The organism is Streptomyces albiflavescens (assembly GCF_014645835.1).
Lineage (GTDB): Bacteria > Actinomycetota > Actinomycetes > Streptomycetales > Streptomycetaceae > Streptomyces > Streptomyces albiflavescens.
On record NZ_BMMM01000003.1, the window covers coordinates 453,228 to 654,290 of the forward strand.

General features: G+C 70.4%; 176 protein-coding genes, 4 tRNA genes, 5 pseudogenes and 1 riboswitch (1 of these 186 cut by a window edge). Of the genes and pseudogenes, 75 read left to right on the forward strand and 110 right to left on the reverse strand.

Features of this window, described 5'->3' with window-relative positions; all coding sequences use genetic code 11:
• Positions 1–424, forward strand: partial view of a hypothetical protein gene (locus IEY95_RS11435; protein WP_189185830.1) — the final stretch only. Its footprint begins 878 nt before the window's first position; the window shows 424 of its 1,302 coding nt (coding positions 879–1,302); its start codon lies off the left edge, out of view; the stop codon is at positions 422–424.
• Positions 425–529: 105 nt separating this feature from the next.
• On the opposite strand, the gene IEY95_RS11440 is transcribed toward IEY95_RS11435, so the two are convergent.
• Positions 530–1,792, reverse strand: a complete 1,263-nt coding sequence (locus IEY95_RS11440; protein WP_189185831.1) for an MFS transporter — start codon at positions 1,790–1,792, stop codon at positions 530–532.
• 182 nt (positions 1,793–1,974) lie between these two features.
• On the opposite strand from IEY95_RS11440, the gene IEY95_RS11445 reads away from it, so the two are divergent.
• Positions 1,975–2,844 (forward strand): LysR family transcriptional regulator, encoded by an 870-nt coding sequence (locus IEY95_RS11445; protein ID WP_189185832.1) that lies wholly within the window; start codon positions 1,975–1,977, stop codon positions 2,842–2,844.
• A gap of 334 nt (positions 2,845–3,178) precedes the next feature.
• Here IEY95_RS11445 and IEY95_RS11450 read toward each other — a convergent pair whose 3' ends face one another.
• Positions 3,179–4,636 carry an MFS transporter gene (locus tag IEY95_RS11450; RefSeq protein WP_229702815.1) on the reverse strand — a complete coding sequence of 486 codons (1,458 nt, stop codon included), beginning with the start codon at positions 4,634–4,636 and terminating at the stop codon, positions 3,179–3,181.
• Positions 4,637–4,772: 136 nt separating this feature from the next.
• Between IEY95_RS11450 and IEY95_RS11455 the strand changes: the two genes are divergently transcribed.
• Entirely contained in the window at positions 4,773–5,675 is a 903-nt protein-coding gene (locus IEY95_RS11455; RefSeq protein WP_189185833.1) for a LysR family transcriptional regulator, read from the forward strand.
• A gap of 273 nt (positions 5,676–5,948) precedes the next feature.
• Here IEY95_RS11455 and IEY95_RS11460 read toward each other — a convergent pair whose 3' ends face one another.
• From IEY95_RS11460 to IEY95_RS11485, 6 genes are all read right to left on the reverse strand, one after another.
• Entirely contained in the window at positions 5,949–6,335 is a 387-nt protein-coding gene (locus IEY95_RS11460; protein ID WP_189185834.1) for a hypothetical protein, read from the reverse strand.
• 57 nt (positions 6,336–6,392) lie between these two features.
• Positions 6,393–8,207 carry an ABC transporter ATP-binding protein gene (locus IEY95_RS11465; protein WP_189185835.1) on the reverse strand — a complete coding sequence of 605 codons (1,815 nt, stop codon included), beginning with the start codon at positions 8,205–8,207 and terminating at the stop codon, positions 6,393–6,395.
• A 457-nt stretch (positions 8,208–8,664) separates the two neighbouring features.
• The gene (locus tag IEY95_RS11470) at positions 8,665–10,311 is read right to left on the reverse strand and encodes a thiamine pyrophosphate-binding protein (protein WP_189185836.1); all 1,647 of its coding nucleotides are present in this window, start codon (positions 10,309–10,311) and stop codon (positions 8,665–8,667) included.
• The gene (locus IEY95_RS11475; protein WP_189185837.1) at positions 10,311–11,093 is read right to left on the reverse strand and encodes a cyclase family protein; all 783 of its coding nucleotides are present in this window, start codon (positions 11,091–11,093) and stop codon (positions 10,311–10,313) included. Before IEY95_RS11475 ends, IEY95_RS11470 begins: the two co-directional genes overlap by 1 nt.
• A gap of 214 nt (positions 11,094–11,307) precedes the next feature.
• Positions 11,308–12,120, reverse strand: a complete 813-nt coding sequence (locus IEY95_RS11480) for an enoyl-CoA hydratase-related protein (RefSeq protein WP_189185838.1) — start codon at positions 12,118–12,120, stop codon at positions 11,308–11,310.
• 40 nt (positions 12,121–12,160) lie between these two features.
• Positions 12,161–12,655 (reverse strand): PaaI family thioesterase, encoded by a 495-nt coding sequence (locus IEY95_RS11485; RefSeq protein WP_189185839.1) that lies wholly within the window; start codon positions 12,653–12,655, stop codon positions 12,161–12,163.
• A 98-nt stretch (positions 12,656–12,753) separates the two neighbouring features.
• Between IEY95_RS11485 and IEY95_RS11490 the strand changes: the two genes are divergently transcribed.
• From IEY95_RS11490 to IEY95_RS11500, 3 genes are all read left to right on the forward strand, one after another.
• Positions 12,754–13,221 carry a winged helix-turn-helix transcriptional regulator gene (locus IEY95_RS11490; RefSeq protein WP_189185840.1) on the forward strand — a complete coding sequence of 156 codons (468 nt, stop codon included), beginning with the start codon at positions 12,754–12,756 and terminating at the stop codon, positions 13,219–13,221.
• Positions 13,222–13,643: 422 nt separating this feature from the next.
• Positions 13,644–13,982, forward strand: a complete 339-nt coding sequence (locus tag IEY95_RS11495) for a hypothetical protein (RefSeq protein WP_373294461.1) — start codon at positions 13,644–13,646, stop codon at positions 13,980–13,982.
• A 416-nt stretch (positions 13,983–14,398) separates the two neighbouring features.
• The gene (locus IEY95_RS11500) at positions 14,399–14,629 is read left to right on the forward strand and encodes a helix-turn-helix domain-containing protein (RefSeq protein ID WP_189185842.1); all 231 of its coding nucleotides are present in this window, start codon (positions 14,399–14,401) and stop codon (positions 14,627–14,629) included.
• A 22-nt stretch (positions 14,630–14,651) separates the two neighbouring features.
• Here the strand turns inward: IEY95_RS11500 and IEY95_RS11505 are convergent.
• Positions 14,652–15,260, reverse strand: a pseudogene (locus IEY95_RS11505) (zinc-binding dehydrogenase); the annotation flags it as partial.
• 276 nt (positions 15,261–15,536) lie between these two features.
• A tRNA-Pro gene (locus tag IEY95_RS11510) sits at positions 15,537–15,610 on the reverse strand.
• 150 nt (positions 15,611–15,760) lie between these two features.
• Between IEY95_RS11510 and IEY95_RS11515 the strand changes: the two genes are divergently transcribed.
• The gene (locus tag IEY95_RS11515) at positions 15,761–16,462 is read left to right on the forward strand and encodes a thiamine pyrophosphate-binding protein (RefSeq protein ID WP_189185843.1); all 702 of its coding nucleotides are present in this window, start codon (positions 15,761–15,763) and stop codon (positions 16,460–16,462) included.
• Between the two features lie 124 nt (positions 16,463–16,586).
• A complete protein-coding gene (locus tag IEY95_RS11520; RefSeq protein ID WP_189185844.1) occupies positions 16,587–17,498 on the forward strand; it encodes a transketolase family protein in 912 nt (303 codons plus the stop codon).
• Positions 17,499–17,539: 41 nt separating this feature from the next.
• Here IEY95_RS11520 and IEY95_RS11525 read toward each other — a convergent pair whose 3' ends face one another.
• From IEY95_RS11525 to IEY95_RS11590, 14 genes are all read right to left on the reverse strand, one after another.
• Complete coding sequence (locus tag IEY95_RS11525) at positions 17,540–18,850, reverse strand: MFS transporter (RefSeq protein ID WP_189186016.1); 1,311 nt, start codon at positions 18,848–18,850, stop codon at positions 17,540–17,542.
• A gap of 275 nt (positions 18,851–19,125) precedes the next feature.
• Positions 19,126–19,485, reverse strand: a complete 360-nt coding sequence (locus IEY95_RS11530) for an MmcQ/YjbR family DNA-binding protein (protein ID WP_189185845.1) — start codon at positions 19,483–19,485, stop codon at positions 19,126–19,128.
• A gap of 102 nt (positions 19,486–19,587) precedes the next feature.
• Positions 19,588–20,178, reverse strand: coding sequence for a GNAT family N-acetyltransferase (locus IEY95_RS11535; protein WP_189185846.1), 591 nt, complete (start codon positions 20,176–20,178; stop codon positions 19,588–19,590).
• A complete protein-coding gene (locus tag IEY95_RS11540) occupies positions 20,127–20,699 on the reverse strand; it encodes a helix-turn-helix domain-containing protein (protein WP_189185847.1) in 573 nt (190 codons plus the stop codon). Before IEY95_RS11540 ends, IEY95_RS11535 begins: the two co-directional genes overlap by 52 nt.
• A 52-nt stretch (positions 20,700–20,751) precedes the next feature.
• Positions 20,752–21,657, reverse strand: coding sequence for a LysR family transcriptional regulator (locus IEY95_RS11545; RefSeq protein ID WP_189185848.1), 906 nt, complete (start codon positions 21,655–21,657; stop codon positions 20,752–20,754).
• An 84-nt stretch (positions 21,658–21,741) separates the two neighbouring features.
• Positions 21,742–22,935 (reverse strand): glycine C-acetyltransferase, encoded by a 1,194-nt coding sequence (locus IEY95_RS11550; RefSeq protein WP_189186017.1) that lies wholly within the window; start codon positions 22,933–22,935, stop codon positions 21,742–21,744.
• 91 nt (positions 22,936–23,026) lie between these two features.
• A complete protein-coding gene (gene tdh / locus IEY95_RS11555; protein ID WP_189185849.1) occupies positions 23,027–24,055 on the reverse strand; it encodes an L-threonine 3-dehydrogenase in 1,029 nt (342 codons plus the stop codon).
• 193 nt (positions 24,056–24,248) lie between these two features.
• Positions 24,249–25,442, reverse strand: a complete 1,194-nt coding sequence (locus IEY95_RS11560; RefSeq protein ID WP_189186018.1) for a Gfo/Idh/MocA family protein — start codon at positions 25,440–25,442, stop codon at positions 24,249–24,251.
• A gap of 317 nt (positions 25,443–25,759) precedes the next feature.
• Positions 25,760–26,353 carry a GAF domain-containing protein gene (locus IEY95_RS11565; RefSeq protein ID WP_189185850.1) on the reverse strand — a complete coding sequence of 198 codons (594 nt, stop codon included), beginning with the start codon at positions 26,351–26,353 and terminating at the stop codon, positions 25,760–25,762.
• Positions 26,350–26,949: a GTP-binding protein gene (locus tag IEY95_RS11570; protein WP_189185851.1), complete on the reverse strand. Its 600-nt coding sequence runs from the start codon at positions 26,947–26,949 to the stop codon at positions 26,350–26,352. Before IEY95_RS11570 ends, IEY95_RS11565 begins: the two co-directional genes overlap by 4 nt.
• Positions 26,927–27,298, reverse strand: coding sequence for a DUF742 domain-containing protein (locus IEY95_RS11575; protein WP_189185852.1), 372 nt, complete (start codon positions 27,296–27,298; stop codon positions 26,927–26,929). The genes IEY95_RS11570 and IEY95_RS11575 overlap by 23 nt, the downstream gene beginning before the upstream one ends.
• Positions 27,299–27,300: 2 nt before the next feature.
• Positions 27,301–27,735 carry a roadblock/LC7 domain-containing protein gene (locus tag IEY95_RS11580; protein ID WP_189185853.1) on the reverse strand — a complete coding sequence of 145 codons (435 nt, stop codon included), beginning with the start codon at positions 27,733–27,735 and terminating at the stop codon, positions 27,301–27,303.
• A 68-nt stretch (positions 27,736–27,803) separates the two neighbouring features.
• Positions 27,804–30,053: an ATP-binding protein gene (locus IEY95_RS11585; protein ID WP_189185854.1), complete on the reverse strand. Its 2,250-nt coding sequence runs from the start codon at positions 30,051–30,053 to the stop codon at positions 27,804–27,806.
• A 347-nt stretch (positions 30,054–30,400) separates the two neighbouring features.
• On the reverse strand, positions 30,401–31,618 hold the full coding sequence (locus tag IEY95_RS11590; protein ID WP_189185855.1) for an MBL fold metallo-hydrolase: 1,218 nt from the start codon (positions 31,616–31,618) through the stop codon (positions 30,401–30,403).
• A 173-nt stretch (positions 31,619–31,791) separates the two neighbouring features.
• Between IEY95_RS11590 and IEY95_RS11595 the strand changes: the two genes are divergently transcribed.
• The 6 genes from IEY95_RS11595 (at position 31,792) to IEY95_RS11620 (ending at position 38,800) form a co-directional block, all read left to right on the forward strand.
• Positions 31,792–32,136, forward strand: coding sequence for a hypothetical protein (locus IEY95_RS11595; RefSeq protein ID WP_189185856.1), 345 nt, complete (start codon positions 31,792–31,794; stop codon positions 32,134–32,136).
• 62 nt (positions 32,137–32,198) lie between these two features.
• Positions 32,199–33,356 carry an acyl-CoA dehydrogenase family protein gene (locus tag IEY95_RS11600; protein WP_189185857.1) on the forward strand — a complete coding sequence of 386 codons (1,158 nt, stop codon included), beginning with the start codon at positions 32,199–32,201 and terminating at the stop codon, positions 33,354–33,356.
• The gene (locus IEY95_RS11605; RefSeq protein WP_189185858.1) at positions 33,356–34,960 is read left to right on the forward strand and encodes a thiamine pyrophosphate-binding protein; all 1,605 of its coding nucleotides are present in this window, start codon (positions 33,356–33,358) and stop codon (positions 34,958–34,960) included. The genes IEY95_RS11600 and IEY95_RS11605 overlap by 1 nt, the downstream gene beginning before the upstream one ends.
• Positions 34,957–36,135 carry a glutamate dehydrogenase gene (locus tag IEY95_RS11610; protein WP_189185859.1) on the forward strand — a complete coding sequence of 393 codons (1,179 nt, stop codon included), beginning with the start codon at positions 34,957–34,959 and terminating at the stop codon, positions 36,133–36,135. Before IEY95_RS11605 ends, IEY95_RS11610 begins: the two co-directional genes overlap by 4 nt.
• Entirely contained in the window at positions 36,132–38,249 is a 2,118-nt protein-coding gene (locus IEY95_RS11615; protein ID WP_229702817.1) for an acetate--CoA ligase family protein, read from the forward strand. Before IEY95_RS11610 ends, IEY95_RS11615 begins: the two co-directional genes overlap by 4 nt.
• A gap of 131 nt (positions 38,250–38,380) precedes the next feature.
• Positions 38,381–38,800 carry a hypothetical protein gene (locus IEY95_RS11620; protein WP_189185861.1) on the forward strand — a complete coding sequence of 140 codons (420 nt, stop codon included), beginning with the start codon at positions 38,381–38,383 and terminating at the stop codon, positions 38,798–38,800.
• A gap of 17 nt (positions 38,801–38,817) precedes the next feature.
• On the opposite strand, the gene IEY95_RS11625 is transcribed toward IEY95_RS11620, so the two are convergent.
• On the reverse strand, positions 38,818–40,371 hold the full coding sequence (locus IEY95_RS11625; RefSeq protein ID WP_189185862.1) for an APC family permease: 1,554 nt from the start codon (positions 40,369–40,371) through the stop codon (positions 38,818–38,820).
• A 249-nt stretch (positions 40,372–40,620) separates the two neighbouring features.
• On the opposite strand from IEY95_RS11625, the gene IEY95_RS11630 reads away from it, so the two are divergent.
• Positions 40,621–41,241 (forward strand): TetR/AcrR family transcriptional regulator, encoded by a 621-nt coding sequence (locus IEY95_RS11630; RefSeq protein ID WP_308429303.1) that lies wholly within the window; start codon positions 40,621–40,623, stop codon positions 41,239–41,241.
• Between the two features lie 137 nt (positions 41,242–41,378).
• Here IEY95_RS11630 and IEY95_RS11635 read toward each other — a convergent pair whose 3' ends face one another.
• From IEY95_RS11635 to IEY95_RS11650, 4 genes are all read right to left on the reverse strand, one after another.
• Positions 41,379–42,128 (reverse strand): SIMPL domain-containing protein, encoded by a 750-nt coding sequence (locus IEY95_RS11635; RefSeq protein ID WP_189185863.1) that lies wholly within the window; start codon positions 42,126–42,128, stop codon positions 41,379–41,381.
• Positions 42,129–42,300: 172 nt separating this feature from the next.
• Positions 42,301–43,086, reverse strand: a complete 786-nt coding sequence (locus tag IEY95_RS11640; RefSeq protein WP_189186020.1) for an SGNH/GDSL hydrolase family protein — start codon at positions 43,084–43,086, stop codon at positions 42,301–42,303.
• A 360-nt stretch (positions 43,087–43,446) separates the two neighbouring features.
• Complete coding sequence (locus IEY95_RS11645) at positions 43,447–44,316, reverse strand: M23 family metallopeptidase (RefSeq protein WP_189185864.1); 870 nt, start codon at positions 44,314–44,316, stop codon at positions 43,447–43,449.
• 2 nt (positions 44,317–44,318) lie between these two features.
• Positions 44,319–44,477, reverse strand: a riboswitch (cyclic di-AMP (ydaO/yuaA leader).
• Between the two features lie 302 nt (positions 44,478–44,779).
• On the reverse strand, positions 44,780–46,849 hold the full coding sequence (locus tag IEY95_RS11650) for an alpha-galactosidase (protein WP_189185865.1): 2,070 nt from the start codon (positions 46,847–46,849) through the stop codon (positions 44,780–44,782).
• A gap of 196 nt (positions 46,850–47,045) precedes the next feature.
• Here IEY95_RS11650 and IEY95_RS11655 point away from each other — a divergent pair, with 196 nt between their 5' ends.
• Positions 47,046–47,843 (forward strand): tyrosine-protein phosphatase, encoded by a 798-nt coding sequence (locus IEY95_RS11655; protein ID WP_189185866.1) that lies wholly within the window; start codon positions 47,046–47,048, stop codon positions 47,841–47,843.
• Positions 47,844–47,862: 19 nt separating this feature from the next.
• Here IEY95_RS11655 and IEY95_RS11660 read toward each other — a convergent pair whose 3' ends face one another.
• The 20 genes from IEY95_RS11660 to IEY95_RS11750 all read right to left on the reverse strand — a co-directional run bounded on the left by IEY95_RS11660 (position 47,863) and on the right by IEY95_RS11750 (position 69,089).
• Positions 47,863–47,979 carry a DUF6126 family protein gene (locus IEY95_RS11660; RefSeq protein ID WP_189186021.1) on the reverse strand — a complete coding sequence of 39 codons (117 nt, stop codon included), beginning with the start codon at positions 47,977–47,979 and terminating at the stop codon, positions 47,863–47,865.
• Positions 47,980–48,011: 32 nt separating this feature from the next.
• Positions 48,012–48,656 (reverse strand): helix-turn-helix domain-containing protein, encoded by a 645-nt coding sequence (locus tag IEY95_RS11665; RefSeq protein WP_189185867.1) that lies wholly within the window; start codon positions 48,654–48,656, stop codon positions 48,012–48,014.
• A 210-nt stretch (positions 48,657–48,866) separates the two neighbouring features.
• Positions 48,867–50,267, reverse strand: a complete 1,401-nt coding sequence (locus tag IEY95_RS11670; RefSeq protein ID WP_189185868.1) for an aspartate aminotransferase family protein — start codon at positions 50,265–50,267, stop codon at positions 48,867–48,869.
• A complete protein-coding gene (gene dxs, locus IEY95_RS11675; RefSeq protein ID WP_189185869.1) occupies positions 50,264–52,198 on the reverse strand; it encodes a 1-deoxy-D-xylulose-5-phosphate synthase in 1,935 nt (644 codons plus the stop codon). The genes IEY95_RS11670 and dxs overlap by 4 nt, the downstream gene beginning before the upstream one ends.
• A 27-nt stretch (positions 52,199–52,225) precedes the next feature.
• A complete protein-coding gene (gene ispG / locus IEY95_RS11680) occupies positions 52,226–53,383 on the reverse strand; it encodes a flavodoxin-dependent (E)-4-hydroxy-3-methylbut-2-enyl-diphosphate synthase (RefSeq protein WP_189185870.1) in 1,158 nt (385 codons plus the stop codon).
• A gap of 4 nt (positions 53,384–53,387) precedes the next feature.
• A complete protein-coding gene (gene hpnH, locus IEY95_RS11685; protein WP_189185871.1) occupies positions 53,388–54,410 on the reverse strand; it encodes an adenosyl-hopene transferase HpnH in 1,023 nt (340 codons plus the stop codon).
• Between the two features lie 5 nt (positions 54,411–54,415).
• The gene (locus IEY95_RS11690) at positions 54,416–55,057 is read right to left on the reverse strand and encodes a 5'-methylthioadenosine/S-adenosylhomocysteine nucleosidase family protein (protein WP_189185872.1); all 642 of its coding nucleotides are present in this window, start codon (positions 55,055–55,057) and stop codon (positions 54,416–54,418) included.
• Entirely contained in the window at positions 55,057–57,060 is a 2,004-nt protein-coding gene (gene shc, locus IEY95_RS11695) for a squalene--hopene cyclase (RefSeq protein ID WP_189185873.1), read from the reverse strand. Before shc ends, IEY95_RS11690 begins: the two co-directional genes overlap by 1 nt.
• 110 nt (positions 57,061–57,170) lie before the next feature.
• Positions 57,171–58,310 carry a polyprenyl synthetase family protein gene (locus IEY95_RS11700; RefSeq protein WP_189185874.1) on the reverse strand — a complete coding sequence of 380 codons (1,140 nt, stop codon included), beginning with the start codon at positions 58,308–58,310 and terminating at the stop codon, positions 57,171–57,173.
• On the reverse strand, positions 58,307–59,716 hold the full coding sequence (gene hpnE, locus IEY95_RS11705; RefSeq protein ID WP_189185875.1) for a hydroxysqualene dehydroxylase HpnE: 1,410 nt from the start codon (positions 59,714–59,716) through the stop codon (positions 58,307–58,309). The genes IEY95_RS11700 and hpnE overlap by 4 nt, the downstream gene beginning before the upstream one ends.
• Positions 59,713–59,853 (reverse strand): DUF6380 family protein, encoded by a 141-nt coding sequence (locus tag IEY95_RS50605; protein WP_373294458.1) that lies wholly within the window; start codon positions 59,851–59,853, stop codon positions 59,713–59,715. The genes hpnE and IEY95_RS50605 overlap by 4 nt, the downstream gene beginning before the upstream one ends.
• A complete protein-coding gene (gene hpnD, locus IEY95_RS11710) occupies positions 59,853–60,803 on the reverse strand; it encodes a presqualene diphosphate synthase HpnD (protein WP_189185876.1) in 951 nt (316 codons plus the stop codon). Before hpnD ends, IEY95_RS50605 begins: the two co-directional genes overlap by 1 nt.
• The gene (gene hpnC, locus IEY95_RS11715) at positions 60,800–61,702 is read right to left on the reverse strand and encodes a squalene synthase HpnC (RefSeq protein ID WP_189185877.1); all 903 of its coding nucleotides are present in this window, start codon (positions 61,700–61,702) and stop codon (positions 60,800–60,802) included. Before hpnC ends, hpnD begins: the two co-directional genes overlap by 4 nt.
• A 358-nt stretch (positions 61,703–62,060) precedes the next feature.
• On the reverse strand, positions 62,061–62,852 hold the full coding sequence (locus IEY95_RS11720; protein WP_373294462.1) for an ABC transporter ATP-binding protein: 792 nt from the start codon (positions 62,850–62,852) through the stop codon (positions 62,061–62,063).
• Positions 62,827–63,756, reverse strand: coding sequence for an ABC transporter permease (locus tag IEY95_RS11725; RefSeq protein ID WP_189185879.1), 930 nt, complete (start codon positions 63,754–63,756; stop codon positions 62,827–62,829). Before IEY95_RS11725 ends, IEY95_RS11720 begins: the two co-directional genes overlap by 26 nt.
• 100 nt (positions 63,757–63,856) lie before the next feature.
• Positions 63,857–64,729, reverse strand: a complete 873-nt coding sequence (locus tag IEY95_RS11730) for a glycosyltransferase family 2 protein (RefSeq protein ID WP_373294463.1) — start codon at positions 64,727–64,729, stop codon at positions 63,857–63,859.
• A gap of 8 nt (positions 64,730–64,737) precedes the next feature.
• A complete protein-coding gene (locus IEY95_RS11735; RefSeq protein WP_189185881.1) occupies positions 64,738–65,517 on the reverse strand; it encodes a CDP-alcohol phosphatidyltransferase family protein in 780 nt (259 codons plus the stop codon).
• Positions 65,495–66,556 carry an iron-containing alcohol dehydrogenase family protein gene (locus tag IEY95_RS11740; protein WP_189185882.1) on the reverse strand — a complete coding sequence of 354 codons (1,062 nt, stop codon included), beginning with the start codon at positions 66,554–66,556 and terminating at the stop codon, positions 65,495–65,497. Before IEY95_RS11740 ends, IEY95_RS11735 begins: the two co-directional genes overlap by 23 nt.
• Positions 66,544–67,296 carry a phosphocholine cytidylyltransferase family protein gene (locus IEY95_RS11745; protein WP_189185883.1) on the reverse strand — a complete coding sequence of 251 codons (753 nt, stop codon included), beginning with the start codon at positions 67,294–67,296 and terminating at the stop codon, positions 66,544–66,546. Before IEY95_RS11745 ends, IEY95_RS11740 begins: the two co-directional genes overlap by 13 nt.
• Positions 67,293–69,089 carry a DUF5941 domain-containing protein gene (locus IEY95_RS11750; RefSeq protein ID WP_189186022.1) on the reverse strand — a complete coding sequence of 599 codons (1,797 nt, stop codon included), beginning with the start codon at positions 69,087–69,089 and terminating at the stop codon, positions 67,293–67,295. Before IEY95_RS11750 ends, IEY95_RS11745 begins: the two co-directional genes overlap by 4 nt.
• 349 nt (positions 69,090–69,438) lie before the next feature.
• Here IEY95_RS11750 and galE point away from each other — a divergent pair, with 349 nt between their 5' ends.
• The 4 genes from galE (at position 69,439) to idi (ending at position 72,910) form a co-directional block, all read left to right on the forward strand.
• Positions 69,439–70,419 carry a UDP-glucose 4-epimerase GalE gene (galE, locus tag IEY95_RS11755; RefSeq protein ID WP_189185884.1) on the forward strand — a complete coding sequence of 327 codons (981 nt, stop codon included), beginning with the start codon at positions 69,439–69,441 and terminating at the stop codon, positions 70,417–70,419.
• Positions 70,420–70,553: 134 nt separating this feature from the next.
• A complete protein-coding gene (locus IEY95_RS11760) occupies positions 70,554–71,492 on the forward strand; it encodes a cation diffusion facilitator family transporter (protein ID WP_189185885.1) in 939 nt (312 codons plus the stop codon).
• A gap of 170 nt (positions 71,493–71,662) precedes the next feature.
• Positions 71,663–72,193, forward strand: a complete 531-nt coding sequence (locus IEY95_RS11765; protein ID WP_189185886.1) for a GNAT family N-acetyltransferase — start codon at positions 71,663–71,665, stop codon at positions 72,191–72,193.
• 123 nt (positions 72,194–72,316) lie between these two features.
• Positions 72,317–72,910, forward strand: coding sequence for an isopentenyl-diphosphate Delta-isomerase (gene idi, locus IEY95_RS11770; protein WP_189185887.1), 594 nt, complete (start codon positions 72,317–72,319; stop codon positions 72,908–72,910).
• Between the two features lie 11 nt (positions 72,911–72,921).
• Here idi and IEY95_RS11775 read toward each other — a convergent pair whose 3' ends face one another.
• Positions 72,922–73,428, reverse strand: a complete 507-nt coding sequence (locus tag IEY95_RS11775; RefSeq protein WP_189186023.1) for an ATP-binding protein — start codon at positions 73,426–73,428, stop codon at positions 72,922–72,924.
• Positions 73,429–73,637: 209 nt separating this feature from the next.
• Positions 73,638–74,246: an HdeD family acid-resistance protein gene (locus IEY95_RS11780; RefSeq protein ID WP_189185888.1), complete on the reverse strand. Its 609-nt coding sequence runs from the start codon at positions 74,244–74,246 to the stop codon at positions 73,638–73,640.
• 65 nt (positions 74,247–74,311) lie between these two features.
• Between IEY95_RS11780 and IEY95_RS11785 the strand changes: the two genes are divergently transcribed.
• Positions 74,312–75,055, forward strand: a complete 744-nt coding sequence (locus tag IEY95_RS11785; protein ID WP_189185889.1) for an enoyl-CoA hydratase/isomerase family protein — start codon at positions 74,312–74,314, stop codon at positions 75,053–75,055.
• Positions 75,056–75,068: 13 nt separating this feature from the next.
• Here IEY95_RS11785 and IEY95_RS11790 read toward each other — a convergent pair whose 3' ends face one another.
• Both IEY95_RS11790 and IEY95_RS11795 read right to left on the reverse strand, forming a co-directional pair.
• The gene (locus IEY95_RS11790) at positions 75,069–75,704 is read right to left on the reverse strand and encodes a DJ-1/PfpI family protein (protein WP_189185890.1); all 636 of its coding nucleotides are present in this window, start codon (positions 75,702–75,704) and stop codon (positions 75,069–75,071) included.
• A 29-nt stretch (positions 75,705–75,733) separates the two neighbouring features.
• The gene (locus tag IEY95_RS11795; RefSeq protein WP_189185891.1) at positions 75,734–76,687 is read right to left on the reverse strand and encodes a GlxA family transcriptional regulator; all 954 of its coding nucleotides are present in this window, start codon (positions 76,685–76,687) and stop codon (positions 75,734–75,736) included.
• Between the two features lie 113 nt (positions 76,688–76,800).
• On the opposite strand from IEY95_RS11795, the gene IEY95_RS11800 reads away from it, so the two are divergent.
• Both IEY95_RS11800 and IEY95_RS11805 read left to right on the forward strand, forming a co-directional pair.
• Positions 76,801–77,667 carry an SCO6745 family protein gene (locus IEY95_RS11800; RefSeq protein WP_189185892.1) on the forward strand — a complete coding sequence of 289 codons (867 nt, stop codon included), beginning with the start codon at positions 76,801–76,803 and terminating at the stop codon, positions 77,665–77,667.
• 88 nt (positions 77,668–77,755) lie between these two features.
• The gene (locus tag IEY95_RS11805) at positions 77,756–80,158 is read left to right on the forward strand and encodes a Tex family protein (RefSeq protein ID WP_189185893.1); all 2,403 of its coding nucleotides are present in this window, start codon (positions 77,756–77,758) and stop codon (positions 80,156–80,158) included.
• A 213-nt stretch (positions 80,159–80,371) separates the two neighbouring features.
• Here the strand turns inward: IEY95_RS11805 and IEY95_RS11810 are convergent, their stop codons facing one another.
• A complete protein-coding gene (locus IEY95_RS11810; RefSeq protein WP_189185894.1) occupies positions 80,372–82,012 on the reverse strand; it encodes an ABC-F family ATP-binding cassette domain-containing protein in 1,641 nt (546 codons plus the stop codon).
• 136 nt (positions 82,013–82,148) lie between these two features.
• Positions 82,149–83,183 (reverse strand): oxidoreductase, encoded by a 1,035-nt coding sequence (locus tag IEY95_RS11815; RefSeq protein ID WP_189185895.1) that lies wholly within the window; start codon positions 83,181–83,183, stop codon positions 82,149–82,151.
• A gap of 66 nt (positions 83,184–83,249) precedes the next feature.
• On the opposite strand from IEY95_RS11815, the gene IEY95_RS11820 reads away from it, so the two are divergent.
• Positions 83,250–84,215 carry an FAD-dependent oxidoreductase gene (locus IEY95_RS11820; protein WP_189185896.1) on the forward strand — a complete coding sequence of 322 codons (966 nt, stop codon included), beginning with the start codon at positions 83,250–83,252 and terminating at the stop codon, positions 84,213–84,215.
• A 33-nt stretch (positions 84,216–84,248) separates the two neighbouring features.
• Here IEY95_RS11820 and IEY95_RS11825 read toward each other — a convergent pair whose 3' ends face one another.
• Both IEY95_RS11825 and IEY95_RS11830 read right to left on the reverse strand, forming a co-directional pair.
• Positions 84,249–85,535 (reverse strand): M14 family metallopeptidase, encoded by a 1,287-nt coding sequence (locus IEY95_RS11825; RefSeq protein WP_229702843.1) that lies wholly within the window; start codon positions 85,533–85,535, stop codon positions 84,249–84,251.
• Positions 85,535–87,496: a Xaa-Pro dipeptidyl-peptidase gene (locus IEY95_RS11830; protein WP_189185897.1), complete on the reverse strand. Its 1,962-nt coding sequence runs from the start codon at positions 87,494–87,496 to the stop codon at positions 85,535–85,537. Before IEY95_RS11830 ends, IEY95_RS11825 begins: the two co-directional genes overlap by 1 nt.
• 227 nt (positions 87,497–87,723) lie before the next feature.
• Here IEY95_RS11830 and IEY95_RS11835 point away from each other — a divergent pair, with 227 nt between their 5' ends.
• Positions 87,724–89,214, forward strand: coding sequence for a M1 family metallopeptidase (locus IEY95_RS11835; RefSeq protein ID WP_189185898.1), 1,491 nt, complete (start codon positions 87,724–87,726; stop codon positions 89,212–89,214).
• 57 nt (positions 89,215–89,271) lie between these two features.
• Here the strand turns inward: IEY95_RS11835 and IEY95_RS11840 are convergent, their stop codons facing one another.
• From IEY95_RS11840 to IEY95_RS11855, 4 genes are all read right to left on the reverse strand, one after another.
• The gene (locus IEY95_RS11840) at positions 89,272–90,246 is read right to left on the reverse strand and encodes a PfkB family carbohydrate kinase (RefSeq protein ID WP_189185899.1); all 975 of its coding nucleotides are present in this window, start codon (positions 90,244–90,246) and stop codon (positions 89,272–89,274) included.
• The gene (locus IEY95_RS11845) at positions 90,243–90,731 is read right to left on the reverse strand and encodes a macro domain-containing protein (protein WP_189185900.1); all 489 of its coding nucleotides are present in this window, start codon (positions 90,729–90,731) and stop codon (positions 90,243–90,245) included. Before IEY95_RS11845 ends, IEY95_RS11840 begins: the two co-directional genes overlap by 4 nt.
• A 43-nt stretch (positions 90,732–90,774) precedes the next feature.
• A complete protein-coding gene (locus tag IEY95_RS11850; protein WP_189185901.1) occupies positions 90,775–92,241 on the reverse strand; it encodes an amino acid permease in 1,467 nt (488 codons plus the stop codon).
• 233 nt (positions 92,242–92,474) lie between these two features.
• Positions 92,475–94,430, reverse strand: coding sequence for an AMP-dependent synthetase/ligase (locus IEY95_RS11855; protein WP_189185902.1), 1,956 nt, complete (start codon positions 94,428–94,430; stop codon positions 92,475–92,477).
• Between the two features lie 135 nt (positions 94,431–94,565).
• On the opposite strand from IEY95_RS11855, the gene IEY95_RS11860 reads away from it, so the two are divergent.
• Positions 94,566–95,264: a MerR family transcriptional regulator gene (locus tag IEY95_RS11860; protein WP_189185903.1), complete on the forward strand. Its 699-nt coding sequence runs from the start codon at positions 94,566–94,568 to the stop codon at positions 95,262–95,264.
• 15 nt (positions 95,265–95,279) lie between these two features.
• On the opposite strand, the gene IEY95_RS11865 is transcribed toward IEY95_RS11860, so the two are convergent.
• From IEY95_RS11865 to IEY95_RS11900, 8 genes are all read right to left on the reverse strand, one after another.
• Positions 95,280–96,020, reverse strand: a complete 741-nt coding sequence (locus tag IEY95_RS11865) for a hypothetical protein (protein ID WP_189185904.1) — start codon at positions 96,018–96,020, stop codon at positions 95,280–95,282.
• Positions 96,021–96,089: 69 nt separating this feature from the next.
• The gene (locus IEY95_RS11870; RefSeq protein ID WP_229702820.1) at positions 96,090–96,752 is read right to left on the reverse strand and encodes a thiamine pyrophosphate-binding protein; all 663 of its coding nucleotides are present in this window, start codon (positions 96,750–96,752) and stop codon (positions 96,090–96,092) included.
• A 126-nt stretch (positions 96,753–96,878) separates the two neighbouring features.
• Positions 96,879–99,056 carry a 3-hydroxyacyl-CoA dehydrogenase NAD-binding domain-containing protein gene (locus tag IEY95_RS11875; protein ID WP_189185905.1) on the reverse strand — a complete coding sequence of 726 codons (2,178 nt, stop codon included), beginning with the start codon at positions 99,054–99,056 and terminating at the stop codon, positions 96,879–96,881.
• 39 nt (positions 99,057–99,095) lie between these two features.
• Positions 99,096–100,310 (reverse strand): acetyl-CoA C-acetyltransferase, encoded by a 1,215-nt coding sequence (locus tag IEY95_RS11880; protein ID WP_189185906.1) that lies wholly within the window; start codon positions 100,308–100,310, stop codon positions 99,096–99,098.
• Between the two features lie 48 nt (positions 100,311–100,358).
• Positions 100,359–101,501 carry an acyl-CoA dehydrogenase family protein gene (locus IEY95_RS11885; RefSeq protein WP_189185907.1) on the reverse strand — a complete coding sequence of 381 codons (1,143 nt, stop codon included), beginning with the start codon at positions 101,499–101,501 and terminating at the stop codon, positions 100,359–100,361.
• Between the two features lie 41 nt (positions 101,502–101,542).
• Complete coding sequence (locus IEY95_RS11890; protein ID WP_189185908.1) at positions 101,543–102,556, reverse strand: LLM class F420-dependent oxidoreductase; 1,014 nt, start codon at positions 102,554–102,556, stop codon at positions 101,543–101,545.
• Complete coding sequence (locus tag IEY95_RS11895) at positions 102,556–103,710, reverse strand: CaiB/BaiF CoA transferase family protein (RefSeq protein ID WP_189185909.1); 1,155 nt, start codon at positions 103,708–103,710, stop codon at positions 102,556–102,558. Before IEY95_RS11895 ends, IEY95_RS11890 begins: the two co-directional genes overlap by 1 nt.
• 142 nt (positions 103,711–103,852) lie before the next feature.
• A complete protein-coding gene (locus tag IEY95_RS11900; RefSeq protein WP_189185910.1) occupies positions 103,853–104,233 on the reverse strand; it encodes an MmcQ/YjbR family DNA-binding protein in 381 nt (126 codons plus the stop codon).
• A 138-nt stretch (positions 104,234–104,371) separates the two neighbouring features.
• Between IEY95_RS11900 and IEY95_RS11905 the strand changes: the two genes are divergently transcribed.
• Positions 104,372–105,544: a saccharopine dehydrogenase family protein gene (locus tag IEY95_RS11905; RefSeq protein ID WP_189185911.1), complete on the forward strand. Its 1,173-nt coding sequence runs from the start codon at positions 104,372–104,374 to the stop codon at positions 105,542–105,544.
• Positions 105,545–105,578: 34 nt separating this feature from the next.
• On the opposite strand, the gene mmpA is transcribed toward IEY95_RS11905, so the two are convergent.
• A complete protein-coding gene (gene mmpA / locus IEY95_RS11910; protein ID WP_189185912.1) occupies positions 105,579–105,725 on the reverse strand; it encodes a morphogenic membrane protein MmpA in 147 nt (48 codons plus the stop codon).
• Positions 105,726–105,897: 172 nt separating this feature from the next.
• Positions 105,898–106,599 carry an endonuclease V gene (locus IEY95_RS11915; protein ID WP_189185913.1) on the reverse strand — a complete coding sequence of 234 codons (702 nt, stop codon included), beginning with the start codon at positions 106,597–106,599 and terminating at the stop codon, positions 105,898–105,900.
• Positions 106,600–106,672: 73 nt separating this feature from the next.
• Here IEY95_RS11915 and IEY95_RS11920 point away from each other — a divergent pair, with 73 nt between their 5' ends.
• The gene (locus IEY95_RS11920; RefSeq protein WP_189185914.1) at positions 106,673–106,969 is read left to right on the forward strand and encodes a YciI family protein; all 297 of its coding nucleotides are present in this window, start codon (positions 106,673–106,675) and stop codon (positions 106,967–106,969) included.
• 16 nt (positions 106,970–106,985) lie between these two features.
• Here IEY95_RS11920 and IEY95_RS11925 read toward each other — a convergent pair whose 3' ends face one another.
• Positions 106,986–107,312, reverse strand: coding sequence for a plasmid stabilization protein (locus IEY95_RS11925; RefSeq protein WP_189185915.1), 327 nt, complete (start codon positions 107,310–107,312; stop codon positions 106,986–106,988).
• 74 nt (positions 107,313–107,386) lie between these two features.
• The gene (locus tag IEY95_RS11930) at positions 107,387–108,436 is read right to left on the reverse strand and encodes a WD40/YVTN/BNR-like repeat-containing protein (RefSeq protein ID WP_189185916.1); all 1,050 of its coding nucleotides are present in this window, start codon (positions 108,434–108,436) and stop codon (positions 107,387–107,389) included.
• Between the two features lie 298 nt (positions 108,437–108,734).
• Between IEY95_RS11930 and ssgD the strand changes: the two genes are divergently transcribed.
• The gene (ssgD, locus tag IEY95_RS11935) at positions 108,735–109,151 is read left to right on the forward strand and encodes a spore wall synthesis regulator SsgD (protein ID WP_189185917.1); all 417 of its coding nucleotides are present in this window, start codon (positions 108,735–108,737) and stop codon (positions 109,149–109,151) included.
• 78 nt (positions 109,152–109,229) lie between these two features.
• On the opposite strand, the gene IEY95_RS11940 is transcribed toward ssgD, so the two are convergent.
• Positions 109,230–110,093: an isocitrate lyase/PEP mutase family protein gene (locus tag IEY95_RS11940; protein ID WP_189185918.1), complete on the reverse strand. Its 864-nt coding sequence runs from the start codon at positions 110,091–110,093 to the stop codon at positions 109,230–109,232.
• Between the two features lie 398 nt (positions 110,094–110,491).
• Positions 110,492–111,184: a GOLPH3/VPS74 family protein gene (locus tag IEY95_RS11945; protein WP_189185919.1), complete on the reverse strand. Its 693-nt coding sequence runs from the start codon at positions 111,182–111,184 to the stop codon at positions 110,492–110,494.
• Between the two features lie 314 nt (positions 111,185–111,498).
• Here IEY95_RS11945 and IEY95_RS11950 point away from each other — a divergent pair, with 314 nt between their 5' ends.
• The 3 genes from IEY95_RS11950 to IEY95_RS11960 all read left to right on the forward strand — a co-directional run bounded on the left by IEY95_RS11950 (position 111,499) and on the right by IEY95_RS11960 (position 115,289).
• Positions 111,499–113,187 (forward strand): ABC-F family ATP-binding cassette domain-containing protein, encoded by a 1,689-nt coding sequence (locus tag IEY95_RS11950; RefSeq protein ID WP_189185920.1) that lies wholly within the window; start codon positions 111,499–111,501, stop codon positions 113,185–113,187.
• Positions 113,188–113,315: 128 nt separating this feature from the next.
• Positions 113,316–114,092, forward strand: a complete 777-nt coding sequence (ddaH, locus tag IEY95_RS11955) for a dimethylargininase (RefSeq protein ID WP_189185921.1) — start codon at positions 113,316–113,318, stop codon at positions 114,090–114,092.
• Positions 114,093–114,311: 219 nt separating this feature from the next.
• Positions 114,312–115,289: an acyl-ACP desaturase gene (locus IEY95_RS11960; protein WP_189185922.1), complete on the forward strand. Its 978-nt coding sequence runs from the start codon at positions 114,312–114,314 to the stop codon at positions 115,287–115,289.
• Between the two features lie 99 nt (positions 115,290–115,388).
• On the opposite strand, the gene IEY95_RS11965 is transcribed toward IEY95_RS11960, so the two are convergent.
• On the reverse strand, positions 115,389–118,757 hold the full coding sequence (locus IEY95_RS11965) for an amino acid adenylation domain-containing protein (protein ID WP_189185923.1): 3,369 nt from the start codon (positions 118,755–118,757) through the stop codon (positions 115,389–115,391).
• 82 nt (positions 118,758–118,839) lie between these two features.
• Between IEY95_RS11965 and IEY95_RS11970 the strand changes: the two genes are divergently transcribed.
• The gene (locus tag IEY95_RS11970) at positions 118,840–119,685 is read left to right on the forward strand and encodes a hypothetical protein (protein WP_189185924.1); all 846 of its coding nucleotides are present in this window, start codon (positions 118,840–118,842) and stop codon (positions 119,683–119,685) included.
• A 47-nt stretch (positions 119,686–119,732) separates the two neighbouring features.
• Here the strand turns inward: IEY95_RS11970 and IEY95_RS11975 are convergent.
• Positions 119,733–119,808: transfer RNA gene (locus IEY95_RS11975), tRNA-Trp, on the reverse strand.
• A gap of 88 nt (positions 119,809–119,896) precedes the next feature.
• Between IEY95_RS11975 and IEY95_RS11980 the strand changes: the two genes are divergently transcribed.
• Positions 119,897–121,333 (forward strand): DUF2201 family putative metallopeptidase, encoded by a 1,437-nt coding sequence (locus IEY95_RS11980; RefSeq protein ID WP_189185925.1) that lies wholly within the window; start codon positions 119,897–119,899, stop codon positions 121,331–121,333.
• Between the two features lie 192 nt (positions 121,334–121,525).
• Entirely contained in the window at positions 121,526–123,340 is a 1,815-nt protein-coding gene (locus tag IEY95_RS11985) for a MoxR family ATPase (RefSeq protein WP_189185926.1), read from the forward strand.
• Here the strand turns inward: IEY95_RS11985 and IEY95_RS11990 are convergent, their stop codons facing one another.
• The 6 genes from IEY95_RS11990 to IEY95_RS12015 all read right to left on the reverse strand — a co-directional run bounded on the left by IEY95_RS11990 (position 123,341) and on the right by IEY95_RS12015 (position 127,131).
• On the reverse strand, positions 123,341–124,504 hold the full coding sequence (locus IEY95_RS11990; protein WP_229702822.1) for a leucine-rich repeat domain-containing protein: 1,164 nt from the start codon (positions 124,502–124,504) through the stop codon (positions 123,341–123,343).
• Positions 124,505–124,632: 128 nt separating this feature from the next.
• Complete coding sequence (locus tag IEY95_RS11995; RefSeq protein ID WP_189185928.1) at positions 124,633–125,976, reverse strand: SDR family NAD(P)-dependent oxidoreductase; 1,344 nt, start codon at positions 125,974–125,976, stop codon at positions 124,633–124,635.
• Between the two features lie 28 nt (positions 125,977–126,004).
• Positions 126,005–126,076, reverse strand: a tRNA-Gly gene (locus IEY95_RS12000).
• 10 nt (positions 126,077–126,086) lie between these two features.
• Positions 126,087–126,158, reverse strand: a tRNA-Ala gene (locus tag IEY95_RS12005).
• Between the two features lie 80 nt (positions 126,159–126,238).
• A complete protein-coding gene (locus IEY95_RS12010; RefSeq protein ID WP_189185929.1) occupies positions 126,239–126,769 on the reverse strand; it encodes a hypothetical protein in 531 nt (176 codons plus the stop codon).
• Between the two features lie 113 nt (positions 126,770–126,882).
• Positions 126,883–127,131: a WhiB family transcriptional regulator gene (locus tag IEY95_RS12015; protein WP_189185930.1), complete on the reverse strand. Its 249-nt coding sequence runs from the start codon at positions 127,129–127,131 to the stop codon at positions 126,883–126,885.
• Positions 127,132–127,401: 270 nt separating this feature from the next.
• Here IEY95_RS12015 and IEY95_RS12020 point away from each other — a divergent pair, with 270 nt between their 5' ends.
• The gene (locus IEY95_RS12020) at positions 127,402–128,187 is read left to right on the forward strand and encodes a VOC family protein (protein ID WP_189186025.1); all 786 of its coding nucleotides are present in this window, start codon (positions 127,402–127,404) and stop codon (positions 128,185–128,187) included.
• Positions 128,188–128,556: 369 nt separating this feature from the next.
• Here the strand turns inward: IEY95_RS12020 and IEY95_RS12025 are convergent, their stop codons facing one another.
• On the reverse strand, positions 128,557–129,396 hold the full coding sequence (locus IEY95_RS12025) for a patatin-like phospholipase family protein (RefSeq protein WP_189185931.1): 840 nt from the start codon (positions 129,394–129,396) through the stop codon (positions 128,557–128,559).
• A gap of 103 nt (positions 129,397–129,499) precedes the next feature.
• Here IEY95_RS12025 and IEY95_RS12030 point away from each other — a divergent pair, with 103 nt between their 5' ends.
• Positions 129,500–130,165 (forward strand): TetR/AcrR family transcriptional regulator, encoded by a 666-nt coding sequence (locus IEY95_RS12030; RefSeq protein WP_189185932.1) that lies wholly within the window; start codon positions 129,500–129,502, stop codon positions 130,163–130,165.
• A 3-nt stretch (positions 130,166–130,168) separates the two neighbouring features.
• Here IEY95_RS12030 and IEY95_RS12035 read toward each other — a convergent pair whose 3' ends face one another.
• Complete coding sequence (locus tag IEY95_RS12035; protein ID WP_189185933.1) at positions 130,169–131,212, reverse strand: LacI family DNA-binding transcriptional regulator; 1,044 nt, start codon at positions 131,210–131,212, stop codon at positions 130,169–130,171.
• 141 nt (positions 131,213–131,353) lie between these two features.
• Between IEY95_RS12035 and IEY95_RS12040 the strand changes: the two genes are divergently transcribed.
• Positions 131,354–131,683, forward strand: coding sequence for a hypothetical protein (locus IEY95_RS12040; RefSeq protein ID WP_189185934.1), 330 nt, complete (start codon positions 131,354–131,356; stop codon positions 131,681–131,683).
• Positions 131,684–131,736: 53 nt separating this feature from the next.
• On the opposite strand, the gene IEY95_RS12045 is transcribed toward IEY95_RS12040, so the two are convergent.
• On the reverse strand, positions 131,737–134,874 hold the full coding sequence (locus tag IEY95_RS12045) for an NACHT domain-containing protein (protein WP_189185935.1): 3,138 nt from the start codon (positions 134,872–134,874) through the stop codon (positions 131,737–131,739).
• Positions 134,875–135,243: 369 nt separating this feature from the next.
• The gene (locus IEY95_RS12050; protein ID WP_189185936.1) at positions 135,244–136,197 is read right to left on the reverse strand and encodes a multicopper oxidase domain-containing protein; all 954 of its coding nucleotides are present in this window, start codon (positions 136,195–136,197) and stop codon (positions 135,244–135,246) included.
• 186 nt (positions 136,198–136,383) lie between these two features.
• Between IEY95_RS12050 and IEY95_RS12055 the strand changes: the two genes are divergently transcribed.
• The 3 genes from IEY95_RS12055 (at position 136,384) to IEY95_RS12065 (ending at position 143,327) form a co-directional block, all read left to right on the forward strand.
• On the forward strand, positions 136,384–138,903 hold the full coding sequence (locus IEY95_RS12055; RefSeq protein WP_229702824.1) for a ThuA domain-containing protein: 2,520 nt from the start codon (positions 136,384–136,386) through the stop codon (positions 138,901–138,903).
• Positions 138,903–141,113, forward strand: coding sequence for an OmpL47-type beta-barrel domain-containing protein (locus IEY95_RS12060; RefSeq protein WP_189185937.1), 2,211 nt, complete (start codon positions 138,903–138,905; stop codon positions 141,111–141,113). Before IEY95_RS12055 ends, IEY95_RS12060 begins: the two co-directional genes overlap by 1 nt.
• A gap of 123 nt (positions 141,114–141,236) precedes the next feature.
• Entirely contained in the window at positions 141,237–143,327 is a 2,091-nt protein-coding gene (locus IEY95_RS12065; RefSeq protein ID WP_189185938.1) for a HEAT repeat domain-containing protein, read from the forward strand.
• A gap of 68 nt (positions 143,328–143,395) precedes the next feature.
• Here IEY95_RS12065 and ligD read toward each other — a convergent pair whose 3' ends face one another.
• The 4 genes from ligD to IEY95_RS12085 form a co-directional block, all read right to left on the reverse strand.
• Entirely contained in the window at positions 143,396–144,412 is a 1,017-nt protein-coding gene (ligD, locus tag IEY95_RS12070; RefSeq protein ID WP_189185939.1) for a non-homologous end-joining DNA ligase, read from the reverse strand.
• Positions 144,413–144,571: 159 nt separating this feature from the next.
• The gene (locus IEY95_RS12075; RefSeq protein WP_189185940.1) at positions 144,572–145,240 is read right to left on the reverse strand and encodes a class I SAM-dependent methyltransferase; all 669 of its coding nucleotides are present in this window, start codon (positions 145,238–145,240) and stop codon (positions 144,572–144,574) included.
• Between the two features lie 78 nt (positions 145,241–145,318).
• Positions 145,319–145,783 carry a glycine-rich domain-containing protein gene (locus IEY95_RS12080; protein WP_229702826.1) on the reverse strand — a complete coding sequence of 155 codons (465 nt, stop codon included), beginning with the start codon at positions 145,781–145,783 and terminating at the stop codon, positions 145,319–145,321.
• Between the two features lie 334 nt (positions 145,784–146,117).
• Complete coding sequence (locus IEY95_RS12085) at positions 146,118–146,312, reverse strand: hypothetical protein (RefSeq protein WP_189185941.1); 195 nt, start codon at positions 146,310–146,312, stop codon at positions 146,118–146,120.
• Positions 146,313–146,537: 225 nt separating this feature from the next.
• Here IEY95_RS12085 and IEY95_RS12090 point away from each other — a divergent pair, with 225 nt between their 5' ends.
• The 5 genes and pseudogenes from IEY95_RS12090 to IEY95_RS12110 all read left to right on the forward strand — a co-directional run bounded on the left by IEY95_RS12090 (position 146,538) and on the right by IEY95_RS12110 (position 149,242).
• The gene (locus IEY95_RS12090; protein ID WP_189185942.1) at positions 146,538–146,798 is read left to right on the forward strand and encodes a hypothetical protein; all 261 of its coding nucleotides are present in this window, start codon (positions 146,538–146,540) and stop codon (positions 146,796–146,798) included.
• Entirely contained in the window at positions 146,770–147,297 is a 528-nt protein-coding gene (locus IEY95_RS12095) for a DUF6879 family protein (protein WP_189185943.1), read from the forward strand. Before IEY95_RS12090 ends, IEY95_RS12095 begins: the two co-directional genes overlap by 29 nt.
• 24 nt (positions 147,298–147,321) lie before the next feature.
• Positions 147,322–148,173 carry a helix-turn-helix domain-containing protein gene (locus IEY95_RS12100; RefSeq protein WP_189185944.1) on the forward strand — a complete coding sequence of 284 codons (852 nt, stop codon included), beginning with the start codon at positions 147,322–147,324 and terminating at the stop codon, positions 148,171–148,173.
• Positions 148,174–148,418: 245 nt separating this feature from the next.
• Positions 148,419–148,604 (forward strand): annotated as a pseudogene (locus IEY95_RS48885) (SbtR family transcriptional regulator); the annotation flags it as partial.
• 347 nt (positions 148,605–148,951) lie between these two features.
• Positions 148,952–149,242: a hypothetical protein gene (locus tag IEY95_RS12110; RefSeq protein ID WP_189185945.1), complete on the forward strand. Its 291-nt coding sequence runs from the start codon at positions 148,952–148,954 to the stop codon at positions 149,240–149,242.
• Positions 149,243–149,322: 80 nt separating this feature from the next.
• On the opposite strand, the gene IEY95_RS12115 is transcribed toward IEY95_RS12110, so the two are convergent.
• The 7 genes from IEY95_RS12115 to IEY95_RS12145 all read right to left on the reverse strand — a co-directional run bounded on the left by IEY95_RS12115 (position 149,323) and on the right by IEY95_RS12145 (position 156,694).
• Entirely contained in the window at positions 149,323–149,535 is a 213-nt protein-coding gene (locus IEY95_RS12115; protein ID WP_189185946.1) for a hypothetical protein, read from the reverse strand.
• Between the two features lie 138 nt (positions 149,536–149,673).
• On the reverse strand, positions 149,674–149,901 hold the full coding sequence (locus tag IEY95_RS12120) for a ferredoxin (RefSeq protein ID WP_189185947.1): 228 nt from the start codon (positions 149,899–149,901) through the stop codon (positions 149,674–149,676).
• Positions 149,898–152,150 carry an MMPL family transporter gene (locus IEY95_RS12125; RefSeq protein WP_189185948.1) on the reverse strand — a complete coding sequence of 751 codons (2,253 nt, stop codon included), beginning with the start codon at positions 152,148–152,150 and terminating at the stop codon, positions 149,898–149,900. The genes IEY95_RS12120 and IEY95_RS12125 overlap by 4 nt, the downstream gene beginning before the upstream one ends.
• Before the next feature lie 30 nt (positions 152,151–152,180).
• The gene (locus IEY95_RS12130; RefSeq protein WP_189185949.1) at positions 152,181–153,071 is read right to left on the reverse strand and encodes an SDR family NAD(P)-dependent oxidoreductase; all 891 of its coding nucleotides are present in this window, start codon (positions 153,069–153,071) and stop codon (positions 152,181–152,183) included.
• 53 nt (positions 153,072–153,124) lie between these two features.
• Positions 153,125–154,108, reverse strand: coding sequence for an aldo/keto reductase (locus tag IEY95_RS12135; protein ID WP_229702828.1), 984 nt, complete (start codon positions 154,106–154,108; stop codon positions 153,125–153,127).
• Positions 154,109–154,220: 112 nt separating this feature from the next.
• A complete protein-coding gene (locus IEY95_RS12140) occupies positions 154,221–155,429 on the reverse strand; it encodes an MFS transporter (protein ID WP_189185950.1) in 1,209 nt (402 codons plus the stop codon).
• Positions 155,430–155,443: 14 nt separating this feature from the next.
• Positions 155,444–156,694 carry a cytochrome P450 gene (locus tag IEY95_RS12145; RefSeq protein WP_189185951.1) on the reverse strand — a complete coding sequence of 417 codons (1,251 nt, stop codon included), beginning with the start codon at positions 156,692–156,694 and terminating at the stop codon, positions 155,444–155,446.
• 177 nt (positions 156,695–156,871) lie between these two features.
• Here IEY95_RS12145 and IEY95_RS12150 point away from each other — a divergent pair, with 177 nt between their 5' ends.
• Positions 156,872–157,738 (forward strand): helix-turn-helix transcriptional regulator, encoded by an 867-nt coding sequence (locus IEY95_RS12150; RefSeq protein ID WP_189185952.1) that lies wholly within the window; start codon positions 156,872–156,874, stop codon positions 157,736–157,738.
• Here the strand turns inward: IEY95_RS12150 and IEY95_RS12155 are convergent.
• Both IEY95_RS12155 and IEY95_RS12160 read right to left on the reverse strand, forming a co-directional pair.
• Positions 157,724–158,296, reverse strand: a complete 573-nt coding sequence (locus IEY95_RS12155; protein WP_229702830.1) for a TetR/AcrR family transcriptional regulator — start codon at positions 158,294–158,296, stop codon at positions 157,724–157,726. The two genes, IEY95_RS12150 and IEY95_RS12155, sit on opposite strands and share 15 nt — an antisense overlap.
• An 8-nt stretch (positions 158,297–158,304) precedes the next feature.
• Positions 158,305–159,180, reverse strand: coding sequence for an SDR family NAD(P)-dependent oxidoreductase (locus IEY95_RS12160; RefSeq protein ID WP_229702845.1), 876 nt, complete (start codon positions 159,178–159,180; stop codon positions 158,305–158,307).
• A gap of 219 nt (positions 159,181–159,399) precedes the next feature.
• On the opposite strand from IEY95_RS12160, the gene IEY95_RS12165 reads away from it, so the two are divergent.
• The 7 genes from IEY95_RS12165 (at position 159,400) to IEY95_RS12195 (ending at position 167,010) form a co-directional block, all read left to right on the forward strand.
• The gene (locus IEY95_RS12165; protein ID WP_189185954.1) at positions 159,400–160,398 is read left to right on the forward strand and encodes a phosphotriesterase family protein; all 999 of its coding nucleotides are present in this window, start codon (positions 159,400–159,402) and stop codon (positions 160,396–160,398) included.
• 15 nt (positions 160,399–160,413) lie between these two features.
• Positions 160,414–160,773, forward strand: a complete 360-nt coding sequence (locus IEY95_RS12170) for a cupin domain-containing protein (RefSeq protein ID WP_189185955.1) — start codon at positions 160,414–160,416, stop codon at positions 160,771–160,773.
• Entirely contained in the window at positions 160,770–161,432 is a 663-nt protein-coding gene (locus tag IEY95_RS12175; RefSeq protein WP_189185956.1) for an HAD family hydrolase, read from the forward strand. Before IEY95_RS12170 ends, IEY95_RS12175 begins: the two co-directional genes overlap by 4 nt.
• A complete protein-coding gene (locus IEY95_RS12180; RefSeq protein ID WP_189185957.1) occupies positions 161,429–163,060 on the forward strand; it encodes an FAD-dependent monooxygenase in 1,632 nt (543 codons plus the stop codon). The genes IEY95_RS12175 and IEY95_RS12180 overlap by 4 nt, the downstream gene beginning before the upstream one ends.
• 50 nt (positions 163,061–163,110) lie before the next feature.
• Positions 163,111–164,151, forward strand: a complete 1,041-nt coding sequence (locus IEY95_RS12185) for a ScbA/BarX family gamma-butyrolactone biosynthesis protein (RefSeq protein WP_189185958.1) — start codon at positions 163,111–163,113, stop codon at positions 164,149–164,151.
• Entirely contained in the window at positions 164,142–165,173 is a 1,032-nt protein-coding gene (locus IEY95_RS12190; protein WP_189185959.1) for an NAD-dependent epimerase/dehydratase family protein, read from the forward strand. Before IEY95_RS12185 ends, IEY95_RS12190 begins: the two co-directional genes overlap by 10 nt.
• Before the next feature lie 199 nt (positions 165,174–165,372).
• Positions 165,373–167,010: an FAD-binding oxidoreductase gene (locus tag IEY95_RS12195; RefSeq protein ID WP_189185960.1), complete on the forward strand. Its 1,638-nt coding sequence runs from the start codon at positions 165,373–165,375 to the stop codon at positions 167,008–167,010.
• A gap of 223 nt (positions 167,011–167,233) precedes the next feature.
• On the opposite strand, the gene IEY95_RS50150 is transcribed toward IEY95_RS12195, so the two are convergent.
• Both IEY95_RS50150 and IEY95_RS12205 read right to left on the reverse strand, forming a co-directional pair.
• Entirely contained in the window at positions 167,234–167,701 is a 468-nt protein-coding gene (locus IEY95_RS50150; RefSeq protein WP_268240449.1) for a hypothetical protein, read from the reverse strand.
• A gap of 329 nt (positions 167,702–168,030) precedes the next feature.
• A pseudogene (locus IEY95_RS12205) lies at positions 168,031–169,244 on the reverse strand (IS110 family RNA-guided transposase).
• Between the two features lie 612 nt (positions 169,245–169,856).
• Between IEY95_RS12205 and IEY95_RS12210 the strand changes: the two are divergent.
• Both IEY95_RS12210 and IEY95_RS12215 read left to right on the forward strand, forming a co-directional pair.
• Positions 169,857–170,927, forward strand: coding sequence for an ATP-dependent DNA ligase (locus IEY95_RS12210; RefSeq protein ID WP_189185961.1), 1,071 nt, complete (start codon positions 169,857–169,859; stop codon positions 170,925–170,927).
• A gap of 166 nt (positions 170,928–171,093) precedes the next feature.
• The gene (locus IEY95_RS12215; RefSeq protein WP_189185962.1) at positions 171,094–172,083 is read left to right on the forward strand and encodes a DUF3048 domain-containing protein; all 990 of its coding nucleotides are present in this window, start codon (positions 171,094–171,096) and stop codon (positions 172,081–172,083) included.
• Positions 172,084–172,126: 43 nt separating this feature from the next.
• Here IEY95_RS12215 and IEY95_RS12220 read toward each other — a convergent pair whose 3' ends face one another.
• Entirely contained in the window at positions 172,127–172,594 is a 468-nt protein-coding gene (locus IEY95_RS12220) for a MarR family winged helix-turn-helix transcriptional regulator (protein WP_189185963.1), read from the reverse strand.
• A gap of 215 nt (positions 172,595–172,809) precedes the next feature.
• On the opposite strand from IEY95_RS12220, the gene IEY95_RS12225 reads away from it, so the two are divergent.
• From IEY95_RS12225 to IEY95_RS12260, 8 genes are all read left to right on the forward strand, one after another.
• Complete coding sequence (locus IEY95_RS12225) at positions 172,810–173,592, forward strand: CoA transferase subunit A (protein WP_189185964.1); 783 nt, start codon at positions 172,810–172,812, stop codon at positions 173,590–173,592.
• Complete coding sequence (locus tag IEY95_RS12230; RefSeq protein ID WP_189185965.1) at positions 173,592–174,236, forward strand: CoA transferase subunit B; 645 nt, start codon at positions 173,592–173,594, stop codon at positions 174,234–174,236. Before IEY95_RS12225 ends, IEY95_RS12230 begins: the two co-directional genes overlap by 1 nt.
• Positions 174,233–175,435, forward strand: coding sequence for a thiolase family protein (locus tag IEY95_RS12235; RefSeq protein ID WP_189185966.1), 1,203 nt, complete (start codon positions 174,233–174,235; stop codon positions 175,433–175,435). The genes IEY95_RS12230 and IEY95_RS12235 overlap by 4 nt, the downstream gene beginning before the upstream one ends.
• Before the next feature lie 10 nt (positions 175,436–175,445).
• The gene (pcaH, locus tag IEY95_RS12240) at positions 175,446–176,216 is read left to right on the forward strand and encodes a protocatechuate 3,4-dioxygenase subunit beta (protein WP_189185967.1); all 771 of its coding nucleotides are present in this window, start codon (positions 175,446–175,448) and stop codon (positions 176,214–176,216) included.
• A 2-nt stretch (positions 176,217–176,218) separates the two neighbouring features.
• Positions 176,219–176,782: a protocatechuate 3,4-dioxygenase subunit alpha gene (gene pcaG, locus IEY95_RS12245; RefSeq protein WP_189185968.1), complete on the forward strand. Its 564-nt coding sequence runs from the start codon at positions 176,219–176,221 to the stop codon at positions 176,780–176,782.
• Positions 176,779–178,110 carry a 3-carboxy-cis,cis-muconate cycloisomerase gene (gene pcaB, locus IEY95_RS12250; protein WP_189185969.1) on the forward strand — a complete coding sequence of 444 codons (1,332 nt, stop codon included), beginning with the start codon at positions 176,779–176,781 and terminating at the stop codon, positions 178,108–178,110. The genes pcaG and pcaB overlap by 4 nt, the downstream gene beginning before the upstream one ends.
• A complete protein-coding gene (gene pcaDC, locus IEY95_RS12255; RefSeq protein WP_189185970.1) occupies positions 178,107–179,234 on the forward strand; it encodes a bifunctional 3-oxoadipate enol-lactonase/4-carboxymuconolactone decarboxylase PcaDC in 1,128 nt (375 codons plus the stop codon). The genes pcaB and pcaDC overlap by 4 nt, the downstream gene beginning before the upstream one ends.
• A gap of 64 nt (positions 179,235–179,298) precedes the next feature.
• The gene (locus IEY95_RS12260; RefSeq protein ID WP_189185971.1) at positions 179,299–180,093 is read left to right on the forward strand and encodes an SDR family NAD(P)-dependent oxidoreductase; all 795 of its coding nucleotides are present in this window, start codon (positions 179,299–179,301) and stop codon (positions 180,091–180,093) included.
• Positions 180,094–180,449: 356 nt separating this feature from the next.
• Here IEY95_RS12260 and IEY95_RS12265 read toward each other — a convergent pair whose 3' ends face one another.
• Positions 180,450–183,119 (reverse strand): ATP-binding protein, encoded by a 2,670-nt coding sequence (locus IEY95_RS12265; RefSeq protein ID WP_189185972.1) that lies wholly within the window; start codon positions 183,117–183,119, stop codon positions 180,450–180,452.
• Positions 183,120–183,379: 260 nt separating this feature from the next.
• On the opposite strand from IEY95_RS12265, the gene IEY95_RS12270 reads away from it, so the two are divergent.
• From IEY95_RS12270 to IEY95_RS12280, 3 genes are read left to right on the forward strand one after another with little or no spacing between them, the layout of a single operon-like run.
• Positions 183,380–184,666, forward strand: a complete 1,287-nt coding sequence (locus IEY95_RS12270; protein ID WP_189185973.1) for an MFS transporter — start codon at positions 183,380–183,382, stop codon at positions 184,664–184,666.
• A gap of 4 nt (positions 184,667–184,670) precedes the next feature.
• Positions 184,671–185,825 (forward strand): anhydro-N-acetylmuramic acid kinase, encoded by a 1,155-nt coding sequence (locus IEY95_RS12275; RefSeq protein WP_189185974.1) that lies wholly within the window; start codon positions 184,671–184,673, stop codon positions 185,823–185,825.
• Between the two features lie 55 nt (positions 185,826–185,880).
• The gene (locus tag IEY95_RS12280; protein ID WP_189185975.1) at positions 185,881–186,894 is read left to right on the forward strand and encodes a DUF2510 domain-containing protein; all 1,014 of its coding nucleotides are present in this window, start codon (positions 185,881–185,883) and stop codon (positions 186,892–186,894) included.
• A gap of 179 nt (positions 186,895–187,073) precedes the next feature.
• On the opposite strand, the gene IEY95_RS12285 is transcribed toward IEY95_RS12280, so the two are convergent.
• Positions 187,074–187,688 carry a TetR/AcrR family transcriptional regulator gene (locus IEY95_RS12285; RefSeq protein WP_189185976.1) on the reverse strand — a complete coding sequence of 205 codons (615 nt, stop codon included), beginning with the start codon at positions 187,686–187,688 and terminating at the stop codon, positions 187,074–187,076.
• Between the two features lie 262 nt (positions 187,689–187,950).
• Between IEY95_RS12285 and IEY95_RS12290 the strand changes: the two genes are divergently transcribed.
• Together IEY95_RS12290 and IEY95_RS12295 are read left to right on the forward strand one after the other, a co-directional pair.
• Positions 187,951–188,835 carry a phosphatase PAP2 family protein gene (locus IEY95_RS12290; protein ID WP_189185977.1) on the forward strand — a complete coding sequence of 295 codons (885 nt, stop codon included), beginning with the start codon at positions 187,951–187,953 and terminating at the stop codon, positions 188,833–188,835.
• A complete protein-coding gene (locus tag IEY95_RS12295; RefSeq protein WP_189185978.1) occupies positions 188,832–189,800 on the forward strand; it encodes a DMT family protein in 969 nt (322 codons plus the stop codon). Before IEY95_RS12290 ends, IEY95_RS12295 begins: the two co-directional genes overlap by 4 nt.
• A gap of 91 nt (positions 189,801–189,891) precedes the next feature.
• Here the strand turns inward: IEY95_RS12295 and IEY95_RS12300 are convergent, their stop codons facing one another.
• The 3 genes from IEY95_RS12300 to IEY95_RS12310 all read right to left on the reverse strand — a co-directional run bounded on the left by IEY95_RS12300 (position 189,892) and on the right by IEY95_RS12310 (position 194,876).
• The gene (locus tag IEY95_RS12300; protein ID WP_189185979.1) at positions 189,892–190,737 is read right to left on the reverse strand and encodes an LURP-one-related family protein; all 846 of its coding nucleotides are present in this window, start codon (positions 190,735–190,737) and stop codon (positions 189,892–189,894) included.
• 52 nt (positions 190,738–190,789) lie between these two features.
• Positions 190,790–192,841, reverse strand: a complete 2,052-nt coding sequence (locus tag IEY95_RS12305; protein WP_189185980.1) for a phosphocholine-specific phospholipase C — start codon at positions 192,839–192,841, stop codon at positions 190,790–190,792.
• Positions 192,842–193,622: 781 nt separating this feature from the next.
• A complete protein-coding gene (locus IEY95_RS12310; protein ID WP_189185981.1) occupies positions 193,623–194,876 on the reverse strand; it encodes a DUF418 domain-containing protein in 1,254 nt (417 codons plus the stop codon).
• A gap of 199 nt (positions 194,877–195,075) precedes the next feature.
• Here IEY95_RS12310 and IEY95_RS12315 point away from each other — a divergent pair, with 199 nt between their 5' ends.
• The 5 genes from IEY95_RS12315 to IEY95_RS12335 all read left to right on the forward strand — a co-directional run bounded on the left by IEY95_RS12315 (position 195,076) and on the right by IEY95_RS12335 (position 199,515).
• Positions 195,076–195,738: a response regulator gene (locus IEY95_RS12315; protein WP_189185982.1), complete on the forward strand. Its 663-nt coding sequence runs from the start codon at positions 195,076–195,078 to the stop codon at positions 195,736–195,738.
• Positions 195,738–196,850: a sensor histidine kinase gene (locus IEY95_RS12320; protein ID WP_189185983.1), complete on the forward strand. Its 1,113-nt coding sequence runs from the start codon at positions 195,738–195,740 to the stop codon at positions 196,848–196,850. Before IEY95_RS12315 ends, IEY95_RS12320 begins: the two co-directional genes overlap by 1 nt.
• 426 nt (positions 196,851–197,276) lie before the next feature.
• A complete protein-coding gene (locus IEY95_RS12325) occupies positions 197,277–198,341 on the forward strand; it encodes an aromatic ring-hydroxylating dioxygenase subunit alpha (protein ID WP_189185984.1) in 1,065 nt (354 codons plus the stop codon).
• Positions 198,338–198,583 carry a hypothetical protein gene (locus tag IEY95_RS12330; RefSeq protein ID WP_189185985.1) on the forward strand — a complete coding sequence of 82 codons (246 nt, stop codon included), beginning with the start codon at positions 198,338–198,340 and terminating at the stop codon, positions 198,581–198,583. Before IEY95_RS12325 ends, IEY95_RS12330 begins: the two co-directional genes overlap by 4 nt.
• Positions 198,580–199,515 carry a PDR/VanB family oxidoreductase gene (locus IEY95_RS12335; RefSeq protein ID WP_189185986.1) on the forward strand — a complete coding sequence of 312 codons (936 nt, stop codon included), beginning with the start codon at positions 198,580–198,582 and terminating at the stop codon, positions 199,513–199,515. Before IEY95_RS12330 ends, IEY95_RS12335 begins: the two co-directional genes overlap by 4 nt.
• Here the strand turns inward: IEY95_RS12335 and IEY95_RS12340 are convergent.
• Positions 199,466–200,023: pseudogene (locus IEY95_RS12340) on the reverse strand (IclR family transcriptional regulator domain-containing protein); the annotation flags it as partial. The gene IEY95_RS12335 and the pseudogene IEY95_RS12340 overlap by 50 nt on opposite strands.
• Before the next feature lie 380 nt (positions 200,024–200,403).
• Here IEY95_RS12340 and IEY95_RS12345 point away from each other — a divergent pair.
• The gene (locus tag IEY95_RS12345; RefSeq protein ID WP_189185987.1) at positions 200,404–200,700 is read left to right on the forward strand and encodes a DUF6225 family protein; all 297 of its coding nucleotides are present in this window, start codon (positions 200,404–200,406) and stop codon (positions 200,698–200,700) included.
• A gap of 24 nt (positions 200,701–200,724) precedes the next feature.
• Here the strand turns inward: IEY95_RS12345 and IEY95_RS12350 are convergent.
• Positions 200,725–200,937: pseudogene (locus IEY95_RS12350) on the reverse strand (transposase); the annotation flags it as partial.
• Between the last annotated feature and the right edge of the window lie 126 nt (positions 200,938–201,063).

Consider the following 201,063-nt stretch of genomic DNA (forward strand, 5'->3'; position numbering starts at 1 on the left):
CGACAAGGTGGTGCCGGGGGCCAAGGGCTCGGTGGCACTCGCCGGAGAATCCCGGCCGTTCGACAAGAACAAGGCGAACGACACGGCCGACATCCTGCTCGACGTCACCGGTGGCGGGTCGACGGGTGGGGGCGGCTCGGCCGATGGCGGCTCGACATCCTCCACCGGTGGCTCCGGCACCTCGTCGACCGGAGGCTCCAGCACCTCGTCGACAGGAGGCTCCAGCACCGGGTCCGCCGGCGGTTCCGGTTCCACGGGCGGATCCTCCACCGCGAGCGGTTCCTCGGGATCCGCCTCCACCGGCGGCGACCTGGCGAACACCGGTTCCGGTTCCACCCTGCCCATCGCGGGCGCGGCGGCCGCGGCCGTCGTCGCCGGCACGGGCGCCGTCCTGGTCGTACGCCGCCGCGCGGCCCAGCGGTAACGACCGAACCGATCCGGCAGGCGGCGGATCAGTCCGCCGCCCGCACATCCCCGCCGAGCAGTTGGCGCTGCTCGGCACCTCCCGTCGCGCGCATTCCCGCACTGCTCATCGACGGGCGAACCGGCGCGCCAGGAGGGCCGCCGGGATCGCGACCAGGAAGGCGAAGACCAGCACGGCGTCGCGGACCGGTACCGTCTGGACGGCCAGGCCCAGCCCCAGCACCGGCAGCGACAGGCCCAGATAGGCGGCGAGGAACAGTCCGGTGAGCGTCTCTCCGCGCCGCTCGGGCACGGCCAGCGACAGCACCGTACTGACACTGCCCTTGAAGGCCGTACCGGCGGCCGCCCCGGAGACCGCGCCGCCGACGAGGAACAGCGGGAGGTCCGCCGTCCGGACGGCGGCGGTCAGCGCGGCCATGGCGACCACGAGGAGCCCCAGCCCCAGGAGTAGTTGGGTACGGGTGCCCAGGCGAGCCAGCAGGATCTGTGCCAGCGCCGCCGAACCGAAGACGAGGAAGGCGGCGAGTCCGGTGACCGTGGGGGAAGCAACGTGCAGATCCCTGAGGACGACCGGAGTCAACGAGGTGAACAGGCCGAAGACCGCGAAGGCGATCAGAGCCGCGCCGGCCGCGGCGAAGAAGGCGGGACGGGCCCGGTCGGGAACGCTGATGCGCTGGGGGCGGTAGCGCGGCCGCGGCTCGGGCCGCTCCACGGTTTCCGGAGTGAGGACCACGGCCACCGCTCCGACGACGAACAGGCCGAGGAAGAGCAGGTAGGGAGTGTGCAGAGGGGCCGAGGTGTGTTCGGCGAGGAGCCCGGAGACCAGTGGCCCGAGTCCCAGCCCGCCGAGGTTGGCACCCGTGGCCACCACATTGGCGCGGACGGGCGAGGCGTCGGGCCGGGCCTGCCGGTGCAGGTCGTCCAGGTACGCGGTGGCCGTCGCCGTCAGCAGTCCCACGCTCAGTCCCGACAGCAGACGGGCCACGAGGAGGACGGGCACGGAGGACCATCTCGCGAAGACCAGGGCGGAGGCGATGCCGAGCGCGATCGCCGGGAGCAGCACCCTTCTGCGCCCGAACCAGTCCGACAGATGTCCGGCCAGGAAGAGTGCCGCCAGCACGCCGACGGCATAGGTCGCGAAGACGATCGTGACGACGAACGGGCCGAAACCGTCGGCACGCTGGTACAGCGGGTAGAGCGGGGTGGGCACGGTGGAGAAGGCCATGGTCAGGGTGAAGGTCGCGGCGACCAGCCAGAAGCCCACGTGGTGACGGGCAGGCGAGTGATGCCGTGGGACGCCTCCACGGGTCCCGGCCGCCCGGGCCCGCGGGCCCGGCGCCCGGTCTGTCGTGCTGGTCAACGCGGTCATGAGCGACCTCTCCTTCGACGCATCCCACATTCGGCTTCGTGACCGGATCAACGTGTGCCGAGAAACCGCGCTTCCGCAGTTGGCGCGATAATCGACGAAGACTGTTATCTCCAAGAGAGATTTCCGTGCGGAGACCTGCGGAGATTTCCCATGGGGATGACCCGGCCATCGGGAGCGTGCTCATGGACCTGCGGCAGATGGAGGTCGTGATCGCCGTCGCCGAAGAGGGCGGCTTCACGGCGGCGGCGCAGCGGCTCCACGTCGTCCAGTCCGCCGTGTCGGGCACGGTGCGCGCCTTGGAGCGAGAGCTGGGTACGCGGTTGTTCGACCGCACCACACATCGGGTGGCTCTGACACCGGCCGGCGAGGCGTTCGTTCCGGCCGCACGCGCGGCCCTGCGCGCCGCGGAACAGGCACGGTCGGCGGTGGACGCCGTGCAGGGCCAGTTGCGGGGGACGGTGACGGTCGGCACGATGCAGGGCGTCTGGGCCGGCCTCCACCACGCTCTGGCCGCATTGCGAGCCGAACATCCCGGCGTGGTGGTACGGCTCCGGCAGGCAGCCGTGGTCGACATCCGTCAGGCGCTGCGCGACGGGACGGTGGACCTGGCGGTGGTCGCCCTCGACCGTCGGCAGCAGCGAGCACTGGTCACGCGTCTGCTCGCCCGGGAGGAGATGGTGCTGGTGGTTTCTCCCGAGCGGGAACTCAGCGGAACGGGAGCGGATGGAAAGGTCACGCTCGACGAGGTGGCCCGGCTCCCCCTGGTGGACTTCGCCCCCGGATGGGCGATCCGGGTCGCGGTGGACCGCGCCTTCCGCGCCGCTCTCGTCGAGCGCGACACGACCTTCGAGGTCAACGACATCGTCGCGGCGGCCGAACTCGTCCGCCACGATCTGGGCGTCTGCATCATTCCCGAGTCGATCGCCGCACGCTTCCCCGACCTGGCCGTACGCCGGCTCGAACGCCACGCGCCGCACTGGAATGTCATGGTCGTACGCCCCCGGGGCGAGGCACCCCCGGCAGTCGCCGCGCTGCTCCGGCACATCACGTGACCGCGCGGAACTGTCCACGGAACGCGGAGCGGATCGGTCCCGGCCGCGAGGAGCGCGGCAGCCGACAGGGAGGAGCGGTGCCGGGCAACGCGGCCGGGGGCAGCCGTCCTCGTGGTCGTGGGCACAGCCAAGACCAGCACCGCACCTCTGGGCCGTCCTAGGTCCTGTCGTCAAATTCCCGTCGTCCGCCCGGAGGGCGGGCCCTGCGGCGTCAGGTGCGTGCTCTCGGCGTGCCGGGCACAGGCCCTCGTACTGGATGTACTTGGGTCTGTGCCCGGTGCGGCGAGAGTGCGTGCATGGCGTCGCGGGGCAGACGGGAATGTGACGACAGGGCCTAGGCGCCGACGGGGTCTCGGGGCGAGAGCCGCGAGCGCAGCCGAAGTCCCAGGGCCACGGCCAGTCCGAAGGCCACGAGGAGGGCGGCGACAGCGAACGTCCAGTGCGTGCCGCGGACTGTCGCCGCCGACGGGGCGGTGGTCACATCGCTCGTTCCGGCGGCGAAGACGAAGACCGTTCCCATGACCGATGCGCCGGTCATGAGGCCCAGGTTCCGGGCGAGGTTCAGCATGCCCGACACCAGGCCACGCCGGCTCGGGGAGACATCCTTCATGACCGCTGTGTTGTTGGCCGCCTGAAACAGCGCGTAGCTCGCGGTGACGACGACCAGGGGCAGGACGTATCCGATGACACCGGCCGCCGGGGGCATCAGGGAGAGCACCACGGCACCGCCGAGGATGCCGCTGAGTCCGACGACCACCATGGCCTCGGCTCCGAAGCGATCGGTGGCGCGGCCGGCCGGGACGCCGGTGAGGGCGGACACGGCGGGGCCTGCCGACATCACCAGACCGACGAGCGCCGGGTCGAGATCGAGTGCCCGGGCCAGGTGGAAGGGTCCCACGACCAGGGTGGTCATCATGACGGTCGAGACCAGGGCGCTCGTCGTCAGTCCGGCGGCGAGAACGGGATCGCGGAGCATCGAGAGGGTGAGCAGCGGGGACGGGACCCGGCTCTCGGCGAAGACGAACAGGGCGAGGCCTGCCGCCGAGGCGATGAGCAGTCCGATGGCGAGCGGGCCGAACGAGTTCCCTTCGATCGTCATCGCCAGCGCGTAGGCGCCCAGAGTGATGGCCAGCAGTGCCGCGCCCAGGGTGTCGAACCGACGGCGTGGAGAGCTAGTTGCCGGTACGGCATCGGGCAACACCCGGAAGGTGAGCGCGAGCGCCACGAGGCCGAGAGGCACACCGGCGAGGAAGATCGCCCGCCAGCCGAAGAGCGTGATCAGGGCTCCACCGAGGGTGGGTCCCAGCGCCGTACCGACTGCCGACATCGTGCCGAGCAGGCCCATGACGCTGCCGGTGCGGTCCTTGGGCACCGTCTCACCGACAAAAGCCATGGTCAGCGCCATCATGCACGCGGCGCCTGCCCCTTGGAGTGCCCGGGCGGCGACCAGGAGGGGAAGGTTCGGGGCGAGACCGCACAACAGCGTCGCGAGGGTGAACACGGCGATGCCGCTCAGCAGGAGGCGACGTCGGCCGGCGAGGTCGCCGAGGCGGCCGGCTCCGACGATCAGTGTCGTGATGGCGAGGAGGTAGGCGATGACGACCCACTGGACCTCGTTGAAGCCCGCACCGAAGGCAACGGCCATGTTCGGCAGGCCGACGTTGGCGATGCTGATGCTCAGGGAGGGCAGCAGCATGGTCAGCGACAGTGCGCCGAGCGCCCAGGCCAATGACGGACGGCGCACGGGCGACGTCCCGTCGGCCTCGGTGTACGAAGGGGTTACTGGTCTCACAACGCTGGCCTCTTTCCGGAGTCGACGGGATCGCAATGAACGTAGGCCTCGCTCCGACCTGACGGAAGACGCAAAGATGGAAAGCCATTTGTGCACACAGCGCCATGTCCCGATCGATCCGTGAGATCGTGTGCGTATGTCCAGGCCCGATTTGAATCTGCTGGTCACGCTGGACGTCCTGCTCGAGGAGGGCAGCGTCACGCGAGCGGGAGAACGGCTTGCCCTCAGCCCCTCCGCGATGAGTCGCGCGCTCGCGCGACTGCGGCGGGCCACGGGCGATCCGCTGCTGGTGCGGGCCGGCCGAGGGCTGGTGCCCACGCCGCGCGCCCTGGAGTTGCGCGACCGTGTGCGTGGCCTGGTCCGGGAGGCCGAAGAGGTGTTGCGGCCGGCCGAGAAGCTGGACCTGGCGACGCTGGAGAGGACGTTCGCGTTGCGCAGCAGCGATGGGTTCGTGAAGAGATTCGGACCCACGTTGGTCGCCGAGGTCGGCAGCGAGGCACCCGGCGTACGACTGCGGTTCCTGCAGAAGACCAAGAAGGACATCGGTCCCTTGCGCGACGGCATGGTCGACCTGGAGACGGGTGTCGTCGAAGACGTGCTGCCTCCCGACGTGTTGAGTACGGCCCTGTTCACCGACCGGTTCGTCGGGGTGGTGCGAAGCGAGCATCCGCTGAGTACCGGGAAGGTGACGACGGCCCGGTATGCCTCCGCGCGACATGTGCACGTCTCGCGGCGCGGTCTGACGGAGGGGCTGGTGGACGAGGCTCTTGACCCGACGGGCCGTCGGCGGGATGTCGTGACGGTCGTCGACGGCTTCAGTGCCGCGTTGGCCCTGGCCAAGGCGTCGGACCTGGTTGCCACGGTTCCGGAGCGGCACACCGCGGACCTGCGGCGCGGGATGTGCTCCTTCGAACTGCCCTTCCGCGCTCCCGAGGTGACGGTGTCGCTGCTGTGGCACGTCCGACTCGACGCGGACCCGGCTCACCGGTGGCTGCGCGAGCGCGTACTCGGTGTGTGTCGCTTCGACGGACAGGATTGACGGCTCGGGGAGGTCACCTGTACGCGAGCCGGGGGCGTCCGGTGGCGTCGATGTCGTACGCGATGTCGTACGCGATGACGCCGGCGAGCGGCTCTAGCGGCAGCGGCCCGCCGACAGGCACCGTGATCCAGGGGGTATCCAGGGGGTAGCCCCCTGCCCTTCAGTTCAGCTTCCCAGCCGTCCAGGTGCCGGTGGGGTCGGGCGGATCCTCCGCCTGCTGCCATTCGCCCTTCGTGGAGACGCCGACCTGCGAGGACTTTCTCCATTGACTGCTCATGAACTCGGGCTGGCTCCGTCCAGCAGCGCCGTGATGCGCTCGGTTGTCTTCTGACCTGCACGCTGCTTGATCAGACCCTCCTTCGCCATCGCCCGCACATGCAGGGCGGTCCGCTCGCCGTTGCGACGCGCATCGACGGTGACCACCACCGGGTTCATGTTGAGGGCTCCGCCTGCGGTGAGCACGCGGAGCGTCACGCGGTCCGTTGCTGCTTCCACCAACTCCGGGTTCGCGTCTGGGGTCAGCTCAACGAGCACAGTGCGGACGCGTTCAAGGGCAAGATCGAAGCCCAGCGGCAGTTCGCAGAGGCGCCGCCCAATCCTCGTCTGCGCACCGCGCCTCGATGCACCGCACGAAGGGAGGCGGCGCTCCCCCATTCCCATCAGGAAGAGGGTGTGGCGCCCCGGACCGCGACTGTCCGGGGCGCCGCACCGTGGTGTTCAGTGCAGGTCGGCCCGCGCGGGGCTGTCGTCGAGGAAGCCGCCCGACTGGTGCTGCCACAGCTTCGCGTAGGCGCCGTCCGAGGCGAGCAGTTCCTGGTGCGTGCCCTGCTCGATGATCCGTCCACGGTCGAGGACGACGAGTCGGTCCATGGTGGCGACCGTGCTCAGCCGGTGCGCCACCACGAGCGCCGTCCGCCCCTCCATGAGCCGCCACAGCGCCTCCTGGACGAGGAGTTCGCTCTCGGAGTCCAGTGCGCTGGTCGCCTCGTCGAGCAGCAGGATCGGCGCGTCGCGCAGGATCGCCCTGGCGAGGGCGACCCGCTGGCGCTGTCCGCCGGACAGCTTGACGCCGCGCTCGCCCACCATGGTGTCGAAGCCGTCCGGCAGCGCGTCGGCGAACTCCGTGACGTGCGCCGCCTCGGCCGCGCGGCGGATGTCGGCGTCGGTGGCATCCGGCCGGGCGAACGCGATGTTGTCCCGCAGCGTGCGGTGGAACATCGCCGGGTCCTGCGGCACGTACGCGATCAGGCTGCGCAGGTCGGACTGGCGCAACCTGCTGATGTCCTGACCCCCGATCATGATCCGTCCGGCGTCGATGTCGTTCATCCGCAGCAGCAGCCGACTGAGCGTGGTCTTGCCCCCGCCGGACCGGCCGACGAGACCGATCTTCACGCCGCTGGGCACGGTCAGGTCGAGTCCCTCGAAGAGCGGCTCCGCGCCCGCGTGGGCGAAGTTCACCCGCTCGAACCGGACGTCGGCGCCCCCCGGCAGCAGTGGCTCCGGCGAGGCCGGGTCGACCACGGTCGGCGGCTTCAGCAGCAGTTCGGTGAACTGCGCCGCCTCCGTCATCGAGCTCTCCAAGCGGCGGTAGATCTGGTTGAACTCGAACATGATCCGCGTCGCGTTGCTGTAGTACGTGAAGGCGACCACGACCGCCTCCACTCCGTGCGTGCCCCCGCCGAGCGCGACCGCGAGCAGCAGGCCCAGCGCGTTGGTCAGCACGGACATCGGTGCGACGAGCGTGTCGATGCGCAGGTTGCCGTAGTCCCACGACCTCAGCGAGAGCCGCCTCGACTCGGCGACGCGGGACCGGTGCTCGGCGGCCTCACGTTCCTCGGCGGCGAACGCCCGGACCGTGTCCATGTTCATCAGACTGTCGGCGACGTGGCCCGACACCCGGGCGATCGCCTCCTCGCGTCGGTCGACGAGTGCCTGACGGCGACGGATGAGGGGCGTCACGCACAGCGCGGTCAGGGCGATCATCGCCAGGAGCCCGACCACGAGCAGCGGTTCGTAGCGCCACAGCACCACCGATCCGAACAGCAGCGGCACCAAGCTGCCCACCACCGAGAACGTCAGCGTGTCGACGCACTCCTCGAAGCGGGAGGCGAAGCTCAGGACCCGCTTGGTCAGCGACCCGGCGAAGTTGTCGTGGAAGAACGCGGCGTCCTTGGCGAACAGCTCGTCCATTCCGATGACATACAGGTGCTCGATGCCGAGGGCATCAAGTCGGTTCATGCAGTGCAGGCCGAGGCGCCATAGCGTCTCCGCGAGCAGCAGGACGCCGGCGAAGCCCAGGACGTAGGGCAGTGTCGAGCCGATGGCGATGTCGGCGTCGCCGGCGATGCGGCCGATGAGCTTCGCGACGACCAGCGGCGCGACGTAGTTGATGCACATGTTGCCCAGCGCCGGCAGCAGCATCCCGGGCACCGTCAGCCGCCGGAGGCGGGCTAACTCCCGTCCGTAATAACGAAGCGCGAGGAGCACCGAGCCCTTGCCCGGCCGGGCCTCGCGCGATTCAGGCGATTCCATCCCAACCCCGTGTTGTCGTGCGGCAGCCCGCCACGTACTTCTTCAGGGAGCCGCTGTTGCCTCAATGACCATGCGGAGCTTCGGTTCGAGTGAGCGCCCTTGCTCGGGTCGTTCTCCGACGCGCGGGGCACGACGAGGGAGCCTCCGCGGGCCTCGCGGCGACGCCACCGAGCGAGTACGGGCAGGTCAGAAGTCGTAGTGTCCCGCGACGGCGCCCGCGGAGTCCAAGCGTTTTTCTCAGCCAAGGGCAGGTCGTACACATGTCCGCCTCGGGCCGCACAGGGCACACGCGGACCGTCGACACCACTTCGCCGGATACTTCTCGACCCCGTCCTTCACGTCTCCGGCGGCGACGGCACATGCACCGGAGACGTGGCCGGCGAGCACGAGGACGAGACGGCCGAACCGCGGACAGGCGCTCGGCCGTCCGTCGAGGCTGCCCCCGCCTCAGCGAAGGTCAGTGGCCGCGGAACGCCTCCTCCAGCCACCAGGCCCCACGGTCACTGACCACCTTGGCGTCGATGAGCAGAGGCACGGATCGTGGCCCGTCGATCCAGTCCTCGACGGCCTTCAGGTCCGCGGGTGTGCGCACGGTCACCGCCTCGAAGCCGTACCCTCGCCCCACGGCGGCGATGTCCGTCGGCGGGAACCTGACCGTGTCGAGCGGGTGCTCGTCCGGCCCGAAGTGGTGCACCTCCGCTCCGTACGCGTCGTCGTTGTACACGACGACCACCATCGGAAGCCCGAGCCGACGTACGGTGTCGAGTTCCACGGCGCTCATCAGCGCGCCTCCGTCGCCGAGTGCGGCCACGGGCAGCCGTTCCGGCTGCGCCAGCGCGGCGCCGATCGCGGTCGCGAGCCCCAGGCCGATCGACTGGAACGCCTGGGTGAAGCACAGGCCGTTGTGGTCCGGCACCGACAGGAACATGCTCGGGTAGCCCATGAAGTTGCCGGAGTCCACACCGATCACGCGCTCGGCGGGGAGGATGTCGTCGAGCGCGATGCTCAGGGTCCGCGGGTCGATCCGCTCGCGGCCGCCTTCGTCGTCGTACGGCACGTCCCGCCACCGGATTCGTGCGCCGATGGCCGCCTCGATGTCGGCGGTCCGGTAGCCCTGTCGTGAGGCGCCGCCCACCGTGAGGTCGAGCGCGCGCCGCGCCGTGAGCTCCGCATCGCCGACGATGCCGAGCTGCACGTTCCGATGCACGCCGAGTGCGGCCGCGTCGTCGTCGACCTGCACGACGGTGGCGTCCGGGCCGATCAGCCGACCGTGCCGCGTCGTCCACATGTTCAGCGCGCAGCCCCACCCCACGATCAGGTCCGCCGCCCGGATCAGCTCGGCCGCCACGGGCGACGAGAATCCCCCGGACACGTCGAGCGACCAGGGGTTGCCGTGGAACAGTCCGCGGGCGACGGCCGAGGTCGCCAGCAGTGCGCCATAGCGCTCGGCAAGCGCCGCGAGGGCGTCCCGGCAGCCGGGCGCGCGGGAGCCCCGGCCGGCTACGAAGACGGGCTGCCGGGCCTGTCCGAGCGCCTCCACCAGCGCGGCCACGTCGGCCGCCGCCGGCTCGACCGCGGTCCGTCCGGGCGGCGGGGCGATCGAGGCCGGCGCGTTGTCGGGTGCTTCCAGGGCCTGCACCGCCAGCGGAAGGTTGAGCACCACGGTGCGCCGCTCGTGCACGGCTCGTCGCACCGCGGCGGCGGCCTGCACAACCGCGTCCTCCCCCGACGTCACGCGTGCCGTGACGGCGCCCACCGCCTGCGCGAGCGCCTCCTGGTCGACGTAGAAGTTGGACCTCGGTTCGGTCACCTCGGCGGCCAGCACGAGTAGTGGTGTACGGCTCTTGGCCGCCTCGGCGATGCCGGTCATGGCGTTCGTCAGGCCGGGGCCCTGGTGCACGCTCAGCGCGGCCACCGTGCCGCTCGTGCGCGCGTAGGCGTCGGCCATGGTCGCCGCGCCGCACTCGTGGCGAGCGGCGACGAACCGACAGCCCGCCGCGACCATGGCATTGGTCAGATGGAAGTTGCCCGAACCGACCACGCCGAACACGTGGTCGACCCCGGCCGCGGCCACCGCCCGGCCCACGGCTTCCGCGACCTTCATCAGCGCTCCACCAGAGCCAGCACCCGTGCGGGAGCTCCGGAGCCCGTGACAATGGGCAAGGGGCCCGCGATGACGACAGCACCGGTCGAGGGCAGCGCCGCCAGGTTCTGCAATTGGGTCACCCCGTACTTGTCACTGCCCATGAGGTACGAGTGGCAGGGGAAGGCCGGGTCGAAGGAGTGCGCACGCCCGGCGTCGGTACCCACCGTCTCGACGCCGAGGCCGATCACCGGCGACTCCTCCGCCACCCACCGGGCACACTCCGGCGACAGACCGGGGGTGTGGGGGCCGTTCTCGTCCGCGTTGACGAACGCCTCCTGAGAGTGCGAGCGGGCGTCCCAACCGGTGCGGAGCAACATCCAACCGCCATCGGGCAAGGGTCCGTTGTCCGCCTCCCAGGCCTTGATGTGGTCCACCTCGACGAGGAAGTCGGGGTCCTTGGCGACCGCGGCGGAGAAGTCCAGGACCCCCGCGGGTGCGATCAGCCGACGCGCCGGCACCGACGCGACGTCGCCACGATCCTTCCCGGTGACCCAGTGCACCGGCGCGTCGAAGTGCGTGCCGGTGTGCTCACCGCTGCGGAAGTTGTTCCAGTACCAGGCCGGACCCCGGTCGTCGTACCTGCTGATCTCCTCCAGCTCGAACACCGCCGTCTGGCCGAACTCGGCGGGCAGTTGGATCACCGGAGTGGACGAAGACAACGGGGAGGTGAGGTCGACGACTTCGATCGCACCACTGCGCAAACCGGCCGCCAGGGCGGCGAGGATGGAGGGCTGGGGCATGACGACCTCCTGAGACACGGCTGAACTGTCGGCGACGCAGGACGCGTTGACGACGGCTGGACTCCCAAGAGTGTCAGCCCATGCCCAGTCGCGCGCGGGGTTCGACACGGTCACCACGGAGGACTGCCGCACCATCCGTCACCACGGAGGACTTCCACGCCATCCGTTCAGCCGAGCGTCGACGCTCGACCACCTGCGGCCCAGGACCCGCTCCCTAGGGAGCGGACGACGGGCCGCCTGTGCGGGAGGCGATGCGCGCGGCCGTGTCCGTCGTGCCCAGTAGTCGGGCGGAGGTCGCGGTTTCGGCCGACATACGCAGCAGCGGGTCGGCCCCGGTGGGCCTCAGCAGTGCGCGCGTGGCTTTGAGTGCCGCCTCGGGCGCGGCCAGCAGGGCCGCCACCTGCTCGGCGACGCGGGTATCGAGGTGCTCGCGGCTCTCGAACACCTCGGTGACCAGGCCGAGTTGTGCGGCCTGCGCGGCGGAGAGGCGTGCGCCAAGGAGCAGGAGCTGGGCGGCACGCTGGGGCCCGAGACGCTGCGGGAGCAGGAGGCTGGCGGCGGCGTCCGGTACGACGCCCAGGTCGACGAACGCGTACTGCAGATGGCTGCGACGGGTCGCGTAGACGAGGTCGAAGTGCAGCAGCGCGGTGGCGCCGCTTCCGACGGCGGACCCGTCCACAGCCGCGACCAGAATGGTGTGACTGCGCCGTATGGCCTTCTGGAACTCGAGGACGGGGGAGCTGAGGGCCAGGGCCGTCCCGGCGTGGGCGCGGAAGTCGTCGAGGTCGTTCCCGGAGCAGAAGTCCTGGCCCGCACCGGTGAGCACAATGACTCGTACACCCGGGTCGGCATCCGCCTCGGCGACGGCGTCGGCCAGAGCCCGGTACATGGCCAGGGTCAGGGCGTTGCCCTTGTCGGGCCTGTCGATGGTGAGGGTGACCAGCGCCCCCGCGCGGTCGACGCGGATCTTCCCGGCGGGGCCGGAGGCGGACGGCCTGTCGAGACGAAAGGTGCTGTCGAGGGTCACGTCGCCTCCGTGTCGGGTCTGTGCGCTCGGGAAGCGCGGGTCAGGCGGTCGGCAGCGGGAACACCATGCACGTACTGGTGGCGTGCGCGAGAAGGCGGTCCGATCCGTCCAGCAGCTGGGCCTCGGCGAGTGCGGTACGTCGGCCGCTGCTGAGGACGCTGCCGACGGCGCGGACCTTTCCCGTGTCGACCGTGATGGGGCGGAGGAACTTCACCGTGAGGTCGAGCGACGTGTAGCCCATGCCCTGCGGCAGGGTGGACTGGACCGCGCAGCCCGCCGCCGAGTCGAGCATCGTCGCGTAGATCCCGCCGTGCACGCTGCCGATGGGGTTGTAGTGCTCCTCACCGGGCACCAGGGAGAACACCGCGCGTCCGTGGTCCACCTCTTCGAGGGCGAAGCCCAGTGTCGCGCCGACCGGCGGCGAGGGCACACGTCCGGCGAGGATCTCCCGGAGGAACTCCAGCCCCGAGCCCTGCCCGACGGCGGCCGCCGAGATCGTGGGGTCTTCCCAGTCGTATGTGCGAGACCGTTCCATGCGGCTGTGCTACCTCCTCTGGCTTTGTTCAGCGAAGCTAGCCCGGGAGAATGCTGACTGTCAATGACAAAGCCAGGTGGCTTGCCTACGATGACGGCATGAAGTGGCTGGAGATCAGCACGGAGAACTGCACGGTCCAGCGCACCCTCGACCTGATCGGCGAGAAATGGACGCTGCTGATCCTGCGTGACGCCTTCAACGGGGTCCGTCGCTTCGACGACTTCCGCCGCCATGTAGGGCTCTCGGAGGCGGTCCTCGCCGGCCGGCTCCGCAAGCTGGTCGAGGCCCAGATCCTGACGACCGTCCCCTACCAGGAGCAGGGCAGCCGGACCCGGCACGAGTACCGCCTGACCCGCAAGGGCCGTGATCTGTGGCCCGTCCTCGTGGCGCTCCGGCAATGGGGCGAGGCATACGTCGGGGATCCCGAGGGCCCGGTGCTCGACATCCAGCACAGCGACTGCGGCGCCCCGGTGCGCGTCGTGGTCGAGTGCTCCGACGAGCACGCGGCGCTCTCCCCGACCGAGGTCACCGTCCTGCCGGGACCCGCGGCCCGGCCCCGGAGCTGACACCGCGGCGGCGGCCGCAGGCGCCCGAGGTCCACTCCGACGCTGGGTGCGCTGCGGCAGGACGGTCGCGTCGAGGGCTGCATGCCCGTCCACCGGACGGTGAACGGGCCGTGATGTGTTCTGCCTTGACGCGCCATCAGGGGCACACGGAATACACACACAGGGGGTCGGTTATCCGCCGGCAAAAGAAACCCTGCTCGCACATTTAGGCAAGTTGCAGCGTACGTGCTCATATTTGGGATATCGCGATCGACCTGTAACGCGATGGCAGTTGCCTGACGCAGACCTACACGGGCCCGCGCCACGACCTGTGCGTGACGCGGCAGGAGATTCTCCTGAGAGACAGCCCAGAGCGTGTTCGTCTCTACCTCGGCCCGCCAAGTGATGCGTCAGATTGGATTCCAGTGAGCAATACCGACCCGATGCCCGGACCCCACGCCTACGACCCGCCCCCGGGGGCCCCACACCGCTACGAACGGCGCCAGTCCACTGCCCGACGGACGGCCCTGGCTGTCCACACGATCGCTGACATCGCCGCCGTTTTCCTCGGGCTGTGGATACTGCTCTACCTGCTCGGAGCCAATCAAGGCAATGTGTTCGTCGAGTTCGTGCACGGAACGGCCGACTGGCTGGCCTGGTGGTCACAGGATATTTTCACCATGGACACCGAAGGCCTTCGCGTTCTCCTCAATTACGGTCTGCCGGCTCTGATTTACCTGCTGGTCGGTCACGGGATCGCTGCGCGGCTCAGTCGCGCATGACCGCATTCAGGCCTCAGTCTTGGTCGGACGAGTGACCGTACCCGGACCACGGAATCGCCCGAATTCGGATAACCGCTGCCTACGGGCGCGCGGCGGGGATCTGCTGCTTCCACGCCCTGGCACTTCTCTGGGCCAGGGCGGCCGGCCGACGCCCTCTGATCCACGGACGGGCATCGCGGACGAGCTTCGGGACCAGCGATCTCGTCCGCCGTGTCCGACCTTGACGCCGAACGGGGTGATCGCTCCGCCACCGGTGGTGAACAGCAGCGTGCCGGCGCCGGTCACCAGCATCGCGGGGAGCACCGTCTGGGCGGCGGTGACGGCGCCGTAGAGGATCTCGCGGCGGCGTCCCTCACCTGGACGTCTCCGCTGGGATGCGGCCCGCCAGGCCGGTACCGGACGACAGGCCGCGCGACGTGGTCGAGCCGGCCGAGCTGATGATCAAGAGGGAGATCTCGGCGGCCGACCTGCGCATCGAACAGATGAAGAAGCCGCACAAGCTCCAGGTGGTGCGGAACCTGGAGGCCAGTGGGTTGTTCCTGCTCCGTGACGCCGTCGAGATGGTGGCCCAGGCCCCCGGCGTCACGAAGTACACCGTCTACAACTGCCTCAACGAGATCCACGGGGACTCGTCAGCGGACCGCTGACGCCCGGGAACGGCGGTCGCGGTCACGCCTCGGCGCGTACGAAGACGGGCTTGAGGTGCTTCTCTGGGAGCGCGTTGGGCAGTTGCTCCCAGTCGAGGACGTGGGAGACGACCCGCGCGGGGTCGACGGTGCCGGAGCGGGCGAGGTCGAGGGCGTCGGGGATGTGGCTGCGGACGTTGTCGCGGGCGATGCGCAGGGTGACGCCGGTGAGGTACATGTCGAGCAGCGGGAGTTCGCCGGGCCGGAAGTGATTGCCCGCCGACTCGCACACGCCCTCCGGCACAAGGGACCTGACGGCCAGGGCGAGCTGGTCGACACGGCCGGTGGCCTCGACCGCGATGTCGAAGCCGTGCCGGCTCGGTTCGATCGCTTCAGCGGTGCGGGCGCCGTAGCTCTCGGCGAGCTTGCGATGCTCCGGGTCGGGGTCGACGTACAGGACGTCGGAGGCTCCCAGCGCGCGGGCGATGTCGCAGACGTACAGGCCGATGCTGCCGCGCGCGACGACCAGGACGCGCGCGCCCGGCCGGGCCTTCAGATGCGGTGCGACCAGGCGCCAGGACAGGGACCAGTTGTCGCTCGCCGAGGCCATGGCGACCGGGTCGAGGCCGACGGGCAGGGGTACGAGCATGGCGCCCCCGGGGCAGCAGGTTCCGCCGCATGAGCGAGACCAGCATGTGCAACCGCCCCCATACCCGGCACGGTGCAGCAAAGTTCCGTAGCTCGCCCATCCCGCGCGTGCCGCCGCAACCGCGGCAGGCAGCATGTGCCCGGATCGCGTCCCGCCGAGTGAGAGCAACCGGATGTGGGGACTGGGAGGGAGCCAACTCCCTCCCACCGCTCCCAGAGCAACACAAAGAGGCCATCGTTTCCGATGGCCTCCGAGCTGCGGATTCAACCGACATCACTGTCGGGACGACAGGATTTGAACCTGCGACCCCTTGACCCCCAGTCAAGTGCGCTACCAAGCTGCGCCACGTCCCGGTGCCCGCCTGACCTGGGATTTCCCTGGCCGAACGCGCACGGAAACAATACCGCACTCGTGCCGGTGGTCGCGCACTCGTTTATGCGGGGCGAGGGGCGACACGGGGCGGGGTTGACCTGAAGTTTGGTTGAGGTTGCACGATCGTCGGCATGACGATCACGGCGAAGCAGAGCTATGAGTTCGCGGACCTGCCCCGGCTGATGGGGCTGATGACCGGTGATGAGAAGCACGGGCCGGCGGCGACGTCCACCCTGGACGCGCTGTGGGTGCTGTACGACCGGGTGCTGCGCGTCGGGCCGGATGAGATGGGCGATCCGGAGCGGGACCGGTTCCTGCTGTCGAAGGGGCACGGGCCGATGGCGTACTACGCCGTGCTCGCGGCGAAGGGCTTCGTCCCCGTCGAGTGGCTGCCCGGCTTCGGGTCGTACGACTCGCCGCTCGGGCACCATCCGGACCGGGTGCTGGTCCCGGGCGCCGAGATCGGCAGCGGGTCGCTGGGGCACGGACTGCCGATCGCCGTCGGCACGGCGCTGGGGCTGCGGGCGCAGGGGCTCGACGAGCCGCGCGTCTGGGTGCTGATCGGCGACGCGGAGCTGGACGAGGGCAGCAACCACGAGGCGATCGCGTACGCCGGGCCCGCGGGTCTGGAACGGCTGCACACCGTCGTGATCGACAACTCCTCCGCCAGCCATGCCCGGCCCGGCGGGATCGCCGCCCGATTCGAGGCGGCCGGCTGGTCCGCCGCGACCGTGGACGGCCGTGACCACGAGGCCCTCCACGCCGCGTTCACCGCCCCTCACCCGGGCCGCCCCCGCGTGGTCGTCGCCCGGGTCGAGCCGAAGTACACCTGAAGCCGCGCACGCACCGCCTTCCCTCTGCCCCGGTGCCGCCCGTCATCCCTGCGACACCGCGCATCACCCCACCTCGCCGGACACGAGGGCCCTCACCCCGTACACCCTGGAAGGACGACATCCCATGGACACCATGCGTGACCGATTCGCCCCTGTTGTCTCTCGACTGCTCGACGAGGACCCGCGGGTCGCAGTCGTCCTGGCCGAGATCGGCAAGGACGGCTTCGTGGACGCCCGACGCAAGTATCCGGATCGGGTGATCAACGTCGGCATTCGAGAACAGCTCCTGATCGGCGCGGGCGCGGGCCTCGCGTTGACCGGGCTGCGACCCGTGGTGCACACCTTCGCCAGCTTCCTCGTCGAGCGGCCCTTCGAGCAGGTCAAGCTGGACCTCGGGCACCAGAACGCGGGCGCGGTGCTCGTCAGCGCCGCCGCGTCCTTCGACTGGCCCGAGGGTGGCTTCACGCACATGGCTCCCGGTGATGTGGCCCTGCTCGACACGCTGGACGACTGGACCGTGCACGTCCCGGGCCACCCGGACGAGGCCGAGACGCTGCTGCGCCACGCCGTCGCCGCCGGTGACGACAAGGTGTACGTGCGGCTGTCCGTCCAGTCCAACGCGCACGGAATCGCGGTCGACGGGGCACGCTTCCTCACCGTCCGCGAAGGGCGCGCCGGAGTGGTCGTCGCCGTCGGGCCGATGCTCGACGCCGTACTGGCCGCCACGGAGGGGCTCGACGTGACCGTCCTGTACGCGACCACGGTGCGTCCCTTCGACGCGGCGGCTCTGCGCCGGGCCACGGAGACGGCGGGCACCGATGTCGTCCTCGTCGAGCCGTACCTGGCCGGCACCTCCGCCGCTGCCGCGACCGACGCGCTCGCCGACATGCCCCACCGCGTCCTCGGTCTCGGCGTGGGCCGCCGTGAGCTGCGTCGCTACGGAAACATCGACGAGCACGTGGCCGCGCACGGCCTCGACGCGCGGTCGCTGCGGGAGCGGATCGACGGCTTCCTGGGAGCAGGGGTCCGGGTGTGACCGTCGGAGCCCTGGAAGCGCGGGGTCCCCACGGAATCGGCTCAGCGGTTCTTCCGCCCCGCCGGTTCGGGTATCGCCCCAGTCGTACGCGGCCGGGGCGCGGGGGCGTCGACGCGGACAAGGTTGCGTATCGCGGGCACCAGGAGCAGGGACGTCGAGACGACGAGGGTCATGACACCCGCGACGAGGAGAACATGGTCCGCGCCGAGGGCCGAGGCGGCCGGGCCGGCCAGCGCCTGACCGACGGGCATCATGGCCAGAGAGCCGGCGACGTCGTACGCGTGGATGCGGTTGAGGACGTCGGGCGCGACCTGCGTCTGCACACTGGTCGCCCACATCACGCCCCATAGGGACATGCCCGCGCCCGCTATCACCGCTCCGGCCGACATGGCCGCCACGCCGAGGCCGGCCCCGACCGACGCCGGGAAGCAGGCGAAGGCGAAGAGGGCGAACGAGCCGGCGCGCAGCATGCGGCGGGGGCGGAGCCGCAGCGCGATCAGTCCGCCGATGACGGTGCCGGCGCCGAGGGCGGAGTTGACCAGGCCGTAGGCGCGCGGGCCGTGCTGCTGAATCACCTCCGTCGCCACCAGGGGGACGGTCGGGCCCCAGATGGAGATCATGTACACGCACCAGATGACGATGACGCCCCACAACCAGGTGCGGGACCTGAACTCCCGCCAACCCTCGGCGAGATCGGCCTTGAAGCTGCCGCCGCGCGAGTGGGTTCCGGGTGCGGCCGAGGGCAGCCGGAGCGACAGCAGGCACAGCGCGCTGAGCGCGTAGGTCGCCGCGTGGGCCGCGAAGACCCCTCCGGCCGAGGAGAACGCGACCAGCAGGCCTGCCAGCGCGGGGCCCGCGAGCTGGGCGGCGGACTCGGCGATCCGTATGGCTCCGTTGGCTCCCTGTACGTCGGCGGCCAGGCGAGGCACCGTACTGGCCACGCCGGGCTGGAAGACGGCACCCGCCACGCCGTTGACGGCGCCGATCGCGCAGATCTGCCAGAGGACCACATGGTCGGTGAAGAAGAGCACGGCGCAGAGGGACTGGGTGACCAGCCGCACCAGGTCGGCGCCGATCATCAGCTTGCGCGTGCTGAAGCGGTCGGCGATGACCCCGCCGAAGATCACCAGCCCCGCGAAGGAGGCGGCCGACGCGGCCATCGCCAGGCCGACCGCGCCCACCCCGTACCCGTACTGCAGCAGTCCGGCGGCGAGCGCCACCGGCAGGATGGTGTCTCCGAGCCGGGCCAGGGCCCGCGCGACGAAGAACAGCGCGAAGTCCCGTGACCAGAGGGCTCGCCGGGGCCCGTCCTCGGCAACGATGTCATGACCGCCGGCCCTTTCCACCGGCATGTCCGAGGCTTCGGGCAGCGCCACAAAGGCTTCGTAGGGCTCCTCGGAAGCTGCGAGTCGCCGCTCAGAAGCTCCGCGCGGAGTCCCGGAGGCTCCCTGCGGTGTCCCCGACGCACACGGCGGCTTCTCACCCGATGACGTCCCGACCATCCGGTCGCGCCCCTCCCCTGCCCCGCCCTGCCGATGCCCCAGAACTCCCCCGAGGAGTTGAGCGTCCCGCTCTTCACTCCTGTCGCCGGATCATGCCACGGGGCACTGACAACGCCACAAGGATTTCAGTCGGCGGACGGGAGACCCAACTCCGGGTAGGAGTCGAGCAGTCGGGGCGGGGCCGCCTGGCGCCAGGAGTCGGCGAGGATGTCGCGGAGTTCACCGTCGTCCTCAAGGGCCGTGAGACGCACCCGGACCCAGGCGAAGCTCGCCTCGTGGTCGGCGATCCAGAACTTCCCCGGCTCGGCGAGGACGAGTTCGTCGCGCTCCTCTTTCGGGCAGCGCACGGCGATGGAGGTCTCCTCCTCGGGCAGCGTGGCGAACATCTTTCCCGCGACCCGGAACGTGGGCATGCTCCAGGCGATCTTCTCCGTCGTGTCCGGCAGAGAGAGGGCGATACGGCGTACGTCTTCGGCATCCGGCATGAGACGCACGGTAGCCAATGGCACTGACATCGACTCATCGAGGACCGGATCAAAAGGCGCAGGCCATGGCGCCCGGCCGCGAGCCCGTACGGACGCCGCCCGTCACGCACCGAGAGGGGCCGCTTCCGCCCCCACCCGTTTGTAGAAGATCGTCGTCGGGTGCAGCTCGCCCGACGGGCTCGCCGCATAGTCCGGTATCGCCCCGAGCCGGGTCCACCCGGCGGAGCGATAGAGGGACTCGGCGGGGCTGTCGGTCTCGGTGTCCAGGTGCAGGAGGGTCACTCCCGCCGCCACCGCCTCGGCCTCGGCGGTCTTCAGGAGCGCACGGCCGAGACCTTGTCCGCGGCCGTCCCGGTGCACCATCAGCTTCACGAGTTCGGCGCGGTGGCGGCTGTTGGGCTTGTCCGGGAACACGAGACCGACGGTGCCGAGCAGCCGGCCTTCGCCACGGGCCACCCATACGGCGAGACGGCCGGCCGACACCGCGGCCGTGCGCCCCTCCCACCAGGCGATGGCCGCCCTGCGGTCGAGCGGTGCGAGGAAGCCGATCGATGCACCACTGTGCACGGTATCGATGAGCAGATCCGCCAACTCGCCTACCGACGCGCGGAGTTGGAGTGCATCCAGCCGGGAGAGGGTCGTCACGACCGCACCACCGCCAGCGCGTACCGCACATCCTCGGGGCCAGGACATCGGAAACGCGTCGGGCCCCACACCCGCAGCCGGAGGCAGTCGCCGACGTCGAGGCGGTGCTCGACGTCCTGCGCCGTGACGGCCAGCGTCCCGGCGAGGACCCAGATGTGCTGTTCCAGGCCGGGCACAGGAGGGCGGTCGTACGCGATGTCGGCGCCGGCCGCGAGCCGCCCCTCGACGAGCTCGCCGCGCATCCCCGGATGCGGCGGCGACACCGACCGCCGTACGAAACCGGAGGCCTTGTCCTCCCAGATCGCCTGGTCGGCCACCCGCACCAACAGCGCGGGCTCCTCCTCGACCTCGCTGAGCAGTTGCGACATGGTCCGCCCGTACACCCCGCACAGGCGGTTCAGTAGCGAGGCGGTGGGGCTGATCTCCGCGCGCTCGGCGCGGGACAGGGTCGAGCGGCTGACCCCACTGCGCTCCGCCAGCTCTCCCAGGGACCAGCCGCGTTCGGCCCGCAGCTCTGCCAGCCGGGCACCGAGCCGGACGTCGACGGCATCCGCCACATCGCTTCCCATATTTGAGATGCTATCCCGGATACGAGATGAGGTGACAGGGGGCGTGAACCTCTCAGTCCACGGTCGCGGCCTCCGCCAACGCCTCCAGCACCGGCCGGATCAGTGGATGCCCCTCCGCGCCGCGGCGTACGGCCGCGAAGACCCTGCGGGTGGGCGCGACGCCGTCGACCGGGCGTACGAGAACCCCGGTGAGATCCATTCCGCGCAGCGCCGAGCGGGGCACGAGGGCCACGCCCGCGTCGGCCGAGGCGAGGGCGACGACGGCACGGAAGTCGTCCGAGGAGTGTTCTAGGCGGGGCTGGAATCCGGCGTTCTCGCAGGCCAGGACGACCACGTCATGGCAGGGGTTGCCCGGGTACGGGCCGATCCACGGGTCCTTGGCGAGTTCGGCGAGCGGGACTTCGTCGGCGTCCGCCAGGCGGTGGGTGACCGGGACGACCGCGTCGAAGGGCTCGGCGTACAGGGACACGTGGGTGAGGCGCGGGTCGTCCGCGTCGGGGGCGCCCCGGTATTCGACGGCGACGGCGATGTCGACCTGCCGGTCGAGCACCATCGGCAGGCTGGCGTCACCCTCGGCGTCCTGGACGCGGACATGGATGCCGGGCGCCGTGGAGGCGAGTCGGGCCAGCGCGGGGGCCACGACCAGGCCGATGCCGGTCGCGAACGAGGCGACGGTGACCGTGCCCGCGGAGCCCGAGCCGTACGCGGCCAACTCGGCCTCGGCACGCTCCAGTTGGGCGAGGACGGCGTTGGTGTGGCCGAGCAGGATCTCGCCGGCGGGCGTCAGCCGGACGCCCTTGGCACTGCGCTCGACGAGCCGGTGTCCCGTCTCCTGCTCCAGAGCGGCGAGCTGCTGGGATACGGCCGACGGGGTGAGATAGAGCGCGGCGGCAGCCGCGGTGACCGTGCGGTGGTCGGCCACCGCACGGAGGATGTGGAGCCGCCGCGCTTCGATCATGTGACCGATTCTCTCAGGTCACACGCGTCGTGAAGCCCTCGCGTTCCGCGCGCTCCCTCGACCCTGGCGTTCCGCCCGCTCCCCTCAGCCCTCGAGTTCCGCGCGGGCGGCCACGAACGCGTCCACCGCCCGATTCACGTCCTCCGTGGAGTGCCCCGCCGACAGCTGGACCCGAATACGGGCCTGCCCCTGCGGAACAACGGGGTACGAGAAGCCGATCACGTACACGCCGCGCTCCAGGAGCAGCTCCGCCATGCGCCCGGCGACAGACGCGTCGCCGATCATGACGGGGGCGATCGCGTGATCGCCGGGAAGGACGTCGAAGCCCTCCGCGGTCATCCGGGAGCGGAACAGCGCCGTGTTCTCGGCGAGCCGCACGCGCAGGTCGTCGGCCGACTCCAGCAGGTCGAGGACCTTCAGGGAGGCTGCCGCGATCACCGGGGCGAGCGTGTTCGAGAAGAGATACGGGCGCGAGCGCTGACGGAGCAGGGCGACGATCTCGGCGCGGGCGGCGACGTAACCGCCGGACGCGCCGCCGAGCGCCTTGCCGAGGGTGCCGGTGATGATGTCGACGCGGTCCATGACGCCGTGCAGCTCGGGGGTGCCGCGGCCGCCGGGGCCGACGAAACCGACGGCGTGCGAGTCGTCGACCATGACCATCGCGTCGTAGCGGTCGGCGAGGTCGCAGATCTCCTTCAGCGGCGCGACATAGCCGTCCATCGAGAACACGCCGTCGGTGACGATCAGACGGCGCCGGGCGCCGGACGCCTCCTTGAGCTGGGCCTCCAGGTCGGCCATGTCGCGGTTGGCGTACCGGAAGCGGCCGGCCTTGGACAGCCGGATGCCGTCGATGATCGAGGCGTGGTTGAGGGCGTCGGAAATGACCGCGTCCTCGGCGCCGAGGAGGGTCTCGAAGACACCGCCGTTGGCGTCGAAGCAGGAGGAGTAGAGGATCGTGTCCTCCTGGCCGAGGAACGCGGACAGGCGCGCCTCCAGCTCCTTGTGCACCTCCTGCGTACCGCAGATGAAGCGCACGGAGGCCATGCCGTAGCCCCAGCGGTCGAGTGCCGCGTGGGCGGCGGTCACGACCTCGGGGTGGTCGGCGAGGCCGAGGTAGTTGTTGGCACAGAAGTTGAGGACCTCGCCGGGACGGCCGCCCGCGGTGACGTTCACGGTCGCGGACTGCGGGGTGCCGATGACGCGCTCGGGCTTGTGCAGTCCGGCGGCGCGGATCTCGTCGAGGGTGGTACGCAGATCGTCGCGTACGGAATCGAACATCATCAGTTCCTTAGAATTCTCAAGCGGTCCGGGGGCTCAGGCAGTCCAGGGGCCCGGACGGTCCAGGGCGTCCCGGACGGTCCGGGGTGTCTCAGGCGGTCCAGTCGAGGATGACCTTGCCGCCGCGGCCGGCGGCCGCGTCGTCGAAGGCCGCCTCGTAGTCGCGGAAGCCGTACCGGCCGGTGATGACAGGGGCGAGGTCGAGACCGCCTTCGAGGAGAACCGACATGGCGTACCAGGTCTCGAACATCTCACGGCCGTAGATGCCCTTGATCGTGATCATGGAGGTGACGATCCTGGACCAGTCGACCGGGAACTCCTGGGACGGCAGGCCGAGCATCGCGATCCGGCCGCCGTGCGTCATGTTGGCGATCATGTCGCGCATCGCCTCCGGGCGGCCAGACATCTCCAGGCCAATGTCGAAGCCTTCGCGCAGACCCAGCTCGCGCTGACCGTCGGCGATCGTCGCGCCCGCGACATTGAGGGCGAGACTCACGCCGATCTTGCGGGCCAGCTCCAGGCGCTCCTCGCTGACGTCGGTGACGACGACGTTGCGGGCGCCCGCGTGGCGGGCCACGGCCGCGGCCATCAGGCCGATCGGTCCCGCTCCGGTGATGAGTACGTCCTCGCCGACCAGCGGGAAGGACAGCGCCGTGTGCACGGCGTTGCCGAAGGGGTCGAAGATCGCGGCGACATCGAGGTCGACGGGGACCCGGTGCACCCACACATTGGTGGCGGGAAGGACCACGTACTCGGCGAACGCGCCGTCGCGGCCCACGCCCAGCCCGACCGTGGCACGGCAGAGATGGCGGCGTCCGGCCAGACAGTTGCGGCACTTGCCGCAGACCAGGTGGCCCTCCCCGCTGACGCGGTCGCCGACCTTGATGTCGGCGACGTCGCGGCCGGTCTCGACGACCTCGCCGACGAACTCGTGCCCGAGCACCAGCGGCGTACTGATGGCCTGCTGTGCCCAGCCGTCCCAGTTGCGGATGTGCAGGTCGGTGCCGCAGATCCCGGTCCTGAGGACCTTGATCAGTACGTCGCCGGGGCCGGCCTGCGGCTCCGGAACGTCCGTGAGCCAGAGCCCGGGCTCCGCCTTCTCCTTGACCAGCGCCTTCACGCGACGGCTCCTGTGGGTGAGGTCCCGGGGCAGGGCACGCCGAAGGAGCCCTTACCGGGGAGAGGGGTGAATTCCCGTAGGAATCTGCCGTACGGCGGTGCTCCCGGTCCATCGAGGTTTTCTTAAGCGCGGCCGCAGCTTTCCTTCACGCCAGTTTGAACGCCTGTTTCCCGACGCGCGACCGCAGCTTCCTTCACGCCTCGCCGCGGACCTGCCCCCGCTCGAAGTAGGCCACCAGTTCCGGGTCCAGCGGCGGCACGTCGCGCGGGCTGCCACCGTCCCGCAGCGACTCGGTGGCCCGGAACCCGGCGGCCACCGCCATACGTGCGGCGACCGGGGAGGTGTCGGTGGGCCCGCCCTCCCGTACGAACCGCAGGAACTCGTCGATCAGCAGCGGGTCGGCGCCGCCGTGCTCGGCGTCCTCGTCGACCTCCGGCACCGGGTACTCGGCGTCGGCCCGGTTCCGCTGCCCCGAGCGGCGGCTGTTCCAGACCTTCACCACTCCCCCGGGTCCGTCCCCGACGTTCTCCAAGCGGCCGGCGTCACCGATGACGGTGTAGTTGCGCCAGTAGTCGGGGGCGAAGTGACACTGCTGGTAGGCCGCCAGCACACCGTTGTCCAGGCGCATGTTGACCAGCGACACGTCCTCGACGTCGATGACCGGGTTCAGCGCCCGCTGGGTGTGCGGGGGCCAGTGGCCGTCCTTCGTGTACCAGTCGTCCGTCTTGGGCTCTCCCGGTGCCCTCCGGTGCGGGATGTCCCCGTACACCATGAGGTCCCCGAGCGCCTGCACCCGCTGGGTGTAGCCACCGGCCAACCAGTGCAGGACGTCGATGTCGTGGGCACCCTTCTGCAGCAACAGGCTGGTGGTGTACCGGCGTTCGGCATGCCAGTCCTTGAAGTACCAGTCCCCGCCGTAGCCGACGAAATGGCGCACCCACACTGTTTTGACCGTACCTATGTCGCCGCGCTGGATGATGTCGCGCATCAGCCGGATCACCGGCATGTGGCGCATGTTGTGGCCCACGTACAGCCGGGTGCCCGTCTCGAAGGCGGTGCGCAGGATCCGGTCGCAGCGCTCGATGGTGATGTCGAGGGGCTTCTCGACGAAGACGGGTTTACCCGCGCGCAGCGCCTCGCACGCCATGTCGGCGTGGGTGTGGTCCGGGGTGAGGACGAGCACGGCATCGACGTCCGGGGCGTCGATGACCTTGTGGTGGTCGTCGACGGTCCGGACCCCGGGTATGCGATCGGCCGCGCGGTCGCGCAGCACCGGGTCGTGCTCGGCGACGACGGTCACCCGGGCGCCCCGGCCGGGACGGTGGGCGACGCGCGCGAGGGAGCCGCGCAGTCCGAAGCCGAGGGCGCCGAGACGGAGGTCGGTCATGGTGTGCCGTTCCATGCGGTGTCTCCACTCCGTGGGTGTGTCCATGCGGGCTCGCCACTCCGTGGGTGTGTCCATGCGGGCTCGCCACTCCATGGGTGTCTCCATACGGGCGAACTGCATGGGTGTCTCCATGCGGTGTCTTCACTCCATGGGTGTCTCCATGTGGCGTCGAGCAGGTTCGGGCACAGCGTTCCTCCGCAGGGCCTGGGTCAACCTCCCGTGGACATCGGAGTACGAATACGGGGACATGCTTTACCTGCGTCCCATGTGGGCGCATCACACTCACCAAGGCCGGACGCCGACTGCCCGGCATGTGCTCAGAGCCCCCGGCCCCCCTCCCGCAGTTCGATCTGCTCGACCAGCTCCGCCGCCAGCGACTTGATGGTCTCCAGGCCTGCCCTTCCCCACGGGCGCGGCTCGACGTCCACGACGCAGACCGTGCCGAGGGCGATGCCCGTGCGGTCGATCAGCGGGGCGCCGAGGTAGGAACGGATGCCGATCTCGTCGACGACAGGGTTCCCGGCGAAGCGTGGGTAGTCGCAGACGTCCTCCAGGACCAGCGCCCTGCGCCGGACCACCACATAGGGGCAGAAGCCGTAGTCGCGTGCCATGTAGCGGCCCACCTCGGGGACGGTGCCGTCCCCGGTGTCGGCCCCGGGCGGCACGACGCCCGGGCCGCCGCCGTCCGGGGTGTGCAGGCCCGCGAAGAACTGCCGGTTCTCGTCGATGAAGTTGACCATCGAGTACGGCACCGCGGCCACCTCGGCGAGCCGGTTCGCGAACGCGTCCAGGGCCGGTTCCGCGCGCTCCCCGAGCCCCAGTCGGCGCAATCGCCGCACCCGGGCCGGAGCGTCCTTGTCCTCCGGGGTCAGCAGCAGGCGACCTGCCGGACGCGGCGGATCGTAACTCATGTACGGGCTCCGTGACTTGGGCTGTGTGCGGGCGCGTGGGCGATGAGATGGCGGACCAGGGTGAGCAGGGTCTGCACGCCCGAGCTGGAGATCCGGGCGTCGCAGCGCACGACGGGGATCTCGGGGTCGAGGTCGATGGCCGCCCGCACCTCCTCCGGGTCGTAGCGGTAGGAGCCGTCGAACTCGTTGACCGCGACGATGAATCCGAGGCCCCGCTGCTCGAAAAAGTCGACGGCCGCGAAGCAGTCCTCCAGGCGGCGGGTGTCGGCGAGGATCACCGCGCCCAACGCACCCTCGGAGAGCTCGTCCCACATGAACCAGAAGCGCTCCTGCCCGGGCGTACCGAACAGATACAGCACGTGTTCCGGATCGAGCGTGATGCGGCCGAAGTCCATGGCCACCGTGGTTTCGACCTTGTTCTCGATGCCGTCGAGACTGTCGGTCGCCGCGCTGACCGTGGTAAGCAGCTCCTCCGTGCTGAGCGGCGCGATCTCGCTCACCGCGCCGACGAGGGTTGTCTTGCCGACCCCGAACCCTCCCGCCACCAGGATCTTCAGTGCGGTGGGGAAGGGGTCAGAGCTGTCGTCGTAGTCCATCGAGCACTGCCTCCAGAAGAGACCGGTCAGTGGGGTTGTGGTGGAAGGACGGTGGCTTGGTGGTGAGCGCCCCGCAGTCGACGAGATCGGAGAGCAGCACCTTGGTGACCGCCGCGGGCAGCTTCAGATGGGCGGCGATCTCCGCGACCGAGACGGGGGCACGGCATCGTTCGAGTGCCTGGGTGTGCTCGGGGCCGAGGTAGCCGAGGGGCGTGGCTCCGGTGGCCATGACCTGGGACAGGAGGTCGAGCGCGGTCGTGGGCCGGGTCCGGCCGTTGCTGACCGTGTAGGGGCGTACCAGGCGCCCGGCAGCGTCGTCGAGCCAAGGCCCGTCGCCGGCCGCGGCCACGCTCAAGGCCTCATCGCCGAGGGTTCGACGGAGGGCTGCCGGGGCGCGGTCATCAAGTACGGCCGGACGCTCTTGACGAGCATGGCCATCTCGTAGCCGAGCACCGCCGCGTCGGCCTCGCGTCCGGCGAGCACGGCGAGACAGGTGCCGGAGCCCGCGGTGGACACGAACAACAGCGTCGAGTCGAGTTCGACGACGACCTGCCGTACGTCGCCTCCGTCCCCGAAGCGGACGCCCGCGCTGCGTCCGAGGGAGTAGAGGCCGGAGGCCAGCGCCGCCATGTGGTCGGCGCTGTCCGGGTCGAGGCCGTGAACCGACTTCACGAGCCCGTCGCAGGACAGAAGTACCGCGCTTGTGGTGTGCGGCACGCGCTGTACGAGGCCGCTCATCAGCCAGTCGAGATCGGATACATGGCCGGTCGGCGCATCGCTCGCCATGGTGGATCGACTCCTTGAAGTACGAATGCCTGCGGGAGCGCAGGGGGTGGGGGTGGTGAGGGGGGTGGTCATCCGGCCGGTGTGCTCCCGTCGTGCCGGGCAGTGTGGTCGTGTCCGGGCGCGGGCATGGTGTCCCGTGTCCCCTGCGCCTCGTGCGGCGCCGGCGCGTGCGCCGAGTGCGTTTCGGCTATGTGCGCCGCGGGCGCTCCGTCCATCGGCCGTACGCCCATGGGGTCCGCGCCGCTGGAGGGGGCGCCGTCGGACGGCGAACCGTCGAGCTGGGCCATGCCGTCCATGCGCAGTACGTCCAGGTGCGGTCGCTCCGTGTGCGGCCGTGGGCGCTCCATGTGCGGTCGCTCCATGTGCGGTCGCTCCATGTGGGCGTTGTCCCCGTGCCCGTTGTCCATGTGCGCGTTGTCCATGTGCGCACTCTCGGCGTGGGTGCCGCCCCCGGGCGGCCCATCCACCCTGACCACTTGCAGGGGCGGCAACTCATCCGTACGCACCGGATCCAGGTGCGCACGGTCGCTGGGCGACGGCGTCCGCAGGGATGACGCCTGCATGCGTTCCGTCTCCGCCTGGGCCGCCTCCGCAAGGCCGATGCCGCGCTGGAACGCCGCCATGAGACCCGGGTCGTGGCCGACGACGTACTCCGTGTCCTGGCGGGGTGCCGGCCCGTCGCGCAGTTGGGGCGCGATGTGCTCCTGGGCGCGCCGCCTGGGCAGTTGGGGCTTGCCCATGGTGCCGCGGACGGTGCCGCCTCGCGGCGTGGGCGGCATGGCCGCGCTCTCCGTGGCGATGCGCCGGTCCTCGGGGCGGATGCCGGGCAGTGCCTCCGCCGGGTTGGGCCGCTCCCCGTGGGTACCGCGCACGGGGAGCGGCGCGGGACCGCCACCGCCCGCGACCGACGCGCCCGGCACCGCACGCGGGGGTGCCTGCTCTCGCTGGAACTGACGTGGCACGGAGGGCATCGCCCGGCTTCCGGGCGACGTGGGCGCCGTCGCCGCCTGCGTCGCCTGCGTGGCCTGCGTGGCCTGCGGTCTCGCGGGTGGGCGCCGCCCCCCGGGCGTCTCCTGAGGCTGCCCCTGGGCCACGTCCCCGAGAGCGCCAGGCGTCGTGCCCAACAGCCCCTGCGGCACGACGAGTACGGCCTGGACACCGCCGTAGATGTTGGTCTGCAGCCTGACGTGGATGCCGTGCCGCCGGGCAAGCTGCGAGACCACGAACAGGCCGATGCGCCCGTCCTGCAGGAGGCTGGCGACATTGACCTGGTCGGGGTCGGCGAGCAGGGCGTTCATCTTGTTCTGCTCGCCCAGGGGCATGCCGAGGCCTCGGTCCTCCACCTCGACGGCGAGCCCGGAGGTGACGAGGTTGACGCGGAGCAGCACTTGGGTGTGCGGGGCCGAGAACACCGTGGCGTTCTCGACGAGTTCGGCCAGCAGGTGGATGACGTCGGCGACCGCGTGCCCGCGCAGGGTGCCGTCGATCGGGGGCACCAGCTTGACCCGCGAGTACTGCTCGACCTCGGCGATCGCGGACCGCAGCACCTCGGTCATGGAGACGGGGTTGCTCCACTGACGGCGCGAGACGGCGCCGCCGAGCACGGCGAGGTTCTCGGCGTGGCGGCGGATGCGGGTGGCGAGGTGGTCGACGTGGAAGAGACCCTTGAGCAGGTCCGGGTCCTCGATCTCGTTCTCCAGCTCGTCGAGGATCGAGATCTCGCGGTGCACGAGGGACTGCAGCCGCCGGGCCAGATTGACGAAGACCTCGACCTTCTGTTCGCTGCCCGCCTGGCTGGAGAGCTGCGCGGCCTGCACGACGGCCGCGACGGCACCGTCGTGGGCGCGGGAGAGGTCGGCGGCGAGCAGTTCGAAGTCGTCGGCGTCCGCCGGGGGTTGGCGGCGTGCCTTGCGCGCGGGCGGGCTCTCGCCCCGGCGCAGCCCTTCGACGAGGGCGCGCAGGTCGGTCTCCGTCCGAGCGCTGGTGCGGCGCAGGGCGCCCAGTCGCTCCCGTACGGACTTGGCGGCGCGGTCGGCTGCCACGGCGGCGATCAGGATGCCGGCCAGGGCCACGCCCACGGCTCCCGCGAGGACGGCCCACAGGATGAGGCCGGGCCGGGCACCGGTGGAGCGGACGGTGAACAGTACGGCCGCGCACGCGCTGAGGGCCACCGCGATCGGCGGCAGGACCGCCAGGCGCAGCAACTGGGGCCGCAGGTGGGTCTCGGGCAGCGAGGGGGCGGTGTGGGCGACCGGTCGCCCGTGCCGCCCGCCCTCACGGCGGTCTGCGCGTGCGGCCGGTGCGCGAAGGTGAGACATCTGGGTCCTCGTACTGGGGCGTCGGGAGCGCGAGGGCTCCCGCGGGACTGCGCGACTCGGGCGTGCGGCATCGCGGTGCCGGTAGAGAGAGCCGAAAAATTCGGCCCTGCGTCGCCCGACGGCAACTGACAGTAGTCGCCAATCCATCATGTGCGGTGGGCAGTTGACAAAGTCCCACGGACAGCGTCCCGCTCTGGTATGAGGCGTCGTACGACAGACCGATAACTCCATCGGACAGGCGTTCCAACGGAACATCGACCCGATCGAAGCTGGTCAGAAGCGGTCGCAAACAAACGGCGAGGGCCGGGGAGCGATGTGCTCCCCGGCCCTCGCCGTCGACCGGAAAATCAGCCCGCGGGCACTGCCTCCGGCTCTCCGGAGCCCTCCGTCGAGCCGTCGGCGATGTCACCCGGTGTGTCGGCGACCGGCTTCTCCAGGGTGGGCCACCCTCCCGCCGGCGGGAGGGCCACATCCCGCCACCAGGGCTCGGACGGGACGGTCTCGGCCGTGGGCTCGAAGGGCTCGCCGGGGCGGGGCACCGCGACACGCGCACCGGCCGCGTGCGCGGCGGCCATCGTCCCCTCGCCCGGCTCCGCCCAGGGGTGGGTCGCCAGGTTGAACGTGGCCCAGTGGATCGGCAGCATCACTCCGGAGGGCCGGCCGCCCTGGAGGTCCAGGTGGGCGCGCATGCCCTCCTCGGGCGTCATGTGGATGTCGGGCCAGAACTCGCTGTACGCGCCGATCTGGATCATCGTGGCGTCGAACGGGCCGTGCTCGGCGCCGATGTCCTTGAACCCCTCGAAATAGCCGGTGTCACCGCTGTGGTAGATCCGGTGCTCGTCACCCGTTACGGCCCAGGAGGCCCAGAGGGTGTGCTGCGCGTTGCGCAGACCGCGGCCGCAGAAGTGGCGCGCCGGTGTGGCGGTCAGGGAGATTCCGCCGATCTTCGTCGACTCGTTCCAGTCCAGCTCGCGCAGCCGGTCGGCCGGGACACCCCAGTGCTCCAGGTGGGCGCCGACGCCGAGCGGCACCGCGAACACCGTGTCCGTGTCGGCCAGGGCCTTGATGGTGGGCAGGTCGAGGTGGTCGTAGTGGTCGTGCGAGATGACGACGACGTCGACCGGGCCCAGCTCGGCCAGCGGCAGGGGCACCGGGTGCAGCCGCTTGGGCCCGACAAAGTTGAACGGGGAGCAGCGCTCGCCCCAGACCGGGTCGAAGAGCACCCGGTGCCCGTCGATCTCCGCGAGGACGCTGGAGTGTCCCATCCAGGTGAGCCGCAGCCCGCTCGCCGCCGGCTTGGCCAGGTCGGCGAGCGTCGTCGCGTGCACCGGCACCGTGCCGGCGGGGGCGCGGTGGACGCGCTCCTCCTTGCGGAAGTAGACCTTCGCGAACTCGACCATGGAGCCGTCGGGGCGGATCCGGGCACTCTCCGGGTTCTTGAAGACACCGTCCGCGAAGTTCGGCGATCGGCGAATGCGCTCCAGCCGCTCACCACCAGGATCCGCGCCGAAGGCGGCGGGCCGCAGCGAGCGGAGCCCGGAGCTCAGGGTACGGAATCCGGTCACGGTACCTCCAGGTGGAGTCAGTCAGGTGGTCCATTATGGTCGCCGCCTCTGACAGCGCCGGGTCGGCCCTGTCACAGCCCGATGTCCGCGACTCCATGGTCTTTACTCCTCCAACTCCATGGCACGCGTTCTTCTTCCGCGTCATGGAGTGATACGCGAACGATCCGAGCGCGGTGTGGTTCGCGAACGACCCGGGCACGGTGCGGTTCGCCAACGACCCGGGCGCGGTGTGGTTCGCGAACGACCCGGGCACGGTGCGGTTCGCCAACGACCCGGGCGCGGTGCGGTTCGCGAACGATCCGGGCGCGGTGCGGTTCGCGAACGACCCCGGCGCGGTGCGGTTCGCGAACGACCGGCGCGAGGGTGTTCGCCGACGGTACGGCCGCGTCCTCGCCCACCACCCCCGCCGCGAGTGGAGTGCGTCCGACGAGTCGCGCAGGGGGCACCCGAGGACACCCGCTACTGATGATCCGTTCAGTACGTTGACAGAGACCCGCGCCGCTTCCGATACTGACTGATGATTCAGTAACTGCCCAGTGGCCCCGTCGGCCACGCCGCTCCGTCCGCATCTGGAGGCACCGTGTCCGACCTCCCCACCGAGCTGGTCCCGCTCAGCGCGGAACAGCGCGACATCGTGGAGCTGACGCGTGCGTTCGCGCGAGAGGAGATCCGTCCACGCGCGCGCGGCGTCGACGAGGCGGACGTCGAGACGCCGTGGGACCTGTGGCGCAAGGCGGCCAAGGTGGGGATCACCGGCTTCATGCTGCCCGAGGAGTTCGGCGGGGGCGGCTTCACCGACGTGTTCACCCAGGCCCTGGTGCAGGAGGAGCTGTGCGTGGGTGACCTCGGCATCGGCAACCTGCTCTGCTCGAACGGCTTCTTCGCCGACCCGGTGCTGGAGCTCGGCAGCGAGGAGCAGAAGCGGGAGTGGCTGACCCCGCTCACCGGCCCCGACACCCCGATGACGTCCCTGGCGACCACCGAGCCGGGTGCCGGCTCCGACGCCGCGTCGATCGTCACCACGGCGCACCGCACCCCTGGCGGCTACCGCCTGAACGGGCAGAAGGCGTGGATCTCGAACGCGGGCGAGGCCGAGCAGTACGTCGTGTTCGCCAAGACCGACCCCACCCGGCGCGCCGACGGGGTCAGCGCGTTCCTGTTGCGCAAGGACACCGAAGGCGTCTCCTTCGGAGAGCCCATGCGCAAGATGGGGCAGCGCGCCATCGTCTGCCGGGAGATCTTCTTCGACAACGCGTACGTCCCCGAGGAGCACCGGCTCGGAGCGGAGGGCGAAGGGTTCCACGGGCTGATGCGGACCTTCGACATCTCGCGCACGGTACTGGGCGCCGCCGCGACGGGCGTGGCACGGGCCGCGTACGAGTACGCGCGCGACTACGCCCGCGAGCGGAGGCAGTTCGGCAAGCCGATCATCGAGCACCAGGCGGTGGCGTTCCGTCTGGCCGACATGCGTACGCGTGTGGAGCAGGCCCGGCTGATGACCTGGCGGGCCGCGAAGCGACTGGATGCCGGTCTGAACGCGACGGCCGAGGCGGCGATGGCCAAGCTGACGGCATCCGAGACCGCCGCGTACTGCACCTGGGCGGCCGTTCAGACGCTCGGCGGCTGGGGCTACTCACGGGAGTTCCCGGTCGAGCAGTGGATGCGCGACGCCAAGCTGGAGGAGATCGAAGAGGGCACCTCGGACATCATGCGGCTCGTCATCTCACGGAGCCTGTGATGGCCGACGCGATCACCGGTGGTGAGGCACTCGTCCGCGCCCTGGGCGCACACGCCGTGACCCAGGTCTTCGGCATCCCCGGCACCCACAACCTGGAGATCTACCGTCACCTGTCCGCGTACGGCATCCGGCATGTTCTGCCACGCCACGAGCAGGGCGCGGGATACGCCGCCGACGGCTACGCGCGGGTGACGCACCGCCCGGGGGTCGTGATCACGACGACCGGGCCCGCGCTGCTGAACGCGGCGGCCGCCGTCGGGCAGGCGTACTCGGACAGCGTGCCACTGCTGGTCCTCTCGCCGGGGATGCCGCTGCGCCACCCGCGGCTCGCGACCGGTCTGCTGCACGAGATGCGCAGCCAGACCGAGGCGCTGCGCGGCGTGGCCGCGTTCAGTCACCGGGTGTCCTCGGTCGCGGAGATCGATGCCGCGGTCGCCCGGGCCTTCACGCTGTTCCGTACGCGGCGACCACGGCCGGTGCACATCGAGGTGCCGCTCGACCTGCTGGAGGCCGTCGAGGAGACCGGTCCCGTTCGCAGCACGCCGCGCGTCGCGCCCCTGGCACCCGACGCCGACGCCGTACGAAAGGCCTCCGAAGTCCTCGGCCGCGCGCACCGTCCGGCGCTCGTGCTCGGGGGCGGGGCGCGGGGCGCGAGGGCCTCCTGCCTCGCTCTCGCACAGGAGCTGGGCGCCCCCGTCGTCACCACGGCCAACGGCAAGGGGATCGTGCCCGAGACGCACCCGCTGTCGCTCGGGGTCTCGCTGCACAGCCCGTCCGTCCAGAGCTGGCTGACCGAGCGCGACGCCGTACTCGCCGTCGGCACCGAACTCGCGGAGTCCGATCTGTGGTCCCCGCCTCCCGCCCTGAACGGCCCCCTGATCCGCGTCGACCTGGACCCGGACCAGATGTACGCCGGCCTGCCCGCGGACGTCGCTGTCGTCGGCGACGCGAGCGTCTGCTTGAAGGCGCTCCTTTCCCGCATACGGGGGCACGCGCGCGCGGCGGCCGACGACGACCCCCTCGGAGAAGTGAGCGCCCTGCGGGCCGCCCGCGACGCCGAGACCGCCGAACGTGACGCACGCTGGATCCCGTACCTCCGGGCGATCCGTTCCGTCCTCGCCGACGACGCCGTCATCACCTCGGACAGCTCCCAGTGCTGCTACTACGGAGCGCTCCCCCATCTCCCGCTCGGCCCGGAGGGCCGCTATCTTCACCCGACCGGCTTCGGCACACTCGGCTACGCGCTGCCCGCGGCGATCGGCGCCAAAGTGGCGCAGCCGGATCGTCAGGTGGTGGCGCTCGGCGGGGACGGTGGCCTCCAGTTCACGGTTCAGGAGCTGGCGACCGCGGCACAGCTGGAACTCCCGCTGCCCGTCGTGGTGTTCGACAACGGCGGCTATGGCGAGATCCGCGACGAGATGACCGCCCGGGGCGAGAGCCCCACGGCGGTCGACCTCGCACCGGTCGACCTGCCCGCCCTGGCCCGCGCCTACGGAGGACAGGGCACGCGCGCGTGCGGACCGGACGAGCTGGCCGCCGCACTCACCGAGGCACTGCACACCCCCGGCCCCACTCTGATCGCCATCCCCGAGGAGACCCCATGACCGCCCCCCTGATGACGCTCACCTGGACGGACCATGTCACCGGCCGCCAGGGCTTCCTCGTCGTCGACCGGCTCGTGCGAGGCGTCTCCAGCGGTGGTCTGCGGATGCGGCCCGGCTGCACGCTGGAGGAGGTCGCCGGGCTCGCCCGCGGCATGACCATGAAGGAGGCCCTGCACTACAACCCCGAGGGCCGCTACATCCCGTTGGGCGGCGCCAAGGGCGGTATCGACTGCGATCCCCAGGACCCGGCGGCGTACGGCCTTCTGGTGCGCTATCTGCGCGCCATGCGCCCGTACATCGAGAGCTTCTGGACCACGGGTGAGGACCTCGGCCTCACCCAGGACCTGGTCGACCGGGCCGCCGAGGAGGCGGGGCTCGTCTCATCCATCCAGGCCGTGTACCCGCTGCTCGACGACGAGGCGACGGCACGGCGGCGGCTCGCGGACGCCTTCGCCGTCGAGGTGGACGGCATCGGCCTCGACGAGCTGGTCGGCGGCTGCGGAGTCGCCGAGTCGGTGCTCGCCGCCCTGGACCGGGCCGGGGTGGCGTACAAGGGGACGCGCGCCGCCGTGCAGGGCCTCGGCACCATGGGCGGCGCCACGGCTCGCTTCCTCGCGCGCGCGGGGCTGAAGGTCGTGGCCGTCGCCGACATCAAGGGCACGATCGCCAACCCGGCGGGCCTCGACGTCGACGCGCTGCTGGCCGCCCGCGACGCGTACGGGACGGTCGACCGCTCGGTGCTGCGCCCCGACGACCGTGAACTCCCCGGCGACGCCTGGCTGGCCGCCGACGCGGAGGTGCTGGTGCCCGCGGCGGTCTCGTACACGATCGACGCCGCGAACCAGCGGCGGATCACCGCCCGCTGGATCGTCGAGGCGGCCAACATGCCCGTCCTGGCGGAGGCGGAGGAGCTGCTCGCCGGGCGCGGGGTCACCGTGCTGCCGGACGTGGTGGTCAACTCCGGGACGAACGCCTGGTGGTGGTGGACGCTGTTCGGCGACATCGGCGCCGACGCCGACGAGGCGTTCGCGTACACGCGGCGCTCCATGCGTGCCCTCATCGACCAGATGCTGGCCCGAGCGGAGGCCGACGGGACGACGGCGCGGGCTGCCGCGCATGCCATCGTCAGCGACCGGCTGCCGGTGATCGCGGAGCGGTTCGGGTGGTACAGGTGACGGACGAATCACCACTGCACGCCCTTTTCGACCCACGCTCGGTGGCCGTGGTCGGTGCCTCCGACAACCCCGCCAAGTGGGGCTACTGGCTGGCGAAGGGCGCTCTTTCCGGGCGCGACCGCAGGGCGGTGCATCTGGTGAACCAGCGCGGCGGGGCGCTCGACGGCGTGCCCTTTCGGCCGCGTCTGACCGGCCTGCCCGAGGCGCCCGAGCACGTCGTGGTCGCGGTGCCTGCCCCGTTCGTACGTCCTGTCGTCGCCGAAGGGCTCGCGGCCGGAGCCCGCTGTTTCACGGTGATCACCTCGGGCAGCGGCACGGCCGACGAGCGCGCGCTCGCCGAGCTGGTGACCGGCGGCGGGGCACGGCTGCTCGGCCCCAACTGCATGGGGCTCGTCGACACGACCACGCAGCTCCGGCTCAGCTGGGGCGAGCTCCCGGTGGGCTCCGTCGGTCTGGTCTCGCAGAGCGGGAACCTCGCCCTGGAGATCGGCCGACTCCTCGCGCGCGCGGGACAGGGATTCTCGCGCTTCGTCTCCCTGGGGAACCAGCGCGACATCGACGCGGCCGACGCCCTGGAGTCCCTGGTCGCCCATGAGCCGACGCGTGTCATCGCCGCGTACGTCGAGGACTTCCGCGACGGCCGTCGCCTCGCCCGCGCCCTCGCCGCGGCCCACGCGGCCGGAAAGCCCGTGCTCCTGCTGACGGTCGGCCGCAGCCCCGCCTCCACCGGTGCCGCCGCCTCCCACACCGGCGCCCTGGTCAGTCCGTACGCCACGGTCGCCGCCGTCTGCCGGGAGGCGGGCGCGTTGTTGCTGGAGTCGGCGGGTGAGCTGGTGGACACGGCACTGTGTCTGTTGTCGACCGCCGCCCCCCATCCGGTGTCGACCGCCGCCCCCCATCCGGTGTCGACCGCCGGTTCACAGCGACCGTCGGGTATCGCCTCGCGCGGGGGAGCAGAATCGTTCCGCGTCGCCGTGGTCGGCGACAGCGGCGGCCAAGGGGCCCTCGCCGCGGACGCGTTCGCAGTGCGGGGCCTCGCAGTGCCGGAGCTGTCGGCACGTACGACGCAGGAGGTCGCGGCGGTGCTGCCGCCCGGAGCCGGATGCCGCAACCCGGTCGACCTCGCGGGCGCCGGCGAGGCCGATCTCGGCAGCTACGCGCGCGTGGCCCGCGCTCTGCTGCTGGGAGGGGACGCCGACGCCGTCGTACTGACCGGGTACTTCGGGGACTACGCGAGCGCCAACCCGGCGCAGTCCGCGCGTGAGTGCGAGGTCGCGGACGAACTCGCGGACGCCGCGGGTGAGTCGGGCCGCGCCCTCGTCGTGCACACCATGGCCCGTGACACGCCCGCGCTCGCCGTACTGCGCCGCCGTGGCATCCCCGTCTACGAGCGCATCGAGCAGGCGGCGACGGCACTGTCCGGGATCGCGCGCCTCACGCGCCCCTCGATGGACCCGGCACCGACGAGGAGAGCCACTTCCCCCGTGTCCGACGGCTCCTACGAGACCGTCCGCGATCTGCTCTGCGCCTATGGACTCACCTTCCCCGCCGCCCGGTTCGTCACGACGGCCGACGAGGCCGTGGACGCCGCGCACCTCGTCGCATACCCGCTGGTCCTCAAGGCCATGGGCCTCGCCCACAAGACCGAGGCGGGCGGTGTGGCCCTCGGCCTCGCCGACGCGGACGCGCTGCGCGCCGCGTTCTTGCGGATGCGGGCGGCCACCGGTGCGCGGCGCTTCGCCGTGGAGGCCATGGCGACGCCTCCGTACGCCCATGAGCTGATCGTCGGCGTACGCCGGGACCCTGCCTTCGGCCCCGTCGCGATGGTGGGGCTCGGCGGGGTCACCGCGGAGCTGCTGGCCGACACCGCGCTCGCCCTGGCGCCCTTGACCGCGGCACGCGCGCGTGCCCTGCTCACGGAGCTGCGGCACGCACCGCTGCTGACCGGCTGGCGCGGCGCGCCGCCGGTCCATCTGGAAGCCGCGGCGGCCGCCCTGTGCGCGGTGGCCCGAGCCGCCGCCGAGCACCCCGAACTCGCCGAGCTGGAGATCAATCCGCTGCTTGTGCACCCGGGGGGCGCGGTGGCCCTGGACGCCCATGGAGTGCTGGCATAGGGCGGCCGTTCCACGGCCATTCCCTGCGGGGAATTGAGGCACGGGCCGGGCGGAAGCAGAGTCGGTGACGTCAGAAACCCCGCTACCGAGCCGACGTCATCGCTCGCGTACCGACCCGCACGAGGAGCACCATGCCCGCCATCGACGCACAGGACCTGATCGAGCGCTACATAGGCATCTGGAACGAGCCCGATCCCGAGATCCGCCGCAAGACCGTCCAGGACCTGTGGGCGGAGGACGGTCTGCATGTACTGCGACCGCCCCAGGAGATGCACGAGCGGGCGGTGGGCCTCGGTTTCCCCACCGCCGTCCTGGAGGCCCGCGGCCACGACGAGCTGCACGCGCGCGTGACGCGCGCCTACGACGAGTTCGTGGCCCCGGGGACGTACGTCTTCAGGATCCAGGAGGCCGCCCGCCGGTTGCGTGACGTGATCACGTTCCGCTGGGAGTCCTTCCACACCGGGGAAGGACAGGTGACGGGCGGCGGCCTGGAGTTCCTCGTTCTCGACGAGGACGGTCGCATCAAGGTCGACTACCAGTTCGTCGACTGACCGCTTCGCAGCCTCGGTCAGCCCTTCTCGCGGCGGGTTCGCCCGCCCGCCGCGTAGAAGGCGAGCCCGATGCCCACGAACAGCGCCAACGGCAGCACTTGACTGAGCGTGTACTGCAGCCGCTGTCCGGCGAAGGACTCCGGCAGCGAGTCCGCGGCGCTGCCCGCCGTGCCGAACCAGCCGACGCCGAAGCCGGGCCAGATCAGCACCACCACGGTGAAGGCGACGAACACGGTGGCCAGCCCGCTCACGAGCCGTACGCCGAGGCGACCGCCCGGCACGGAGTAGGGCCGGGGCACGGACGGGTACTTCCTGCGCAGCACGGCGAGGCTCGGGAAGGTGATGACGTACGAGATGAAGGTGGTGCAGATGGTCAGGCCGAGGCCCGCCGCGAAGTACTTCTCGCCGTCGCCGCCCGTGAGGTTGAGCGCGACCACGAAGAGCAGGGACGCGAGGACGGCGGAGAGCAGGTTCACCCGGACGGGGGTGCCGTGCTTCTCCGAGATGTGCCCGAGCCAGGCCGGTCCCGCCCCGTCCGCGCAGGCCACCGCCTGAGCGCGATGGGCACCCATGGCCCAGGTGACACCCGAGGTGAGCAGACCGACGATGAGCCCGGCCGCCGCGATGCCGCCGAAGACCGCCCCGGCCCCGGTGAGCGTGACGGTGCCGTCCGCGGCGATCGATCCCCCGTAGACGGTGAACACGGCCTTGCAGGCGTCGATGAATCCGCCGAGGCTGCCGATCCGCTCGCCCGGCAGCACGAAGAGGATGCCGAGGATGGGTCCGCCGTAGAGCACGAGTGCGGCGAGGCCCGAACGCAGGATGGACAGCGGTATGTCGCGGCGTGGGTTCTTCATCTCCTCCGCCGCCGAGCTGGGCAGTTCGAAGCCGACGTAGTTGAAGATCAGGACGGGGACGAGCGCGACGAAGCCCGCATACGTGGGAGCGAAGTCACCGGCCGGCAGCGCGTGGACGCCGTGCCGGGCCGCGTACACGGCGACCGAGACGAGGAAGAAACCGAGCAGCACGATCCTGGCCACGGCTCCCGCGATCGGCACCCACTTGCCGATCCGCACCGACTGGACGACCGCGAGCGCCCCGCCCCAGATGAACGCCAGCCCGGCCGCGTACTTCCACGCGCCCGGCAGCGGGGTGAAGAACTCCTCCCAGGTCGTCAGCGCGATGATGCACAGACTGCCGCCGACCCAGACCGGGTTGGAGATCCAGTACAGGAGCTGGTTCACACCGGCCGTCAGCCGTCCGAAGGCGAGCCGCGTCCAGACGTACGGGCCGCCCTGAACCGGGAAGGCGGAGCCGAGTTCGGCGACCAACAGGCCGTACGGCAGGAAGAAGACCAGGGCGAGGATCGCCATCCAGGTCAGCCCCTGCGGGCCTTGGGCCGCGACCGAGCCGATCGTGTCGAGGCCGACGAGGGTGCAGATCAGGAAGAACAGCACATCGAGCCGGCGCAGATCCCTGCGCAGCCGGGAGCGCTGCTCGCCCCAGCCCTCGGAGAGGTCGGGGGCATCGCGTTCGGGCCGGGGCTTCGGGGTGCTCGGTGCTTGCGTCACGGGCGGACTCCTGCGGCGGTACGGGGATGTACGGACGGGGCACACATCGGGCGTACGGACGGGGCAGACAGCGACGTACGGACGGGGCGGACAGGGACGTACGGACGGGGCAGTCATCGTCTGGACTCACGGCTACTGACTGAATGAGCAGTCAGTAGTGGCCGTACTTTGGTCTCCGCCGCACGGCAGTGTCAAGGGGTCGCGAGCGCCTGTCGTGCCCGCGTCGGAGCCGCTGTGTAGGGTTGCCGCGTGGCGAGAGTGCGGTTGAGCGTGGCGGAGCGGCGTGAGGAGTTGCTGCGGGCCGCCGTCGAGCAGATCGAGGTGCGGGGCGTGGCGGCGGTGCGCATCGCCGACGTGGCCTCGGCGCTCGGGGTGAGCAACGCGCTGGTGCTGTACCACTTCTCGACGAAGGAGAAGCTGGTCGCCGCCGCGTTCACCTACGCGGCCGAGGACGACCTCGCCCATCTGCGCAAGCTGCTCGGCCGCCGTACGACGGCGCTGCGCCGGCTGCGGGCCGCCGTGCGGTGGTACGCGCCGACCGGGCAGGCCAAGGGCTGGCGGCTGTGGATCGAGGGCTGGGCGGCCGCGCTGCGCGAGCCCGCGCTACGGGAGGTCACACGCGATCTCGACAAGCAGTGGAAGGCCGCGATCACCGAGGTGATCGCGGAGGGAGTGGCCGCGGGTGAGTTCCACTGTCCGGATCCCGCGGGGACGGCCCTGCGGCTCACGGCGCTGCTGGACGGCCTGGCCGTCCAGATGACGGCCTATGCGGGAGCGGTGTCGCGGGCGCGGACCCACGAGTGGGTGGACGAGGCGCTCGCACGCGAACTGGGGCTTGAGCGGGAGGCGTTGGTGGCGGCGGTGCGCTGAGGCGTACGCCTGCGCTGCCACCGCCTCGAAGCTCGCGCCTACGCTGCCACCGCCTCGAGGTGCCCGCCTTCGCTGCCACCGTTTTGGGGTTCACCTCCGCCGCAAGGCGGTTCGTCCCGGCAGCCCGGGAAGGCCGCTCAGTTCAGTTCATACACCGCCGTAACCGTGATCGTGTCCCGGATCTCGCCGGTGGCGACCGGGACACCCGTCCCGGTCTGGTCGAAGGCGGCCGCCGACACCGGCACCGGCACCGGGCGGGAGTCGCCGCCGACCTCGGTGAGCGAGACGAGTCGGCCGAGTTGGTGGCCACTGAGGCGGGCGTACTGGGATGCCTTCGTGTGGGCGTCGTCGTGCGCGGCCTCGCGGGCGCGGGCGTGCAGCGGAGCGGGGTCGGCGATGTCGAAGGCGACGGAGTGGATGCGGCCCGCGTTGCCGGTCGCGTCGGTGATGGCCTGCAGCACCGCACCGGTCTTACCGATGTCGCGGATCTTCACCGAGAACGACTGAGCGGCCTCGTAACCCGTCAGCGTGGAGGCCCCGTTCTGGTCCTCGTAGACCGGGGAGAGCGAGAGGCTCTCGGTACGGATGTCGCGTTCCTCGACGCCTTGCGCGCGTACGGCGTCCAGCAGGGCGTTCGACGCCGTGTTCTGCGCGGCAAGCGCCTCCTTCGACGTCTTCGCCGTGACGTCGACACCCGCACTGATGAGCGCGAGGTCAGGCGCGGCGGTGGCGCTGCCTTCGCCGGTGACGGTGACCGTCGAGGGGCTGGGCTCTGCGCTGAGTCCAGGGCGCGCGGGCAGCGCGAAGGCGGGTGCCGACGCGGCCTGCGGAAGGGTGAGGGCGAGGAGGGTCACGGCGAGTGCGGTGGACGCGCGGAGGGCGGGCATGCGGAGTCTCCTTCGGGCGCCGCCCTCCGGGACGTCGGGGCGGTTCGCGGTCATCCCAGCACCGCCGACCGCTCCCCGCCCAGCGCCACTCCCGCTCTGTCACCTCACCGGTCGAGCCGGAGGGCGGCCCCGCACGGGCCCGCCGCTCCGTACCCGAAGACCTGAGCCGGACTCAGGCCACCGACTCGATCCGCATCTTGATGTCGTCGGGCGAGAGGGCCCCCTTGGCCGCCACATGGTCCCCCGACGACTCCCCGCGCAATCGCCGCCCGATCCACGGGACCAGGTACTCGCGCGCCCAGTGGATGTCGTCGCGCCGCACTTCGAGCGTGCCGCGCGGCGGCAGCGGCGGCCAGGGCTGGTCCGGGTCGGCGGGTACGTCGAGGCCGAGGACCTGGCCGGCGCGGAGCGCGACCCGGGTGTGCCCCTCGGGCGACAGATGCAGCCGGTCGCCGTCCCAGGCGCGGCGGTCCTGGACCGTCTTGAGCGACCACAGGTCGAGTACGGGACAGCCGTAGCGGTCGGCGATCGCCCGCACATGCCCGTTGTACGTGGCGATCTTGCCGCGCAGATGCTTCAGCACGGGTACGCCACGGGTGTCGAAGCCGGTGGTCACCATGACGGTGCCGACGGCGGAGGTGAGTTGGGCGATCGCGCGCTCGAAGCGCTCCGCGACCTCGTCGGGGTCGGTGCCGGGCCGGATGATGTCGTTGCCGCCCGCGCAGAAGGAGACCAGGTCCGGCGCGAGTTCCTTGGCGCGATGGAGCTGGTCCTCGACGATCTGGTCGAGCAGTTTGCCGCGCACGGCGAGATTGGTGTAGCTGAAGTCACCTTCTGGCCGGCGGTCCGCGAGAAGTACCGCGAACCGGTCGGCCCAACCGACGAAGGCCCCGTCAGGGCCGGGGTCGCCGACGCCCTCGGTGAAGCTGTCCCCCACCGCCACGTACGACCCGATCACTGATCTGTTGTCACTCTTCGAATCGTCTGCCACGTCGGTCCATGATTCACCTTCGGATGTGAGCTACGCGACCGTAGGGAAGGGTTGACGGATGGTGAGATAAGCCACGCCTAAAGTGTTGTCCAATTCCGGAATAAGCCCCTGATCAGGGGCGTTGAGGGAGCCGCCGCACACGGACGTCGCGGGCGCCGGGCAGACGTCGCGGGCGCCGGGCATGGGCGCCGCAGAACCCGGCTTCTGCTGCCGCCCGTTGACGACGGCGCGCACTCCGCGCCGAGCCGTTGCCGCGCCGCTCATGAGACACCAAGGGCCGAACCCCGGGGATCATGGGGTCCGGCCCTTGGAGGCGAGGGAGACGCGTCAGCCGACGGCGACACCGTGCGAGCGCAGGTACCCGACGGGGTCCAGGTCCGAGCCGTAGTTCGGCGTGGTGCGGATCTCGAAGTGCAGGTGCGGTCCGGTGACGTTGCCGGTCGCGCCCGAGAGGCCGATCTGCTGCCCCTCGGTCACGGTCTGGCCCGCCGAGACGGAGAGCGAGGACATGTGGGCGTACTGGGAGTACCGGCCGTCGGCGTGCTGGATGACGACCTGGTTGCCGTAGGCGCCGCCCCAGCCGGCCGAGACGACGGTGCCCGCGGCGATCGCCTTGATCGTGGTGCCGGTCGGGACCACGAAGTCCACGCCGGTGTGGTAGCCGCTGGACCACATGCTGCCCGCCACCTTGTAACTGGTGCCGACTGTGGCGCCCACGACGGGCAGGGTGTAGCCGGAACTGCTGCTGGTGGAGGCGGCCTCGGTGGCCTTGGTGGGCTTCGCGGCCGAAGGCGCCGTCCTGGCCGACGACTGCTTGGCGCTGCCGGAAGCGGCCTTCTTGCCGATCGTCAGCTTCAGCCCCGGGCGGATCAGCGACGGGTCGCTGCCGACGACCGAGCGGTTGTCGGAGTAGAGCTTCTTCCAGCCGCCGCCGACGTTCTGCTCGTCGGCGATCTTGGCGAGGGAGTCGCCGGCCTTGACCGCGTACGTCTTGGTCCCGGCCGCCTTCTTCACCGCGGTGGGAGCGGCGACGGTCTTCTCGACGCTCTGCGCGACGGAGGCCGTCGGGGTCGCGGCGTGGGCGCCGGTGGCTCCCATCAGAGGCAGCGCGAGCGCGGCGCCGCCGGTTCCGGCCACGGCGATCGAGCGGGTGAAACGCTGGGACTTGGGACGGCGGTGCTTACCCTTCGCGGGCATGACGAATTCCTCTCCGTCGCCTGCGAGGTGAGCTGTCGGGTGCGGGCTGGAGATGCCCAGCCGCGCCATTGCACGGCTATACCCCTAGCCGTTCCGGAGACCGGAACAGGCATGGAACCTGTGGGTCCCCCGCTCCTGCCGTATGCGGGTGAGTGTGGGGATTCCGGGCGGCGGCAGGATTGGGCGTCCGTCCGGATTGAGGCCGAACGTAAGCGAGATGAGAGCGCATCCACAACCATGTGGCTTTTCTGTGCGCACGCCCGTCTTGATCCATTACGGAATTCCGGTCACCCTCCGTGTATCGACGATCTTTCCGGGCCCTCAACCCGCTCAAGGATTGGGGCGGATTGAGAATGGGCGACGGCAACACATCGTCACGAATATGACGCTCCTCACGCACCTCGACCCACGATGCTTTATTCCAGGGCCAGTTGGAACGAAGGCGCCAATTACGACAGAACGGTCAGATGCGACGTAGCCGGACAACTGCCGCATCAAGGTCTCCCCGCAGCCCTGTCCGCAGCCCGTTATGCAGCAGTACCGCACCTCGGTGCACTTCGCCCGTTTCGAGGCATTCATACGCTTCTGCCGGGTTGAGTCCGCGCAGTCGGAGCGGGGCGACCGGCTCACCGTGACGCTGGGCCTGGAGCCAGGCGAGGACGACGGTCTCATCACCGTGGACGTACTGCACCGCACTCAGCCCGCCCTCCGGGGGCCGCAGTCGGTAGAGGTCGCCACACTGCACGACGGGCCGGATCTCCTTGTAGAGATCCACCCACCTCCGAGCCTCGGCGAGCTCCTGCTCGCTCCACTCACTCAGGTCGCCGCCCACACCGAGCACCCCGGCCATGGCACTCACGAAGCGGAAGCGCAGCGAGCTGACCCTGCCATTGAGCTGCGTGTTCGGGCTGTCCGTGACCCAGGCGGCCATGATCCGGGCCGGGTGGATCTGACTGAAGCCGTACTGGATGGCGAGCCGGTCGAGCGGATCGGTGTTGTCGGAGGTCCACACCTGGTCCGTACGCGCCATGATGCCGAGATCGATCCGGCCGCCACCGCCCGAACAGGACTCGACGGCGACCGAGGGGTGCGCGGCCCGCAGCCGGTCGAGAAGGGCGTACAGGGCCTCCACGTGCTCGACCCACAGCTTCTGCGGATAGCGCTCACCGGGCCAACCCGCGTCCGTGAAACAGCGGTTGAAATCCCACTTCACATAGTCGATCGGAGCACTGGAGAGCAGACCGTCGAGCTGCTCCCACAGGTACTCCTGAACATCCGGGCGAGCGAGATTCAGTACGAGCTGATTGCGGTATTCCGTCCTGGTTCGCCCCGGCTGGAACTGCACCCAGTCGGGATGCGCGCGATAGAGCTCGCTGTCCGGATTGACCATTTCCGGCTCGACCCAGATCCCGAACCGCATGCCCAGCGCGTGCACATAGTCGCCGAGCGGCTTGAGCCCTGCGGGGAAGCGGTCCGGGTTGGGGGTCCAGTCGCCGAGCCCGGCCCGGTCGCTGGTGCGCGCCCCGAACCAGCCGTCGTCGACCACGAACAGCTCGACGCCCATCGCCGCGGCGCGGCGGGCGAGCACCCCCTGCTGCTCCTCGGAGATGTCGAAGGTGGTGGCCTCCCAGGAGTTGAAGAGCACCGGCCGGTCCTGGTCCGCGTCCGGGATGACGTACGCACGCTGGTAGGCGTGCCAGGCGCGGCTCGCTCCGCCGAAGCCGCCGTCGCTCCACAGTCCGGCGAAGACGGGGGTCGTGAACGACTCACCCGGTTCCAGGCGCAACAGCCCCGAGTCGTCGTACCCCGCGCCGCCGGAGATCTGCACGCGCGCGTCGGGAAGTTGGGCCACGCAGATCCGCCACGAGCCCGACCAGCCGAGCGCGCACCCGTACACCTCGCCGCTCTCCTCGGTCGCCTCGCTGTCGAGCGCGACCCAGGGCAGATGCTGGTGCCCGGTGTGTCCGCGCCGGCTGCCGATGACCTTCTCACCGTAGGTGAGGGGGGCGCGTACAAGCCGGGACTCGGCCGCCCATCGCCCGTGCAGCTGGGACAGCCGCCAGCCGTCGCGCTCGGGCAGCGTCCAGGTCGCGGAGTCGGCGCGCAGCAGTTCCAGGGCGGGGCCCTCGTTGGCGAGCGTCACCCAGCGCTCCACGACATCGCCGCGCATCCGGTAGTGCAGCGTGATGCCGAGCCCGGAGTCAGAGAAACGCAGGCGCAGCTCGTCACCGTCCGCCTCGTGCGCCTCGAAGCGCCACTCGGTGCCGCGGCGCTCGTCCGTGCGCACGGAAAGGGCGGGCCGTACGAAGCGCGGGCCGCCCTCGACCGGGTACTCCTCGCGCCCGTCGAGCGGGGACTCGAAGGGCCAGTACTGCGGCGCGGGCAGCGCGGCGAGCGCCTCGGCGTCGGCGAGCGCGATCCGTGGCCCCCAGTGCAGGTGCAGCAGCTCGTCGCGTTCGGTGAGCCGCAGTGCGTAGCTGCTCGCCGGCCCCGAAAGAAGCCAGGTACGAGCGTCCGCGCCGACTTCGACCATCAGTCCCCCACAGATTCGAACAGGTGCGATCAGACCTCAACATCATCGCGGGCCCGGCGTCTCGGAGGCAACGCCTGTGGACAACTCATTGCCCCAGGAACCCATGTCGTATCGTCGAGAGCGCAACCCGCACTCAAGCGCCAAGCGCCGCCGAGCCAAGCCGAGCAGCGCCCACGGCCGAAGGGGAGGAGCCCCAGTGACGCAGCAGGTCCCGTCGACCGAGCCCGAGCTGGCAGGCGTGCGCAACTTCCGGGACGTGGGCGGCCTGCCCACGGTGGACGGCAGGCGCGTGAAGCAGGGCCGACTGTTCCGCAGCGGCCACCTGGCGCACGCCACCGAGGAGGACGCCTCGTTCCTCTCTTCCCTGGGCCTGCACACGATCTTCGACTTCCGCAATGCCTCGGACCAGAAACTGGAGGGACCGGACGTCGAGCTGCCAGGTGTGCGGAACGTGAATCTTCCGCTGACCGACCCGGCCGACGGCGCCGAGTTCTGGAAGATGGTCCGGGACGGCGAGATCGACCAGCTCCGCTCGATCCTCGGGGACGGCAAGGCCGCCAACCGCATGATCAACTCGTACCGCACGATCATCAGGCAGCGCACGACCGAGCACTCCCAGGTGCTGCACGCGCTGGCCGAGGACAGCGTGCCCGCGCTGATGCACTGCGCGGCGGGCAAGGACCGCGCGGGCCTGTCGATAGCCGTGACACTCCTCGCCCTCGGCGTCGAGCGCGACGCGATCGTGGCCGACTACCTGGAGTCGAACGCCACGCACCGCCGCTACAAGGTGCACCGCAGCAGCAGCTCCGCCGCCGCGTACTCCCCGGAGGTCATGGAGCTGCTCAGCCCGCTGTTCGACGCCCGCGCCGAATACCTGACGGCGGCCTTCGAGACGATCGAGGAGACCTGGGGCGGTGTCGACCCCTACCTGGAGCAGGCGCTGCGGATCACCCCGGAACTGCGGGAGCGACTGCGCGAGCGCCTGCTGGACTGAGCCCGTTGGGGGGCGGGACCTAGTGGCTCTGCCCGCCCAGTGTGAACAGCAGGTAGATGAAGGCCGCGAAGACGTGGCCGACGGCGATGTAGATGATCAGCCGTATCCACAGGGCGCGCGGGAAGCGCTCCTCCATGGACCGTCGCGTTCCGGGTTCCGTGGGTTCGGTCATGACATCTCTCCCGAGGTCGGATGCCCCGTCGCCGGGCCGAGGCACAGCGCGGCGGTGGGGCTCTGCAGCAAGGTGTGTACGAAGAGGAGCTCGGCTCCGCCGCGATCGGCGGCGGCGATGCGGTGCGGGGTGAGCGAGTCGAAGTGCGCGCTGTCGCCCGGCGCGAGCACGTGGGTGGTGTCCCCGAGGCGCAGTCGGAGCCGCCCCTGGAGGACGTACAGCCACTCCTCGCCGGGGTGGACACGCACGATGTCGCCCTGCGAGCCGTACGGCACGTGCACCCGCAGGGCCTGCATCCCCCGGCCCTGGGCACCGGCCTGCCAGTACGTCCAGCCGCCCGCCCGGGTCGGCTCCATGTCGGAGGCGCGCACGATCGCGTCACGCTCGGCGACCGTCTCGCCGAGCAGTTCCGAGACAGTCGTACCGTAGATACGGGCGAGCGCGAGCAGCATCGGCAGCGAGGGCTGGCGCTGCCCGGTCTCCAGGCGGGAGAGGTGGGCGGGCGAGAGCCCGGCGGCGCGGGACGCGGCCTCCAGGGTCAGGGAGGCACGGCGGCGCAGCTCACGCAGCTGGGGCGCGACGGCGGGAAGCTCACCGACCGCCCCCGGCTCGGAGGGGCTCGTACCCTCAACAGGGTTCATGCCTCCATTGAGCCGCAGGCTTGCCCGATAGGCAAATTTCTTGCCTCATAGGCAAACAGGTCGGCGCTCGGCGCCCGACCCGCCGCACGAGCCGAGGCAAACAGGTCGGCGCTCGGCGCCCGACCCGCCGCACGAGCCGACGTCCCCACCGCGCTCACGGCATGAAACAGGGCGGGCCCGATGCGCGAGCCCGCCCCTGGCGTACAACGCTCAGCGGTTCGCCACCGCCTGCTTCACCAGCGTCTTTCCGAAGTCCCACATCAGGCCGCCCCCGCTGTGCGCGTCGTCCATCACGGCGGTGAAGGCCCCGACGAAGCGGTCGACGTCCTGCTCGCCGATGATCAGCGGCGGGATCAGCTTGATCACCTCCAGATGGTCGCCGGAGACCTGGGTGAGGATGCGGTGCCGTTGCAGCAGCGGGACGACCACCATCTGCGCGAACAGGCCCTTGCGCGCGGCCTGCAGCATCGTCCAGCGGCTGCGCAGCTTCAGCGACTGGGGCCGCCCGAACTCGATGCCGATCATCAGGCCCCGGCCGCGTACGTCACTCAGCAGCTCGTATGTGTCCACGAGCGCCGCGAGCCGGGACTTCAACCGCTCCCCCGTGGCCCGTACGCCCGCCACGATCTGCTCGTTCTCCATCACGGAGAGCACGGCGAGCCCCGCCGCCATGGCCTGCGCGTTCGAGCCGAAGCTTGCCGAGTGCACGAGGACCCGGTCCATCGACGAGTAGACCTTCTTGAAGATCCAGTCCTTGCCGAGGGTCGCGCCGACCGGCACATACCCGCCGGAGAGCGCCTTCGCTACGCACACCAGGTCGGGCTCCACGCCCTGCTCGTGCTGGTAGGCGTAGAAGTCCCCGGTCCGTCCGAGCCCGGTCTGCACCTCGTCCGCGATGAGCAGCGCCTTGTGCTTGTGCAGCAGCTCCTGGGCGGCACGCAGATATCCGGGTGGGGCCTCGTGCACGCCCTTGCCCTGAATGGGTTCGACGATGAGCGCGGCGACGTCGCCCTTCTTCAGCTCCCGTGCCAGGACGTCGAGATCGCCGAGCGGGACGGGGGTGTCGGGCAGCAGCGGGGCGAAGCCGTCGCGGAAGCCGTCCTCGCCGTTCACCGACAGCGAGCCGGTGGTCAGACCGTGGAAGGCGTGGGAGCAGTAGAGGATCCGCGGCTTCCCGGTGGCGTAACGGGCGAACTTCAACGCGGTCTCGACCGCCTCCGTACCGCTGTTGCCGAAGAAGACCCGGTCCAGGTGCGGGCTGGGGGCAAGCAGCTTCTCCGCGAGGAGCCCGGGCAGCGGCTGGCAGTCGAAGCGCGTGAGGTCGGCGAGCGAGGCGTCCAGGACGTCGTGCAGCGCCTGGCGGACGACGGGGTGATGGCGGCCCAGGCCCATCACCCCGAACCCGGCGAGCATGTCCAGGTAGTCGTTGCCGTCCGCGTCCCAGAAGTGGGCGCCTTCGGCCCGCTCGTACACCTTGTCGAAGCCGATGGTGTGCAGCATGCGCGGGAGCTGGTGGTTCAGATACTTGGTGTGCAGCTCGTAGCGCTCGGCTCCGCGCTCGGCCAGCAGCGCGCCGAGGTCGAACTCCCGCTTCTGAGCAGGGTCGTTCATTCCTGTTTCTCCTTGGACAACTCATCCATGGACAGCTCGTCCTCGACCTTGGACAGCTCATCCTTGACGGCCAGGCCGGCGCTGATCCGCCCGGCGACTTCGACGGGTGTGAGACCTATGTCGGCCAGCACCTCACCGCGCTTGGCATGGGCGAGGAACTGCTCCGGGATGCCGAACCGCCGTACGGGTACGTCGACTTCGGCGTCCCCGAGCGCCAGCGCGACCGCCGCGCCGACGCCGGCCGCCCGGCTGTTGTCCTCGACGACGGCGACGAGCCGGTGTTCGGCGGCGAGGCCGGGCAGCGACAGGTCGACGGGCTTGACCCAGCGTGGGTCGACCACGGTGCAGCCGATGCCGCGGGCTTCGAGCAGCTCGGCTGCCTGCAGACAGACCGGCGCCATCACGCCGACGGCCACCAGCAGGACCTGCGGGGTCCCCGAGGAGCGATGCAGGACATCCAGCCCGCCCACATGGTCCACCGCCTCGATCGCCGGTCCCACCGACTCCTTCGGGAAGCGGATCAGCGTCGGCGCGTCGTCCACGGCGACGGCCTCCCGCAGCTGGGCCCGCAACTGGTCGGCGTCGCGCGGCGCGGCGATCCTGAGGCCCGGCACGACCTGGAGGATCGACATGTCCCACATGCCGTTGTGCGATGCCCCGTCGACTCCGGTGACTCCGGCCCGGTCGAGGACGAAGGTCACGCCGCAGCGGTGCAGCGCGACGTCCATGAGGAGCTGGTCGAAAGCGCGATTGAGGAAGGTGGCGTAGACGGCGACGACCGGATGGAGCCCGCCCGTGGCGAGCCCGGCCGCGGACACCGTGGCGTGCTGCTCGGCGATCCCGACGTCCCATACCCGGTCGGGGAACTTCTCCGCGAACTTCCCCAGTCCCACCGGATGCAGCATGGCCGCCGTGATCGCCACCACGTCGTCCCGCTCCTCGCCGATCCGCAGGATCTCGTCCCCGAACACCGAGGTCCAGGAAGGCCCGTTGGAGGGCGCGAGGGGTTCACAGGTGAGCGGGTCCATCACACCGACCGTGTGGAAGTGGTCCTCCTCGTGCGCGAGAGCAGGCTCGTAGCCTCGGCCCTTCTCCGTCAGACAGTGAATGAGCACGGGCCCGTGGAAGCGTTTGGCCCGCCGCAGCGCGGATTCGACGGCCCCCACGTCGTGCCCGTCGATCGGCCCGACGTACTTCAGCCCGAGGTCCTCGAACATGCCCTGCGGGGCGAACGCGTCCTTGAAGCCCTTCTTCGCGCCGTGCAGCGACTCATAGATGGTGTTTCCGACGACGGGCGTGCGCAGCAGTACGTCCTTGCCCCAGGCGAGGACCTTCTCGTAACCGTCCGTCGTGCGCAGGGTCGCGAGGTGGTTGGCGAGACCGCCTATGGTCGGCGCGTAGGAGCGTTCATTGTCGTTGACGACGATGATCAGCGGGCGGTCCTTCGCGGCCGCGATGTTGTTCAGCGCCTCCCACGCCATGCCGCCGGTGAGTGCGCCGTCGCCGATGACCGCGACGACATGGCCCTTCTCCCCCTGTACCTGGCGGGCCTTGGCCAGCCCGTCCGCCCAGCCGAGCGCCGTGGAGGCGTGGCTGTTCTCGATGATGTCGTGCTCGGACTCCTCGCGCGAGGGATAGCCCGAGAGGCCGCCCTTGCCGCGCAGCTTGGAGAAGTCCTGACGTCCTGTCAGCAGTTTGTGCACGTAGCTCTGATGACCGGTGTCCCACAGGATCCGGTCGACGGGTGACTCGAAGGCCCGGTGGAGCGCCATGGACAGTTCCACCACTCCCAGATTGGGCCCGAGGTGACCGCCGGTCCTGGCAACCGCGTGCACCAGGAACTCCCGTATCTCGTCGGCCAGTACACCGAGTTCCGCCTCGGACAGCGCCTTCAGGTCGCGTGGTCCCCGGATGTTCTCCAGAATCGTCACGCTCGGCCCCCTCTCGGTCCGTGCTGATCAACTCACGATGACGGCCGGTTCTCCGGACGCGACGCCGTCGTTCTCCATCTGCTCCGCGATCTTCATCGCCTCGTCGATGAGGGTCTCGACGATCTTCGACTCGGGCACGGTCTTGATGACCTCGCCCTTGACGAAGATCTGCCCCTTCCCGTTGCCGGAGGCGACCCCCAGGTCCGCCTCCCGCGCCTCTCCGGGGCCGTTGACGACGCAGCCCATGACCGCGACGCGCAACGGGACCTCCATCCCCTCCAGACCGGCCGTGACCTCGTCGGCCAGCTTGTACACATCCACTTGGGCGCGCCCGCAGGACGGGCACGAGACGATCTCCAGACGCCGCTGCCGCAGTCCGAGCGACTCCAGGATCTGAATGCCGACCTTGACCTCCTCGGCCGGCGGCGCGCTCAAGGACACCCGGATGGTGTCCCCGATCCCCTCACTCAGCAACGCCCCGAAGGCGACTGCCGACTTGATGGTCCCCTGGAACGCCGGACCGGCTTCCGTCACGCCGAGGTGCAGCGGGTAGTCGCACTGCGCCGCCAGCTGCCGGTAGGCATTGACCATCACCACCGGGTCGTTGTGCTTCACCGAGATCTTGATGTCCCGGAAGTCGTGCTCCTCGAAGAGCGACGCCTCCCACAGCGCCGACTCGACCAGCGCCTCCGGCGTCGCCTTGCCGTACTTCTGCAGCAGCCGCCGGTCGAGGGAGCCCGCGTTGACGCCGATCCGGATCGGTGTGCCGTGATCCTTCGCGGCCCGCGCGATCTCCTTCACCTTGTCGTCGAACTGCTTGATGTTGCCGGGGTTCACCCGCACCGCCGCACAACCCGCCTCGATCGCGGCGAACACGTACTTCGGCTGGAAGTGGATGTCCGCGATCACCGGGATCTGCGACTTGCGGGCGATGGTGCCGAGGGCGTCCGCGTCGTCCTGCGTGGGGCAGGCGACCCGGACGATCTGGCAGCCGGACGCGGTGAGTTCCGCGATCTGCTGCAGGGTGGCGCCGATGTCCGACGTACGCGTCGTCGTCATCGACTGCACCGACACGGGCGCTCCGCCCCCGACCGCCACCGGACCGACCTGGATCTGCCGCGAGACACGGCGCTCCGCGATCGGTCGGACCGGCACCTCGGGGAGGCCCAAGGAAACGGCGGTCATGACGTCACCCGCGGCTTTCCGTGAAGGTCTCGCGGGCAGCGCGCAGCGACTCCTTGAGGGAGCCCATGGTGGCGAGGACCGCGGTCGGCTCGTAGCCGCAGTGGGCCATGCAGTTGGCGCACCGGTCGTCCTTGCCGCGGCCGTAGGAGTCCCAGTCGGTCTCCTCGAGCAGTTGCTTGTACGTCTGCACGTACCCGTCGCTCATCAGATAGCAGGGCTTCTGCCAGCCGAAGAGCGAGTAGCTGGGGATCGCCCATGCGGTGCACGGGAAGTCGACCTTGCCCTCGAGGAAGTCCAGGAAGAGCGGGCTCTGGTTGAGCCGCCAGCGGCGCCGGTTGCCGCCCGCGAAGGCCTTCTTGAACAGCTCCCGGGTCTGCTGGACGCCGAGGAAGTGCTCCTGGTCGGGGGCCTTCTCGTAGGCGTAGGCGGGCGAGAGCATCATCTCGTCCACCTTCAGGTCGTCGTTGAGGAAGTTGAGGACCTCGATGACGGTCTGCGGGGTGTCGGTGTTGAAGAAGGTCGAGTTGGTGGTGACGCGGAAGCCGCGCCGCTTGGCCTCCTTGATGGCCTCGACCGCCTCGTCGAAGGTGCCCTCCTTGGCCACGGACTCGTCGTGCCGCTCGCGCAGCCCGTCGATGTGCACGGCCCACGCGAAGTAGGGCGAGGGCTTGAACTTGTCCATCTTCTTGCGCATCAGCAGCGCGTTGGTGCACAGGAAGACGAACTTCTTCTTGGCCACCAACTGCCGTACGATCTCGTCGATCTGCGGGTGCATCAGCGGCTCGCCGCCGGCGATCGACACCATCGGCGCACCGGATTCGAGGACCGCTCCCACGGCCTGGGCAACGGGCATGCGCTGCTTGAGCACCCCCGCCGGGTGCTGGATCTTGCCGCAGCCCTCGCACTTGAGGTTGCACGCGAAGAGCGGTTCCAACTCGACCAGCAGCGCGAACTTGTCCCGCTTCTTGAGCTTCTGTTCAAACAGGTACGCAGCGACCTTCATGGACTGCCGAAGCGGCATGGCCATCTGGCTCACCTCCGAGGGAGCAGCAAAGAACGGTGCCATTCAAAAAAAGCGGGAAGCACGGCACGAAGAACGCGGAAAGCTGATATTCCACCGCGCACCGTGCCGATACGGACGAGTTCATGTTCTGGAGCGTCCACGACCACTCGGACGGCGGCAACCGGGCGCGCGCCGGTGCGCACGGCGCTGTGGAGCGTGGCCGCCGACTCCATGTCGACCGCGATTGCGCCGGTCGCGAGCAGATCCGACCGTTCGTGACCACGGACGACGTGATCGGAGCCGGTGAGGGGTCCGGTGTGGACCGTGCGCCCGGGCACGGTGCGCACGAGTTCGCTGACGAGCAGATCGACGCCTACGCAGGGAGTGGTGCCGCGCGGGTCCCGGGTCTCCTCGGCGACGACCAGGTCACCGGGGTGCATGCCCGGGGCGAGCCCCGCGCAGAAGCCCGTGGCCAGGACCGCGGCCTCGCGCAGCGCCGAATCGGCGAGCACCCGGCTGACCGACCGTGCGGCCGCCTTGGGTCCCATGCCCGTACGCAGCACGGTGACGGGCCCGTCGGCCCCGGTGCGGTCCCCGCTGCGCAGGGCGAGGTGCTCGATGCCGAGCGCACAGGCGATCAGCAGCGGGGCCTGGTCGGGCTTCGTGCTCATCACCCCCCCTTGACCTCGGCGAAGGGCTCGCCGTGGACGTACCGCCCGAGCGCGGTGAGTGGGAAGACCTGCCGGTAGAGGTGGTAGTTGATCGAGAAGTCCCACGGGAAGCCGGTTCCCGTGAAGTACGGCTCGTCCCAGGAGCCGTCCGCCAACTGGGTCTCCGCGAGCCACTCGACTCCGCGCTCCACGGCCTTGGAGTCGCGCTCCCCCGCGGCCAGCAGGGCGAGCAGGGCCCAGCCGGTCTGGGAGGCGGTCGAGGCGCCCCGTCCGCTCCACTCGGCGACCTTGTGGTAGGAGCGCAGGTCTTCGCCCCAGCCGCCGTCGTCGTTCTGCACGGCTTCCAGCCAGGCCACCGCCCGGCGGATCGCCGGATGCGAGCCGGGCAGTCCCGCTGCCACGAGCGCCGGGACCACCGACCCCGTGCCGTAGACGTAGTTGACGCCCCAGCGCCCGAACCAGGAGCCGTTCGATTCCTGTTCGGCCAGCAGCCACTCGATCCCGCGTCGCGTACGGGGGTCGTGCGAGAGTCCCTCGACGGCGAGCATCTCCACCACGTGGGCGGTGACGTCCGCGGACGGCGGGTCGATGACCTCCCCGAAGTCGCAGAACGGCAGACGGTTGGGGAAGGAGCTGGTGTTGTCGACATCGAAGGCGCCCCACGCGCCGTTCTTCGACTGCATCCCGAGGTTCCAGCGCACCCCACGCCCGATGGCCTTCTCGATACGCTCCGGGTCGTGGTGCCTGACGCGGCGAAGCGCGAGGACCACCTCGGCGGTGTCGTCGATGTCGGGGTAGTTGTCGTTGTGGAACTCGAACGCCCAGCCGCCCGGCGGCAGCCCGGGCCGCTTGACCGACCAGTCGCCCGGCCGGACGATCTCCTCGCCGAGCATCCAGTCCGCGGCCTTCACGAGCTGCGGGTGGTCGGCCGGGACGCCCGCGTCGGCGAGCGCGATGGTCGCGAGGCAGGTGTCCCACACCGGCGACTGGCAGGCCTCGATCATCCGGGCGCCGTCCTCGCGCCATACGGCGAAACGGTCCAGCGAGGCCAACCCCTCGCGCATCACCGGGTGTTCGAGGTCATATCCGAGCAGATGGAGGGCGATGACCGAGTACACGGCGGGCGGCTGGATACCTCCCCAGCAGCCGTCGTTCTCCTGTCGTTCGATGATCCAGCGCGCCGCCGAGTTCATCGCGGCCCTGCGCAGCCGGCGCGGCGCGACCTTGCGGTACTGGTGCAGCGCCTTGTCGAGGCGCTGGAAGGCACCGTCCCAACTCGCCACGGGAGCAAGGGGCTTGACCGGATTGGGATTACCGGCGTCGGTGTGCAGCTCGTCCAGCGGGAACGGCGCCGGCCGCACCGGACGCTTCGCCGAGACGATGGTGAGCGGCACGATCGTCTGCCGCGCCCAGCACCCGAAGTCGTAGATGTTGAGCGGCATCCACTTCGGGAAGTAGATGAGCTCCGGCGGGAGTTCGGGCAGGTCGTCCCACTTCCACCAGCCGAACAGGGCGAGCCAGATCCGGGTGAAGACACGGGCCGAGGCGATGCCGCCCCGCTCGCGGATCCACGCGGACGCCTTCGCCATGTGCGGCTCGTCCGGGGCGTCCCCGGCCAGCCGCAGGGCGACGTACGCCTCGATGGTGGTGGAGAGTTCGCCCGGGCCGCCGTAGAACGTCGCCCAGGTGCCGTCGTCGCGCTGCTCCCCACGAATGAACAGCCCGGCCGCGCGTGTGGTCGACTCGTCGCGGATGCCCAGGAACTGACGGAGGAGCAGGTCCTCGGCGTCCATCGTGACGTTCGTCTCGAGGTCGCCCTTCCACCAGCCCTCGGCGTCCTGCCGTGAGAGCAGGAAGTCGGTGGCGCGCTGCATCGCGCGCGTGGCGGCGTCTCCGGTCTCGACTGTCCCGGCCGCCGCGGGAGTCGTCTGAAGTGGTGTTTCGCTGGCCGAGGCAGCGCGGGGCGGCAGGGCCCCGGTGCTTCCGTCGGTCGTCGCTGTCATGGCTTCCCCTTCGTGCAGTGGTACGTCTCTGCTGGGTCCGCCGTCGGCCGGTCCGCGTTCTCCCGCGGCACCGGCCGGCGACTACGCGAGGTTCATTCGACCGATAGTGATCATCTCTTCCGTACGACGACGAAGTCGGCGAGCGCCACGAACTGGGCCCGCACCTGGTCGGGCATCCGGACGGCGTCCAGTGCCTCGATGGCGATGGTGTGCTGGCGACGGGCCTCCTGGGCGGTCCACTCGCGGCCGCCCGCCTCCTCGATGAGCGCGGCGCGCGCGGCGAACTCCTCCTCGGAGAAGTTCTCGAAGTCGCTGGCCTTGGCGTCCTCGGCGAGCAGTTCACCGAGGCGCTCGGAGGCGGGCCCGCCCGCGGCGAGCGCGGCCACCACCGGCAGGGACTTCTTGCGCTGGCGCAGATCGCTCCAGGTCTGCTTTCCGGTGGCCTCCGGGTCGCCCCAGATGCCGAGGAGGTCGTCGACGGCCTGGAAGGCCAGGCCGAGGTGGTAGCCGTACTTCTCCAGCGTGTCGGCGGTGAAGTCGTCGGCGCCGCCGAGCACCGCGCCGATGGAGGAGGCGCAGGCGAGCAGGGCGCCCGTCTTGTTGCCCTCCATCTCCAGGCACTCCTCGACGGTGACCCGGTCGCGGTGCTCGTAGGAGATGTCCTGGGCCTGACCGTCGATCAGGGCGCGGGTGGCGGTCGTCAGACGGCGCGTGGCGCGGCCCGCCTCGGCGGTGCCGAGCTCCAGGAGGATCTCGTTGGCCAGCGCGAACAGGGCGTCGCCGACGAGGATGGCCTGGGCGGGCCCGTGCACCTTCCAGACGGTGTCACGATGGCGCCGCTGTTCGTCGCCGTCCATCAGGTCGTCGTGCAGCAGCGAGAAGTTGTGCACCAGTTCAACGGCGACCGCACCCGGCACGCCCACCTCGGGGGCGGCACCGGCGGCCTGCGCGGACAGGACGGCGAGCGCGGGGCGTACGGCCTTGCCGCCGTCGCCGTCCGCGGGGTTGCCCTCGGCGTCGATCCAGCCGAAGTGGTAGGCGGCGACGGTGTCCATGGGCGCCGCGAGGCGGTCGACGGCCGCCTTCAGCACCGGTGTGGCCAGGGTCCGGCCGCGCTCGAGGAGCGCGGTCACGTCCACCGCGTCGGCAGCCGTTTCGGCCGGGGGCACAGTGGGCACAGTCTCTCCTCTTGTTGCGATACCGGGGGTGCGGGGGCCTGCCGTGCTCGGATCGATCTGATCGAGCGTCATGCCGCCTCCTCGAAGAGTTCGAAGAGGTGATCGCGGGGCCGGCCCAGGGCTCCCAGTGCGGCGCCCGCCGCACTGACGCCACTGCGGACCGCACTCTCCATGGTCGCGGGCCACCCGGTGGCGGTCCACGATCCGGCCAGGTACAGGCCGGGGGCCTCGGTGCGGGCGCCGGGCCGCAGTCGCCCGACGCCTGGGGTGGGGGCGAACGTCGCCGTGCGCTCCCGGGTCACGAAGAAGTCCTTCACTTCCGCGCCGCGCGCGGCGGGCAGCAGCCGCTCCAGCTCCGGCAGATAGCGCTCGCGCAGGACGGACACAGGCTCGTCGATCTCGTCCTGCGCGGCCGACTGCGAGAGGGCCAGGTACTGCCCCTCGCGCAGCCCGGACGCCTCGGTCCGGTCGAAGACCCACTGCACCGGGGAACCCAGCGCCGCGAAGAACGGCCTGCTGAGCACCTTCCGGTCGTAGACGACATGGACGTTGAGGATCGGCGCGGTGCCGATCTCGAGGAGCCGCTCAGGGGCGTCGAGCGCGCCCTGGGGCAGCAGATCGTGGGTCTCGCGCTGGGGTACGGCGAGGACGACCGCGTCGGCCTCGATGCTCTCGCCGGGAACCTGAACGCTCCAACGCCCGTTCTCGTAAGGGGAGATGGAGGTGACGCGTGTACGGACCTCGGTACGGACGCCCGCGGAGTCGAGCGCCTTGCGGGCCAGGGTGTCGTGCAGTTCGCCCAGCGGGACGCGCGCCCAGCCGATATCGGCCGCGCCCGGGTCGGACAGCAGACCGGTCTTGAACACCATCGCGGCGAGCCCGAGCGAAGCATCCGAGGCCACCGCGTTGAGGGTGGCGACCCCCACGAGGTCCCACAGTGCCTCGACGGCGCGCTCCGACTGACCGTGCTCGGCGAGCCAGCTGCCGAAGTTCTGCGCGTCGAGCGCCGGATCGGCGAGATCCAGGCCCTTGAGCGCCAGCGCGGCACGGCCGACCTTGGCGCGCTCGGCGAGCGACAGATGCTGATACGTCGCGAGGCTGCGCGCCAGATGCAGCGGTACGGGCAGCGCGGTGCGACCGATTCTGCCGAGCCGTCGCCCGGGTTTGCCCTCGGCGTCGAGAACGGGCACGTCGAGACGATCCTGCAGAGGCGCCAGCGAGGCTCCGTCGACGCGATCGAGGAACCAGCGGTAGGCGGTGCAGCAGCGCAGATACACATGCTGTCCGTTGTCCACGGTGAGATCGCCGCGCTGGAAGGAGAACGCGAGTCCGCCGAGCCGCGGCCGTCCTTCGAGCAGCGTCACGCGCACCCCGGAGTCGGCCAGCGCGAGCGCGGCCGTGATCCCGGCGAGCCCGCCGCCGACGACCACGGCGGTCGCCCCGCCGGAGCTGCCCACGGGCTGCGTGACCTCGCTCATCGTGCACCCTCCCCCAGGAACCCGCCGTGATGATTGAACCGTGCACGGCAGGCCGTTGCAGTCAGGGACGCCACCCGGCCCCGGAGGGTTGCGTGCCGCTTTTCGCCGATGGATTCACCTTGGCCCAAATTGTCCATCAGGTGCGCCTCCTGACGGTACGCCGGGACACATGCCGGGCGTCTAGGCCGGAGAGGCCACGCACAGCGACATACGCCTTCTCACGTCCGGGCAGCGAGACCCGGCCGCGCAGCACGGCCTCCGGCTCGCGCTCGATGCGGTCGAGGAGGCGGCGGTAGATGCCGGCCATCGCCGCGACACAGGCGCCGCTGCGCCGGTCCAGCATGGGCAGCAGCCGGTATCCCTCGGCGAAAAGGGCGCGGGCCCGACGCACTTCGAAGTGCACGAGGCCCGCGAAGTCGGAGCCCTCCGGTGGAGTCGGCCCGTTGAACCCGGCCGAGCAGCCGAACTTGGCGAGGTCGTCGGCGGGGAGATAGGTTCGCCCGCCCTGGGCGTCCTCCCGTACGTCCCGCAGGATGTTGGTGAGTTGAAGCGCGAGCCCGAGCGTGTCGGCGTACTCCGGCGCGCGCTCGGCGCCGCGCGCCCCCGGTTCCGTACCGAACACACCGAGCGAGAGCCGCCCGATCGCCCCGGCCACACAGCGGCAGTAGACCTTCAGATCGTCCCAGGTCTCGTACGTCTCGCCGCGTACGTCCATGAGGACGCCGTCGATGAGTTCGTCGAGGCCGTCGAGGGGCACCGGGAAGTGCTCGGCGGTGTGACTGAGGGCGACCGCGACCGGGTCGGTGTCGTCCTCGTCGACGGCACTGTGGCGCACCCGGGCGAGCAGTGCCCGGGTGTCCTCGAGGCGGGCCGTCTTGACGTCCGGTGCGAGCGCGCCGTCGCCGATGTCGTCGACACGCCGCGAGAACGCGTAGAGCGCCGACATCGCACGGCGCTTGGGCGTCGGCAGAAGTCTGATGCCGTACGCGAAATTACGGGCCTGCTGACCGGTCACTGCCTCGCAGTAGCTGTAAGCGGCGAGTACCGGTGCGGACACGTGTTGTTCCGACTCCACGGTCCGGATCACCCCTCTCCTCGCAGAGTCACTCCCACCTCGCGCAGCAACTGGAGCTTGCCGGGCTTGGGCGGGCCGGGAAGTACGTCGTATTCGGCGGCGGCAATCGCACGGATTGCCGCCCTTCCCCCCGCAATGAACCCCGCGAGCAGCAGCTTCAGCCTGCCGTGGACGCTACCCACGAGGGGGGTGCCTTCATTCAGGAGGTTCAAGGCTCGTTCTGCTTCGTATGCAACCAGTGCGCGCACCGATGCGCCCGCTGTGGCGGTGGCGAGATCCGCCTCCTGGACGTGGAAACGTTTCATGTCCTCGGCAGGCAGGTAGATACGGTCGCGGCCGAGGTCCTCCGCGACGTCCTGAAGATGTTCGACGATCTGCAGCGCCGTGCACACCGCGTCGGAGTGGCGGACACGCTCGGGCGTGGAGGTACCCGTCACGGAGAGGACCAGCCGGCCGACGGGGTTGGCGGACAGCTCGCAGTAGGCGACGAGGTCGTCGTAGGTCTCGTACCGCTTGACGAGTTGGTCCTGGCGATTGGCCGCGATCAGGCCGAGGAAGGGCTCGGGGGTGAGGCTTGCGCGGCGGACGGTGCGCTGGAGCCGGCACAGCAAGGGGTGACGCGGGGTCGAGTCGAAAACGCGGTGAAGATCGGCTTCGAAGGCGTCCAGCAAGAGCAGGCGATCCTCGGCCTCTTCGGGCGACACGCCGAGGAGGCGGGCGTCCGCGCCACCCGGGGCGAGGTCACCGTCACCGATGTCGTCGACAAGACGAGCGAAGCCGTAGACGGCCATCAGGTCGTCGCGCCAGGCCTTGGGCAGAAAGAAGGGCGCCACGGGGAAGTTCTCGTCCGCAGCCTTGTCGAGGGTGTCACGCTCCGGATCGCCGGTGCGCGCCGTCCCGGCTTCGGTCACCGCTCGCCGCCCGGCGCGAGGACGGCACACGCATCGCGGAGCTGGAGAGTTTCCGTAGCCATTGCCGTCACATCTCCCGTTCTACACTGCCGACCCAATAGTGCCCATTTCGGACACGCCGCCCGGAGGTCCACGCAGCGTGCTGGTGCCGGGTGTCGCGTATTATCGCCCCACTTGGCGCGATTCGGCACCGGTACAGCTTACGTTGTACAACGCGGCGCGCTCCGCCGGGGTGTCCTGCACATCACAACAACACACCGATTGGCGTCAAGATTCCTAAGGCCAGCCGGAGTTGGCGTTTCCTTTGCAGACGCAGGGCCCCGCCGAAGAGTTCCGGCGGGGCCCTGGGCGAAATGGGCTACTTGCCCGTGAACTTCTCGTACTCCTTGAGGACCTCTTCGGTCGGGCCGTCCATGCGCAGCTCGCCGCGCTCCAGCCAGAGCACGCGGTCACAGGTGTCGCGGATCGACTTGTTGTTGTGACTGACCAGAAACACCGTGCCGGCCGACTTGCGCAACTCGCGGATGCGTTCCTCGGAGCGCTTTTGGAACTTGCGGTCGCCGGTGGCGAGGGCCTCGTCGATCATCAGGACGTCGTGGTCCTTGGCGGCCGCGATGGAGAAGCGCAGGCGGGCCGCCATGCCGGACGAGTAGGTGCGCATCGGGAGGGTGATGAAGTCGCCCTTCTCGTTGATGCCCGAGAAGTCGACGATCTCCTGGTAGCGCTCCTTGATCTGCTCGCGGGACATGCCCATCGCGAGCCCGCCCAATATGACGTTCCGCTCGCCGGTCAGATCGTTCATCAGGGCCGCGTTCACACCGAGCAGCGAGGGCTGGCCGTCCGTGTAGACCTTGCCCTTCTCGGCGGGCAGCAGGCCGGCGATGGCACGCAGGAGCGTGGACTTGCCGGAGCCGTTCGAACCGATCAGGCCGATGGCCTCGCCTCGGTACGCGATGAAGGAGACGCCCCGGACGGCGTGCACCTTGCGGACTCCGCGCTCCTCACCTCGCTTGAGGATGCGACTGAGAGCGGCGGTGGCGCTGCCTTTGCCGGTCTTGGCGCCGTTGACGCGGTAGACGATGTGCAGCTCGTCCGCGATGACGGTGGGGATGTGCGACGCCTTCTCAGCCACGGCCGTACCTCTCCTCAGCCTTCCAGAAGTACACGAACCCGCCGCCTGCGACGACCACGGCCCAGAAGGTCGCGATGGCCCACACATGCGGCGGCAGGTGGGAGGAGCCGTACCCGTCGATGAGCGCGAAGCGCATCAGGTCCATGTAGACGGCCGCCGGGTTCACCTGCAGCGCGCGGACGATCCACTCCGGGCGCCCGGCGAGCATGGTGCTGATGGAGAACATGACACCGGACGCGTACATCCACGTACGCAGGATGAACGGCATCAGCTGGGCCAGGTCCGGCGTCTTGGCGCCCATCCGGGCCACGATCAGCGCGAGGCCCGTGTTGAACAGGAACTGCAGGAAGAGCACCGGGACGATTATCAGCCAGGACAGGCCCGGGTAGCTGCCGAAGGCGATCGCCACGATGAACAGCACGATCATCGAGAAGAGCAGCTGCTGGAGCTGCTGGAGCGCGAACGAGATGGGCAGCGAGGCGCGCGGGAAGTGCAGCGCGCGGACCAGCCCCAGGTTGCCGGAGATCGCGCGGACGCCGGCCATGATCGAGCTCTGCGTGAACGTGAAGACGAAGACGCCCGTCACCAGGAACGGGATGTACACGTCGTGCGACATACCGCGGTTGGCCTTCAGGATCAGGCCGAAGATCAGGTAGTAGACGCCCGCGTTCAGCAGCGGGGTCGCCACCTGCCACAGCTGGCCCAGCTTGGCCTGGCTGTACTGGGCGGTGAGCTTGGCTTGCGAGAAGGCGAGGATGAAGTGCCGCCGCCCCCACAGTTGACGAACGTATTCGACGAGTCCGGGCCGGGCACCGCTGACCGCGAGCCCGTACTTGGCGGCCCTCTCGGCCGCGGAGAGCCCGTCATCGGGCGACGGTCGGTCGCTCACCGCGACTCCGCCGTCATGCGTTGTCTCACTCACAAGTGGAAACTTTCGTCTTCAAGATGCGCACAGCCTGGTCGGGCGTAGGCATGAGCCAGGGACCGGGGTACGGCCACGAATGCTCTCAGAAATGAGCTTGTCAGATCACCGGAGGTCGGCCCAGTCGAGTCAGCCGCCACACCGTACGCCACTTCATGGGGCGCCGGGGACCGCACGGACTGGTCCAGCCTTCCTTGAAGCCGCCGAACCACGCCTTGAGCGACGGTCCCGAGGGGCGACGCAGCAGCGTCAGGAGCATCCAGACGCCGAGATAGACCGGGACGAATGGCGCCGGAAGGTTTCGGCGCGCGAGCCAGACCCGGTTGCGGGCCACCATGCGGTGGTAGACCGCGTGCCGCGACGGTGCGGTCGTCGGGTGGTACAGCACCATGTCGGACCGGTAGTCGATCATCCAGCCCGCGTCGAGGGCCCGCCATGCCAGGTCGGTCTCCTCGTGCGCGTAGAAGAATTCGTCCGGGAGCCCGCCGACTTCGGCGAAAACCTTCGTACGGACCGCGTTGGCGCCGCCGAGGAAGGTGGTGACCCGTGAGTTGCGCATCGGGTCGGAGGCACGCAGCCGCGGGACGTGGCGACGCTGGGTCTCGCCGGTCTCGGGGTCGGCGATGCGGAAGCTGATGATGCCGAGTTTCGGGTCGGCGGCGAAGGCCTCGCGGCACAGTTCGGCGGTGTCGTGGGTCGCGAGGAGGCCGTCGTCGTCCAGGAAGAGGAGGACGTCGACATCCGTGCCACCGGGGCCGAAGGCCTCGATGCCCACGTTGCGGCCGCCGGGTATGCCCAGGTTCTCGGGCAGCTCGACGGTGCGGATGCCCTCGGGGACGTCCGGAACCGGCGAGCCGTTGCCGACCACGACCACCTCGACCCGGTCGCCGTCCTGCTTGGCGACGGAGTCCAGCAGGGCTCGGAGCTCGTCGGGGCGGTTGCCCATCGTGATGATGACCGCGCCGACCTTCATCGGGGCGCTCACTTCAGCCTGCTCGAGGCGAGGATGGACACGAGGTGCAGCAGCGTCTGCAGCAGCGCGATGCCGGCCAGCACCGCGACGCCGAGCCGGGAGAAGAACAGGTCGCCGCGCACCTGGTCCAGGACCGCCAGGACCAGGATCAGCAGGGACGCCTCGATCCCCAGCACCAGCCGGTGGAACTTCAGCGCCGAGGCAGCCTTGCGGGCCAGCGCCATGCCGGACGAGCGCGGCTCGGACGCCGCCTCCTTGACCGGCGGCAGCCCGCCCTGGTGCCGGGCGACGCCGACGAGATCGGTCTCGGCCTTGATCAGGATCGCGCCGAGCGCGGCCAGCGTGCCGAGGAACGCCCAGAGCCAGTCGATCCGCCCGGAGCCCCACAGATCGGCGGCGCGCAGGCCGAAGCCGACGAGCACCGCCGCGTCGGTCAGATAGGCGCCGACCCGGTCCAGGTAGACCCCGCCGAGCGAGTACTGCTTCTTCCAGCGGGCGATCTCACCGTCGACGCAGTCCAGCAGCAGGTACAGCTGGACCATCACGACGCCGAGCACCGCGCCCGCGATCCCCGGAACCAGCAGGGCCGGGGCCGCGAGCACGCCACAGACGGTCATCAGGTACGTGAGCTGGTTGGGCGTGATCCTGGTGTTCACCAGGTAGCGGTCGCAGCGCAGCGAGATCTCTCGCATGTACAGGCGTCCCGCCCAGTGCTCACCGCTGCGCCGGTCCTTCACCCCAGCGGGGTGAACGACGGGGCGGAGTTCAGCTACCGATGGCCTTGGCATAGTCGGAGTAGATGTCCTTGATCTGGTTGGGTTTCAGGTCGAGGTGTTCGAGGATCGTGTAGCGGCCGGGCCGGGTCTGCGGAGCGAACTCCACGACCTGCACGAACTCGTCCACGGTGAAGCCGATCTCCTCCGGCAGCACCGGCAGCCCGTGCCGGTGCAGCACCTCGGCCATGTACGCCGACTCCTCGTGCGCCCCCCGCAGAAACATCGCGAAGGCCGCGCCCAGACCGCACTGCTCGCCGTGGCTCGCCGCGCGCTGGGGGAAGAGGAGGTCGAAGGCGTGGTTGATCTCGTGGCAGGCGCCCGACGAGGGACGCGAGTCGCCCGACACCGACATGGCGATACCGCTGAGGACCAGCGCCTCGGCGAGCACCTGAAGGAAGTCGTTGTCGCCAATGCCGCCCGGGTGCCGCAATACGGCCTCACCGGCCTGACGCGCCACGGCGGCCGCGAGTCCGTCGATCTTCTCGCCGTTGACGCGGTTGGCCAGCTCCCAGTCCGCGATCGCGGAGATGTTGGAGACGGCGTCGCCGATGCCGGAACGCACGAACCGTGCGGGGGCCTCGCGGATCACATCGAGGTCGATGACGACCGCGATCGGGTTCGGCACACCGTACGAGCCGCGGCCCGCGTCGTTGTCGAGGGTCGCGACGGGTGAGCACAGGCCGTCGTGGGCGAGGTTCGTGGGAACCGCGACCAGCGGGAGGCCGACACGCGCCGCGGCGAACTTCGCGCAGTCGATGATCTTGCCGCCGCCCAGGCCCACGACCGCGTCGTAGTGCCCTGCCCTCATGGCACCGGCCAGCCGGATCGCGTCGTCGAGAGTGCCGCCGCCGACCTCGTACCAGGTGGCGCCGGGCAGAGCCGGGGCGATCCGCTCGCGCAGCTTGGCGCCGGAGCCGCTGCTCACCGCGACGGCGAGCTTGCCCGAGTGTGAGATGCGCTCGTCGGAGAGCACGCTCGCCAGATCGTCGAGGGCACCAGGGCGGATGTCGACGACGACCGGCGAGGGGATGAGCCTCGTCAGTACTGGCACGCGATCTCACGTCCCTTGGCGAGGTCGTCGTGGTTGTCGATCTCGACCCACTTGACGTCGCCGATCGGCGCGACATCGATCTTGAAGCCGCGGTTGACGAGCTCCTGGTAGCCGTGCTCGTAGAACTGCTGCGGGTCCTTCTCCCACACCGTCTTCAGGGCGTCGGCCAGCTCGGCGGCGGCCTCGCCCTCGATGAGGGTGACACCGATGTACTCACCGGTGGCCTCGGACGGCTCCATGAGCTTGGTGATCTTCCGGACGCCCTTGTCGGGGTCCACGACGACCTTCATCTCCTCGTCGGCGAGGTTCTTCACCGTGTCGAGGGCGAGGATGATCTTCTTGCCGTCGCCGCGGGCGGCGAGCAGCGTGTGCTCCACGGAGACCGGGTGCACGGTGTCGCCGTTGGCGAGGATCACACCGTCCTTGAGGGCGTCACGGCCGCACCACAGGGAGTAGGCGTTGTTCCACTCCTCGGCCTTGTCGTTGTCGATGAGGGTGAGCTTGAGGCCGTACTTCTCCTCGAGGGCCGCCTGCCGCTCGTACACGGCTTCCTTGCGGTAGCCGACGATGATGCCGACCTCGGTCAGACCGATCTCGGCGAAGTTGCCGAGGGTGAGGTCGAGGACCGTGATGCTGTCCTCTATGCCCGCAGGACCAACCGGCACGAGAGCCTTGGGAAGGCTGTCGGTGTAGGGACGAAGACGCCGTCCGGCGCCGGCTGCCAGCACGAGGCCGATCATGCGGGTTCTCCTTCATCGTGTACGGCGGGTGCCCCCGAGGACACCCAGAAGCGGATGCTCTCGACGAGCACCAACAGGGCCACAGCCACAGCGAGCACCGTGAGCGCGACCTTGAACTGTGTGGCGGTGAGCAGCGCGGCAAGGACGGTGACCAGCAGCGTCCTGCCTTCGTGCCCGCCGATCGCCCGCACCAGCCAGTGCGGGGGGGCTCCGGCGTTGCCGCGGATGCGGTACACCGTGTCGTAGTGATGGTAGGCGACCGCGGCCACCAGACCGAAAGCCGCGGGAAGTGCTCCGTTCACATCGGCTTTGGCGGCCAGTACCAGAACGGTGCCGTACTCGGCGGCGCGGAAGAACGGCGGGACGAGCCAGTCGAGGGCGCCCTTGAGGGGCCGCGCGAGGGCCACGGGCGACAGGAGTACGTAGATCACGGCACCCAGAACGGGCCACCAGCTGCCGTACGGGGCGAGCGCCGCGCCGAGCACCACGAGGGCCCCGGCGACGAAGGCGACGGCCGCAGGGCCGCGGCTCACGACGCCCCGCGTGAAGCGGGTCAGGAACTCGGCGAGCGGGCCGGAGTCGGTGAGGTCGGCGAGGGCGGTGGCGGCACGGTCGGTGCGGCGGGCCTTGCGGGTCAGCGAGCGCAGTACGCGGCCCGCCGTGGTGTACGTCGCCGCGAAGGCGCAGCCGATGAGCAGCGCGTAGAAGGTGATGCGGGGGGTGGTGAGCGCCGTGAGCACGGCGATCATCGCCCAGCGCTCGCCGATGGGCAGCACTATCATCCGGCGCACCCAGACCGTCCAGCCGACGCTGTCGAGCTTGTCCGAGAGGGCCGCGGTGGGGCTGGTGTTGGCGGTGGCGTCGTGGTTCGCCTCGTTGAAGGAGAAGTCGACGACGTGCCGGCAGGTCTGCAGGATCATCGCCCCGAGGGCGAGCGCCCAGACGTCGTCGCCGCCGCGGGCCGCTCCGAGCGCGAGGCCCGCGTAGTAGGCGTACTCCTTGGCGCGGTCGAAGGTCGCGTCGAGCCAGGCGCCGAGCGTCGAGTACTGCAGGGAGTAGCGGGCGAGCTGGCCGTCCGTGCAGTCGAGGACGAAGGAGAACAGGAGCAGCAGGCCGGCCGCGACGAAGCCGACGCGGGTGCCGGTGGCGGCGCAGCCCGCGGCGATGAGCGCGGTGAGGAGTGAGGCGGTCGTCACCTGGTTCGGGGTGAGACCGCGGCGCGCGCACCAGCGGGCGATGTAGCGCGAGTACGGGCTGATGCAGTAGGTGGTGAAGAAGCCGTCGCGGGCCTTCACGGCGCTGCGCAGGCGTACGGCCTCGTCGTCCACGGCAAAGACGGCCTGGCGGGCCTCGTTGCGCTCCTGCGGGTCGCTGGGGACGGCGGCGACGAGCGTGCCGAGCTCGGGCTGGTGCACGGCGACGCCGTCGGCGTCGAGGGCGGCCGTGAGGCGCTCGGCGAGGTTTTCCGTGGCGACGGCGAGCCCCCCGGAGGCGGAACTCTCGCGGGCCACAGCCCGGGTCAGCGCCCGGCGGGCCTCGGGCTGCACGGATATGGCACCGGGCAGCGCGGAGGCCGCGAACCGGGGGTCCGTGAGGCCGAGGCGCAGCGCGTGTGGGTGGCCCACGAAGCGGGCGTCGACGATGGCGACCCGCTGGTCCGCCGGGACGGCGGCCAGCAGGGCCTCGGCCTCGCCCGCGTCGGAGGCGAACCGCACGTCGAAGCCGAGCGACCCCAGATCGCCCTCAAGCGACGATCCGGGGACCGGCTGGCCGGTGAGGATGGCGGTCGACAGCGAACTCACTCCCTGGGTGCCGGCGCGTCCGAGCCGGTCAAGTGCGTGATGGGACGGCCCCGCGCCTATGGCGGCCGGGCGGCATGTCGGCAGAGGTTATCGGATGAATGGAAGCGGGCGTTCACCACCCGTTCATGGCCCGATCCACCTGGTTTTGCATGGCCTCCGCCGCGATCATCATCAGGGATCCGGGGCCCGTGCCACAAACCGCGCTCCCAGACCGGCGCATTCTCGGCATGGCACACGGCACCCGGCGCACCGCCCGGAGCGGGGCACGGCGGGCACCGGAAGGACGGCCCGGAACAGGGCAGGACGGACACCGTGCAGGACCGGCATAGGGTGGGCCTCCATGACATGGCTGATCACAGGCGGAGCCGGATACATCGGGGCCCACGTGGCGCGGGCGATGGCGGAGGCCGGGGAACGCGTCGTCGCCCTGGACGACCTCTCGTCGGGGGTGCCGAACCGGCTTCCGGAGAGCATTCCGCTGGTGCGGGGCTCGTCGCTGGACGGGGATCTGCTCAAGCGGGTCTTCGCGGAGCACGCGGTGACGGGTGTGGTGCATCTCGCGGCGCGCAAGCAGGTCGGTGAGTCCGTGGCCGAGCCGACGCGCTACTACCGGGAGAACGTGGGCGGTCTCGCGACGCTCCTGGAGGCGGCCGCCGCGGCGGGCGTCGAGCGGTTCCTCTTCTCCTCGTCGGCGGCCGTCTACGGCAACCCCGATGTGGACCTCATCACGGAGGACACCCCTTGCGCCCCGATGAGCCCGTACGGCGAGACGAAGCTCGCCGGGGAGTGGCTGGTGCGGGCGGCCGGGCGGACCCACGGCATCGCGACGGTGTGCCTGCGCTACTTCAATGTGGCCGGCGCGGCCGCGCCGGAGCTGGCCGACACCGGCGTGTTCAACGTGATCCCGATGGTCTTCGAGCGCCTGACACACGACGAGGCCCCGCGGATCTTCGGGGACGACTATCCGACACCGGACGGCACGTGCGTCCGTGACTACATCCACGTCGCCGACCTCGCCGAGGCGCACCTCGCGGCGGCCCGGCGGCTGGCCGACGGCGCGACGGGCGATCTGACCGTGAACATCGGCCGCGGCGAAGGCGTTTCGGTCCGTGAACTCCTCACGCTCATCGGCGAGGTCAGCGGGGACACCCGGGAGCCGGTCGTCGAGCCGCGCCGCCCCGGTGACGCCCCGCGGGCGGTCGCCTCGGCCGCGCTGGCCGCGAAGGAGCTGAACTGGAGCGCGCGGCGCGACGTGCGCGAGATGGTCGAGTCGGCGTGGGAGGGCTGGCTGCTGCGCCATAGCGGGACGCAGGCCGATTGATCTTGTCAACGCTCTGACCTGCGCATCGTTTCCGCAGGTCAGAGCATATGACAACGGTGTTCAGTGCCGCGTTGCCTGATGCTCCCCGCCCGTAGTTCACTGTGATCCCGAGCGGATGACAGGAGGCGGCTTCCATGGGGGCTGGGCACGACCACGGGCATGCGCACGGTGCGCCGGCCACCGGTACGGCGACGGCGGCCTACCGCGGGAGGCTGCGCGTCGCACTGTCGATCACGCTCACCGTCATGGTGGTCGAGATCGTCGGCGGTCTCGTCGCCGATTCGCTGGCGCTCATCGCGGACGCGGCGCACATGGCGACGGACGCGCTGGGCCTGGGCATGGCGTTGCTCGCGATCCATTTCGCGGCCCGCCCGCCGAGCGAGACCCGCACCTTCGGGTACGCACGGGCCGAGATCCTCGCCGCGCTGGCCAACTGTCTGCTGCTGCTCTGCGTCGGCGGCTATGTGCTCTACGAGGCGATCCAGCGGTTTGTGACCCCGGCCGACACCCATGGCGGCCAGACGATCGTGTTCGGTCTCATCGGTCTGGTCGCGAACACGATCTCGCTCGTACTGCTCATGCGTGGCCAGAAGGACAGCCTGAACGTGCGTGGCGCCTTCCTGGAGGTGGTGGCGGACGCGCTGGGTTCGGTGGCGGTCATCATCGCCGCCGCGGTGATCATGACCACGGGCTGGCAGGCCGCCGACCCGATCGCGTCGATCCTGATCAGCCTCATGATCGTCCCCCGCACCTGGAAACTGCTCCAGGAGACGCTCAACGTCCTCCTGGAGGCCGCCCCCAAGAACGTGGACATGGCCGAGGTGCGGGCACACATCCTGGCGCTGCCCGGCGTCGAGGACATACACGACCTGCACGCCTGGACGATCACGTCCGGCATGCCGGTGCTCTCCGTCCATGTGGTGGTCAGCTCCGACGTCCTGAACGCGATCGGTCACGAGAAGATGCTCCACGAGCTCCAGGGCTGCCTCGGCGTCCACTTCGATGTCGAGCACTGCACCTTCCAGTTGGAGCCGAGCGGGCACGCGGAGCACGAGGCGAAACTCTGCCATTGATCGGGGGCGCGACCGTCGTCCCCGCTGCCGGCGTGGGCGGCGATCCGAGGAGGTGGGTTGGTGACTGTCGCGTTCGGCGCTGCTGTGCGCAGCGACACGACCGTCCCCGTCCTCCGGGCCCGCGGCTGACCCGACGTGTCGGCCGGGCCCTTCACCCAAGGGTTTCCACGTTGACCGACAACGCTGAACACACCACCGCCTGGCACACCCGCCAGGAAACCTCCGCCGACCACGCGGAGGTGCACACCGTGAACGCCACCGCCTTCCAGAGGGCGGAGGAGGCCGATCTGGTGGACGCGCTGCGCGCCGACCCGGATGCCTGGCTCCCGGGCCTGTCGTACGTCGCCGAGGCGCCCGACGGCACGATCGCGGCGTACGCACTGATCACCCGGTGCCATGTCGACGGCGCCTGCGCCGCCGCGCCGGCCCCCGTCGCCGTACGGCCGGAGCATCAGCGCAGGGGAGCCGGATCGGCCGTCGTACGCGCGGTGCTGGAGGCGGCACGCGCGCGTGGGGAGCGGCTCGTCCTCGTACTCGGGCATCCCGGGTACTACCCGAGGTTCGGTTTCCTGCCCGCTGCGGAGTACGGCATCCGTCCCGGATTCGACGTGCCGCCCGAACACCTGATGGCCCTTGTCCTGGACGATTCCTCGTCGGTGGCACCGGGCACGATCAGGTATCCGGCCGCTTTCGGGGTCTGACGCACGTCGGCCGCACGTCCCGCTCCGGGCTTTCGGGGCGGGACATGCGGGAGCCGCGAAGTGCCGGGAGTGCCGGTTTCGTACGGCAGACTTGGGGTTCGAAGACCGATGCGAAGGATGGGTATGCCGATCACACCTGCCACCGCGACGCACAGTTCGTCGAACGGCACCGTTGAAGCGATCTTGCTGGAGCTGGTCGACGAGGACGGCAACACGATCGGCACGGCGGAGAAGCTGGCCGCCCATCAGGCGCCCGGGCAGTTGCACCGCGCGTTCTCCGTGTTCCTCTTCGACGAGCGCGGCCGACTGCTGCTGCAGCAGCGTGCACTCGGCAAGTACCACTCCCCCGGCGTCTGGTCGAACACCTGCTGCGGTCACCCCTACCCGGGCGAGGCGCCCTTCGCGGCGGCGGCCCGGCGGACGTACGAGGAGCTCGGGGTCTCTCCCTCGCTGCTCGCCGAGGCGGGCACGGTCCGCTACAACCACCCGGACCCGGACTCGGGCCTGGTGGAGCAGGAGTACAACCACCTCTTCGTCGGGATGGTGCAGTCGCCGCTGCGCCCCGACCCGGAGGAGGTCGGTTCGACGGCCTTCGTCACCGCCGCCGAGCTGGCGGAGCGGCACGTGAAGGACACCTTCTCGTCGTGGTTCATGACGGTGCTGGACGCGGCCCGTCCGGCGATCAGGGAGCTGACGGGCCCGTCCGCGGGCTGGTGACGGCCGTCCCGCTACACGATGCTCGGAGTGAGCGGCAGGGCGGCCCAGATCACCTTGCCGCCGCTCGCGGTGTGCTCGACGTCGCACACTCCGCCCGACTCCCGGGTGACCTCACGCACCAGCAGGAGCCCCCGGCCGCCGGTCTGCCCGTGGTCGGCCTCCAGGGCGGTCGGGCGGTAGGGGTGGTTGTCCTCCACGGAGACGCGCACCCACTCGGCGCCGACGGCGACCTCCACGGCGAGCATGGGGGACAGCAGAGCCGCGTGCCGGACCGCGTTCGTGACCAGTTCGGAGACGATCAGCAGAAGCCCCTGGACCAGGTCGTCCGAGACCGGCACCCCCTGGCGGACCAGCAGATCACGGACGGCGTGCCGCGCCTGCGGCACGGAGGCGTCGATGGCGGGAGCGGTGAACCGCCACACCCCCTCGTACGGCAGTGGGCCCGGCGGTCTCCGCTCGGGAGCCGCGTATCCACCGCCTTCAGGGCTCGGGTCGGACCCCCGCCCGAGATTCTCCATCGTCCGGTCGCCACCCTTGCGCTCGATTGTCACCACACGTCGAGTGTTGGTACTGCGCTGGTCCGTACCGGATGACTGAACAGAAGTAAGCGGTTTTCGACAGCTTCTGATCATTGGCGTATGACACGGTCAGTTGTGAGACTGCTCCTGTCCCTGTTATGCGGACTTCGGAACTATTCGGGTTGTACGGGTTCGAGGCCTGGCTCGCCCTATTCGTTCCTCGCTCTCCCGCCGTCCGAGAGGCGCTCCGAGACCATGCCCACGACACTCCGCCCGCCGTATCCCGCCGCGATCAGGCCCAGGCCGTCGAAGAGCAGCGCGAGCGAGAAGAAGGCGCCGATGACGTACTTGCTGCTGCTCGGCCAGGAAGCGAGGACCAGGATGCCGAGCAGCAGGTCGAAGGCGCCCTGGACGAGCGTCCAGCCGAACTGGGGGCCTCGCACGACGATGCTGCCGACCAGACGGAACACCCCGCCGGTCAGGAACAGCAGTGCGGCGAACATCGTCAGTGCCTCGGCGGCCGCGTCCGGTCGGCGGATGACGACCACGCCGGCCGCGAGGTTCAGGGCGGCGACCGCGAGGCCGAGCCAGAAGTAGGTGGTGCCGCGCGCCTGGATCGCGTGCAGCAGGCCGACCGCGCCGCCGATCAGCAGGAGCCACCCGAAGAGGATCATCGACGTCAGGGTGGCGGCCGCGGTGTAGACGAGCCCGACGAGCCCCGCGAGCACAAGGATCACGCCGAGCGCCGCGAGCCAGCCGAAACTACGGGCGAGCTTGGCGGTTTCGCCCCTGGACCGGGCCTTCCGCGATGTGGCCATCGGCGCCTCCTCGCGCCTGCCCCTCCTTGATCGTACGTTCGGTGGATGCCGCTAGCATCCGGCGTATGGAACCGCAGCTGTCGCACCGTGTCGGCGACGGGGTCGCCACCGTCGTCATCCGCCACCCGGCCAAGCGCAACGCCATGACGGCGGACATGTGGAGGGCGCTGCCGCCCCTGCTCGACGAGTTGACCGCCGACGCCGATGTACACGCGCTGGTGCTCACCGGCGAGGGCGAGACGTTCTGTGCCGGGGCCGACATCTCGACGCTGCGGGGCTCCCCGGACGAGGCACAGGGCCTCGCCGTGCTCGCCGAGGAAGCGCTCGCCGCGTTCCCGAAGCCGACTCTGGCCGCGATTCGCGGGTACTGCGTGGGCGGCGGGTCCCAGCTCGCGGCGGCCTGCGATCTGCGGTTCGCGGAGGAGGGGGCGCTGTTCGGGGTGACCCCGGCGAAGCTGGGGATCGTCTACCCGGCCTCCTCCACCCGGCGGCTGATGTCGCTGGTGGGGCCTGCCACCGCCAAGTACCTGCTGTTCTCGGGCGAGTTGATCGACGCGGAGCGGGCGCTGCGCACGGGTCTGGTCGACGAGGTGCTGCCCGTGGCCGCGCTCGACAAGCGCGTCGCGGAGTTCACGCGTGTACTGACCTCGCGCTCGCTGCTGACCCAGGCGGCGGCCAAGGAGTTCGCGAACGGGCGCACGGACCGGGACGCGCACTGGGCGGAGCAGGCGCGGGGCAGCGGCGACACCGCGGAGGGGGTCGCCGCCTTCCTGGAGCGCCGGCAGCCGCGCTTCACATGGATGCCGTGAGCGTGCGGCGGGACTACGTCAGGATGAAACGGCTCTTCGTGCGGAACTCCTCGACGAGGTGCGCGGGCGCCTTCTCCGGTGAGCCGGCGTCGTAGGGCGGCTGCGGGTCGTACTCGGTCAGCAGTTGTACGGCCTGGGCGTGTTCGTCACCCGCGATCCGCCCGAGCAGGGCGAGCCCCATGTCGATTCCGGACGAGACGCCGGCCGCGGTCACGTACTTTCCGTCGAACACGACCCGCTGCCCGGTGGGCTGGGCACCGTATTCCCTGAGGAGGTCGAGGGCCAGCCAGTGGGAGGTGGCACGGCGGCCGTCGAGGAGCCCCGCGGCGGCGAGCAGCAGCGAACCGGTGCACACCGAAGTCGTCCAGGTACTGGTCTCGTCGGCGGCCCGCAGCCAGTCGAGGAGGACCTCGTCCTCCATCAGGGCGAACTGTCCCGGGCCGCCCGGGACCACCACGACGTCCGGGTGCGGTACCTCGGCGAAGGCCTTGTCGGCCATCAGTGCCAGGTTGCCGGTATCGGTACGGACGGGGCCGGTGCGCTCGGCGACGAAGACGGTCTCCGCGTCGGGCACACGGCCGAGTGTCTCGTACGGGCCGACGGCGTCCAGGGCGGTGAAGCGGTCGTAGAGGACGATGGCGATCTGCATCGGGGTTCCTTTCCATGGGTCGGCGCCGGTCAATGGGTCGGCGCCGGCCGGAAACGGCGGCGGTACTCGGCAGGTGCCGAGCCGAGGGTCTTCACGAAGGCGCGGCGCATCGCCTCGGGCGTGCCGTAGCCGGCCGCACGGGAGATCTCCTCGATGCCGTCGGCGGTGTCCTCCAGGAGGCGCCGGGCGTGTTCGAGGCGGACCCGCTCGACGTACCGGCCGGGAGTCATGCCGGTCTCGGTCCGGAAGGCGCGGGCGAAGTGCCGGGGCGAGAGGCGGGCACGGGCGGAGAGCGACTCGACACTCAGGTCGTCGTCGGGGTGCTCGGTGATCCATTGCTGGACCTCGCGCAGCGGTTCGCGCTGCGCGGTCTGGGCGGCCAGTTGGGCGCTGAACTGGGCCTGGTTGCCCGGGCGCCTGAGGAAGACGACCAGGTGACGGGCGATGGCGAGGGCGGCGTCGCGCCCCAGGTCCTCCTCGACGAGCGCCAGGGCCAGGTCGATTCCCGAGGTGACGCCGGCCGAGGTGAACACCTGGCCGTCGCGGACGTAGATGGGGTCCGGGTCGACCTGGATCGCCGGGTGATCGCGGGCGAGCTTGTCGCAGTAGGCCCAGTGGGTCGTGGCGCGACGACCGTCCAGGAGGCCGGCTCCGGCGAGCAGGAGGGCACCGGTGCAGACGGAGACCAGGCGCTCGGCGCGCGGACCGTGCTCGCGCAGCCAGTCGGTCACACGGGGGTCGGGGCGGCGGGTGCCGGCACCGCCCGGGACCAGCAGGGTGTGCGGGGCGGGCGCGTCGGCGAACGAGTGGTCCGGGACGAGGGCGAGGCCGCTGGACGTACGCACCGGTGTGCCGTCCGGGGAGGCGGTGCGGATGCGGTACGAACCGTCGCGGTAGTTCTCGGCGCCGGCGAAGACTTCCACAGGGCCTGTGACATCGAGGCTCTGCACGGCGTCGAAGAGGACGACCAGGACGGTTCGCATGTCTTTGATTCTTGGCTTCCGGGGTGATGGCCGCAATGACGGGCACCCCTCCTTTCCTGCCATCCCCGACTGCGCCGTTCCCTGCGTACCGACCAGTCGGTAATGTGCCGGGCATGACCACTCCACTGCCGGAGCGCGCCGGGCGGCGCTGCCACAACGTCCTCAACCCGCTGCACTCGACGCACTACTTCTCGCCCGATCTGGGGCGGGAGCTCGCCGCGGTCGGGATCGAGGACAGCAGGGCCGCGTACTTCGCCGTCCGGGCCGCGGCGATGGGCGCGGTGGGCCCGGGCACGGTGACCGCGACGTTCTACAACTTCCGCCACGAGCTGGTGGCGAAGCACGTACCCGAGGTGTGGCGGGCGGCCTCCCCGGAGGCCGTGCTCGCGGCACGCGCGCGTGCCGTCGACGCGACGCTGCGCCGGCTGCTCGGCGAGGACCTCATCGGCTCCAAGGAGGTGGCCGAGGCGGCGGAACTCGCGCTGCGCGCGGCCGAGGCCTGCACCAGGACCGCGCGACCGCTGTATGCCGCCCACGCGGACCTGCCGGTGCCCGACGCGCCGCATCTCGCGCTCTGGCACGCGGCCACCCTGCTGCGTGAGCACCGCGGCGACGGCCACCTCGCGGTGCTGCTCGACGTGGAACTCGACCCGGTGGAGGCCCTGGTGAGCCACACCGCGACCGGCAAGGGCATGGCCCCGAAGTGGGCGCTGGGCACGCGCGGCTGGTCCCGGGAGCACTGGGAGGCGGCGGTCGCGCGGCTGCGGGAGCGCGGACTGCTCGACGCCGAGGGCGAGTTGACCGAGGCGGGTGTGGCCCTGCGCAGCGAGATCGAGGCACGGACGGACCGGCTGGACCGCGCCCCGTACGAGCATCTGGGCGCCGCAGGCGTCGAACGGCTCACCGAGCTGGCCAAGGGCGTCCTCATGACGGCGCTCGCCGCCGGCGCGTTCCCCGAGGGCATGACCGGCAAGGGTTGACACGGCCGATCGGTGCCCTGATCCCCCGTTGTCGGTGCCACCTGCCACAATTGCCGCGCAACCTCAGTGGAGAAGGCGGTACGGGATCGTGACGACACCCCTCGTAGGGTCCATCGAAGGCAGGATCGCCGAGGAGCTCGGCGTACGGGAGCGGCAGGTCAAGGCCGCCGTCGACTTGCTCGACGGCGGTTCGACGGTGCCCTTCATCGCCCGCTACCGCAAGGAAGCGACCGAGATGCTCGACGATGCGCAGCTGCGCACCATCGAGGAGCGGCTGCGCTATCTGCGGGAGCTGGAGGAGCGGCGCGCCGCGATCCTCGACTCGGTGCGCGAGCAGGGCAAGCTCACCGCCGAGGTCGAGGCACAGATCAGGGGCGCCGAGACGAAGGCGCGTCTCGAGGACATCTATCTGCCGTTCAAGCCGAAGCGGCGCACGAAGGCGCAGATCGCGCGCGAGGCGGGCCTGGAGCCGCTGGCCGAGGGCCTGCTCGGCGACCCGTCGGTCGACCCGCTCGCCGCGGCGGCGGCCTTCGTCGACGCCGACAAGGGTGTCGCCGATCCGCAGGCCGCTCTGGACGGCGCCCGGTCGATCCTCACCGAGCGGTTCTCGGAGGACGCCGACCTGATCGGCGAGCTGCGCGAGCGCATGTGGGTGCGGGGGCGACTCGCCGCCAAGGTGCGGGACGGCAAGGAGGAGGCGGGCGCCAAGTTCGCTGACTACTTCGACTTCGCCGAGCCCTTCAAGGAACTGCCCTCGCACCGCATCCTCGCCATGCTGCGCGGCGAGAAGGAGGAGGTCCTCGACCTCGTCCTGGAGCCCGAGGAGCCTTCCGAGCAGCCGGGGCCGTCCTCGTACGAGGGGATCGTCGCCCACCGGTTCGCCATCGCCGACCGCGGCCGCCCTGCCGACAAGTGGCTCACCGACACCGTCCGTTGGGCCTGGCGGACCCGGATTCTCGTGCACCTCGGCATCGATCTGCGGCTGCGGCTGCGGACGGCGGCCGAGGACGAGGCGGTGAACGTCTTCGCGGCCAACCTGCGCGACCTGCTGCTCGCCGCTCCGGCGGGCACCCGCGCGACGCTGGGCCTGGACCCCGGATTCCGTACCGGTGTGAAGGTCGCCGTGGTCGACGCGACCGGCAAGGTCGTCGCGACGGACGTCATCTACCCGCACGTCCCGGCCAACAAGTGGGACGAGGCGATCGCCAAGCTCGCGCGGCTCGCCAAGGAGCACGAGGTCGAGCTGATCGCCATCGGCAACGGCACGGCGTCCCGCGAGACGGACAAGCTCGCCGGTGAACTCATCACCAAGCACCCCGAGCTGAAGCTCACCAAGGTGATGGTCTCCGAGGCGGGGGCGTCCGTGTACTCGGCGTCCGCGTTCGCCTCGCAGGAGCTGCCCGACATGGACGTGTCGCTGCGTGGCGCCGTCTCCATCGCGCGCCGGCTCCAGGACCCGCTCGCCGAGCTGGTCAAGATCGACCCGAAGTCCATCGGCGTCGGGCAGTACCAGCACGACCTGTCCGAGGTGAAGCTGTCCCGGTCGCTGGACGCGGTGGTCGAGGACTGTGTGAACGGCGTGGGCGTGGACGTGAACACGGCGTCGGCGCCGCTGCTGGCCCGGGTCTCCGGGATCACCTCCGGGCTCGCGGAGAACATCGTGGCGCACCGCGACGCGAACGGGCCCTTCCGGTCGCGGACGGCCCTCAAGAGCGTGGCCCGGCTCGGCCCGAAGGCGTACGAGCAGTGCGCGGGCTTCCTGCGGATCCGGGGCGGCGATGACCCGCTGGACGCGTCCAGCGTGCACCCCGAGGCGTACCCCGTGGTGCGGCGGATGGTGAAGACGGCGGGGAGTGAGGTCGCCTCGCTGATCGGCAACACGGGTGTGCTGCGCTCGCTGCGGCCGGACGAGTTCGTCGACGAGACGTTCGGTCTGCCGACCGTCACGGACATCCTGAGGGAGCTGGAGAAGCCCGGGCGCGACCCGCGGCCCGCTTTCAAGACGGCCACCTTCAAGGAGGGCGTCGAGAAGATCTCCGACCTGGCCTCCGGGATGGTGCTGGAGGGGGTCGTCACGAATGTCGCCGCGTTCGGGGCCTTCGTGGACGTCGGCGTTCACCAGGACGGGCTTGTGCATGTCTCCGCGATGTCCAAGACCTTCGTCAAGGATCCGCGGGACGTGGTGAAGCCCGGGGACATCGTCAAGGTGAAGGTGCTGGACATCGACATTCCGCGGAAGCGGATTTCGCTGACGCTGCGGCTCGATGACGAGGCCGCGCCTCAGGGGGAGCAGCAGGGCGGGGGGCGGCCCCAGCGTGGGGGGCGTCCGCCGCAGCAGCGGGGCCAGCAGCAACGGGGCCAGCAGCAACGCCAAGGGCGCGGGGGCGCCGGGGGCGGTTCGCGGCAGGCCGCGCCGCCGCCGGCGAACAGTGCCATGGCGGATGCGCTCCGGCGGGCCGGGTTGGTGGACCCCAAGCGGGGGCGGGGCTGACGCTCTGGCGTCCGGTGCCGGGGCCCTGGTGACAGGGCGCCCGGCTCCGGGGCCGAACTTGGGGTGGGTGCGCTTACCGGCGCTTGCAGGGTGCCGCTGCGCCCACCCGTGCCGCCCTTAGCGGCACGCATGCCCGCAGCTACGACGGCTGGGCAGCCGGGTCCGCGGCACGCATGCCCGCAGCTGTGGCGACTGCGCCCCGCGCGGAAGGCGTCAGCGCTCCGTCACCTTGCCGGCCGCGACCTCCAGGCGGCGTGTCGTGTGGACCGCGTCGAGCATGCGGCGGTCGTGGGTGACGAGGAGGAGGGTGCCCTCGTAGGAGTCCAGGGCCGATTCCAGTTGCTCGATGGCGGGAAGGTCGAGGTGGTTGGTCGGCTCGTCGAGGACCAGGAGGTTGACGCCTCGGCCCTGCAACAGGGCCAGTGCCGAGCGGGTGCGTTCGCCCGGGGAGAGGGTCGCCGCGGGGCGCAGGACGTGGTCGGACTTCAGGCCGAACTTGGCCAGCAGGGTGCGGACTTCGGCTGGTTCCGTGTCCGGGACCGCCGCGCAGAACGCGTCCAGCAAGGACTCCGAGCCGAGGAAGAGCTTGCGGGCCTGGTCGACCTCGCCGACGATCACGCCCGAGCCGAGGGTGGCGTGGCCCGCGTCCAAGGAGACCCGGCCCAGCAGGGCGCCGAGCAGTGTCGACTTGCCCGCGCCGTTCACTCCGGTGACCGCGACCCGGTCCGCCCAGTCGATCTGCAGTGTCGCCGGGCCGAAGGTGTACTCGCCGCGCCGCACCTCCGCGTCGCGCAGCGTGGCGACGACCGCGCCGGACCGCGGGGCCGCCGCGATCTCCATGCGCAGCTCCCACTCCTTGCGCGGCTCCTCGACGACATCGAGGCGCTCGATCATGCGCTGGGTCTGCCGGGCCTTCGCGGCCTGCTTCTCGCTGGCCTCGCTGCGGAACTTGCGGCCGATCTTGTCGTTGTCGTTGCCGGCCTTACGCCGGGCGTTCTTGACGCCCTTGTCCATCCAGGAGCGCTGCATCTGGGCCCGGCCTTCGAGCGCGGACCGCTTGTCGGCGTACTCCTCGTAGTCCTCTCGGGCGTGCCGGCGGGCCATGTCCCGCTCCTCCAGATAGGCCTCGTATCCACCGCCGTACAGCGTGATCTGCTGCTGCGCGAGGTCCAGTTCGAGCACCTTGGTGACCGTGCGGGCCAGGAACTCGCGGTCGTGGCTGACGACGACCGTCCCGGCGCGCAGACCGCTCACGAAGCGCTCAAGGCGTTCCAGGCCGTCGAGGTCCAGGTCGTTCGTCGGCTCGTCGAGCAGGAACACGTCGTAGCGGGACAGGAGGAGGGAAGCCAGTCCCGCGCGAGCCGCCTGGCCGCCGGACAGGGACGTCATCGGCTGGTCCAGGTCGACGCCGAGTCCCAGGGAGTCGGCGACCTCCTCCGCGCGCTCGTCGAGGTCGGCGCCGCCGAGGTCGAGCCACCGCTCCAGGCTGGTGGCGTACGCGTCGTCCGCGCCGGGTGCTCCGTCGACCAGTGCCTGTGTTGCCTCGTCCATCACCCGCTGGGCCTCGGCGACGCCCGTGCGACGCGCGAGGAACTCGCGAACCGTCTCGCCCTCCCGCCGCTCGGGCTCCTGTGGCAGATGCCCGACGGTCGCGGACGGCGGGGACAGCCGCAGCTCCCCCTGCTCCGGCGTGAGGAGACCGGCGAGCAGCCGCAGCAGCGTGGACTTGCCCGCGCCATTGGCACCGACGAGCCCGATCACATCGCCGGGCGCGACGACGAGGTCGAGCCCGGAGAAGAGCGAGCGGTCGCCGTGTCCGGCGGCGAGGTTCTTGGCGACGAGAGTGGCAGTCATCAGGAGGCCGATCCTAACGGCCCGGCCTCGGGACCCGCGCCAGGGTTTTCAGCGGCCCGCCTGTCCGTTGTCAGTGGTCCGCCCGACCGCACTCAGCAGTCCGCCCGACCGCACTCAGCAGTTCGCCCGTCCGTTCTCAGCGGCCCCCCTGTCCGTTGGCCATCGCTTCCACCAGCACGCTGCCCGAGGTCCGCGCCACGATGAACGCCTCGCCCTTCACCGCCCTGGCGTCCAGCGCGACCCGGTGCCGCCCCGTCTCCAGGATCCCGTCGAAGACCTCGTGCGTGTGGGTGCGGGAGAGGCGGTCAAGGCGGTACGCGGTCAACTGGACACGGCATGTGGAGGTGACCTCGATGCCCGCCTCGCCGTCGGCGGCCACGAGGCGTGTGAGACGGCGCAGCTCCTGCGGGCTGCGGTCCAGGGCGTGCTCGATCTGGGCGACCAGGAGCGGAATGATCGGGGCGAGGCCCTCGACGTACGCGATGTCGACGCCCGCCCGCTGGAAGGACTGGCGCACGGCCGCACGTTCGTCCTCGCCGACGGCCCGGCCGAAGACCACCGCGCCGTACGTACGGAGTTCGTCGGCCGGGACGTCCGTGGCGTCGCGGGTGATGTCGGTGCCGATGCCGATGGTGCGCAGGGCGGCGGCGAGCTTGGCGAGCAGCGCGACGCGGGCGCCGATCAGAAGGACGCGGCGGCGTGGTTCCGAGTCGGCGTCGAGGAGCGAGTTGAGCGCGCTGCGGTACTCGGCGCCACGGAAGCGGAAGGGCCCTATCCCGTGGTAGCCGTTGCGCTCCAGGTCGGCTCGTTCATCGGTCTGCCAGGCGAAGTCGCGCCACACATAATCGTCCCCTTCCTTCTCGATGACGGCGGTGACGGCACCGCATTCGAGACTCGCGCACTCCGGGCAGCCGTAGATGACGTACCGGCCGCCGTCGAGCGGGGCGTCGGCCTCCAGCAGAAGGCTGCGCACCTGGGCGGTGAAGATCGCGGGCGGCACGTCGGAAGCGAGCGGGGACACCGCGTCGAGGTCGGAGAGCTGGAACAGCAGCGGGCGACCGTCGACGATGAAGTCCACGAAATCCCGGTGCACTTGGTAGTCACCGTTGGCGAGGACTCCACCGGCACGCATCGCCGGTGCCAGGCCGAAGGTCGCATACTCGGCAGACATGCTGTGAGTATCCCCAGACTGAGAGTGATGTGAGCACGGCATGACAGATTCCGTTAACGTCCCCGCGTGAAGAACACTCGCAGCGGTGAAGTGATCGTGGTCGGCAGCGGTGTCATCGGCCTGACGACGGCCGTTGCCCTGGCCGAAAACGGCACGCGGGTACGGGTGTGGGCACGAGACCCCGCCGAGCGGACCACCTCGGCGGTTGCGGGCGCGCTGTGGTGGCCGTATCGCATCGAGCCGAAGGCTCTCGCTCGCGCGTGGGCCCTCCAATCACTCTCCGTGTACGAGGAGTTGGCGGGGCAGGCCGAAGAGACCGGCGTACGCATGGTCGAGGGCGTACTGGGCGAGTCGCGGCTGGACGAGCAGCTCTCGTGGGTCGCCGGCCGCGTGCCGGGACTGCGGGCGGCGACGGCCGAGGAGTACGCGGGGACGGCGCTGTGGGCGCGGCTGCCGCTGCTCGACATGCCGGCGCATCTGCGCTGGCTGCGCGAGCGGCTCCTGCGGGCGAGGGGGACGATCGAGGCGCGCTCGGTGGCGGATCTCGCGGAGGCCGAGGCACCGATCGTCGTCAACTGCACAGGCCTCGGCGCTCACGAGCTCGTACCCGATCCGACCGTGCGGCCCGTGCGCGGGCAGCTCGTCATCGTCGAGAACCCCGGTATCCGCACCTGGCTCGTCTCGACGGACGCGAACGCCGGGACGACCACGTACCTCTTCCCGCAGCCGGACCGGCTGGTCCTGGGCGGCACCACCGACGAGGACGACTGGTCACTGACGCCCGACCCGGTCGTGGCGCAGGAGATCGTCGAGCGGTGCGCCGCGCTGCGTCCCGAGATCGCCGGCGCGCGCGTGCTCGACCACCGGGTGGGTCTGCGGCCGGTGCGCGACTCGGTCCGGCTGGAGCGTGAGGTGCTGCCGGACGGGCGGGTGGTGGTGCACAACTACGGTCATGGCGGTGCGGGCGTCACGGTGGCGTGGGGGTGCGCACGAGAGGCGGCCGGGCTCACACACCCGACCGCCTCCGCCTGAGGACCCGAGAACCCCAGGACCTGAGGACCGTCCTCAGCAGGCCGTCTCCGGCTCTGCGGCCGTGAGGTGGTACGGCGCACGCTCGTCGAGGAGCAAGGGGACGAGGGCGCGCAGGGACTGCCGCAGCGGTACGAGGACGCCGTCGCCGTCGCCGTCCGGTCGTACGCGCACGCCGTGCAGGCCGAGTTCGTCGCGCACGTCCGCGTACTGGTCGGCCGTGAGCCGGTAGCCGCAGGGCGGGTCCTGGATCACCTCGGCGGGTTCGGCCGGGTCGTTGTCGGCGCCGCCGAGGTAGACCGGGCCGGTGTCCCGGTAACCCGCGAGCCGGGCCGCGCCGGTGGCCGCGGCGACATGTGCGCCGCGCTCCCCGGTGAAGCGGAACAGGCCGCCGAGCGCGGCCAGTTGGGAATGTACCCGGCGCCTGTTGTTCAAGGAGTTGTCGGCCCGCTCCGCATCCGTGACGGCGTCGACTCGGCTCTCGATGAGCAGGCCGACGGAGTGCTTCACTCCCGACATGTTCCGCAGGATGCGCTCCTGCCCGTCACCGGCGGTCTGTTTGATCGGGTCGCCGGTCACAGGGTCCGTCCAGATGCCGTACGTGCCTGTCGAGTACCCCCCCTCCTGGGCGGCGGGCCGTACGTAGTCCCGCGACAGGGTCTGCGCCTCGTCGTGCACGGCCGCGTCCGTGTTGAGGTTGCGCGGCCAGAGATCGAAGAGATCCTTGTCGTAGTACTTGGGCGTGGCCCCGTACTCGTGCAGGTCGTAGACGACATCGGGCCTGTGGTCGCGCAGGACGGCCGCCATGGCGCGGGCCTCGGCCGTCTTGAGGGCGAGGTGGTCGCGGTTGATGTCGACACCGTCGCTGTTCCCGCGGGTGTCCGCGGCGCGGCCGTCGGGGTTGGCGGTGGGGACGACGAGCACGCTGGTGCTGCGCAGGAATCGCCGGGTGCGCTCGTCCTTCGCGTAGGCCAGGTCGCGGATCGTCGTGAGGCAGGCCTCGCGCCCGGACGGCTCGTCGCCGTGCTGGCTGCACACGAGGAGCACAGTGGTGGCTGTGCGACGGGTGCCGATCCGGACGAGCTGGAGCGGGCGGCCCTGCTTCGTGGTACCGATCCTGGACACGGCCATGCGGTCGCTCGTCCTGTCGACGGCGGCCAGGAAGTCCTGCTCCTCCGGTTGGCTGGTCCAGCGCGCGCCGTCGGTCTGCTCGAACCCGGTACGCGGCGGGGTCTCCGTCGCGTACGCGGGTGCCGTCAGCAGGGGCGCGGCCAGGGCCGTGGCGGTGACCGCCACGGCCAGGGCGCGGATGTTTACGTGGATCAACGGGTCTCCCCCGGGACTCGACGGGCGGCGCGCGGCTCCTGTACGCCGTCGAGGACGGCCGCGCTCGTCGTCGTCGCGGAACCTGCCGTCGCCCTGGTGAAGGCGTCGGCACCGCCGACCAGCGGGACGCGGGCCGACGTACGGGACAGGTCGAGCGTCAGGGTCGGCGTGCTGGACGGCGGGTCGATGAGGTCCTTGTCGGTGCCCGCGACGATCAGCGCGAGCCGGTGGCCCTTGGGGACGACATGGTCGGTGGCCGCCAGGTCGAGCGTGATGGTGTACGCCTTGCCCGGGGTGAGCGGGACGCCCTTGAGGTCGGAGGCGTAGTTGCCGAGGTCGGCCCAGCCGCGGCTGAAGACCGTGTAGTCGACGTCGGCCTTGTTCGCCTGCGTCGCCTTGAAGCAGGGGCTGTCGCCGGTCGTGCTCGCGCCCCAGCAGGTGCGGTCGCTGAGCGTGGTGATGCCCTCGCCGGCCGCGTTGTAGTCGCGGATGGTGTCCGGGCCCAGGTCGACGAGCACGGCGGAGAGATGGGCCGTCGAGGTCGTCGGGGTGGCGGTGACGGTCACCTTGGACGAGCCGGACAGGCGGAGGTCGTGCGTGAGCGGCTTGCTGACGAAGCCCGCCTTGTCGGGGGTCGACCGGTCGATGTGCGCGGCCCAGTCGGTCTCGCTCAGCGCCGGGTTGTCGGTGAACGTCTCGGTTCCGGCGTTCGTCCGCAGGCCGAGGGTGCCGACGCCCGCCTGGGTGCCCCTGCCCGGCCGGAGGGTCGTCGTCTCGGTGGCGCGGGGCGGCCAGACGCTGGAGGTGACCCACTGGTCGGGGTGGCGCTCGATGTCGGCCATGGGCTCGTCGTCGATGCCGTTGTCGTAGCCGAGGAGTTCGTGGTCGAACCAGCGGTGCAGGGTGTCGACCCAGGTGGCGCGGCGGAAGTCGAAGGGGTCGACGTGTCCGGTCTGGGAGAGCCAGATCTTGCGCTCGACGCCGTTCTTGGCCAGTGCGTTCCACCACTGGCCGAAGTGCTTGGTGCGGACGTTGAGGTCCTGCATGCCGTGGATCAGGAAGACACTGGCCTTGACCTTGCTCGCGTCCTTCACGTAGTCGCGCTCGGTCCACAGGTCGGTCCAGTCGCCGGTGCGCGGCGCCTGGTCGACGAGCTTCTGCTGGACCGCGGCGCACTTGGTGCGGGCGTCGGGGCTGTCGACGTAGTTGGAGAGCCAGTCGGGGCCGGAGTCGTAGAGCGGGGCGCCCTTGGCGAAGTAGTAGTCGTACCAGGAGGAGATGGCGCTGATGGGCACGATGGTCTTGAGGCCCTTGACGCCGGTGGCGGCCACACCGTTGGCGATGGTGCCGTCCCAACTCTTGCCGATCATGCCGGTCCTGCCGTTGGTCCAGGTGGCCTTGGCCGTGGCGGTGCCGGTGCGGGTGGTGTAGCCGCGAGCGCGTCCGTTGAGCCAGTCGATCACGGCCTTCGCGGACTGGATGTCGGAGCGGCCGCCGACGTCCACGCAGCCGTCGGAGCGGTTGGTGCCGGCCAGGTCTACGCCGACGAAGGCGTAGCCGCGCGGCACGAAGTAGTTGTCGTAGAACAGCGGCATCTGGACGACGTTGCCGTTCGCGTCGTACGTCTTCTTCTGGCTCTCGTTGCCGCGTCCGCAGCAGGAGTAGTACGGACTGGCGTCCATGATCACGGGTATCTTGCGGCCCTGCCGGGCGAGTTCGCGGGGCCGGACGATGTCGACGGCGACGCGGTCGGTCCTTCCGTCGCTGTCGCCGTCGAGGCCGGTGTCCACCCAGACGGATTCACGGATCGCGTTCTCGTACGAATAGACCGGGGTGCTCTCCCGTGGGGCGCTGTGTGCAGCGGCGGGGGCGAGGAAGGCGGCCATCAGGGCGGCCGTGGCCGCCGTCGCGAGCGATCTCCAGGTCGTGAAGCGCATGCGGCGCGCTGGTATCGGCATGCGCGGAACGTACCCCGGTCAACTCGTGTGCAAAAGGGGGCCGGTGACGGTCCGAAAGGCACGCGGGGCGCAAGGGCCGCGGTCGGATGTGAAAGGTCCGTGCGGCGCGATCGCTCATGTCGGCCGAATGGCGATCGTGTGACAGGGGCGGCCATGGACATGACCGGGGCCACAGGGACTGAATAGGCTCCGGACAGACTTCATGCCCCTACGACTTGGAGCTTGACGTGCACCGCAGACTCATCGCCCCGGGCGCGCTCGCGGCCTCCCTGCTGCTGGCGATCCCGGCATCGGCGGCCAGTTACTCTCCCGGGGCGCCGGGCATCGGCGACCCCTACTACCCGGCCTACGGCAACGGCGGATACGACGTCTCGCACTACGACCTGCGGCTCAAGTACCAGCCGCAGACGGACGAGTTGGAGGGCACGGCGACCCTCCTGGCCACGACCACGCAGGATCTGTCGCGGTTCGATCTGGACTTCCTGCTCGATGTGAGCGAGGTACGGGTCAACGGCGCGAAGGCGTCCTTCGCAACCTCCGGCCGGCACGAGCTGGAGATCACCCCGGCGAAGCCGCTGCCCAAGGGCACACCGATCACCGTCGTCGTCCGCTACAGCGGAGTGCCGTCGACGAAGAGCGCGTACGGCTTCTCGACCTGGCACCGCACTCCCGACGGGGCGGTCGCGGCGGACGAGCCCGAGGCCGCGTGGTGGTGGTACCCGAGCAATGACCATCCGCTCGACAAGGCCACGTACGACGTGTCGGTGGCCGTCCCCGACGGTACGCAGGCGATCTCCAACGGCACGCTCCAGTCGACGAGTTCGCGGCTCGGCTGGACCCGCTACAACTGGCGGTCCAACAAGCCGCAGGCCACGTATCTGACCACACTCGCGGTCGGCAGGTTCGACATCACGACCGGCACGTCGGAGGGCGGCGTCCCGGTCGTCAACGCCTACAGCAAGGACCTCGGCGACAACGACGGCGCGGCACGCGCCAGCGTGGAGCGGACCGGGGAGCTCGTCGACTGGCTGAGCGGCTACTTCGGGCCGTATCCCTTCAGCTCCGCCGGCGGCTACGTCCCCAACACCACCACCGGGTACGCGCTGGAGACGCAGACCCGCGTGTACTACAGCCCCAAGCAGTTCGCGAACGGTTCCAACACCTCTGTCGTCGTGCATGAGTTGGCGCATCAGTGGTACGGGGACGACGTGTCGTTGAAGGGCTGGAAGGACATCTGGATCAATGAAGGCTTCGCCCGCTACGCGCAGTGGCTGTGGTCGGAGCACGAGGGCGAGGGCACGGCACAGGAGCTCGCGGACTACGTGTACGCGTCCCACCCGGCCGACGACGCCTTCTGGACGGTCAAGCCCGGCGACCCCGGTCCTGACAACCAGTTCGACATCGCGGTGTACGACCGGGGGGCGCTGGCGGTCCAGGCGCTGCGCAACGAGGTCGGGGACGACGCGTTCTTCGCCATCCTGAAGGGGTGGCCCAAGGATCACGCGTACGGGAACGCGTCGGTCGGCGACTTCCAGAAGTATGCCGAGCAGGTGTCCGGCAAGCCGCTTGCCGCACTCTTCGACACCTGGCTGTTCCAGCCGACGAAGCCGGCCGCTCCGGCGGCACGGACCGTGTCGATCGCGAAGGCTTCGGCGGCTCCCGCGCAGCCGAAGTCGTGGAAGCGGATCGCGGCGACCAACGACCTTCACGCGGGCTGACCCGCGGGACAACTGCCGTGCGGCCCGGGGCACTTGACTCGGGCCGCAGGGCAGCCACTACGCCACCGGGCGAGGCGTACCGTGCGGCCTGTCGGTGATACCGCCGCGCGGCTGGTTCGCCGTCGCCGCCTCCGAGGCGGCCGCCCGCGTCAGGAGTTCGTCGCGGTGCAGGGCGGCGGTCTCCGTGGACGGAACCGTGCACGCATACGCCCCGGCCACCGCGCCGTACTGGGCGCAGCGTCGCGGCGGCTCGCCGTTCAGCCACCCGAAGAGGAAGGCCGCGGCGAAGGCATCGCCCGCGCCGTTGGAGTCGACCACCGGTGCGGGAGGTGTGACGGCCGGTATGTGGGTCAGCGCGCCGTCGGTCAGCAGGAACGCGCCGTCGGCCCCGGCCGTGGCGACGACCACCTCGGCCAGGCCGCGCTCGACGATGCCGCGCATGGTCCGCTCCGGGTCGGTCAAGGCGGCCGTGGACAGGAAGACCACGTCCGCCGCGAGAGCGAACGGTTCGTGGTACACGTTCTCGCCGTCCCAGTTGTGCAGGTCGGTCGAGAGGGTCACCCCGGCCTCGCGCAGCACGGGCAGGGCGAAGGCGCACGGGTGGGTGATGGACACGTGGGCATGGCGGCTCGACTCGGCCAGCTTCCGGACCACCGGCTCCGGCAACCGGTCGTCGGCGTGTGCGCGGCTCGTGTCGTACAGGGACAGCCGCCTGCCGTCGGGGCTGACGAGGTTGACCGCGCGCTTGGTGCCGGCAGGCTGCGGGACGGCGGTGAGCGCGATGCCCTTCTCACGGTGCAGGGCGCGGACCAGTTCGCCCTCGGGGTCGTCGCCGAGCATGTCGATGTGGTGGGTCCGCAGGCCGAGAGCGTTCAGCCCGAGGGCGACGAAGTCGCCGGTCTGCCCGGCGCGGGTGCGGATTCCTGGCTCGATCATGTAGCTGTCGGCGTACGGCAGCGGCAGCTCCGGCACGTACACGATGGTGTCCACGCCCGCCCCGCCGAGCACGAGGACGTCGGTGTCACGGCTCAACTCTGACCCTCCCCATGGTCGTAGACCGTGACCGCGATCCCCCGCCGCACGAGCCGCTCGCTGATCAGCGGTTCGACGCGGGACCACGTGCCGCCGGCCAGACCGCAGCCTATCCGGGGCATGTGGACGGAGGCGCCCAGTTCCAGCGCCTTGTCGGCAAGGCGGGCGAGGGCCGTATCGATCGCCTCGTAGCGCACGGGGACGCCCTTGCTGCCCGTCCGTATGCCCCGCTGCCCCACCAGGTTCGCCACCCACAGGTAACGCTCGACCTGGACGAACTGGGCCGCGCCCAGGCCGAAGTCATTGTGCGCGCGGTCCCGGTGCCAGGCGCGGTAGGCCTTCTCCGGCTCCGGCCAGCGGCGGGAGACCGCGCGTACGAAGCCCTTCCCCCATCCCCCGATGTCGTTGCAGACATGGGCGATCACCTTGACGCCCTTGACCGACGGAACGGTGGCGTCACCCCGGACATACGTGATCTCCGACATGACGCCACCGTAGGCGCTGCCACTGACAGTGGCCCGTGACCTGCTACTTCGTGAGCTCTCCCAGCTCCTGGTCCGCCGCCTTCGAGATCCGGCGGCGCAGCGCGAACCAACCGCCGACCAGCAGGGCCGCGATCACCGGGATGAGGAGCAGCGTCTTGCGGCCGACCTCGGGGTCGTTCCACATCAGGCCGAGCACGGCGAGCAGGAAGGCGATGGTGACGATCTCGGTGACCGGGCTGCCCGGGAGGCGGAACGACGGACGCGTCACCAGCCCTTCCTTGGCGCGGCGGACGAACACCAGGTGGCAGATCATGATGATCACCCAGGTGCTGATGATCCCGAGGGACGCCACGTTCAGGACGATCTCGAAGGCCTGGCTCGGCATGAGGTAATTGAGGCCGACGCCGAGCACGCACACCGCGCAGGTGAGCAGGATGCCGCCGTACGGGACCTGGCTGCGGTTCATCCTGGCGGTGAACTTGGGGGCCGAACCCGCCATGGCCATGGAGCGCAGGATGCGGCCGGTGGAGTACAGGCCGGAGTTCAGCGACGACATGGCGGCCGTCAGCACGACCAGGTTCATGACGTCACCGGCCGCCGGGACGCCGATCTTGGAGAGGACCGTGACGAAGGGGCTCTGGTCGGCCGAGTAGACCGAGCCGGGCAGGAGCAGGGCCAGCAGGACCACCGAGCCGACGTAGAACAGACCGACACGCCACATGATCGAGTTCACCGCGCGCGGGACGACCTTCTCCGGCTCGGCGGTCTCGCCCGCGGCGACACCGACCAGCTCCAGGGCGGCGTACGCGAAGATCACGCCCTGCATGACCAGGACGACCGGCATCATGCCGTGCGGAAGGATCCCGCCGTGGTCCGTGATGACGCTCAGGCCGGGCGTGGTCCCGCCGACCTCGTGCTGCGTGGCGAGCAGGAAGATGCCGATCAGCATGAAGCCGACGAGGGTGGCGACCTTGATGATCGCGAACCAGAATTCCATCTCGCCGAAGATCTTCACGGAGATCAGGTTCACGGCCAGGACCACCGCGAGGGCGATCAGGGCCAGCGTCCACTGCGGGATGTCGGTGAACAGGCTCCAGTAGTGCGTGTAGAGCGCGATCGCGGTGATGTCCGCGATTCCCGTCGTCGACCAGTTGAGGAAGTACATCCACCCGGCGACGTACGCGCCCTTCTCGCCGAGGAACTCGCGCGCGTACGACACGAAGGACCCGGAGGAGGGCCGGTAGAGGACCAGCTCGCCGAGGGCCCGTACGACGAAGAAGGCGAAGATTCCGCAGACAAGGTAGGCGATCGCCAGTGCGGGGCCCGCGTTGTGGAGGCGGCCGCCGGCTCCGAGGAAGAGTCCGGTGCCGATCGCGCCGCCGATCGCGATCATGTTGACGTGGCGGGCCTTGAGGTCCTTGCTGTAACCGGCGTCGCCCGCGTCCGCGGGCGTGCGGGTCGCATCGGCGCGGGATGCGGCCTTGGCCGTGTCTACGGCGTCCTTGCTCACGGGTGGATCTACTCTCTGGTGCGCCCGCCGCACTGCGTACGCGGGTGTCCGGATGCGTCTCGGCCCGTGTCGCCCTGACGCGGCACAGACCAAAACGCCACTTTCCCCCACAGATCACCCCTTATGCGGTAGTGCAGGTCACATAGCGGTGCTTCTCACAAGGCGACCAGGGGCGTACACAACGTGACCGAGAGGTGCAAAGCCACCGACCAGGAGCTGTACCGCTCCTTGACTCAAGGGGCGTACAGCTCCTCGATCATGTGCCCGTAGCGCTCCCGGATCGCCCGACGACGCAGCTTGAGCGAGGGCGTGAGCTCGCCCGTCTCCGGGCTCCACTCGCGGTCGAGCACCCGGTAGCGCTTGATCTGCTCCGGGCGGCTCAGCCGCGCGTTCGCCTGCTCCACCGCGCGGGCGATGCCGTCCCGCAGCACTGCCGGGTCGGTCCCCGCCGACGGGTCCGGGACGAGCAGGGCCACCAGGTACGAGCGCCCGTCACCGTGCACATAGGCCTGGTCGACTAAGGGATGCTCCTTGAGCGCGTTCTCGACGAGCGCGGGCGAGACGTTCTTGCCCGTCGAGGTCACGATCATTTCCTTCTTGCGGTCGGTGAGCCACAGGAAGCCGTCCTCGTCGATCCGCCCGATGTCGCCGGTGGCGAACCAGCCGTCGGCGTCCCGGGCGTCCTCGACCGAGCCGTCCGCGCGCAGATAGCCGTCGAAGACGGTCGCGCCCCGTACGAAGATCTCGCCGTCCTCGGCGACGCGCAGTTCCAGGCCGTCCAGCGGCTTGCCCACCGAGCCGAGCCGGAAGGCGGCGGGAGTGTTGGTGGTGGCGACCCCGATCGTCTCCGTCAGCCCCCAGGCGTCCATGATCGCGAAGCCGAAGCCCGCCCAGAAGTCCACCACGTCCGGCGGCATCGGAGCCGAGGCGCTCGCCGTCCACACCAGTCGGTCGAATCCGGCCGGGGCGAGGATCGGGTCGAGTACCTGTTCCTTCGCCACGCGGTACGCCTGCTCCAGCTCGGCGGACGGCTCCTCGCCCCGTTCGAGACGGGCCACGTGCGCGCGTGCCGTCTCCCGGGCGGCCTCCACGGCCCGGCGCCGCTCGTCCGGTAGCCCGGCCAGTGCGGCCCGTACGGCGGAGGCGAGCTTCTCCCACACGCGCGGGACCCCGAAGAACTGCGCGGGGTGCAGCTCCCGCGCGACGGCGGCCACCTGAGTGGGGTCCGCGCACAGGTACACGTGCGAGGCGCGGAACACGGGCAGATAGATGCCGAGCATGCGCTCGGCGATGTGCGCGAAGGGGAGGTAGCAGAGGTGCTCGACGTGCTCGGGGAGTTCGATGAGGCGGTCGAGCGCGAGCGCGTTGAGGACGACCTTGCGGTGGGTGATGTGTACGCCCTTGGGGTCGCCGGTGGTACCCGAGGTATAGACGACGGTGAGGGAGTCGGTGGAGCGCGTCTCGGACCAGGCCTTGTCGGCGCTCTCCTGGCCCTCGTCGGCGCCCTGCCGCCCGATGTCGGCGCCCTCTTGGCCCTCGTCGGCGCCCTGCCGCCCGATGTCGGCGCCCTCTTGGCCCTCGTCGGCGCCCTGCCGCCCGATGTCGGCGCCCTCCTGGCCCTCGTCGGCGCCCTGCCGCCCGATGTCGGCGCCCTCCTGGCCCTCGTCGGCGCTCTTCCGCCCCCTGCCGCCACCCTCCCGCCCCTTGAGTGAGTCGTACGTCCGATGGGGTCCCGCCTCCGCCGCCTCGGCGACGACCAGCCGCTCCAGTGGCGTGCCGGAGTCCTCCAACAGCGGTTCCCAGCACGCCAGTTCACGTGTCCCCTCGATGATCGCGAGGCGGGCGCGGCTGTGCCGGGCGATGTGCGCGACCTGTCCGGGGGCCGCGGTGCCGTAGACGCTCACCGGGACGGCACCCAGATGTGTCAGCGCCAGGTCGCTCAGCCAGTGCTCGGGACGGTTGCTCATCATCATGAGGACGTGGTCGCCGCGCTCGACGCCGAGGGCCGAGAATCCGGCGGCGAGGACGGCGGCCTCACGGCGCACCTCGCGCCAGGTGAGCGTGGCCCAGCCGTCCTCCGTGCGCCAGGACAGTGCCGGCAGATCTCCATGGTCCTCGGCATTGCGCAGCAGCAGGGCGGGGAGCGTGAGTTCGTCCGGTTCTCCGGGGAGTCGCAGGATCGTGGTCATGACCGCCTCCTGGCGCCGTCGGCTCGGTGCGCAGCGCTCCGGACGCTTTCACAACACTGGTGAGACAGCAATACTGTTGCACCGGATCGACCGCTGCACCTGATCACTGCGCAGCCCGGAGAGACAGGACCTGCCATGACGACGGACACCGAAGAGCCGACGCTCACGGTCGACGAGCTGGCCGCGCGGGCGGGCATGACGGTCCGTACGGTCCGCTTCTACAGCGCCAAGGGCCTGCTGCCGCCGCCCGTGATCGGTCCCCGGAGGGTGGGCCACTACAGCCAGGAGCACGTGGCCCGGCTCGCGCTCATCGAGGAGTTGCAGCACCAGGGCATGACGCTGGCGGCGATCGAGCGCTATCTGACGCAGCTGCCGCCCGGCCTGAGCGCTCATGACCTCGCCATCCACCGGGCCGTGGTGGCCTCCTGGGCGCCCGACGCCGCGGAGGACGTGACGCGGGAGGAGCTGGAGCGGCGGGCCGGGCGCTCCCTCGACGACGGGGACCTGGACCGGCTCGCCGCGATGAGCGTCATCGAGCGGACCGCGGACTCCTTCCGCGTGGACCCCGGGCTGCTGCGGCTCGGCGTACAGCTGCTCGACGTACCGCTCGCCCAGGAGTCGATCCTCGCGGCGCGCACGGTCCTCCTTGAGCACTCGCGTGCGGCCGCCCACGAGCTGTCCACGCTGCTGCGGGAGGCGGTGGGCGAGGGGGAGTCCGTGGCGGCGGTGAAGTCGCTCTCGGCGCATATGCAGCCGCTGGTGGTGCAGGCGCTGCTGACCGCTTTCCAGCGCTCCCTCAAGGAGGAAGTGCGGGAGTGGCTCAAGGAGTCCTGAGCCACTCCCCCTCCGCTACGAGACCTTCAGCCCCGCCGCGGACGCGGTGGGTGTGTCGCCGTCCGCGAGCTGACGCAGCCGCTCGGCGTACATCCGGGCGAGGCCGGTCAGTGTGCCGGAGGCCCCCGACCGCGCCGAGTTGGTGTCGGCACGGTGCTCCAGGGTGCCGATGTACTTCCCCTGGAGGATCACCGTCTCCTGGGTGTGCTCCTTGGCGACGGACTTGTACTGGAAGGTGACGCTTCCGGCGTCGTAGGTCGGGGTGCCGAGCACCTGGAGCGCGCTGGTGCGGTTGCGGGCGTAGCGGTCCCAGGCCTTGAAGGCCTTCGAGGCGGCCTTCGCGTTGCTGTACACGATGACCTCGAAGCGGGCGCCGTCGCCGGCGCCGGAGCCGCTGTAGCCGACATCACCGTGCGCCACGGCGTTCCTGCACTTCGAGGACGGCTCCTTGCAGTTCGTGGGTGCCTTGGCGCGGCTGGAGAGCGCCTCGGTGACCGTGCGCAGGGCGGTGGGCATGCTGTCGGCGGGCGGCAGCACGGACTGCGCCTGCTGGGCTCCGGTCAGCGACCCGCCTGCCGTCGAACCGCCGCCGGTGCGACTGCGGGAGGTGGACGAGTACCCCCGGCTCTTCTTCTTGTGCTTCTTGCCCTGGCATCCCGTGAGCGCGAGCGACAGGACGAGAACGCCGACTCCGGCTCCTCGCAGCACTCGCTTGGTGGTGCACCGCACGTACGGCCCCTCCGTTGGCGTGATCATGATCTACGGGAACCTAGGACGTGGGCGGGGCGCTTCCGGTTGCGTCACCGGCGTACGTACAGAAAACCCTCACAAGTAGGCGGATCCGCCCGCCACATTGAGGGTCTGGCCGGTCAGAAAGCCGCTGCCCTCGTCGACCACGTGGAGGAGCGTGGAGACGAGATCGGACGGCTCCTGCGTCCTGGGGACGGCCTGCTGGGCGCGGACGTGTCGAAGCCTCCGGCCGCGCCGACGGTCCGCTCGGCGGTGGCCGTGCGCACCAACCGGTCCCGCGGGCGGCCGTACGGCGAGGGCGAAGGCGCGGCGCACGGCGAGCGGAAGGTCACGGGCGTGCTGGAGGTCCAGCGCCGCCTTGGCCGCCGGACGGGCGAGCCCGATGAGGTCGCCCGACAGCATGGGGTCCTGCTGGAGGTGGCGGCGGTCCTGCTGGCCCGCCATCACCACCAGCAGGGTGCGTGAGCGGCGGGCGTTGAGCAGGCCGATGAGTCCGTTGGCGAGCCCGGCCGCGATGGGCAGGCTGACGAAGGCGGGCCGCCCGGTGGCGCGGGCGTATCCGTCGGCCATGGAGACGACGGCGCCCTCGTGGATGCCGAGGACGTACTCGGGCGCGTCCTCGGTTTCCGCGAGGGCGGCCAGGAAAGGCAGTTCGGTGGTGCCGGGGTTGCCGAAGACGCGGTCCACGCCCTCGCCGCGCAGGATGTCCAGCAGGGCGAGGGCGGGGCGGCGACCCATGGGAGCTCCTCGGTGGGGGCGAGTACCGGTTCGCCGGTCAGCGTCCGGTCCCCGCCCCAGAGGAGCAAGCCCCACATACCACTCAGCGATACGGCAGGCGCCGCCGAGGCTCTGCCGGTCCTGTCGTTACTTGTCGCTGAACCGCTCGCCCTTCTCCGCCTTCTCGACGAGCAGCGCGGGCGGGGTGAACCGCTCCCCGTAGCGCTCGGCGAGTTCACGCGCGCGTGCCACGAATCCGGGCAGCCCGCCGTCGTACCCGTTGATGTACTGCAGTACGCCACCGGTCCAGCCGGGGAAGCCGATCCCGAAGATGGATCCGATGTTGGCGTCGGCGACGGAGGTCAGCACGCCTTCCTCCAGGAGCCGGACGGTGTCCAGCGCCTCGGAGAAGAGCATGCGTTCCTGCATGTCCCTGAACGGGATCTCGTGGCCCGGCTTGGTGAAGTGCTCGCGCAGCCCCGGCCACAGCTTGCCGCGCTTGCCGTCCTCCCCGTACTCGTAGAAGCCCGCGCCGCCGCTGCGCCCGGTGCGGCCGAACGCGTCGACCATGCGGTCGATGACCGCCTCGGCCGGGTGCGTCTGCCAGGTGCCGCCCGCCTCCTCGACGGCCTGCTTCGACTCCTTACGGATCTTGCGCGGCAGGGTGAGCGTGAGCTCGTCCATGAGAGAGAGGACCTTGGCCGGGTAGCCGGCCTGGGCTGCGGCCTGCTCGACGGACGCGGGCTCGATGCCCTCGCCGACCATCGCGACGCCCTCGTTGATGAAGTGGCCGATGACGCGCGAGGTGAAGAAGCCGCGCGAGTCATTGACGACGATCGGGGTCTTCTTGATCTGCCGTACCAGGTCGAAGGCGCGCGCCAGTGCCTCGTCGCCGGTGCGCTCGCCCTTGATGATCTCGACGAGCGGCATCTTGTCGACGGGCGAGAAGAAGTGCAGCCCGATGAAGTCGTCCTGGCGATCCACGCCCTCGGCGAGCACGGTGATCGGCAGGGTCGAGGTGTTGGAGCACAGCAGCGCGTCCGGCTCGACGATGTTCTGGATCTCCTGGAACACCTTGTGCTTGAGCGCGGTGTCCTCGAAGACGGCCTCGATGACGGCGTCGCAGCCGGCCAGGTCGTTCGGGTCGGAGGTGGGCGTGATGCGGGCCAGGAGCGCGTCGGCCTTGTCCTGGCTGGTACGCCCCCGGGAGACCGCCTTCGCGCAGAGCTTCTCGGAGTAGGCCTTGCCCTTGGCCGCCGCCTCCGCGGACACGTCCTTGAGGACGACGTCGATGCCGGCGCGGGCGCACGAGTAGGCGATGCCCGCGCCCATCATCCCGGCGCCGAGGACGGCGACCTTGCGGACCTCGCGCGGCTCGATGCCCTTGGGCCGGTTGGCGCCGGAGTTGACCGCCTGGAGATCGAAGAAGAACGCCTGGATCATGTTCTTCGAGGTCTGCCCGGTGACGAGCTCGGTGAAGTAGCGCGCCTCGATGGTCAGCGCGGTCTCGAAGTCGACCTGCGAGCCCTCCACGGCGGCCGCCATGATGTTGCGCGGGGCCGGGTAGGGGGCGCCGTTCAGCTGCTTCCTCAGGTTGGCCGGGAAGGCGGGCAGATTGGCGGCGAACTTCGGGTTCGACGGCGTACCGCCCGGGATCTTGTAGCCCGGCTTGTCCCAGGGCTGCTGCGACTCGGGGTTGGCGTCGATGAAGGCGCGCGCTTTGGCGAGCATCTCCTCGGGGGTCGCCGCCAAGTCGTGCACGAGGCCGTTCTCCAGGGCCCGCTTCGGGGAGTACTGGGTGCCCTGGAGCAGCACCTTCAGCAGGGCGTCCGTGATGCCCATCAGTCGGACGGTGCGGGTGACGCCGCCGCCGGCGGGCAGCAGACCGAGGGTGACCTCGGGCAGGCCGATCTTGGAGCCGGGCGCGTCGAGGGCGATGCGGTGGTGGGAGGCGAGGGCGATCTCGTAACCGCCGCCGAGGGCCGCGCCGTTGATGGCGGCGACGACCGGCTTGCCCAGGGTCTCGATGCGGCGCAGGGAGGACTTGATGGCCGTACCGGTGTCGAAGGCCTGCTGGGCGTCCTCCGGCCCGGCCTGGATCATGTCCTTGAGGTCACCGCCGGCGAAGAAGGTCTTCTTCGCGGAGGTGTAGATGATGCCGCGGATGGAGTCCTTCTCGGCCTCGGCGCGCTCGGCGATCGCCGCGATCGAGTCCTTGAAGGCCTGGTTCATGGTGTTGGCGGACTGGTTGGGGTCGTCGAGGACGAGGGTGACGACGCCGGTCTCGTCCTGTTCCCAGCGGATGGTGGTGGACTCAGTGCTCATCAGGGGTGCTCCGTTGATCCGTGTATCCGTTGGGAAAGGTCAGACACGCTCGACGATCGTGGCGATGCCCATGCCGCCGCCCACGCACAGCGTGGCGAGGCCGTAGCGCTTGTCCTGGCGCTCCAGCTCGTCGACGAGGGTGCCGAGGATCATCGCGCCGGTCGCGCCGAGCGGGTGGCCGAGCGCGATCGCCCCGCCGTTGACGTTGACCTTGTCCAGGGACAGGCCCATGTCCCGCGCGTACCGCAGGACGACCGCGGCGAAGGCCTCGTTGATCTCCACGAGGTCGATGTCGTCGATGGTCAGCCCGGCCTTGGCGAGCGCCTTGCGGGTCGCGGGCGCGGGCCCGGTGAGCATGATGGTGGGCTCGGAGCCGGAGACGGCCGCGGAGACGATCCGCGCACGGGGGGTGAGTCCGTGGCGCTCGCCGACCTCCTTCGAGCCGATGGCGACGAGGGAGGCGCCGTCGACGATGCCGGAGGAGTTGCCCGCGTGGTGGACGTGGTCGATCTCCTCGACCCAGTGGTACTTCTGCAGCGCCACGGCGTCGAATCCGCCCAGTTCGCCGATGTCGGCGAACGACGGCTTCAGCTTGGCGAGCGAGTCGGCGGTGGTGCCGGGGCGCAGGTGCTCGTCGTGGTCGAGGACGACGAGCCCGCTGCGGTCCCTGACCGGGACGACGGACTTGTCGAAGCGTCCGTCCTTCCAGGCGGCGGCAGCGCGCTCCTGGGACAGGGCCGCGTACTCGTCGACATCCCGCCGCGAGAAGCCCTCGATGGTGGCGATGAGGTCGGCGCCGATGCCCTGCGGCACGAAGTTGGTGGCCATGTTCGTCATCGGGTCGGCGAACCAGGCGCCGCCGTCCGAGGCCATCGGCACGCGCGACATCGACTCGACGCCGCCCGCGAGGACGAGGTCCTCCCAGCCCGAACGGACCTTCATCGCCGCCATGTTGACCGCTTCCAGACCGGAGGCACAGAAGCGGTTCTCCTGGACGCCGGCGACCGTGTCGGGCAGTCCGGCGGCGACAGCGGCGATACGGGCGATGTCGGAGCCCTGGTCGCCGACCGGGCCCACGACGCCGAGGACGATGTCGTCGATCGCGGCCGGGTCGAGGCCCGGGAAGCGGCGCTGGACCTCGTGGATGAGCCCGACGACCAGGTCGATGGGCTTGGTGCCGTGCAGGGCGCCGTTCGCCTTGCCGCGGCCGCGCGGGGTGCGGATCGCGTCGTACACGTACGCTTCGGTGCTCACTGGTAAGCCTTTCAAGAGAGCCGGGAGGGCGGAGCTGGGCTGTGAGGGTCAGCCGAGCAGGGAACGGCCGATGATCTCCTTCATGATCTCGGTGGTCCCGCCGTAGATGGTCTGGATACGTCCGTCGGTGAAGGCCCTGGCGACGCGGTACTCCGTCATGTAGCCGTAGCCGCCGTGCAGTTGGAGGCAGCGGTCCGCGACCCGCTTCTGCAGTTCGGTGGCCCACCACTTGGCCATCGAGGCGTGCACCGCGTCGAGTTCCCCGTTCGAGTGATCGACGATGCAGCGGTCGAGGAACGTCCGGGTGACGGCGCACTCGGTGGCCATCTCGGCTATCTCGAAGCGGATGTGCTGGAGCTTGGAGAGCGGCCGCCCGAAGGCCTCGCGCTCCTTGACGTATGCGGTGGTGATCTCCAGCAGGTACTCGGCGGCCGCGATGCCGGCAACGGCGATGCCCATGCGCTCCTGCGCGAGGTTCGTCATCAGATGGACGAAGGCGCCGTTCGGCTCGCCGAGCAGGTTCTCCTTGGGGACGCGCACGTCGTTGAAGAACAGCTCGGCCGTGTCCTGGGACTTCTGGCCGATCTTGTCGAGGTTGCGGCCGCGCTCGAAGCCCTCGGCGCCGCGTTCGACGACAAGCAGCGAGAGTCCGTGAGCGCCGCCCTCGGGCGTCGTCTTCGCGACCACGATCACCAGGTCGGCCAGGATTCCGTTGGAGATGAAGGTCTTGGAGCCGTTGAGCAGCCAGTGGTCGCCCTTGTCCTCGGCATGCGTCTTGATGCCCTGGAGGTCGGACCCGGCGCCGGGTTCGGTCATCGCGATCGCCGTGATCAGCGAACCGTCGCAGAAGCCGGGCAGCCAGCGCCGCTTCTGCTCCTCGGTGGACAGGTCCGTCAGATACGGCCCGATGATGTCGTTGTGCAGCCCGAGGGCGAGCCCTGGCGCGCCGGCGCGCGTGAACTCCTCGGCGAGGACGGCGCTGTAACGGAAGTCGGGGTTGCCGCCGCCTCCGTACTCCTCGGGAACGGCGAGCCCGAGCAGGCCCTGCTTCCCGGCCGCCCGCCAGGCGTCGCGCGAGACGATGCCGTCCTTCTCCCACTGCTCGTAGTGGGGCAGCACCTCCTTGGCGAGGAAGGTGCGCACGGTCTCGCGGAACGCGTCGTGCTCGGCGGTGAAGATCTGCCGCTTCATGCGGGAAACGCCCTCCTGGAGTTCATGCGGGAAACGCCTTCCTAGAGCCAGTTCTTGACGGTTTCGATGAGCCTGGCCGGTTCCGGCCCGACGGGGATGACGTTGAGCATCGTCACTCCGGCCTCCCGGAAGGCCTCGACACGCTCGCGGACGTAGCTCTCTGGTCCACACAGCGACATCAGCTCGCAGAACTCGTCCGGTACGGCGGCCTCGGCCTCCTTCTTCCGCCCGGAGAGGTACAGATCCTGGATGAGCCGGGCTTCCTTCTCGTAGCCGTACGCCACCGCGAGGTCGTTGTAGAAGTTCTTTCCGGGCGCGCCCATGCCTCCCACGTAGAGGGCGATTCTGGGCCGTGCGAGGTCCCGTACGGCCGCCGCGTCCTCTCCGATGGCGAGCAGTCCGCCCGCGACGGTCCCCAGCGGGCCGAGGGCCGGGTCCCTGCGTGCGGCGCCTTCCGCCAGCGCGGTGCCCCACACCTGGTGGGCCTTCTCCGGGAGGAACAGGGTGGGCAGCCAGCCGTTGGCGACCTCGGCGGTCATACGGACGTTGGCGGGGCCCAGCGAGGCGACGTACAGGGGTACTTCGGGGCGTACGGGATGGGTGAGGATCTTCAGGGGCTTGCCGAGGCCGCCTGGGCGGGGCATGTCGGTGATGCCGTGATGGTCGATGACCTCGCGGCGCAGGATGCGACGCGTCAGCTCGATGGTCTCGCGGGTGCGGCCGAGCGGCTTGTCGTACGGCTTTCCGTGCCAGCCCTCGACGACCTGCGGGCCGGAGGCGCCGAGCCCGATGAGGGCGCGCCCTCCGGAGATCGCGTCGAGCCCGGCGGCCGTCTGAGCGATCAGCGCGGGGGTGCGCGAGTAGACATTGAGGATCGCGGCGCCGATCTTCATGCGCTCGGTGCGGGCGGCCAGATAGCCCATGATCGTGGGCGAGTCGAAGCCGTAGGCCTCGGCGACCCAGACGGCGTCCAGGCCCGCGGACTCCAGCGCCGCGACCTCGTCGGCAGCCTGGCGGGGGTCGCCCGCGTAGTCGAGCGTGAGGGAGAGCTCCATCAATCGCCGTCCTTCATCGGATCGCCGTCTTTCATCAGGTCGGGTACGCCCCAGTCGCGGGCCACGTCCGCGGTGTCCGCGCCCGGTTGGGCGGGACCGCTGCGGACGGCGGTGTGGGAGAGGGAGAAGCGGGGCGCGGGGGCCGGCTGGGTGATGCCGCCGTGGTCGACGAAGGTGCCGCGGGCCGCGAGATGCGGGTGGGCGGGCGCCTCGCGCAGCGACAGGACCGGCGCCACGCACGCGTCGGAGCCTTCGAAGACCGCGGTCCACTCGTCTCTCGTACGAGTCTTGAAGCGGGCGGCGACGGCTTCGCGCAGCTCGCCCCAGCGGGCCAGGTCCCTGCGGGCGGAGGCCATTTCCTCGATGCCGAGGAGATCCACGAACTCGTCGTAGAACTGCTGCTCCAGGGCGCCCACCGCCATGTACTGGCCGTCAGCCGTCTCGTACGTCCCGTAGTAGGGGCAGCCGCCGTCCAGGAGGTTGGCGCCTCGCCGGTCCTGCCAGCCTCCGGCGGCGAGCATGCCGTGGATCATCGCGGCCAGGTGCGCGGCGCCGTCGACGATCGCCGCGTCCACGACCTGTCCCGCGCCGGTCGCGCGTGCGTGGTGGAGCGCGGCGAGGATCCCGACGACGAGGTAGAGCGAGCCGCCCGCGTAGTCGCCGACGAGGTTCGCGGGGACCGTGGGCGGCTCGTCCGGCCTGCCGATCATGCCGAGGGTGCCGGTGAGGGCGATGTACGCGATGTCGTGCCCGGCGCGCTGGGCGAGCGGACCCTCCTGACCCCAGCCGGTCATCCGCCCGTAGATGAGTTTCGGGTTGCGGACATGGCAGGTCTCGGGGCCCACGCCGAGGCGCTCGGCGACGCCGGGGCGGTAGCCCTCGATGAGGACGTCGGCGCGTTCGACCAGGTCGAGGACGCGGTCCTGGCCGTCCTGGGTCTTGAGGTCGATGATCACGGACCGCTTGTTGCGGTTGGTGATGTCGTACTCCGGGTTGATCGCCAGCCCGGCGCCGCCGGGCCGGTCCACGCGCACGACGTCCGCGCCGAGGTCGGCGAGGAGCATGGCGGCGAACGGGCCCGGGCCGATGCCGGCCAGCTCGACGACGCGCACCCCGACGAGCGGGCCGTGCCCTGGCGTCCCTGCCACTGTCATCAAGCCCCCAGCACTGTGACACCACTGATGTGACATCAGCGATGTTAAGAACGTGTTCCACATCGGGCAAGCCCTTGACGAGCAAGCGCTTAGTTAAATTCCCTGGTGCGGACCGGAACGAAGAGGGACGTAACAGGGCGCGTCAGTGCTCGTCCAGCTCGGCGATCAGCTTCTTCGGCGCGATCGTCCGGTAGCTCTCCTCGACCCAGTCGCACAGCAGCTCCGCGGCCGGAGCGCCCCGCTCCGCCAGGGGTATGCGCACCCAGCCGGACCTGCCGAGGCCGTATCCGGCGGGCTCCGCGCCCGGTGAGGTGAGGGCATGAGCGTGCGCGGACCCGTCCTTGAGCTTCAGGGTGACGCCCAGCGGATACCTGCCGTCGTCGACTCCGAGGAAGACGAACACCTTCTTGTTGACCTTCGCGACGGCCTCGCCCCAGGGGAACTCCTCCGCGGCACCGGGCAGGCCGAGGGCGAACTCGCGCACCTTCTCCCACTTTTTCAGGGCGTCCTTCGGCACGGCCACGGCTCCTCCGACCTCTTCGTCCGACCTCGTCGTTCGCCTGCTCGTACCTCACGCTAGCCTCAGCCACCGACAACGGCGCTTCGCGCACGCTGTGGGGGTACCGCCCGCTAGAGCGCAGCCGAGAGTGGGGAAGGTGTCATGAGCAGGCTGAACGGGACGGACCGCGCGTACGACATCGTGCTTTTCGGAGCCACGGGGTTCGTCGGGGAACTCACCGCGGAGTACCTCGCGGCGCACGGGCCCGAGGGGCTGCGCTGGGCGATCGCGGGGCGCAGCGCAAAGAAGCTGGAGCAGCTGCGGGAGCGGCTGGCCGGCGCTCCCGGCGTGCTTCTGGCCGATGTGACCGATCCCGAGTCGTTGCGCGAACTCGCCCGCCACGCGCGCGTGGTGGCCACGACGGTGGGGCCGTACATCACTTACGGCGAGGAACTGGTCGCCGCCTGCGCGGACGCCGGGACCGACTACGTGGACCTCACCGGCGAGCCCGAGTTCGTGGACCTGATGTACGTGCGGCACGACGCCCGCGCGCGGGAGACGGGGGCGAGGCTGGTGCACGCCTGCGGCTTCGACTCGATTCCGCACGATCTGGGCGCGTACTTCACCGTGCGGCAGCTTCCCGAGGGCGTACCGCTCAGGGTCGACGGATTCGTCCGCGCCCAGGCGATGTTCTCGGGCGGAACCTTCGCCTCGGCGCTCAACCAGTTCGCCCGCGGACGGCACATGCTCGCCGCGGCGCGGGACCGCAAACGTCATGAGCCGCGGCTGATGGCGCGGCGTGCGGAGGCACCGGTGAGCGCTCCGCGGTTCGCCAAGGAGGTCGGGGCATGGGCACTGCCGCTGCCCACGATCGACGCTCAGGTGGTGCAGCGTTCCGCGCGGGCACTGGAGCGGTACGGGCCCGACTTCCGCTACCGCCACTACGCGGCCGTCGAACGGCTGCCGTTCGCGGTGGGCGGGGTCGCCGCGGTGGGCGCGGTCTTCGCGGCGGCCCAACTGCCACCCACGCGCCGCTGGTTGTCCGACCGGCTCAAGCCCGGGGACGGGCCGAGTGCCTCGCGGCGCGCGAAGAGCTGGTTCTCGGTGCGGTTCGTGGGCGAGGGCGGCGGGCGGCGCGTCTTCACCGAGGTCGCGGGCGGAGACCCGGGCTACGACGAGACGGCCAAGATGTTCGCGGAGTCGGCGCTGTCCCTCGCCTTCGACGACCTGCCGAAGACGTCCGGTCAGGTCACGACGGCGGTGGCGATGGGGGACGCGCTGCTGGAACGCCTCCGCAAGGCCGGGATCGTCTTCCGCGTCGCGGCCACGCGGTAGCCGAACCGGTTCCGCTTCTCGGGACGGTCGGGCTTCAGGACGACCATCCCGAGACCGTGTAGATCATCCCGCCTATCCAGGCGAGTCCGGCGATCACGGCGAGAACCAGCGCGGCCGTCACCGCGCGTTCGACGGGCTGGGTGGGGTGGGCGGCGGCCTTCGAGGCACGGTGCGTCGTCATGCGGCACAGCCTGCCGATCACGAGGGTGCCGTCACATCCGTACTGCTACTCAGAACACGTACTCAGAACACGTACTCAGAACGGGTGCTCAGAAGGCGCACTCAGAACGGGTGCTCAGGACGCCTACTCGGAACGGGTGCTCAGAAGGCGCACTCGGTCAACGGATGGGCCGTCAGGGTGTCGCCTCCTGGAGGGCCCGCCTGCAGAGGGAGTCCGCGCGACGGGTGGACTCGGGGAGGCGGTACCTGGGGGTGAGTGCGAGCGTGTGCGCGCACGCGTTGTCGAGGCTCACCCGGTGGCCGACCGACACGAAGACGGGCTTGACGCCGTCCCGCGTGCGCAGCGCGCGGCCGACCTCCTCCGTGCCCGTGGGTCCGTCCGCGAGGAGCGGGGAAGTGCTGCCCCGCCGGACGCCGGGCTCCTCGTACGAGAAGGTGAAGGGATTCTTGGCGACGCCGATCGTGGGGAGTCCGGTGAGGACGCCGAGGTGGCTCGCGAGGCCGAAGCGGCGCGGGTGGGCCAGGCCGTAGCCGTCGCAGACGACGAGGCCGGGCCCGCAGGGCAGGGCGTCGAGCGCGGCCAGGACGGTCGGGATCTCACGGAAGGCGAGCAGCCCGGGAACGTACGGGAAGGAGACCTGCCCGACGGCCGTGGCCTCGGCGACGACGTCGAGGGTGGCCGCGTCGAGCACGACGGCCGCGGCGACGACGACGTCCCGTTCGTCGTCGTAGGCGACGTCGACCCCCGTCACCCGGCCGGTGCCGGGCGGCGGCCCCGGCTCGTCGAGCACCACCCGCGCCCGCAACTCGTCCTGCACGGCACGGGCTTGCTCTTCGGTGGCGGGCCAGCCCGCGGGAATCCTCACGGTCTTCATGGTGGGACGAGCCTAGGGCCTGTCGGACAGGGGTCTTCAACTTCCGGCCTTCAGGAACGGTAGGGTCGCGATCATGTTCGTACTGGAGCTGACCTACACCGCGCCGCTCGAAGCGGTCGACGCCGTTCTGGCAGCACATGTCGCGTGGCTCGACGAGCAGTACGCCGCGGGGGTCTTTCTGGCGTCCGGGCGCAAGAACCCCCGCAACGGCGGTGTGATTCTCGCCGTCACGGAGGACCGGGCGCGGATCGAGGAGATCGCCGCGGGCGACCCCTTCGTCACCGCGGGCGTGTGCGCCTACCGCATCACCGAGTTCGTGGCGACCAAGACGGCGCCCGCCCTGGAGCGGTACCGGGAGACGCTCGGCTGAACCGGACCTCCGCGGTTCACTTGTCGCCGAGGGCACGCTTCAGCTCGCTCTTGTTCATGTCCGAGCGGCCGTGAATGTTGCGCCGCTTGGCCTCCTCGTACAACTGGTCGTAGGTGGGGCCCTGGGCCCCCTTGTGCGAGCGCTGACCGCCGCGTTTGCCGGACGACATGTCCTCGAGCGATGTACGGCTGGCGGTCTTCGACTCGCCGGACCGGGCTCGCTCCTTGTTCACCGTCCGCGCGGCAATCTCCTCGGCGCGCCGCTCGCTCTCTCCGCGGTCGCGTGCGCTCTCCTTGATGTGTTCGTACTGACGTTCCCGTTTGGGGCTCGAACCGCGTGGCACGGTTGATCACTTCCTCTCGCGGTCACCGCCTTGCGCGACCCGAGTACCCCCGATCGCGGCGAACACCGCGCGGGTCACCGCTCCAGGCGGGCCACCCGCCCCTTCTCGCCGGAGGCCCAGCAGCCCAGGTCGGGAGTGCAGTCCACGGTGTCGTACGAGCCGGTGTCCACGGTGCGCCAGGTGCGGCCGCCGTCCGTCGTCAGGTCGGTGCCCGTGGGACCGACCGCGAGCGCGGCGGTGCGGCTGTGCGGAAGCCAGGTCACGCCCGAGCGGTAGGCGGGCGGGGGCTGGGTGGCGGGCGTCCAGGTGCGGCCGCCGTCCGGGGTGAGTGCGGTGGCCTGGGGTGAGGCCTGGTCGGCGCGGTAGTCGCCGCCGACCGCGAGGCCATGGGAGCGGTCGCGGAAGGCCAGGGCGAAGACGCCGCGCGCCGGGTCGCCGGCCGGGATCGGCGTGTCGGCGGCGGTCCAGGTCAGTCCCCGGTCCGAGGAATGCAGCACGCGCGCGCGTGCACCCCCGCCGGTGGCCAGCCACACATCACGTGGTCCCGAGGTCACCAGGCACTGTCCGCTCGCCGCGAAACCCGCCTCGCCGTCCTGCGCCGCGGGCATCCCGTCGCTGGGCAGCACCTTCCAGGAGCGGCCACCGTCACTGGTCGACAGGATGCGGAACCTGCCGTCCACCGGGTCGCTCATCGCCAGGCCGTGGCGCCGGTCGAAGAAGGTGAGGCAGTCGTAGAAGGCCTTCGCGTCGGTGTTACGGAAGGACTCCGTCCAGGTCGCGCCGCCGTCGTCCGTGCGGAAGACACGGGAGGCCTCGCCCTCGCCGATGGCCAGGACCACGGCGCGCCGGGCGTCGAATGCCTCGATGTCGCGGAACTCCAGGTCCGCGCCACCGGGCGGGGATACGTTCTGCCAGTTCGCGCCGCCGTCAGTGGTGCGCAGCACGGTGCCCTTGGAGCCGGCCACCCAGGCCGTGTCCCGGCTGACGGCCGACAGGCCGCGGAACCTGACGTCCGTGCCGCTGTCCTTGAGTTCCCAGTGCGGCGCCTTCGCCGGCTCGTGCGCCTGCGCGGGTGTCGTCAGTGCGGCGGCGAGCGCGGCCGCACACAGTCCCACGGTGGCCATCCGACTCGTACGTCTCGTCTTCCCCAAGCCCCTCATGGCGGGCGAAGCTAGTCCACTCCCCCGATGCCGTCCAGATGGCGTTCTCCGGGAACCCCGGGGCCCCGACCGAGTGTCCTCTCGGATGTCCGAAGACGACGGGACGAGAAAAAGGATCGCCGCGTGGCTCTCCACCGTGCATGGAATCGGTGACAGAGGTCACTCACGTTTCAGGTGCACGCGGTGGCTCATTTCTTCGTCTCTTCAATTGACCGGCCTCATCCGCCCGGAGTTCGTCCAGCCGTCACAAGGGAGCAAGGCGTTGTCCACCGTCATCGAGCAGCCCGTAGAGGCCCGCCTCGTCGCCGCCGCGCCGCGGATGCCGAGCATTCCCGCAACGCTCCACTACGACCGGAGCGATCCCTTCGCGGTCCGTATGACCTTCCCCGCGCCGGCCACGCTGGAGGGCGTGGAGGTCTGCTGGACCTTCGCGCGCGAGCTCCTCACGTCGGGGCTCGAGGACTCGGTGGGCTGGGGCGACGTACGGGTGCGGCCGTACGGGTACGACCGCACCGTTCTGGAGTTCCACGCCCCCGAGGGCACCGCCGTGGTGCATGTGCGCTCCGGCGAGTTGCGGCGGTTCCTGCAGCGCACGACGGAACTGGTTCCCGTGGGCCTCGAACATCTCCAGGTGGACCTGGACCACGACCTGGCGGAGCTCATGCGGGGTACCTGCTGAGGGGGATGCCTGCTGAGGCGGTATCTGCCGAGTGGGGTGCTGCAGAGGCGGCGTGCCTGTTGAGCGGCGTTCCCGCCCTCAGCCGCTCCTGCCCATCAGGGTGTTGAGCTCGGCATAGTCGAGTCCGTCGGTCAGCGAGTCGTAGGTCCCCGCGTCCAGCAGCTCCCGCGCGGCACGGCGGACCATGGCGTGCGCGGCCTGCGCGATGCTCGAACCCGCGCTGATCCGGGCGACCCCGAGGGCGGCCAGCTCGGCGACGGACGGCGCGCCGGGGCCCACCAAGACGTTCAGCGGGCCTTCGATGCCCCCGACGAGTGTCTTGACGGTCACCGGATCGACGGCTCCGGGCACGAAGACACCGTCGGCCCCGGCGGCGAGGAAGGCGGCGGCCCGCTCCAGGGTTTCCTCGATCTTGCCGGCCCCCCTCAGATGGGTGTCGATGCGGGCGTTGACGTACAGCGGTACCCCGGCCGCGTCGGCAGCCGCGCGGGCCGCCGCGATGCGCTCCGCCTGCTCGGCGATCGGGCGCAGCGGCGCACCACCGTCGGCGTCGTCGTAGAGGGCGTCCTCGATGTTGACGCCCACGGCACCCGCCGCGAGCACCGCGCGGATCGTGTCCGCGACACCCGGGGTGTCCTGCGCGTACCCACTCTCGATGTCCGCGCTGACCGGCACGCGGACCACCGCGGCGATCCGCCCGACCGCGCCAAGGGCTCCGTCCCTGTCGAGCCGGTCGCCGTCCGCCGCACCCAAGCCCCACGCGAGCCCCGCGCTGGTCGTCGCCACCGCCCCCGCGCCCGCCTCCTCGACGATCCGGGCACTCACCGCGTCCCACACGTTCGGCAGGACGAGAGGCCGACCGGGCACGTGCAGGGCACGGAAGGCGAGCGCGGTTTCGCGCAGGGAACTCGGTTCGGTGCGGAGGGAATTGGGGTTCGTCATGGGGATGAGCCAAGCATGGGGCGGGGTTGGGGGCTGGCAGGAAAGCGACATGTACGTGGGGCGGCGGAAGGGCGGGATGGGCGAGATCCGGCCAGGCTGGGGTGCGGGGAGGGTGCGCGGGGAGGACGTAGGGGCACAAGCGCCCGCCGTGGTGGTGCGTGTGCCCCGGAATCCCGGGCATGAGTGCGCCCTGCGGTGGCGCTGACGTCGGCTTGCGCGCGGTGACGAGGGCTCGCAGACGCGCGCGCGGACGCGAGTGCAGTCCGGCCACCGGGGCGCGAGTGCCCGCGGTCGCGTCACCCCATGCGCCGGAGCGCACCCACGCCCACGGTCACAGTCACAGTCACAGTCACAGTCACCCGCGACGGTATCGGCAAGCGCCCGCTTGCCGTGCCCCCTCAACCTCCCGCAGCCGCCCCCGCCCCCGCCCCCGTCACCGACGCGGTCGTCGTCGCCACGATCAGCGCCGTGCGCAGCTCCTGGACGACCTTCTTCAGGGCCGGACCCGCCGCGCCGCTGCGGTCGGTCAGGTCTTCGAGGCGGTTCTTGTGGAGCTTGCGGTCCTTGGCGGGTGCGAGGGTGCGGAGTTCGGCGGCGGCGCCGAGGGCGACGAGGGCCGCGTCGCGGTCGGAGATCTCGGCGACGGGGAGCGGGCCTTCGAGTACCTGCCGGGCCTCGGTGTGCAGTGCCTCCACGGCGGCCACCCGCTCCAGCTCGTACTCCACGGAGGGGAAGAGGCCGAGGACGCGCTTCTTCTCCGCCCGGAGGTATCCCTCGGCCGCCAGCTGCGCGCGTACGGCATCCAGGGTGACACGCGCCCGCAGCGTCACCCATGCCTTCCACGTCCGCGGCAGGGACTCCGCGACGAGTTCCAGGAGCCCGTCGAGGACAACGTCGCCCGTGCGGGAGTCGGCGTCGACAGGGGTGACGATGCCGTTCTCGTCGATGAGCCGACCCCGCTGCGCCAGTTCGGTGAGGGCGCCGGCACGCACCAGGTCGTGCAGATGGGTCGCCCCGGTGACCTTGAGCCGACTGGTGTCCCAGGCCAGGAGGTAGAGCCGGGCGGGCAGCGAGAGCGAGCCGTTCGGCACGGGATCTCCTTCGGGTCGTCGGGGCCACGTTAATCCTTTGACAGCCTCAAGAGCCGCCTCTACGGTGCATAGCGGTCCTGTTGCCGTCGATTGGAGAAGGACGTTGCTCGTCTGAGGTCTGAGACACCGCGTCACACACCGCCAGCTCTTCCTGGCCTCCGTGTGCGCAGCGTGCGACCTCGGTGTACGAGCCGTCCTCCGGTGCAGGGCTCTTTTGCTGCCCTCCGGGCTGGTTTCCCTCCGAACTGATCGTCGTCGCCCCGCGGTGTCCCGAACGCGTCCCCCTGACCGCACTCAGCAACCGCGAGGCCCTCATGTCTACCTTCCCCACCTCCATCACCTGTACCTCCCTCTCGTTCGCCTGGCCCGACGGTACGGCCGTCTTCGACGGCCTCCAGGTCGCCTTCGGCCCCGGCAGGACCGGTCTCGTCGGCGTCAACGGGTCAGGAAAATCCACCCTGTTGAAGCTGATCACCGGAGAGCTCACCCCGGCCGACGGCACGGTCCGGGTCGCGGGCGAGGTCGGCTACCTGCCGCAGAGCGTCACGCTCGACACCGCTCTGCGGGTCGACGAGGCGCTCGGTATCGCCGCCACCCGCGCCGCGCTGCACGCCATCGAGGCGGGCGACGCGACCCAGGAGCACTTCGACGTCGTGGGCGACGACTGGGACGTCGAAGAGCGGGCACTGGCGACGCTCGGTGAACTGGGGCTCGGACACATCGAGTTGGACCGCACCATCGGTGAGGTCTCGGGCGGCGAGTCGGTGCTGCTGCGCCTGGCCGCGCTCCTGCTGCGCCGACCCGACGTACTGCTGCTGGACGAGCCCACCAACAACCTCGACCTGTACGCGCGGCGGCGCCTTTACGCGGCCGTCGAGGCCTGGTCCGGCGTCATGGTCGTGGTCAGCCACGATCGCGAACTCCTGGATCTGGTCGACCAGATCGCGGACCTGCACCGAGGAAAGGGGGCGGCGCGAAGTGCCTCGGTTGAGGGTGGTGGTGGGCGACGGGTGGGCGAGGTGACCTGGTACGGCGGCAACTTCTCCGCATACGAGGCGGTCCTCGTCGGCGAGCAGGAGGCGGCCGAGCGCATGGTGCGCGTCGCCGAGGCCGACCTGAAGAAACAGAAGCGCGAACTGGTCGACGCACAGGTCAAGTTGGCCCGCCGCAAGCGGTACGGCCAGAAGATGTTCGAGCAGAAGCGCGAGCCGAAGATCGTCATGGGGGCGCGCAAGCGCGCGGCCCAGGAGTCCGCGGGCAAGCACCGCATCATGCACGAGGAGAGACTCGCCGAGGCGAAGGAGCGTCTCGACGACGCGGTGGACGCCGTACGGGACGACGACGAGATCCGCGTCGACCTTCCGTACACGGCCGTACCCCCGGGCCGCACCGTCCTCACTCTGGAAAGCCTGGAAATGCGCTACGGCGCCCGCGTGGACGGCGTGTTCGACCTTCGCGGCCCCGAACGGATCGCGCTGATCGGGCGCAACGGCGCGGGCAAGACCACGCTGCTGCGCACGATCGCCGGGGAGCTGGACGCGGTGTCCGGCGACACGCGGGCTCATGTGCCGCTGCGCTTCCTGCCGCAGCGGCTCGATGTCCTCGACGACGAGCTGACCGTCGCGGAGAACGTGGCCCGGTACGCGCCGGCCGCCACGAACAACCGGATCCGGGCGCGGCTGGCCCGCTTCCTGTTCAAGGGCGCGAAGGCCGACCAGCGCGCGGCGACCCTCTCCGGCGGTGAGCGCTTCCGGGCGGCACTCGCCGCGTTGCTGCTGGCCGAGCCCGCGCCGCAGCTCCTGATGCTCGACGAGCCGACGAACAACCTCGACATGGCGAGTGTCCGGCAGCTCACCACCGCCCTGGAGGCGTACGAGGGAGCGCTGATCGTCGCCAGCCACGACATGCCGTTCCTGGAGTCCCTCGGAATCACGCGTTGGCTCATCCTGGAAGGAGGAGAACTGAAAGAAATCGCGCCGGAAACTGTCGGGTATTCCGCCTAGTGCAGGACCTGGGAGCCGCCTAGCGTCGGGGCTCAGGTGTTACCCGACGTCAAGCCGGGGGCTTTTGCGCGCGCGACGTGCGCTGCATGATGTGCGCCGACACCCCCTGCCGATTCGGAGACCCACCCGTGCCCAGCCAGAAAGCGCTCATCCGCCGGCCCAGCCCCCGCCTCGCCGAGGGGCTGGTGACGCACATCGAGCGCGCGAAGGTGGACGTCGACCTGGCGGTCGAACAGTGGGAGGCGTACGCGGAGGCACTGCGCACGCACGGCTGGGAGACCGTCGAGGTGGACCCGGCCGACGACTGCCCGGACTCGGTGTTCGTCGAGGACACGGTGGTCGTCTTCCGCAATGTCGCGCTGATCTCCCGCCCCGGCGCGGAGTCCCGGCGCGGCGAGACCGCCGGGGTCGAGGAGGCCGTGGCCCGCCTGGGCTGTTCGGTGAACTGGATCTGGGAGCCGGGCACTCTGGACGGCGGTGACATCCTCAAGGTCGGCGACACGTTGTACGTGGGCCGCGGTGGGCGCACCAACGCGGCCGGGGTCCAGCAGCTGCGGGCGGCCTTCGAGCCGCTCGGGGCGCGGGTCGTCGCCGTACCGGTGAGCAAGGTGCTGCACCTGAAGTCCGCGGTGACCGCGCTGCCCGACGGCACGGTCATCGGACACCAGCCGCTGGTGGACACGCCGTCGCTGTTCCCGCGCTTCCTGCCGGTACCGGAGGAGTCCGGGGCGCACGTCGTGCTCCTGGGCGGCGGAAAGCTGCTGATGGCCGCGAGCGCCCCGAAGACGGCGGAGCTGCTCGCGGACCTCGGCCACGAACCGGTCGTCGTGGACATCAGCGAGTTCGAGAAATTGGAAGGCTGTGTGACATGCCTCTCGGTCCGACTCCGGGAGTTGTACGTCTGATCGGGTGATCGCGGTGCGCGTCCGGCTCCGGGACCTGCGGGATCCATGGTGCTTCTGGCGTGCGCCCGGACGTCTGATCGCCCCCGGGGACCCCCGCTGATCAGCGGTCTTTACAGCGAACTTAACCTACGGTTTCGTAACCTACGGAAACGTAGCCTACGATGCCGTAGGTTTCGTCCCCGCTTCTTGTACACGTCCCCGTCCCGCTCTGGAGCACCCGTGACGATCACTTCTCCCCACCTCGGCAGCCCGTCCGCCGCCTGGACCGACGCTCGACTGCTGTACGCGCTGGAAGAAGTCGTCGAGACGGAGCTCAACCGCCACCTGAAGGTGGCCAAGGACTGGATGCCGCACGAGTACGTGCCGTTCAGCGACGCCCGGAACTTCCCCGGCATCTTCGAGGACGGCGAGGCCTGGGACAAAGAGCAGTCCAAGGTCACCGAGATCGGCCGGATCGCGCTGGTCGTCAACCTCCTGACCGAGGACAACCTGCCCAGCTACCACCACGAGATCGCCTCGCTCTTCGGCCGTAACGGCGCCTGGGGCACCTGGGTGCACCGCTGGACCGCGGAAGAGGGCCGGCACGGCATCGTGATGCGCGACTACCTGCTCGCCTCGCGCGCCGTGGACCCCGACAAGCTCGAGGCGTTCCGCATGGCGCACATGAGCGAGGGCTTCGAGTCGGACAACCGCCACTCGATGCTGCACTCGGTCGCCTACGTCGCCTTCCAGGAGCTCGCGACCCGCATCTCGCACCGCAACACCGGCCACCAGTCGGGCGACCCGGTCTGCGACCGCATGCTGGCGCGCATCGCGACCGACGAGAACCTGCACATGGTCTTCTACCGCAACCTCCTGAAGGCCGCGTTCGAGCTGGCCCCGGACCTGACCATGCAGGCCGTGCGCGACGTCGTCGTCAACTTCCGGATGCCCGGTCACGGCATGCCCGGCTTCGAGCGCGCCGCCGCGCAGATGGCCATCGGCGAGGTCTACAACATGCGCATCCACCACGACGACGTGCTCCAGCCGGTGCTGCGCCACCTCAGGGTCCTGGAGATCGACGGCCTCGGTCCTGAGGGCCTGCAGGCGCAGGAGGAGCTCGGCCTCTTCATGCGCGGCCTGGACGCGGAGGCCTCGAAGTTCGACGAGAAGCTCGCGGCCCGCAAGGCCCGCATGGCGGCACGCGCCGCCCGCTGACGACCTCCGGTCGAGGTCACGGCGCCGCCGCGCCGCTGACCGGGGCCCCTCACGGAGCCCTGCCCGCACGCCGCCACCCGGGCCCTCGCAAGGGACCCGCTACTCGTACGCCGTCACCTGGTTCAGCGCCGCGTCCCGCACGTCGGCCACCGGGTGGCGGCGCAGTGCTCTCAGCCGCTCCCGCCAGGGCGCGGACCAGCCCGTACGGCCACCGATCGCCCCGGTGACCGCCGCCGCGAGCAGCCCCTCGCCGTGCCCGCCGTGCGCGGTGAGGCGCCGTACCGCGTCGAGCAGCGCCTCGGAATTCCCCTCGTGCGCCTGTCGCCGCAGCCGCTCGCCGAGTTCCCCCGCCGTCCGGGCGGCGAGCGCCGGGCGGCCGTCGGTGAGGGCGGCCAACCGCTCAAGCCGCACCGGCTCCTCGTCCAGATCCAGGTGGAACGCCATGATGGCGGCCGCCTGCGGCACGAAGGCGTCGTACCCGGCGAGCAGTTCGCCCGCGGCGAGGGCCGCGGGACGGATGGGTGCCGGGGCCGTCCTGGCCTGCTGGGCAAGACGCACGACGAGGTAGGCGACGCGCTGCCGGGCGGGCCGGTCGCGCCGCTCGTCGGCATCGGCATGGCCGCCGTCTTCCGCCCCGGCGGCGGTCTCCGCCTCGGCCAGCGTCCTCAGGGCCTGCTCCAGGCCCCTGCCACCCCGTGGCGAGCCGACCGCCGCGGTCACCAGGCCGTTGGCCGCGGCGCGCCAACTCGTGCGTGCCGTCAGATCGGTGGCGGCATCGGCGAGGACCGTGGGGGCCTGCGGTGACCAGGGCGCCCAGCGGGCCAGGGCATCGAAGGCGAGCGTGGCGGTCTCCGGGTCGTCGGTTCCGGTCACGTCGCGTACCAGCTGGGCGTACCGCTCGCGGTGGGGCTCGGGCAGGTCCAGCGGGGACACCCTGAGGACCGCCGTGCGCAGCACCGGCTCGCCGCCGGCCGCGTCGCGCAGCAGGCCCCAGACCGGTTCCTGGGCGAGCAGGCGGCCCGCGAAGGCCACACAGGCGGCGCGGACGTCGAGGTGGGTGCCCGGCGCCTCGTACGCCTCGGTCAGCAGCGCGGCCGCCCGTGGCATCGGGAGCCGCACGGCGGCGAGCCGGGCGGCCTCCTTGCGGCTGGTCACCTTGGCCCTCGGCGCGAACAGCACCTCACGCAGCTGCTCGGCGAGATGTGACGGCGCCGCGTACCGGGACGCCTGCGTGGCCGCGTACACCGCGACCCGCGCGCGCTCACCGCCCGCGTGCGCGAGCAGCTCGGGCAGCGTGTCGGCGGGCCGGTCGGTGCGGGCGAGCGCGGCGAGGGCCGCCTCGGCGAGCACCACGTCCGGGGAATCCGTCCAGCGACGTACGAGGTCGGCGCCCCTGCCCGGGACTCGCGCACTCTGTGCGACGGCGGCGGCCCGCTGGTACAGCGGGAGCCCCGCGTCCTCGGCTTCGGTCGCCAACTGCCTTGCCGCCGCGAGCTGTTGGCGTGGCGCCCAGCGCCGTACGTCGCGGTCCACCGGTACGGTCCAAGGGGTGCCCTTGGTCAGAAAACGCCCGTAGGGAGGGGCCTCGGCGAGCAGCAGGTCGAGCAGATCGGTGCGGCGTCGGGTGACGACCTGGTGGACGGGCCACAGCGCACCCGCCGACGGTTCCAGCGCGAGGATGCGCGCCACCCGCTCGTCCCGTGTCGCGGGCGGCTGCAGCCAGAGCTCGACGGCGGAGCGCACGGTCACGTCATTGCCGTAGCGGATGGCCTGCCACAGCAGCTCCTGCAGCTCGGGCATACCCGCCGCGCGGCGCCCCACCGCGCGGGCGAGCGCGAAGGCGAGGCTGTAGTCGGCCTTCTCGGCGCCCGCCTCGATCCAGGGGCGCAGGGCCTCGTACACCTGGTGCTCCTGGCCGCGGCGCAGCCTTGCGTCGAGCCGGCCGAGGTCCGCGCCGCCGGTGTTGCCGGAGATCCGGACCAGGGTGCGCAGCGCCCAGTTCACCAACTCCCGCCCTCCGCCTGCCGCGTGCTCGCGCAGCACGGAGACGGCAAGCCGGCTGAGGTGCTGCCGGGTTGCGGGCGAGGAGTCGCGGGCCTCGACGGCGTCCACGGCGATGCGGTCGAGGTGCGGCTCGGCGTCCTCGGCGAACAGCGCGGGCCGGAGCACCGACAGGGCGTACAGCGCGGCCGAGCGCACCGGATCCTGTTCGTTGCGCAGCCGTGCCATCTCCTCCAGTACGGAGATGACGGCCGCGCGGTCGCCGGAGCGGGCGGCGTTGCGGATGAGCAACGGCCAAGCCTCCGCACGGTCTTCGGCGGCCGGCCGGCGGGTGGCCTCGATGAGCCGTTCACGCACTTCGGCGACGGGCAGGAAGGAGTCGGTGAGCAGCAGGGTGCTGGGCAGGGCGCCGTGTTCGCGCGCGACGGCGGCCATCCGCCGGGCCTCCTCGGCGACGCAGCTGCGGGGCAGCACTTCGAGGATGACCGCGTCGACGGTGACGTGCCCGGCTCCGCGGCCTTCCTGTGTGGCCCGGTAGAAGGCGTGGCGTCGCGCGGGCGGCATGGCCTTCACGAGCGGCGCGAGATCGCCCCACTTGGCCAAGAGCCTGCCGTACTGCCTGAGTTCGGGCGCTCCGGAGCGGGCCAGTCTGCGCAACACGGCGGGCCCCAGGGCCCGATTACGGTGCGTGGGGATTCCGGTGGGCGTGTGCAGCAGCCTCAGCAGCCGGCCCGCGTCGGCCGCCGCGAACTCTCCGAGGCGCTGGTGCAGTTGGTACGGAAGTGTGGCGGGCCCGAAGCGTTCGAGCAGGTCGAGCACGCGCAGGGGCTCCGCCCCGGCGGTGGCGGCCACGCCTTGCGTGTACCGGGCCCACCAGGTGGCGCGCAGCACCTCGGGCAGCGCCGCCAACTCCCGTTCGGCGACGTCGAGAAGGGGGCCGGGGTGCCGCTTGGCGAGGGCCTTCCAGCCGGTGACCGCGTGGAAGAGTTCGGGCAGCAGTCTGTCGACCGTCTCTGCCGTGCACCCGGGCAGCAGCCGCGCCGCCTCCGCGTCGCCCCAGTCCCGTCGCAGTCCGTCCACCAGCCGGTCGGCGAGCGCGGTGCGTCGTCCTGCGACGATCGCGCGCAGCAGCTCTCTGCGGATCGCCTCCGGGGCATCGGCGAGCGCCGACGCGTAGGCGGAGTCGGGGACTTCAAGGCTTCCGGCCACCCGCAGGGCGTGTCCGCGCACGAAGGCGTCGGGGTCGGCGATGCGGTCCCCGATCCACTCGGCGTCCCGGCCGACGGACGCCGCGACGACGGCGATTCCGCCCTCGTAGGGTCCGCGGGCTTCGAGCTCCTCCAGCACCGGGCGCAACGGGACCATCTCCGGTACCCGCATGGCGAGTTCGCGCATGCGGTGTGCGTACGGAAGCGGATCGAGGGCGTTCAGCAGACTGTCGGCGTCCTGCTGCGGGGTGCGGGTCATGCGGGGATTGTGCCGGTTGGAAGGCGGGCGGCGTACCGATTTCTCGGTGCGTACCGCGGAGCCGCCGAGGCATCATGCACGCATGCATGACAACAGCACGTCAGGACGGGTGGTCGACTTCCTGCTCGGCCTGATCGAGTCCGCCGACGCCGAGCGGGTGCGGCGGCGGCTCGGGCTGCATCGACCCGACGCGGCCGAAGGGAAGGCCACCCGCTCCGCGCTGTACGCCTCTTGGAAGCGCATGCCCGTGCCGTCCTCCGTCCTGCTGTGGGCGCTGGAGGAGGACGACCCCGAGCGGAACGCCGTCGTGTGGGGGCATGTGTCGGCGGACGACGCCATGCGCAGGGCCGTGGTGCGCGGGATACCCCACGGCCCCGGCCGCACCCGTGCCGTTCGGGTCGAGAACGAGCTGCGCCGCGAGCAGGAGCCGCCCGTGCCGGAGCACTTCAGCATGTACGGGCTCATCGGCTCACTGCGGGCATCCACGTCCATGGGGCCGGCCAGGGCGGCCGCGACCATGGTCCTCGGTCACCCAGGCTGGCAGGCGGTCGCCGAGGCGGACCGGGAGCGTCCGCTGCCGGGTTACGCGCGCTGGGCACTCGCCGTGCGCCCCGACTGTCCGCCGGCGCTGCGCGCCCAGTTCGGCTCGCACGCGAAGTTCACCCATCGTGTGCGGCAGGCGGGCGTCATCGACGGTCCCGGGCAGTACGCGACGACGTGGAGTCCCGCGACCCAGGTACTCATGGTGCTGGCCATGGGCACGACCATGTTCCCGACGCGTGTCCGGGAGGCCGAGGACGCGCTGCGGCCCCTCGTACGGAGTCAGTTGGGCGGCCGTGAGGACGCCTGGGCCGTGCTCGCCCAGTTGGTCCGGAGCTACCACGGGACGATTCCGGAGCTGGTGACGACGGCCGGTGCCGTCGCCTGAACCCCGGGAGGAAGGCGCGGCGGCGGAGGGGCGGGGCGGCTGGAGGGGGCGGGGCGGCTGGATTCGAACCAGCGTGTTCTGGTTTTGGAGACCGGTGCGCCTGCCTCTGCGCTACGGCCCCGCCCTTGGCGCCGAGCGTAATGCCTTGGCCCGATGTCAGTGCGGCCTGGTACCAAAGAGGCAATGGGGGAGATCGGACACGGGGGCGGGCATGGCGTACGGAGAGCAGGGACGGCGACCTGTCGTCGACCTGGCGGACCGCCGGGCGTTGGAGCGGTTCAGGCCGGCCGACCCGGAGGTCGTCGAGCAGGCGCGACGATTGAAGGAGGCCGCACTGCTGGACTTCGGGCTGACCGAGTCGGCGGTGGGCTCCTGGTTGTACGCGAAGTGCCACCACCAGCTGGCGACGACGGCGGTGGACACGGCGGCCGTGGTGGCCTCGGGTGACGGCTCCTGCCTGCTGCTCTACAACCCGGACTTCTTCGTACGGCTCGGCCTGGACGGCGTGAAGTTCGTGCTGTTCCACGAGGCCCGGCATCTGGTGCAGCGGCATCTGTTCGCCGACCCCGAGCTGCGCGCGGACCCGGTCTTCGAGGTGGCCACCGAGGTGTCCATCAACCATGTGGCACTGGTGCGGCTCGGCAGGGACGGCCTACCCCTGCTGGACGGCAGTCCGACCGGAATCGATCCGCGCAGGGTCCACGAGATGTACCGGGATGACCTGCTCGCGCAGGGGCTGGAGCCGGTCGTCTACGACGAATTCACCCGGACCGACATGACGGTGTACGGCGAGCTGAAGAGGATGAAGCAGCCACCGGTCCCCGCCGCGCGACTGTGCGTCCACCTCGTGTCCGCCGTACCCGCCGACCAGGAGACCGTCGACGAGGTCTCCTCCTCCGCGCTGCTCAACGCGCTGCTCGCGGCCCGTCGCGGACACGCGGGCGCCGAGCAGGAGCTGCTGGACCTGATGGGCCGCACCGAGGACGCCTCGGCGCGGGCCGCGAAGATCTGGGGACAGCTGGGCGCCGGTGTGCTGCGCGGCCAGACCGCGCGGACCCGCACGGTCGACTGGTGGCAGCGCTGGCTGGTGGACGTGCTCGGTTCGAAACTCCGCGACGGTGAGCGGCTGGTGTACCCGAAGAAGCGGGGTGCGCTGCTCGCGGCGCTGGGCCAGGACCCGATGCTCTCGCGGCGCGGCCCGGTGCGCGACAAGGTGCTCGTCATCGCGTACGACACCTCGGGCTCCATGCCGGACCGGGTGGTCGACTGGCTCACCGAGCTCGTCGGACGGATCGACGGGGTCGAGGCGCACTGGCTGTCCTTCGACGCGGTGGTGATGCCGTTCGAACCGGGCGAGCGAAGCGAGATGGGGGTCCCCCCGGACGGAGTCTGGGGGAGGGTATATGGCGGAGGCGGCACGTGCTTCCAGGCCGTCGCGGACTACGTGGAGGGGCGCACGGAGGTGAACGGACGCCGCTGCGAGGTGAGTCCGGACGCCGTGGTGATGCTCACCGACGGATACGCCCCACCGATCGCCCCGGCCGAGCCCGACAAATGGATCTGGCTGATCACCGAGGGCGGCAGCGAGTGGCCCGACAGCCACATACCGGCGATGGACTGCCATCGCGTGACCACCGGGTCGCGCTGACGGCCATCGCGTGACCACCGGATGGCGTCGGCTGCGCCCGACCACAGGGGACGGCGCCGACTGCCGTCGCACGACCACGAGATCGCGCCGCCGGCCAACGCCCGATCACAGGATCGCGCCGTCGGCCAACGCCCGCCATCGCCCGACCACCACCGGATCGCGGGAACTTCCACCAGTACAGGACCAGGACGGATGACCAGCGTTACCCACCCCAGCCCCACCGACCGCACCGCCCCCGTGCCCTCCCGCCTCGAGTCGTTCATCGACGCGATGATCGACATGGGGCAGACGGGCCAGATCTTCGGCGAGCACGGCATCGGCAAGACGGCGACGTTCTTCTCGCATGTGGCGCGCGCCCACCCCGACGCCACGCTGGTCTATGTGCCCGCGGCGAACCTCACTCCGGACGACCTGCTTGTCAACGCGCCGGTACGGGACCCGCGCACCGGTGAACTCGTGCTGCGTCAGCTCGTGATGAGCCAGCTCAAGCCCGGCACGCCCTTCGTGCTGCTCATCGACGACTCACTGCAGGCCGGCCAGACGATCCAGTCGCAGCTGATGCAGATCGCCTGCAACTGGACGCTGGGCGAGCACGATCTACGGGCCCTGGGCTGCATCGGCGTCTTCCTCACGGACAACGAGTCGCTGGCCGAGACCTCGGCACGACGCAGCGACCTGGCGCTGCTGGACCGCATGGTCACGATGCGGATCACCGCGAACGACACCGCGTGGCGACGCCACCTCGCGGCCAAGTACCGGGCATGGGACCTGAGCCCGGTCTTTTCCCTGTGGGCGTCCCTGCCCCCCGCGCTGCGCGAACTGCTGTCGCCGCGGACGCTGGACCACGTCCTGGCCAACGCCCGGGAGGGTTTCCCGCTGCGCTGGGGTCTGCCGCTGGTGGACGGCGAGCGACTGCGCCTCGCCGAGCCCCGCCGGGACGGCGGGCCCGGACAGAACCGCACGGCCGAGATCCTGAACCGGATCGCCGAGTACGTGGGCGTGTCCAATCCGTCGACGCTTCCCGATCCCGTACGTCAGGTCGTCCGGGCCGCGCTGCGCAATCGCTGGACGGTGCTGCTGCAGGGCCCACCGGGCTGCGGCAAGACGGAGCTCGTACGGGAGACGGTGCGCGAGGGGCTGGGCCGCGAGCCGCTGTACTTCTCGCTGCCGGTGACCAATGTCGAGGACCTGTGCGCGCCGATCCCGTCGGCGGACGGCACGCTGGACAACCTGCTCGCGGTGAACTTCACCGGCCCCGAGCCGAAGGCGATCGTCTGGGACGAGTACAACCGTCCCAAGGACAAGGCCGCGTTCGCCAAGCTGATGGAGATCACCCAGGAGTGGTCGCTCGCGGGGCGCCGGATCGAGCATCTGCGCGCGCAGATAGCCGTGCAGAATCCGCCGTACCACCTGGGCCGCAAGCTCCTGGTCTCGCGGAACAACATCGCGCAGGCGACGCGCTTCACGGCCTCGCTGACGGTCGAGCCCGAGGACATACCGGCCAATGAGTGGCTGCTCGCGCGCTACGGCTCGGACGCCGAGACGGTCCTGGAGTGGTGGAAGCACGATATCGACGACGACGGACGGGCCTGGATCACCAAGCGCACCCTGGAGCGGCTCATCAAGCTGCACCGGCGTGGGCTGCCGCTGGAAATGGCGACCGTCTACCTCGGCGACGGTGAGTACGCCCCGGTGCCGCTGACCGCGCTCGTCGACCGGCTGCGCGGGCGGCCGGTGACCGGTCTGCGTGAGCTCGCGCGGGAGGCGGACGTCTGGGAGGCCCGGCTTCGGCGCGCGGCAGAGCACTCCGACGAGGGCGCCGATGACAGCGATGTGGTGCACCAGATCCTCGCCAACGCCGAGCTGTCCCAGCTGAAGAAGCATCAAAAGGTGGTGGCCCGGCTGGTGCCCCTGCTTCCGCCGAAGCTGCGGGCGACGTATCTGGTGGGCGCCACGCAGGAGCAGCAGCGGTTCTGGACGGAGATATTCATGGGCATGCGACGCTGATCACCGGTCGGCGTCGCCGTCCGGCGGCGCCGTGCGGTGCACGCTGCGCACGGCGGCGACGTCGGCCGGGACCGATGGCATCGCGACGTGCGCGCTCAGCGCTTCCAGGCGGCGCTTGACGCTGGACGCGATGCCCTGGCCGAGGACGAAGCGGGTGGCCGTGACGGCGCGCGGCGCGGTGTCGAGGAGACGGTGGGCCTCCCGGCTGCGCATGCCGGTGTGGCTGAGGACGAGATGGGTGAGGCGGTGCTCAGCTCCGGCCAGGGTGTCCGCGATGGCCTGAGCGGCGGTGAGGTCGACCCGGTTGTCGGCCGCGCCGAGGACGGCCGCCGCGCGCACCCTCCCCAGGTCGAGGAGGGTGACTCCGGCCGAGGTCGCGGCCGTCACCAGTCGGGCCGCGGCTGTCGGCCCGATGCCGTTGCTGGCGACGGAGAGCCGGGCGAGCCGCCCGTACGGCGCCTGTTCCAGGGCGTCGGCGAGACGGAGCGCGCCTTCGTCGCCCAACTGCGCGGCAGACACATAGAGTTCGTCGACCGCGCCCGCGACGATCAGGGCGGCCAGGGGCACCGCGCCGTGCGCGCCCAGGGGGTTTCCGCCGATGAACAGCCGCTCGATGCGGCGACCGCTGTCCGCCGCGGCGAGGAGGGCGTCGGCCAGGACGACCGTGCCCGCCGCGTCGAGCCCGGTCTGCACGAGGTCGAGGGTGCGCAGCGACCGCGCCGCCTCGATGAGCTCCGCGGCGGCCTGCCCTCCCCCGCTGCCGAGCGGATTGCGCTTGAGCCATACGCCGGTGACGACGCGCGGCGAGGCGCGCAGATTGTCGGCGATACGGCAGGCGCCACCCGCGGTGATGCCGTTGCAGCCGAGGTAGAGCGTCTCGACGTCCGCGCCCGCGGCGACGACGGCCGCGCCCTCGTCGCCGAGTCCGTCGGTGCCCAACAGCAAGTGGCGTACGGAAGACGGACCTTCGGCCCTTTCGGACAGCGCCTCGGCGACGAGCGCTGCGCCCTCCGCCCCGATCCCCTGCTTGCACAGGTCGAGCCGGCCGTCGGGCAGCGCTGTACCCGCCGTGAAGTCCAGCCGTTCCCCTGCCGGACGGCCGCCGCGCAACCAGTCGAGCAGCGGTGCCAGTTCCGCCACCGGACGCGGCACGACGGGTGGCACGCCCGCAAACTCCACCGGGGACTCGTGCCCGGAACCAGAACCAGAACCAGAACCAGAACCAGAACCAGAACCAGAACCGGACTCGGAACCGGACTCGGACTCGGACTCGGACTCCGTCTCGGACTCGCTCACCACTCCGCCTCCCGGTAGTCCTTGAGGAACACCCCGGACAGGGGCTCGCCCGCCTCACCGCGCACGATCGGGTCGTACACCCGGGCCGCCCCGTCCACGATGTCGAGCGGCGTGCGGAAGCCGGCGCCCGCCATCCGCTCCTTCTTCGGAGCCGGGTTCTCGTCGGTGATCCACCCGGTGTCGACGGCGCACATGTGCACGCCCCGCTCTGCCAGTTCGGCGGCGCTGGTGCGTGTGAGCATGTTGAGGGCGGCCTTGGCCATGTTGGTGTGCGGATGGCCGGCCATCTTGTTGCGGACCGCGAAGCGGCCCTCGACGGCAGTCACGTTGACGACATAGCGGCGCGGGTGCGGTGAGGCGAGCAGCAGCGGCAGCAGCCGGTCGCAGAGCAGCGCCGGGGCGAGCGCGTTGACCAGCTGTGTCTCCAGCACCTCGGCCGGGTCGAGCTCGCCGAGCCGTGCCGACCAGGAGTTGTCCGGGGAGGGGTCGGGCAGCAGTCCGGCCTCGTCGGCCTCACGCAGCACCACCGGCAGCGCCGAGGGGCCTCCCTCCAGTGCCCGCATCGGTGTGAATCCCGGCGCCTGCCGGGCACCCTCGGGCAGTTGGGCGTACTCCCCCGCCGCGAGCAACGCGTACGACTCCAGGGGGCGCCGCACCGTCTGCGCGGCATTGTTCACCAGGATGTCGAGGGGCTCGCCCTCCTGTCGCAACTGCTCGCACAGCCCGAGGACCTGCCGTGGATCGCGCAGGTCGACGGCCAGCACCGTCAGCCGGTCCAGCCACTTCTCGCTCCCCGGTTCGGCGCGGAAGCGGCGCACGGTGTCGTGCGGAAAACGGCTGGTGACCAGGAGTTCGGCGCCGTCGCGGAGCATCATCAGGGCCAGCTGGAAGCCGATCTTGACCCTGCCGCCGGTGAGCAGCGCGCGACGACCGCTCAAGTCGGTGCTGAGGGCGCGCCGTGCGGTGTTGTCGGCGGCGCAGTCCGGGCACAGCCGGTGATAGAAGGAGTCGACCTGGCGATAGGACGTCTTGCAGACATAACAGCTGCGCGGCTTGCCGAAGACACCCCCCGCACCGGCCGCACCGGGCTGGGCCAGCGGCGCGTCCTCCCGCCGGTCGAGCGCCCCGGTCGCGGTCGCCGCCATCGCGGCGGCGTCGGCGGCGGACAGTTCGGCGCCGCGCGCCTTCCGCCTGCGCAACCGCCCGTCACGTGCGAAGGAAGCGGCGACCTGCTCGGCACGCAGCCGCACCGGGTCATCGACGGGCAGAGCCCGCAGCCTGCCGACCGTACGGTGGAAAGCCGCCAGCTCGTCCTCCGTGATCCCCCCACCCTCACCCATGTATCCCCGCCCCACGTATGCGCTGCCGTGGTCCCGGCCGGATTCGAACCGGCGTATCCGCCTTGGGAAGGCGGCGAGTCTGCCTCTGCTCTACAGGACCGATGCGCCGGTCCGGGCGGCCGGATTCGAACCGGCGTCTCCTGCATGCCATGCAGGTGCGCCTGCCTCTGCGCTACGCCCGGGTGCGCCACAGGATCCTAACCGCACGCCCACCCGGCCTTCGCGTGGGTTTACGGCGGCCCCGACCGGCGGTGTCCGGCTGTCAAGCGGGAACGGCGGGAGAGGCCGTACGCCCCGGCGCGAACCGCGACCGGCTCAGCCGCCATACGAAGGCGATGGCGGCGAGCCCGGCGAGAACACCAAGAAGGTCCGTGAGCATGCCTGCGCGCACGGCGTGCATCGCGGCCTCCGCCTGCTCGGCCCGCCGGTAGAGGTTCTGGGTCCAGCGGCCGGCGACGGTCCATGACACGAAGCCGACCGACCACGCAACGGCCCAGAACCGGGTGCGGCGTCGAGCGCGGACCTGGGGCCGGTCCGACCCGCGCAGGTCGAGAGCGATGTGATGCCGCGTTTCGACGAACCACCCCACGAGGAGCACCCCCGCCCCCGTACAGGCGGCCATCTGAATGCCCGAGAGGTTGCCCACCCACATCTCGGCACGCAGGACGGGCTCTCCGTACCGCATGCGCCCCAGCACTTCGTACAAGCGCCATTGGGCCACCAGATGTGCCACGGCGAGGGCGACGTTCGCTCCGAGCGCGGCGCACACGACACCGCCTGAACCCCTGCCCACCAGTACTCCTCCATCGCCATGGCCGAATCCGGTCGGCTCGAGGAGGTGCAATGTAGGGGCCACGGAGCGGATCTGTCCACCTGCGATCCGCGCCGGGGGTCGGCCCGTTTCGGTCAGTTCTGTTCCGTGCGCCGGAGGCCGAGGCGCTCCTTCTCGGAGAGGCCGCCCCAGACCCCGAAGCGTTCGTCGTTGTTCAGCGCGTACTCCAGGCACGCGGAGCGCATCTCGCACATACCGCAGATGCGCTTCGCCTCCCGCACAGAACTGCCCGGCTCGGGAAAGAAGAAGTCGGCCCCCGTCTGCGCGCACAGCGCCTGCTGCTGCCAGGCGATGTCGGCCGCAGTGATCGTGTCCAAGTGCATGGGCATGATCGTGCCTCGCGGCGAAAAACGTTCGATCAACGCGCGATCAACGGCGCGCTCCGAGGCCTCTGGCAGCGTCTGATGATGGCCCTGCCGGACGGGGAAACTCACGGCGGCGCGCGGGGAGCGCGGCAACAAGGAAAACTCAGCCGGTGACCCAGGGTGAACGCCGCCATCACCCCGTCCCGCCCGCGCGCTCCGGCAGCGATTGTCAGTGGGCGGTGCAAGACTCGGCAGTGCAGGCACGGGACCCCTCAAAGGAGGGCAATGATGCTCACCACCCGTTTTGTCACCGGCGCCCCGAACTGGCTGGATGTCGGCACATCCGACATCGACGGCGCCATCTCCTTCTACGGAGGCCTCTTCGGCTGGCAGTTCCAGTCCGCGGGGCCCGACGCCGGCGGCTACGGCTTCTTCCAACTCGACGGAAAGACCGTGGCCGGCGGTATGCAGACCACCCCGGAGCAGGGTCCGCCCTCCTGGACCGTGTACTTCCAGACCCCTGACGCCCAGGCCACCGCCAAGGCGGCCGAGCAGGCCAAGGGCGCAGTGCTCATGCAGCCCATGGACGTGATGGGCGAGGGCCACATGGCGATCCTCGCCGACGAGGCGAGCGTGCCCTTCGGCATCTGGCAGCCGGGCCGCACCAAGGGCCTGGACGTGGCCGGTGACCCGGGCTCGCTGTGCTGGGTGGAGCTGTACACCCAGGACATCGCCGCGGCCGCCGCGTTCTACAACTCCGTGTTCGGCTGGGAGACCTCGGCCATGCCCTTCCCGGGCGGCGTCTACACCTGCATCAACCCCGCGGGGGCCGATGAGGAAGCCATGTTCGGCGGCGTCGTCCCGCTGGCCGACGACCCGACCGAGGCCGACGCGTACTGGCTGCCGTACTTCGAGGTCACCGACGCGGACGCGGTGGTCAGCAAGGCCCAGGAGTTGGGCGGCACGGTCCGCGTGCCCGCGACGGACATGGAGGGCGTGGGCCGCATGGCGAAGCTCGCCGACCCGTACGGGGCACGCTTCGCGGTGATCAAGAGCGCTCCGCAGCAGAGCTGAGGCCCGCATCGGTGGGGTCCCGCACGCACCGGGACCCCACCGATGCGTCGTCAACTCCCGTGCACGCGCACGTCGACGTGGGCCGACGCCTCCGAGGGTCACCCGTCACGGAGGCCAAGCCTTCACCCCGCCACAAGGCCGCGCGTACGTCGTGCCACGGGCCGCGTCCGCCCCCGCCATCGGCCGTCTGCACACTGCCGTGACGGGCCGCGCGTACGCCCAGGTCACGAGGCTCGCGTCCGCCTTCGCCCCCCAAGGACGCGTCGTGTGCGCCAACTCACCGCTCGCGTATACGCCTTCGCGCCCGCTGCCCTACGCCGAGGCGGTCTACGGGTGCGCCGACCCATTCCCCGCCGGCTCATGCGGGCATCAGCCGTACCACACCTCCGCCACGGACTCCGCGAGAGCAATGGCCTGGGCATGGCCCGCCCGGGCGGCGGCCGGGCGGCGGGAGTTGTCGATCATGTTGCGGCCCATCGCGCGGCGGGCTGTGCGATCCGGGGTCAGCAGGCTGATGCGGGCCCCTTCCGCCGCCAGTTCGGCGGCCTGCCGCGGGGCACTCGGGTGCGGGCCGACCGCTCGGGGAATGGGTGAGATCGCGACGACGCGGCGGTGGCCGCGGGCGAGTTGAATGTTGCTGGTCGAACGGCTGCCGCCGTCCATCCAGCGGCGGCCCCCGGCGGTGACGGGAGGCCAGATCAGGGGCACCGCGCAGCTCGCCGCCACCGCTTCGAGGAGGGTGACACCGGATGTCCGGTCGAACGCTTCGAGGGTCCCGGTCCGCGCGTCGACCGCGGTGATCCGCAACTCCCGCTCGGGCCAGTGCCGTACGCCGCCCAACAGGGTGCCGACCGTATCGAGGACCTCCGACTGAGGGCCGGTACGGGCGGCGAGTGCGGCTCGGCCGAGTCGTTCGACGGAACGTCTCGGGTTCCGGGAGCCGAGCGCCGCCCACAGGAAGCGCGCCGTCTGCCCCAGGGTGACGGTCACGTCGACGGGGTCCGCTCCGGCGAGCTGGCCCTGGTACAACTCGGCGGAGCTGACACCGGAGGCGAGCCGGGAGCCGAAGACGGCGCCCGCGGAGGTGCCGATGACGACATCGGCCCCGGACAGCTCGACTCCGGCCTCGGCGAGTCCCGCGAGCACCCCGGCCATCCACGCCCCGCCGACCGCCCCGCCGCCGCCCAGCACCAGCGCCGTGTCCGCCATCGGTCCACCCCTCCCACCCAAATGGGGAGTACTCCCCGGTTCCCGATCCGACGATAACATCAGTACCGGGGAGTGGTCCCCGGTACTGCTGAAGGGTGAGTGCATGACGGTCGGCGCGAACGGGCCCGATGCGGTACGCCGACGGCGCGACGCCCGGCGCAACCGCGAGCTTCTGGTCGAGGCGGCACGCGAGGCGTTCGCCGAACAGGGGCTCGACGCGCCCCTCGACATGATCGCCCGCCGGGCCGGGGTGGGAAACGCGACGTTGTACCGACACTTCCCGAGCCGGGCCGCACTCGTCGACGAGGTCTTCCGGGACACCCTGACGGAGACGATGGCTGCCGGGGAGCGGGCCCGGACCACGAAGGACGCCTGGACGGGCCTACTGGACTACCTGGACGCAATCTTCACGGGGCTGGCCGCCGACCGCGGCGCGATCGACCTGATGACCACACGCCTGGAGAACGTCGCCACGCTGGAGGCCGTGCACGCCCACAACCGGGAGACGGTGGATGTACTCCTGCGCCGCGGCCGAGAACAGGGCACAGTGCGCGGTGATCTCACCACCGAGGACCTCCTCTTCGCCCTCGCCGCGCTCTCGCGCGCCGTCCCGGCACTGACGATCGCGGCCCCGGACGCCTGGCGCCGCGCCCTCGCACTCCTCCTCGACGGCCTGCGCGCCTCCCCGACCACCGCGCCTCTGCCCGAGCCCTCGCTCACCCCGGCTCAACTCGGCGATGCCCTGGGACACTTGGGCCCACACCGCTGAGACCTAGGCAGAGGCCCGGCGTACGAGCGTCGTCGGCAACACCACACTGGAGGGTGCGCCCACCGGGCCCTCGTCTGCCGCTCGGTCGAGACGGCGCAGCAGCAGCCGGGCCATCAACCGGCCGATTTCCTCTATGTCCTGACGGACCGTCGTCAAGGGCGGATCCGTCTGCTCCGCGACCGGCAACATGTCGTCGAAGCCGATCACCGCCACGTCGTCGGGCACCCGTCGTCCCCGCTCGCGCAGGACACGCAGGGCTCCCGCGGCCGACAGATCGTTCGCGGCGAACACCGCGTCGACGTCGGGGCGGCGCTCCAGCAGCTCCCGCATCGCACGCTCACCGCCCGCGGGCGTGAAGTCCCCCTCGGCGATGAGCGCGGGATCGACGTCGACCATGACGTCCCGGAACCCGTCGAGCCGGTCGGCCGCGGATGTCTGGTCGAGGGGACCGGTGATGTGGGCAATGCGCGTGCGGCCGAGTCCGACGAGGTGACGTACGGCATCGCGGGCGCCACCCCGGTTGTCGCAGTCGACGTACACGGTGGGCACGGCATCGCGGGGTCCGTCGCCCCAGCCGGGCCGGCCGCCGAACACGGTCGGCACGCCCGCGCCGTGGATCAGTCCGGGCAGCGGGTCGTCGAGGTGCAGCGAGAAGACGAGCGCGCCGTCGACATGGCCGCCGGCGAGATAGCGGCCGACACGTACGTGGTCGTCCCGGCCCTCTGTGAGCAGCAGCACGAGCTGCGAGTCATGTGCCGTCAACTCCTTGCTGATGCCTCGGAGTTGCAGAGCGAAGAAGGGGTCCGCGAAGACCCTGGTCTCCGGTTCGGCGATCACGACGGCCACCGCGTCGTGGCGCCGGGTGACGAGGCTGCGCGCGGCCTGGTTCGGCACGTACCCGAGCTCTTCGACGGCCCGCCGCACCCGCTCGACAAGCGGTTCGCGCACCCCGTCACCGCCGTTCACGACGCGCGACGCGGTGGCCCGGGAGACCCCGGCCCGCGCGGCCACGGCCTCCAACGTGGGGCGCGACGCTGTCCCGGTCACCTCTGGGCACCTCCTCGGCGGTTGCGGATCAGGATAGCCGCGCTGCCGCGCACCGGGTGAGAGCGCTCCCGGAACACCGAAATCGGCTTGCGCCGGCGAGTCGGCCGGACGAAGATCGCGGCATGACCATGAGAAAGGCCCATGACGCCTGACCGCCCCGCGATCCCACTGGCCGCGTTCGCCCGTCTCCCCCGCGCCTACCGGGACCTGCACGTCGTGCACAGCACGGTCGACGTCTACGGGCGCGCGCACTGGCTGCTGACCGAGCGTCCGCCCGAGCCACGCCGCCAGAAGCCGTACGACGCCGTGGTCGTCACGGTCCAGGACGGCCGCCCGTACGAGACGCACCTCAGCGCCCTGCAGGCGGAATTCCCCAAGTTCGACACCCTCCCGGACGGCGGATTCGTCGTCGCCGACGCACGCAGCCGGGCGCGAGCACGTACAGGTCTTCGACGCCCTCGGACGCCTTAGCCCTTTACGGACTGGGAGGTCCTGGACATCGGAGTCCAGTCCGTTCCGACGGGCTAACTCTCGTCCGGCCACCGGGCCTTGAGCTGGTCGGGCAGGATCTCCCGGGCCGCCTCGAGGAGCAGAGGACCTTCGTCCGCGGCCTCCTTGCCGCCTTCATGGATCGCGCGCATCGCCCTCTCCATCCAGGCGTCGTCGAGCCGCTCCCAGTCGGCGGCGAGCCGACGCAGGAACACCCGGCGGAAGCGCCGTCTGGTTTCCCGGTCGAACGGGGCGAACCCGTTGAGCGAGATCTGCAGGCATTCGTCGAAGGCGGCGGTGAGGTCCTCCGAGGAGCTGTCGTCGTCGACGGTGAGCCACAAGCGGACGAGTGCGCTCACTGCGGATACGGGTGCCTGGCTTCCGCTGTCGAAAAAGGTGACGACTGCCGTGTCCCACGCGCCGGCCCAGGGCTCGAGTCCGTGCGCGAAGACATCATCGGCGGCATCACAGAGAAACCTTGCCTGTTCGCGCAGCTCACCGTTGTCGTGCTGGACCCAGGCGAGCCAATCCCCGTCCGTACGTGGTCTCATTTCGTAGTCCGGCCCGTAGTCGTAGGTCCAGTACGGATCCGATCGCCAGGACTCGGCCGCGCCGTCCCCGCGCAGGCTCACGCGAACCTGCCTCCGGCCGTTTTCCCACACTCGCTCCAGGACCAGCGTAGAGATGAGCCCGCTCCAGCCCTCCGCCGGGCACTGCGAACGCCACAGCAGCGCCAACCTGCGCCAAGGTGTCACGGGGTCGTTCACGTCGGGGAAGAGGTCGCCGCCGCTGAGCCCGCCGGCTGTCGTCGTCGCCGCGGCGAGCAGGACCAGGTTCACCGAGTACGTCGCCGGTCGGGCCGGCACCTCCAGGCGCTGGGGCGTGTAGTCGCCGTATCGGGTGTCGTGGCGGGCTTCCAGCGCATAGTGGAAGAGGTCGAGAAGCAGAGTGACCGCGTGGTTTCGGCGAGTCCGCGGCCAGCCGCTCAGCCGTTCGCTGAGGAAGGAGACGACGGTGCCGCGCGTGGTGAGCGGCATGAAGGACATCAGCGCATGCAGGAAGGCGTCGTCGATCGCGGACGGCCTGCCGCGGCGCGGGCTGTGACGCACCGAGTCGACAAGGTCGTCCAGCTCTTGGGTGATGAGCCGGGCGACCAGGAACTCTCCGAAGGTGGCATGCAGGAACTCGTACGCACTCAGTGTCCGGCCCTCGCGGCTGGCCCGCGCTTCGTGCACGAAGAAGAAGCGGCCGAGCACGAGTTGAGCGGAGGTGAGCGTGGCACGCAGGCCGGTGGGGGCGGGCCCGCCGGCGGCATCGGGGCCGAGCCCGGCGAGATCGGCGTCAAGTTCCGTCGCGCTGATCCACTGCCGACCGCGGTTGAACATGGCGAACGCCACGACGGACAGTTGTGTGAGTTCCCGTTCCACCGCCTCGTCCAGCTGTGCTTCGGCCAGCGCCGCTCCGGTCTTGCGGACCTCTCGCGCTGCGAAGCTGGTGAGGAGACGCTCGTAGAGTTCCGCCTGGCCCAGCGCGGCACTGTGGCGCTGCAGCGCGTTCCGGTCGGAGTCGTAGAGCGCGAGCATCAGCAGGAGCAGGGGCTGGGAGGCCAACTCACCGTGCGCCAGGACGGTTTCCGCAGCGAGCGGTCGCACATCTCGTGCTGCGAAGCCGTCGGCGTTGGTCCGGTTCCACACGTCCAGCCACTGGGCCACCTGGCTGTGGTTGAAGGGTTCGAGTCGCACTGCGAGCATGCCCTCCGCCGGTCTGGCCCGGTCGACGACGGCCGTGCGGCTTGTGACCAGGACGGCGACGGGCCGCCCCTGGATGGCCTCGCGCGCCTGGAAGTCGGCCACCCGCAGCAGATAGTCGGTCTGGCTGGCGCCGGTCGCCTGCAACAGCTCGTCGAATCCGTCCAGCATGACCACCGGTAGCGCGCCCTGCCCCCGGTGCACCAGTTCGGGCCAGTTCACGGACTCGCCCGTGGCCGCCCGCACCGCATGCTCGATCTGGGTCTGCAGATCGGCTTCCGCCGCGGCTTCCCTCAACACCACCCGTACGACCAGGAAGTCCGCAGGCGGAAGGCGTGCCGCGAGCACTTGGGTGAGGACGGACTTCCCCGACCCCGGCTGGCCCAGCACGATCAGCGGGGCGCGTACCGCCTGCGGAGAGGTCAGGTGGCCCACCAGGAACCGCTCCAGATCACCGCGCACGGTCCGCTCCGCCCACCAGTCCTCGGCGGCGAACTGCTCGGACGGGCCGACTTCGGAGACCCGGTAGTCCGGATTGACGTAGGCGGCGCCCAGAGCCGGCAGGCTCGTCCCGTCGAGCACATCACGCGAGGTGAGGATCGGGCGGTCGAGGACCGCCGCGTGAGCACGTGACAGGCCGGTGATCCAGGCGTCCGCGGGGCGCCCCGACACGATCCGCGACAGCGCCTCGCCCACGCCCTCCAGTCCGGCGCTCAACGTCCGAAGCTGCGCCCGCGTGGCCTGATGGTCCACCAGGTTCGCCCAGAAGGCGAGCTCCGGGCAGTCGAGCGCCAATTGCCTGAAGAGGTCTTCATAGCGGGCGACGGCTCGTGCGGGGAGATCGTCGGCGAGCGTCCGCGAAAAATGATCCCTGCGGGTGTCGTCGAGACGGTCCCAGGCCGCCAGACCCGAGACGAAGCGGGTCACTTCACCCGACAGACGGCGGTAAAAGTCCAAGAGCACTTCCAAGGTCGCCTCGTAGGGCCGCTGCGGCACCGGCATCGGGACCTCGGCCCGGAGCAGCCCGGCGGCCAGGGAACCCAGTCGCCGGGAACCCACCGACTCGCCCCCGGCCGCGGTCACTTGCTCATGGCCGGCCAGCTCCAACTCACGGGCTTCGCACGGAAGTTCCGTCTCGGAGAGGACTTCGAAATAGGCCGCGAGAACCACCACGGCATGCGCCGCGACCATGCGTTCGCTCCGCTCGAACCGACTGAGTCCTCGCGCACGTTCGCCGATACCGTGCACCAGTCCCGCGCTGAGCCGCGCCAACTCGCCCCTGACATCGAACAGGTTGGAAACGAGACCGATCCCTGTGCCCGATGTCGCGAGCAGCAGCCCTCCGGTCAGCCGGTCCAGGGCCTCGACCGTACGCCCCTCCGACCCGCCCAGCAGGCGAACAGCATCCCGATAGCTCAGCCCCACCCCGACCGCCCCCGACCCACCCGCCGCAATCGCCCGGACACACAGCGTATCCACGGTCGATTGTCCGCGGAGGTGAACATCGGGCTCCGGATGGCAGCACCGGCGAGTTCAGTGGGCGGCCCCTCCATGCCGCCCGCTAGGGCCTGTCGTCACCTTCCCGTCTGCCCCGCGACGCCTGGCACGCTCCCCCACTGCCTTAACGGCGTGGGAGGTGCCCCCACTCGCCGCACCGGGCGAAAGCCCAAGTACGTCCAGTACGAGGACTTCCGCCCGGCACTCCCCCAGCCTTCGGCCGGGGGGACCCCCAGAGCACGCACCAGACGCCGCGGGGCCGCCCTTCGGGCGACGACGGGAATGTGACGACAGGCCCTAGTGCTCATGCGGCTCATACCCAGGAATCGTCCCGTCCGTCTTCTTCACCAGGAACAACCCCACCATCCCCATGTCGGAGTGGCTCTGGACGTGGCAGTGGTACATCCATGCGCCGGCCCCGACGCCCTCTCCCGCGATCACCTGGAAGCCGAAGGAGTCCGCGGGGCCGACGATCTTGTTGTCGATGACCTGGCTCGGGTCGTCGGGGCCGGTCAGCATTCCCGTGCGGTTGTCGGCCCAGCGGTGACCGTGCAGGTGGAAGGTGTGGTAGTACTCGCCGTGCGTGATCATCACGATCTCGACGCGATCACCCACCGTGGCCTCGAAGTTGGGGCCCGAGTGGGCGGGCTTGTTGTTGATCGTCATGTCGTTGAAGACGATCGTGAAGGTGTGGTCGGGGAGGATGTCGCCCTTGCGGCGGACGATCACCGGGCCGTAGAGACCCTTGCGGATGCCGCCGGTTCCGTGTTCGGTGCCGACGACGTGGTCGTGGTAATGCCAGTAGCCCGCACTGCCCGCGCGCCAGGTGCCGTCCTTGCGGCGGCCGGGCACGTGGGTGCGCCAGGTATAGGTGCGGGTGCCGCCCGGCTCGACATCGCCCTTGTTCAACTTCGTTCCGTCGCTGGAGATTTCGTAGTCGAGCCCATGGACGTGCAGACTCGCCGCCACGTCCATCGTGTTCTCGAACTCGATGTGCAGCGTGTCGCCCTCGTTCAGCTCGATCAGCGGACCCGGAATCGAGGCCTTGCCCTTCTCGAAGCCGTAGCCCATCTGCCCGTCGGCGAGCTTCTCGGCGTAGAGCTTGATGTGCCGGACCTCGCCACCGGCAGGAGCGGTCCGTACCGGGTCGTCGGCGCTCGCGGACGGCGGTGCCGCCGACAACGATGTCGCGGCTGTCGCGACCGCCGCCCCACCCAGCAGAATCCGCCGATTGAAGCCGCGTCTGTCCATGCCGAACTCCCCACCCTGGTACGGAATTTACGGAGATGAACCCGTGAGACGGTAGCTGCCCCACCCTCGTTTATCCACACTCAGGACAAAGTTTGTTCCATCACGGTCATACCTATTGGCGAGCCGCGAAAAGAGGTCTAGCTTCCTTGGCGCTGTTGCTGTGACCCACGAGGAGTGGATGACCACATGCGGCTCACATCGCATCAAACACCGTCAGAGTTACGAGGATTGAGCGCGAGAAGACGCAGGATCCGACGCCGCGCCTGGGCCGCCGCCCTGGCCGCCGGAGCCGTCACCGCCGGGGCGCTCTCGGCACCGTCCGCGAGTGCGCGCCCGGCTCCGGATCCAGCGTTGACAACGATGTCCGTCAAGTCGCCACCGGGCGGCGCCAATGTACGCGTGCTGATCTTCTACGGCTCGGCGGCGGCCGGGGACGAGTCGCCGGTCGTGAACGCCGGGATCGAGGCCATCGAGAAGATCGGACTGTCCGGTCCGGCCGCGCAGCACTTCAAGGTCGAGGCGACGGACGACGCCTCGGTCTTCACGAACGAGACGAAGCTGGGCCGGTTCAACGCCATCGTGTTCCTCACGGGCGGCGGGGACGTGCTCGATCCGGAGCAGGAGGCCGGCCTGGAGGCGTACATGGAGGCGGGCGGCGGTTTCGTCGGCATCCATGACGCGGCTCGCGCCGAGCCGTACTCGGACTGGTTCACCGGACTCATCGGCGCCCGACCGGCGAGCACCAGCCCGACGAACGTACAGCGAGCGACCGTCGAGGTCGGCGACCGGCAGCACCCCGCCACCAAGGACCTCCCGGTCCAGTGGAAGCGGCCCGACCAGTGGCTCAACTGGGTGAAGAACCCATCGGGCGAGGTGCACACCGTGGCCCGGGTGCGCGAGTCGACGTATCAGCCGGGTGCGAGCAAGAACGGCTGGGACCATCCGGTGAGTTGGTGCCGTGACTACGACGGCGGCCGCTCCTTCTACACCGGCATGGGCGGCACCGCGTCGGCGTACGACGAGACCGACTTCCGTGCGCATCTGCGCGGCGCCCTGCTCTGGACGTCTCGGCTCGTGCAGGCCGACTGCAAGGCGACGATCAACGCCGACTACAAGGCGGAGCGCCTGACGCAGCCCAATCAGCCCGGCCAGAACGACCAGATCGGTGAGCCGCACGGGCTGGTCACCGCACCCGACGGACGGGTGCTCTACATCGGCCGCGGCGGCGCGGACTCCTCCCAACCCGTCATCACCGACTGGAACAACCCGGACGTCGGCAAGGGCAAGGGCGAGATCCATGTCTACGACCCCAAGACCGGCAAGGTCACTTTGGCCGGCGCGCTCACCGTGTTCGGCAACAAGGGCGGCGGCGATGAGCTGATCAAGGTCGAGGAGGGCCTGCTCGGCATCGAGATCGATCCGAACTTCGAGCAGAACGGCTGGGTGTATCTGCACTACACACCTCACTCGCAGATCAACCGTGACACGCAGATGGCCGAGCGGCGCGTCTCGCGCTTCACCCTCGATCTCGCCACCGACAAGCTGGACCTGAGCAGCGAGAAGGTGCTCCTCAAGTGGCCGGTGCAGATCCACAGTTGCTGCCACGCGGGCGGTGGGATGGCCTGGGACTCCAAGGGGAATCTCTACATCGCGACCGGTGACAACAACTCGAGCCGCTTCAGCGACGGCTACTCGGGAAACAATCCCGAACCCAACTACAAGGGTGTGTCGTTCGCGGACGCTCGCCGCACTGCGGGCAACACCAACAACCTCAACGGCAAGATCCTGCGCATCCACCCGGAGCCCGACGGCACGTACACGCTGCCGGAAGGCAATCTCTTCACCGGCAAGGAGACCGCCGAGGGCGGCGGCAAGACACGCGGCGAGATCTATGTGATGGGGGTCAGGAACCCGGCGCGGATCTCGGTCGACAAGAAGACCGACACCCTGTACGCCGGGTGGGTCGGCCCGGACGCGAGCGCGCCGTCGACCACTTGGGGCCCTGCCAAGTACGACACCTTCGCCGTCATCACCAAGGCGAGCAACCGGGGTTGGCCGTACTGCATGGGCAACAGGCAGCCCTACCGGGACCGCAATCTGCCGGACCCGACCAAGCCGCTCGGCTGGTACGACTGCGATCATCCCAAGAACGAGTCCCCGAACAACGACGGTCTCGTCAATCTTCCACCGGTCACCGGCAACAACATCTGGTACTCGCCCCAGGGTGGCGCCCCGGACTATCCGCGCGACGCGAACGGCATACCGTCGTACAAGCAGGAGGAGGCCACCTATCTGCTGCCGTGGCTGAAGGGTGGTGGCCAGGCGGCGATGAACGGGCCCCTCTACCGGTACGACGCGTCGATCCCCAACGCCACGAAGTGGCCCTCCTACTGGGACGGCAAGTGGTTCGTCGGCGACTTCTACGACTCCGACCAGCCGCGCAACGCCGTCCTCACCGACCCGAAGACGGCCGGCGACGGCGGCCTGCCGATCCACTCCGAGTCGCTGAAGAAGATCGTGCCCATCGGCAACGACGGCATCAAGAACCTCATGGACTGGAAGTTCGGACCGGACGGCGCGCTGTACGTCCTCGACTACGGCCGCGGCTTCTTCACCTCGGACTCCAAGTCGGCGCTGTGGAGGGTCACTTACACGGGCGGCGGTCCGACGCCGGCCGCCGATCGACTGGCCAGGAGGGTGGAGTGATGTCCCAAAGACGTTGGTGGACGGCTTTGCTGGCGTCCCTGCTGATGGTGCTGGGGCTCACATCGACCTCCGCGTTCGGGCGGACCGAGTCCCCGAACGCCGGGTCCTCGAAGGACGCGGCCGCTCAGGTGCTCACCTGGACCGCGGGGGACGACATCACCCAGTACGCCTCCGTGCCGCAGACCGCGGTCGCGGGCCCGACGACAATCGTCTTCGAGAACAGCGCGGCGACCGGCAACACCACCGGCATGCCGCACACGTTGACGTTCGACGTCTCCGACCCGGAGTACAACAACGACGTCCCGCTGAACATCCTGGCCAACCCGAACGACGACCAGGGCGGCAGGCACACGGCCGAAGTCACCCTCACCCCCGGCCGCTACCGCTTCTACTGCACGATGCCGGGTCATGAACGGATGCAGGGCATCCTCGTGGTGACGGAAGGCGGTGGCTCGGACACGACGGCGCCCGAGACATCGGCCTCGGTGAGCGGCACGCAGAACTCGCAGGGCGCGTACGTCGGTTCGGCGTCGGTCACGGTCACGGCGACCGACGCGGGTGCCGGCGTCGACCGGATCGAGTACGCCCTCGGGGACACGGGTGCCTGGCAGCCGTACACCACGCCCGTCGTGGTCGACCAGGTCGGCGCCCACAAGGTCCGCTATCGCGCGATCGACAAGGCGGGCAACACCGCCGCCGAGAAGAGCGTCGACTTCACGGTGGTCGCACCGCCGACGGACGACACGACAGCGCCCGAGACCTCGGCGACGGTGAGCGGCGAGCGGAATCCCGACGGTGCGTACATCGACATGGCGACCGTCACCGTCTCCGCCTCCGACACCGGTTCCGGGGTCAACACGATCGAGTACGCGGTCGACTCCGGCGGCTGGCAGCCGTACACGGCGCCCGTGATGGTGCACGCGCTCGGCGCCCACCAGGTGCGCTATCGCGCGACGGACAAGGCGGGCAACACCGCCGCCGAGAAGAGCGTCGACTTCACGGTGGTGGCGCCACCCGTCTCCGACACGACGCCGCCGGTGACCGGGGTGAGCGTCGACGGGACGAAGAACTCCGACGGCGCCTATGTGAACAGTGCCAAGGTGACCGTGAACGCGACGGACGAGGGTGGTTCGGGGGTCGCCGCGATCGAGTACTCCCTCGACGGCGGACCCTATCTGGCGTACTCCGCACCGGTGTCGGTGGACCGGGTCGGCGCCCACACGGTGGCGTACCGGGCGAGCGACAAGGCGGGCAACACGTCGGAGCCGCGCACCGTGAGCTTCACCGTCGCATCGGGCGGCGGTGTGCCCGCGCCCAACTGCCCCGAGTACGACGAGCGGTTGACGGTGATCGTGGGAACGGTCGACTCGGGTGTACCGAACCGGGTCACCAACAACCGGTGCCGTATCAATGAGTTGATCGAGGACGAGAAGGAGTGGACCTCCCAGGCGCTGTTCCTCAAGCATGTCAAGACCGTCCTGGACAAGCTTCTCGAGGAAGGTGTCATCGACCAGCGCGAGTACAACAGGATCAACAAGGCGGCCAAGCAGTCCGGCATCGGCAAGCCGGGCCAGACCGGCGGCTACCGCAAGATCTTCGACGGCTCGCAGGCTTCCTTCGATCGGTGGGAGCACGTGGGTGGCGGTTCGTTCGGGCTGAACACCGACGGGTCGATCACGTCCGGCACCACGCAGGGCGGGCTGGGCATGCTGTGGTTCCCCGAGCGCAAGTACGGCGACTTCTCGCTGAAGCTCCAGTGGCGTGACGACGCTCCCGGCACCGGGAACGCCAACTCCGGTGTGTTCGTGCGGTTCCCGTGGGTCCACGACCACCCGGAGGAGTCGCGGCCTGAGTGGGTCGCCATCAAGTACGGGCACGAGGTGCAGGTGCTCGACCGGCCCGACGGCGACATGTACAAGACGGGCTCGATCTACGGCTTCGACCGCGTGGGTCTCGCCGGAGCGGGCGTCACCCAGAAGGGCACCTGGAACGACTACGAGATCCGTGTGGTCGACCAGCACTACTCGGTGTACCGCAACGGCGTGCTGATCAACGAGTTCGACAACACCGGCGGCCAGGACTTCTCTCCGCCGCGCTCGGACGACCCGGGCACGGACGGGCGGCGGTTCGCCTCCGGTTACGTCGGGCTCCAGGTGCACAGCACGACGGATGTCATCTCGTACCGGGACATCCGGATCAAGGAGTTGTAAGGACCTGAAGGGAAAGGAGTCGTAAGGGGCGGGGGACGTCCGTCCCGTCCGAGCCGTTGTCGGTGGCGTGCGGCATGCTGTGATCAGTGGCTGCCGTACGCCGCTGACTACGGGGAGGTCTGTGTGTTCACGGGGATCGAAGAGGTCGGCTGGGCGTCGATGGGGCACGCCTACACCGACTCGGCGACGGACGTGCCCGACCTGCTGTGGGGTCTCGCCTCGGACGATCCAGCGCGGCGGGACATCGCGCTGGACGGGATGTACGGGGCGGTGCACCACCAGGGAGATGTGTACGACAGCACGGTGGCGTGCATACCGTTCCTCTTCGAGCTGGTCGCGACGCCGACGGTCGCCGACCGGGACGCCGTCGTCGGACTGCTGCGCAGTATCGCCGGCGAGAAGGAGCCCGACCCCGAGGAGCTGGGCGGCATCTTCGAGGACGAGGAGGAGGACGCCGAGTGGATCCAGCCCTTCCTCGACGCCTCCACGCTGATCCGCGGGCGCGCGGACTTCTTCCTCGACCTGCTCGACGATCCGGACGCGGAGCTGCGCGCCGCGCTTCCGGGTGCGCTGGCCCATCTGCACTCCGACCCCGCGCGGGTGTTCGCCGCGCTGCGCCCCCGGCTGTCCGTCGAGTCCGACCCCGAGGCCGCACGGGCCCTGGCTCGCGCCATCGGCAGACTCGCCGTCGATCACGCGGAGACGCTCGGCGCCGAGGCGGGACCGGTCCTGCGGGACATCGTGGACCACACCACCGACCCCGAGCTGCGCATGACCGGCCTCGCCCAACTGGCCCGCTGCGCACCAGACTTGCTGCCGGAGAACACCGCGGAGCTGGCAGCGGAGGTGATGCGGCTCGCATACGAGGCGAAGCACGGACCGGAGGAGGACAAGGAGCCGGAGCCGCAGCGGCCACGCACGGACACGATGGTGTCGTATCTGCGGGAGCTGAAGGCCGAGCACCGCAAGGCCGTCGACGCCGATGTGGCCGACGATCTGCTGGAAGAGCTGCACCGGGCGCTCGGCGACCGCACCGAGGAGCGCTTCGATCTGCTCAACGAGCAGCTGTGCAGCCGCGACTGGGGTCAGCGCATCGCCGCGGTACGGATGAGTGGCCTGCTGCTGACGGGCTGGCGCGCACCGAACGATCTGCCGGTGGCCCTGCTCGCCCGACAGCTCGTGGAGGAGGAACCCGAGCTCTCCGAACGGGCCTTGGGCGAGTTGTGCTACGTGGCCCCGATCGCCGGGGTCATCGCGGACATCCTCGCGGTGTGTGTACGGGAGTGGGACGACGAGTGGGAGCCGGACGGCTGGCAGCGCACGCTCTACGGCAGGGCGCTGGAGGCACTGGCGCTTCAGGGTGACGAGCGAGCCGTGCCCGCGCTGGTCGACGTCATGGCGGAAGGCGGCGACATACCGGAATATCTGGCCAGGTGGGTCGGGGCGATCGGACCCGAGGCGGCGGCGCCTCTGGGCCCGGTGCTGCACCGCCGGCTGGCCGCGCTCACGCCCGAAGCCCCAAGCCGGGACAGGAGCTGCCTGATCGACGCGCTCGGAGTGCTCGCGCCGGCCGGGACACTGCCGCTGATCATCGGCATGCTGGGGGACGACCAGGGCCGGATGACGCACTGGTCGGCGCTTCGGGCCCTCACGCGGTACGGGCGCTCGGCGGGCGAAGCAGCCGTGCGGCTGCGGGAGTTGGTAGCCTCGGACGCCACCTCGACCGAGGTCGCACTGGATGCGGCGGAGGCCCTCTGGGCGGTGACCGGTGAGGTCGAGCCGGTGCTGTCCGTCGTCCGCGAGGCCCTCGACTCGGACCACTGGTACGGGCGGTCGGCGGCGCTGCGGATCCTGGGCGCGCTCGGCCCGACGGGCGCCCCGCTGGCCCCCTGGCTGCGGGAGCTGACGGCGGCCCATGACACGAACACCCCCGCGGCCGTCGCCCTGTGGAAGGTGACCGGCGACGCCGAGGCGGTGCTCCCGGTGCTGCTGAGCGCGTGGACGGCCATGCCCAAGAGCCGCCCCGCCACGGCGGCCTGCCTGGTCGAGATGGGCTCGGCGGCCGCCCCAGCCCTCCCCCTCATACGCGAGGAGTTGTCGTCCGTCCGCCGCCACAACAACGACAACTCAACAGGGAACATGCGCTACGACGTGGCCTCGGACGAGGCGCTGCTGAGGGACTGCCGGACGATCGTGGCCGCGATCGGCGACTGACGGCCGCCTCCGGGCCCGGCCGCGCTCGCGACGGGCGGCTCTCCCGCGGAGCCCGGCGCGCTCGGAGGTCAACCGTCCTCGCGCTTGGCGCGGCTCGGCTGCACCCGCTTCGGCTCGCCCGGCATCTTCGGGTACTCGGGCGGGTACGGCAGATCGCCCAGGCCGTGGTCGTGCTCGTCGCGGCTGGCGAGTTCCAGCAGGCCTTCCAGGGAGAAGGCGTGGTCGTCCATGTCGGCGTGCACATCGCCGAGTTCGGCGAAGCGCCGCGGCATGGTCGCCAGATCGAAGTCGCGCGGCTGGGCGTCGTCCACCTCGTCCCAGCGCAGGGGCGCGGAGACGGGTGCGTGCGGGCGAGGGCGTACCGAGTAGGCGGAGGCGATGGTGCGGTCTCTGGCGGTCTGGTTGTAGTCCACGAAGATCTTTTCGCCCCTTTCCTCCTTCCACCAGGCGGTGGTGACCTGGTCGGGCATACGGCGCTCCAGTTCGCGCCCGACCGCGATGGCGGCCCGGCGCACCTGCGTGAAGGTCCAGCGCGGCTGGATCGGCACGAAGACATGCAGGCCCCGTCCGCCGGAGGTCTTGGGCCAGCCGCGCAGATCGCCGTATTCGTGCAGCACCTCGCGCAGTTCGTGAGCGGCACGCACGGCGTCGGCGTAGTCCGTGCCGGGCTGTGGGTCGAGGTCGATCCGGAGTTCGTCGGGGCGGTCGACGTCGTCACGGCGGACCGGCCACGGGTGGAAGGTGAGCGTGCCGAACTGGGCGGCCCACAGCACGGCGGCGGGCTCGGTCGGGCACATCTCGTCCGCGCTGCGGCCGCTGGGGAAGGTGATGTGTGCGGTCGGGATCCAGTCGGGCATGTTCTTGGGGGCCCGCTTCTGGTAGAAGGACTCGCCCGTCACCCCGTCCGGGTACCGCTCCAGGGTGGTGGGGCGGTTGCGGAGGGCGCGCAGGATTCCGTCGCCGACAGCGAGGTAGTACTGGGCGAGGTCCAGCTTCGTGAAACCGCGCTCCGGGAAGAAGACCTTGCCGGGGCTGGACAGACGTACGGTCCTCCCGGCTGCCTCGAGTTCCACCGCATCGCCCATGCGAGCCACGGTAGGCGCAGCGCGGACACCTCGCACACCGGGCGGACGGCCGTATCACCGCGCAGAATCGGAGCGGTTCTGCGAGGGTTCCAATAGGCACAGGTCAGATGCCATATTGACCCACCTTCTCACGCCGTTCTCTCACAATCAGCGGGACCGTTAGGCGCGGGCCTGGATGATGAGGGTGCCGACCGTCCGGTTCCCAGGGGGAGCCGCCAATACCGTTGCTCTGGTGCCCGTGAAGCCGTACTCGCTCAGCAGCCGCTCCCATACCTGAGGCTCGTAGTCCCAGCGCTTCACGACGAGCGGGTCCTCGTCGGCCCCGCGCGGGATGTAGGAGGCCTGGCAGCCGTAGCAGCCCTCCACCGGCGGCTGCTGCGAGAACACCAGTCGGCCGCCCGGGCGGAGCCGCTCTCGCACCGCGGGCAGCAGCCGGGCCGGGTCGGTGAACCACACCGCCCCGTACACGGAATAGACCGCGTCGAACATCCCGGTTGCGCCTCGCAGGAACTCGACCGCCTCGGCCCGGTGCAGTTCCATGCCGGGCATCTGCCCCCACCGCTCACGCGCACCCTGCAGTTGCGCAGGCGACACGTCCACCCCGACGGCCGAACAGTCGAGCGACGCCAGGTGCGCGAGGTTGCCGCCCTTGCCGCAACCCAGGTCGAGAACCCGGGACCCCGCGGCTACACCGAGGAGTTCGGCGCCCGGCCCGTGGTCCGGGTACTGGGTCCAGTTGAACCAAGTGGTCTCTCCGCGGGCATTCGTCGGCCGGCGCTCGGGGCGCTGCTGCGCGTAGGTGTCCCAGGCGATCGCCGTGTCTGTCACGTCTTGCTCCGCTCATAGGGCCAGCCGCCCGGCTGTGACACCGGACGGCTGGAGTGTCTTACAGGTGATGCTGCTGCGTCAGCCGTTCTTGGGGCTGTCCGTGCACCCTGCGTGGCATTGGGTGCACTTAGCCAGGTTCGGCCACAGCTCCTCGTCGACCGCGAAACCGGCGGCGCGGAAGGCGGCGAGCGTCCGCTCGCGAGTGGCCTGGGGGCCGCTGGCCGTCTCCTCGTCTTCGTCGGTGGGGACGTGGTGGACGAAGCGACCAACTACGCGCTGGCAGAACTCGGCGTAGTCGACAGTGTGGAGGAGGAACGCGTGCCAGCCGTGGTCGACCAACTCGCTCGGTACGAGGGACTGGCCGGGCTGCTGGCCGGACGCGGCGATGAACGCTGCGGCCTGGCCGACGATGCGCCGTGCCATCGGGGCGCTGATCTCCGGGTGGTCGGTGGTGATGCGGTGGGTGAGCCGGTCGGTCACCTCCGGGTCGATCAGGGTGATCGGGTCGGTGGTGCTCACGGGACGTTCTAATGCGATGGTCACGTGATTCCTCCTGTTGTGGATGATCGCCTCGGGTGAGAGGCGTCTGAACCCGCCCGCCCCCATTGCTCACGGAATACGGGACGGGCGGGAGTTGAGCCCGGCTCCGGCACGTCCCAACACGCGCCGGAGCCGGGGGTCTGGGTGTGTGGTGCGCTGTGGCAGTCGGGGCAGGCGTAGACCTCGATGTCGAGGACGTGCGCGCCGCAGCTGCCGCGGGCTATGCCTGCGCTCACGGCCCCGCTCGACAGGCGCTTGCCGCACCAGACGCACGCCCACCCGCTGTACTGCGGGCGGGTGAGGGCCAGCGCGGACGGCAGCTGCCGCGCGATGGCCTTCACTGGTCGGCGACCGGGATCAGGCCGTGCTTCTCGCGGCAGGGCACGCAGGCGAAGGTGCCGCCACCCGGGCCGGAGCCGGCCTCGTGGATGCGGACCAGGCGGGCCGTATCGCTGAAGTCCTTGTGCCAGCTGCACCAGGCGTAGTTGGAAGGGATGGTGCCCGCGGGGGGCGCCTGCGTAGTCTCGGCCATGTCGACTCCAACCAGTCGGCCACGCCCGGGGCCGTTCGCGCGGCCGCCGGGTTTCGTCGTGTTCGCCGACGCTAGGAGCGTCCTGTGCAGCACGGCCAGCAATGTGCAGTTCTTTGCAGGCATTGCCAATCAACCGCACAGCTGTCGTAATCGCGCCCTTGACCAGCCACCCCGATCGGGCGACGGTGGCGCAAAGAACTGCACATCGCGTGGACGGAGAAGAGCGTGACACTACGGTTCGTCGGGATCGACCCCGACACGAAGACCGCGGACTCCCCAACCGTGTGGGTCGATCAGGACAAGCAGGAACTCGTCTTCCAGGGATGGAAGCCGGGCCCCGAACTGGAAGGAGAATGCGCAGCGTTCGAGGTCCCGGGGCACGCGGTCGGCATCCCGGACGACGAGGCAGTCATCCGGATCCCCGCGAGGATGGTGCACATGATCAGGGAGGCGTGCGATGCCGTCGAGCGAACCGACGATCGCTGAGCTGCTGGACGGCTGTACGCACTCCGCCGTGCACATCGAGATGCGGGACCACTACGGAGTAGCCGCAGAGGCAGACGATTTCCGGGCATGGTTGGAAACCGGCCGCCTGGACACCGACCCGGGCTCGCCTGATTGGGCACCCTGGGTCGCCCTCGTCTCCCGTGCGGTGGCCCGCGGCGTCACCGTGCGCCGGGCCCGCATCGTGTCCGAACCCGTCTCCGACTACATCCGCTACGAGCACGCCTCCACCACCGTCAACCTGCACGCGGGCGAGGACGTGCGTTGGCTGCCCCGACGCCAGGCCTCGGACATCGCCTTGCCCAGCAACGACTTCTGGCTCTTCGACGACCGCGTGATCCGCTGGGGCTACTTCTCCGGCAACGGGGCCATGGTCGGGCACGACATCTCCGACGATCCCGCTGCCGTAAAGCTGTGCTCGGAGGCCTTCGAATCCGTGTGGGCCCGAGCCATCCCCCACGCCCAGTACGAGATCCACTGACCAGAAAGCACCAGCAGCCAGCCCATGCCCGCCTCGCCGTCCTCCTCAGCCCAGGCCGCCCGTGAAGCCGTGGCCCACCGGCTGCGCGACCTCCGTAAGGAAGCCGGCCTGACAGTCGTGCAGCTGGCTGCTGCCTGCAGCTGGCACTACTCCAAGACCTCCCGCATCGAGAACGCCCTTACCGGGCCATCGACCAACGACATCCGCCGCTGGTGCGCCGCTGCTCACGCCCCGGACCAGGCGCAGGACCTGGTCGTCCAGTCCATCAACGCCGAGTCGATGTACCGGCAGTGGCGAGACCAGGTCCGCGCCGGGCTGCGCCACATCCAGGAAAGCCGCGTGAAGGCGTTCCGCGAGACCGAGTGCCACCGGCTGTACTCCGCGGGCCTCGTACCTGGCCTGCTGCAGACCGAGGGCTATGCGCTCGCGGTCCTCGGGATCGCGGCGAGCGTCCACGGCCTGCCAGTCGACGACAGTGCCGTTGCCGCCCGCGCCCGCATCGAGCGCTCCCGCATCGTTCATGAGCAGGGGCATCGCTTCGTCGTGGTCATTGAGGAACCGGTGCTGCACTATCGGATTGCCGACCCGGACGCGATGGCCGCGCAGCTCGGCTACCTCCTCACCGCCGGTGCGCTGCCTGCGGTGTCCCTCGGTATCGTCCCGATGGCGGCCCGGCGAACGCACTGGCCCGAGGAGACTTTCCACATCTACGACGACCGTCTCGTGTCGGTCGAGTTGGTGTCCGCCGAGGTGAGCGTGACGCAGCCCGGCGAGATCACCCAGTACCTGGAGACGTTCGAGCGGCTCCGCGGCATGGCCGTGTACGGGGCCGAGGCGCGCGCCCTGATCCTCAAGGCCATCGAGGTGCTGCACTGACTCCGGACGCACATGAGGGAAGGCCGAGGGCCTTCTGCCAGGCGATGCCGTGGGGGCGCCCGTTGCGTCCACCAGCCACGGGCGCCACCTCCTGCCTACGCCTTCGGCACGGCCCACTCGACGGGGTCAAGGCCATCAGGCCCATAGACGACCCGCTCGGGCCGCCTACTGCCGGGGACGGGGAAGGCGATCAGGCCGGCGGCGCAACGTCCCGCCTTGATGGTCTTGTCCATGGGGAACTCAGTGCCCAGGCCGCGGGCATGGCGCGGACCGACATTGATGGCGACGATTTGTTCGCGCTGGTAGAGGCGCTCGCGTGGCTCGGCGATCAACGCTCGCTCGCGCCACGCGCCGATCACCTCCTCGACGTTGTCGCAAGCGCGATCCTGACCAGCGCAGCGGGCAGTGATGCCGAGGGGGAACGCCGCGGTCGTCTGCGGGTGAGGGGCGATCCTCCCATCCCGGTGGCCGGCGGATTTCTTCGGTCGACGGTTGGGGCCCGAGGGCGAGTCACACAGACGGGGCGGGGCGCAAGGCTCTGGCAATCCGAGAGTCCTGGGCACTTACGGGCCCCCCTGCCGCAGGCGCGCCAACCGAACGATTCCGCCCTCAGCGCTCCTTCAGGACATCGCACCTGTTCCTCAGCGCCCAGATGATTCCCTTCACCACGCCTGTTCATTGTTCACTACATGCCGATGCGTAGCTTCGGCAGCGCGTAAAGAAGGGCAGGTCCGCCGTCGCAGCCATCGAGCGGCGGACACTGCAAGGAGGAAAGGCCATGGAGAAGCTCATGCGGCGTATGGCGACCGCGAGCGTTTCCGCGGTATTCGTCGCAGGCACGCTCCTCGCCACCGGCGGCTCGGCGGCGGCGGCCACTGTTCCCGACAGCGGGCTCATTCCTGCCCGGGTTGTCGTGACTGCGGACACGACGACCATCAGCCTGGACGGCGGACAGGCCGCCAAGCACCGCCTCGACCCCTGGGTACAGGACCAGTTGCTCGCGTTCAGCCCCTGGATCCGAGATCAGCTGGCGCTGCTCGCGCACTACGACGACCTCGGTCGTCGGTGATGCGCGATCGACTCTCATGGGAGGGCGCGTACGTGCCGGGCCGGGTGAGCGGGACCCGATCAGGCGCAGGTCCTCACGAATCAGCCGCCGGTGTGCGCCGTGCACGCGCGCACGGCGAACAGGTCTGGGACGAGCATGGCCGAGGGCGTGGAGACGGTCGTACGAACTCTCCTGCGCAGGCGTAGGCCGGCGCCGCCGGCCACGACCGAGAGGCCCGCGCGGTCCTCGTGGCCCAGCGTCGTGATCAACTGTCCCGGGCTGCCCATGGCGATGGGGCTGTGCCCGACGAACATCAGAGGGAGTGCGGGCCGATCCCTCGTCAGGCGGTACTTGGGATGCCCGCAGGGGGCGCAGCGCGTACGCAGCGAAAATGCCTGTCCCGGCTCAAGTGCACTTGAGCCGGGACAGGCTGTTCGCGCCGCTGCGGGGGCTCAGGGCGCGAAGATCTCCTCGCCTCCGGTCGTCTTGCGCAGCGTGATCGCTGCGGCAGGGCAGTTCTCGGCCGCTTCCAGCACCTCGTCGGCCGCCTCGACCGGCGCCTTCGGTGGCCGCGCCCGGCCGGAGGTGTCCAGGGTGAAGCACTCGGGCGCGCTGCCGGCGCACAGGCCCGATCCGACGCAGACCAAGGAGTCGACCTCGACCGTCCAGAGCTCCGTCATAGCGGCTCACCCGCCTTCGCCACGGTCAGGACCGGCTCCGGTTCCCCCGGGCCGCCCTCGCTGATACCGAACCTGCTGTGCAGCCGCCGCAGAGGGCCAGGTGCCCACCAGTTGGCGCGGCCGAGCAGCCGCATCACCGCCGGCACCAGAACGCCTCGCACGACGATGGCGTCCATGAGGACGGCCAAGGCCAGGCCGAGGCCGAGCATCTTCATGTTGGTGATCTTGGATGTGCCGATGGCGACCAGAACGATGGACAGCACGGCGGCCGCCGCGGTGACCACGCCGCCGCTGCGCTGCAGGCCGAAGACGACGGCGCGGACGGTATCACCGGTGCGGTCGTACTCCTCCTTGATCCGCGACAGCACGAACACCTCGTAGTCCATGGACAGTCCGAAGGCCACGCAGAACATCAGCACCGGCAGGGTGGCCGGGAGGAAGCCGGTGACGGTGAAGTCACCGAGGGCGCCGCTGAGATGGCCGTCCTGGAAGACCCAGACCAGCGCGCCGAAGGTGGCGGTCAGGCTGAGGGTGTTGAGGACCACGGCCTTGAGGGGCATCACGATGCTGCCGGTCATCAGGAACAGCAGCACCATCGTGACGCCGACCATCGCGACGAGCGCGTACGGCAGCCGGTCGGTGAGGGTGTCCTGGGTGTCGACCAGCTCGGCCGCGCCGCCGCCCACGTGCACGGGGAAGGGGGCGGGCACGTTGCGGATCTGGCGCACCAGGTGCTGGCTCTCGGGGGAGACGTCCTCCAGGGAGGGCACCACGGACAGATAGGTGGCCTGGCCGCCCTCGGCGGTGTAGCGCTGTTGCGCGGGTCCGGCGGGCTGGGTCAGGTGCCCCTTCTGGTACACGCCGGCCGCGGAGTCGACGCGTACGACGCCGGGAAGCCCGGACAGCCGGGCCGCGTAGGGACCGATCTCGGTGGTGCGCCGCGCGCCGTCGACGCCGTCGGCGACCACGTCGAGCACTCCGGTGGGGCGGGAGGTGAACTCGTCCCGGATCACTTGGTGCACCTGGTGTGCTTCGGCCTCCTTGGGCAGTTGCCGGTCGTCGATGTTGCCGAAGGTCGCCCCGAAGAGCGGCAGGCCGAGGGCGACCAGCGCGGCGACTGCGGTCACCAGGAAGATCACCGGGCGTTTGACGACGGCCTCGCCGATGCGCCGCCAGCGCCGTCCGGAGGCGTCGGCCGGCGCGTGGCCGGAGCGGCGCCGGAAGAGCCGGGTCAGGTCGAGGGCGTCGATCCGCCGGCCCAGGACCACCAGCAGGGCGGGCAGCACCAGCAGGGCTGCGGCCGCGGCGATGAGCACCACGGAGATGCCCGCGTACGCGAAGGACCGCAGGTAGTACATGGGGAAGATGAGCATGGCCGAGAGCGACACGGCCACGGTGAGGGCCGAGAAGGCAACCGTGCGTCCGGCGGTGGCGAGCGTGGTGCCGATGGCGGCCTTGGGAGGCAGTCCGCCGTGCAGTTCCTCTCGGTAGCGGCGGACGATGAACAGCCCGTAGTCCACGGCCAGTCCGAGGCCCAGCGCGGTGGTCAGGTTGAGCGCGAACACCGAGACGTCGGTGAAGCCGGTGATGACCCGCAGTGAGGCGTTGGTGCCGACGATCGCGATCAGCCCGATGATCACCGGTAGCAGTGCCGCCACCGCGCTGCGGAAGACCAGGATGAGGATCAACAGGGTCAGAGGCAGCGCGATGGCCTCCGCCTTGCCCAGGTCCTCGCGGCTGGTGTCCTGGACCTCGGTACGGATCTGGGTGGCGCCGCCGATCTTGACGTCCAGCGGGCCGTGGCTGCCGCGATAGTCAGGGGCGATGGCTTTGAGGGTGTCGTCGGCCTCGGTCTCGGTTCCCGTGATGCGGGCGACGATCAGCGCGTAGCGCCCGTCGGTGCTGCGCAGTGCCGGGGACTTGTCCTGCCAGTACGAGGAAACGCCCTGCACGTGGTGCTCGGTGGCGAGCCGCTCGGCGAGCCGCCGTCCCTCGGCGGCGGCGGGCGCGGTGTCCACTCCCCCGTCGGCCTTGAGCAGCAGCGCCAGATTGGGGCGACCGGCGGCGAAGTCCCGCTCCAGGAGATCCGACGCCTGTGAGGACTCGGCCGCGGGGTCGGTGGTGCCGCCGCCCTGCAGCCGGTCGGCCACCCCGCCGCCGAGGACGACGGCGGCGGCGGCGAACAGCAGCGCCAGGATCAGGATGAGGCGTGGCCGTACTGTGGTCAGCCGGGCCAGACGCTCGAACATGATGGTCCTCTCCGGGGTGTATTCGGCGTCTCAGGCGTGGTGCACGGATTCCGCGGTGGCCTCGAAGGAGGCGCGGTTGAGTCCGAGTGTGCGCAGCAGCATCGTGTCGCGGAGCCGGTCGGGCAGGACTCGCAGGAAGGACAGGGCGCGGGCGTCCTGGCCGATGAGGTAGCGGGTGGCCGGGCGGCGCGCCGTGATCGCCTTGACCAGGGTGCCGGCCGCCTTGTCGATGGCCGTGGCGCTCTGCTTGGCGGAGGCCGCCTGGGCGTCCGCCACCGCCTTGATGTACCGCCGCCGTGCCTCGGTGCCGCCGGTCCAGCCGTCCTCGGCCGCGGACTTCTCGGCCTTGGTGAAGATCTCCGTCTCCAGGGCGCCGGGTTCGACCAGAACGACGTCGACGCCCTGGAACCTCAACTCCATGCGCAGCGCGTCGTTCAGGGAGGCGAGGGCGGCTTTGGAGGCGGCGACCGGTCCGAAGAACGGGACGGAGACACGGGCGGTGACGGCGCCGATGTTGACCACCCGGCCGCCGGCGCGGCGCAACGCGGGCAGGAAGGCCTGGGTGACGGCGATCTGGCCGAGGACGTTGATGTCGAACTGGCGGCGCAGCGCGTGCGGGGGGACCACCTCGACCGGCCCCTGCACGATGACACCGGCGTTGTTCACCAGGGCTTGGAGCCCGCGGTCGCCGAGGACGGGCGAAAGGTTCTCGGCGAGCGCGGCGATCGAGTCGGGGTCGGCGACGTCCAGGACGACGGGTGTCAGCGACTCGACGTCGGGCAGTTTCGCGAGCGCCCCGGAGGTGCGGACCGCGGCGATCACATGCCAGCCGGCGTTCGACAGCTTCTTGATCGTCGCGGTTCCCAGGCCGCCGGACGCGCCGGTGATCAAGGCCGTCGGTGCGGAAGGGTTCGGACTCACGGGTGCCTCCGTCGTCAATGAATGGAGAGGTGGTTCGATGCGGTGGTGTCCGCTCACTCGTCTTCCACCAGGTGCATCAGCCCGGCCGGGAACCGCTCGCCCGCGAATGCCCCGGGCGGTGCGACGGCTTCGATCCGGGCGAGGTCGTCCGCGGTGAGCTCGACGCTCAGTGCCGCGACGTTCTCGTCGAAGTCCCGGCGGGTCTGACTGCCGGGGATGGGAACGACGTCCTGCGCCATCAGCCAGGCCAGGGCCAGTTGCGCGGTGCTGCAGCCCTTGTCGAGGGCGATCTCGCCGAGCCGGGTGACGATCGCCCCGTTGACGGCGAGGTTGTCCGGTTCGAAACGCGGCAGGAAGTGGCGCAGATCGGTGGCGGCCAGGTCCGCGTCGCTGATGATCTGCCCGCCGAGCAGGCCGCGGCTGAGCGGGCCCCAGGCGACGAAGCCGATGCCCAGTTCACGGCAGGTCGGCAGGATCTTGTCCTCGACCCCGCGGCTGGCCAGCGAGTACTCGGTCTGCAGGACGGAGACCGGGTGCACGGCGTGCGCCCGTCGGATGGTCTGGGCGCCCGCCTCGGACAGGCCGATGAAGCGGGCCTTGCCGGCCTGGACGATCTCCGACAGAGCCCCGACCGAGTCCTCGACCGGCACCTGCGGGTCGATGCGGTGCAGGTAGTACAGATCGACCCGGTCGGTGCCGAGCCGCTTGAGGCTGGCGTCGATGGCCTTGCGGATGTGGGCGGGCGATCCGTTCAGCTCCACCCCGGAAGGGGTCCTGATCATGCCGCACTTGGTGGCGAGGACGACCCGGTCGCGGTGGCCGCCGCGCAGTGCCTTTCCGACGATCTCCTCGGAGACGCCGTCGCCGTACATGTCGGCGGTGTCCAGGAAGTTCACGCCGAGGTCGATGGCCCGGTGGATCGTGGCGATCGATTCGGGGTCGTTGCGGTCCCCGTAGAATTCGGCCATTCCCATGCAGCCGAGTCCGAGTGCGGAGACCTGCAGGCCGTCCGCGAGTTCGCGCGGGGGCACGTCCATATGTCAACTCCGTTTTACTCCGGGGAATTCACTGAATTCCCGCCCAACAACCCTATGGCCGGGCCCGAATGGGCACAATGGTGGCGGAACTAATAGCAGTCGGAGCACCAGATCAGTCCCTGACCAGGTGGAACGCCCAGGCCAGGAAGGCGGCGCCGGTGAGCGCGGACCCCAGTACGCAGACCGCGGGCCAGCCCGATGCGGAATACAGGGCCGCCGCCCCTACGGCCCCCATCGCCCCGCCCAGGAAATATCCGGTCATGTACACCGAGGTCACTCGGCCACGAATTTCCGGGGGCAGTCGGTAGATCTCGCTCTGATTGGTGATGTGAGCCCCTTGGACCATGAAGTCCAGGAGGAACGTGGCCAGGACGAGCAGTGCGAGCGAGTGCGCGCCGAAGGCGGCCGGGAGGAAGGACACACACACCCCGGCGAGCAGGACCCCGGTCGGCCAGGGCCCGAGATCACGGTCCGCCGCCCGGCCGGCGAGGGCCGCCGCCACGACACCGCCGATGCCGACCAGGCCGAGCAGCCCGACCGCGTCGGCTCCGTATCCGTAGTGGGGGCCGGCCAGGAGGAAGGGCAGCGGGGTCCAGAAGGCGGTGAACGCGGCGAAGCACAGCGCCCCGTAGAGGGAGCGGCGGCGCAGCACCGGACTGAAGCGCACCAGGCCCGGCAGTGAGCGCAGCAGACTCGCGTAGCCGAGGCCGGTGTCCGGCGGGGCTCCGGTGTCCGCCGGAATGCGGCTGCGCAGGACGAGGACGAGTGCTCCGGCGACGCCGGCCGCGCCGTAGTAGACGGGCCGCCAGCCGGTGTGCTCGCCGACGACGCCGGACAGGAAGCGGATCAGCAGCGAGCCGATGAGGACCCCGCTCATCACGCTCGCCACCACCCGGCCGCGTTGGGCCTCGGGGGCGAGCGACGCGGCGAACGGCACCATCACCATGACCACCACCGAGGTCAGGCCGATGAGGGCCGCGGCCACACAGAGCACCTCGATGCCCGGCGCGGCGGCGGCCAGCAGGAGCGCCGCCGTCTCGGCGGTGAGCAGCGCGAGGACGAGTCTGCGCCGGTCGAGCATGTCGCCCAGCGGTACGACCAGCACCAGACCGACCGCGTACGCGGCCTGGGTGGCCACGACGACCAGGCTCACCGCGAAGTGCGAGCGGTGCAGTTCGGCGGCGAGGGTGTCCAGCAGCGGCAGGGACAGATAGAGATTGCCCACAGTCAGTCCGCAGGCGATCGCGAACAACGGCACCAGGCCGCGCGCGGGGGCGGCGGACCGGCCCCGGGCGCGGTCGGTCCGAACGGGGGAAGCCACGGGGTGACCTCCCGTCAGCCGATCGCGATGGGCAGGGATTCCACACCGCGCAGGGTGAGCCGGGGCCGGAACTCCACGGTGTCCTCCCCGTCGAAGCGCAGCCCGGGAAAGCGGCGCAGCAGGGTGGTGAAAGCGATCTGCGCCTCCATGCGGGCCAGTGACGCGCCGAGGCAGTAGTGGATGCCGGAACTGAAGGACAACACGGGAGCGTCGGCGCGGGTCACGTCGAAGCGGGTCGGGTCGGGGTAACGCCGCGGGTCGCGGTGGGCGGCGCCGACCAGGGCCACCACCGAGGAGCCGACCGGGATCTCGACGCCGGCGATCTCGACGGGGCCGTCGGTGACCCGGTTGCCGAGCTGGGTGGGGCTGTCGTAACGGAGCATCTCCTCGACGGCGCCCGGAACCAGGCTCAGGTCGGCCCGCAGCCGGTCCATCTGGTCGGGGTGGCGCAGCAGGGCCAGCATGCCGTTGCCCAGCAGGTTGGTCGTGGTCTCGAAACCGGCACCGAACAGCAGGTTGCACATGCCGATGAGCTCGCCCTGGCTGAGCTTGTCCTCGCCGTCCTTGGCGGCGATGAGCGCGGACAGCAGGTCGTCGCCGGGGTTCTTGCGGCGCTCCTCGACGAGGCCGCTGAAGTAGTCGTCGGTGAACTGGGCGCCCTTGTCGCACTCGGCGAGGTCATCGGGGGTCAGACCGAGTTCGTAGATGTCCTGGAAGGCGCGCATCGGGCCCTGTAGTGAGGACAGATCGGCGTCGGGGATGCCGAGCATGCGGCCGGTGGCCATGGCCGGCAGCGGGAAGGCGAAGTCCTTCATGTAGTCGAGGGAGCCCTCGCGTTCGAGCCTGTCGGCCAGGCGCTCGACCATCTCGGTCACCTGCGGACGCATGGCCTGCACGGCGCGGTTGGTGAACGCGAAGCCGGCGAGCTTGCGCAGCCGGGTGTGGTCCGGCGGGTTGGCCCACAGCATGATGTTGGGCAGCCGGCGCAGAGCGGCGTGGTCCTGCCAGTCGTCCTTGCCGACCCAGGGGGCGAAGACCCGGTAGGGGTCCTTGAGGGCGTGCTGACTGCGCAGGAAGGCGTTGACGTCGTCGTAACCCGTGACCACCCAATGGCCGAGCGCGGTATGGTGAACGGCAGCCAGTTCCTGGATGCGCTCGTAGCGCGGATACGGATCGCGCAGGCCGTCCGGAGTGAGGAACAGCTCGGCCAGCACTCCGTCCACCTCGTCGGCGACCGTGGTCTTCCGCTCAGTCTCTGTTTCCATACGGTTTCCCCTCCGTAAATCGACTGCATATGCGGTGTGCGGTACGTGGTATTCGACGTCGGCTATTGCCCGTCGCCTGTCTCATCATTAGGCATCGATTGACGCGGAAGAAGAGTGGAGTAAATACTGGTGGAAACGGCACCACATAGTCCTGGCCAGCGCTACGGGGGATTACGCATGGGACCTTCCAAGGACGAGCTCAGCCGCAAGGAACTAGGCGACTTTCTGAGGTCTCGACGCCGAAAGGCGGACCCGGAAAAGTCAGGAATTCAAGTTTCCGGACCGGCGTCCGGGCGTCGGCGGATCCCGGGGCTGCGGCGGGAGGAAGTGGCCCAGCTGTCCGGGGTCAGCCTCACCTGGTACACCTGGCTGGAGCAGGGGCGGAACATCAACGTCTCCCGGCAGGTGCTCAACGGGATCGCCAGGGCACTGGCGCTGGACGCGCCCGAACGCGACCACCTCTACCGGCTCGCCGGAGAGGCCCCGCAGACCACCTCGATGGACCCGGAGCCGACGGCCGGCGCGGACATCCAGGCGTTCATCGACCTGCTCAACCCCAACCCGGCCTACATGATCACCCGTTGCTTCGACATCATCGCCTGGAACCGCGCGGAGGCGGCGCTCATGGACGGCGTCGTCGCCCAGGTGCCCGAGCATCATCGCAACGTCCTGTGGCTGATGTTCAACGTGCCGCGCGCCCGTGATCTACTGCCGGACTGGCAGCGCGAGGCGCGTTGGCTGGTGGGGCTGCTGCGCGCGGAGTCCGCCCACGAGCTGGGCCGCCCGCGCTTCATCGAGGTGGTCAACGATCTGAAGAAGTCCAGCCCGCTCTTCCACGAGTGGTGGACCTCGCACGACGTGGAGCAGTTCACCCCGTCCGTACGGCGCTTCCAGCACCCGGTGGTCGGGCCGCTGTCGCTCAACTACGTCAAGTTCGCGGTGGAGGGCGACACCACCGGGCTCAGCATCGTCACGCACTTCGCCTTCCCCGGCTCGCAGGAGGAGAAGCAGCTGGGTGACCTCGCCGCCTCATGGCGGGGCTGATCCAGTCCGCGAGGAGAGATAGCGGCCGATCACGGCCTTGACCTCGGCGGTGTACGCGTCGGCTTCCGGGCCCTGGTGTGCGAGCACCAGGGCCCGGCCGGCCTGGAGCAGTGCGCACACCATGTCAGCCACCCGGTCCCGCTGCGCCGCGGGCATGGCGGGGGCACGCACGGTCAGCATCTCTCGTACGCCGCCCAGCAGTTCGGCCCGGATGAGCATCAGCAGGGCGGGATTCTCGGGCTGGAACGACAGCAGCGGGGCGAAGGCCGCGTCGGTCAGCCGCTGCGGGGGCAGACGTGCGTGCTCCGCGGTGAACAAGGGTCCGTGCGCCGCGTACAGCTCGCGCACCAGCCGCTCGCCCAGCGCGGCGAGCACTGACTCCTTGTCGGCGAAGAACTGGTAGAAGGTGCCCGGGGAGACCCCGGCCTCGCGGGCGATGGCGGTGGTGCCGGGCACGGTCGCCCCGGTACGGCACAGCAGGCGCGCGACGGCATCCAGCAACTGCTCGACACGGCGTTCGCCTCGGGCCTGCCGCCCGCCCCGTCTGGGTTCGGCCACCGGCGGGGTCAGGCGGTGAGCAGCTCGGGCAGCACCGTGTCTGCGCGGTCGGCGACACCGGACTGGGCCAGAGCCACGTCCCACAGCCTGCGTCGGCCGGCCGGATCGTGGGCGAAGCCGTTGGGCTCGATGCGGCGCCTCTCGTTGAAGTAGGCGCCGCTGGTGGACCGCAGTCCGGGGTCGGTGACCAGGCGGGTGATGTTCTCGGCGCCGTATCGGGTGCGGTGCGGGGCGAAGACGAACGTGCTGCGGACCATCTTGGTGGAGCACATGCCCGGATGCAGACTGTTGGCGCACACCTCGCGGCCGGCCAGGCGGTGTGCGTACTCGTTGGTGAAGGCCGTCAGGGCCAGTTTGGACTGGGCGTATGCGGTCATGCGGTCCCAGCGCCGCTCCAGTTGCAGATCGTCCCAGTGGATGGCGCCCCATCCCTGGGCGACGGAGCTCACGTTGACCACACGGGCGGGCGCGGAGGCGACGAGCAGACCTGTCAGGCGCAGGGTGAGGGCGAAGGCGGCGAGGAAGTTCACCTGCCATTCGAGCTGGTAGCCGTCCGGGGTGACGCGACGGGTGCGGGCGCTGCGGTTGGGTGTCGCCACGCCGGCGTTGTTGACCAGGGCATCCAGTCGGCCGTGCGTGCGCAGCATGTCGTCGGCGAGGGCGTGCACCTCCTCCAGGCGGGAGAGGTCGGCGGTCACCGAAGTGATCTCGCCGGCAGTGCCCTTGGCGGCCCTGGCCGCCTTGCGTACATCGGCCAGCGCGTCGGCCACTTTGCGGGGGTCGCGGCCGTGCACGACGACGTGCCAGCCCTGTTCGGCCAGCAGCTTGGCGGCCCCGCGCCCGATCCCGTCGGTGCTGCCGGTCACCAGGGCGAGCTTTTCCATGTGCGCCACGTGCGCTCCTCACAGAGATGAACGTCATGCAGAATTAACATTCGGCGAGCACATTCCCAATCCCTCACTTTCTCTGCTGGATTCGCCGCTGGCAAGGTAACTGTCAGCACTATTGGTAATGCCACCACCATGCCGTCAGATACTCGTTGACAAACCAACTTGGGGATCGAGACCGTAGCAGCGGAGCAGACAACTAGATCAGGGGGATAAATGGCGAAGTTGGATTCCCTGGAACCCGTCATTGTCGAAACGGTGGAGGGTGGAATTCCGATTGAACAGCTCGGAACAACTCTGATGCATGAGCACGTCTTTGTGCTCAGCTCGGAGATACAGGAGAACAATCCTCAACTCTGGGACGAGGAGGCGCAGATCGACAGTGCCGTCACCCGGCTGACCGCCGCTGCCGAGCGTGGGGTGCGGACGATCGTCGACCTCACCGTCCTCGGCCAGGGGCGCTATCTGCCCCGTATCAAGAAGGTGGCGGCCCGGGTACCGCTCAACATTGTCGTGGCCACCGGCGTCTACACCTACAACGACGAACCGATGTACTTCGCCTTCCGCGGCCCCGGCCGGGTCTTCGAGGGACCCGACCCGATGGTGGAGCTGTTCGTGCGCGACATCACCGAGGGCATCGGTGACACGGGGGTCAAGGCGGCCGTTCTCAAGTGCGCGACCGAGACCGAGGACCTGCCCGAGGGCGTGGAGCGCGTGCTGCGCGCCACCGCCCAGGCGCATCGCGTGACCGGCGCGCCGATCCAGACGCACAGCAACGCCCTGGTGCGCAACGGGCTGCTGCAGCAGAAGGTCTTCGAGGAGGAGGGCGTCGACCTCAGCCGGGTCGTCATCGGCCATTCCGGCGACACCGACGACCTCGGCTATCTGCGCGAACTGCTCGATGCCGGCTCGTTTCTCGGCATGGACCGCTTCGGAATGGAGTTCATCGCCCCCGTCGAACAGCGCGTGAAGACCGTGGCCGAACTGGTGCACGCCGGCTACGCCGAGCAACTGGTGCTGTCCCACGACTGCCCGTGTTACCTGGACTACCTCACACCGGACCAGCGCGAACTCGTCGCCCCCTCCTGGCACTACACGCACATCCACGACGACGTGCTGCCCGCGCTGCGCCATGCGGACGTCAGTGACGACGCGATCCACACCATGCTCGTCGACAATCCCCGCCGCTTTTTCTCCGCCAACGCCCCCTACTGACCTCTCGGAGACTCCATGTCCACACAACCCACCAGCCCGGCGGGGCCCTGGGAGGAGCTCGGCGCACCGCTGTGCCTCGACACCCCCCTGGTGAAGGCCTGGGTCGAACAGGTGCCCCCCGGCGGCACCCGCCCGCTGCACACCCACCGCAAGCCCTGGGCGACGGTGGTGCTCAGCGGAGCCAAGGTCCGTTCGCTCGGCGCCGACGGCGAGGTCATCCGCGAGGGCGAACTCCCCAGCGGCGTGGTGCTGTTCAACCCGGCGGAACAGCCGCTGTGCCACCAGATGCACAACGTCGGCGAAACCGAACTGGTCATGGTCGGTCTGCAACTGGAGTACGGACCGCCCACCGAGGCCCCACAGGAGGACCCGTGACCATCGACACCGTCGTCGTCGACTACGGCGGCGTGCTCACCAACCCCCTGGTCGAGACCTTCACCGCCTTCGCCGAGCTGGCGGGGATCGAGGTCGCGGCCCTCGCCGAGGCGTTCACGGCCGCCACCCACAGGCACGGCGAGACCCCCATGGCCGCCCTGGAGATCGGCGCCATCACCGAGCGGCAGATGGCGGAGCGCATTCTGGCCGAGCTGCCCCCGGGATCCGAACGCGTCCTGGACGGCCACGAGTTCGGAGAACTGTGGTTTCGCGGCCGGAAGCCCAACGAGCCCTTCGTCGACTTCCTGCGCCAACTGCGCGGCGACGGCTACCGGATCGCCCTGCTCACCAACAACGTCCGCGAGTGGGAGCCGCGCTGGCGCGCCCAACTGCCGGTCGACGAGCTGTTCACACTCGTCGTGGACTCGCACAAGGAGGGCGTGCGCAAGCCCGACCCGAAGATCTACCGGATTCTGCTCGACCGGCTCGACGCGGAGCCCGGGCAGTGCCTGTTCGTCGACGACACCGAGGAGAACTGCCTCGCCGCCCGCGAACTCGGCATCGAATCCGTCCGGTTCACCGACACCGACACCACCGTCCGCGAGGTGCTCGCCCTCCTCGAGGCCGGCGACCCGGACCCGGGAGGTCCTGCGCGATGACCACGGAGATTCTCATCGTCGGAGCCGGCCCCACCGGCCTGACCACCGCCTGCACCCTGCTCGGCCTCGGCGTGCCCTGCCGGATCGTCGACCGGCGTGAGGGCCCGGGTGAGGCGCCCAAGGCGCTGATCCTGTGGAGCGGTGCGCTGGAGTGCCTGGACCGCATCGGCGTCGCCGACAAACTCGTCGACACCGCGCTTCCGCTGGCCGGCGCCACCTACTGGTCCCGCAAGAAGCAGATCGGCGGCATGCGCTTCGGCGGTTTGGAGGGCACCGCCTTCCGTCACCCGCTGTGCACCCCGCAGCCCGTCACCGAGGAAGCGCTGCACGCCCGCCTCCTCGAACTCGGTGGCACGGTGGAGTGGCAGACCGAGGCCCTCGGCCTCCATGCCGAGGACGACGGCGTCACGGTTGGCCTGCGTCCCGCCCAGGGGCGGGTCGAGAAGGAGACCTACCGTTGGCTGGTCGGTGCCGACGGCACGCACAGCATGGTGCGCGAGGCGGTCGGCATCCCCTTCGAAGGCCACACCTACGACCGGGTGTTTCTGCTCGGCGACGGCCCGGTGGAGGGCCCCGTCCCGAACGACGAGGCGCAGTACCACATCACTCCGGACGGGGTGCTGGTCCTGGTGCCCCTGCCGGAGGGCGGACACCGGGTCTTCTTCGACATCGAGCCCGACGGGCGCACCGGATCCCCCTCCGACCAGCTGCTGCAGGAGTTGCTCGACGAGCGCGGTCCGGGGGGCCTGAGGCTGCGCGGCACCTGGTGGTCCAACCGCTTCCGGGTGCACGCCAAGGTCGCCCCGCGCTTCCGCCAGGGCCCGGTCTTCCTGGCCGGCGACGCCGCCCACGCGCACAGTCCCGCGGGCGGCCAGGGCCTCAACACCGGTGTGCAGGACGGCTACGACGTCGGTTGGAAGCTCGCCGCCGTCGCCCGTGGCGCCGACCCGGCCCTGCTCGACAGCTACGAGACAGAGCGTCGTCCCGCCTCGGTGCAGGCGGTGCGCAACGCCGACCAGCAGACCCGGATGTGGCTGCTGCGCAACCCCATGGCCCGCGCCATGCGGGACGCCACCATGCAGTCCTTCAGCCGCCGCGGCGTGCTGGAGAAGCAGATGTTGCCGCAGCTCGCCCAGCTCGACCTCGACCACTCGGCCAGCCCCGCCGTGGCCGACCTGCCCGGCGCTTCCTCCGTGCCCCGCGCGGTCCGGCTGGGCAGGCGCGTACCGGACACCGCACTGGTCCCAGTGCGGGGCACGCGGGCAAAGTCACTGCACACGTACCTGACCGCGGGGCGGCACAGCCTGATCGCGTACGGGGACCATGCGGCCGGCGAGATCGCCGTGCGGGCCCTGGTCGCCCTGCGCAGCCGGGGCGTGGACGACACGGCGAACGTGCTGTGGATCCAGCCCCCCGACGCCGCTTCCCCGGCCGGGCAGGCCGGCGCCGACGGTGCCCGCTGCGACACCGCGCACGCGGACGGCCCCGGTCTCGGCCCGGCGAGCACGCCGTGGCTGGCATACATCCGCCCGGACGGCGTCGTGGGGGCGCGGTCCGGGATCTCGGGAGTCCTCGAGCTGCTGGAACGCCTGCCCTCGCGGCCGGCGGTGACGTCCGACTCAGCTTAGGACCCCCTGGGCTCACTTCTCAGGAACCTTGGAAGGGATCCGCTTCGATCATGTCCATACCCGAAGCACGACCCACCGGGATCAGCGCGCCGGGGGAAGCGCCGCTCACGACCGAGGCCGTGGCCACCGCCGCGGCCACGGCCGGTGCGACGCTGCGTTACGACGCGACGGTCTCCCGCACCCTGGTCCACCGCACCTCCGTCGCCGAGGTGTTCGTCACCGACTCCGCCTCGACCGGCGAGAACACGTTCGTCGTGGCCGCGCAGTTGCCGCGCGGCCACCTGATCGGCGAGAACGCGCCGCTGTACGACTTCACCCTGCTGGTGGAGGTGGTACGGCAGGCGGGCGTCCTGGTGGCCCACCGTCACCTGGGCGTGGAGCTCGGCTCGGCATTCATCTTCAGAGCCCTCAACCTGCGTACGGTGGGCCTGACCCAGCTGCGGATCGGCGCCACGCCGGCCCATGTGCTGGTGTCGATGACCGTGCACCCCCGTCGCAACAAGGCAGGGCGCGTCCAGGGATTCACGTTCACCGGTGACGTCTCGCTCGACGGAGAGGTCGGGCTGGCCGGGGACGGTGCGTTGCTGATCGTGTCCCAGCGCGCGTACCAGGCCCTGCGGGCCAAGCGACGGGCGGCCGCCGCGGACCACACGCTGCCGCGGTTCAACGCTGCCGCGCCGTCCTCGGTGGGCCGCCGCGAGGCCCGCAACGTGGTCATCACCGAGCCCGTCCTGGCCGGACCAGACAACGTCTCGGCCCAGCTGGTGATGGATCCGAGCCATCCGCACATGTTCGACCACCCACTGGACCATGTGCCCGGTCATCTGCAGATGGAGGCGGCCCGCCAGCTGGGCATCGCCTCCGTCGCACGGTTGCACGGGCTGTCTCCGGAGACCCTCACCATCGCGTCCCTGACCACCGACTTCACCGACTACACGGAGCTGGACCAGGTGACCGAACTGCGCGCGAGGGTGGACGCCTTCCGCCGCCACGAGGGGCTGCACACCCTCGCCGTCCCGGTCGCCGTCGACGTGCAGCAGGACGGGGCGGTGACGACGTCGATCCGGCTGGACGTGGTCCAGTGGACCTGACCACCCATCGACCCCGGCGGGTCGTCGTCACCGGCGCGACCGGTCTGCTCGGGAGCAACACCGTACGGCGCCTGCTCGACCTGGGCAGCGAGGTGACCGCTGTGGTCCGAAACCCTGAACCGGCCCGCTCCCTGCTCCCGGACCACAAGCGGCTGGACTTATGGCAGGGTGACGTGCTCGACGTACGAAGCATCGCCCGCGTGCTCCCAGGACACGACGCGGTGATCCACACCGCGGCGTACTTCCGGGAGTACTACGCCCCCGGCGGCCGCGACGACGCGTTGCTGACCGCGACGAACGTGGACGCGGTGGGCGAACTGCTACGGGCGGCAGCCGACGCCGGGGTGCCGGTGGTGGTGCACACCAGCTCCATCGGCACGCTGGGAACCCGCCCCGACGGGCGGCCCTCCGACGAGGACACCCCGGAAGGCCGCCGGACCCGGGAGAACGGCTACTACGCCAGCAAGCTGAGCTCCGAGGAGGTCGTACGCTCCTTCGATGCCCGGCACGGGGTGCGGGTGCCCATGGTGCTGCCGGGGTGGATGTGGGGCCCGGGAGACGCCGGGCCCACGTCCGCCGGGCGGCTGTTCACCTCCGTGGCACGAGGGGAGCTGCGCGCGGTACCCCGGGCCGGCAACCATGTCGTGGACGCCCGCGACGTCGCCGACGCGTGCGTACGCGCCGCCGTGGCGGGCGAACACGCTCGGCGTTACATCGTCGCCGGGACCTGGGTGACGCTGCCGGAGGTGTGCCGGCTCGCCGCCCGCGCCGCGGGGGTGGCGCCCCCGCGCGAGGTCCCGGCCCATCTCGCGCTCGCCGTCGCCGCCGTCCTCGAGGCCACTGCACGCCTCAGGGGCCGTACTCCTCCCGCAACGCGGGAGGGCGTACGCGCCCTTCTGGAGGGCAACCGCCGGCGCGTGAGCTCCTCGCGTGCCGTCAGTGAACTGGGCGTCACCTTCCGCCCGCTGCACCGCACCCTGCACGACCAGGCGGACTGGCACCGCGCCTACCAGCACCTGTGAGCGGCGGGTGCCGCCGGGAGCCCTCAACCCGGCGGCGCCCGCCCTTCCCCCAGCCCGGTGGCAGCGCCACCCGTGAAATTTCCCCGGGTCGGCTGGATACTCTTCCTCGCATTCCCGTTCATCTCATTCTCGTTCACCACGTTCCCGTTCCTCGCATTCCCTTTGCGGAAGTCCCAGGAAGTCCAGGGGAGATACAGCAATGCCCGAAATCGGCAGACGAAACCTTCTGACCGCGGCCACGGCCGTGGCCGCGGCGAAGGTCGCCCCGTCCCTCCTCTCACAGAAAGCCGCGGCAACGGAACCCGCGGACGCCGTGGGCGTATGCGACCCGGTGTTCGGCCCGGTGACCGTGCGCCCAGGTGACGCCCGGTACGCCGAATTGTCCGTCGGCGTCAACAAACGATGGGAGGCCGCACCTGACTCCATCCAGTTGGTCGGTTCAACGGAACAGGTGGTGTCGGCGGTACAGGACGCCGTGCGCGCCGGAAAGCGGGTTTCCATCCGCAGCGGCGGGCACTGCTACGCGGATTTCGTGAGCCATCGGGACGTGGACGTCATCATCGACACCTCCGGGATGAACGAGGTGGCGTACGACGCCCCACGCCGGGCCTTCTCGGTGCAGGCCGGAGCCCAACTGGGCCAGATCTACGAGGCCCTGTACAAGGGCTGGGGCGTGACGATCCCCGGCGGCGCCTGCCTGACCGTCGGCGTCGGCGGGCATGCCAGCGGCGGCGGCTTCGGATTGCTGACCCGAAGATTCGGGCTGGTCGCCGACCACATCGAGGCCGTGGAGATGGTGGTCGTGGACCACTCCGGCACCGTACGACGCGTGATTGCCTCACGCGAGCTGTCCGATCCGCACCACGATCTGTGGTGGGCCACCGCGGGCGGTGGAGGCGGCAGCTTCGGCATCATCACCCGCTACTGGTTCCGCGCGGCCGGATCCACCGGCACCGATCCGGCCCTGCAACTCCCCCGGCCGCCCAAGGAGGTGCTGGTCAGCCTGCTCAACGTCCCCTGGAACCAGCTGGATCTCCAGACCTTCGGCCGACTGGTCCACAACTTCGCCGACTGGCACGTGGACAACGGCTCAGTGTCCTCACCCTTCATCTCCCTCTCCGGCTACCTGCTGATGCGCCAGGGTCCGGCCGGCGGCGTCGCCCTGTTCACCCAGGTCGACGCAACCGACCCGGATGCCGACCGGCTGCTCGCCGACTACGCGGCCGCCCTCACCCGCGACACCGGCATCTCCACCTCGTTCCCCTCCCGGCGGGTGCCGTGGCTGGCCTCCACCAAGCTCGTCGGCACCAGTAGCCCGGCCTTGCTGTACGACCACACCCTGCGCAGTGCCGTCAAGACGGCCTGGATGCGGCGGAGTTTCACCGACGACCAGATCGCGGTCATGCACCGAAACATGACGCGCACGGACTACACCAATCCCAATGCGGCGATATCCCTCAACGGCGGTGGCGGCCGGCCCAATGAGGTAGCTATCGACGCAAACGCGTTCGCGCACCGCGATTCCGCCTTCATCGCGCTGTACGAGAATTTCTGGGTCGACCCGCGCGAGGACGGGACCCATATCGGCTGGCTGCGCGACATCTACAGCCAGACGTTCGCGGCAACCGGCGGATATCCGGTGCCCGGCGACGTCACCGACGGCTGCTACATCAACGACCCGGATTCCGACATCACCGACCCCGCGTGGAACACCTCCGGCGTTCCCTGGCACACGCTGTACTGGAAGGCGAACTACGCGCGCCTGCAACAGGTGAAGGCCCGCTGGGATCCCACCGATTTCTTCCGGCACTCGCAGTCGATAAGGCTTCCGGCCTGATCCACCGCCCGATGACGTCCGCCTCTCGGCCGACCGTGACCTGCCGGCGCAGGGACCACACGGCCCGCTTCCACGTCGACCAGGACGGTGTCGGCGACCGCCTGCGGCCGCGCGACTCCGACCACGACGGCCACACCGACCTCTTCCTGGACAACCTGCGCCGGCCCGGCACCTCGGGCCGGCATCACGACGTCGGGCGTCCAGGAAGCCGTCTCCTCCGACTTCATGCAGTAGCAATGACTGCGCGCTCCGAGTCCTCCTTGCCGTCCCGCAGCACCGCAAGGACGGCTGTGGTGCGCTGACCGTGGCCGTCGGTGAAGGCGCCGGCCTCCAACAGTCCAGTCCACCGGGTGCTCATGCGGGTGGCGTCACCGCCGCGGCCGCAGTCACGGGCTCCGCTTACTGCCTCGATCCCTTTGGGACGGCCCGTTGCGGGGACGTCCTTGACGCAGTACACCGCCAGGTCCGCCTGGCCGGCGAGGAGGGCAGCGTCGACTTCCTTGGTGAACGCACCCTTGCCCTCGACCTGGGCCAGGTCTCCCATCCACTTGTCGCCGGTCGTCTTGACCGGCACGACCTCGGTGCGGATGTGCGGGCGGAGCGCGGCGAGTTCGCTGCGCACGCGCTCGACCTGAGCAAGCGCCATGGGCGAGTCGCGGGAGACGATGCGGATCAGTTCAGGGGCGGACATGCCGCCCACCCTAGCCCTTTACGGGCGGTCACCGAGCAGCAGCCCCAAGCCCCATCTCATCGGCACAGCACACAAGTTGGAGACCTCGCACGGATGCGCGAGAACGATGTCGACGCAGTGCTGGCGACCGAGCAGCCGACTGGGGACGGACTCCCGCGCGAGGAGGCTGTCCGTGCCATCGCAGGAGGAGTCGACGTCTGTTCTCACTGCGGCCCGACAGCGAACTCGGGATTCTGGACTGACTCGACTGACCACGCCCCTACACTGACGCGCCTCGAGTACAGCCTGGGGGGTGCTTCTATCTGTTCGGTCAAGGTCTGTGGGTTTGGTCAGGCTGTTTGTTCGTGCCCTGGTTGGTAAAGGGTGCGGTGCTTGAGCATGGCGTGCAGGACGTCGACGCGGCGGCGGGTGAGGCAGATGAGGGCGGCGTTGTGGCGCTTCTTTTCCGCGCGTTTCCTGTCGTAGTAGGCCCGGGATTCGGGGCTGCTCAGTGAGGCGAACGAGGCCAGGAACAGGGCCCGTTTTGAGCATCTTGTTGCCGCCTCGGGGCGGTCCTTCGCCCCGGATGGAGGTTCCCGATCGACGGGTGGTGGGGGTCAGTCCCGCGTAGGAGGCCAGGTGGGCGGCGGTGGGGAACGCGCTGGCGTCGCCGACCTCGGCCAGGATGCGGGCGCCGGTCCTGACCGCGACCCCGGGCATGGAGGTCAGGACCTTCGCGAGAGGGTGGGCCTCCAGCAGTGCGGCGACCCGGGTCTCCAGGATGTCCCGGCGCTTGAGGAGGACCGAGAGGGCTTCGGCCAGACCGGAGATGATTTCCCCTGCCGAGGCCGTGCCGGGGACCTGCACGGTCTGCTCGGCCAGGGCGTTGGTGATGTGGTCGGCCAGGGTGCGGGCACTGCGCATCCGCGGGGCGGCCTGGAGCATGACCTGCGTGATCTGCTCGGTGCCGGCCTGGGCCAGCTGGGCCGGGGAGCCGAAGGTCTGCAGCAGGGCCAGGACGGCCGGGTGCCGCAGGCGGGGCCCGAGGACGCGTTCGAGGGCGGGGTGGATGGAGGTGAGCAGTCCGCGCAGCCGGTTGGAGGTGCGGGTGGCGTCCTGGGCGAGGTCGTCGTCGTGGCCAAGGATCATGGTTCAGTTCGGCCCGCACGCTCTCGTCGGGGTCGATGGAGTGCAGCAGGTGGGGCATGGTGCGGGCGGCGTCGGCGATGACGTAGGCATCGCGGGCGTCGGTCTTGCCGGTGCCGGGGTGCAGATCGGCCAGCCGGCGCATCGACAGGCCCGGGAGATAGGCGACTTCGCATCCACAAGCGCGGGCGACGGTCACCGCCAGGGTGCCGATGGAGGCCGGCTGGTCGACCACGACCAGGACCTTCCCCTTGCGCTTGAGGCGGGCGAACAGCTCCCGCAGCTGGGGCTCGCCGTTGGGTAGCGGCTTGTCGAAGGTCGTACGGCCGTCGGCCAGCAAAGCCGTGCCGTGGTGGGTGGACTTGCCTACGTCCAACGCGCAGAACACATCGATCGAGGTGAAGTTGTTGCTGGTCACCGGGCTTTCCCCTCCCCGGAGTCACAACCAGTGGCCCGCCCCGGCCCCGGAGATCGGTCCCACTCCACGCAGGCCCCATGTTGAGCGACTCCATGAGGCCAGTCTGGTTCACGCTTCGGGCGGCATGGAGGGCCCCTGACCGTGCTGCCGGAGTCCCATGCTCCAGCCAGAGCCTCATCAACCGGCGTTGGATGGCTGCCTGTCGGGCCGAGTCGAGTGCTGCAGAACCGAATGCGATCTCGGGTTGCCCGTCAGCGTTCCACTGGATGGCCGGGCTGGGAGGGTTCTTGAATCCCATCTGTGCCATAGCCCAACCCCATTGGGCGGCACTGGTCATGACCGATTCGACAGCTTCGCGTCGGATCTGTGCTACATCAGGCTGGCCTGTGGCAGTCGGCTCCGCCGCTTGGGCGAGTTCCTCGTCGGTGCGGGCGGCGAGTTCTCCTGCTGCTGTCGTTTCCGCTTTGGCGGCTTCAACGTCCGCACCGAAGGCCTGGAGCCGAAAATCTCACAGCCTGGCCGTGGAACAGCGGCAAAGGCCCAGGAAACCCGGACCCACGCAGCCGGAACGTGCAGCGGGCGGACACCATGGACGACTCGTAGAGTCGGAGCATGGACCTCCCGGTGATGCCACCCGTGAAGCCGATGCTCGCCAAGTCCGTGGCCAGGATCCCGCCTGACATGCATTACGAGGCGAAGTGGGACGGCTTCCGGGCGATCGTGTTCCGCGACGGTGCCGAGGTCGAGATCGGCAGTCGCACCGGGAAACCGCTGACCAGATACTTTCCCGAGCTCGTCGAAGCGCTGCGGGAGCGGTTGCCTGAGCGTTGCGTGATGGACGGCGAGATCGTGATCGCGCGGGAAGGACGGCTCGACTTCGACGCGCTCACGGAGCGGATCCACCCGGCGGACTCGCGGGTGCGGATGCTGGCCGAGAAGACTCCCGCCTCCTTCGTGGCCTTCGATCTGCTGGCGCTCGCCGACGAGTCGCTGCTCGACGTCCCGCTGGGCGACCGGCGCGCGCTGCTGGTGATGGCGCTGTCCGGAGTGACGGCGCCCGTCCATGTGGCGCCGGCGACCACGGACCGCGAGGTGGCGCAGCGGTGGTTCGAGCAGTACGAGGGCGCCGGCCTCGACGGGGTGATCGCCAAACCGCTCACGCAGCCCTACCTGCAGGACGAGCGCGCCATGTTCAAGATCAAGCACGAGCGGACGGCGGACGTCGTCGTCGCCGGTTACCGCTTCCACAAGAGCGGGCCGATCGTCGGCTCGCTGCTGCTGGGTCTGTACGACGACGGGGGCACCCTCCAGCACGTGGGCGTGAGCGCCGCGTTCCCGATGAAGCGGCGCGCGGAGCTGGTGGAAGAGCTGGAGCCGCTGCGGATGGAGGATGTCGAGCAACACCCGTGGGCGGCCTGGGCGGACGAGGCGGCGCACGAGACGGCGCGGTTGCCGGGCGCGCCCAGCAGATGGTCGTCGAAGAAGGACCTCTCCTGGGTGCCGGTGCGACCCGAGCGGGTGGCCGAGGTGGCGTACGACCACATGGAGAACGGCGTGCGGTTCCGCCACACGGCTCGCTTCCGCCGCTGGCGCCCCGACCGCACGGCCGAGAGCTGCACGTACGGCCAGTTGGAGGAACCGGTGGGGTACGACCTCGCGGAGATCTTCGGACCGCAGGACTGACCGCCGCCGGGCGCCCCGCTTTTCACCTCAGGCCTCGGGGTTCATGTGCGGAGGCCCGCCCCGCTGATCGGCTCAACGACGCGCGTAATCAGAATCGAACGGCTATGGCCACCGATGAGCCTATAAGCGCACAATCAATGGCACAGGACGGGGGCGCACGGTGGGTATGCGACAGCTGGCGCGGATGCGGCGCGGCGCGATGACGGCGGCGCTGCTGGCCGCCGCGGTGACGGGCTCCTTGTTGACGGGCTGCACCGCGGGGGGCGGCGCGGGCGGCGGCGCGACCGACGACGGACGTAGCCGGACACAGGGGCCCACCGAAGGCAACGACGGCACGGCGAAGAGCGGTTCGGTGCTCGCCGTGAAGATCGACAATGTGCCCGCGGCCCGCCCGCAGACGGGCCTGGACGCGGCCGACGTCGTCTACGCGGAGCAGGTCGAGGGCGGTCTCAGCCGGCTGATGGCGGTCTACGCGAGTCGGCTCCCGAAGGTCGTCGGGCCCGTGCGCAGTGCCCGCGAGTCGGACCTGGAGCTGTTGCGCCAGTTCGACGAGCCGACGCTCGCCTTCTCGGGCGCGCAGCACAAGTTGCTGCCGCTGATCGACAAGGCCCCGCTGCACGCACAGCCGCCGGAAAGTGTCTCCGGCGCCTACTACCGTGGTACGGACAAACCCGCGCCGCACAATCTCTATCTGCGTCCGCAGCGGCTGGTGGGATCCGCGCCGGGCAGCGCCGCGGCCACCACCGGGTTCCACTTCGGCGAGGCGCCCGCGGGCGGCAGCCCGGAGACCTCACGCACCGTGCGCTTCCCGGCGGCCCGCTTCACCTTCACCTGGTCCGACAGCCGGCAGCGCTGGCTGGTGAACATGGACGGAACGCCCACCGTGACGACCGACGGCAAGACAGTGGCTCCGGCCACGGTCGTGGTGCAGTACGTGAAGGTGCGCGCGTCGCAGTTCCACGACGTCCTGGGCAACAACACTCCGTACACGGAGACAGTGGGCTCGGGGAAGGCGAAGGTGCTGCGCGACGGCCGCGTCTTCGACGCGAACTGGGCGCGCCCCAGCGCGACGGACGGCACGGAGTTCACGACGACGGGCGGTGCGCCGATGAACTTCGCGCAGGGCCAGGTGTGGGTGGTCTTCGCGAAGGCGTGACCGTCCCCAGAAGCGCGAAGGCGTGACCTTCCCCGGAAGGGTCCTACGCCTTCGAGGAGGCCAAGGGCTCCACCGGATTGCGGAGCCCCTCCGCGGCGTCCGAGACCCGCTGGATGAGGTCGAAGAACATGGCCTGTTCCTCGGCGGAGAGCGGGGCCAGGAAGACCTGGTTCATCCGCGCGGTGCGGACGGTCAGCTTGCGGTGCGTGCGCATCCCCTCGTCCGTGAGGCGCAGCAGGAAGCGGCGGCCGTCCTGCGGGTCGCGCACTTTGTCGAGCAGACCCCGACGGCTGAGCCGGCTGATGACCTCGGCGATGGTGGACCGGTCGAGCCCCACCCGCTCCCCGACTGTTCGCTGATCCAGGCCCGGCTCCGCGACCAACGCGTTGAGAACCGCGAACTGCGGGGAGGTGATCTCCTCGGAGACCATGGTGTTCCACAGCAGGTAGTGGGCCTGCTGCAGTCGCCGGGCCAGGTGCCCGGGGTGGGTGGAGAGGTCCACCGCGGCCATATGTGCTCCTCAACTCAACGATTCGTTGGTGTACTGAACAATACCTGGACACCGCGTGACCTGTCTCGCCGTAGGCCGAGACTCCCACCTGCACACTTATTGAGAGTCTTGACGGGCTAGGGATCGGATGGCAGCGTGTGTGAAACCTTGAAGAAATAATCAGTGTGCTGATTAATTGAAGCGTTGGACGCTCGGGAGAGGAGGGGGCTTCACGGATGGACAAGGTGGTGGCCACGGCTGTGGAGGCGGTGGCTGATGTGCCGGACGGTGCGACGCTCGCGGTGGGTGGGTTCGGTCTGAGTGGTGTGCCGAATGTGCTGATCGAGGCGCTGTACGAGCGTGGGGTGTCGGGGCTGGGTGTGGTCTCCAACAACTGCGGGGCGATGGAGTCGGGCCTCGCGGTGCTGCTGGCGGCGGGGCGGATCGCCCGGGTGACGGGGTCGTACATCGGGGCGAACAAGGAGTTCGCGCGGCAGTATCTGGCCGGTGAGCTGGAGGTGGAGATGATCCCGCAGGGCACGCTGGCGGAGCGGTTGCGTGCGGGCGGTGCGGGGATCCCCGCCTTCTACACCCCGGCCGGGGTCGGCACGCAGGTCGCGGACGGCGGGCTGCCGTGGCGTTATGACGGCTCCGGCGGGGTGGCGCTGGCCTCCCCGCCGAAGGAGGTGCGCGAGTTCGACGGCACGGAGTACGTGCTGGAGCACGGCATCCGCACCGACTTCGCCCTCGTACGGGCCGCCAAGGGCGACCGGCACGGCAACCTGGTCTTCAACAAGTCCACCCGGAACTTCAACCCACTGGCCGCGATGGCCGGCCGGGTGACGATCGCGGAGGTGGAGGAGCTGGTGGAGCCGGGTGAGATCGACCCGGACGCGGTGCATCTGCCGGGGATCTTCGTGCAGCACGTCGTCGCGCTCACCCCGGAGCAGGCGAGCGCCAAGATGATCGAGCAGCGGACGGTTTCCGCGCCCGCTGCGGATGGAACGGTGAGCGAGTAATGGCCTGGAGCAGGCAGGAGATGGCCGCCCGCGCCGCGCGCGAGCTGGAGGACGGCCAGTATGTGAACCTCGGCATCGGCCTGCCGACGCTGATCCCCAACTACCTCCCCGCGGGCGTCGAGGTGATCCTGGAGTCCGAGAACGGCATCCTCGGCACCGGCCCCTACCCGACCGAGGACCAGGTCGACCCCGATCTCATCAACGCCGGCAAGGAGACCGTCACGGTCCTGCCGGGGGCTTCGTACTTCGACTCGGCGCTGTCGTTCTCGATGATCCGCGGCGGGCACATCGATGTCGCGGTGCTGGGTGCGATGCAGGTGTCCGCGAGCGGTGACCTCGCCAACTGGGCGATCCCCGGCAAGATGATCACCGGGATCGGCGGCGCGATGGACCTGGTCCACGGCGCCCGCACAGTCATCGTCGTGATGACACACACCGCCAAGGACGGCTCGGCGAAGATCCTCACCGAGTGCGCGCTGCCGCTCACGGGCAAGGCGTGTGTGAACCGGATCATCACCGACCTCGGCGTCCTCGACGTCACCGAAGACGGGCTGGTTCTGGTGGAGACCGCGCCGGGCGTCAGCGTCGAGGAGATCGTGGCGAAGACCGCCGCGAAGATCCGCATTGCCGAGGAGGCCTCATGAAGGACGTCTACATCGTCGATGCGGTCCGCACGCCCATCGGCAAGTACAACGGGTCGCTGGCCGCCGTCCGCCCGGACGACCTCGCCGCCCACGCGATCCGTGAACTCCTGGCCCGTATCCCGGATTTGGACCCGTCCCGGATCGAGGACGTGTACGTCGGCAACGCCAACGGCGCGGGCGAGGAGAACCGCAACGTCGCCCGGATGGCGGCGCTGCTGGCCGGTCTGCCCACCTCGGTGCCGGGCGTGACGGTCAACCGGCTGTGCGCCTCCGGTCTGGAGGCCGTCATCCAGGCCGCTCGCGCGATCGCCTGCGGGGACGCCTCCATCGCCCTGGCGGGCGGGGTGGAGTCGATGACCCGCGCCCCCTACGTGCTGCCCAAGAGCGAGCGGCCGTTCCCGGCCGCCCACGCCGAGCTGTACTCCACCACGCTGGGCTGGCGCATGGTCAACCCGAGGATGGACCCGCAGTGGACCATCCCGCTGGGCGAGTCGGCCGAACTCATCGCCGACAAGCACAAGATCACACGTGAGATGCAGGACGCGTTCGCCCTCGCCTCCCACCGCAAGGCCGCCGCCGCCCAGGCGGAGGGCCTGTTCGACGGCGAGATCGCCCCCGTGTCCCTTCCGCAGCGCAAGGGCGACCCGGTCCTCTTCGGTGCCGACGAGTGCGTCCGCACCGAGGCGTCCCTGGAGGCCATGGCGAGGCTCAAGCCCTCCTTCCGCACCGAGCACGGCACGGTGACGGCGGGCAACGCCTCACCCCTGAACGACGGCGCGGCCGCCCTGCTCCTGACCGACGAGGAAGGCCTCAAAGCCATCGGCCGCGAGCCCCTCGCCCGCATCAGCGCGACCGGCGTGTCCGCGATCGACCCGCACTACTTCGGACTCGCCCCCGTCGAAGCCGTCAACCGCGCCCTCACCAAAGCGGGCAAAGACTTCGATGACCTGTCGACGCTGGAGCTGAACGAGGCCTTCGCCGCCCAGGTCCTCGGCTGCCTGGCCGAATGGCCCGAGTTCGACCCCCAGATCCTCAACCCGCAGGGCGGCGCCATCGCCCTCGGCCATCCCCTCGGCGCGTCCGGCGCCCGGCTCGCCGGCACCGTCGCCCACCAACTCGCCCGCAAAGGCACCGGAGTCGGTGTCGCCACCCTCTGCATCGGCGTGGGCCAGGGCCTCGCCCTCGTCCTCGAACGATAGGAAGTCGACCATGGCCCTCACTCAGTCGGACATCGACATCGAGATCAAGGATGTCCAGGACGCGTACGACAAGGCAGTCGCCGGCGGCGCCCCGGTCCAGCACCGCCCCTCGCGCGACTACGCCCCGTACCGCAGCTCCGTCCTGCGCCACCCCAAGCAGCCGCTGGTCGCCGTGAGCGGCGGCGACCCCGAGACGGTCGAGCTGTCGGGTCCGGTCTTCGGCGTCACCGACATCACCGAGATCGACAACGATCTGACGCTCCAGCACCGTGGCGAGCCGATCGGCGAGCGCATGACCGTCTCGGGCCGCCTGCTCGACCGCGACGGCCGTCCCGTACGCGGCCAGCTCGTCGAGATCTGGCAGGCCAACGCCGCCGGCCGCTACGCCCATCTGCGCGAGCAGCACCCGGCGCCGCTCGACCCCAACTTCACTGGGGTGGGGCGCACCCTGACGGATGATCAGGGCCGGTACACGTTCACCACCATCAAGCCGGGCCCGTACCCGTGGGGCAACCACACCAACGCGTGGCGGCCCGCACACATCCACTTCTCGGTCTTCGGCAGGGCGTTCACCCAGCGGCTCGTGACGCAGATGTACTTCCCGAGCGACCCGCTGTTCCCGTACGACCCGATCCTGCGGTCCGTGACGGACGAGGCGGCCCGCAACCGGCTGATCGCCGCCTACAACCACGACCTCTCCCAGCCCGAGTTCTCGATGGGATACGAGTGGGACATCGTCCTCGACGGTCCCTCCGCCACCTGGATCGAAGAAGGCCGTTGAACATGACCGAGCAGTTGCTCCCCACCCCGTCCCACACCATCGGCCCCTTCTACGGTCATGCGCTCCCCTTTCCCGGCGGCGGCGATGTCGCGCCCCAGGGCCACCCGGACGGCATCACCCTGCACGGGTACGTGTTCGACGGCGCGGGCACGCCGATCCCCGACGCCCTGCTGGACTTCTGGCAGGCGGCGCCCGACGGCTCCCTGAAGGGCGCTCCCGGCTCGATGCGCCGCGACCCGTCGACGGGCGGTTTCCTGGGTCGCAACGGCATCGACTTCACGGGCTTCGGGCGGGTCCCCACGGATACCGACGGACATTACGCGCTGCGCACGCTGCCGCCGGGGAACGCCGGACTGCCGTACATCAGTGTCTGTGTCTTCGCGCGCGGTCTGACGCACCATCTCTTCACCCGCGCGTACCTCGCCGAAGGCGCCGACCCGCTGCTCGACTCGCTCCCGGCCGACCGGCGCGCCACGCTGATCGCGGCCGAAGGGGAGAACCGCACATACCGTTTCGACATCCGCCTTCAGGGCGAAGGCGAAACGGTCTTCCTGGAGTTCCAGTGACAGCTGTCGACCCTGTCGATTCCCACGCGCTGCTCGCCCCCGGGTGGGCGGTCTGCCCGGCCGCGTCCGCGACGAGCGACACCGCGTATCTGCGGGCGCTGCTCGACGCGGAGGCCGCGCTGACCCGCGCCCAGGCATCACTGGGGCTGGCCCCTGCGGGGGCTGCTGCCGCAGTGGACGGGGCGGCCGACGTCTCGGGCTTCGATGTCGCGGGGATCGCGTCGCGCGCGCGAAATGGCGGCAATCCGGTCATCCCCCTGGTCGCGGACCTGACGACGGCGGTCGGCGCGGAGTTCGGCCCGTACGTCCACCGTGGCGCGACGAGCCAGGACATCATGGACTCGGCGACCATGCTGGTCGCCGCGCGCACACTGGACCTCGTCCTGGGGGACCTCAGCCGCGCGGAGCAGGCGCTGGCCCGGCTCGCCGCGGACCATCGCGACACGGCGATGCCCGGCCGGACCCTGACCCAGCACGCCGTGCCGACCACCTTCGGGCTGAAGGCGGCGGGGTGGCGATCGCTGGTGCTGGACGCGCGGGACCGCCTCGCGGGCGTCCGGCTTCCCGCCCAACTGGGCGGCGCCGCAGGGACGTTGGCCGCCTTCACCGCGTTCGGTGCACAGGACGGTCGGGCCCTTGTGGCGGCGTACGCGCGAGAACTCGGCCTCGCCGAGCCCGTGCTGCCCTGGCACACCCTCCGGACGCCGATCGCCGACCTGGCCGGAGCGCTGGCGTTCACCGCCGGAGCCCTGGGCAAGACCGCCGTCGACGTGCTCACCCTCGCCCGCACCGAGATCGCCGAGGTCGCCGAGGGCTCCGGCGGCGGATCGTCCGCGATGCCGCACAAGGCCAACCCCGTGCGGGCCACCCTCGTCGCCGCCGCGGCCCGCCGGGCGCCGCAGCTCGCGGCCACGCTCTACGGGGCGATGGCGGCCGAGGACGAGCGTCCGGCCGGGGCCTGGCACGCCGAGTGGGAGCCCCTGCGGGACCTGCTCCGACTGGTCGGCGGGGCGGCGCGCGATGCCGCCGAACTGGCGGAGGGGCTCCGGGTGAACGCGGACCGCATGCGTGAACACCTAGGTCTCACCCACGGATTGATCGTCTCCGAGCGGCTGGCCGTCGAGCTCGCTCCCGTGCTCGGGCGGGCCCGCGCAAAGGAGCTGCTGACGCGGGCCGCGCAGCGCGCCGTCGCCGAGAACCGGCCCCTCGCGGACGTGCTCGGCGGAGAGCCGGAGCTCAAGGACCTCGACCTCGCGGACCTCACCGACCCCACCCGCTACATGGGCTCCGCGGGAGCCCTCACCGACCGTGCTCTGGAGCGACGTTGACCGACACACTGCTCAACCACCACGACGAGGGTCCCACCACCGCTCCTCCCCTGCTCCTCGGGCCCTCGCTCGGCACATCGACCGCCCTGTGGGACAAGGTCGCGCCCGAGTTGTCCGTCACCCACCGCGTGATCCGCTGGGATCTGCCGGGTCACGGTGGTTCGGCCGCGGACCTGATCGGGCCCGGCGCGACCGTCGCCGACCTCGCCCGGCTGGTGCTCGCCCTCGCCGACTCGCTCGGCATCGACCGGTTCGCGTACGCGGGTGTCTCGCTCGGTGGCGCGGTCGGTCTGCAGCTGGCCGTGCACCACCCGGAGCGTCTGGAGAGCCTCGCCGTCATCTGCTCGTCCGCCCACTTCAACGGCTCCAAGCCGTGGGAGGAGCGCGCGGAGACCGTGCGCCGCGAGGGCCTCGCCGCGCTCGCCGACACCGCGAACGCCCGCTGGTTCACGCCCGGCTTCACCGTGCCCGGGCTGGTGGAGGACCATCGCACCGCGGATCCCGAGGCGTACGCCGCCTGCTGTGACGCGCTCGCCGCCTTCGACATCCGGGAGCGGCTGTCGTCCATCGGCGCGCCGACCCTGCTCATCGCGGGCCGCGAGGATCCGGCGACACCGCCCGCGCATCTGCGGGAGATCGCGGACGCGGTGCCCGGCGCCTCGCTCACCGAGATCGCGGGCGCCTCGCATCTGGCGCCCGCGGAGCGCCCGGAGGCTGTGCTCGCCGCGCTGCGCGGGCACTTCGACGGGTATGCGCTGCGGGGCATGGAGGTGCGCCGTCAGGTCCTCGGGGATGAGCACGTGGACCGCGCACAGGCCCGGCAGACGCCCTTCACCGCCCGTTTCCAGGACTTCATCTCACGCTATGCGTGGGGCGAGATCTGGACGGATCCGACGCTGGCGCGCCGTGAGCGCAGCGTGATCACGCTGACCGCGCTGGTGGCGCACGGCCACTACGACGAGCTGGCCATGCACGTCCGCGCGGCGCGGCGGGTCGGTCTCACGCCCGAGGAGATCGGCGCGGTGCTCCTGCAGACGGCCGTGTACTGCGGTGTTCCGGCGGCGAACTCGGCGTTCGCGGTGGCGCAACGAGTGCTGGCGGAAGAAGACAAGACCGAAGGGTGACCCTGCTGGTCGTAGCTTCAACGGCACCTCGTGCATGCCTCCAGATGGTGCCTAGGGTGGAGGCATGTCCACTGTTCTGATCACCGGTGCCACCTCCGGGCTCGGCCGGTACGTCGCCTTCGAGCTGGTCCGCTCCGGATACGTCGTCCTCGCCCACGGGCGCGACCGCGAGCGGACCGAGGCGCTCGTCACGGAGCTGCGGGCGGAGGGTGGCGAAGCCTTCGGGTACGTCGCCGATCTGGCCTCGCTCGCGCAGGTGCGGCGCCTGGGCGAGGAGGTCGCCGCCGCGCACCCTCGTCTCGACGTACTGATCAACAATGCGGGGGTCGGCGCCGGCCCGCGCGGTACGGGCCGCGAGGTGAGCGCCGACGGTCACGAGCTGCGGCTCGCGGTGAACTATCTCGCGCCGGTCGCCCTCACCCGCGCACTGCTGCCCACGCTCCGCGCGAGTGCCCCGTCGCGCGTCGTCAACGTCGGCTCGGTCGGCCAGGAGCCGCTGGACTTCGACGACCCGGAACTCACCCGGGGCTACAGCGGCGTATCGGCGTACTGCCGCAGCAAGTTCGCGCTGGCGGCGCACACGTTCGCGCTGAGCGAGGCAGCGGCGGGCAGCGGCGTCTCGGTGAACGTCCTGCACCCCGCGACCTACATGGACACGGCGATGGTCCGGGAGGCCGGGGTGGTCCCCTGGTCCACCGTCGCCGACGGTGCGGCGGGTGTACTGGCCCTGGCCACACGGGAGTTGGGCACCGGCGGGTACTTCGACGGTACGAGCCCCTCGCGGGCGCACGCGCAGGCGTACGACCGCGAGGTGTGGAAGCGGCTGGAGGCGACCACGGATCAGCTGCTCGGTACCTGACCTGAGACCTGGCTGCGGGACTCCGGCGCCTGAGACCCGGCTACCGGACTCCGACGCCTGAGACCCGGCTGCCGGACCTGGGAGCCCGAGGCCCAGCTACCGGACTCCGACGCCTGAGACCCGGCTGCCGGACCTGGGAGCCCGAGGCCCGGCTGCCGGACGGAGATTGTGCCGCCGGGCTAGGTCCTGTCGTCAAATTCCCGTCGTCCGCCCGGAGGGCGGGCCCTGCGGCGTCAGGTGCGTGCTCTCGGCGTGCCGGGCACAGGCCCTCGTACTGGATGTACTTGGGTCTGTGCCCGGTGCGGCGAGAGTGCGTGCATGGCGTCGCGGGGCAGACGGGAATTTGACGACAGGGCCTAGAGGCCCGCCAGCGCCTCCTTCGCCTTCGCCACCAGCCCGTCCGATCCACACGAACGCGCCAGCGTCAGTCCCTTGTTGAGCTCCGCCACCGAGCGGGCGGCGATGCCGTACTCGACGCGGGCCGCCGCGTGTTCGTACTGGCAGGGCGAGGCTTCCAGGTAGGTGACCGCCTGGGCCGCCAGTCGTACCGCGCGCTGACCCGATTCGAGGGCCGCGGCGCAGCGGAGCGCCTCGCCGATGGCCGTGTCGGTGCCGAAACGCTCGGCCTGGCGGCGGGCGTCGGCGGCCAGGGTGGCGGCACGCGCCGGGTCCTCGGCGGCGAGGGCCCGGGCGAGGTCGACCGCCCAGGGTGCGAGCACCGGGTTGTGGTGACCGCGAGCGGTGGCGGCCTTCTCGGCTGCCTCGAGTTCGTTGATGCCGTCCTTGGCTCGGCCGGCGGCGAGCAGCAGACGACCGCGTACGGAGCGGGTGTCCGGGAGCACGATCGTGGACGGGTACGGAGGCGCGAAACCGTAGCGTTCGGCGATCTCCGACGCCTCCTGGACGTGGCCGCGGGCGAGCAGCGTGTCGATGAGTCCGCAGGTCGCGGACCAGTAGAGGGGCAGCCCTCGGCCGACCCGTTCGGCGAGACGGAGCGATTCCCGCTGGTAGTGCTGCGCGTCGACGAGGCGGCCCCGTCGGCGGTGCGCGAGGCCGAGGTAGGCGTTGGCCAGGGAGAGGTGGCCGCCGCTCCAGCCGGCCTTCACATAGGCGTGCAGGGCCTCGCTGAACAGGCTTTCGGCCCGGTCCAGCCGGTCGGCGTAGGCATACGCGCTGCCGAGCATCAGGAGCAGTTCGACGCCCCACTCGGTGTCGGTCCAGCCGAGTCCGGGTGCGAGGCGGCCGTTGACGAGGGCGCGGTCACAGAGTTCCACGACCTCTTCGGCGTTCTCGCCACGCGTCATCGCGTCGAAGCCGCGCAGTATGAGCAGCGCGCGCTCGGAGTTGTCCCGCCCGGTGCAGGTCCTGACGAGTTCGGCGAGACCGAGGGAGTGTCCCGAGGCGCGCTCCTCGCCCGCGTGGATGCCCTCCCACATGTAGTGCACCGCCTGCAGCCGCATCCGGGCGGGGCCCGGTTCGAGCCGGGCGACCTCCTCGTCGACCGTGCGGACGGCCTCGTCCAGCTGGTTGTTGTGGAGCAGCGCCTGGGAGAGCCGGAAGACGGCGTCCACGCGCATGGTGTCCTCGAGGCCGGGCCTTTCGAGCGCGGCGCGCAGATGGCCGATGGTCGTGGAGGGCGCGGTCAGGAGGGTGGCGCAGCCCAGTTCGTAGAGCACACGGGCGTGGACGTCGGGAAGCGGGGGCTCGGCCAGCGCGCGCTCCAGACAGCGCCTGGCCGCGTCGGGCGCGCCGACGGCGAGGTGTTCCCGGGCGGCCTCGCGCATCTGCTCGACGAGTTCGGGGTCGTCGTCCGGGTGGACTTCGAGGAGATGGCGGGACGCCGCGGCCGCGCCGCGCCCGGACTCGGTGACCGCCCAGGCCGCCTGGCCGTGCATCGCGGTGCGCAGGGCGTCCGGGATCGAGCGGTAGACCGCGGTCGCGATGAGCGGGTGCACGAACTCCAGCTGATCTTCCTCCACTTGACCGTTCGTCGGCGCGGCCCTGGTCAGGATGCGGGCGGCGCTGAGGAGTTCGGCGCAGCGCAGGGCCTCATTGCTCTGCATGCCGGCGAGTTGGGCGGCGAGGTCGAGGGATATCCCGGTGCCGAGGATCGCGGCCGCCCAGGCGAACCGCGTGGCGTCGATGCCGAGTCCCTCGAGGCGGGCGACGAGTCCGCGGCCGCGGGCCGAGCGGTTCAGGTCGCGCAGTTCGGCGGCCGACCCCTCGGCCGGCTCCATCTCGCTGTCCTGCACCTTGGCGAGCAGTTCGACCGTCTCGTACGGATTGCCGCCGGTGACCGCCCACACTTCGCGGCAGAACGGCGCGTCGGCGTGCTCCCCGAGCGTGGCGCGGGTCAGCCCTTCGGCCGCAGCCGGGGTCAGCGCGCTCAACGTGGCGACCGGTCGGGCCGCGGCGGCGACCACGTCGAGCAGCCGGGCGCTCTCGCCGCTGACCCCGCCGGGGCGGCGGGCGACCACGACGAGGACGGACAGGTCATCGAGCCGCTCGGCGAACGCGGCGAGCCAGCGCAACGTCTCCTGGTCGGCCCAGTGGGCGTCATCGATGAGCAGCACGAGCGGCCATTCGCGCTTGGCGAGCCGCCGCACCGCCGCGACCAGACCGTCGCACACACCCTGCGGGTCGGGCTGACGGTCGCCCGGCTCCGTGATGCCGAGGGCGGGTCCTGCGATGTCGTACCAGTCGCCCAGGTACTCACGCGCCTCCTCCGGCATCAGCGAGACGAGGGCCGGCTGCAGCAACTGCCGTACGACATTGAAGGGAACGGACGTGACGGTCTCGCCGCCGCGTGCCGACCACACCGCACAGCCGCTGCTCTCCGCGATCCGGCGCGCCTCGGCGAGGAGCGCGGTCTTGCCGAGGCCGGCCTCGCCGCTGAACACCAGCAGGCTTCCCGAGGAGGCGGAGTCCGCGCGCAGCGCGGCGATCGCCTCTTCGAGTGTGGCAACTTCCTCATCGCGCTCCCACAGGGAAGCCGAGGCGACCACTCCGGGCCGTACCTCCGTCATCCCGCTACCTCCCCAGGATCGCCACATCGACGTACTGGTAACGAGCCTAGCCGCCGGGAAGCCGCAGTGGAGGGGGGACCGGGCACGTGTTGCCGAGAGGAGTGACAGTGATGTCCCTGAGGCGACGCGGCGGGGCGTCGACCAGCCCGTGTGAAAGTTATTGACAGTCAACAACCCCCGAACTGAAGCAAATTTTCCAACATCAGTCTCCGTCGGAGGCCGACTCCTCACGGCCCCGGCACACCCCGGGAGGAACCGGCATGAGCGCCCCCGCGCACGACTCGGACCTGCGCGCCGCCCGGTCCGAGCACTCCCGCAGAGCCCTGTTCGCGGGCTCCGTGGGCAACTTCATCGAGTGGTACGAGTTCGGGGTCTACGGCTATTTCGCGACGATCATCGCGGCGCGCTTCTTCACACCGGAGGGCGGCAGCGAGGTCGAGGCCCTGGTGAAGACATACGCGTCCTTCGCACTGGCGTTCTTCTTCCGGCCCGTTGGCGCCGCGCTGTTCGGAAGGCTCGGCGACCGCATCGGGCGGCGCCCGGTTCTCATCCTGGTGATCGCCCTGATGACGGCCGCGACGACCCTGATCGGCATGCTGCCCACCTACGCCACGGTCGGGGCCCTCGCCCCGTGGCTGCTCACCTTCCTCCGCGTGCTCCAAGGACTGTCCGCGGGCGGAGAGTTCGGGGGCGCGGTCTCGGTGATGACGGAGTTCGCGCCGCCGGGCAGACGTGGACTGTACGGGTCGTGGCAATCCTTCACCGTCGCGCTCGGGCTCCTTGCCGGCGCGGGCGTCGCGGCGCTGCTGGCCACGGTGCTCGGCGCCGGCGAGCTGGAGGACTGGGGCTGGCGCCTGCCCTTCCTGTTGACGCTGCCGCTCGGCCTCGGTGCGCTGTGGCTGCGGCTGAGACTGGACGAGACGCCGTCCTTCGAGCGGGAACGGCAAGGGGAGCGCCCGCCCGGCCGTGAGGTGGCCAGGGCGATCGCGCTCGGCGCCGGGCGCGTCATGGGCTGGGCGGCGGCCGGTTACACCTTCCTGGTCGTGCTCCCCTCGTACCTGCAGAGCACTCTGAACGCGACCTTCCAGCAGGCACTGCTCGCCACGGTCCTCACCAACCTCGGCTTCGCGGCCACGATCGTCCCGGCGGGATGGCTCAGCGACCGGATCGGGCGGCGCCCGGTCATGCTCACGGGGGCCGTCCTGGTCACCGTGCTGGCGATCCCGCTGCTCAACCTCCTTCACAACACCGGGACTTCGAACGGAGTGAAGGGTGTCGCCGTCTTCCTGGCGGGTGCCGTCGTCGGGCTGATGGCGGGGCCCGGTCCCGCGATGCTCTCCGAGATGTTCCCGACGAGCGTGCGCTACACCGGCCTGGGACTCGCCTACGCACTGTCCAATGCGGTGTTCTCGGGCTGCGCGGGGCTCATCATCACGGAGACGATCAAACGGACGGGCAGCGTGGACATCCCCGCGTACTACGCTGCGGCGACCTGCGCGGTGAGCGCGCTCGCGCTCGCCACGCTCCGTCCAGGCGAAGAGAGGTGAGCGGGTGCGGGTGATCGGCCTGATGTCCGGTACGTCGTACGACGCGATCGACGCGGCGGCCGCCGAGCTGACCCTCGACGGGGACAGCCTCGTACTGCGGCCGCTCGGGCTCGTCAGCGAGGCGTACGAGGACGGACTGCGCGAGGCGCTCGCGGCGGCGCTGCCTCCGGCCCCCACCAGCCTGGCCGAGGTGTGCCGCCTGGACACCCTCATCGGGCAGGCCTTCGCGGCGACAGCCGTCCGGGCCGACCGGGAACTGTGCGGCGGGGAAGGTGAGTTGGTCGCCTCGCACGGGCAGACCGTCTACCACTGGGCGGCGGACGGGCAGGTGCACGGAACCCTCCAGCTCGGGCAGCCCGCCTGGATCGCCGAGGCGACCGGGCTGCCGGTGGTCGCCGACTTCCGCCCGCGTGACATCGCCGCGGGCGGCCAGGGCGCGCCGCTGGTGAGCCTGGTCGACCTGCTGTGGCTGCGCGGCCGGCCCGGGACACCGGTGGCGCTGAACCTCGGCGGCATCGCCAACCTCACCGCGCCGGACGGCACCGCCTTCGACACCGGGCCCGCATGCGCGCTCGTCGACGCGGCGGTACGCGGGCTGAGCGGAGGACGCCTCGACTACGACGTGGACGGCGCCCTCGCCGCCCGCGGCACCGTCCACGAGCCGCTGCTCCTGCGCCTGCTCGCCGAGCCGTACTACGCGCTGCCCGCGCCCAAGACCACGGGCAAGGAGCTGTTTCATCTCGGCTATCTGCGGGACGCGTTGACGGGTTTCGGGACGCTCACCGCCGAGGACGTCATCGCGACCCTCACCCGGCTCACCGCACGGACGGTCGCGGACGCCGTGCGCGCGGTGCGGGCCACGGAGGTGATCGCCTCCGGCGGCGGCACCCGCAATCCCGTACTCATGGCGATGCTGAGCGAGGAACTCCCCGACGTGCTGCTGCGCACCTCCGACGAGTTGGGGCTGCCGTCGAACGCCAAGGAGGCGTACGCCTTCGCCGTGCTGGGCTTTCTGACGCTGCACGGACTCGCGGGCACCGATCCGGCGAGCACCGGGGCCCGGCACCCCAGCGTGCTCGGATCGATCACCCCGGGAAGGAACGGGCTGCGGCTGCCGCCGCGGGCGGACCGGACGCCCGTACGGCTGATGGTGAAGTGACTCCTGCCGGGGCCCTCTCATCCGCCTTTCACCCAGGGCTCATACGGTGGGCACCATGACGCAGGTGACTCCTCCCGGCTGGTATCCCGACCCCGGGCAGACAGATGAAGCTCCCGCCACCGAGCGCTGGTGGGACGGTAAGGCATGGACGGACCAGACCCGCCCCGTCGGGTCGGCCGCCGCATGGGGTCCCCCGGCGCACCCGTCGGCCGCCGGACCGTATCCGGCCCTGGCCCCGGGTGCACCGCGACGCGGACTGCGCATGGGCATAGCGGTCGCCGCGGCGATCGCGGTCCTCGCGGGCATCGGAGGCGGTGTGTACGCGCTGACCAAGGACGACGGCAACAGCGGCAGCAGCGCGAACTCCCAGGGCCCCGGCGGTCAGGGCGGCCCCGGAGGCGGACAGGGTGGCACGGGCGCGCCCTGGGGCGGACAGGGTGGCGAGTCGGGGGGACCCGGCGGCGCACCCGGTGACTCCGGCGGTTCGGGCGGCCAGACCCCGGCGCCCGGTCAGTCGGGGCAGCCGCAGACCGAGGACGGCTACGCCACGGACGCGTACAACGGCATCAGCATCCCGGTGCCCGACGGCTGGACCGGCCAGAGCGGGATGGGTAGCGCCACGATCTCCACCAAGGACACCTACAAGTGCCCCGGCGACACCTCGCAGAAGTGCCAGCGGGGCGGGGCGTACTCGGCTCCCGCACTGGCGCAGAAGCTGAAGTCGACCACGGCGGAGGCGGCGGCCAAGGAGGACATCGCCAAGAACGCCACGGAGTCGTACGGCAAGGGCTACGGCACGATCACCTCGCACACGGAGCTCGCCTCGAAGGCGGTCACGGTGGCCGGCGAGAAGGGCTATCTGGTCCGGTGGAAGGTCGTGACGAGCAAGGGTGACGACGGCTATGTCGAGTCGCTCGTCTTCCCCTCCCCCACAGACTCCAAGTCGCTCGTCGTCGTCCGCTTCGGTGTCGACGTCAGCTCCAAGGCGCCCGAGCAGTCGGTGATCGACACGATCACCAAGGGCATCAAGGTGGCGCCCGGGGCCGGCGGCAACGGGCAGAACGTCTAGGGGGTTTCGTCCGGCCTGATCCGCCGGACGGAGCACGGCCCGAAAGAGTTCGGCCGGGTGGGGCGCCCCTCCGCTCAAGGGGAACCCCACCCGGCCGGGGGGTGCGCGCCGCCCCCGTCCCCACGGTGCGGCGCGATACAGGCCGACGTCCGGTCATCCCGCGGACGGCGACCTGAGTCTCAGGTCAGGCCAAGGGCCGGCAGCACGACCGCCTCCACGAATTGCGAGAGATAGTCCGAATCCGCGTACTTGCCTTCCAGAACGGGGCGTACGCGCACGACCCCGAACAGCTGCGCCGGGATGAACTCCAGCGCCGGGTGGTCGGCGGCGATCTCCCCGCGGTCGACCGCGCGGGCGATCATCTCCCCGACCGCCGCGATCTCGGGCTCGACGAGCGCGTCGCGCAACGCCTCCTGCAGCTCGCTGTCCTGCATCACGGCATGGCCGAGCGCCTGGAGCAGCTGGGTGTCGGGGCCCGACCAGTCGCCCGCGGCCCGCGCGGCCTCGCGCAGGTCCCCGGCGAGCGAGCCGGTGTCGATCCCCGCGAACCGCGGACAGCGGTTGGCGCGCAGCGCGGCGGCCACGAACTGGGGCTTCGTCTTCCACTGCCGGTAGAGCGTGGACTTGCTGCAGCGGGTGCTCGTGGCCACGCCCTCCATGGAGAGCGCCTCGTAGCCGCTATCGCGGATCTGGTCGAGCACGGCGTCGTAGAACTCCTGCTCACGCTCGGGCGTGATCTTGGAGCGGCTCGAGGCGATGACCGTCTCCGGTCCGTCCGCAGCCTGCGACGTCATGGCTCTTCTCCTCGCTGATCAGGCTCGGGTCGGTGACCCGTGGTGTTCCGCTTCACACAGTCTAATCGATACGCCAGTGTACCGGTACGGAGGCGTATCGGTACACTGGCGTATCGGTACACCGCCGTATCGGTACACTCCCGTATCGGTACACTGCCGTATCGATGAGCCTTGGACAGAACCCACTCTTCTGTCGAGTGGATCCTGTCCTGGGCTCACCGCGCACCACCCCACGCAAGACCGTCAGCAAGGGGGCCGGGGGATGGATTCCCGAACCGAGCCTGCAGATTCCGAGTCCGCCTCAGAACCGGAGCCGCCCGACGCGGCCATACGCCGGGCGTCGCCCCAGGGCGGCGCCTCCGCATCGCACGCGTACGACGCCGCGGCGCGCCCGCCGCTCCTTCGCGAGCTGCTGCTCGTCGTGGGGCTCTTCGCCATCTACAAGATCGGCAGGCAGCTGGCCACCGGCCATACCGGCGAGGCGTTCGGCAACGCACACCGCGTGTGGGACCTGGAGCGGGCCGTCCACCTGCCGGGCGAGGGCGCCGTGCAGAGCGCACTGCTGCACAGCGACACCCTCGTGCACATCGCGAACACCTACTACGCGGCCGTGCACTTCCCGGCCACCGCGGCCTTCCTGGTCTGGCTGTATCTGCGGCGCCCCGCCCACTACGTCTGGGCCCGCCGAGTGCTCGCCGTGCTCACCGCCGCTGCCCTGGTGGGACATCTCACCTTCCCGCTCGCGCCGCCGCGCCTGCTCGGCGAGGCGGGGCTCGTGGACACCGGGCAGGCGTACGGGCCCACGGTGTACGGGGCGCACCCGGCGACCGACTCGATGGCGAACCAGTTCGCGGCGATGCCGTCACTGCACTTCGGCTGGGCGCTGATGGTGGCGATCGGCCTGATCGCGGCCACTCACTCCCGATGGCGCTGGCTGTGGCTGCTGCATCCGCTGCTCACCCTGCTGGTGATCGTCGGCACGGCGAACCACTACTGGCTCGACGCCATCGTCGCGACCGCGCTGCTCGGCATCGCGCTCGCCGTGATCCACCTGCCGCACCGGACGGCGACGACCGCCGGCCGGGTCCAGGAGCGCGCCGAAGGTCCCGTGCAGGAAGTGCCGGAGCTCGTGGGGGCGGCGCGATGAGCGCGACTGCCGCCGCCGTCGTCCTGTCCCTGTTCTCGGCCGTCGCGTACGCCGCCGCGGCCGTCGCCCAGGAGCGGCTCGCCTCCCGGTCCGCCGGCTCGGGCACGCTGCGGCTGCTGGCCAGCGGGGCCTGGTGGTGGTCGGTCGTGCTCAACGCGTCCGCCGCGCTGCTGCATGTCGCCGCGCTCAAGTACGGAACGCTCACGCTGGTGCAGCCGCTCGGCGCGCTCACCCTGGTGGCCGCGGTGCCGCTGGGGGCGCGGGTGGCCGGACGGCGGGTCAGCGCGGTCGAGTGGCGCGGTACGGCGCTCACGCTGCTCGGCCTCGCCGCGCTGCTCGTCACGGCGTCCGGGCCCGCGCCCGAGGACGTGCTGAGCGTGCCGCAGGCGCTGGCCGTCGCCGGTACGACCGCCGTGCTGATCGGCGGTCTGTCACGACCGGGAGCGCGGCCGGGGCTGCGGCACGCGACCGCCTCCGGGTTCGCCTCGGGTGTCGCCTCCGCGCTCACGCAGACCGTGACGGTGGCCGCGACGGACCGTTCGGACTCGCTGCTGAGTGCCCAAGTCGTCGTGGTGGCACTGCTCGTGGCGGCCTTCGCTGTGGGCGGACTCCTGCTGTCGCAGACCGCGTACCAGGGCGGTCTCGGCGCACCGCTCGCCGTCGTGACGCTCGCCAACCCGGTGGCCGCCGCGGCGATCGGCCTGTCCCTGCTGGGCGAACACCTTCAGGGCGGCGCGGCGGGCGTCATGCTGGCACTCGCGGGAGCGGGTGTAGCGGCGTGGGGTGTGCTGACGCTCTCACGGTCGGCCCCGGAGCCCGTGCCCTCGGCGGCCGACTTGGTGGCCGACTTGATGGACGACGACCACCCCGTCGCCGCGGTGCTGGCACTGGAGCCGGGATCGGCGGCGTACGAACCCTCATTGGTGCCCCAGCAGCCCAACCCGGGCCACCTGACGGCTCACTAGCGTCGACTCGCCGACGCCAACGACAGAAGGGCGGTTGCGGAGATCCGCAACCGCCCTTCCTCATGCCGAGTGCCGCATGGCGAAGGCGATGTCAGCCCAGTCCTCGGGAGTCCTGCTTGAGCGCCGTGTCGACGGTCAGCGCCGTCGCCACGACGAGGCTCAGCAGGGGCTCCGGAAGCTGGAAGTGGATCTGCAGGACGTAGTTGTCCGCAGTGGTGAACATCGTCTTGGCGAGGCCTTCCCAGGTCTTGGTGATCCGGGCGACCTCGTTGTCCGCGTGGTCGACGATCGCGAAGTTCCAGGCACGCCAGTTCTCCGCCTTGATCGCGCCGACCTGTTGGCCGTTGACGTTCATCGCGAAGTTGATCTTGCCGATCATGTTCTGCTGCACGATCTCGCCGACCGGCGAGCCGTCCGGACGCGACACGATCACCCGTGACTTGAGGAACTTCGCGGGGCGGGTCAGCAGCAGCTGCGGCTGGCCGTACGCGTCACGGATCTCCAGCTTGTGGGTCATGAACTGGTCGAGGCTGGAGACGAAGCGCAGGATCTTCTTGAACGCGTTCTGCCCGACCTCGGTCACCGAACCGAGCTGGTTGCCGTTCTGATCCATGACCTTGTACTCGTTGGTCACCTCGATCAGCTTGGCCTTCTGGTTCACCACCAGGACCGGTTCGGTGAACAGCGTGCCGCCACCCACGCCACTCGGCGCGACCCCGGCCTGCTGCTGCACCTGCTGCTGCACGCGCGGGTCGGGCCCCGGAGCGGGCTGGGCGTACGCCTGCTGGGCCTGATGCGGTACCTGCGGTGCCGCCGGGGCCTGCTGGTCCGCATTCGTGTGCTCGGTCCATTGCGAGCCGTCCCAGTAACGCAACGTCTGGGGCGCCCCGTGGGGATCCGGGTACCAACCTGCAGGAGTGTTCGAATGCGTGGTCACCGGGGCACACTACCGTGCGATGGCCGGATATCAACCGGCATTGGGGTAACCATCAGGCGGTGACGATCGCCGGATCGCTCACACCGGGCTGCCCGTTCTCGACATGTCCGGCGAACCGGCGCAAGAAGCCCGCGTCCGCGTCGGACACGACGGACAGGTCGTACCAGCGCCTGCTCGCCCGCAGATCCACCGTGTGCCGGACGGTCGCGCCCGCCCGCACCTTGAACGACAGCGACTTTCCGCCATAGCCGTTGGTGAGCTTGAGGACAACCGTGCCGGAGCCCTTGTTGGTGAAGGTCAGCTCCACATCGCTCCCGACGTGCCGAGCGGTGACCTCGGGTCCGGCGACCTTGCCCGGGCCCTTGAAGGTGCGCAGGAAGCCGTTCGGTCCGTGCACGGTGAGGTCGTACGAGCCGTTCGAGTACGCCGAGTTCCAGGTGTCCGAGACCGTTTTGCCCGCCTCGGTGGTGTACGTCCAGGGGCCGTCGGTGCGGTTCCCGGAGGTGACGAGGAAAGCCGCGCCGGCCTTGGCGCCCGAGCCGAAGGTGAGCGTGAACTTGCCGGCCGCCGGGTCCGCCGAACCGTCCACGAGGGGCGCGTACTTCAGCGGGCGGGCCGGGCGAGAACCGCGCTCCTGCTTGGGAAGGACCGGGTTCGCGGGCGGGGTGGGCACGAAGTCGGGGTGACGGTCGTGGTCCGGCGGCTGGTAGCCGTCGGTGTCCGGCAGAGCGACCGGCTTCGTGTCCTTGCGGGCGAAGTCGAACGCGGCGGTCAGGTCACCGCTGATCGCGCGCCGCCAGGGCGAGATGTTCGGCTCGTGCACACCGAAGCGGCGCTCCATGAACCGGATGATCGAGGTGTGGTCGAGCGTCTCGGAGCAGACGAACCCGCCCTTGCTCCACGGCGAGACGACGAGCATCGGCACGCGCTGGCCGAGTCCGTAGGGTCCGGCCGTGCGGCTCGCGTCGCCCTTGTAGAGGTCCGGGCCCACATCGACCGTGGACTTGCCCTGCGCGTCGGACTGCGGCGGGAACGGCGGCACGAGGTGATCGAAGAAGCCGTCGTTCTCGTCGTACGTGATGAACAGGGCCGTCCTGCTCCAGACCTCGGGGTCGGAGGTGAGCGCGTCGAGGACCTGGGAGATGTACCAAGCACCGTAGTTGGCGGGCCAGTTGGGGTGCTCGGTGAACGCCTCGGGCGCGACGACCCAGGAGATCTTGGGCAACTTCTTGCCCTGGACGTCGGCCTTCAGCTGGTCGAAGAAGCCCTCGCCCTTGCGGGCGTCGGTGCCGGTGCGCGCCTTGTCGTAGAGCGGGTCGCCGGGCTTGGCGTTGCGGTACTGGTTGAAGTACAGCAGCGAGTTGTCGCCGTAGTTGCCGCGGTAGGCGTCGGAGATCCAGCCCCAGGAGCCATTGGCGTCCAGGCCGTCGCCGACGTCCTGGTAGATCTTCCAGGAGACCCCGGCCGCCTCGAGCCGCTCCGGGTACGTCGTCCAGTCGTACCCGACCTCGTCGTTGCCGAGGACCGGGCCGCCGCCCTTGCCGTCGTTCCCCGTGTAACCCGTCCACATGTAGTAGCGGTTCGGGTCGGTGGAGCCGATGAACGAACAGTGGTACGCGTCGCAGATGGTGAACGAGTCGGCGAGCGCGTAGTGGAAGGGGATGTCCTCGCGCGTCAGGTACGCCATCGTTGTCGACGACTTGGCGGGTACCCATTTGTCGTACTTGCCCTTGTTGAAGGCAGTGTGTCCGTCGCTCCAGCCGTGCGGGAGATCCTGGATGAACTGCATACCCAGGTCGTCTGCCTCGGGCCGGAACGGAAGCACGTCCTTGGTCCCGTCCGACTGGTACCACACCGACTTGGTACCGGAGGTCGTGGCCGGGCGCGGGTCACCGAAGCCGCGGACGCCTCTCAGCGAGCCGAAGTAGTGGTCGAAGGAACGGTTTTCCTGCATCAGGACGACGATGTGCTCGACGTCATCGATCGTGCCGGAACGGTGGTGCGCGGGCAGCGCCGCGGCCCGCTGAATGCTGCTGGACAGCGCGGTGAACCCCGCAGTACCGCCGGCGAGTTGAAGGAAACGACGCCGATTCACTTGAGGCATGAGTGGGTGACCTCTTGTCCTGACGGGCCTGGTCGGCCGGAAGCTGATGGAACGTGCGCGATTGGAGTGTTCCAAGAGCACCAAACGTCAGGGAAGGGTCCTGTGGCCCTCATGTGAAAGTCGGGGGTACGTGAGGCGAACGGATTCAGACAGGGCGTCAGCCGTCCGTGGAGACCGGGGCTGGAATCCGCGGGCGCAGTCGCCACCGGCGCCCTTCCCGCCCCTGACCGCACGCGCGGATGACCGCAGGCACGGTGACCGCACGCACGGATGACCGCAGGCACGGTGGCCGCACGCACGGATGACCGCAGGCACGGTGACCGCACGCACGGATGACCGCCGTCGGCGTTCCGGCCGCCCAGGAGACTGCCGTCTGACGAGGGCACCGGCGCGCACCCTGGGCTGAGCCGCACGAGTCCAGCCGGTCGTCGCCGTGCTGTTGCCGGGCTCGACCATGAGCGCGCCTGCCCCGACGAGGCCTCGGAGCCAGCGCCGTCCGAGCGCGTCAGGCATGCCTTCGCCGAAGCCTCCAACGCGGGCTCCGGTCTCACGGAAGACACAGCCCCGGCGGCACGGGGGAATCCGCCGGGGCTGACAACTCCCATATGGCAGAACCGCCTCCTGGGCCGGACTGCTTCAACGAGCCACCTTCGCACGGGCGTTACCGCAGCAGCACATCGACAGCCCCGGCAACCAGCAGGCGGATCACCTGCGTGGAAACCACGAAGTCCCGTCCATCGTGGTCGCCGCGAAGTTCGGAACGTACGGCTGTGCCACGGGATCAGAGAATGCGGCGGGCGGGCCAAGTAGCGGTGTGGAGCAGGTACTCCAGGGGGCCGCGACGGAAGATGCGGGTCCAGGCGGTGGCCAGGAGCATCGCGATCGCGATGAAGGCGAGCAGCACCGGAGGCGCGCTCAGGGTCTCGTCCTCGGTGTCGACGAGGGCCCAGAGGGCGACGATGTGGAGGGCATAGGCGGTCAGAGACACCATGCCCACCGCCGAGACGGGTGTTGCCAAGCGCATGACGCGTGGCATCCGGTCGGCGACGGTGAGACACGCGGCCACGACAACGAACGCGACGCCCGTGTTTCCGAGGATGGAGAACGTCGTCTGGCTGTGCGGCGCGGCCACCAGCAGCCACTCCGCCGGTGTGTTGCCGGTCAGGTCGCCGACAGTGTCGGACCACCAGGCCGAGGAGGCGGAACCTCCGTCCGTGGCACCGGCGATGACGGTACCCATGTGCGGCACGAGGTGCAGGGCCAGGCACGAGCCTCCGTAGCCGAGCACGGCGAGCACACCACCGGCGACGGCCAGCCGGCCCCGGAGCCCGGGCCGGGTGAGGTCGAGCCGGGCGACCGCCATACCTGCGATCATGAACGGAATCCAGGTGAGGACGGGGTACTCACCAGTGAACAGCAGCTCGATGAGTCCGTCCGAATCGGTGATCCGGGCCAGTGGATCCCGGGCGACGACGGCGTCCGCCCAGCCGCCCTGGTCGATCAACTGGTTGATGATGTACAGCACTTGAGGCAGGATCAGCGCACTCCCGGCTGCGATTACCGCGAGTGTCCTGGCCCGCAGCCGGTACAGCGGCAGGACCGCGAGGAAGATCAGCCCGTAGTAGGCGAGGATCACGTCGACGTCGGTGTCGAGCGCGGTCAGCGCGTATCCCAGGGCCACCAGGACAAGAGAGCGTATGACGACCCTGGCCACGGCCTGCCGCCCCGCGCGTCCGGTCCGCGGGTGCGGGCGGCCGGTGATGATGACGAGCGAAAATCCAGCCAGCACAGCGAACAGGGCCGAGGAGCGGCCACGGGCCAGCTCCAGCAGAAAGCCCACCGGTCCGCCCACCGTCACGTCGGGGCCGACATGGGCGGAGTACATGCCGAAGACGGCGAGTCCGCGAGCAAGATCGATTCCGATCAGCCGTCGGGTTGACGGTGTACTGGTGGAATCGGGTGGGCGTTCGCCCCTTGACGCCACCGCGGCGGGTGCAGCCGTGGACGGTATGGCCGATGATGCGTTGGATGTCATGCTCTCAGGGTCTGGAGCTTCGGGGACATGCTCCAGCGGTCGGTTTTCCGAAGGTACCTGGCCGACCGGGCCGTTCCGCCCCCGCCAAGTGGCGGGACCACACCGGCCGATGGGCCGGAATCCGGCCCGCGCCCTGACGGCGGCCTCTCGTCGTGGTACGCAGACATCGAGGGGTGGTCCAGGGACGAGCGGAGCGCGCGTGATCCGGGTAGTGGTGGTCGACGACGAGGCCCTGATCCGTACGGGCTTCCAACGCATCCTCGACACGGCGGAGGACATCGACGTCGTGGCGGCTGTTCCGGGTGGCCAAGCCATGCGGGCGGTAAAGGAGTCGCGCCCGGACGTCGTCCTGCTGGACATCCGGATGCCGGACGTGGACGGACTCACCGTCCTGGCCGAACTCCGTCGGCTGACACAGCCGCCAGCGGTGGCGATACTCACCACGTTCGACACCGACGAATACGTGACGACCGCCCTGCGCTCGGGCGCCGCCGGCTTTCTCCTCAAGGACACCGACCCCGAGCAACTCCCCCACCTGATACGCACCTTGGCCGGGGGCGGAACCGTCCTCTCTTCCCAGGTCACCCGGAAAGTGGTGGACGGCTACCTGGACGTAGGCCCCCAAGACCATGCTGTGGACGCCGTAGCCAGGCTCACCGATCGCGAGCGCACCGTGCTCCTCCTCATCGCCGAAGGTCTCGCGAACAACGACATCGGCGCGCGGCTGCACCTCAGCGCCAGCACGGTAAAGGGCCATGTCAGCGCTATCTTCACCAAGTTGCGGGTGGGCAGCCGCGTTCAGGCGGCGCTGCTCGCCGAACGCGCGGGTCTCCTCAGGCTGCCGCGGAACCGGGAAGGCTGATGAAACGCCACCGGCTGCCCGCGCCGCTGCTGGACGCGATGCTCGTTGGAGCCTCGCTGGCGGACGTCTGGGTCAACGTGGACACCGAAGAACGGCTGGCGATGGCGTGTGCCCTCCTCGCCGCCTTCGCTCTGCCCCTCCGTCGACGGCTTCCCCTGTCGACCTTCCTCCTGACCCTGCCGACCGCCATCGTCACCGACGCGGTGCTCGCGACGCTCGCAGCGCTCTACACCCTCGCCTCACTGAGCCGCCATCGCATCCTGCTGGCCGGCTGCGCCCTGACCTTCGCGATCAGCGACTTCACACCGTGGCCTTGGTCGTCGGTGGAAGTCCACGAACTCTCCGACACCTCCAGCCTGATCCACCTCAGCTACGGCCTGGCGACGGCAGCGGCACCGGTCTTCCTCGGCCAACTCGTCCAGGCCCGGCGCGAGCTGTCGCTGAGGCTCGCCGAAATCTCCGAAGCCCGTGAACACGAGCGGCTGCTGACCGCCCAGTCCGTACTGGCGACCGAGCGCGCACAGCTCGCCCGGGAGATGCACGATGTCGTGGCCCACCAGGTCAGCCTCATCGCGGTACAGGCCGGAGCACTGCAGATGGGCACCCAGGACGCCGAGACCCGGGAGGTCGCGGCCACCATCCGGCGGCTCGGCGTGCAGACCCTTGAGGAACTGCGCCACATGGTCAGCGTCCTGCGTGCCTCCGGCAGCCGCCCCACCGAGCTGACTCCCCAACCGTCCCTCGCCGACCTCCAACGACTGGTCAACGGAAGCGGCATCGAAGCCGAGTTGAGTACGGACCTGCCCGACAGCCTCCCACCGACCGTCCAGCGCGCCCTCTACCGCACCGTCCAGGAAGCCCTGACCAACGTACGCAAACACGCCCCCGGTGCCACCGCGGCCATCCGCATCCACCACGAGGACGGTGCCGTCCACGCCATCGTCACCAACACCGCTCCCGCCCGACCCGCCCTCCCCCTGCCCAGCGCCCACCACGGCCTCATCGGACTGCGCCAGCGGGCCGAACTTCTCGGCGGCACCATCGTCTTCCGGCCCACGGCGGCAGGAGGCTACGAGCTGCGTCTGGAGCTGCCGATCGAGGATGCTCGTTGAAACGAGAAGGTTTTCATGGGTGCGTACATACGGCTCGGCAAACGGCAGCGGTCACTCGAGCTGCCGTTGCCCCGAACTGGGCGGCGCCGCAGGTGCTCGTTGCCGGCGGCCTCATGGACGGCCGGCAGGCGACCACCCAGGGGGTGCATACGGCATGGGCCCAAGACCATCAGCCCCGTGATTGCCGTAACGAAGCGCCAGCTGCCCATGTCTCGCTCCACCTTGGGTGTGAAGGGAATGGCAGCATCACTCTGTCCTCCCGCGCCGGTGACCACGGGCAGCCAGGCCAGCACCCTGACCAGTACTTTTACAGAAGGACTTCCGCCTGACAGAAGCCGCCTTGCCGAGCCGCCGCAAGCGTCACGACCCTGAGTCCAACCACGGCACGCGGGGCGAAGACGCCCCGCTCTCAGGGACGGGAACGCCATGCCTCACATGACCGCCTTCGCCAGGAACCAGTGGTACGTCGCCGCCTACTCGCGCGAGGTCGGGCGCGAGCTGCTCGGCCGGACGGTCCTCGGCGAACCGCTTGTCTTCTATCGCACCGAGGACGACGGGACGGCCGTCGCCCTGTCCGACCGGTGCGTGCACCGGCGCTTCCCGCTCTCGGAGAGCCGGCTCGACGGCGACCGGATCGTGTGCGGGTACCACGGGTTCACGTACGACACGACGGGCGCCTGCGTGTATGTGCCCGGCCAGAAACGGATACCGCGCACGGCGCGTGTCGCCTCGTACCCGGTCGTCGAGCAGGACTCGTTCGTATGGGTGTGGATCGGCGACCCGGCCCTCGCCGACCCGGGGGCCATCCCGCGGGCCCGGCACATGGACTCGCCGGACTGGACCACGGTGTCCGGCATGGAGCCCATCGACGCCGACTACGGCCTCCTCGTCGACAACCTCCTCGACCTCTCCCACGAGACCTATCTGCACGGCGGCTACATCGGCACCCCCGAGGTCGCCGAGACGCCGATCACGACGGAGGTCGACGAGGGCGCGGGTATCGTCCGGGTCAGCCGGCACATGGACGACGCCGAGTGTCCGCCGTTCTACGCCCGCTCGACCGGCATCGAGGGCCGCATCACGCGCTGGCAGGACATCGAGTACTTCGCCCCGTGCCTGTATCTGCTGCACAGCCGGATCGCGGCGGTCGGTGTGCTGCCCGAGGCGGACGGCAGCGACCCGAACGCCTTCCACACGGAGATCACGTACGCGATCACGCCGTCCGGCGACGGCACGGTGTACGACTTCTGGGCGGTCTCCCGGGACTTCGCCCGCGATGACGAGGAAGTCACCACGTTCCTGCGGGACTTCAACCACACCGTCGTGATGCAGGACGTCGACGCGCTCAACCTGCTGCAGAAGACGCTGGGCACGGAGCGCACCGGTTACCAGGAGCTGAGCATCAACATCGACACCGGCGGTCTCGCCGCCCGTCGCATCCTCGCGCGTCTGGTCGAGGAGGGCGACAAGCCGATGGAGAAGGTCCAGTGACCAGCCCGTCCGGCGAGATCTACCGCGTCGACTGGCTCCCGGGCACCGACATCCTGCACGGCACCTGCCACTGCGGGGCCGAGCACACCGCCCAGGACCCGATCGAGATGTGGGAGTGGATGCTCGCCCACCCCGAAGGCCACACGCCCGCAGGCCACACGCCCGAAGGCCACGCGTCGCAAGGCCGCGCATCCCAAAGACACGCACCGCAAGGACACGCACCGCAAGGACACCGTTCATGACCTCGTACGAAGCCGAACTCGTCGTCGAGCGGCGGGAGTCCGCGGCCGACGGTGTGCTCGCCCTCACCCTGCGCCACCCGCTCGGCGAGGAACTCCCCTCCTGGGAGCCGGGCGCCCACATCGATGTCGTGCTCGGGCCGGGCCTGGAGCGGCAGTACTCGCTGTGCGGTGATCCGTCGGACGGTCGTGCGTGGCGGATCGCGGTGCTGCGGGAGCCGGACGGGCGCGGTGGCTCCTCGTACGTGCACGAGCAGTTGGGCCAGGGCGACAAGGTCCGCGTACGCGGTCCGCGCAACCACTTCGAGCTCCGGCCCGCGCCCCGCTACCGCTTCATCGCGGGCGGCATCGGCATCACGCCGATCCTGCCGATGCTGACCGCGGCCGAGGCGGCGGGCGCGGAGTGGACACTGCTCTACGGCGGTCGGACGCGCGGATCCATGGCATTCGCCGAGGAGTTGAGCCGCTACGGGGACCGGGTGCGGTTCGCTCCCCAGGACGAGACCGGGCTGCTGGACCTGATGTCCGTGCTCGCCGCGGTCTCCGAGGACACGCTCGTCTACTGCTGCGGTCCCGGCCCCCTGCTGGACGCGGTGGAGGAGGCATGCCCGAGCGGGCGGCTGCACGTCGAGCGCTTCCGGCCGAAGCTTCAAGAGAGCGGCCCGGACGACGAGTTCGAGGTCGTGCTGGAGCGCAGCGCCCGCACGCTGACCGTCCCCGCCGGCGTCTCCGTCCTCGACACCGTGCGGGCCGCCGGTGTCGAGGTGCTCTACTCCTGCACCGAGGGCACCTGCGGGACCTGCGAGACGGACGTCCTCGAAGGGACCCCGGACCACCGGGACTCGGTGCTCACGGACGAGGAGCGGGAGGCGGGCGAGACGATGCTCATCTGTGTGTCCCGCTGTCTCGGAAAGCGGCTCGTGCTGGACCTGTGAGCCGGAGGTCCTGGAGGTCCGCCTCGATGCGGGCCACGGTCGCCAGCAGGTGGGGCAGCAGATCGCGGCGTACGGAGGCCAGGGAGTTGCGGCTCGCGTGCACCGGGATGTTCACCGCCGCCACCACCTCGCCGTCCCGGTCCCGTACCGGGGCGGCGACCGAGCGCAGCCCCTCCTCCAACTCCTGGTCGACGATGGCGTACCCCTGACGTCGTACGCGGTCCAGTTCCGCTGTGAGCAGCTCGGCCGAGACGATGGTGTGCGCCGTCAGGGGCCGCAGTGCGGCGCGGGCGAGCCGGGCGTCCACCTCCTCCCCGGGCAGATGGGCGAGGATCACCCGGCCCACGGAGGTGACATGGGCCGGGAAGCGCGTGCCGACGGTGATGTTCGCGGTCATGATCCGGCGGGTGGGCACACGCGCCACGTACACGATGTCGTCGCCGTCGAGGACGCAGAGCGAGGACGACTCCCCCACCCGGAGGGCCAGTTGCTCCAGATGCGGTTGGGCGAACATCACGGATGCCTGCCGGGTCATCGAGGCTGCCAACCGCACGCTGCTCGACCACCCAGAAGGGATCTGATCCGCTCTGAGGGCTCACTGTCAGCCTCAAGCCTCGTGTCCGATAGCGGCGGAATCGTGCTCAGCGTGATCGACGGTATCTACCTCGCCTTGGCATGGCGACAGCGCCGTGCCGCGACCTCTGCGTCTCGGCGTCAGTCGCGCGGTTCGTGACGCTGTCCGGTAGGTCGACGAGCACAGTGTCGGCAACCCAACTTCCTGACAACGCCAGCTGCGCCGCGTCAAGCAACGTTTGCCCTACCGATGCTCCTGGGCAAGAGCAGATCGACAGCGGCTGATCAAGGATCTCTGCTCCTATCCTGGGCCGCATGGCCAATGACATGGAGATAGAGAGCTATCAGCACGAGGCCGTGGAGCTGACGGTGGGGGAGCTACTCGACGCTCTCAGCGGATTGCCTGCCGAGGCTCCGATACGTATCGACGTGCCGCTGAGTCCGAGGTCAGAGGAGATGCGGGACTCGGTTGACTCGGGCGTCAGCCACTTCGTGGTAAGCGGAGTCGTCCTTCATGACGCAGACCACCTCCGCCGGGACGAAGTGGTCCTGCAGGCGGATTTCTGTTCGGGGTGGTACGTCCGCCCGGTCGAATCGGACGTAGAAGCGTGACCTGGCCCTGCCCGGGAGGGCAGTTCAGGCGACGTTCGCCCTGCTGACCACGGCGCGAAGGCGTTCGTCGGCGGCGTGCTTGTTCCGCCAGATGGTGTAGCGGCGGATCATGCTGCCCTGGGCCTGGTGGCTGGGATGGTCGGTGCCGTCGAGGGCAAAGTAGCGCGGAGCGGTGAACTGGGCCTCGATCCGGTTGAGCCAGGAGCTGTTGGTCGGGGTGTAGGCGATCTCCACGTTGGCCCCCGAGCACCCTCAACTACCCCGCCACCAGGACATATACCCAGCGAAAGAGGAACCCAGCACTAGTAGGACTCCGTTAGGTCTTCCTCTCGGCCCTGTTTGGGAGCATGTTGGAGGTGTGGA

Excerpts from the sequence above, each read along its gene's own strand:
- pcaH (WP_189185967.1), top strand. The coding sequence starts at position 175,446 with ATGGCCCTCACTCAGTCGGACATCGACATCGAGATCAAGGATGTCCAG.
- IEY95_RS11940 (WP_189185918.1), bottom strand. The coding sequence starts at position 110,093 with ATGACGAACCCCAATTCCCTCCGCACCGAACCGAGTTCCCTGCGCGAA.
- IEY95_RS11785 (WP_189185889.1), top strand. The coding sequence starts at position 74,312 with ATGGAACCGCAGCTGTCGCACCGTGTCGGCGACGGGGTCGCCACCGTC.
- IEY95_RS12050 (WP_189185936.1), bottom strand. The coding sequence starts at position 136,197 with ATGGACAGACGCGGCTTCAATCGGCGGATTCTGCTGGGTGGGGCGGCG.
- IEY95_RS11690 (WP_189185872.1), bottom strand. The coding sequence starts at position 55,057 with ATGAGCACGAAGCCCGACCAGGCCCCGCTGCTGATCGCCTGTGCGCTC.
- IEY95_RS12210 (WP_189185961.1), top strand. The coding sequence starts at position 169,857 with ATGGACCTCCCGGTGATGCCACCCGTGAAGCCGATGCTCGCCAAGTCC.
- IEY95_RS11610 (WP_189185859.1), top strand. The coding sequence starts at position 34,957 with ATGACCGCCCCCCTGATGACGCTCACCTGGACGGACCATGTCACCGGC.
- IEY95_RS11745 (WP_189185883.1), bottom strand. The coding sequence starts at position 67,296 with ATGATCGGCCTCGTGCTGGCAGCCGGCGCCGGACGGCGTCTTCGTCCC.
- IEY95_RS12290 (WP_189185977.1), top strand. The coding sequence starts at position 187,951 with ATGGATTCCCGAACCGAGCCTGCAGATTCCGAGTCCGCCTCAGAACCG.
- IEY95_RS11455 (WP_189185833.1), top strand. The coding sequence starts at position 4,773 with ATGTCCAGGCCCGATTTGAATCTGCTGGTCACGCTGGACGTCCTGCTC.
- IEY95_RS12160 (WP_229702845.1), bottom strand. The coding sequence starts at position 159,180 with ATGGAAAAGCTCGCCCTGGTGACCGGCAGCACCGACGGGATCGGGCGC.
- IEY95_RS12225 (WP_189185964.1), top strand. The coding sequence starts at position 172,810 with ATGGACAAGGTGGTGGCCACGGCTGTGGAGGCGGTGGCTGATGTGCCG.
- IEY95_RS11815 (WP_189185895.1), bottom strand. The coding sequence starts at position 83,183 with ATGTCTGCCGAGTATGCGACCTTCGGCCTGGCACCGGCGATGCGTGCC.
- IEY95_RS12170 (WP_189185955.1), top strand. The coding sequence starts at position 160,414 with ATGTCCACACAACCCACCAGCCCGGCGGGGCCCTGGGAGGAGCTCGGC.
- IEY95_RS11780 (WP_189185888.1), bottom strand. The coding sequence starts at position 74,246 with ATGGCCACATCGCGGAAGGCCCGGTCCAGGGGCGAAACCGCCAAGCTC.
- IEY95_RS11920 (WP_189185914.1), top strand. The coding sequence starts at position 106,673 with ATGTTCGTACTGGAGCTGACCTACACCGCGCCGCTCGAAGCGGTCGAC.
- IEY95_RS12120 (WP_189185947.1), bottom strand. The coding sequence starts at position 149,901 with ATGACGGAGCTCTGGACGGTCGAGGTCGACTCCTTGGTCTGCGTCGGA.
- IEY95_RS11465 (WP_189185835.1), bottom strand. The coding sequence starts at position 8,207 with ATGGAATCGCCTGAATCGCGCGAGGCCCGGCCGGGCAAGGGCTCGGTG.
- IEY95_RS12150 (WP_189185952.1), top strand. The coding sequence starts at position 156,872 with ATGGGACCTTCCAAGGACGAGCTCAGCCGCAAGGAACTAGGCGACTTT.
- IEY95_RS12285 (WP_189185976.1), bottom strand. The coding sequence starts at position 187,688 with ATGACGTCGCAGGCTGCGGACGGACCGGAGACGGTCATCGCCTCGAGC.
- IEY95_RS11855 (WP_189185902.1), bottom strand. The coding sequence starts at position 94,430 with ATGACCACGATCCTGCGACTCCCCGGAGAACCGGACGAACTCACGCTC.
- ispG (WP_189185870.1), bottom strand. The coding sequence starts at position 53,383 with ATGACCGCCGTTTCCTTGGGCCTCCCCGAGGTGCCGGTCCGACCGATC.
- galE (WP_189185884.1), top strand. The coding sequence starts at position 69,439 with ATGACATGGCTGATCACAGGCGGAGCCGGATACATCGGGGCCCACGTG.
- IEY95_RS11530 (WP_189185845.1), bottom strand. The coding sequence starts at position 19,485 with ATGCCGGATGCCGAAGACGTACGCCGTATCGCCCTCTCTCTGCCGGAC.
- IEY95_RS12025 (WP_189185931.1), bottom strand. The coding sequence starts at position 129,396 with ATGGCGGACACGGCGCTGGTGCTGGGCGGCGGCGGGGCGGTCGGCGGG.
- IEY95_RS11905 (WP_189185911.1), top strand. The coding sequence starts at position 104,372 with ATGAGCAGGCTGAACGGGACGGACCGCGCGTACGACATCGTGCTTTTC.
- IEY95_RS12020 (WP_189186025.1), top strand. The coding sequence starts at position 127,402 with ATGCTCACCACCCGTTTTGTCACCGGCGCCCCGAACTGGCTGGATGTC.
- IEY95_RS11890 (WP_189185908.1), bottom strand. The coding sequence starts at position 102,556 with ATGGAGCTCTCCCTCACGCTCGACTACGCGGGCGACCCCCGCCAGGCT.
- IEY95_RS11470 (WP_189185836.1), bottom strand. The coding sequence starts at position 10,311 with ATGAAGGTCGCGGAAGCCGTGGGCCGGGCGGTGGCCGCGGCCGGGGTC.
- IEY95_RS12310 (WP_189185981.1), bottom strand. The coding sequence starts at position 194,876 with ATGACATCCAACGCATCATCGGCCATACCGTCCACGGCTGCACCCGCC.
- IEY95_RS11980 (WP_189185925.1), top strand. The coding sequence starts at position 119,897 with ATGGCGTACGGAGAGCAGGGACGGCGACCTGTCGTCGACCTGGCGGAC.
- IEY95_RS11870 (WP_229702820.1), bottom strand. The coding sequence starts at position 96,752 with ATGGGTCGCCGCCCCGCCCTCGCCCTGCTGGACATCCTGCGCGGCGAG.
- IEY95_RS12265 (WP_189185972.1), bottom strand. The coding sequence starts at position 183,119 with ATGACGGAGGTACGGCCCGGAGTGGTCGCCTCGGCTTCCCTGTGGGAG.
- IEY95_RS11645 (WP_189185864.1), bottom strand. The coding sequence starts at position 44,316 with ATGCCCGCGAAGGGTAAGCACCGCCGTCCCAAGTCCCAGCGTTTCACC.
- pcaG (WP_189185968.1), top strand. The coding sequence starts at position 176,219 with ATGACCGAGCAGTTGCTCCCCACCCCGTCCCACACCATCGGCCCCTTC.
- IEY95_RS12125 (WP_189185948.1), bottom strand. The coding sequence starts at position 152,150 with ATGTTCGAGCGTCTGGCCCGGCTGACCACAGTACGGCCACGCCTCATC.
- IEY95_RS11545 (WP_189185848.1), bottom strand. The coding sequence starts at position 21,657 with ATGATCGAAGCGCGGCGGCTCCACATCCTCCGTGCGGTGGCCGACCAC.
- ligD (WP_189185939.1), bottom strand. The coding sequence starts at position 144,412 with ATGGGCGATGCGGTGGAACTCGAGGCAGCCGGGAGGACCGTACGTCTG.
- IEY95_RS12305 (WP_189185980.1), bottom strand. The coding sequence starts at position 192,841 with ATGCCTCAAGTGAATCGGCGTCGTTTCCTTCAACTCGCCGGCGGTACT.
- IEY95_RS11985 (WP_189185926.1), top strand. The coding sequence starts at position 121,526 with ATGACCAGCGTTACCCACCCCAGCCCCACCGACCGCACCGCCCCCGTG.
- IEY95_RS11635 (WP_189185863.1), bottom strand. The coding sequence starts at position 42,128 with ATGCCCGCCCTCCGCGCGTCCACCGCACTCGCCGTGACCCTCCTCGCC.
- IEY95_RS12135 (WP_229702828.1), bottom strand. The coding sequence starts at position 154,108 with ATGGACGTGCCCCCGCGCGAACTCGCGGACGGCCTGCAGGTCTCCGCA.
- IEY95_RS11885 (WP_189185907.1), bottom strand. The coding sequence starts at position 101,501 with ATGAAGCGGCAGATCTTCACCGCCGAGCACGACGCGTTCCGCGAGACC.
- IEY95_RS12060 (WP_189185937.1), top strand. The coding sequence starts at position 138,903 with ATGTCCCAAAGACGTTGGTGGACGGCTTTGCTGGCGTCCCTGCTGATG.
- shc (WP_189185873.1), bottom strand. The coding sequence starts at position 57,060 with ATGACAGCGACGACCGACGGAAGCACCGGGGCCCTGCCGCCCCGCGCT.
- IEY95_RS11700 (WP_189185874.1), bottom strand. The coding sequence starts at position 58,310 with ATGACGCTCGATCAGATCGATCCGAGCACGGCAGGCCCCCGCACCCCC.
- mmpA (WP_189185912.1), bottom strand. The coding sequence starts at position 105,725 with ATGACGACGCACCGTGCCTCGAAGGCCGCCGCCCACCCCACCCAGCCC.
- IEY95_RS11965 (WP_189185923.1), bottom strand. The coding sequence starts at position 118,757 with ATGACCCGCACCCCGCAGCAGGACGCCGACAGTCTGCTGAACGCCCTC.
- IEY95_RS11485 (WP_189185839.1), bottom strand. The coding sequence starts at position 12,655 with ATGGAACGGTCTCGCACATACGACTGGGAAGACCCCACGATCTCGGCG.
- IEY95_RS11875 (WP_189185905.1), bottom strand. The coding sequence starts at position 99,056 with ATGAGCACTGAGTCCACCACCATCCGCTGGGAACAGGACGAGACCGGC.
- IEY95_RS11520 (WP_189185844.1), top strand. The coding sequence starts at position 16,587 with ATGGACACCATGCGTGACCGATTCGCCCCTGTTGTCTCTCGACTGCTC.
- IEY95_RS12195 (WP_189185960.1), top strand. The coding sequence starts at position 165,373 with ATGCCCGAAATCGGCAGACGAAACCTTCTGACCGCGGCCACGGCCGTG.
- IEY95_RS11670 (WP_189185868.1), bottom strand. The coding sequence starts at position 50,267 with ATGAACGACCCTGCTCAGAAGCGGGAGTTCGACCTCGGCGCGCTGCTG.
- IEY95_RS11860 (WP_189185903.1), top strand. The coding sequence starts at position 94,566 with ATGACGACGGACACCGAAGAGCCGACGCTCACGGTCGACGAGCTGGCC.
- IEY95_RS12335 (WP_189185986.1), top strand. The coding sequence starts at position 198,580 with ATGACCTCGTACGAAGCCGAACTCGTCGTCGAGCGGCGGGAGTCCGCG.
- IEY95_RS11490 (WP_189185840.1), top strand. The coding sequence starts at position 12,754 with ATGAAGTGGCTGGAGATCAGCACGGAGAACTGCACGGTCCAGCGCACC.
- IEY95_RS11930 (WP_189185916.1), bottom strand. The coding sequence starts at position 108,436 with ATGGCCACCGTGGGACTGTGTGCGGCCGCGCTCGCCGCCGCACTGACG.
- IEY95_RS11515 (WP_189185843.1), top strand. The coding sequence starts at position 15,761 with ATGACGATCACGGCGAAGCAGAGCTATGAGTTCGCGGACCTGCCCCGG.
- IEY95_RS11810 (WP_189185894.1), bottom strand. The coding sequence starts at position 82,012 with ATGACTGCCACTCTCGTCGCCAAGAACCTCGCCGCCGGACACGGCGAC.
- IEY95_RS11605 (WP_189185858.1), top strand. The coding sequence starts at position 33,356 with ATGGCCGACGCGATCACCGGTGGTGAGGCACTCGTCCGCGCCCTGGGC.
- IEY95_RS11665 (WP_189185867.1), bottom strand. The coding sequence starts at position 48,656 with ATGAACCCTGTTGAGGGTACGAGCCCCTCCGAGCCGGGGGCGGTCGGT.
- IEY95_RS11775 (WP_189186023.1), bottom strand. The coding sequence starts at position 73,428 with ATGGAGAATCTCGGGCGGGGGTCCGACCCGAGCCCTGAAGGCGGTGGA.
- IEY95_RS12325 (WP_189185984.1), top strand. The coding sequence starts at position 197,277 with ATGCCTCACATGACCGCCTTCGCCAGGAACCAGTGGTACGTCGCCGCC.
- IEY95_RS11950 (WP_189185920.1), top strand. The coding sequence starts at position 111,499 with ATGTCTACCTTCCCCACCTCCATCACCTGTACCTCCCTCTCGTTCGCC.
- IEY95_RS11830 (WP_189185897.1), bottom strand. The coding sequence starts at position 87,496 with ATGCCGATACCAGCGCGCCGCATGCGCTTCACGACCTGGAGATCGCTC.
- IEY95_RS11535 (WP_189185846.1), bottom strand. The coding sequence starts at position 20,178 with ATGTCCTGGCCCCGAGGATGTGCGGTACGCGCTGGCGGTGGTGCGGTC.
- IEY95_RS12085 (WP_189185941.1), bottom strand. The coding sequence starts at position 146,312 with ATGGCCGAGACTACGCAGGCGCCCCCCGCGGGCACCATCCCTTCCAAC.
- IEY95_RS11525 (WP_189186016.1), bottom strand. The coding sequence starts at position 18,850 with ATGCCGGTGGAAAGGGCCGGCGGTCATGACATCGTTGCCGAGGACGGG.
- IEY95_RS11735 (WP_189185881.1), bottom strand. The coding sequence starts at position 65,517 with ATGCCAAGGCCATCGGTAGCTGAACTCCGCCCCGTCGTTCACCCCGCT.
- IEY95_RS11845 (WP_189185900.1), bottom strand. The coding sequence starts at position 90,731 with ATGTCGGAGATCACGTATGTCCGGGGTGACGCCACCGTTCCGTCGGTC.
- IEY95_RS11585 (WP_189185854.1), bottom strand. The coding sequence starts at position 30,053 with ATGTCTCACCTTCGCGCACCGGCCGCACGCGCAGACCGCCGTGAGGGC.
- IEY95_RS12215 (WP_189185962.1), top strand. The coding sequence starts at position 171,094 with ATGCGACAGCTGGCGCGGATGCGGCGCGGCGCGATGACGGCGGCGCTG.
- IEY95_RS11865 (WP_189185904.1), bottom strand. The coding sequence starts at position 96,020 with ATGATCACGCCAACGGAGGGGCCGTACGTGCGGTGCACCACCAAGCGA.
- IEY95_RS12220 (WP_189185963.1), bottom strand. The coding sequence starts at position 172,594 with ATGGCCGCGGTGGACCTCTCCACCCACCCCGGGCACCTGGCCCGGCGA.
- IEY95_RS12095 (WP_189185943.1), top strand. The coding sequence starts at position 146,770 with ATGCCGTCGAGCGAACCGACGATCGCTGAGCTGCTGGACGGCTGTACG.
- IEY95_RS12055 (WP_229702824.1), top strand. The coding sequence starts at position 136,384 with ATGCGGCTCACATCGCATCAAACACCGTCAGAGTTACGAGGATTGAGC.
- hpnH (WP_189185871.1), bottom strand. The coding sequence starts at position 54,410 with ATGGCCATGCCGCTTCGGCAGTCCATGAAGGTCGCTGCGTACCTGTTT.
- IEY95_RS12030 (WP_189185932.1), top strand. The coding sequence starts at position 129,500 with ATGACGGTCGGCGCGAACGGGCCCGATGCGGTACGCCGACGGCGCGAC.
- IEY95_RS12180 (WP_189185957.1), top strand. The coding sequence starts at position 161,429 with ATGACCACGGAGATTCTCATCGTCGGAGCCGGCCCCACCGGCCTGACC.
- IEY95_RS50605 (WP_373294458.1), bottom strand. The coding sequence starts at position 59,853 with ATGGACAATTTGGGCCAAGGTGAATCCATCGGCGAAAAGCGGCACGCA.
- idi (WP_189185887.1), top strand. The coding sequence starts at position 72,317 with ATGCCGATCACACCTGCCACCGCGACGCACAGTTCGTCGAACGGCACC.
- IEY95_RS11895 (WP_189185909.1), bottom strand. The coding sequence starts at position 103,710 with ATGACAGTGGCAGGGACGCCAGGGCACGGCCCGCTCGTCGGGGTGCGC.
- IEY95_RS11620 (WP_189185861.1), top strand. The coding sequence starts at position 38,381 with ATGCCCGCCATCGACGCACAGGACCTGATCGAGCGCTACATAGGCATC.
- IEY95_RS11970 (WP_189185924.1), top strand. The coding sequence starts at position 118,840 with ATGCATGACAACAGCACGTCAGGACGGGTGGTCGACTTCCTGCTCGGC.
- IEY95_RS11440 (WP_189185831.1), bottom strand. The coding sequence starts at position 1,792 with ATGACCGCGTTGACCAGCACGACAGACCGGGCGCCGGGCCCGCGGGCC.
- IEY95_RS11660 (WP_189186021.1), bottom strand. The coding sequence starts at position 47,979 with ATGGAGGAGCGCTTCCCGCGCGCCCTGTGGATACGGCTGATCATCTAC.
- IEY95_RS12145 (WP_189185951.1), bottom strand. The coding sequence starts at position 156,694 with ATGGAAACAGAGACTGAGCGGAAGACCACGGTCGCCGACGAGGTGGAC.
- IEY95_RS12100 (WP_189185944.1), top strand. The coding sequence starts at position 147,322 with ATGCCCGCCTCGCCGTCCTCCTCAGCCCAGGCCGCCCGTGAAGCCGTG.
- IEY95_RS12280 (WP_189185975.1), top strand. The coding sequence starts at position 185,881 with ATGACGCAGGTGACTCCTCCCGGCTGGTATCCCGACCCCGGGCAGACA.
- IEY95_RS11730 (WP_373294463.1), bottom strand. The coding sequence starts at position 64,729 with ATGAAGGTCGGCGCGGTCATCATCACGATGGGCAACCGCCCCGACGAG.
- IEY95_RS50150 (WP_268240449.1), bottom strand. The coding sequence starts at position 167,701 with ATGTCCGCCCCTGAACTGATCCGCATCGTCTCCCGCGACTCGCCCATG.
- IEY95_RS12230 (WP_189185965.1), top strand. The coding sequence starts at position 173,592 with ATGGCCTGGAGCAGGCAGGAGATGGCCGCCCGCGCCGCGCGCGAGCTG.
- IEY95_RS11540 (WP_189185847.1), bottom strand. The coding sequence starts at position 20,699 with ATGGGAAGCGATGTGGCGGATGCCGTCGACGTCCGGCTCGGTGCCCGG.
- IEY95_RS11580 (WP_189185853.1), bottom strand. The coding sequence starts at position 27,735 with ATGGCGAGCGATGCGCCGACCGGCCATGTATCCGATCTCGACTGGCTG.
- IEY95_RS11565 (WP_189185850.1), bottom strand. The coding sequence starts at position 26,353 with ATGAGTTACGATCCGCCGCGTCCGGCAGGTCGCCTGCTGCTGACCCCG.
- IEY95_RS12115 (WP_189185946.1), bottom strand. The coding sequence starts at position 149,535 with ATGTTCGTCGGGCACAGCCCCATCGCCATGGGCAGCCCGGGACAGTTG.
- IEY95_RS12235 (WP_189185966.1), top strand. The coding sequence starts at position 174,233 with ATGAAGGACGTCTACATCGTCGATGCGGTCCGCACGCCCATCGGCAAG.
- hpnE (WP_189185875.1), bottom strand. The coding sequence starts at position 59,716 with ATGAGCGAGGTCACGCAGCCCGTGGGCAGCTCCGGCGGGGCGACCGCC.
- IEY95_RS11650 (WP_189185865.1), bottom strand. The coding sequence starts at position 46,849 with ATGGTCGAAGTCGGCGCGGACGCTCGTACCTGGCTTCTTTCGGGGCCG.
- IEY95_RS11550 (WP_189186017.1), bottom strand. The coding sequence starts at position 22,935 with ATGTTCGATTCCGTACGCGACGATCTGCGTACCACCCTCGACGAGATC.
- IEY95_RS11570 (WP_189185851.1), bottom strand. The coding sequence starts at position 26,949 with ATGGACTACGACGACAGCTCTGACCCCTTCCCCACCGCACTGAAGATC.
- IEY95_RS11475 (WP_189185837.1), bottom strand. The coding sequence starts at position 11,093 with ATGCCCCAGCCCTCCATCCTCGCCGCCCTGGCGGCCGGTTTGCGCAGT.
- IEY95_RS12110 (WP_189185945.1), top strand. The coding sequence starts at position 148,952 with ATGGAGAAGCTCATGCGGCGTATGGCGACCGCGAGCGTTTCCGCGGTA.
- IEY95_RS11790 (WP_189185890.1), bottom strand. The coding sequence starts at position 75,704 with ATGCAGATCGCCATCGTCCTCTACGACCGCTTCACCGCCCTGGACGCC.
- IEY95_RS11460 (WP_189185834.1), bottom strand. The coding sequence starts at position 6,335 with ATGGGAATGGGGGAGCGCCGCCTCCCTTCGTGCGGTGCATCGAGGCGC.
- IEY95_RS11560 (WP_189186018.1), bottom strand. The coding sequence starts at position 25,442 with ATGACCGACCTCCGTCTCGGCGCCCTCGGCTTCGGACTGCGCGGCTCC.
- IEY95_RS12015 (WP_189185930.1), bottom strand. The coding sequence starts at position 127,131 with ATGCACTTGGACACGATCACTGCGGCCGACATCGCCTGGCAGCAGCAG.
- IEY95_RS11795 (WP_189185891.1), bottom strand. The coding sequence starts at position 76,687 with ATGCGAACCGTCCTGGTCGTCCTCTTCGACGCCGTGCAGAGCCTCGAT.
- IEY95_RS12260 (WP_189185971.1), top strand. The coding sequence starts at position 179,299 with ATGTCCACTGTTCTGATCACCGGTGCCACCTCCGGGCTCGGCCGGTAC.
- IEY95_RS11915 (WP_189185913.1), bottom strand. The coding sequence starts at position 106,599 with ATGAAGACCGTGAGGATTCCCGCGGGCTGGCCCGCCACCGAAGAGCAA.
- IEY95_RS11800 (WP_189185892.1), top strand. The coding sequence starts at position 76,801 with ATGACCACTCCACTGCCGGAGCGCGCCGGGCGGCGCTGCCACAACGTC.
- IEY95_RS11445 (WP_189185832.1), top strand. The coding sequence starts at position 1,975 with ATGGACCTGCGGCAGATGGAGGTCGTGATCGCCGTCGCCGAAGAGGGC.
- IEY95_RS11995 (WP_189185928.1), bottom strand. The coding sequence starts at position 125,976 with ATGGGTGAGGGTGGGGGGATCACGGAGGACGAGCTGGCGGCTTTCCAC.
- IEY95_RS12295 (WP_189185978.1), top strand. The coding sequence starts at position 188,832 with ATGAGCGCGACTGCCGCCGCCGTCGTCCTGTCCCTGTTCTCGGCCGTC.
- IEY95_RS12040 (WP_189185934.1), top strand. The coding sequence starts at position 131,354 with ATGACGCCTGACCGCCCCGCGATCCCACTGGCCGCGTTCGCCCGTCTC.
- IEY95_RS12320 (WP_189185983.1), top strand. The coding sequence starts at position 195,738 with ATGAAACGCCACCGGCTGCCCGCGCCGCTGCTGGACGCGATGCTCGTT.
- IEY95_RS11495 (WP_373294461.1), top strand. The coding sequence starts at position 13,644 with ATGCCCGGACCCCACGCCTACGACCCGCCCCCGGGGGCCCCACACCGC.
- IEY95_RS12270 (WP_189185973.1), top strand. The coding sequence starts at position 183,380 with ATGAGCGCCCCCGCGCACGACTCGGACCTGCGCGCCGCCCGGTCCGAG.
- IEY95_RS12345 (WP_189185987.1), top strand. The coding sequence starts at position 200,404 with ATGGCCAATGACATGGAGATAGAGAGCTATCAGCACGAGGCCGTGGAG.
- IEY95_RS12185 (WP_189185958.1), top strand. The coding sequence starts at position 163,111 with ATGTCCATACCCGAAGCACGACCCACCGGGATCAGCGCGCCGGGGGAA.
- IEY95_RS11760 (WP_189185885.1), top strand. The coding sequence starts at position 70,554 with ATGGGGGCTGGGCACGACCACGGGCATGCGCACGGTGCGCCGGCCACC.
- IEY95_RS12165 (WP_189185954.1), top strand. The coding sequence starts at position 159,400 with ATGGCGAAGTTGGATTCCCTGGAACCCGTCATTGTCGAAACGGTGGAG.